This window comes from Kribbella sp. VKM Ac-2566 (assembly GCF_004366005.1).
Taxonomy (GTDB): domain Bacteria; phylum Actinomycetota; class Actinomycetes; order Propionibacteriales; family Kribbellaceae; genus Kribbella; species Kribbella pratensis.
On record NZ_SODT01000009.1, the window covers coordinates 1 to 220,999 of the forward strand.

At 68.5% G+C, this 220,999-nt stretch carries 237 protein-coding genes, 4 tRNA genes, 1 other RNA gene, 3 pseudogenes and 1 riboswitch (1 of these 246 cut by a window edge); of the genes and pseudogenes, 138 read left to right on the forward strand and 107 right to left on the reverse strand.

The annotated features are described in order from the left end of the window. The 5 genes from EV647_RS11435 to EV647_RS11455 all read right to left on the reverse strand — a co-directional run. Nucleotides 1-631 (reverse strand): DUF222 domain-containing protein (locus EV647_RS11435; protein WP_134001967.1); only part of this gene is annotated, 631 nt, incomplete at its 3' end. A gap of 77 nt (nt 632-708) precedes the next feature. Next, nucleotides 709-1,260 (reverse strand): DUF4240 domain-containing protein, encoded by a 552-nt coding sequence (locus tag EV647_RS11440; RefSeq protein WP_134001969.1) that lies wholly within the window; start codon nt 1,258-1,260, stop codon nt 709-711. Between the two features lie 56 nt (nt 1,261-1,316). Further along, entirely contained in the window at nt 1,317-2,789 is a 1,473-nt protein-coding gene (locus EV647_RS11445; RefSeq protein ID WP_202876139.1) for a hypothetical protein, read from the reverse strand. A gap of 119 nt (nt 2,790-2,908) precedes the next feature. Then, on the reverse strand, nt 2,909-3,853 hold the full coding sequence (locus tag EV647_RS11450) for an aldo/keto reductase (protein ID WP_202876140.1): 945 nt from the start codon (nt 3,851-3,853) through the stop codon (nt 2,909-2,911). A gap of 29 nt (nt 3,854-3,882) precedes the next feature. Beyond that, on the reverse strand, nt 3,883-4,686 hold the full coding sequence (locus EV647_RS11455; RefSeq protein WP_134001973.1) for an alpha/beta fold hydrolase: 804 nt from the start codon (nt 4,684-4,686) through the stop codon (nt 3,883-3,885). Nucleotides 4,687-4,764: 78 nt separating this feature from the next. On the opposite strand from EV647_RS11455, the gene EV647_RS11460 reads away from it, so the two are divergent. Next, nucleotides 4,765-5,424, forward strand: a complete 660-nt coding sequence (locus tag EV647_RS11460; protein WP_134001975.1) for a TetR/AcrR family transcriptional regulator — start codon at nt 4,765-4,767, stop codon at nt 5,422-5,424. Here EV647_RS11460 and EV647_RS11465 read toward each other — a convergent pair. Further along, entirely contained in the window at nt 5,404-6,480 is a 1,077-nt protein-coding gene (locus EV647_RS11465; RefSeq protein WP_238175407.1) for a LacI family DNA-binding transcriptional regulator, read from the reverse strand. The two genes, EV647_RS11460 and EV647_RS11465, sit on opposite strands and share 21 nt — an antisense overlap. A 226-nt stretch (nt 6,481-6,706) precedes the next feature. On the opposite strand from EV647_RS11465, the gene EV647_RS11470 reads away from it, so the two are divergent. The 6 genes from EV647_RS11470 to EV647_RS11495 all read left to right on the forward strand — a co-directional run bounded on the left by EV647_RS11470 (nt 6,707) and on the right by EV647_RS11495 (nt 12,486). Further along, on the forward strand, nt 6,707-7,039 hold the full coding sequence (locus EV647_RS11470; RefSeq protein WP_134001977.1) for an L-rhamnose mutarotase: 333 nt from the start codon (nt 6,707-6,709) through the stop codon (nt 7,037-7,039). Next, the gene (gene rhaI / locus EV647_RS11475; protein ID WP_134001980.1) at nt 7,036-8,199 is read left to right on the forward strand and encodes an L-rhamnose isomerase; all 1,164 of its coding nucleotides are present in this window, start codon (nt 7,036-7,038) and stop codon (nt 8,197-8,199) included. The genes EV647_RS11470 and rhaI overlap by 4 nt, the downstream gene beginning before the upstream one ends. Before the next feature lie 6 nt (nt 8,200-8,205). Continuing rightward, nucleotides 8,206-10,239: a bifunctional aldolase/short-chain dehydrogenase gene (locus tag EV647_RS11480; protein ID WP_134001982.1), complete on the forward strand. Its 2,034-nt coding sequence runs from the start codon at nt 8,206-8,208 to the stop codon at nt 10,237-10,239. Nucleotides 10,240-10,247: 8 nt separating this feature from the next. Then, nucleotides 10,248-11,672, forward strand: a complete 1,425-nt coding sequence (locus EV647_RS11485) for a rhamnulokinase family protein (protein ID WP_134001984.1) — start codon at nt 10,248-10,250, stop codon at nt 11,670-11,672. A 5-nt stretch (nt 11,673-11,677) separates the two neighbouring features. Continuing rightward, nucleotides 11,678-11,920 carry a LuxR C-terminal-related transcriptional regulator gene (locus EV647_RS11490; protein ID WP_133786749.1) on the forward strand — a complete coding sequence of 81 codons (243 nt, stop codon included), beginning with the start codon at nt 11,678-11,680 and terminating at the stop codon, nt 11,918-11,920. A 71-nt stretch (nt 11,921-11,991) separates the two neighbouring features. Next, nucleotides 11,992-12,486: a hypothetical protein gene (locus EV647_RS11495; RefSeq protein ID WP_134001986.1), complete on the forward strand. Its 495-nt coding sequence runs from the start codon at nt 11,992-11,994 to the stop codon at nt 12,484-12,486. 6 nt (nt 12,487-12,492) lie between these two features. Here EV647_RS11495 and ilvA read toward each other — a convergent pair whose 3' ends face one another. Continuing rightward, nucleotides 12,493-13,785 carry a threonine ammonia-lyase IlvA gene (ilvA, locus tag EV647_RS11500; protein ID WP_134001988.1) on the reverse strand — a complete coding sequence of 431 codons (1,293 nt, stop codon included), beginning with the start codon at nt 13,783-13,785 and terminating at the stop codon, nt 12,493-12,495. Between the two features lie 229 nt (nt 13,786-14,014). Between ilvA and EV647_RS11505 the strand changes: the two genes are divergently transcribed. Next, entirely contained in the window at nt 14,015-14,881 is an 867-nt protein-coding gene (locus EV647_RS11505; RefSeq protein ID WP_134001989.1) for an HIRAN domain-containing protein, read from the forward strand. A gap of 74 nt (nt 14,882-14,955) precedes the next feature. On the opposite strand, the gene EV647_RS11510 is transcribed toward EV647_RS11505, so the two are convergent. Then, nucleotides 14,956-15,780, reverse strand: coding sequence for an NAD(P)H-binding protein (locus EV647_RS11510; RefSeq protein ID WP_134001991.1), 825 nt, complete (start codon nt 15,778-15,780; stop codon nt 14,956-14,958). Nucleotides 15,781-15,856: 76 nt separating this feature from the next. Here EV647_RS11510 and EV647_RS11515 point away from each other — a divergent pair, with 76 nt between their 5' ends. Continuing rightward, nucleotides 15,857-16,276, forward strand: a complete 420-nt coding sequence (locus EV647_RS11515; RefSeq protein WP_134001993.1) for a MarR family winged helix-turn-helix transcriptional regulator — start codon at nt 15,857-15,859, stop codon at nt 16,274-16,276. Between the two features lie 14 nt (nt 16,277-16,290). Further along, nucleotides 16,291-16,521: a hypothetical protein gene (locus EV647_RS11520; RefSeq protein WP_134001995.1), complete on the forward strand. Its 231-nt coding sequence runs from the start codon at nt 16,291-16,293 to the stop codon at nt 16,519-16,521. 12 nt (nt 16,522-16,533) lie between these two features. Here the strand turns inward: EV647_RS11520 and EV647_RS11525 are convergent, their stop codons facing one another. Further along, nucleotides 16,534-16,914 carry a hypothetical protein gene (locus EV647_RS11525; protein ID WP_134001997.1) on the reverse strand — a complete coding sequence of 127 codons (381 nt, stop codon included), beginning with the start codon at nt 16,912-16,914 and terminating at the stop codon, nt 16,534-16,536. 140 nt (nt 16,915-17,054) lie between these two features. Here EV647_RS11525 and EV647_RS11530 point away from each other — a divergent pair, with 140 nt between their 5' ends. Genes EV647_RS11530 through EV647_RS11540 form a run of 3 tightly spaced genes read left to right on the forward strand, consistent with a single transcriptional unit; the run spans nt 17,055 to nt 20,071 of the window. Further along, nucleotides 17,055-18,992: a sensor histidine kinase gene (locus tag EV647_RS11530; protein ID WP_134001999.1), complete on the forward strand. Its 1,938-nt coding sequence runs from the start codon at nt 17,055-17,057 to the stop codon at nt 18,990-18,992. Continuing rightward, complete coding sequence (locus EV647_RS11535; RefSeq protein ID WP_134002001.1) at nt 18,989-19,633, forward strand: response regulator transcription factor; 645 nt, start codon at nt 18,989-18,991, stop codon at nt 19,631-19,633. The genes EV647_RS11530 and EV647_RS11535 overlap by 4 nt, the downstream gene beginning before the upstream one ends. Nucleotides 19,634-19,669: 36 nt before the next feature. Continuing rightward, on the forward strand, nt 19,670-20,071 hold the full coding sequence (locus EV647_RS11540; RefSeq protein ID WP_134002003.1) for a GNAT family N-acetyltransferase: 402 nt from the start codon (nt 19,670-19,672) through the stop codon (nt 20,069-20,071). Here EV647_RS11540 and EV647_RS11545 read toward each other — a convergent pair. From EV647_RS11545 to EV647_RS11555, 3 genes are read right to left on the reverse strand one after another with little or no spacing between them, the layout of a single operon-like run. After that, nucleotides 20,049-20,441: a VOC family protein gene (locus EV647_RS11545; protein WP_134002005.1), complete on the reverse strand. Its 393-nt coding sequence runs from the start codon at nt 20,439-20,441 to the stop codon at nt 20,049-20,051. The two genes, EV647_RS11540 and EV647_RS11545, sit on opposite strands and share 23 nt — an antisense overlap. Further along, nucleotides 20,434-20,937 carry an SRPBCC domain-containing protein gene (locus EV647_RS11550; RefSeq protein ID WP_166680298.1) on the reverse strand — a complete coding sequence of 168 codons (504 nt, stop codon included), beginning with the start codon at nt 20,935-20,937 and terminating at the stop codon, nt 20,434-20,436. The genes EV647_RS11545 and EV647_RS11550 overlap by 8 nt, the downstream gene beginning before the upstream one ends. A gap of 14 nt (nt 20,938-20,951) precedes the next feature. Then, complete coding sequence (locus EV647_RS11555) at nt 20,952-21,269, reverse strand: helix-turn-helix transcriptional regulator (protein ID WP_133786740.1); 318 nt, start codon at nt 21,267-21,269, stop codon at nt 20,952-20,954. A 277-nt stretch (nt 21,270-21,546) separates the two neighbouring features. Between EV647_RS11555 and EV647_RS11560 the strand changes: the two genes are divergently transcribed. After that, nucleotides 21,547-22,125: a hypothetical protein gene (locus EV647_RS11560; protein WP_134002007.1), complete on the forward strand. Its 579-nt coding sequence runs from the start codon at nt 21,547-21,549 to the stop codon at nt 22,123-22,125. A 7-nt stretch (nt 22,126-22,132) separates the two neighbouring features. Here EV647_RS11560 and EV647_RS11565 read toward each other — a convergent pair whose 3' ends face one another. The 4 genes from EV647_RS11565 to EV647_RS11580 all read right to left on the reverse strand — a co-directional run bounded on the left by EV647_RS11565 (nt 22,133) and on the right by EV647_RS11580 (nt 26,236). Continuing rightward, nucleotides 22,133-23,092, reverse strand: coding sequence for an alpha/beta fold hydrolase (locus EV647_RS11565; RefSeq protein WP_134002009.1), 960 nt, complete (start codon nt 23,090-23,092; stop codon nt 22,133-22,135). Nucleotides 23,093-23,096: 4 nt separating this feature from the next. Beyond that, nucleotides 23,097-23,555, reverse strand: a complete 459-nt coding sequence (locus EV647_RS11570) for a hypothetical protein (RefSeq protein ID WP_134002011.1) — start codon at nt 23,553-23,555, stop codon at nt 23,097-23,099. A 34-nt stretch (nt 23,556-23,589) separates the two neighbouring features. Next, entirely contained in the window at nt 23,590-24,375 is a 786-nt protein-coding gene (locus EV647_RS11575) for a hypothetical protein (RefSeq protein WP_134002013.1), read from the reverse strand. 265 nt (nt 24,376-24,640) lie between these two features. Continuing rightward, complete coding sequence (locus EV647_RS11580; protein WP_134002015.1) at nt 24,641-26,236, reverse strand: LCP family protein; 1,596 nt, start codon at nt 26,234-26,236, stop codon at nt 24,641-24,643. Between the two features lie 278 nt (nt 26,237-26,514). On the opposite strand from EV647_RS11580, the gene EV647_RS11585 reads away from it, so the two are divergent. After that, a tRNA-Ser gene (locus EV647_RS11585) sits at nt 26,515-26,604 on the forward strand. A gap of 160 nt (nt 26,605-26,764) precedes the next feature. Here EV647_RS11585 and EV647_RS11590 read toward each other — a convergent pair. Then, complete coding sequence (locus tag EV647_RS11590; protein WP_134002017.1) at nt 26,765-27,649, reverse strand: LLM class flavin-dependent oxidoreductase; 885 nt, start codon at nt 27,647-27,649, stop codon at nt 26,765-26,767. 151 nt (nt 27,650-27,800) lie between these two features. On the opposite strand from EV647_RS11590, the gene EV647_RS11595 reads away from it, so the two are divergent. Both EV647_RS11595 and EV647_RS11600 read left to right on the forward strand, forming a co-directional pair. Then, nucleotides 27,801-28,040 (forward strand): hypothetical protein, encoded by a 240-nt coding sequence (locus tag EV647_RS11595; RefSeq protein WP_134002019.1) that lies wholly within the window; start codon nt 27,801-27,803, stop codon nt 28,038-28,040. A 39-nt stretch (nt 28,041-28,079) separates the two neighbouring features. After that, on the forward strand, nt 28,080-28,736 hold the full coding sequence (locus EV647_RS11600) for a phosphoribosyltransferase (protein ID WP_134002021.1): 657 nt from the start codon (nt 28,080-28,082) through the stop codon (nt 28,734-28,736). Between the two features lie 60 nt (nt 28,737-28,796). Here the strand turns inward: EV647_RS11600 and EV647_RS11605 are convergent, their stop codons facing one another. From EV647_RS11605 to EV647_RS11620, 4 genes are all read right to left on the reverse strand, one after another. Continuing rightward, entirely contained in the window at nt 28,797-30,680 is a 1,884-nt protein-coding gene (locus tag EV647_RS11605; RefSeq protein WP_134002023.1) for a phosphoenolpyruvate carboxykinase (GTP), read from the reverse strand. 322 nt (nt 30,681-31,002) lie between these two features. Beyond that, complete coding sequence (locus tag EV647_RS11610) at nt 31,003-32,214, reverse strand: hypothetical protein (RefSeq protein WP_134002025.1); 1,212 nt, start codon at nt 32,212-32,214, stop codon at nt 31,003-31,005. After that, complete coding sequence (locus EV647_RS11615) at nt 32,214-32,807, reverse strand: hypothetical protein (RefSeq protein WP_238177158.1); 594 nt, start codon at nt 32,805-32,807, stop codon at nt 32,214-32,216. The genes EV647_RS11610 and EV647_RS11615 overlap by 1 nt, the downstream gene beginning before the upstream one ends. 145 nt (nt 32,808-32,952) lie before the next feature. After that, nucleotides 32,953-33,507, reverse strand: a complete 555-nt coding sequence (locus EV647_RS11620; RefSeq protein WP_134002029.1) for a hypothetical protein — start codon at nt 33,505-33,507, stop codon at nt 32,953-32,955. A gap of 180 nt (nt 33,508-33,687) precedes the next feature. On the opposite strand from EV647_RS11620, the gene EV647_RS11625 reads away from it, so the two are divergent. Together EV647_RS11625 and EV647_RS11630 are read left to right on the forward strand one after the other, a co-directional pair. Beyond that, nucleotides 33,688-33,763 (forward strand) — tRNA-Arg (locus EV647_RS11625). A gap of 176 nt (nt 33,764-33,939) precedes the next feature. Continuing rightward, nucleotides 33,940-34,179 (forward strand): hypothetical protein, encoded by a 240-nt coding sequence (locus EV647_RS11630; RefSeq protein WP_238177159.1) that lies wholly within the window; start codon nt 33,940-33,942, stop codon nt 34,177-34,179. On the opposite strand, the gene EV647_RS11635 is transcribed toward EV647_RS11630, so the two are convergent. Genes EV647_RS11635 through EV647_RS11645 form a run of 3 tightly spaced genes read right to left on the reverse strand, consistent with a single transcriptional unit; the run spans nt 34,176 to nt 36,290 of the window. After that, on the reverse strand, nt 34,176-34,691 hold the full coding sequence (locus EV647_RS11635; RefSeq protein WP_202876142.1) for a nucleotidyltransferase domain-containing protein: 516 nt from the start codon (nt 34,689-34,691) through the stop codon (nt 34,176-34,178). The two genes, EV647_RS11630 and EV647_RS11635, sit on opposite strands and share 4 nt — an antisense overlap. Nucleotides 34,692-34,695: 4 nt before the next feature. Further along, nucleotides 34,696-35,730: a hypothetical protein gene (locus EV647_RS11640; protein ID WP_134002033.1), complete on the reverse strand. Its 1,035-nt coding sequence runs from the start codon at nt 35,728-35,730 to the stop codon at nt 34,696-34,698. A 29-nt stretch (nt 35,731-35,759) separates the two neighbouring features. Continuing rightward, nucleotides 35,760-36,290 carry a GNAT family N-acetyltransferase gene (locus EV647_RS11645; RefSeq protein WP_134002035.1) on the reverse strand — a complete coding sequence of 177 codons (531 nt, stop codon included), beginning with the start codon at nt 36,288-36,290 and terminating at the stop codon, nt 35,760-35,762. Between the two features lie 109 nt (nt 36,291-36,399). Here EV647_RS11645 and EV647_RS11650 point away from each other — a divergent pair, with 109 nt between their 5' ends. Continuing rightward, complete coding sequence (locus tag EV647_RS11650; protein WP_134002037.1) at nt 36,400-37,065, forward strand: Type 1 glutamine amidotransferase-like domain-containing protein; 666 nt, start codon at nt 36,400-36,402, stop codon at nt 37,063-37,065. Nucleotides 37,066-37,069: 4 nt separating this feature from the next. On the opposite strand, the gene EV647_RS11655 is transcribed toward EV647_RS11650, so the two are convergent. The 3 genes from EV647_RS11655 to EV647_RS11665 all read right to left on the reverse strand — a co-directional run bounded on the left by EV647_RS11655 (nt 37,070) and on the right by EV647_RS11665 (nt 38,567). Beyond that, nucleotides 37,070-37,651 (reverse strand): dihydrofolate reductase family protein, encoded by a 582-nt coding sequence (locus EV647_RS11655; protein WP_134002039.1) that lies wholly within the window; start codon nt 37,649-37,651, stop codon nt 37,070-37,072. Nucleotides 37,652-37,779: 128 nt separating this feature from the next. Further along, on the reverse strand, nt 37,780-37,989 hold the full coding sequence (locus tag EV647_RS11660; protein WP_134002041.1) for a hypothetical protein: 210 nt from the start codon (nt 37,987-37,989) through the stop codon (nt 37,780-37,782). Further along, nucleotides 37,986-38,567: a helix-turn-helix domain-containing protein gene (locus EV647_RS11665; RefSeq protein WP_134002043.1), complete on the reverse strand. Its 582-nt coding sequence runs from the start codon at nt 38,565-38,567 to the stop codon at nt 37,986-37,988. Before EV647_RS11665 ends, EV647_RS11660 begins: the two co-directional genes overlap by 4 nt. 225 nt (nt 38,568-38,792) lie before the next feature. Between EV647_RS11665 and EV647_RS11670 the strand changes: the two genes are divergently transcribed. Next, nucleotides 38,793-39,134: a hypothetical protein gene (locus EV647_RS11670; protein ID WP_134002045.1), complete on the forward strand. Its 342-nt coding sequence runs from the start codon at nt 38,793-38,795 to the stop codon at nt 39,132-39,134. A 181-nt stretch (nt 39,135-39,315) separates the two neighbouring features. On the opposite strand, the gene EV647_RS11675 is transcribed toward EV647_RS11670, so the two are convergent. Next, nucleotides 39,316-39,750 (reverse strand): VOC family protein, encoded by a 435-nt coding sequence (locus tag EV647_RS11675; protein ID WP_134002047.1) that lies wholly within the window; start codon nt 39,748-39,750, stop codon nt 39,316-39,318. 72 nt (nt 39,751-39,822) lie between these two features. On the opposite strand from EV647_RS11675, the gene EV647_RS11680 reads away from it, so the two are divergent. Together EV647_RS11680 and EV647_RS11685 are read left to right on the forward strand one after the other, a co-directional pair. After that, nucleotides 39,823-40,572, forward strand: a complete 750-nt coding sequence (locus EV647_RS11680) for a phosphotransferase (RefSeq protein WP_202876143.1) — start codon at nt 39,823-39,825, stop codon at nt 40,570-40,572. A gap of 405 nt (nt 40,573-40,977) precedes the next feature. Beyond that, nucleotides 40,978-41,640 (forward strand): nucleotidyltransferase domain-containing protein, encoded by a 663-nt coding sequence (locus EV647_RS11685; RefSeq protein WP_134002051.1) that lies wholly within the window; start codon nt 40,978-40,980, stop codon nt 41,638-41,640. Here EV647_RS11685 and EV647_RS11690 read toward each other — a convergent pair. Beyond that, nucleotides 41,608-42,003, reverse strand: coding sequence for a cytidine deaminase (locus tag EV647_RS11690; protein ID WP_134002053.1), 396 nt, complete (start codon nt 42,001-42,003; stop codon nt 41,608-41,610). The two genes, EV647_RS11685 and EV647_RS11690, sit on opposite strands and share 33 nt — an antisense overlap. Before the next feature lie 63 nt (nt 42,004-42,066). Between EV647_RS11690 and EV647_RS11695 the strand changes: the two genes are divergently transcribed. Next, the gene (locus EV647_RS11695; RefSeq protein WP_166680299.1) at nt 42,067-42,921 is read left to right on the forward strand and encodes an alpha/beta fold hydrolase; all 855 of its coding nucleotides are present in this window, start codon (nt 42,067-42,069) and stop codon (nt 42,919-42,921) included. Here the strand turns inward: EV647_RS11695 and EV647_RS11700 are convergent. Then, nucleotides 42,909-43,484, reverse strand: a complete 576-nt coding sequence (locus EV647_RS11700) for a histidine phosphatase family protein (RefSeq protein ID WP_238177268.1) — start codon at nt 43,482-43,484, stop codon at nt 42,909-42,911. The genes EV647_RS11695 and EV647_RS11700 overlap by 13 nt on opposite strands. A gap of 13 nt (nt 43,485-43,497) precedes the next feature. Continuing rightward, nucleotides 43,498-43,842 carry a ClpX C4-type zinc finger protein gene (locus EV647_RS11705; protein WP_134002059.1) on the reverse strand — a complete coding sequence of 115 codons (345 nt, stop codon included), beginning with the start codon at nt 43,840-43,842 and terminating at the stop codon, nt 43,498-43,500. A 234-nt stretch (nt 43,843-44,076) separates the two neighbouring features. On the opposite strand from EV647_RS11705, the gene EV647_RS11710 reads away from it, so the two are divergent. After that, a complete protein-coding gene (locus EV647_RS11710) occupies nt 44,077-44,547 on the forward strand; it encodes a hypothetical protein (protein WP_134002061.1) in 471 nt (156 codons plus the stop codon). Here EV647_RS11710 and EV647_RS11715 read toward each other — a convergent pair whose 3' ends face one another. Continuing rightward, nucleotides 44,548-44,928, reverse strand: coding sequence for a VOC family protein (locus EV647_RS11715; protein WP_134002063.1), 381 nt, complete (start codon nt 44,926-44,928; stop codon nt 44,548-44,550). A gap of 66 nt (nt 44,929-44,994) precedes the next feature. Here EV647_RS11715 and EV647_RS11720 point away from each other — a divergent pair, with 66 nt between their 5' ends. Continuing rightward, nucleotides 44,995-45,369: a hypothetical protein gene (locus tag EV647_RS11720; RefSeq protein ID WP_131337233.1), complete on the forward strand. Its 375-nt coding sequence runs from the start codon at nt 44,995-44,997 to the stop codon at nt 45,367-45,369. On the opposite strand, the gene EV647_RS11725 is transcribed toward EV647_RS11720, so the two are convergent. Continuing rightward, entirely contained in the window at nt 45,350-46,303 is a 954-nt protein-coding gene (locus EV647_RS11725; RefSeq protein ID WP_134002065.1) for a phosphotransferase, read from the reverse strand. The genes EV647_RS11720 and EV647_RS11725 overlap by 20 nt on opposite strands. Before the next feature lie 20 nt (nt 46,304-46,323). Between EV647_RS11725 and EV647_RS11730 the strand changes: the two genes are divergently transcribed. Together EV647_RS11730 and EV647_RS11735 are read left to right on the forward strand one after the other, a co-directional pair. Next, entirely contained in the window at nt 46,324-47,166 is an 843-nt protein-coding gene (locus tag EV647_RS11730; RefSeq protein WP_134002067.1) for a DUF72 domain-containing protein, read from the forward strand. A gap of 19 nt (nt 47,167-47,185) precedes the next feature. Beyond that, nucleotides 47,186-47,644, forward strand: coding sequence for a hypothetical protein (locus tag EV647_RS11735; protein WP_134002069.1), 459 nt, complete (start codon nt 47,186-47,188; stop codon nt 47,642-47,644). An 11-nt stretch (nt 47,645-47,655) separates the two neighbouring features. On the opposite strand, the gene EV647_RS11740 is transcribed toward EV647_RS11735, so the two are convergent. Together EV647_RS11740 and EV647_RS11745 are read right to left on the reverse strand one after the other, a co-directional pair. Continuing rightward, complete coding sequence (locus EV647_RS11740; protein ID WP_134002071.1) at nt 47,656-48,156, reverse strand: methylated-DNA--[protein]-cysteine S-methyltransferase; 501 nt, start codon at nt 48,154-48,156, stop codon at nt 47,656-47,658. 37 nt (nt 48,157-48,193) lie between these two features. Continuing rightward, on the reverse strand, nt 48,194-49,033 hold the full coding sequence (locus tag EV647_RS11745) for a carbon-nitrogen hydrolase family protein (RefSeq protein WP_134002073.1): 840 nt from the start codon (nt 49,031-49,033) through the stop codon (nt 48,194-48,196). Nucleotides 49,034-49,433: 400 nt separating this feature from the next. Here EV647_RS11745 and fgd point away from each other — a divergent pair, with 400 nt between their 5' ends. The 3 genes from fgd to EV647_RS11760 are packed head-to-tail and all read left to right on the forward strand — an operon-like array spanning nt 49,434 to nt 51,633. Continuing rightward, a complete protein-coding gene (gene fgd, locus EV647_RS11750) occupies nt 49,434-50,438 on the forward strand; it encodes a glucose-6-phosphate dehydrogenase (coenzyme-F420) (protein WP_134002075.1) in 1,005 nt (334 codons plus the stop codon). Nucleotides 50,439-50,448: 10 nt separating this feature from the next. Next, nucleotides 50,449-51,024, forward strand: a complete 576-nt coding sequence (locus tag EV647_RS11755; RefSeq protein WP_134002077.1) for a GNAT family N-acetyltransferase — start codon at nt 50,449-50,451, stop codon at nt 51,022-51,024. Between the two features lie 27 nt (nt 51,025-51,051). Continuing rightward, on the forward strand, nt 51,052-51,633 hold the full coding sequence (locus EV647_RS11760) for a GNAT family N-acetyltransferase (RefSeq protein ID WP_134002079.1): 582 nt from the start codon (nt 51,052-51,054) through the stop codon (nt 51,631-51,633). Between the two features lie 278 nt (nt 51,634-51,911). Here EV647_RS11760 and EV647_RS11765 read toward each other — a convergent pair whose 3' ends face one another. Beyond that, on the reverse strand, nt 51,912-52,673 hold the full coding sequence (locus EV647_RS11765; protein WP_134002081.1) for an IclR family transcriptional regulator: 762 nt from the start codon (nt 52,671-52,673) through the stop codon (nt 51,912-51,914). Between the two features lie 113 nt (nt 52,674-52,786). On the opposite strand from EV647_RS11765, the gene EV647_RS11770 reads away from it, so the two are divergent. The 8 genes from EV647_RS11770 to EV647_RS11805 all read left to right on the forward strand — a co-directional run bounded on the left by EV647_RS11770 (nt 52,787) and on the right by EV647_RS11805 (nt 58,851). Continuing rightward, nucleotides 52,787-53,992 carry an aldolase/citrate lyase family protein gene (locus EV647_RS11770; protein WP_134002083.1) on the forward strand — a complete coding sequence of 402 codons (1,206 nt, stop codon included), beginning with the start codon at nt 52,787-52,789 and terminating at the stop codon, nt 53,990-53,992. 9 nt (nt 53,993-54,001) lie between these two features. After that, nucleotides 54,002-54,241 (forward strand): hypothetical protein, encoded by a 240-nt coding sequence (locus EV647_RS11775; RefSeq protein WP_134002085.1) that lies wholly within the window; start codon nt 54,002-54,004, stop codon nt 54,239-54,241. Beyond that, complete coding sequence (locus tag EV647_RS11780) at nt 54,234-54,608, forward strand: helix-turn-helix domain-containing protein (RefSeq protein WP_134002087.1); 375 nt, start codon at nt 54,234-54,236, stop codon at nt 54,606-54,608. Before EV647_RS11775 ends, EV647_RS11780 begins: the two co-directional genes overlap by 8 nt. Before the next feature lie 86 nt (nt 54,609-54,694). Continuing rightward, on the forward strand, nt 54,695-55,186 hold the full coding sequence (gene uraD, locus EV647_RS11785; protein ID WP_134002089.1) for a 2-oxo-4-hydroxy-4-carboxy-5-ureidoimidazoline decarboxylase: 492 nt from the start codon (nt 54,695-54,697) through the stop codon (nt 55,184-55,186). Beyond that, nucleotides 55,183-55,500, forward strand: a complete 318-nt coding sequence (gene uraH, locus EV647_RS11790; protein ID WP_134002091.1) for a hydroxyisourate hydrolase — start codon at nt 55,183-55,185, stop codon at nt 55,498-55,500. The genes uraD (EV647_RS11785) and uraH overlap by 4 nt, the downstream gene beginning before the upstream one ends. 6 nt (nt 55,501-55,506) lie before the next feature. Beyond that, complete coding sequence (pucL, locus tag EV647_RS11795; RefSeq protein WP_134002092.1) at nt 55,507-56,412, forward strand: factor-independent urate hydroxylase; 906 nt, start codon at nt 55,507-55,509, stop codon at nt 56,410-56,412. Continuing rightward, on the forward strand, nt 56,409-57,752 hold the full coding sequence (locus EV647_RS11800) for an 8-oxoguanine deaminase (protein WP_202876144.1): 1,344 nt from the start codon (nt 56,409-56,411) through the stop codon (nt 57,750-57,752). The genes pucL and EV647_RS11800 overlap by 4 nt, the downstream gene beginning before the upstream one ends. A 118-nt stretch (nt 57,753-57,870) precedes the next feature. Then, the gene (locus tag EV647_RS11805) at nt 57,871-58,851 is read left to right on the forward strand and encodes a type IV toxin-antitoxin system AbiEi family antitoxin domain-containing protein (RefSeq protein ID WP_134002094.1); all 981 of its coding nucleotides are present in this window, start codon (nt 57,871-57,873) and stop codon (nt 58,849-58,851) included. On the opposite strand, the gene guaD is transcribed toward EV647_RS11805, so the two are convergent. From guaD to EV647_RS11835, 6 genes are all read right to left on the reverse strand, one after another. Further along, a complete protein-coding gene (guaD, locus tag EV647_RS11810; RefSeq protein ID WP_134002096.1) occupies nt 58,852-60,129 on the reverse strand; it encodes a guanine deaminase in 1,278 nt (425 codons plus the stop codon). Beyond that, complete coding sequence (xdhC, locus tag EV647_RS11815; protein WP_134002098.1) at nt 60,126-60,992, reverse strand: xanthine dehydrogenase accessory protein XdhC; 867 nt, start codon at nt 60,990-60,992, stop codon at nt 60,126-60,128. The genes guaD and xdhC overlap by 4 nt, the downstream gene beginning before the upstream one ends. Next, on the reverse strand, nt 60,980-63,319 hold the full coding sequence (gene xdhB / locus EV647_RS11820; protein WP_134002100.1) for a xanthine dehydrogenase molybdopterin binding subunit: 2,340 nt from the start codon (nt 63,317-63,319) through the stop codon (nt 60,980-60,982). Before xdhB ends, xdhC begins: the two co-directional genes overlap by 13 nt. After that, nucleotides 63,316-64,752, reverse strand: a complete 1,437-nt coding sequence (locus tag EV647_RS11825) for a xanthine dehydrogenase small subunit (RefSeq protein WP_134002102.1) — start codon at nt 64,750-64,752, stop codon at nt 63,316-63,318. The genes xdhB and EV647_RS11825 overlap by 4 nt, the downstream gene beginning before the upstream one ends. Next, the gene (uraD, locus tag EV647_RS11830; RefSeq protein WP_134002104.1) at nt 64,749-66,674 is read right to left on the reverse strand and encodes a 2-oxo-4-hydroxy-4-carboxy-5-ureidoimidazoline decarboxylase; all 1,926 of its coding nucleotides are present in this window, start codon (nt 66,672-66,674) and stop codon (nt 64,749-64,751) included. Before uraD (EV647_RS11830) ends, EV647_RS11825 begins: the two co-directional genes overlap by 4 nt. Before the next feature lie 151 nt (nt 66,675-66,825). Beyond that, on the reverse strand, nt 66,826-68,370 hold the full coding sequence (locus EV647_RS11835; protein ID WP_134002106.1) for a helix-turn-helix domain-containing protein: 1,545 nt from the start codon (nt 68,368-68,370) through the stop codon (nt 66,826-66,828). Nucleotides 68,371-68,532: 162 nt separating this feature from the next. Between EV647_RS11835 and EV647_RS11840 the strand changes: the two genes are divergently transcribed. From EV647_RS11840 to EV647_RS11865, 6 genes are all read left to right on the forward strand, one after another. Next, entirely contained in the window at nt 68,533-69,357 is an 825-nt protein-coding gene (locus EV647_RS11840) for a hydroxypyruvate isomerase family protein (protein ID WP_238177160.1), read from the forward strand. Nucleotides 69,358-69,425: 68 nt separating this feature from the next. Then, nucleotides 69,426-70,310: a 2-hydroxy-3-oxopropionate reductase gene (locus EV647_RS11845; RefSeq protein ID WP_134002108.1), complete on the forward strand. Its 885-nt coding sequence runs from the start codon at nt 69,426-69,428 to the stop codon at nt 70,308-70,310. Then, nucleotides 70,310-72,079 carry a glyoxylate carboligase gene (gene gcl, locus EV647_RS11850; protein ID WP_134002110.1) on the forward strand — a complete coding sequence of 590 codons (1,770 nt, stop codon included), beginning with the start codon at nt 70,310-70,312 and terminating at the stop codon, nt 72,077-72,079. The genes EV647_RS11845 and gcl overlap by 1 nt, the downstream gene beginning before the upstream one ends. 2 nt (nt 72,080-72,081) lie before the next feature. Continuing rightward, the gene (locus tag EV647_RS11855) at nt 72,082-73,257 is read left to right on the forward strand and encodes a glycerate kinase (RefSeq protein ID WP_134002112.1); all 1,176 of its coding nucleotides are present in this window, start codon (nt 72,082-72,084) and stop codon (nt 73,255-73,257) included. Continuing rightward, nucleotides 73,254-74,594, forward strand: coding sequence for an allantoinase AllB (gene allB, locus EV647_RS11860; protein ID WP_134002114.1), 1,341 nt, complete (start codon nt 73,254-73,256; stop codon nt 74,592-74,594). Before EV647_RS11855 ends, allB begins: the two co-directional genes overlap by 4 nt. Beyond that, on the forward strand, nt 74,591-75,406 hold the full coding sequence (locus tag EV647_RS11865; protein WP_134002116.1) for a bifunctional allantoicase/(S)-ureidoglycine aminohydrolase: 816 nt from the start codon (nt 74,591-74,593) through the stop codon (nt 75,404-75,406). Before allB ends, EV647_RS11865 begins: the two co-directional genes overlap by 4 nt. On the opposite strand, the gene EV647_RS11870 is transcribed toward EV647_RS11865, so the two are convergent. Together EV647_RS11870 and EV647_RS11875 are read right to left on the reverse strand one after the other, a co-directional pair. After that, nucleotides 75,396-75,935: a GNAT family N-acetyltransferase gene (locus EV647_RS11870; protein ID WP_134002118.1), complete on the reverse strand. Its 540-nt coding sequence runs from the start codon at nt 75,933-75,935 to the stop codon at nt 75,396-75,398. The two genes, EV647_RS11865 and EV647_RS11870, sit on opposite strands and share 11 nt — an antisense overlap. 49 nt (nt 75,936-75,984) lie before the next feature. Beyond that, a complete protein-coding gene (locus EV647_RS11875) occupies nt 75,985-76,344 on the reverse strand; it encodes a hypothetical protein (RefSeq protein ID WP_134002120.1) in 360 nt (119 codons plus the stop codon). 18 nt (nt 76,345-76,362) lie between these two features. Here EV647_RS11875 and EV647_RS11880 point away from each other — a divergent pair, with 18 nt between their 5' ends. Next, complete coding sequence (locus EV647_RS11880) at nt 76,363-77,130, forward strand: SDR family NAD(P)-dependent oxidoreductase (RefSeq protein ID WP_134002122.1); 768 nt, start codon at nt 76,363-76,365, stop codon at nt 77,128-77,130. On the opposite strand, the gene EV647_RS11885 is transcribed toward EV647_RS11880, so the two are convergent. From EV647_RS11885 to EV647_RS11895, 3 genes are all read right to left on the reverse strand, one after another. Further along, nucleotides 77,120-78,022, reverse strand: a complete 903-nt coding sequence (locus EV647_RS11885) for an FkbM family methyltransferase (RefSeq protein ID WP_134002124.1) — start codon at nt 78,020-78,022, stop codon at nt 77,120-77,122. The genes EV647_RS11880 and EV647_RS11885 overlap by 11 nt on opposite strands. A gap of 116 nt (nt 78,023-78,138) precedes the next feature. Further along, a complete protein-coding gene (locus EV647_RS11890; RefSeq protein ID WP_134002126.1) occupies nt 78,139-78,933 on the reverse strand; it encodes an ABC transporter permease in 795 nt (264 codons plus the stop codon). After that, nucleotides 78,930-79,871: an ATP-binding cassette domain-containing protein gene (locus EV647_RS11895; protein ID WP_202876145.1), complete on the reverse strand. Its 942-nt coding sequence runs from the start codon at nt 79,869-79,871 to the stop codon at nt 78,930-78,932. Before EV647_RS11895 ends, EV647_RS11890 begins: the two co-directional genes overlap by 4 nt. Nucleotides 79,872-79,966: 95 nt before the next feature. On the opposite strand from EV647_RS11895, the gene EV647_RS11900 reads away from it, so the two are divergent. Then, nucleotides 79,967-80,740 carry a TetR/AcrR family transcriptional regulator gene (locus EV647_RS11900; protein WP_134002128.1) on the forward strand — a complete coding sequence of 258 codons (774 nt, stop codon included), beginning with the start codon at nt 79,967-79,969 and terminating at the stop codon, nt 80,738-80,740. Here EV647_RS11900 and EV647_RS11905 read toward each other — a convergent pair. The 3 genes from EV647_RS11905 to EV647_RS11915 all read right to left on the reverse strand — a co-directional run bounded on the left by EV647_RS11905 (nt 80,726) and on the right by EV647_RS11915 (nt 82,954). Beyond that, a complete protein-coding gene (locus EV647_RS11905) occupies nt 80,726-81,328 on the reverse strand; it encodes an FMN reductase (protein WP_134002130.1) in 603 nt (200 codons plus the stop codon). The two genes, EV647_RS11900 and EV647_RS11905, sit on opposite strands and share 15 nt — an antisense overlap. Continuing rightward, on the reverse strand, nt 81,325-82,437 hold the full coding sequence (locus EV647_RS11910) for an LLM class flavin-dependent oxidoreductase (protein ID WP_134002132.1): 1,113 nt from the start codon (nt 82,435-82,437) through the stop codon (nt 81,325-81,327). The genes EV647_RS11905 and EV647_RS11910 overlap by 4 nt, the downstream gene beginning before the upstream one ends. Nucleotides 82,438-82,618: 181 nt before the next feature. Then, nucleotides 82,619-82,954: a tetratricopeptide repeat protein gene (locus EV647_RS11915; RefSeq protein ID WP_238177161.1), complete on the reverse strand. Its 336-nt coding sequence runs from the start codon at nt 82,952-82,954 to the stop codon at nt 82,619-82,621. A gap of 121 nt (nt 82,955-83,075) precedes the next feature. Between EV647_RS11915 and EV647_RS11920 the strand changes: the two genes are divergently transcribed. Beyond that, nucleotides 83,076-83,381, forward strand: a complete 306-nt coding sequence (locus tag EV647_RS11920; RefSeq protein ID WP_134002136.1) for a hypothetical protein — start codon at nt 83,076-83,078, stop codon at nt 83,379-83,381. Then, a complete protein-coding gene (locus EV647_RS11925; protein ID WP_134002138.1) occupies nt 83,378-83,668 on the forward strand; it encodes a hypothetical protein in 291 nt (96 codons plus the stop codon). The genes EV647_RS11920 and EV647_RS11925 overlap by 4 nt, the downstream gene beginning before the upstream one ends. A gap of 71 nt (nt 83,669-83,739) precedes the next feature. Here EV647_RS11925 and EV647_RS11930 read toward each other — a convergent pair whose 3' ends face one another. Then, a complete protein-coding gene (locus EV647_RS11930; protein WP_134002140.1) occupies nt 83,740-84,615 on the reverse strand; it encodes an aldo/keto reductase in 876 nt (291 codons plus the stop codon). Nucleotides 84,616-84,766: 151 nt separating this feature from the next. Here EV647_RS11930 and EV647_RS11935 point away from each other — a divergent pair, with 151 nt between their 5' ends. Together EV647_RS11935 and EV647_RS11940 are read left to right on the forward strand one after the other, a co-directional pair. Continuing rightward, nucleotides 84,767-86,290, forward strand: coding sequence for an alkaline phosphatase (locus tag EV647_RS11935; protein WP_238177162.1), 1,524 nt, complete (start codon nt 84,767-84,769; stop codon nt 86,288-86,290). Further along, on the forward strand, nt 86,290-87,099 hold the full coding sequence (locus EV647_RS11940; RefSeq protein WP_134002143.1) for a polysaccharide lyase family protein: 810 nt from the start codon (nt 86,290-86,292) through the stop codon (nt 87,097-87,099). Before EV647_RS11935 ends, EV647_RS11940 begins: the two co-directional genes overlap by 1 nt. Before the next feature lie 2 nt (nt 87,100-87,101). Here the strand turns inward: EV647_RS11940 and EV647_RS11945 are convergent, their stop codons facing one another. After that, nucleotides 87,102-88,682, reverse strand: coding sequence for an alkaline phosphatase (locus EV647_RS11945; RefSeq protein ID WP_134002145.1), 1,581 nt, complete (start codon nt 88,680-88,682; stop codon nt 87,102-87,104). A 170-nt stretch (nt 88,683-88,852) separates the two neighbouring features. On the opposite strand from EV647_RS11945, the gene EV647_RS11950 reads away from it, so the two are divergent. The 3 genes from EV647_RS11950 to EV647_RS11960 are packed head-to-tail and all read left to right on the forward strand — an operon-like array spanning nt 88,853 to nt 90,400. Then, nucleotides 88,853-89,083, forward strand: a complete 231-nt coding sequence (locus tag EV647_RS11950) for an antitoxin VbhA family protein (protein ID WP_134002147.1) — start codon at nt 88,853-88,855, stop codon at nt 89,081-89,083. Next, on the forward strand, nt 89,080-89,898 hold the full coding sequence (locus EV647_RS11955; RefSeq protein ID WP_134002149.1) for a Fic family protein: 819 nt from the start codon (nt 89,080-89,082) through the stop codon (nt 89,896-89,898). Before EV647_RS11950 ends, EV647_RS11955 begins: the two co-directional genes overlap by 4 nt. 19 nt (nt 89,899-89,917) lie before the next feature. Further along, nucleotides 89,918-90,400, forward strand: a complete 483-nt coding sequence (locus EV647_RS11960) for a GNAT family N-acetyltransferase (protein WP_134002151.1) — start codon at nt 89,918-89,920, stop codon at nt 90,398-90,400. 425 nt (nt 90,401-90,825) lie between these two features. On the opposite strand, the gene EV647_RS11965 is transcribed toward EV647_RS11960, so the two are convergent. The 6 genes from EV647_RS11965 to EV647_RS11990 all read right to left on the reverse strand — a co-directional run bounded on the left by EV647_RS11965 (nt 90,826) and on the right by EV647_RS11990 (nt 97,002). After that, the gene (locus EV647_RS11965; protein WP_134002153.1) at nt 90,826-92,265 is read right to left on the reverse strand and encodes a diguanylate cyclase domain-containing protein; all 1,440 of its coding nucleotides are present in this window, start codon (nt 92,263-92,265) and stop codon (nt 90,826-90,828) included. Nucleotides 92,266-92,346: 81 nt separating this feature from the next. Then, a complete protein-coding gene (locus tag EV647_RS11970; RefSeq protein WP_134002156.1) occupies nt 92,347-93,102 on the reverse strand; it encodes a sugar phosphate isomerase/epimerase in 756 nt (251 codons plus the stop codon). Nucleotides 93,103-93,117: 15 nt separating this feature from the next. After that, nucleotides 93,118-93,933 carry a sugar phosphate isomerase/epimerase gene (locus EV647_RS11975; RefSeq protein WP_134002158.1) on the reverse strand — a complete coding sequence of 272 codons (816 nt, stop codon included), beginning with the start codon at nt 93,931-93,933 and terminating at the stop codon, nt 93,118-93,120. Further along, complete coding sequence (locus tag EV647_RS11980) at nt 93,930-95,096, reverse strand: dihydrodipicolinate synthase family protein (protein WP_134002160.1); 1,167 nt, start codon at nt 95,094-95,096, stop codon at nt 93,930-93,932. The genes EV647_RS11975 and EV647_RS11980 overlap by 4 nt, the downstream gene beginning before the upstream one ends. Next, nucleotides 95,096-96,256, reverse strand: a complete 1,161-nt coding sequence (locus tag EV647_RS11985) for a Gfo/Idh/MocA family protein (RefSeq protein WP_134002162.1) — start codon at nt 96,254-96,256, stop codon at nt 95,096-95,098. Before EV647_RS11985 ends, EV647_RS11980 begins: the two co-directional genes overlap by 1 nt. Beyond that, complete coding sequence (locus EV647_RS11990; protein WP_134002164.1) at nt 96,253-97,002, reverse strand: cupin domain-containing protein; 750 nt, start codon at nt 97,000-97,002, stop codon at nt 96,253-96,255. The genes EV647_RS11985 and EV647_RS11990 overlap by 4 nt, the downstream gene beginning before the upstream one ends. A 200-nt stretch (nt 97,003-97,202) precedes the next feature. Between EV647_RS11990 and EV647_RS11995 the strand changes: the two genes are divergently transcribed. Next, entirely contained in the window at nt 97,203-98,057 is an 855-nt protein-coding gene (locus tag EV647_RS11995; protein ID WP_134002166.1) for a hypothetical protein, read from the forward strand. On the opposite strand, the gene EV647_RS12000 is transcribed toward EV647_RS11995, so the two are convergent. After that, the gene (locus EV647_RS12000) at nt 98,044-99,462 is read right to left on the reverse strand and encodes an FGGY family carbohydrate kinase (protein ID WP_134002168.1); all 1,419 of its coding nucleotides are present in this window, start codon (nt 99,460-99,462) and stop codon (nt 98,044-98,046) included. The two genes, EV647_RS11995 and EV647_RS12000, sit on opposite strands and share 14 nt — an antisense overlap. A 116-nt stretch (nt 99,463-99,578) precedes the next feature. On the opposite strand from EV647_RS12000, the gene EV647_RS12005 reads away from it, so the two are divergent. From EV647_RS12005 to EV647_RS12035, 8 genes are read left to right on the forward strand one after another with little or no spacing between them, the layout of a single operon-like run. After that, the gene (locus tag EV647_RS12005) at nt 99,579-100,472 is read left to right on the forward strand and encodes a nucleoside hydrolase (RefSeq protein WP_134002170.1); all 894 of its coding nucleotides are present in this window, start codon (nt 99,579-99,581) and stop codon (nt 100,470-100,472) included. Beyond that, nucleotides 100,469-101,764 carry an ABC transporter substrate-binding protein gene (locus EV647_RS12010; protein WP_134002172.1) on the forward strand — a complete coding sequence of 432 codons (1,296 nt, stop codon included), beginning with the start codon at nt 100,469-100,471 and terminating at the stop codon, nt 101,762-101,764. The genes EV647_RS12005 and EV647_RS12010 overlap by 4 nt, the downstream gene beginning before the upstream one ends. Before the next feature lie 2 nt (nt 101,765-101,766). Beyond that, complete coding sequence (locus tag EV647_RS12015) at nt 101,767-102,666, forward strand: carbohydrate ABC transporter permease (protein ID WP_134002174.1); 900 nt, start codon at nt 101,767-101,769, stop codon at nt 102,664-102,666. Further along, nucleotides 102,663-103,550: a carbohydrate ABC transporter permease gene (locus tag EV647_RS12020; RefSeq protein ID WP_134002176.1), complete on the forward strand. Its 888-nt coding sequence runs from the start codon at nt 102,663-102,665 to the stop codon at nt 103,548-103,550. Before EV647_RS12015 ends, EV647_RS12020 begins: the two co-directional genes overlap by 4 nt. A gap of 10 nt (nt 103,551-103,560) precedes the next feature. Beyond that, entirely contained in the window at nt 103,561-104,049 is a 489-nt protein-coding gene (locus EV647_RS43670; RefSeq protein ID WP_202876146.1) for a sugar phosphate isomerase/epimerase, read from the forward strand. Next, complete coding sequence (locus EV647_RS43675; protein WP_202876147.1) at nt 104,046-104,555, forward strand: sugar phosphate isomerase/epimerase; 510 nt, start codon at nt 104,046-104,048, stop codon at nt 104,553-104,555. The genes EV647_RS43670 and EV647_RS43675 overlap by 4 nt, the downstream gene beginning before the upstream one ends. 8 nt (nt 104,556-104,563) lie before the next feature. Then, nucleotides 104,564-105,442, forward strand: a complete 879-nt coding sequence (locus EV647_RS12030) for a transketolase (RefSeq protein WP_134002178.1) — start codon at nt 104,564-104,566, stop codon at nt 105,440-105,442. Next, nucleotides 105,439-106,407 carry a transketolase family protein gene (locus EV647_RS12035; RefSeq protein WP_134002180.1) on the forward strand — a complete coding sequence of 323 codons (969 nt, stop codon included), beginning with the start codon at nt 105,439-105,441 and terminating at the stop codon, nt 106,405-106,407. Before EV647_RS12030 ends, EV647_RS12035 begins: the two co-directional genes overlap by 4 nt. Here EV647_RS12035 and ribB read toward each other — a convergent pair. Further along, nucleotides 106,391-107,005 (reverse strand): 3,4-dihydroxy-2-butanone-4-phosphate synthase, encoded by a 615-nt coding sequence (gene ribB, locus EV647_RS12040; RefSeq protein ID WP_134002182.1) that lies wholly within the window; start codon nt 107,003-107,005, stop codon nt 106,391-106,393. The genes EV647_RS12035 and ribB overlap by 17 nt on opposite strands. Nucleotides 107,006-107,089: 84 nt before the next feature. Further along, nucleotides 107,090-107,223: riboswitch (FMN riboswitch) on the reverse strand. Between the two features lie 47 nt (nt 107,224-107,270). On the opposite strand from ribB, the gene EV647_RS12045 reads away from it, so the two are divergent. From EV647_RS12045 to EV647_RS12055, 3 genes are read left to right on the forward strand one after another with little or no spacing between them, the layout of a single operon-like run. After that, a complete protein-coding gene (locus tag EV647_RS12045) occupies nt 107,271-108,734 on the forward strand; it encodes a DUF4038 domain-containing protein (protein ID WP_134002184.1) in 1,464 nt (487 codons plus the stop codon). A 33-nt stretch (nt 108,735-108,767) separates the two neighbouring features. Then, nucleotides 108,768-109,745, forward strand: coding sequence for a sugar-binding transcriptional regulator (locus EV647_RS12050; RefSeq protein ID WP_202871043.1), 978 nt, complete (start codon nt 108,768-108,770; stop codon nt 109,743-109,745). Beyond that, a complete protein-coding gene (locus tag EV647_RS12055) occupies nt 109,735-111,075 on the forward strand; it encodes a threonine/serine exporter ThrE family protein (RefSeq protein WP_134002186.1) in 1,341 nt (446 codons plus the stop codon). Before EV647_RS12050 ends, EV647_RS12055 begins: the two co-directional genes overlap by 11 nt. Here the strand turns inward: EV647_RS12055 and EV647_RS12060 are convergent. Further along, a complete protein-coding gene (locus EV647_RS12060; protein ID WP_134002188.1) occupies nt 111,072-112,193 on the reverse strand; it encodes a sialidase family protein in 1,122 nt (373 codons plus the stop codon). The two genes, EV647_RS12055 and EV647_RS12060, sit on opposite strands and share 4 nt — an antisense overlap. Next, entirely contained in the window at nt 112,190-113,716 is a 1,527-nt protein-coding gene (locus EV647_RS12065; RefSeq protein ID WP_134002190.1) for a DUF4185 domain-containing protein, read from the reverse strand. The genes EV647_RS12060 and EV647_RS12065 overlap by 4 nt, the downstream gene beginning before the upstream one ends. Before the next feature lie 193 nt (nt 113,717-113,909). On the opposite strand from EV647_RS12065, the gene EV647_RS12070 reads away from it, so the two are divergent. Genes EV647_RS12070 through EV647_RS12080 form a run of 3 tightly spaced genes read left to right on the forward strand, consistent with a single transcriptional unit; the run spans nt 113,910 to nt 116,038 of the window. Then, nucleotides 113,910-114,308, forward strand: a complete 399-nt coding sequence (locus EV647_RS12070) for a cyclic nucleotide-binding domain-containing protein (RefSeq protein WP_130386825.1) — start codon at nt 113,910-113,912, stop codon at nt 114,306-114,308. Beyond that, nucleotides 114,298-115,275 (forward strand): adenylate/guanylate cyclase domain-containing protein, encoded by a 978-nt coding sequence (locus EV647_RS12075; protein WP_134002192.1) that lies wholly within the window; start codon nt 114,298-114,300, stop codon nt 115,273-115,275. Before EV647_RS12070 ends, EV647_RS12075 begins: the two co-directional genes overlap by 11 nt. A gap of 4 nt (nt 115,276-115,279) precedes the next feature. Beyond that, nucleotides 115,280-116,038 carry a GNAT family N-acetyltransferase gene (locus EV647_RS12080; protein WP_238177163.1) on the forward strand — a complete coding sequence of 253 codons (759 nt, stop codon included), beginning with the start codon at nt 115,280-115,282 and terminating at the stop codon, nt 116,036-116,038. On the opposite strand, the gene EV647_RS12085 is transcribed toward EV647_RS12080, so the two are convergent. Together EV647_RS12085 and EV647_RS12090 are read right to left on the reverse strand one after the other, a co-directional pair. Beyond that, entirely contained in the window at nt 116,003-117,196 is a 1,194-nt protein-coding gene (locus EV647_RS12085) for a hypothetical protein (protein ID WP_134002194.1), read from the reverse strand. The two genes, EV647_RS12080 and EV647_RS12085, sit on opposite strands and share 36 nt — an antisense overlap. Continuing rightward, nucleotides 117,193-117,519, reverse strand: coding sequence for a PadR family transcriptional regulator (locus tag EV647_RS12090; RefSeq protein WP_130386830.1), 327 nt, complete (start codon nt 117,517-117,519; stop codon nt 117,193-117,195). The genes EV647_RS12085 and EV647_RS12090 overlap by 4 nt, the downstream gene beginning before the upstream one ends. Nucleotides 117,520-117,652: 133 nt before the next feature. Between EV647_RS12090 and EV647_RS12095 the strand changes: the two genes are divergently transcribed. Further along, the gene (locus tag EV647_RS12095) at nt 117,653-118,579 is read left to right on the forward strand and encodes a helix-turn-helix domain-containing protein (protein WP_134002196.1); all 927 of its coding nucleotides are present in this window, start codon (nt 117,653-117,655) and stop codon (nt 118,577-118,579) included. Nucleotides 118,580-118,675: 96 nt separating this feature from the next. Here EV647_RS12095 and EV647_RS12100 read toward each other — a convergent pair whose 3' ends face one another. Further along, nucleotides 118,676-119,536 (reverse strand): hypothetical protein, encoded by an 861-nt coding sequence (locus EV647_RS12100; protein ID WP_134002198.1) that lies wholly within the window; start codon nt 119,534-119,536, stop codon nt 118,676-118,678. Between the two features lie 150 nt (nt 119,537-119,686). Beyond that, complete coding sequence (locus tag EV647_RS12105; protein WP_134002200.1) at nt 119,687-121,618, reverse strand: Xaa-Pro dipeptidyl-peptidase; 1,932 nt, start codon at nt 121,616-121,618, stop codon at nt 119,687-119,689. 145 nt (nt 121,619-121,763) lie between these two features. On the opposite strand from EV647_RS12105, the gene EV647_RS12110 reads away from it, so the two are divergent. The 3 genes from EV647_RS12110 (at nt 121,764) to EV647_RS12120 (ending at nt 124,739) form a co-directional block, all read left to right on the forward strand. Continuing rightward, nucleotides 121,764-122,777, forward strand: a complete 1,014-nt coding sequence (locus EV647_RS12110) for a LacI family DNA-binding transcriptional regulator (protein WP_134002202.1) — start codon at nt 121,764-121,766, stop codon at nt 122,775-122,777. A 14-nt stretch (nt 122,778-122,791) separates the two neighbouring features. Further along, on the forward strand, nt 122,792-123,694 hold the full coding sequence (locus EV647_RS12115; RefSeq protein WP_134002204.1) for a 1,4-dihydroxy-2-naphthoyl-CoA synthase: 903 nt from the start codon (nt 122,792-122,794) through the stop codon (nt 123,692-123,694). A gap of 79 nt (nt 123,695-123,773) precedes the next feature. After that, the gene (locus EV647_RS12120; protein ID WP_134002206.1) at nt 123,774-124,739 is read left to right on the forward strand and encodes a teichoic acid biosynthesis protein C; all 966 of its coding nucleotides are present in this window, start codon (nt 123,774-123,776) and stop codon (nt 124,737-124,739) included. A 1-nt stretch (nt 124,740) separates the two neighbouring features. Here the strand turns inward: EV647_RS12120 and upp are convergent, their stop codons facing one another. After that, a complete protein-coding gene (gene upp / locus EV647_RS12125) occupies nt 124,741-125,382 on the reverse strand; it encodes a uracil phosphoribosyltransferase (RefSeq protein ID WP_134002207.1) in 642 nt (213 codons plus the stop codon). 102 nt (nt 125,383-125,484) lie between these two features. Between upp and EV647_RS41960 the strand changes: the two genes are divergently transcribed. From EV647_RS41960 to EV647_RS12145, 5 genes are all read left to right on the forward strand, one after another. Then, entirely contained in the window at nt 125,485-125,646 is a 162-nt protein-coding gene (locus EV647_RS41960; RefSeq protein WP_166679932.1) for a hypothetical protein, read from the forward strand. A gap of 75 nt (nt 125,647-125,721) precedes the next feature. Then, nucleotides 125,722-126,207 carry a tRNA adenosine deaminase-associated protein gene (locus EV647_RS12130; RefSeq protein ID WP_133786636.1) on the forward strand — a complete coding sequence of 162 codons (486 nt, stop codon included), beginning with the start codon at nt 125,722-125,724 and terminating at the stop codon, nt 126,205-126,207. A gap of 31 nt (nt 126,208-126,238) precedes the next feature. Then, nucleotides 126,239-126,667 (forward strand): nucleoside deaminase, encoded by a 429-nt coding sequence (locus EV647_RS12135; RefSeq protein WP_134004253.1) that lies wholly within the window; start codon nt 126,239-126,241, stop codon nt 126,665-126,667. A 13-nt stretch (nt 126,668-126,680) separates the two neighbouring features. Beyond that, nucleotides 126,681-126,771, forward strand: a tRNA-Ser gene (locus tag EV647_RS12140). Between the two features lie 208 nt (nt 126,772-126,979). After that, nucleotides 126,980-128,491 carry a potassium/proton antiporter gene (locus tag EV647_RS12145; protein WP_134002209.1) on the forward strand — a complete coding sequence of 504 codons (1,512 nt, stop codon included), beginning with the start codon at nt 126,980-126,982 and terminating at the stop codon, nt 128,489-128,491. Nucleotides 128,492-128,514: 23 nt separating this feature from the next. On the opposite strand, the gene EV647_RS12150 is transcribed toward EV647_RS12145, so the two are convergent. Then, nucleotides 128,515-129,078, reverse strand: a complete 564-nt coding sequence (locus EV647_RS12150) for a LytR C-terminal domain-containing protein (protein WP_134002211.1) — start codon at nt 129,076-129,078, stop codon at nt 128,515-128,517. Nucleotides 129,079-129,110: 32 nt separating this feature from the next. After that, entirely contained in the window at nt 129,111-129,404 is a 294-nt protein-coding gene (locus tag EV647_RS12155; protein WP_133786633.1) for a type II toxin-antitoxin system VapB family antitoxin, read from the reverse strand. A 158-nt stretch (nt 129,405-129,562) separates the two neighbouring features. Here EV647_RS12155 and EV647_RS12160 point away from each other — a divergent pair, with 158 nt between their 5' ends. The 6 genes from EV647_RS12160 to EV647_RS12185 all read left to right on the forward strand — a co-directional run bounded on the left by EV647_RS12160 (nt 129,563) and on the right by EV647_RS12185 (nt 134,853). Next, entirely contained in the window at nt 129,563-130,267 is a 705-nt protein-coding gene (locus tag EV647_RS12160) for a L,D-transpeptidase family protein (protein ID WP_134002213.1), read from the forward strand. Between the two features lie 58 nt (nt 130,268-130,325). Then, nucleotides 130,326-131,873 (forward strand): helicase HerA-like domain-containing protein, encoded by a 1,548-nt coding sequence (locus EV647_RS12165; protein WP_134002215.1) that lies wholly within the window; start codon nt 130,326-130,328, stop codon nt 131,871-131,873. 89 nt (nt 131,874-131,962) lie between these two features. Then, complete coding sequence (locus EV647_RS12170) at nt 131,963-133,303, forward strand: diguanylate cyclase (protein WP_134002217.1); 1,341 nt, start codon at nt 131,963-131,965, stop codon at nt 133,301-133,303. 21 nt (nt 133,304-133,324) lie between these two features. Further along, nucleotides 133,325-133,849 carry a SigE family RNA polymerase sigma factor gene (locus EV647_RS12175; RefSeq protein WP_134002219.1) on the forward strand — a complete coding sequence of 175 codons (525 nt, stop codon included), beginning with the start codon at nt 133,325-133,327 and terminating at the stop codon, nt 133,847-133,849. Then, nucleotides 133,846-134,250 (forward strand): hypothetical protein, encoded by a 405-nt coding sequence (locus EV647_RS12180; protein ID WP_134002221.1) that lies wholly within the window; start codon nt 133,846-133,848, stop codon nt 134,248-134,250. Before EV647_RS12175 ends, EV647_RS12180 begins: the two co-directional genes overlap by 4 nt. Nucleotides 134,251-134,601: 351 nt before the next feature. After that, on the forward strand, nt 134,602-134,853 hold the full coding sequence (locus EV647_RS12185; RefSeq protein WP_134002223.1) for a hypothetical protein: 252 nt from the start codon (nt 134,602-134,604) through the stop codon (nt 134,851-134,853). A gap of 144 nt (nt 134,854-134,997) precedes the next feature. On the opposite strand, the gene EV647_RS12190 is transcribed toward EV647_RS12185, so the two are convergent. Next, nucleotides 134,998-136,197, reverse strand: coding sequence for a hypothetical protein (locus EV647_RS12190; RefSeq protein ID WP_134002225.1), 1,200 nt, complete (start codon nt 136,195-136,197; stop codon nt 134,998-135,000). Nucleotides 136,198-136,352: 155 nt separating this feature from the next. Here EV647_RS12190 and EV647_RS12195 point away from each other — a divergent pair, with 155 nt between their 5' ends. Further along, nucleotides 136,353-136,868: a SigE family RNA polymerase sigma factor gene (locus EV647_RS12195; RefSeq protein WP_130386848.1), complete on the forward strand. Its 516-nt coding sequence runs from the start codon at nt 136,353-136,355 to the stop codon at nt 136,866-136,868. Continuing rightward, nucleotides 136,868-137,917 (forward strand): hypothetical protein, encoded by a 1,050-nt coding sequence (locus tag EV647_RS12200; RefSeq protein ID WP_134002227.1) that lies wholly within the window; start codon nt 136,868-136,870, stop codon nt 137,915-137,917. Before EV647_RS12195 ends, EV647_RS12200 begins: the two co-directional genes overlap by 1 nt. A gap of 34 nt (nt 137,918-137,951) precedes the next feature. On the opposite strand, the gene EV647_RS12205 is transcribed toward EV647_RS12200, so the two are convergent. Both EV647_RS12205 and EV647_RS12210 read right to left on the reverse strand, forming a co-directional pair. Continuing rightward, nucleotides 137,952-138,455: a DinB family protein gene (locus tag EV647_RS12205; protein WP_134002229.1), complete on the reverse strand. Its 504-nt coding sequence runs from the start codon at nt 138,453-138,455 to the stop codon at nt 137,952-137,954. Continuing rightward, nucleotides 138,452-139,246 (reverse strand): helix-turn-helix domain-containing protein, encoded by a 795-nt coding sequence (locus EV647_RS12210; RefSeq protein ID WP_134002230.1) that lies wholly within the window; start codon nt 139,244-139,246, stop codon nt 138,452-138,454. The genes EV647_RS12205 and EV647_RS12210 overlap by 4 nt, the downstream gene beginning before the upstream one ends. A gap of 125 nt (nt 139,247-139,371) precedes the next feature. On the opposite strand from EV647_RS12210, the gene EV647_RS12215 reads away from it, so the two are divergent. Both EV647_RS12215 and EV647_RS12220 read left to right on the forward strand, forming a co-directional pair. Beyond that, complete coding sequence (locus tag EV647_RS12215; protein ID WP_134002232.1) at nt 139,372-139,734, forward strand: nuclear transport factor 2 family protein; 363 nt, start codon at nt 139,372-139,374, stop codon at nt 139,732-139,734. A gap of 50 nt (nt 139,735-139,784) precedes the next feature. After that, nucleotides 139,785-140,522 (forward strand): phytanoyl-CoA dioxygenase family protein, encoded by a 738-nt coding sequence (locus tag EV647_RS12220; protein ID WP_134002234.1) that lies wholly within the window; start codon nt 139,785-139,787, stop codon nt 140,520-140,522. On the opposite strand, the gene EV647_RS12225 is transcribed toward EV647_RS12220, so the two are convergent. Beyond that, nucleotides 140,503-141,360 carry an aminoglycoside phosphotransferase family protein gene (locus EV647_RS12225; protein WP_134002236.1) on the reverse strand — a complete coding sequence of 286 codons (858 nt, stop codon included), beginning with the start codon at nt 141,358-141,360 and terminating at the stop codon, nt 140,503-140,505. The genes EV647_RS12220 and EV647_RS12225 overlap by 20 nt on opposite strands. 252 nt (nt 141,361-141,612) lie before the next feature. On the opposite strand from EV647_RS12225, the gene EV647_RS12230 reads away from it, so the two are divergent. Beyond that, entirely contained in the window at nt 141,613-142,413 is an 801-nt protein-coding gene (locus tag EV647_RS12230) for a methyltransferase domain-containing protein (RefSeq protein ID WP_134002238.1), read from the forward strand. A gap of 413 nt (nt 142,414-142,826) precedes the next feature. Then, nucleotides 142,827-143,579, forward strand: coding sequence for a hypothetical protein (locus EV647_RS12235; RefSeq protein WP_134002240.1), 753 nt, complete (start codon nt 142,827-142,829; stop codon nt 143,577-143,579). Nucleotides 143,580-143,752: 173 nt separating this feature from the next. Here EV647_RS12235 and EV647_RS12240 read toward each other — a convergent pair whose 3' ends face one another. From EV647_RS12240 to EV647_RS42950, 4 genes and pseudogenes are all read right to left on the reverse strand, one after another. Then, a complete protein-coding gene (locus tag EV647_RS12240; RefSeq protein WP_134002242.1) occupies nt 143,753-144,076 on the reverse strand; it encodes a hypothetical protein in 324 nt (107 codons plus the stop codon). Beyond that, nucleotides 144,073-144,255 (reverse strand): hypothetical protein, encoded by a 183-nt coding sequence (locus tag EV647_RS12245; RefSeq protein WP_131295223.1) that lies wholly within the window; start codon nt 144,253-144,255, stop codon nt 144,073-144,075. The genes EV647_RS12240 and EV647_RS12245 overlap by 4 nt, the downstream gene beginning before the upstream one ends. A gap of 274 nt (nt 144,256-144,529) precedes the next feature. Continuing rightward, a complete protein-coding gene (locus EV647_RS42945) occupies nt 144,530-144,844 on the reverse strand; it encodes a hypothetical protein (protein WP_238177164.1) in 315 nt (104 codons plus the stop codon). After that, a pseudogene (locus tag EV647_RS42950) lies at nt 144,772-145,718 on the reverse strand (MFS transporter). Before EV647_RS42950 ends, EV647_RS42945 begins: the two are co-directional and overlap by 73 nt. A 92-nt stretch (nt 145,719-145,810) precedes the next feature. On the opposite strand from EV647_RS42950, the gene EV647_RS12255 reads away from it, so the two are divergent. Then, on the forward strand, nt 145,811-146,140 hold the full coding sequence (locus tag EV647_RS12255) for a helix-turn-helix domain-containing protein (RefSeq protein ID WP_202876148.1): 330 nt from the start codon (nt 145,811-145,813) through the stop codon (nt 146,138-146,140). On the opposite strand, the gene EV647_RS12260 is transcribed toward EV647_RS12255, so the two are convergent. Next, complete coding sequence (locus EV647_RS12260) at nt 146,127-147,299, reverse strand: MFS transporter (RefSeq protein WP_166680301.1); 1,173 nt, start codon at nt 147,297-147,299, stop codon at nt 146,127-146,129. The genes EV647_RS12255 and EV647_RS12260 overlap by 14 nt on opposite strands. A gap of 62 nt (nt 147,300-147,361) precedes the next feature. On the opposite strand from EV647_RS12260, the gene EV647_RS12265 reads away from it, so the two are divergent. The 4 genes from EV647_RS12265 to EV647_RS12280 all read left to right on the forward strand — a co-directional run bounded on the left by EV647_RS12265 (nt 147,362) and on the right by EV647_RS12280 (nt 151,419). Next, complete coding sequence (locus EV647_RS12265; RefSeq protein WP_134002246.1) at nt 147,362-147,766, forward strand: helix-turn-helix domain-containing protein; 405 nt, start codon at nt 147,362-147,364, stop codon at nt 147,764-147,766. A 61-nt stretch (nt 147,767-147,827) separates the two neighbouring features. Then, entirely contained in the window at nt 147,828-148,604 is a 777-nt protein-coding gene (locus EV647_RS12270) for a GNAT family N-acetyltransferase (protein WP_134002248.1), read from the forward strand. Nucleotides 148,605-148,606: 2 nt separating this feature from the next. After that, entirely contained in the window at nt 148,607-149,155 is a 549-nt protein-coding gene (locus tag EV647_RS12275) for a hypothetical protein (protein ID WP_134002250.1), read from the forward strand. A 110-nt stretch (nt 149,156-149,265) separates the two neighbouring features. Continuing rightward, the gene (locus EV647_RS12280) at nt 149,266-151,419 is read left to right on the forward strand and encodes a hypothetical protein (protein ID WP_134002252.1); all 2,154 of its coding nucleotides are present in this window, start codon (nt 149,266-149,268) and stop codon (nt 151,417-151,419) included. 416 nt (nt 151,420-151,835) lie between these two features. On the opposite strand, the gene EV647_RS12285 is transcribed toward EV647_RS12280, so the two are convergent. Then, complete coding sequence (locus EV647_RS12285) at nt 151,836-152,435, reverse strand: TetR/AcrR family transcriptional regulator (RefSeq protein ID WP_202876149.1); 600 nt, start codon at nt 152,433-152,435, stop codon at nt 151,836-151,838. A 37-nt stretch (nt 152,436-152,472) separates the two neighbouring features. On the opposite strand from EV647_RS12285, the gene EV647_RS12290 reads away from it, so the two are divergent. Then, nucleotides 152,473-152,853: a nuclear transport factor 2 family protein gene (locus tag EV647_RS12290; protein WP_134002256.1), complete on the forward strand. Its 381-nt coding sequence runs from the start codon at nt 152,473-152,475 to the stop codon at nt 152,851-152,853. Next, complete coding sequence (locus EV647_RS12295; RefSeq protein ID WP_134002258.1) at nt 152,850-153,050, forward strand: heavy-metal-associated domain-containing protein; 201 nt, start codon at nt 152,850-152,852, stop codon at nt 153,048-153,050. Before EV647_RS12290 ends, EV647_RS12295 begins: the two co-directional genes overlap by 4 nt. Here the strand turns inward: EV647_RS12295 and EV647_RS12300 are convergent. The 4 genes from EV647_RS12300 to EV647_RS12315 all read right to left on the reverse strand — a co-directional run bounded on the left by EV647_RS12300 (nt 153,032) and on the right by EV647_RS12315 (nt 158,440). After that, complete coding sequence (locus EV647_RS12300; RefSeq protein WP_134002260.1) at nt 153,032-153,589, reverse strand: dihydrofolate reductase family protein; 558 nt, start codon at nt 153,587-153,589, stop codon at nt 153,032-153,034. The genes EV647_RS12295 and EV647_RS12300 overlap by 19 nt on opposite strands. 58 nt (nt 153,590-153,647) lie before the next feature. Next, complete coding sequence (locus EV647_RS12305) at nt 153,648-156,104, reverse strand: Tex family protein (RefSeq protein WP_134002262.1); 2,457 nt, start codon at nt 156,102-156,104, stop codon at nt 153,648-153,650. A gap of 171 nt (nt 156,105-156,275) precedes the next feature. Then, nucleotides 156,276-157,763 (reverse strand): DHA2 family efflux MFS transporter permease subunit, encoded by a 1,488-nt coding sequence (locus EV647_RS12310; protein ID WP_134002264.1) that lies wholly within the window; start codon nt 157,761-157,763, stop codon nt 156,276-156,278. A 59-nt stretch (nt 157,764-157,822) separates the two neighbouring features. After that, nucleotides 157,823-158,440, reverse strand: coding sequence for a DUF624 domain-containing protein (locus tag EV647_RS12315; protein ID WP_238177167.1), 618 nt, complete (start codon nt 158,438-158,440; stop codon nt 157,823-157,825). Nucleotides 158,441-158,516: 76 nt separating this feature from the next. On the opposite strand from EV647_RS12315, the gene EV647_RS12320 reads away from it, so the two are divergent. From EV647_RS12320 to EV647_RS12335, 4 genes are all read left to right on the forward strand, one after another. After that, a complete protein-coding gene (locus EV647_RS12320; protein ID WP_134002268.1) occupies nt 158,517-159,599 on the forward strand; it encodes a substrate-binding domain-containing protein in 1,083 nt (360 codons plus the stop codon). A 113-nt stretch (nt 159,600-159,712) separates the two neighbouring features. Next, complete coding sequence (locus EV647_RS12325) at nt 159,713-160,987, forward strand: extracellular solute-binding protein (RefSeq protein ID WP_134002270.1); 1,275 nt, start codon at nt 159,713-159,715, stop codon at nt 160,985-160,987. Further along, nucleotides 160,984-161,922: a carbohydrate ABC transporter permease gene (locus EV647_RS12330; RefSeq protein ID WP_134002272.1), complete on the forward strand. Its 939-nt coding sequence runs from the start codon at nt 160,984-160,986 to the stop codon at nt 161,920-161,922. The genes EV647_RS12325 and EV647_RS12330 overlap by 4 nt, the downstream gene beginning before the upstream one ends. Further along, entirely contained in the window at nt 161,915-162,817 is a 903-nt protein-coding gene (locus EV647_RS12335; protein ID WP_134002274.1) for a carbohydrate ABC transporter permease, read from the forward strand. Before EV647_RS12330 ends, EV647_RS12335 begins: the two co-directional genes overlap by 8 nt. A gap of 250 nt (nt 162,818-163,067) precedes the next feature. Here EV647_RS12335 and EV647_RS12340 read toward each other — a convergent pair whose 3' ends face one another. Beyond that, nucleotides 163,068-163,601 carry a TetR/AcrR family transcriptional regulator gene (locus EV647_RS12340; protein ID WP_238177168.1) on the reverse strand — a complete coding sequence of 178 codons (534 nt, stop codon included), beginning with the start codon at nt 163,599-163,601 and terminating at the stop codon, nt 163,068-163,070. Between the two features lie 209 nt (nt 163,602-163,810). On the opposite strand from EV647_RS12340, the gene EV647_RS12345 reads away from it, so the two are divergent. After that, a complete protein-coding gene (locus EV647_RS12345; RefSeq protein WP_255517909.1) occupies nt 163,811-164,599 on the forward strand; it encodes a nitroreductase/quinone reductase family protein in 789 nt (262 codons plus the stop codon). Here the strand turns inward: EV647_RS12345 and EV647_RS12350 are convergent. From EV647_RS12350 to EV647_RS12365, 4 genes are read right to left on the reverse strand one after another with little or no spacing between them, the layout of a single operon-like run. Then, nucleotides 164,576-165,331, reverse strand: a complete 756-nt coding sequence (locus EV647_RS12350) for a bifunctional 2-polyprenyl-6-hydroxyphenol methylase/3-demethylubiquinol 3-O-methyltransferase UbiG (RefSeq protein ID WP_134002281.1) — start codon at nt 165,329-165,331, stop codon at nt 164,576-164,578. The genes EV647_RS12345 and EV647_RS12350 overlap by 24 nt on opposite strands. Before the next feature lie 8 nt (nt 165,332-165,339). Beyond that, nucleotides 165,340-165,810: a nucleotidyltransferase domain-containing protein gene (locus EV647_RS12355; protein ID WP_134002283.1), complete on the reverse strand. Its 471-nt coding sequence runs from the start codon at nt 165,808-165,810 to the stop codon at nt 165,340-165,342. Between the two features lie 13 nt (nt 165,811-165,823). Continuing rightward, nucleotides 165,824-168,139: an ABC transporter permease gene (locus EV647_RS12360; protein WP_134002285.1), complete on the reverse strand. Its 2,316-nt coding sequence runs from the start codon at nt 168,137-168,139 to the stop codon at nt 165,824-165,826. After that, complete coding sequence (locus EV647_RS12365; protein ID WP_134002287.1) at nt 168,136-168,837, reverse strand: ABC transporter ATP-binding protein; 702 nt, start codon at nt 168,835-168,837, stop codon at nt 168,136-168,138. Before EV647_RS12365 ends, EV647_RS12360 begins: the two co-directional genes overlap by 4 nt. A gap of 141 nt (nt 168,838-168,978) precedes the next feature. Here EV647_RS12365 and EV647_RS12370 point away from each other — a divergent pair, with 141 nt between their 5' ends. The 3 genes from EV647_RS12370 (at nt 168,979) to EV647_RS12380 (ending at nt 171,370) form a co-directional block, all read left to right on the forward strand. Then, nucleotides 168,979-169,767: a sensor histidine kinase gene (locus EV647_RS12370; RefSeq protein ID WP_134002289.1), complete on the forward strand. Its 789-nt coding sequence runs from the start codon at nt 168,979-168,981 to the stop codon at nt 169,765-169,767. Continuing rightward, complete coding sequence (locus EV647_RS12375; RefSeq protein ID WP_134002291.1) at nt 169,764-170,423, forward strand: response regulator transcription factor; 660 nt, start codon at nt 169,764-169,766, stop codon at nt 170,421-170,423. The genes EV647_RS12370 and EV647_RS12375 overlap by 4 nt, the downstream gene beginning before the upstream one ends. A gap of 65 nt (nt 170,424-170,488) precedes the next feature. Next, nucleotides 170,489-171,370, forward strand: a complete 882-nt coding sequence (locus tag EV647_RS12380; protein WP_134002293.1) for a bifunctional 2-polyprenyl-6-hydroxyphenol methylase/3-demethylubiquinol 3-O-methyltransferase UbiG — start codon at nt 170,489-170,491, stop codon at nt 171,368-171,370. Nucleotides 171,371-171,442: 72 nt separating this feature from the next. Here the strand turns inward: EV647_RS12380 and EV647_RS12385 are convergent. Next, nucleotides 171,443-171,527, reverse strand: a tRNA-Ser gene (locus EV647_RS12385). Between the two features lie 70 nt (nt 171,528-171,597). Between EV647_RS12385 and EV647_RS12390 the strand changes: the two genes are divergently transcribed. After that, nucleotides 171,598-172,122, forward strand: coding sequence for a GNAT family N-acetyltransferase (locus tag EV647_RS12390; protein ID WP_134002295.1), 525 nt, complete (start codon nt 171,598-171,600; stop codon nt 172,120-172,122). Nucleotides 172,123-172,336: 214 nt separating this feature from the next. Here EV647_RS12390 and EV647_RS43680 read toward each other — a convergent pair. Together EV647_RS43680 and EV647_RS12400 are read right to left on the reverse strand one after the other, a co-directional pair. Beyond that, nucleotides 172,337-172,915, reverse strand: a pseudogene (locus tag EV647_RS43680) (LLM class flavin-dependent oxidoreductase); the annotation flags it as partial. A gap of 46 nt (nt 172,916-172,961) precedes the next feature. Then, entirely contained in the window at nt 172,962-173,297 is a 336-nt protein-coding gene (locus tag EV647_RS12400; protein WP_134002297.1) for a DUF3140 domain-containing protein, read from the reverse strand. A gap of 94 nt (nt 173,298-173,391) precedes the next feature. Between EV647_RS12400 and ffs the strand changes: the two genes are divergently transcribed. Further along, an RNA gene (gene ffs, locus EV647_RS12405) (signal recognition particle sRNA small type) lies at nt 173,392-173,488 on the forward strand. 34 nt (nt 173,489-173,522) lie between these two features. Next, nucleotides 173,523-174,341 (forward strand): ammonia-dependent NAD(+) synthetase, encoded by an 819-nt coding sequence (nadE, locus tag EV647_RS12410; RefSeq protein WP_134002299.1) that lies wholly within the window; start codon nt 173,523-173,525, stop codon nt 174,339-174,341. On the opposite strand, the gene EV647_RS12415 is transcribed toward nadE, so the two are convergent. Genes EV647_RS12415 through EV647_RS12425 form a run of 3 tightly spaced genes read right to left on the reverse strand, consistent with a single transcriptional unit; the run spans nt 174,334 to nt 176,091 of the window. Continuing rightward, nucleotides 174,334-175,182, reverse strand: a complete 849-nt coding sequence (locus tag EV647_RS12415) for an alpha/beta fold hydrolase (RefSeq protein WP_134002301.1) — start codon at nt 175,180-175,182, stop codon at nt 174,334-174,336. The genes nadE and EV647_RS12415 overlap by 8 nt on opposite strands. A gap of 25 nt (nt 175,183-175,207) precedes the next feature. Further along, nucleotides 175,208-175,612, reverse strand: coding sequence for a hypothetical protein (locus tag EV647_RS12420; protein WP_134002303.1), 405 nt, complete (start codon nt 175,610-175,612; stop codon nt 175,208-175,210). A 2-nt stretch (nt 175,613-175,614) separates the two neighbouring features. Continuing rightward, nucleotides 175,615-176,091: a MarR family winged helix-turn-helix transcriptional regulator gene (locus tag EV647_RS12425; RefSeq protein WP_134002305.1), complete on the reverse strand. Its 477-nt coding sequence runs from the start codon at nt 176,089-176,091 to the stop codon at nt 175,615-175,617. A 163-nt stretch (nt 176,092-176,254) separates the two neighbouring features. Here EV647_RS12425 and EV647_RS12430 point away from each other — a divergent pair, with 163 nt between their 5' ends. After that, nucleotides 176,255-177,880 (forward strand): long-chain fatty acid--CoA ligase, encoded by a 1,626-nt coding sequence (locus EV647_RS12430; RefSeq protein ID WP_166680302.1) that lies wholly within the window; start codon nt 176,255-176,257, stop codon nt 177,878-177,880. A 6-nt stretch (nt 177,881-177,886) separates the two neighbouring features. Here the strand turns inward: EV647_RS12430 and EV647_RS12435 are convergent, their stop codons facing one another. Beyond that, entirely contained in the window at nt 177,887-178,702 is an 816-nt protein-coding gene (locus tag EV647_RS12435; protein WP_134002307.1) for a nucleotidyltransferase domain-containing protein, read from the reverse strand. Between the two features lie 70 nt (nt 178,703-178,772). Here EV647_RS12435 and EV647_RS12440 point away from each other — a divergent pair. The 8 genes and pseudogenes from EV647_RS12440 to EV647_RS12475 all read left to right on the forward strand — a co-directional run. Next, nucleotides 178,773-181,082 (forward strand): annotated as a pseudogene (locus EV647_RS12440) (DNA polymerase III subunit gamma and tau); the annotation flags it as partial. Nucleotides 181,083-181,713: 631 nt separating this feature from the next. Beyond that, nucleotides 181,714-182,400: a Crp/Fnr family transcriptional regulator gene (locus tag EV647_RS12445; RefSeq protein ID WP_166680303.1), complete on the forward strand. Its 687-nt coding sequence runs from the start codon at nt 181,714-181,716 to the stop codon at nt 182,398-182,400. Nucleotides 182,401-182,512: 112 nt separating this feature from the next. Beyond that, on the forward strand, nt 182,513-183,406 hold the full coding sequence (locus EV647_RS12450; protein WP_134002313.1) for an N-acyl homoserine lactonase family protein: 894 nt from the start codon (nt 182,513-182,515) through the stop codon (nt 183,404-183,406). Continuing rightward, nucleotides 183,403-183,849: an SRPBCC family protein gene (locus tag EV647_RS12455; RefSeq protein ID WP_134002315.1), complete on the forward strand. Its 447-nt coding sequence runs from the start codon at nt 183,403-183,405 to the stop codon at nt 183,847-183,849. The genes EV647_RS12450 and EV647_RS12455 overlap by 4 nt, the downstream gene beginning before the upstream one ends. A 113-nt stretch (nt 183,850-183,962) precedes the next feature. Continuing rightward, nucleotides 183,963-184,589: a YbaB/EbfC family nucleoid-associated protein gene (locus tag EV647_RS42960; RefSeq protein WP_238175421.1), complete on the forward strand. Its 627-nt coding sequence runs from the start codon at nt 183,963-183,965 to the stop codon at nt 184,587-184,589. 1 nt (nt 184,590) lies between these two features. Further along, on the forward strand, nt 184,591-185,190 hold the full coding sequence (gene recR / locus EV647_RS12465) for a recombination mediator RecR (RefSeq protein WP_130386913.1): 600 nt from the start codon (nt 184,591-184,593) through the stop codon (nt 185,188-185,190). After that, complete coding sequence (locus EV647_RS12470; protein WP_133786583.1) at nt 185,183-185,827, forward strand: DUF5063 domain-containing protein; 645 nt, start codon at nt 185,183-185,185, stop codon at nt 185,825-185,827. The genes recR and EV647_RS12470 overlap by 8 nt, the downstream gene beginning before the upstream one ends. Before the next feature lie 4 nt (nt 185,828-185,831). Next, nucleotides 185,832-186,473 (forward strand): hypothetical protein, encoded by a 642-nt coding sequence (locus EV647_RS12475; RefSeq protein WP_134002317.1) that lies wholly within the window; start codon nt 185,832-185,834, stop codon nt 186,471-186,473. On the opposite strand, the gene dinB is transcribed toward EV647_RS12475, so the two are convergent. After that, nucleotides 186,470-187,672, reverse strand: coding sequence for a DNA polymerase IV (dinB, locus tag EV647_RS12480; protein WP_134002319.1), 1,203 nt, complete (start codon nt 187,670-187,672; stop codon nt 186,470-186,472). The genes EV647_RS12475 and dinB overlap by 4 nt on opposite strands. 81 nt (nt 187,673-187,753) lie before the next feature. Here dinB and EV647_RS12485 point away from each other — a divergent pair, with 81 nt between their 5' ends. After that, entirely contained in the window at nt 187,754-188,965 is a 1,212-nt protein-coding gene (locus EV647_RS12485; RefSeq protein ID WP_238177170.1) for an MFS transporter, read from the forward strand. Here EV647_RS12485 and EV647_RS12490 read toward each other — a convergent pair. Both EV647_RS12490 and EV647_RS12495 read right to left on the reverse strand, forming a co-directional pair. Further along, complete coding sequence (locus EV647_RS12490) at nt 188,848-189,435, reverse strand: dihydrofolate reductase family protein (RefSeq protein WP_134002323.1); 588 nt, start codon at nt 189,433-189,435, stop codon at nt 188,848-188,850. The two genes, EV647_RS12485 and EV647_RS12490, sit on opposite strands and share 118 nt — an antisense overlap. 31 nt (nt 189,436-189,466) lie before the next feature. After that, nucleotides 189,467-189,787: a helix-turn-helix transcriptional regulator gene (locus EV647_RS12495; RefSeq protein WP_134002325.1), complete on the reverse strand. Its 321-nt coding sequence runs from the start codon at nt 189,785-189,787 to the stop codon at nt 189,467-189,469. Nucleotides 189,788-189,948: 161 nt separating this feature from the next. Between EV647_RS12495 and EV647_RS12500 the strand changes: the two genes are divergently transcribed. Both EV647_RS12500 and EV647_RS12505 read left to right on the forward strand, forming a co-directional pair. Beyond that, the gene (locus EV647_RS12500; RefSeq protein WP_131292797.1) at nt 189,949-191,217 is read left to right on the forward strand and encodes an aspartate kinase; all 1,269 of its coding nucleotides are present in this window, start codon (nt 189,949-189,951) and stop codon (nt 191,215-191,217) included. Then, nucleotides 191,214-192,314 (forward strand): aspartate-semialdehyde dehydrogenase, encoded by a 1,101-nt coding sequence (locus tag EV647_RS12505; protein WP_202876150.1) that lies wholly within the window; start codon nt 191,214-191,216, stop codon nt 192,312-192,314. Before EV647_RS12500 ends, EV647_RS12505 begins: the two co-directional genes overlap by 4 nt. 113 nt (nt 192,315-192,427) lie before the next feature. Here EV647_RS12505 and EV647_RS12510 read toward each other — a convergent pair whose 3' ends face one another. Further along, nucleotides 192,428-193,417 carry a helix-turn-helix domain-containing protein gene (locus tag EV647_RS12510; protein ID WP_130386921.1) on the reverse strand — a complete coding sequence of 330 codons (990 nt, stop codon included), beginning with the start codon at nt 193,415-193,417 and terminating at the stop codon, nt 192,428-192,430. A gap of 1,196 nt (nt 193,418-194,613) precedes the next feature. Between EV647_RS12510 and EV647_RS12515 the strand changes: the two genes are divergently transcribed. Genes EV647_RS12515 through EV647_RS12580 form a run of 14 tightly spaced genes read left to right on the forward strand, consistent with a single transcriptional unit; the run spans nt 194,614 to nt 210,672 of the window. Continuing rightward, nucleotides 194,614-195,480 carry an ABC transporter permease gene (locus EV647_RS12515; RefSeq protein ID WP_133786576.1) on the forward strand — a complete coding sequence of 289 codons (867 nt, stop codon included), beginning with the start codon at nt 194,614-194,616 and terminating at the stop codon, nt 195,478-195,480. Nucleotides 195,481-195,496: 16 nt separating this feature from the next. Further along, nucleotides 195,497-196,285 (forward strand): ABC transporter ATP-binding protein, encoded by a 789-nt coding sequence (locus EV647_RS12520; protein ID WP_134002327.1) that lies wholly within the window; start codon nt 195,497-195,499, stop codon nt 196,283-196,285. A gap of 3 nt (nt 196,286-196,288) precedes the next feature. Next, nucleotides 196,289-197,383, forward strand: coding sequence for a glycosyltransferase (locus tag EV647_RS12525; RefSeq protein ID WP_134002329.1), 1,095 nt, complete (start codon nt 196,289-196,291; stop codon nt 197,381-197,383). Further along, nucleotides 197,380-198,702 (forward strand): glycosyltransferase, encoded by a 1,323-nt coding sequence (locus EV647_RS12530; protein WP_238177171.1) that lies wholly within the window; start codon nt 197,380-197,382, stop codon nt 198,700-198,702. The genes EV647_RS12525 and EV647_RS12530 overlap by 4 nt, the downstream gene beginning before the upstream one ends. Next, a complete protein-coding gene (locus EV647_RS12535; RefSeq protein ID WP_134002331.1) occupies nt 198,699-199,418 on the forward strand; it encodes a hypothetical protein in 720 nt (239 codons plus the stop codon). Before EV647_RS12530 ends, EV647_RS12535 begins: the two co-directional genes overlap by 4 nt. Then, on the forward strand, nt 199,418-200,611 hold the full coding sequence (locus tag EV647_RS12540) for a hypothetical protein (protein WP_134002333.1): 1,194 nt from the start codon (nt 199,418-199,420) through the stop codon (nt 200,609-200,611). The genes EV647_RS12535 and EV647_RS12540 overlap by 1 nt, the downstream gene beginning before the upstream one ends. Then, complete coding sequence (locus tag EV647_RS12545) at nt 200,608-201,219, forward strand: acyltransferase (protein WP_133786571.1); 612 nt, start codon at nt 200,608-200,610, stop codon at nt 201,217-201,219. The genes EV647_RS12540 and EV647_RS12545 overlap by 4 nt, the downstream gene beginning before the upstream one ends. Beyond that, nucleotides 201,216-202,307 (forward strand): DegT/DnrJ/EryC1/StrS aminotransferase family protein, encoded by a 1,092-nt coding sequence (locus EV647_RS12550; protein WP_202876205.1) that lies wholly within the window; start codon nt 201,216-201,218, stop codon nt 202,305-202,307. The genes EV647_RS12545 and EV647_RS12550 overlap by 4 nt, the downstream gene beginning before the upstream one ends. Before the next feature lies 1 nt (nt 202,308). Next, the gene (locus EV647_RS12555; protein ID WP_134002337.1) at nt 202,309-203,310 is read left to right on the forward strand and encodes a Gfo/Idh/MocA family protein; all 1,002 of its coding nucleotides are present in this window, start codon (nt 202,309-202,311) and stop codon (nt 203,308-203,310) included. 2 nt (nt 203,311-203,312) lie between these two features. Beyond that, entirely contained in the window at nt 203,313-204,365 is a 1,053-nt protein-coding gene (wecB, locus tag EV647_RS12560) for a non-hydrolyzing UDP-N-acetylglucosamine 2-epimerase (RefSeq protein WP_134002339.1), read from the forward strand. Nucleotides 204,366-204,369: 4 nt separating this feature from the next. Next, a complete protein-coding gene (locus tag EV647_RS12565; RefSeq protein ID WP_134002340.1) occupies nt 204,370-205,572 on the forward strand; it encodes an acyltransferase in 1,203 nt (400 codons plus the stop codon). A gap of 25 nt (nt 205,573-205,597) precedes the next feature. Then, nucleotides 205,598-206,899 carry a nucleotide sugar dehydrogenase gene (locus tag EV647_RS12570; protein ID WP_134002342.1) on the forward strand — a complete coding sequence of 434 codons (1,302 nt, stop codon included), beginning with the start codon at nt 205,598-205,600 and terminating at the stop codon, nt 206,897-206,899. Beyond that, on the forward strand, nt 206,896-209,520 hold the full coding sequence (locus tag EV647_RS12575) for a glycosyltransferase (protein ID WP_134002344.1): 2,625 nt from the start codon (nt 206,896-206,898) through the stop codon (nt 209,518-209,520). Before EV647_RS12570 ends, EV647_RS12575 begins: the two co-directional genes overlap by 4 nt. Then, entirely contained in the window at nt 209,521-210,672 is a 1,152-nt protein-coding gene (locus EV647_RS12580) for a glycosyltransferase (protein WP_134002346.1), read from the forward strand. It abuts the gene before it with no gap. Nucleotides 210,673-210,744: 72 nt separating this feature from the next. Here the strand turns inward: EV647_RS12580 and EV647_RS12585 are convergent, their stop codons facing one another. Then, entirely contained in the window at nt 210,745-211,575 is an 831-nt protein-coding gene (locus EV647_RS12585; RefSeq protein WP_166680304.1) for a helix-turn-helix transcriptional regulator, read from the reverse strand. A 102-nt stretch (nt 211,576-211,677) separates the two neighbouring features. Between EV647_RS12585 and EV647_RS12590 the strand changes: the two genes are divergently transcribed. After that, nucleotides 211,678-212,424: an SDR family oxidoreductase gene (locus EV647_RS12590; protein ID WP_134002350.1), complete on the forward strand. Its 747-nt coding sequence runs from the start codon at nt 211,678-211,680 to the stop codon at nt 212,422-212,424. A gap of 302 nt (nt 212,425-212,726) precedes the next feature. Here EV647_RS12590 and EV647_RS12600 read toward each other — a convergent pair whose 3' ends face one another. Both EV647_RS12600 and EV647_RS12605 read right to left on the reverse strand, forming a co-directional pair. Next, nucleotides 212,727-213,602, reverse strand: coding sequence for an NAD(+)/NADH kinase (locus EV647_RS12600; RefSeq protein WP_134002352.1), 876 nt, complete (start codon nt 213,600-213,602; stop codon nt 212,727-212,729). Further along, nucleotides 213,599-214,591 carry an SPFH domain-containing protein gene (locus tag EV647_RS12605; protein WP_134002354.1) on the reverse strand — a complete coding sequence of 331 codons (993 nt, stop codon included), beginning with the start codon at nt 214,589-214,591 and terminating at the stop codon, nt 213,599-213,601. Before EV647_RS12605 ends, EV647_RS12600 begins: the two co-directional genes overlap by 4 nt. Nucleotides 214,592-214,669: 78 nt before the next feature. Between EV647_RS12605 and EV647_RS12610 the strand changes: the two genes are divergently transcribed. Together EV647_RS12610 and EV647_RS12615 are read left to right on the forward strand one after the other, a co-directional pair. Further along, nucleotides 214,670-215,353, forward strand: a complete 684-nt coding sequence (locus tag EV647_RS12610) for an NUDIX domain-containing protein (protein ID WP_134002356.1) — start codon at nt 214,670-214,672, stop codon at nt 215,351-215,353. A 51-nt stretch (nt 215,354-215,404) separates the two neighbouring features. Further along, on the forward strand, nt 215,405-215,920 hold the full coding sequence (locus EV647_RS12615) for a hypothetical protein (protein ID WP_134002358.1): 516 nt from the start codon (nt 215,405-215,407) through the stop codon (nt 215,918-215,920). A 114-nt stretch (nt 215,921-216,034) separates the two neighbouring features. On the opposite strand, the gene EV647_RS12620 is transcribed toward EV647_RS12615, so the two are convergent. After that, complete coding sequence (locus EV647_RS12620) at nt 216,035-216,928, reverse strand: carbohydrate kinase family protein (RefSeq protein ID WP_134002360.1); 894 nt, start codon at nt 216,926-216,928, stop codon at nt 216,035-216,037. Nucleotides 216,929-217,016: 88 nt separating this feature from the next. On the opposite strand from EV647_RS12620, the gene EV647_RS12625 reads away from it, so the two are divergent. After that, on the forward strand, nt 217,017-218,282 hold the full coding sequence (locus tag EV647_RS12625; protein ID WP_134002362.1) for a lipase: 1,266 nt from the start codon (nt 217,017-217,019) through the stop codon (nt 218,280-218,282). Here EV647_RS12625 and EV647_RS12630 read toward each other — a convergent pair. The 4 genes from EV647_RS12630 to EV647_RS12645 all read right to left on the reverse strand — a co-directional run. Continuing rightward, nucleotides 218,272-218,901, reverse strand: a complete 630-nt coding sequence (locus EV647_RS12630) for a CoA transferase subunit B (protein ID WP_133786556.1) — start codon at nt 218,899-218,901, stop codon at nt 218,272-218,274. The two genes, EV647_RS12625 and EV647_RS12630, sit on opposite strands and share 11 nt — an antisense overlap. A 1-nt stretch (nt 218,902) precedes the next feature. Further along, nucleotides 218,903-219,691 (reverse strand): CoA transferase subunit A, encoded by a 789-nt coding sequence (locus EV647_RS12635; RefSeq protein WP_134002364.1) that lies wholly within the window; start codon nt 219,689-219,691, stop codon nt 218,903-218,905. Nucleotides 219,692-219,802: 111 nt separating this feature from the next. Further along, nucleotides 219,803-220,735, reverse strand: a complete 933-nt coding sequence (locus tag EV647_RS12640) for a tetratricopeptide repeat protein (RefSeq protein ID WP_166679939.1) — start codon at nt 220,733-220,735, stop codon at nt 219,803-219,805. A gap of 43 nt (nt 220,736-220,778) precedes the next feature. Then, on the reverse strand, nt 220,779-220,999 hold the 3' end of the coding sequence (locus tag EV647_RS12645; RefSeq protein ID WP_134002368.1) for a carbohydrate-binding family 9-like protein. Its footprint extends 478 nt past the window's final position; only the last 221 of its 699 coding nucleotides appear in the window; its start codon lies beyond the right edge, outside the window; it ends in the stop codon at nt 220,779-220,781.

The following is a 220,999-nucleotide window of genomic DNA, read 5'->3' on the forward strand; positions in this document are numbered from 1 at the left end:
TGGCGAAGCTCAGGGCGCCGCAGCGCAGCGCGGTGTGGGTGGCCGGCAGGGTGCCGGTCAGGTGGAGTGCGGTGTCGATGTGTCGGGCTGCGGTGGCGGTGGACAGCCGCAGTGCGGCGCCGACTTCGGCCGCCCAGGATCGTTCGGGGTCGATCGGCCGGCCGGTGGAGTCGATCTGGGTGGGGCGGGGGATCTCGGTGGCTTGGGCCTTGCGTTGGCGGTGGAACGAGGCCATCGCCGAGGTCTTGATGGCCGCGGCCCAGGCTTCCATGCGGGCTGCGGCCTTCATGGCCTCGATCAGCGCGATCGGTGACTCGCACTGTGGCCGCAGCTCCTCCAGCGCCGCGGCGAGCTCGGCGCCGGGCGGCAGGAAGACCCAGGCGGGTGCTTTCAGGCGAAGCATCTCGCGTTCGGCCTCGTCCTGCTCGACCCCGGCCCACAGTTCCCATTCCAGCCCGTCCACCCGCGACATCGGCGGCAGGTCGTCGTACCAGTCCTCCTCGCCCAGATAACGCGGAGGACATGGATCCGCGAGGTCGGGCAAGTCATCCGGCGGCACCAGCGCCCACGCAGCCTCGGCTCCGGCGAGTGCCTGCTCGCCGGGAAGCTGCGCCATCGCCACCGCCGTCATGGACCTATATTAGAACATGTGTTCGACTCAAGCAAACGCGTGGATCCGCCATGTGTCCCGATGGTGAGAAGCCGACGTCAGGCGTCGAGGTACAGGGCCGCGAGCCGCGGCAGGCGCGTCTGCAGATCGTCCTCGTCGTCGAAGTCGATCTCCTTGCCGGCGGGGAGGTCCGGGGTGTCCGGGGCGTCGCGGTCGACGGCCTTCCAGTACGCCGCCTCGTCGCCGGTCAGGTTCTTGTAGGCGTGACTGCCGACGTGCAGCATCCCTTCGCCGTCGAAGCCCTCGAACCCCTCCGGCCGGTCCTCGTCGACCACATCGGCGAGCGAGTCCGGATCGGTCAGCGCCGCTTCCCACACCTCCCGCCCCTGTGCGAGCAGCCAGCCCCGGAACGAGTCGAACCCGTCCTCCGAAGCACCGGAGTTGATCAGGTACGCCGCCGCCCACAGATCCCAGCGGTACGACTCGACCTGCAACCGCGCGAGCTCGGTCCCGAACCCGACGATCTCCTCGGCCTCCGCCGTACCCAGCACCTTGGTCAGCGCGTCCGCAACTCCGTCCGCATCAGCCACGGTGTCATCCACCGAGGCCCGCGCATCCTCGACCAGACCCCAGAACGCATCCCTGTCCACCCCCAAACCATCTCACCGACCCCGGGTCCAACGGGAGCGCTGATCGAGGATGATCTTCAGATAGATGGCTCAGGCGTTCCGGGCCGGCCGCCTGCCAGGCTCGGAGACGGCTGCCCAGCACCTTCCGTGTCCAACCGATCGTCGGGGACGTCCGGGTGTAGCGCGTGACCGTCCTCGGGCTGCCGAGGGATCTCGTCGGCCTCGGCTCCGTCCTGTGACGACAACGCGGTGGACGTCAGCGACGGTTGTTCGTCCGAAGTCTCCGGTACTTCGCGTAGTCGTGGCGGCGCTGCCGTCCAGGCCCGCAGGTCCTGCACGATGTCGCCGTAGAAGGTGTTGATCGCGTTCTCCACCGAGTCGATGAAGGAGCCGCGGCCCCGCCCACGCTTGCTTCCGATCGGTGAGCCGAGTGCGATCCGGAACGAGCGCAGGTCCTTCTTCGGATCCTCGATGAGCAATGCCGGCTGATCACGGACAGCACGCAGCAACTCCGCCGTACCAGCCCCACGACCATGCATCACGAACGCTTCGACCCTCGTCGAGTCCGGTGCGTGCCTGAGCTGGCGCAGAAGCCAGTTGACCCGCGTTGTAGCCCGGCCGTCCCGCGGTGCGGCGATGTCGACGTGACAGGTGACAACCCCAGCGCGGAGATCTGTGGTGACGACCAGCGGCCCCACAGCGTTCTGGATGTTGATCGCTCCTTGGAGCGTCCCCTGCGTACTCATCGACTGCACCAGCGACTGCGAGCGCAGAGCGGGATCGGCCAGCTGCTTTCGGGACAACGCGGGTGTGACATCCTCACCGAGCTTCCGGCCAAGTTGAAGGCTTACGTAGGTGAGGAGCGCATCGAACCGGGCAGCAACCTCGGGTGCGCACTTGTCGCCCGCGCGGAGCGTGCCGGAGGCAACGGCTTCCCGGGTCGTCACCCACGAGGGACCCATGTCGTCGAACTGGAGCGCTCCTGACCGCGGATGCTCGAGGTAACGGATCAGCTCACCGAGGATCCAGGCTTGGTCAGGATCGGCGACGCCCCGATGTTCCTTCTGCAGCACGGCCTCCGCGAGGACCATCGACCAGGACCAGTGGTGCAGGGCGACCCGCTTGAGCTTCCGCTTGTCGACCGTGGTCGGATGCAGCCCAGCGACGGCGGGAATCTCGTTCGAGATCGTGATGACGGCATCGAATCCCTGCTCACGGGCGATGTCGAGGTAGGCCTCAAGTTGTTCCGCGTCGAGTGCGTTGACGCCGGTCTTCACCTCGACGAGCGCCGTCCATTCCTTCTGGCCGCGCCGCGATCGCAGAAGTCCGTCTGGATAAAGGCGCCGCTCGCCAAGGTAGAACGGCACCTCTATGAACGTCTCCAGTTGTCCTGCGGGTGCTCCCAACGGCTGCGTAAGAACCCGGCCGAACTCGCGCACCGACGACATCACGGCGAGCAGAGCGGACGTCGCCCGGCGCTCCTGTTCGTCAGCGCCGTTGATTCCCGACGTCGGTATCAGACGTGCCTGATGCCAGCTTTCCTCTGTCATGTGCCATCCCCAACCAACTCGTCACGGCCGACCCCCCACAGGCCTGCGTGATCATGCCGTTGAGCACGGCACGCTACGCCTGTCGTCACGCAACGTGAAGGGTTGGCGGGATCTGGTGTCTACCAGGCCTCGTCGAGTTGGTTGCGCTGGGTGGGGGTTAGGGAGAGGTTTGCGCCGGTTAGGGCGGTGGTGAGGTAGGTGGGGGTGCTGATGCCGACTATGGGGGTGATGGCGGGGGCGCCGCCGGTGAGCCAGGCGAGGACTACTGCCGAGGGGGTGGTGTTGAGGGTGGTGGCCAGGTCGGTGAGGGCCTCCAGGCGGCGGGTGGTGCCGGGGTGGTGGAAGGCTGGGTCGATCGGGCGGTCGGCGCGGTTCTCGTAGGCACCGGACATCAGCGGGCTGTAGGCGAACAGCTGCTGCTCCGGGTTGTTCTGTGCGTAGTCGAGGACCTCGTCGGTGATCCAGCCGAAGCGGTGGTCGTGGGTGTGGTCGCGGACGAACGGCCGGGGCTGCAGGTACGAGTACCGCAGCTGCAGCGCACTCGGAGCCATCACGCCCAGCTCACCCGCCAGACCGCGCATCCGCTCCACCCGCCAGAGTGCGTAGTTCGACAGCCCGAGACGGCCGATGGTGCCGGCCGCAGCGTGCTTGCCGAACGCGGCGACGGTCTCCTCGAGTGGAGTGGACCTGTCGTCGCGGTGTGCCCAGTAGAGGTCGATGTGGTCGACACCGAGGCGGCGCAGCGAGGTCTCGAGCGCAGTGTCGATCGCCTTGGAGCCCAGGCCTTCCGAGTGTTCGGGCCAGCTGCCGGGCCAGAGCGGTTCGCACCCGACCTTGGTCGCCAGCTTGACCCGGTCCCGTACGCCGGGCCGCTGGGCGAACCACCTCCCGAGCAGCTCCTCACTCTGGCCACCGTGTCCGCTCGGGTCCTGCCAGAACGCGTAGCAGTTCGCAGTGTCGATCCACTCCCCGCCCGCGTCCACATAAGCATCCAGCAACCGGAACGAGGTCTCTTCGTCGATCCGCGTCCCGTACTCCATAGCGCCCAGCGCAAGATTCACCATGCGCAAGAGCCAACAAGCTGGAGCGCGCCCTAGGTCAAGTCCGCGAATTCCCGCAGTACCGGAGCCAGCGTCGCCGCCTCGGTCCCGTGGTTCTCTCCGGGGATCGCCTTCAATGTCGCGGTAGGCAGGTGCTCGGCCACGGCCCTGGCTCCGGCGGACAGCGCGGGCCAGGTCTGGTCGCCGTACAGAACCAGGACCGGAACCTTCACGTCCGCCCAGCGGTCGGCAGGCAGCGGGTTGCCCGACATCGTGGTCCCCATGATGCGGCCGTCGTACGAGATCGTGTGCGCGATCTCCTCGACCGGCGCCCAGTACGGCGACTGCTTCATGCCCGGGATCGCCTCTGCGGGCATCATTGCGGCCGCGGTCATGAACAGCTCGGCGGCCTGGTCGCGGCGCCCCTCCGCGACGAACGTCTCGAGCTGCTCGACGTAGTCGGATGGCAGCGGCGGCCGTACGTCGTCGACGACGACAGGCGGCTCGAACAACACCAGCCCGGCGATCGGCAGCCCCGCAGCCGCGGCGTCCAGCGCCAGCAAACTGCCCGACGACCAGCCGAAGAGGACGGCCGGCTGACCAGCGTCCTCGATCAAGGCGGCGATGTCCTCGATCTCGCGCTGGATCGCGTACGGCGCGGTGTCGCCACTCTCGCCCCGCCCACGCCGGTCGTACGCGTACGTCCGGAAGCTGTCGGTCAGCAGCTTCCCGACCTCGTCGTTCACCGGGTTCACCGCCCGGTGTGCGGTCGCCCCGTCGATCAGGATCAGCGGCCTGCCCTGGCCGTACGCCTCGAAGGCGATCGCGGTGCCGTCGGCCGAAGTCACGGTGCTCATGCTTCTTCCCCTCTCCTATGAAGAACTAGACCGTACAGTACTCATCAGAGAACTGGACTGTCTAGTATGATTTTCCGCATGGAGCGAGTGGAGCAGGCAGAGATCGAGGGACGGACGCCCCGCAAACGCCGCGCGATCCTGGCCGCGGCGACCGAGGTCTTCCTCAGCCACGGGTACCTCGGCGCGAGCATGGACGAGGTCGCAGCCAAGGCCGGCGTCTCCAAACAAACCGTCTACAAGCAGTTCGAGAACAAGGAGCGCCTGTTCGCCGAGATCGTCCTCGGCACCAGCGACCAACTGCTGGACGGCCTCCAGCAGGCGTACGTCGACACGCTCGAAGGGGCCGCCGACGCGCGCGAAGCCCTGCGTGCGTTGGCGCATCGCCTGCTCCAGAGCCTCACCGCCGACAGCGTCCTGCAGCTCCGCCGGCTCGTGATCGCCGAGGCGGACCGGTTCCCCGAGGTGTGCGGCGCCTGGTTCAACAGCGGCTTCGAGAAGTCCCTCGACGCGCTCGGGCAGGCGCTGACCCGGTTGAGCGACCGCGGTCTGTTGAAGCGACTCGACGACCCGACGCTGGCGGCGTACCAGTTCGCCGGTCTGGTGATGTACAAGCCGATGAACCGCGCCATGTTCGCGGGCACCCGGCAGCGCCCGAAGCCCGGTGAGCTCGAGAAGCTCGCCGACCAAGCCGCCGAGGTCTTCCTCGCGGCCTACGGACTAGAGCGTTCCGCGCGTTGACGTGCGAACCACCAGCTCCGGCGTGAACGTCACGCGCTGGTGCTCGTGGTCCGGGTTCGACGACTCGTCCAGCAGCAACTCCGCGGCCGTGCGGCCGAGCAGCTGCCGCGGCTGACGCACCGAGGTCAGCGGTACGGCGGCCGCCTCCGCGAACTCGATGTCGTCGTACCCGACGATCGCGAGATCCTCCGGAACGCGCAGCCCGAGGCTCACGCACTGTTGCAGCAATCCCAACGCCAGCAGGTCGTTCGCGCAGAACGCGGCCGTCGGCCGGCGATCCGCCGGGAGCCCCGCAAGTCGTTGCCCAGCGCCCCTACCTTCGGCGACCGTCAGTGCGCCGGTGGTCAACTCGATCAGGTCCGCCATCGGCCTCCCGGCGGTCCGCAGCGCACGGCGAGCACCGTCGCGGCGGTCGATGACCTGCCCGATCGTGTTCGGCCCGCCGACGTACGCGATCCGCTCGTGGCCGAGCTCCAGCAGATGCGAGATCGCGAGCTCGCCGCCGAGGACGTCGTTCACCGCGACTGAGCAGTGCGAGGCGTCGTCGAGCGCGCGGTCGACCACGACCACCGGCGTACCGCGCGACGGCAGCTTCCGCAGGCGGGACGAGTTCTGGTCGATCGGCGTGATCAGGATGCCCTGGACGCGTTGCTGCTCGAGCAGATCGAGGTACGCCGCCTCGCGGTCGACGTCCTCACTACTGGTACAGAGGAACACCGAGAGGCCGGCCGCCTGCGCCGCCTCCTCGACGCCCTTCGCGACATCGGTGAAGAACGGGTTGCCGGCGTCGAGCATCACGTACGCGAGGATCCGGCTGGAGCCGGCCCGCAGTTGCCGCGCCGACTCGTTCCGGACGAAGCCGAGCGAGGCCATCGCGGCCTCGACCTTCGCCCGGGTCAGGGGGCTGACGACCTCGGGACGGTTCAGGACGTTGGACACGGTCCCCAGCGAGACCCCGGCGGCCGCGGCGACCGCCTTCACCCCGGCGGCGTGCGGCTTCGGCGCACGGCGTCGCCGGGTGCGCTCGGGCACGGCTTCCGCGTCATCCACCGACACGAGAACCTCCCTCCGCGCTGCAAACACTTGAAACGTCTTAGCGGCCGAAGAATACCCGCTTCCGGCCCGATTCCCGCGCTACCGGTCCGGGATCGGCCGCGAAAGGTGGGCAGACTCTTGACGCCCGGGCGTACACCCGCTTAGCGTCATGGGACGCTCTTGAAACCTTTCATCCCAGGAGTCGTCAGCACGCCACAGTCCCGCCCGCTCGAGTACAGGTGACGCCGTGAATCGTTACTGCTTCTGTCTGCAGGTCCGGCCCGACCGGCTCGACGAGTACGTCGAACGGCACCGCGACGTCTGGCCGGACATGCAGGCCGCGTTGCGGGACTCGGGCTGGCACAACTACTCGCTCTTCCTCCGCGACGACGGTCTGCTGATCGGGTACGTCGAGTCCGAGGACCTGGAGGCGGCGCAGAAGGCGATGGCGGCGACCGAGGTCAACACCCGCTGGCAAGCCCAGATGACCGAATTCTTCACCGGTACAGACGGCAGGCCGCCGGACGAGTCGTTCCTCCTCCTGCCCGAGATCTTCCATCTGAAAGAGGACCAACCATGACGACCGAAGCCGTGAAGGCCGCCCTCAGCCGCCAGGAGATCGAGCTGCCCTCGTGGGCGTTCGGGAACTCCGGCACCCGGTTCAAGGTGTTCAGCCAGCCCGGGGTGCCGCGGTCGCCCGAGGAGAAGATCGCCGACGCGGCCGTCGTCCACAAGTACACCGGGGTGGCGCCGAGCGTGGCGCTGCACATCCCCTGGGACAAGGTCGACGACTATGCGGCGCTGGCGGCGTACGCGAAGGAGCAGGGTGTCCGGCTCGGGGCGATCAACAGCAACGTGTTCCAGGACGACGACTACAAGCTGGGCAGCGTCACCAACCCGGATCCCGCGGTACGCCGGAAGGCCACCGATCACCTGCTCGAATGCGTCGACATCATGGACGCGACCGGGTCCCGGGACCTCAAGCTGTGGTTCTCCGACGGCACGAACTACCCCGGCCAGGACGACATCCAGGACCGGCAGGACCGGCTCGCGACCGCGTTGAAGGAGGTGTACGACCGGCTCGGTGACGACCAGCGGATGCTGCTCGAGTACAAGCTGTTCGAGCCGGCCTTCTACACCACGGACGTGCCGGACTGGGGTACGTCGTACGCGCACTGTCTCGAACTGGGGCCGAAGGCAACGGTCTGTATCGACACCGGGCACCACGCGCCGGGGACGAACATCGAGTTCATCGTGGCCTTCCTGCTCCGCACCAAGAAGCTCGGCGCTTTCGACTTCAACAGCCGGTTCTACGCCGACGACGACCTGATGGTCGGCGCCGCGGACCCGTTCCAGCTGTTCCGGATCATGAACGAGATCGTCCGCGGCGACGCGCTCGACCCGGACCGCGGGATCGCGTTCATGCTCGACCAGTGCCACAACATCGAGGAGAAGATCCCCGCGATCATCCGCTCGGTGATGAACGTCCAGGAGGCCACCGCCAAGGCGCTGCTGGTCGACCGCGACGCTCTCCGCAAGGCACAGCGGGAAGGCGACGTCCTCGGTGCGAACGCCGCCCTGATGGACGCGTACAACACCGATGTCCGGCCGCTGCTCGCGGACCTCCGCGAGTCGCAGGGCCTGGACCGTGACCCGGTTGCGGCGTACAAGCGCAGCGGCTACTTCGAGCAGATCAGCAAAGACCGAGCCGACGGCCAGCAGGCCGGATGGGGAGCCTGAGTACCGATGACCGACACTGCAGCCGAGCTCGTTGCGCGTAGCAACCGACTGGGTGCCGATCCGCGCAACACGAACTATGCCGGCGGGAACACGTCGGCGAAGGGCACCGAGACCGACCCGGTCACCCAGCAGCCCGTCGACCTGCTGTGGGTGAAGGGATCCGGTGGTGACCTGGGCACGCTGACGACGAAGGGTCTCGCCGTACTGCGTCTGGACCGCCTGAACTCGCTCGTCGACGTGTACCCGGGCGTGGACCGTGAGGACGAGATGGTCGCCGCGTTCGACTACTGCCTGCACGGGAAGGGCGGTGCGGCGCCGTCGATCGACACCGCGATGCACGGGCTGGTCGATGCCCCTCATGTCGACCACCTGCACCCGGACTCCGGAATCGCGCTGGCGACCGCGGCGGACGGCGAGAAGCTGACCGCGGAGTGCTTCGGCGACCGCGTGGTGTGGGTCCCGTGGCGACGGCCCGGCTTCCAGCTCGGGCTGGACATCGCCGCCGTCAAGCGGGAGAACCCGCAGGCGATCGGCTGCATCCTGGGCGGCCACGGCATCACGGCCTGGGGAAACACGTCCGAGGAGTGCGAGGCGAACTCCCTGGAGATCATCCGTACGGCGGAACGCTTCCTGGCGGACCGCGGTGTCGCCGAACCGTTCGGCGCGATCGTCCCCGGCTACGAACCCCTGCCGACCGACGAACGTCGCGCCCGGGCCGCCGCACTTGCACCCGTCATCCGTGGGCTCGCGTCGACGGACAAGCCGCAGGTCGGCCACTTCAACGACTCCGACGTCGTGCTCGAGTTCACTGCACGAGAGAAGCTGGCCGAGCTGGCCGCGCTGGGCACCTCCTGCCCGGACCACTTCCTCCGCACCAAGGTCCGGCCGCTGGTGCTGGACCTCCCGCCGTCGGCCTCGGTGGAGGACACGGTCGCACGGCTGAAGGAGCTGCACGCCGCGTATCGCGAGGACTACGCGGCGTACTACAACCGGCACGCCGAGCCGGACAGCCCGGCGATGCGCGGTGCCGACCCGGCGATCGTGCTCGTGCCTGGTGTCGGGATGTTCAGTTTCGGGAAGGACAAGCAGACCGCGCGGGTGGCCGGCGAGTTCTACGTGAACGCGATCAACGTGATGCGAGGCGCCGAGGCGGTGTCGACGTACGCGCCGATCGACGAGCGGGAGAAGTTCCGGATCGAGTACTGGGCGCTGGAGGAGGCGAAGCTGCAGCGCATGCCGCGGCCGAAGCCGCTCGCGACCCGGGTCGCGTTCGTGACCGGTGGTGGGTCGGGCATCGGCAAGGCGATCGCGCAACGTCTGGCCGCCGAGGGCGCGTGCGTTGTCGTCGCGGACCTCGACGAGGCTGCGGCCGAGGCGGTGGCAAAGGAGATCGGATCCACGGACGTCGCCGTCGCCGTCGGCGCGGACGTGTCATCGGCGGACGCGGTCGAGGCGGCGTTCCGCGAGGCTGTGCTGGCCTTCGGCGGTGTCGACCTGATCGTCAACAACGCCGGGCTGTCGATCTCGAAGTCGTTGCTGGAGACAACGGACCGCGACTGGGACCTGCAGCACGACGTGATGGCGAAGGGCTCGTTCCTGGTCTCGCGGGCGGCCGCGAAGGTGCTCATCGACCAGGGGATGGGCGGCGACATCGTCTACATCTCCAGCAAGAACTCGGTGTTTGCCGGCCCGAACAACGTCGCGTACGGATCCGCCAAGGCGGATCAGGCCCACCAGGTTCGCCTGCTCGCGGCCGAGCTCGGCGAGTACGGGGTCCGGGTCAACGGTGTGAACCCCGACGGCGTCGTGCGCGGATCCGGGATCTTCGCCGGCGGCTGGGGAGCCAAGCGGGCCGCGGTGTACGGCGTACCGGAAGAGGAACTCGGTGCGTACTACGCGCAGCGGACCCTGCTGAAGCGTGAGGTGCTGCCCGAGAACGTCGCGGCCGCGGTGTTCGCGCTGACCGGTGGGGATCTCACCCACACGACCGGCCTGCACATCCCAGTCGACGCCGGCGTAGCCGCCGCCTTCCTCCGCTAGGTATCGGTATGAAGCGCGTCGCGGCGGTCGATCTCGGGGCCTCGAGCGGGCGGGTGATGCTCGGCGAGGTGGGCGCTGACGTCCTCGAGCTGCGTGAACTGAACCGCTTCTGGAACGGCCCGGTGCGCGTGAGCGGCCGGCTGCACTGGGACGTCCTGCACCTCTACCGCTCGATCCTGGAGGGATTGCAGGCCGCAGGACCGCTCGACGGCATCGGCATCGACTCCTGGGCTGTCGACTACGGACTACTCGACGAGAGCGGCCGCCTGCTGGGCAACCCTGTGCACTACCGCGACTCCCGCACCGACGGCGTGATGGAACGCGTCCTATCAACGATTCCAGCAGCCGAGCTGTACGCCGTCACAGGCCTGCAGCAGCTCCCGTTCAACACCATCTACCAACTCGCAGCCGAGAAGCTGCCGGCCGACGCGGCCACGCTGCTGATGATCCCTGACCTGCTGGCGTACTGGCTGACAGGGGAGATCGGTGTGGAGCGGACCAACGCCTCCACGACCCAGCTGTACGACGTGGTGGCCCGGGACTGGAGCGATGACGTGGTATCTCGGGTGGGGGTTCCACGCCAGGTGCTTCCTGCGCTGCGGGAGCCAGGCGATGTAGTCGGGACAGTGCTACCGGACGAGACCGGCTTGGCGCCGGGGATTCCAGTGATTGCTGTCGGATCGCATGACACGGCGTCGGCTGTCGTTGCTGTGCCCGCAGGGGGTGAGCGGTTCGCATACATCTCCTCGGGCACCTGGTCGCTGGTCGGCCTCGAGCTCGATGCGCCGGTCCTGACGGACGACGCTCGGGAAGCGAACTTCACCAACGAGGGCGGCGTCGACGGGCGAACCCGGTTCCTGCGGAACGTGATGGGGCTGTGGATCCTGCAGGAATGCCAACGGGTCTGGGGCGACGACGACCTGCCCGGGCTGCTGCGGGACGCGGCCGCCGCGCCGCCGTACGCCGTACTGATCGATCCGGACGCTCCCGAGTTCCTCGCCCCGGGCAACATGCCGGCGCGCATCGAGGAACACTGCCGGGCAACCGGTCAGGACGCGCCTCGATCTCGTGGTGCCGTGGTTCGCTGCATCCTGGAGAGCCTCGCCCTCGCGTACCGCCGTACGTTGCGTGCCGCGCAGACGATCGCCGACCGAGAGGTCGACGTACTGCACGTGATCGGCGGTGGTTCGCAGAACGAGCTGCTCTGCCAGCTCACCGCCGACGCGTGCGGTGTACCGGTCCTCGCCGGACCCGTCGAGGCCTCCGCGTTGGGCAATGTCCTCGTCCAGGCTCGCGCCCTCGGCGAGCCCTTCCCGGACCTGAGCGCGATGCGCGCCCTGGTCCGATCCACACACTCCCTGCGGCGCTACGGGCCGCAGGGTAAACCGGCCGACTGGGACGCCGCCGAGTCCCGGGTGTTCGGAACAAGGTGATCAGCATGACCGCCCTCCCCCAGGAACTTCGACCGCTCGCGCGACGGGTGCCGCCGCGCGAGATCAGCCACGACGACCTGCAACTCCTCCGCCTGCTCGCCACCGGCCTGCCGGTCGACGGCGTCGCCCGGCGCCTCGACCTGTCCGAACGCACCGTCCGCCGGCGCACCCGGCTGATCTGCGACCGCCTCGGCTTCAGCACTGCCATCGAAGCCATCGTCTGGGCCGCCCGCCGCGGTCTGGTCTGAGAGAGGGGGCCGAGTTAGGCGGCGACAGCTCCGGGTACCGGGGTTTCTGAGCATCGAGCCGAGGAGGACCGATGAACGGAATGACCATCGTCTGGATCGTCGTCGCGATCGCCGTCCTGGTCATCGTGATCGCCCTGATCGCGAGCGCGATGTCGCGCAGGTCGCAACAGCGCGCCCAGCAGGAGGCGTACGAACACGACCAGCAGGCGCGAGCGAGCGCGGCAGAGGCCGAGAAGCAGCGTGCGGTCGCCGACGAGGTGGACGCGCGTGCCCGCAAGGCGCAGGCGGCCGCCGACGAGAAGACGGCCGAGGCTCGCCGGTTGTCGGCCGGCGCCACCGAACGGCGCGACGCCGCCGAGAACGCCCGCGCGCAATCGGACGAGCATCGCACCCAGGCCCAGAACCTCTGGCCGGACCACGACGGCGCCCAGAACGACGGCGCCCTGAATGATGGCGCCCAGAACGACGGCGCCCAGAACCGCGAGGGGCAACCGGTCGATCCGGACTGGGACGACGGCCGGCATCCGCACGACCCGCGGCACCCGAAGCACTCGCGGCGGGATTGAGAAACGTCAGATCAGATACCTGAATTCCGGTGAGTTCGGGTTGACGCGTTCGATGTCGAGCGGGGCGGCCTCCATGCGCGACAGCAGCAGCGGGAGGTCGTCCCGGGTACTGATCTCGATGCCGACCAGGGCGACGCCGGTCTCGCGGTTGTTGCGCTTGACGTACTCGAACAGCGTGATGTCGTCGTCGGGGCCGAGCGTCTCGTCGAGGAAGGCGCGCAGGGCACCGGGCTCCTGCGGGAACGTCACCAGGAAGTAGTGCTTCAGGCCTTCGTGCACCAACGAGCGCTCGAGGATCTCGCCGTACCGGCTGACGTCGTTGTTCCCGCCGGACAGCAGGCAGACCACGGTCTCGCCCGGGCGTACGTCGAGACCGTTGCCAAGAGCACTTGTCGACAAAGCGCCCGCGGGCTCCGCGATCAGGCCGTCGGTCTGGTAGAGCGCGAGCATCTCCGAGCACACGAGGCCTTCGGGAACCGCCATCAGCTCGACGCCGGCCTGCTGCACGAGCGGGAGGGTCACGTCACCGACCCGTCGTACGGCGGCACCGTCGACGAAGCTGTCCAACTGCGGCAACGTCACGGGCTTACCTGCCGCGACCGCCGCAGCCATGCTCGCCGCGCCACCCGGCTCCACCCCGACGATGCGTACGCCGGGATGCCGCTCGGCGATCCAGGTTGCAACCCCTGCAACGAGACCGCCCCCACCGACCGGAACCACGAGTACGTCGGGAGCGTGGCCGAGCTGCTCCACCAACTCGATCGCCACGGTCCCTTGCCCCGCAACGGTTCTCGGGTCGTCGAACGCCGGCACCATCGTCGCCCCGGTGGCGGAACCTTCCGCGATCGCGGCGGCAGCGGCATCGTCGTACGTGTCGCCGGTGACGATCACCTGGATCTGCTTGCCGCCGAGCGCCGCGATCCGGTCCCGCTTCTGGCGCGGTGTCGTCCGCGGAACGTACACCTTGCCGTGGACACCGAGAATGTGGCACGAATACGCCAGCCCTTGGCCATGGTTGCCGGCGCTCGCACAGATCACGCCGGCTGCCTTGGCCGCATCGTCGAGCTGTGCGATCAGGTTGTACGCGCCGCGAAGCTTGTAGGAACGGCCGATCTGCAGGTCCTCCCGCTTCAGCCAGACCTGCGCGCCGGTGCGCTCCGACAGGCGGAGGTTGCGCTCCAAGGGTGTACGGACTGCGACGCCGTCCAAGCGCTTGCTGGCGGCCTCGATCGCCGCCGCGTCAACGGTGCTGACCTCGCCGCCGGTGGTCGATCGAGCGACTGAACCACTGCCCTGCATGACGTTCCTTCCCGTGCATTTGCACGATCTTCGCCGATTCGCTCGCTGCACAAGACAATTCGCGTCCACAGTCCGGACCGACGGATACCTTTGCGTATCAGACTCTTGCACCATGCGTGAAACGGCTCTTCACTGGGCAGTCTAGTTTTCATACGCTCACTCGGTGTAACGGCCAGGTCCTTGGGAGAGATGAGCCGTGTATAGCCGGTCAGTGAGGACTGGAGGGCACATGGAACTGATTCCGTTCAGTCTGTGGGGCGACGCTTTGTGGTGCGGTCAGGAAGTCGTGCGGGAGGCCCCGCACGAGCAGGCGATCAGAAGCCTGTTCCCGGACCCCATCCCGGCGCGCGGCGCAGATCTGGACACCGAAGCGGACCTCGTCCCGGAACCGCACAACCGTTTCGACCCGCGGTCGATCGCCGTCCGGGTGCAAGGCAAGGTTGTCGGCTATCTGCCGAGGGACGACGCGCACCGGTACCACCCGGTGCTGTCAGAGTTGGTGGCACAAGGCCTGCAACCGCGGGTCCCTTGCCACCTGTGGGTCAGTGAGTGGGAGCCGGCGGACTGGGACGGCAAGGGCGCCCAGGGCACCGAGTTCCACGCGAGTGTCGCGGTCGCCCTGGGGCAGCCGCACATGCTGGTGCCGGTGAACCTGCCCCCGCCAGGCAGTTTTCACCTGCTGCCGCCCGGCAGCGGCATCGTCGTGCCGGGCAGCGAGGTGCATCCCGACGTACTGGCGCCGTTCTTCCGCGCGGAGGGCGAGTGCTGGGCGTACGCCACCATGCACGCGATCGAGGAGGAGGACAGCTTTCAGGACCGGCACCGGATCGTGGTCGAGATCCGGCTCGACGACGAACCCGTCGGCCGGCTCAGCCCGCGGCTGAGCGCCGAGTTCCTGCCGGCGATCCATTACCTCGCCGACATGCGTGCCGAGACCGCCGCCAGGGTCGCCGTCCGCGGTGACCGTTGCGCATCGGAGGTGATCCTCTACGCGGCGCGGAGTCACGACCTCCCGGCCACCTGGCCGGACGGGCTGGCCCGCTCCCCAGTCGCGTCCCCGCAATGGCACTACTGGGCGACCAAAGAGGCCAACTAGGCGGCTGCGCAGTACTGACCATGCCTCACCAGGCCGGTACTGCGGAGCTACTTTCAAGGCGCCGGGCAGTTCTCCTAGGAGAGCTGCCCGGCGTTCTCCTTGCACCACACGGAAAACGTGTTCGGTAAGCGCCCGGTCAGGTGCCGTACGACGTCTGTTCGCAAGCCGATCGTGTCGGCGCGCATGAGGGTCAGGCCCTCGATCAGGGCAGCCGCCAACTCGGCCGGAGCCCCTTCTGGATAACGGAATCGAACCGCCTCCTCAGGGGTCGCGATCGGGCGTACGTCGAGTGCGCGGCCGATCGCCGTACCGAGGATCGCGACCTGCTCGGCGACCGTGAACGCCTCGGGTCCGGTCAGCGTGTACGCCTGCTTCTCGTGGCCGTCCTCGACGAGCACCGTCGCCGCGACCGCCGCGATGTCCGCCGGGTCGATCGGCGCCATCCGTCCCGGTCCGATGGGATCGAGCACGTATCCGCCGGCGCGGATCGTCGGCAGCCAGTCGAACGCGTTCGTCATGAAGCCGGTCGGCCGCAGGAACGTTGCCGCGATCCCCGAATCCGCGATCAGCCGCTCGCGCTCGTGATGCCACCGCCCCATCGCCGGGACCGGGTCGCCGAGTACGGCGTACGACGACAGGTACACGATCTGCCGGACGCCGGCCCGACGGGCGGCCGCGACGACGTTGGCCGTGTGCTCGAGTCCGGTGCCGGGCACGAGCAGGAACACCTTGTCGACACCGCTCAGGTCGAGCGGTCCGTCGAGATCCCCGACGACCTGCTCCGCGGGCAGTTCCGGCCGCGGGCTGCGGACGAGTGCGCGGAACCCGGCGCCGCGCCGGTTGAGTTCCTGGACGAGCGCGCGACCGACGTGTCCGGTGGCGCCGGTGATGAGCAGCATGGCAAACTCCTTTACCGGTTAACGAGTCGCCGGGAACGTTAACCGGTAAACGATCTGATCGTCAAGGAGTCTGCCGATGCCCGAGTTCCTGGAGCTGCACAGCAAGATGTCCAAGTTGCTGCGGGCCGCCGCGGACGCCGCCGTACAGCGGCACGGGTTGCGGCTCGGGCAGGATCACCTGCTCGCGGCGCTGTGGGCGGAGGACGGCCGTACGCCGGGCGAGATCGCCGCCTCGGTGAACGTCACCACGCCCGCCGTCACCAAACTCGCCACCCGGCTGGCCGAGTCCGGTCTGCTCGAACGCCGGCCCGATCCGCGCGACAACCGCCTCGTGCGGCTGTGGCTGACACCGGCCGGGCGTGCGCTCCAGGCCCCCATCGAGGCCGAGCGCCAGCGGCTCGAGGACCGCATCACCGCGACGCTCACGAAGACCGAGCGGGCCCAGCTGATGAAGGCGCTCGCGAAGATCAATCAGGTGTTGGTGGACGGGCCGTGACGTACCTTGGCCGTATGGCGAACGTACCCGTCTGCCCGGTTTGTGGAGAACGCGGAGTGCCGATCCTTTACGGCCTGCCTACCCCGCTCGCTCGCGAAGCGGCCGCGGCCGGCAAGGTGCGGCTGTTCGGCTGCGTCATCCCGGCCGAACCGGACAACTGGACGTGCGCCCAGGACCACACCTGGAAGGCCGACGACGATCAGGTGCTGACGGCCGCCATCGACGCCGCGCTCGGCCGGAACTGATCGACTGCGTGATCAAGCAGCGTTCGGGCGGCGTGTGGCGCACACGAGGGCGATCAGGGCGAGCACGCCGAACGGGATGGCTTGGAGCTCTTGGAACGCGATGAGCTTGAAGAGCGTGAAGTAGATCATCCAGGTGGCGTAGAGGATGACGCCGGGGCGGCCGAGGCGGTGGCCGCGGAGGAACGCGGCGACCGCGACCAGGCCGGTGAGCGTCAGGAACTCGTACGCGACCACGAAGCTCACCCCGATGCCGTCCCATCCCTCCAATCCGGTGAAGTAGATCGCTCCATAGCCACCCACTACGGCGATCAGTGTGAGGAGGACGGACGCCGTGACGGCGGTGGCGGACGGGCGTCGGCGGGTGATGGATCGAGTGCTGGTCATGGTGGTCATTGCGGTCTCCTGTCGTTCGGTTTGACGTGCCGCCAACGATCGCGACCGGGCCGTCCCGATCGACACGGCCGCGGGTCACGACCTCAGCTGGGACGTCCTGTCCCGTGACGGCGGGACACAAGTGCGGCGATGATGCCCTCATGGGGGTTGCCATCGGGGTACTCGCGGTGCTCGCCGGCCTGGCAGGCACCGGCGTCCATGCCGTGAATGCGGCAGCGGGACGGACGGCCGGGCCGTCGTTCTGGTTGATGGAGGCGGCGGCCGCGATCGCCTACGGACTCGTCTGCCTGCTCCTCCGGTCGGCGGGCGCCCGCCGGATCCAGGCGGTCCTCGGAGCCATCGCCCTGACCCAGGGTCTGGCGCTGCTGGGGTCAGAAGTCGGAGCGCTCACCAGTGACGACTGGGCAACCTGGATCGGGGCCTGGCTCTGGGCACCCGGGTACGTCGCGATCGCCGTACTGCTGCCGGTGCTGCTGCCGGACGGTCGCCCGCGATCACGTGCTGCTCTCGCGCTGAACGCGGCCGCCGTCGCCGTCATCACGATCATGTGGGCGCTCACGCCGTACAACTCCCAGGACTTCCCCGAGGCTCTGCGCGGCGCGCGGCATCCACTGGCCGTGGCCGCGGTCGGCGAACCCGTCGCGGGAGCGATCGCCGGCGTACTCCTGCTCGCAGCCGTCGTCGTCGGCCTCGCCGCGCTCGTCGTCAGGTGGCGGCAGGCCGCGGATCTCGAGCGTCAGCAGTTGAAGTGGGTACTGGTCGGCTACGCGTGCACGCTCGTCCTCTTCGGCGTGGCCAGACTGCTCCCCGCCGGCATCACGGGTGCCGCCGCCGCTCTCGCCATGCTGCCGCTTCCGATCGCGATCGGTATCGCTGTAATGCGCCACGGCCTCTGGAACGTGGACGTCGTCATCTCACGGGCGATCGTGTACGGCGTTCTGTCGACGGTGGTGGTCGGCCTGTACGCCGGCACGGTCTGGCTGGCCGGGGATCGCCTGGGAGCCACGATGGGTACGCCGATCCTCGCGACCACTGTGGTCGCGCTGGCCGCCCTGCCACTGCGATCCTGGTTGCAGCGGCACGTCAATCGGCTGGTGCACGGGGACGTCGACGAGCCGTACGCCGTACTCGCGCGACTCGGAGCGCGACTGGCAGCAGCCACCACACCGGATGACCTGTCCGAACGCGTCCTGCCGTCGGTGCTCGAACAGGTGGCGCGATCGCTGGGCGTGCAGCGGGCGACGATCGTCCTGCGGGACGGATCCGTCACGTCGTACGGCGAGGGGTCGGGGTCCGGGACGACCGTCGATCTCGAGTACGGGGGCGAGCGGTTCGGTCAGCTCACCGTCGCTCGGTCGACCGCGTTCGACGGACATGAGATCCGTGCTCTCGGCGAGCTCGCCGCGCAGGCTGCGGTTGCGGCACATACCGTCCTCTTGGCCCGCGAGGCCCAGCGATCGCGCGAAGCGGTCGTCGTCGCACGGGAGGAGGAGCGCCGGAGGCTGCGTCGCGATCTGCACGACGGGGTCGGGCCGTCGCTGGCCGCGCTGGCCTTGCACGTCGAGACCGCGCGCGACATCGCCTCGGACGATCCCGAGGCAGCCCGGCGGTTGCTGGACCGCCTGGTACCGCGGCTCAACGCCGCGGTCGCGGATGTCCGGGCACTGGTCCACGAACTCCGGCCGCCGATGCTGGACGAGCTCGGGCTGACGGCCGCGGTGCGTGAGCTGGGCGATCGATTGTCCACAGGTGCGACGAAGGTGTGTGTGTCGGCGGACGAGATCGCCGGATTGCCTGCTGCTGTTGAAGTTGCGGCGTACCACATCGCCGGCGAAGCGATCGGGAACGCGGTCCGGCATGCCGGGGCGGGCGCTGTCGCGGTCCGGGTGTGCGACGGGGACGGATACGTGCGGATCGAGGTCGTCGACGACGGCCATGGGCTGCCTGATCAGCTGCGGCCAGGTGTTGGTACGTCGTCGATGCGCGAGCGGGCCGAAGAACTCGGCGGCCACCTGGTGATCGACTCGGGCCCGTCCGGTACGACCGTCACCGCCATGTTGCCGAGGGGGACGTCATGACAGTACGGGTCCTGGTGGTCGACGACCATCCGCTCTATCGCGAAGGTCTCGTCACCGCGATCTCGACGATGCCCGGCAAGGAGGTGGTCGGCGAGGCAGCGGATGGCGAGCAGGCTGTGCGCCTTGCCGGTGAACTCGTCCCTGACGTTGTCGTGATGGACCTGCACATGCCGGTCCTGAACGGCGTCGAGGCGACCCGACGGGTGACGGAGCGGCACCCGGAGATCGCCGTACTGGTGCTGACGATGCTGGAGAACGACGAGTCGGTGTTCGCCGCCGTCCGGGCCGGTGCACGGGGGTATCTGCTGAAGGGCGCCGACCGTGCAGAGATCGGCCGGGCGCTTGACGGGGTGTCACATGGTGAGGCGGTCTTCTCGTCCGCGATCGCCGGCCGGGTCCTGTCGTACTTCGCTGCCGGCCGATCCGGCCCTCGTGTCGCGCCGTTCCCCGAGCTGACCGATCGCGAGCGCGAGGTTCTCGATCTGGTGGCGCGCGGCCTGACCAATGCAGCAATCGCCCGTCAGCTCGTGGTGAGCGACAAAACCGTCCGCAACCACGTCTCCAACGTCTTCACAAAACTCCACGTCGCCGGCCGAGCCGAAGCAGTAGCCCGCGCCCGCGACGCCGGCCTCGGCACCTAGCTATCCTTTCCCGCTACTCGATCACCTGGGGAATGAATGCCCGTCGTCACCCCGGACGCCGAACTGCTTGCGCGCGCCGTCCGTACCTTCATGAATGCCGACGCCGACGCCGGCTACCTCGAAGCCCCCGGCACTCTGGCTTTCGTGGCCACCGCAGCCGACAAGATCATCGGTTGGTGCTGGGGCTACCGGCTTGCGCGACCCGACGGCGCTTCCATGCTCTACCTCCACCAGTTGGAGGTCGTCGAATCCCACCGCGGGCAAGGAATCGGCCGAGCCCTGACGAGCGCGTTCATGGGCGCGGGCCGGTCTGCCGGTGCCACCAAGATGTTCCTCACCACGGGAGCTGAGAACGCTCCGGCGCGCAAGCTGTACGACTCACTGGGTGGAGGGCTGGCGACGCAAGGACCGACGGTCAACTACTGGTTCCTGTTGTAGCTGTTTCGGTGTCCCAGGTTGAGAGGCAGAACGGGTGGCCGGCGGGGTCGGCGTACACGAGGCAATGGTCGGCGTTCGGTTGGAAGTCGAGCAGTTTGCCGCCGGCCGCGAGGACCCGTGCTCCGGTTGCCTCGAGGTCGTCGACGAGGAACTCGAGGTGCATCTGCATCGGTACGTCGTTGCCGGGCCACTGTGGCGCCCGGAAGTCGTCCACCTGCTGGAAGGAGATGACCCCATTGGGCCCCGAGACGGAGGCCCAGTGCGACGTACCACGGACGACTCCACCAGTGATCTCGGCGTAGAACTGCGCCAGGACGAGTGCATCGGGCGCGTTCACCGTGATCCCTTCCAGCTTGATGCGGTCAGACATCGGTACCCCGATACGCCGGGGTAAGTTCGGTCCACCGCGCGTGCCAGGCCGGGGCAGGCACCTCCGCCGACCAGCCGCCGTCGTGGGCCGGACCGTCGTTCGCCAACGAGCGGCCGAGGTCCTCGAGGTGGACCTGCCAGCCGGCTCCGTGGAAGTGGAGTGAGCCGATGGGGAGGCCGCGCTCCTCGACCACCAGCTTGGTCTGCGAGCCCATCGGGGTGAGCCAGGCCTCGAGCTCACCCTCGTCGTCGGTGCCCGGCTCCGTGGTGAGCAGCAGATGATGCGGTGCCTCGCAGATGTCGATACGAGCCGGACCGTTCCACGTGCTGGTGAAGACGGCGTGGATCGTTCCGCCTTCGTGCAGTGCGCCGGACACCTCGGCGATCCAGCGGGCGAGTCGCTCCGGCGTGGTGCATGCCGCCCAGAGGTCGTCGATATCCGTGTCGTAGACGTCCTCGACGCGGACAGCGCCGCGGGTACGGTCCAGAGCCCGCATCGTTCCGGTGATCCTCACTGAGATGCCTTCTTTCCTCGTGCGATCTCGGTGTGCAGCGCATCGAGCCGGTTCCGCCACAGCGCGCGGTACCCCTCCAGCCACTCGTCCACCTCGACGAGCGCCTCCGGCCGCAAGGTGTAGATCCGCCGCTGCGCCTCCTGCCGTACGTCGACCAGCCCGGCCTCCCGCAGCACCCGAAGGTGCCGGGACACACCCGGCCGCGCAATCGGCAGCGCATCGGCCAACTCACCGGCCGTCGCGGGATGATCCCGCAAGATCTCCAGCACCGTCCGCCGGCTCTGATCAGCCAACGCCTGCAACACCACGTCCATGACCCCGAATGTACCCAACCGGCTACGTAACCACAAGGGTACATATGTCGGTAAGTCACCAGTGGCGGGGGCTGGCCCGGTCCGATCTGCAGCTGGACAGGAAGTGTCGGGTGGCCGGGTAGTGCACCTGAGCGTGAACGTGTCCGTGCGTACAGCGTCTCGCCGGTGCACTACCAGTCGAGCTGCACATCACGCGACCGCGAGGACCACGGTGTTGGTTGGAGTGGAACTAGCATCGAGTTGTGAGGATCCGGGAGTTCGCGATCGTGGGGGCCGGATGAGTGACGCCGGCGATCCGAACATCGCGCCGTACCCCGGTCGCTACGAGGTGGCGCGGGGGAAGGGTATCCCTCCGAACGAGGACCCGGTGCCACTCGACGTCACGGGTACGTACGACCTGCAGCAGCAGATCAACGAGATCGGACGGCTCGTGGCGACAAGCCCGGTGCCGGACGGCGGTCTGTCGTGGGACCACGAATCGCGGGTCGTGGTGGTCCGCCTGGTCGGAGCGGTGAACGGAACCTCAGCCGACGTGGAGCGGCTGAAGTACGCCGTTCTGGAGGCCGCCGACGGATTCGTCGTCAAGTTCGTGTCTGTGCGTTACTCGCGGGCGGAGCTGGAGGCACTGGCGGACCGCCTCTTCTCGACCATGGATCGGTGGGGGCCGAGCCGCGAAGGAATCGGCGGTGGTTGGGATTGCCTCAAGAACCGCGTCGTGATCGTGATTCGCCGCGACACCGACGAGACAGCTCAAGCCTGGATCGACGCGATCGAGGCACTCCACGACCCCCGCATCCTCTACGAGACCTACATTCCGGTTCCCCGCAACCGACGACCACCCCGGCGCCGGCACTGAGCGGTGCTCAGAGTTTGGTGCCGATCAGTTGGTAGATGTCGTCGTGGGCGCCGGGGAGGTCGTCGTGGCCGAAGTCGGGGTACGTGCGGACTTCCTTGGGGGACTGGATCTTGTTGTAGGCGGCGAACTGCGTCGACGGCGGGCAGATCTGGTCCTCGAGGCCGGTGAAGAGGGTGACCTCGGCCTGGATCCGGGGCGCCAGGTGCTGGATGTCGATGTAGCCGAGCGTCGTGAACACCTCCTCCTGGCGGAGGTGCCGCGGGTCGCGCTTGCGGAACCACGTGACGATCTCGTCGTACGGCGAGGTTTCCAGGTTCAGGTCCCACGTCCGCTGGTAGTCGGAGAGGAACGGGTACACGCTCGCGACGTACTTGATCGTCGGCGTCAGCGCGGCCGCCACCAGCGACAGTCCGCCGCCCTGGCTCCAGCCGGTCGTCGCGATCCGGGCCGCGTCGACCTCCGGCAGCCCGCCGATGAGGTCCGCCAAGCGCCGCGTGTCCAGGAAGACGTGCTTGTAGAGCAGCCCGTCCGGACCGTCGTCGAGCCCGTGCACCAGGTGGTGCTGCAGCGAGAAGCTGTTCGATGCCTGCGACGACGTACGGAATCCGACCTGTTCGCGGACATCCAGTGCCGCGACCGTGAATCCACGAGCGGCGTACGGCAGCAGCTCGACCCACTTCGGCTGCTCACCGCCGTACCCGTGGAACAGCAGCACGGCCGGTCCGGTCGGCTCGGCGGGACGCAGTACCTTCGCGTGGACCCGGTAGCCGCCGGTCCCGGTGAAGTACAGGTGCTGTGCGGTCGCCGTCGTCAGCGGGAAGTCGACGGCGTCGACGAACTCGGCATCAGCCGCGACCTCGTCGAGTGACAGCAGGGCCTTGTCCCAGAACGTGTCGAAGTCCGCGGGCCGCGGGTTCGTGCCCTGGTACGTGAGTAGTTCGTCGTACGACAGCTCGAAGGAAAGCACCGCATCATTCTGCGCTGTTGGTGTCCTCGGGGGCAGTCCCGTCCCAGATCGTGTACCCGTGGGCCGCGTTCAGCTTGTCCCGGAGCGCGGTCTCCAGGCTCTCGGCCTTACCGGGCGCCAGCCACGAGATCGGCAGCAGGATCGGATGATCGGGGTTCTTGGTGCGCAGCACGATCGCCTCGCCGTGGGTGGTCTCGACCCGGCCGACCTCGGTGATGTCGGTCCAGGGCGTGCGGAGACCGCGGACCTCGAGGTCGCTGTCGCGGAGCCGTGCGACCTTCGGCGGCCGGGCCAGGATCCACAGGCCGGCCAGCGCGATCATCCCGCCGAGCGTGACGAACACCGAGACGGCAACATCCGGCAGCCCCAGTGCCCAGAGCACCGCGGCCACCCCGAGAATGATCAGCCCGGCGGCCAGGATTCCGAGGAAGCGCCCCGGCCGCATCCGGTACGTCGTACGCATCGCCACAGGATCTCATCCGCCCGGGGCGACCGGATCAGAAGGCTTCCGTCTCGGACTCCGAGGTGTTGCCGGCCACGGACTTCAGCGTCAGCGACCACGAGTACGACCCGTCCAGGAACCGCTCGAGCTTCGAGTACGAGCAGTCCTCGGTGAACCGGTTGTTCTTTGCGTCCCAGTTCCTCCCGGTCTTGTAGTAGACCCAGTAGTCGCCGCGGATCCCGTTCAGCGTTGCCGACTTGTTCGCCCGGACGTAGATCGAGGCCTGCGGCTTGCGCGGGCTGTTGGCCGTGACCACGACCACGATGTCCGAGCCGGCGTTGGTGATCCGTAGCGAACCCGAGCCACGCGGTCCGGACCGTTGGAACACGTCGCCGTTCTCACCCCGGCCGGCGATCACGGCCGGCTGGGCCAGCTTCGCCGGCACCGACAGCGCACCGAACTTCACACCCTTGCCGATCGACTTCTGCACGCCCTGCGCGAGCTCGGCGTAGGCGAACCGGACGCCGCTCTTCGCCTCGTACAGCCGGACGTCCAGCGCCTTCGGGAAGCCGCAGCTGGTCTTCGTCCCTCCGGCCCTGGTCAGCTCAGTGGCCACGTTCCCGGCGTACGCGTCGAAGGCGTCGAGGACCTGGGGATGTGCGGACACCAGACCGCGCGGCGGCGTGATCTTCACGAGCTCGCTGCGTTCGAGTACGACGGCGCTCGCGAGCTGTGCGCGGGACGCGTCGAACGCCGCGATCGTCTGCGCGTTCATCACGCGGGCGACGTACGGCTTGAGGACCTTCTCGACATTGGTCAGCGCCCGCTGGTACATCGGCACCGACAGCGCTACGGCAGTCGGTGTCGGCTTCGGGGCCGGCTTGGGTGCCGCCGACGAGGGCGGTGGCGCGCTGGTGCTGGTCGTCCTACCCCCTGCCGAGGGCGCGCCCGCACTGTCAGCACTGTCCGCCTTGCCGCTGCAGCCTGCGCAGAGCAAGGCCGCAACTCCGACCACAACCGCCAACGAACGCCTCACAGTCACCCCCAGGTGTGACCAATTTTCACTTTGGTCCAATACTTCCCTGAGAGAGGTTCACCGATGCGGATCAGTTGGTGCCGGTCTCGCTCGGGTTGTAGGCGCAGGCGTCGTTCAGGTTCTCCGCGGCGCCCGGGGTGGTGGTCGTCTTCGACGGCGTCGGCCGCTTCGTCGAGCCGGAGGTCGGCGCCTTGGTAGGGTTCCGGGTCGGCTTCACCGTCGGCGTCGAGGCGACCGGGGCGGTCTTGGGGGCGATCGCCTTCTGGATGATCTCCCGCATCGCCGCGTAGTCCGGGTTCTTGCCGCTCGGGAAGTTCTTGTTCTTGTCCAGGTCGATGTTCGCGACCTTCGCGTTCTTCACCTTCAGCGCGAGCTGGATGAACGCCCCCAGGATCTCCTGCGGGATGTCGGTGCGCAGCAGCTGCTTCCCGGCCTTCGCGATCTGCTGGTACGACGTCACGAGCGCCTGCGGGTTCGCGCTGTTCACGAGCGCGTGGATCGTGCAGCGCTGCCGCTCCTGCCGGGACGGGTCGCTGAGCCCGTAGCGGCCGCGCGCGAACCACAGTGCGTGGTACCCGTCGAGCTTCTGGTTCGGGCCCTTCTCGATGTACCCGCTCGGCTTCTTCTCGCTGTTCGACCCGGGGCCGGCGCCGTAGTCGCCGCCGATCGGCACCCGGTAGTTCACGTTCACGGTGATGCCGCCGAGCGCGTCGATGATCTGCCGGAACCCGGCCAGGTTGACCTGCATGTAGTAGTCGATGTCCAGGCCGAGCGCGGCGCTCGCGGCCAGCTTGACCACGTCCGCGCCCTCGTTGTCGGTCTGGCCGAGGATCCCCGGGTGCGCCTTCGGGACGTTCTCGTACATCGCGTCCAGGTAGTACTCCGGCTGCTCGACATTGCCCAGGCTCGGGTCCCAGAAGCCGTCCGGGTACACCTTGTGCAGCGGCGAGTCCTCCGGGAACGGCATCCGCATCCAGTTCCGGCTGAGCGAGATCAGCGCGGTGTCACCGGTCTTGGTGTCGATGCTCGCCACGATCACCGTGTCGGTCCGGACACCGGTCCGGCCGACGCCGTCGTCGGCGCCGAGCAGCAGCAGGTTCAGCCGCGGGGTCTTCGCCCACGGGTCGCTCGCGTTGCCGACCTTCGGCCGGGTCGCGCTCTTCGAGTTCCCCTCCGACTGGAACACGCTGCCGATCAGGTCGCGCTGCGCCATCACGGTCTGCGCCGCGACGGTCGTCGGTACGGCGATCGCGAAGCAGAGCAACCCGACGAACATCGAGCCGGCCAGCCGGCCGGTATACGTCATGCTGACCGGGCGGAGCAGCTTGTGCGACGCGACCACGGTCCAGATCCAGCCGATCCCGAGCAGGACGACGGCACCGGTCGCGACCAGCAGCTGACGCGGGGAGACGAGCAGGGCGAGCACGGAGTCGCGGTGCGTGAGACCGACGTACGCGCCGATCAGCAGCAGGCCGATGCTGATCGTCAGGATGAACGAGCCGAGCTTCTTCCGGCCGCCCATCAGCAGCCCCGAGCCGGGGACCAGGGCGCTGAGCAGCGTCAGGCCGATCGCCTTCGACGCCGTCCGGGCACGGTGCGTTCGGGCCCGGGACCGGCTGGCACGAGGAGCTGCCCTCCGACCGGTTGCGCGAGTACTCCGCGACATGGCTCCGTTCCCTGATCGACGACGTCACGACCCTTCCGTCGGCCGCGCATGGCAGCCCACGGTACTTCAGACGCCCACGACACCAACTTGGTTGACGCGTTGGTTGACGTGATGCTGGCGACCCCCGTCGATGCTCGTCAGGGTACAGGGGCTCGGGGCTACTACCGCAACGTGCCGTGTCGGCGACCCAGCGTGCCCGGCGGCCCGCTTTGCTCCCGGACCGGTCGAGCGGATACTCTTGGCCGTCGTCGCGTCCGCTCCTCGAGTGGGCCGTCGGAGGAGGCGTCGCCTAGTCCGGTCGATGGCGCCCGCCTGCTAAGCGGGTTGAGGGTTACCCCCTCTCGCGGGTTCAAATCCCGCCGCCTCCGCTCTGGGAGCTCTTTGCCTGCAAAATGCGCAGGCAAAGAGCTCCGGCCATGTCACTGGGGGTGCAACCCCCAGACCCCGCCCGGCGGGGCTTCGCCCCCCGGACCCCCCAGCGGCTGCCCCGCCGGCTGGATGCTCCGTGCTGCTTACTGTCCCGCGTGCTTAGCTGGGCAGCTGTTGTTTTGCTTGGGCTATGCGTTCTATGGAGGTTGGGGTCATGGGTTCTGGGGAGATGATGAGGTGGTTGACGCCCAGTCTTTGGTAGGCGGTTGATACCTCGGGGAGATCTTGTACCGGGATCGCGTTGGGGTTGGGGTCGGCCGCTTGCTGGTCTGGGTCGCGGACGATGATGCCCGCCGTGTGGGCGACTGCTTCTTGGGGGCGGTTCGCGGTGACCAAGGCTTGGCGGAGGGCTTCCAGGCGTTCTTCCACCTGCAGGTTGGGAGCGCCGTACCAGGCTGTGTTCCAGGCGTCGGCCCATTGGGCGACCAGTTGCATCATGCGGGGGCGGTGGCCGGCGACCAGGATGGGGATCTGGTGGGGTGGGGCCGGGTCCAGGTTGGCTTCGCGGACCTTGTAGTAGGTGCCTTCGTAGCTGACCGTTTCGCCGCGGATCAGTCGGGCCACGATCTCCAGCCACTCGGTGAAGCGACCCACTCGATGGTCGGTGGGTAGGCCGAACGCTTCGTACTCCGGGTCGTGCCACCCCGCGCCGACTCCCAGGGTCAGGCGACCGCCGGAGACCTCGTCCAGGGTCGCGGCCATCTTCGCGGTCAGGCCGGGGTCGCGGAACGATGCGCAAAGCACCATGTTGCCGAGCTCGACCCGGGACGTGACCGCGGCGATCGCGCTCAGCAGGGTCCAGCTGTCGTGCATGCCGAACACCTGCCCCTCCGGATCCCGGTAGAGGAAGTGGTCCGCGAGCCAGACCGAGTCCAGTCCGCTCTGGTCAGCCGCCTCCGCGGCCGCCCGCACGTCCTTCCAGCCAGCCATCCCGCCATCGGGCCCATCGCCGGCTCCGAGCGGAAGCATCACACCGATCTTCATGCGCTCAACGTACCCAGACCGCGGCCCGTCGATTGGGTCGAGGCCGTGACGGTTCGGTGCCGTGTCCGAAACATTTCGTGGGTACCAGCAGGTGCCCGGGGTGCGACGTCACGGTGAGGAGCGGGCATCGGATCTCGAGAGGTGATGACAGATGACCGCTCTCGCACCGCCGACGACCGCGTGTGATCCCCGGCCGCTGCTCGGCGTCGGCCTGCCCGCGCACGTGCTCGTCCAGTTCGACGACCGTTGGTCAGCGGCCTGGTTGATCGGCCGGTTGCACTGCGCCGACGGCTGGGTCGCGCTCGTTCAGTTCGTGGACCGCACGGGGTGCGAGCAGACTGTCCGCCTCCCGGCTGAACGGGTCTGCTTGACCACGACACCACACAACTGAATCCTCCCAACGCGCCGCCGTCCGTGGATGATGGGCGGTATGAGGAGGCCGTACCCGGATCGGGCGGCCGCGGGCCGCGTGCTGGCCGACGAGCTCGGATCGGTCGGCGGTTCCGTGCTGGTCCTCGGGCTGGCGCGGGGCGGCGTACCCGTCGCGGCGCCGGTGGCGGACGTCCTGGACACGGAGCTCGACGTACTGATCGTGCGCAAGCTCGGCTTGCCCGGTCAGCCGGAGCTGGCAATGGGCGCGATCGCCGGCGTCGGCGAGGAGTTGCACGTGGTCCGCAACGAGCCGATCGCGGCGGAGGTCACCCCGGAGACCCTTGAGGCCGTACGCCGCCAGGAGGTCCAGGAGTTGCGCCGCCGCGAGCAGGCGTACCGGGGCGACCGGCCGCCGATCGACGTACGGGATCGCGTGGTGATCCTGGTCGACGACGGCCTCGCGACCGGCGCGACGATGCGGGCCGCGGTAGAAGCAGTACGGCGCCATCGGCCGGCGCGCGTCGTCGTCGCCGTACCCGTGGGCGGCGTCGAGAGCTGCCGGCGGCTGTCGCGGGTCGCGGATCAGGTGGTGTGCGCGTGGATCCCGCAGTACTTCACCGCGGTCGGCCAGGCGTACCGGGACTTCTCACCGGTGAGTGACGACGAGGTACGGCGGGTGCTCGCAGAAAGCACCGCGCGGCGCCCCGGCGGATGAACCAGGGCGCCGCGCGGTGTTGGTCCGGCCGCCGGCTTCCGACTCGGCGGCCGGCGTTTGTCAGGCCAGCCGGGCCTTCAGGTGGTCGAGTTCGACCTTGAGCTCCGTCGGGACGGTGTCGCCGAGCTTCGCGAACCACTCCTCGATCAACGGGATCTCGGCCTTCCACTGCTCGACGTCGACGTCGAGCGCGATCTCCAGGTCGTGCGCGGTCAGGTCCAGGCCGCTGACGTCGAGCGCGTCCGCCGTCGGCACCCGTCCGATCGGGGTCTCGACCGCGTCCGCCTGGCCCTCGATCCGCTCGATGACCCACTTCAGCACGCGGCTGTTCTCGCCGAAGCCCGGCCAGACGAACTTGCCGGCCTCGTCCTTGCGGAACCAGTTCACGTAGAAGATCTTCGGCAGCTGCGCCGCGTCGTGCTGCTTGCCGACGGTCAGCCAGTGGTCGAAGTACTGCCCCGCGTCGTACCCGAGGAACGGCAGCATCGCCATCGGGTCCCGCCGTACGACGCCCACCTGGCCGACCGCCGCGGCGGTGGTCTCCGAGGACAGCGTCGCACCCATGAACACCCCGTGCGCCCAGTCGCGGGACTCGGTCACCAGCGGGACCGTCGTGGCGCGGCGGCCGCCGAAGATGATCGCGGAGATCGGTACGCCGTTCGGGTCGTCGTACTCGTCGGCGATGATCGGGCACTGCTTGATCGGCGTGCAGAACCGGCTGTTCGGGTGGCTGGACAGCTCGCCCGAGCCCGGCGTCCACTCGCGGCCCTTCCAGTCGGTCAGGTGGTCCGGCGGGGTCGGCGAGTAGCCCTCCCACCAGACGTCACCGTCGTCGGTGAGCGCGACGTTGGTGAAGACCGAGTTGCCCTTCTCGATGGTGCGCATCGCGTTCGGGTTGGTCTTCCAGCCGGTGCCGGGGGCCACGCCGAACAGGCCGAACTCCGGGTTCACGGCGTACAGCCGGCCGTCCTTGCCGAACCGCATCCAGGCGATGTCGTCGCCGAGCGTCTCGACCTCCCAGCCCTCGAGGGTCGGGTCGAGCATCGCCAGGTTGGTCTTGCCGCAGGCGCTCGGGAACGCGGCGGCGATGTAGTGCACCTTCTTCTCCGGCGAGATCAGCTTCAGGATCAGCATGTGCTCGGCGAGCCAGCCCTCGTCCCGAGCCATCGCCGACGCGATCCGCAGCGAGTAGCACTTCTTGCCGAGCAGCGAGTTACCGCCGTACCCGGAGCCGTAGGACCAGATCGCCCGCTCCTCGGGGAACTGCACGATGTACTTCTCGTCGTTGCACGGCCACGGCACGTCCTGCTGGCCGGGCGCGAGCGGCGCGCCGACCGAGTGCAGGCAGGGGACGTACGGCGCTGCGTCGCCCATCTTCTCGAGTACGTCGGCGCCGGTGCGGCACATGATCCGCATCGAGGCGACGACGTACGCCGAGTCCGTGATCTCGACGCCGAACATCGGCTTCTCGGCCGTCAACGGACCCATGCAGAACGGGACGACGTACATCGTCCGGCCGCGCATCGAACCGCAGTACAGCTCCGTCAGCGTCGCCTTCATCTCGACCGGGTCGACCCAGTTGTTGGTCGGGCCGGCGTCGGCTTCGTCGGTGGAGCAGATGAAGGTGCGCTGCTCGACCCGGGCGACGTCCGACGGGTCGGTGCGGACCCAGAACGAGTTCGGCTTCTTCTCGTCGTTCAGCCGGACCATGGTGCCGGCCGCGATCAGTTCGTCGGTCAGCTCGGCGTACTCCGCGTCCGACCCGTCGACCCAGTGGATCCGGTCGGGCTGCGTGAGCGCGGCGACCTCGGCCACCCAGGCCAGCAGGCCGGCGTGGCGGGTCGGTGCGTCGGTCAGGTCGTACGGTGCCTCGGCTTCGAGGGGCTCCTTGGCGACTGCGGGGGCGGCGGCTTCGGTATGGGTCGGGCTGGCGGTGGTCGTCATCGGCGGCTCATTCCCTCTCGGCTGTCGGGCCCGGCGACCGCGCGACCCCTCGACGCTGAGGGGGTACGGCTCCGGCCGCCGGGGTCTCCGGCGGTTCGATTCAGCTGGCTGGCGGTGTGATCTGTCGCAGACCAGTGCGTCCAGTGGACGTATACCAGTGTGCAAGTGGTACTACCGTACGGGATCGACCCAAGTGGTGAGAACCCCTAGAACGTGAACCCGGTCACAAACTTTTCGCGACAATCGCTTTCCGGTTCAGCTTGTGAAAACGAGAACGGCCCGCGCTGTTCGCGCGGGCCGTTCCAGGAGATTTTCCGGTGCTTCAGCTGGTCTGCCGCCAGATGTCGTTCACGAGCCGCTGGATGTCCGCGGCCTCCGCAGGCTGGCCGTAGACCATCGCGCCGACCAGCCACCACTGCCCGCCGCTCAGGAACGCGCGCGTCATGGTGATCGTGTACGGCGTCTTCGTCGACACCGTCAGCCAGGTCCGGGCGTCCTTCGCGGTCGCGGGCGCGGTGGTCTTGTAGATCTTCGTCCACTGCTGGTCGAACGTCGGCCGGTCGGACAGGCACTTGGCCAGGCTCGCGCACGGATGCAGGGCGAACTGCGCCTGCATCGCGTTCTTCAGCCCACGCGGATCCTGGTCGCTCCTGGTGACGATCCGGCGCAGGATCAGCTGCGAGGACTCACCGAGAAAACCCACCTGCGGCGGCCGCGGCCAGCCGACCGCGAACGGCAGCTCGGCGTTCGTGACGACCTGCACGTCGGCACCGGCCGCGTACGTCGCGCCGAAGACGCCCGGCGATCCGTCGGACCGCCTGTACGGCGCGGTCGTCACGCGGTTGATCGGCGGGATCAGGACGCTCGAGGCGATCGGCTCCGGGCTGACGGCCGGCGGCGGGGCGGCCTCGGTTGGTTCCTCCTTGACGCTGCCGCCGATCGCGGTGCCGATCGAGTAGGCGATGCTGAACACGATCAGCACGACGACCGCGACGACCGCGTAGATCCAGGGGCCGATCTTGCGGCGGTACTGCCGCGCGACGTCGATCTTCGACTGCGGCTGCGCTTCTGCTACCTGCTCCTCTTCAGGGCGGTCGACGTACGACGGGATGCTGCCTTGCGACGCGGTGTCGCCGGGCGGGAGGATCGGCGGCGTCGCGCCGTACCCGACGAGCTGGTTGCGGACCGCCTGCAGCGACTCGTCGTCGTTCCCGAGTACGCCGTCGAGTGGGTCGACCAGGCGCTCGGCGCCGGTCTCGCCGTAGGTCAGTTGCGTGATCGCGTACGGGCGGCTCGAGGTGAAGTTGGCGGCCCAGAGCGGGGTTTCCTGGCGGCCGGGTTCGAGTGCGGCGTCGCGGCTCGCCTTGGTGAGGCGGTCGACCACGGTCGGGTTCCGGGCGCCTTCCTCACTGAGGACGAGCGCGATCACGTCCGTCCCGGTGAACGTGCGGCCGTGCCACAACTCCGCCAGCGGGTGCAGCAGGATCCGCTGATCGAACTGGTAGCCCGGGATCTCCGGCGTGCTGTTGGTCATCACTGTTTGCTTTCCCAGATCGCCCGGTCCGCCAGCGCCAGCGCCGCCTTCTGCGCCGTGTCCGCGTCCACGGGGTTGGCCTTGTAGTCCACCTGTACGACGATGTCCGCGCGCTGCACCAGCGTGTGCACGGTCCAGGACTCACCGGCCAGTCCGGTCGCGGTCCGGCTGACCTTGGTCGGGTACGGGCGGTCCCCGTCGTACTTGTTCATCGTCGACCGGCTGAACGTCCGGTTCGCGACCTGGGTCGGCGTGAACGGCGCGTTCCCCGCGCCGGCATCCAGCCCGCCGTACGCCGTGATCGTGACGTTCACGCTCGCCGACGTGTACGCGCGCACCTTCTGGCGCGAGCTCGCCGCCGTGCAGCTGATCGTCGTCGTCCCGCCCTGCGTCATCGTCACCGGACCGGACGATGCCTTGGGCAACAGGTTCGCCACGTCCCCGATCCGCGCGCACAGATCCGCCGGCAGCGCCCGCGCCGGCAGGACGTCCTTCGGCGTCACCGGCTCCCCGACCGCGAACCCGACCCCACCGCCCACCAGCGCGGCCACACCACACCCGATCGCCGTACCCCGCACCAGTCGACTACCCATGCCCGCGACCTTAACCACGCGAAGGTCCTCCCGCGCACTCAACACGGGACACGCGCCGGTGACTGGGAACAGGCAATAGCCAGTTCGCAGTGACCAACGGGTATTCCCAGTCCGGCCCGCTCGGACTTGCCTGCGTGGTCAGCGTTCAGCCGAGGAGGGTTTTCACCGAGCCGCCGGACTCGGTGAGCTTCGTGCCGAGCCCGTTCAGCGCCTCGCCGACCGTCGCGAGAATGCCCGACAGGTCCTGCAAGTTGCCGGCCAGGGCCTCGACCTCGGTCGCGACGCCGCCGATCTGCCCGCTTCCGTCGTTCAGCTTCTTCGCCGCGGCGTCGCCGATCCCGGGGATCTTGTCGAGCTCACCCGCGAGCCCGGCCAGCATCCCGGCCGCGTCGTGCAGCTTGTCCTTGGCCGCGTTCATCGTCCCGGCGCTCCCGGCCAGCGCCTTCCGCGCACCACCCTCGCCGTCGTCCCCGACCAGCGCCCCGGCCGCCTTCGCCGCCTGCTCGCCGGCCTCCGCCAGCCCCGACCCGATCGCCTTCAGCAGCTCCGGCAGCTTCCCGATGAGTCCGAGTGCGTCGTCCGGCAGCCCGCGCACCAGATTCAGCACCTTCTCGAAGTCGTCCGAGTTCTCCAACACGAACCCGACCGCCTTCTTCACATCCCCCAGATCCCGCCCACCGAGCAAGTCCTCAATACCCATGCGCGGATCGTAGAGCCCTCACCGCGCCTCCCCGGACGCGCCGCACCGCGCCGCCGTCGTACCCGGTCGTACCCCCGCCGTAGCCCCGTCGTACCCCCGAATTCGCCCCCCGGAGCCCTCCCTCCGGAGCCGATTGGCCTCCACCCGCCCCCTCCATGTATCGTTACTCGACGTTGTCCAGCGCTCGTAGCTCAACGGATAGAGCATCTGACTACGGATCAGAAGGTTGGGGGTTCGAATCCCTCCGAGCGCGCCAACAAACCCCAGGTCACGAGCTGAATGACCTGGGGTTTCGCTTTGTCCCGGGGGCTGTTTTGCTAACGCCTCAGATGACACGGCACCATGTCCGACGTGCCGGTTGCTCGCCCGAGGATCGTTTGTCTTTGCGGCTCGCTGCGCTTCAGCAGGGAGTTTGCGAGCGAGCGCACGCGCTTGACGCTCGATCTGGCGATCGTCCTGGCTCCGGAGGCCACCGAGGCGCCTGTGCTGGACCCCGTGCTCGTGCGGGCCTTGGGCGAGCTGCACCTCCGCAGGATCGACCTCGCAGATGAGGTACGAATCGTGAACCCCGGCGGCTACATCGGGGACGCCACCCGCCGCGAGATCGCCTACGCCAACGCCTTGGGCAAGCCCGTCACGTACTTCCACGAACTGGCGACGGGGGACACCTAGTTCTCGGGCGGTTGGAGCCCGAAGCGCTCGCAGAGCACAGCTACGTCGTGTCGGTCGACCTCACGCAACTCGTAGCCGGTGTGGTTCTGCAAGGCGAACTCAGGCTGCTCGCATCGAACTGAGATGCCGGCGATCTCACCCGTACCCGAGAGATCCTCCCGGGTGAACATGAACGGCGCGTTGACACTGCCGTAGTGAAGTCGGCCGTCGCCCAGGGTCTCGTAGAGGTGAAGATCTACGCGACGACTGCGGCCGTCATGCAAGACGAAGTTCCACGGACGGTCACCGGGCCAGGGGTAGAGCCGATCGACTCCTTGATCGGCGAAGGCTGCGACGAGACCTTCGAAGTCAACCGCGTCGACCCAGATGTCGAGATCTGAATGTTCCCGAGTCTGTTTCCCCACCAGTGCATCGACAGCCCAACCTCCGCCGACGCATGCTGCGACTCCGTGCCGCTGCAGGGCCACAATCAACGTGCCCGCCGCTTCCGGCGGCATCGCGTATTCCGTCACGTCCTCAGTCTCTCAGCGCGGCGACCGTGGTCAGGTAGTGCTTGGGGATCTCGGCGCGGGCTTGGAGCTCGAGGGGGTCGGCGTACGGGATGAGGCGTAGCCAGGAGACGAGCCTGTGTACGCCGATGAGCGGCTCGGTCGCGATGAGGTCGTGGCGGAGGACGTGTGGGTCGGCGTCTAGGTGATCACGCCATACGGCCAGGTAGGCGTCGTACAGCGCTTGTCTGTGTGCGGGTGACAACGGCGCGCCGGTCCACTCCACGACCGAGTCGAGGAAGCCGTGCAGCGAGACGAACGGGTGGCCCCAGAGCGCGTTTCCGAAGTCGAAGAACCGCGGCCGGAGTACGCCGGTTGAGCGGTCGCCGAAGATGTTCGCCGGGTACACGTCGTTGATCTCCAGGTCGAGGGGCACGACGTCGCTGAGGGACGCGGTGTGCCGGTCGAGTACGTCGGCGGCCCGCGCAGCTCGTGCTAGCAGATCGGGCTCGAGTCGCAGCGGATGCCCGGGCTGCAAGGCCGCCCACTCCTGGGCTATGGCACGCACTCGGTCGCCGGCCGTGGTGGGCGTCAGTTCGATGATGCCCGGATGCTCGGTCGCGTCAAGACGGCCGAGGAGCGTGCACTGAAGACGGGCCAAGGCTTGTACGACGGTGCGTCGCGTCGCCTGATCCGCAACTTCCGGATGCGTCAGCGTCGATCCTTGGTCAGCTGTGAGCAGCCGGCTGCGTTCGCGATCCACGGCGATCGGCACGATCACGTCATCCGGCGCGTGCTGTGCCAACGCCGCGACGAGACCTGCCTCGAACCGATGTCCCGGATTGTTCTCCTTGAACCACACCGGGCCTTCGACGGTCGGATACCAGCGGACGACAGACCAGAAGCGGGCCCGGTAGGTGACAGGTACGCCGCTGATCCGGCGACCGTATTCCGCGAGTCGAGCGCTCACCCAGGCGTCCGCGGTCTGCGTCCAGTCCGGCGACATCCAACGCTGAACCCACTGGCCCTGGGCATCCGGGCCAAGTGGTCTCGCAGGCAGCATCCGGCGACGCTAACGCTCGGTTCCGACAGTTACGGCGTGACCGGAGACCGCATGCCTAGCCATTGCTCGGCGCCCCAGGCCTCGAACCGCTCCACCTCGATGAACCCCAGCTTCGCCGCGAGGCGCATCGAGCCGACGTTGGCGGTCTGGGTGGCGAGCACCACCGGCTCGCCGGGCAGGACGCCGTCGAACCAGTCGAGGGCGGCCGCGCACGCCTCACCGGCGTACCCGAATCCCCACGCCTGAGGCAGGAACAGGTAGCCGAGATCGGCCTTCCCAACGGCGGCCGGGCGATGCTTGGTTGCTCTCCTGAGCAGGATCTGGCCGATCATCGTCCCATCGAGCTCAACGACGAAACTTCCGGGCCACCGCCCGGGAACCTCAGGCGTCTGGCGCTCGACCTCGTCACGCGGGCGGGGACCGCCGAGGTACGTGTTCACCTCCGGCGAGGTGAGCAGCTCGACGAACGCCGTACGGTCGCGCGCCTCGGACTCACGGAGTACGAGGCGCTCGGTCTTGATCGGCTCCGGCGGCCACGCCACGAGTCCCAGAGGTTCCATTCGCGCACGCTAACAGAGGGATTTCTGACAGGGTGTCGGATCTGGAACCTAGCGTTCGTAGTACAGGTGAACGGCGGCCGGTCGAGGGCGCCAAGACAAGGAGTCAGGTATGCATCTTCTCCTCACGTCCGGAGGCATCACGAACCCGAGCATCCACGACGCGCTCGTCGAGCTGCTGGGCAAGCCGATCGCCGAGTCCCGTGCGCTGTGCGTCCCGACGGCGATGTGGGGCCATCCGATGCTCGGACCCACCTCGGTACGGGGCTCCGTCACCGGCGAACCTCCCTGGCACATGCCCAGACTGGGGTGGGAGTCCGTCGGCGTCCTCGAGCTCACCGCGTTGCCCACCATCGGCGAGGAGCGGTGGGTGCCGTGGGTACGCGAGGCCGACGTCCTGCTGGTGGACGGCGGCGACGCGACGTACCTGTGCCACTGGATGCGGGAGTCAGGCCTGTACGACCTCATGCCGTCGCTGTTCGACACGGTCTGGGTGGGCGTGAGCGCCGGCAGCATGGTGATGACACCGCGGATCGGTGACGACTTCGTCTCGTGGCCGTCTGCCCCGGACGACCGCACGCTGGGGGTCGTCGACTTCTCGATCTTCCCGCACCTGGACCACGAGAGCATGCCGGAGAACACCCTGGCCAACGCGGAGAGGTGGGCCGCCGGCATCGAGGGTCCGTCGTACGCCATCGACGAGCAGACCGCGATCAAGGTGACCAACGGCACCACCGAAGTCATCTCCGAAGGCCACTGGAAGGCCTTCCCCGCCTAGGCTTTCAGACATGCAGGGTGGGCCGGTAGATGAGTTCTTGGGTACGTCCGTCGAACGTGCGACTCTCGATCAGATCGAGGTCGAAGTCCGCGGCGCCCTGGAAGATCGGCTCCACCCCGGTCTGACCGGCGATCACCGGGAAGACCGTCACCTGGACCCGGTCGACCAGGCCGGCGGCCATCAGCGCCCGGTTCAGCGAGAGGCTGCCGTGCGAGCGCAGAGGTACGTCGGACTCCTCCTTGAGCCGGGCGATCACCTCGACAGCATCGCCACTCACAACGCTGGCGGCCGGCCAGTCGAACGGTCCTTCGAGCGTCGACGACACCACCGTGGTCGGCATACTCCGCAGCCGCCCGTTCACCGGATCAAGCGCCTCAGCCGGCACCTTGCTCGACCCGATCATCTCCATGAACAGACGAAACGTGTCGGCCCCGAAAACCATCCGCTGCGCCTCGCCGTACAAGGCAAGCCGCCGATCCAGAAACTCCGGGCCTTGCTTACCCCAGTACGGCCCCCAGTCGGCGTTGTCGTACGACGCGAAACCGTCGAGGCTGGAGAAGATGTCGAAGGTATAGGTGGCAGTCATAACGCGCTCCTTGAATGCTCCGGACGACCCCGTGGACGACCGCTCACCCACAGGTCGAACAACCCTCCCCTGAATCGACAGCTCTCCCAGATTTCCAACGGAAGCCTGCCAATGCGCCCGCGTACCGACTAACTCCGCTCGCGGGAGGGCGGGCGATCCAGGCGACGTACCGCTGAAGTGTCCGCACGATCAGCCGCCGCCGCGGGTGTGGCGTCGGCCCGACTGTTTGCCAGCAGACGCTCGGCCCTGAATGCGCCACGCGCTTTCAGCCGCTTGTCGAGTTCGGAGAGGAGGTCGACGATTTCACTTGCTCTGAATTCGTTGCGGGCGTCGATCATGCGGTCACCAGATCGCGGGCGGGGATGAAGATGTTGGCTTGTGCCAAGTAGTCCGGGGTTTGCTCGATGATCTCGTCGTGGTCCAGGAACGGATGTGCGGGAATCCAGCGATCGGGGAGACGGTCGACCTTGGTCCAGTCGGGCGGGTCCTCTCCGGCTTCCTCGAATTCGTGCGCTGTCAGGACGGCGAGGAGTGCATCGAAGCCTGCATGACCGGTCGTGCCTGGCGCCGCCTCCCAGGCAGCTTCGGAACCATCGTGACGGCGTAGCAGCAAGCGCAGGTGGTCGCGGCCCTGGAGGAGCATCCGCCACGCCCACTCCTCGTCGCTCGCGTCGCGGATAGCCGCCGCGGTAGTCGGGGCCGTCATGATCCGATACTCACGCGCCGCGTGCAGGGCACGCGCGATCCGCCCAGCCCGCAGGAAGAACTGCGCCGTCGGCTTGGTCCTTCCGGAACGGTAAGTGGAGAACCGCGAAGCGGACGTGCCGAGGGCAGTGGCGAACGCAGCCTGAGACAGCCCGCTCTCGCCAAGAGCGCGGTTCAGTTGCTCGCTGACCGCCTGACTGTCCTTGTCCATGCCGGCACCACCTAAGTCTGTTATCTAATCAGATAACAGCCTCGTTGCCTGGCTGCGCCAACGTCAAGGAGTTCCAGTCGCCATCGGAGCGGCCCGGGTGTGACTTACGGTTCGGGGATGGTGCGGAGGAATGACCTGGGCTTTGTTCGGTACGTCGTTGGGCGGCTGGAGGGTGCTGGGGTCAGGGCCTGGGTGTTTGGGGGATGGGCGGCGGAGTTGCTTGGGTTGAGTGCACCGCGGGCGCATGGGGACGTCGACCTGTTGTATCCGGCTGACGGCTTCGCGGTTGTGGACGAGTTTCTGGCACGTGGCGACGTACAGGAGATCGAGGCCAAGCGGTTTCCGCACAAGCGGGCGTTCGAGATCGACGGGATCATGGTCGAGCTGTTCTTGGTGCAGACCGACGAGACTGGTTCGTTCACCGACTTCTGGGGTGTTGCGCGGCACGACTGGCCCGCGGACGTGTTCGCCGTCGAAGTCGACGGCCTCCGGGTCGCCAGCGCTATGGCCGTGACTGGCTATCGGGCGGGTTGGGAAGACCTGCAGTCGAAACTGCAGGGCAGGTGACCGGTCAGCGGTCCGGGGAAGGGAACGACGTACGGCGCGATCACGCCGCAGCCTGCCTCGCCGCAGGAGCAGCGGTACACGGCCACGCGGTGACCGTCGTCATCGGGGACGAGCGGCGAACCCGCCCTGAGAATCTCGGGGGTCCTCGAATCGCAGGGTGAGCAAAGAGAAAGGCATCGACTCAGTCGAGGCAGAACTCGTTGCCTTCGACGTCTTGCATGTTGAGGCAGGACTCGTTTTCTTCGTCGGCGAGGAGTAGTTGGCCGCGGGTTGCGCCGAGGGGGAGTAGGCGGGCGCATTCGGCCTCGAGTGCTGCCAGGCGCTCTTCGCCCACGAGGCCGGTGCCGACGCGTACGTCGAGGTGCACGCGGTTCTTGACGACCTTGCCTTCGGGAACGCGCTGGAAGAACAGTCGCGGGCCGGCACCTGTGGGATCGACGCACGCGAACGCGGATCCCTGTCGCTCGGGCGGCTGCGCGCGGTCGTACTCGTCCCAGCTCTCGAACCCGGGCGGTGGCGGCGGTACGACGTACCCCAGCACCTCACACCAGAAACGAGCGACGCGCTCAGGATTCGCGCAGTCGAAAGTGACCTGAACCTGCCTGACCGTTGCCATGCGACCACCGTAAAGGGTGCGGCGGCCAAATGTCTGTCGAGATAATGCGACCGACCGGGCATCATGTCGGGCGTGGAAACCGAAGAGGTGCTGACCGGAGGGAATGTCTCCGACCGGGTGGTGCGGGTGGGCGCGACGGTGCGGAAGCCGGCGCTCGTTCAGACGGCTGGGGTCGAGGCGGTGCTCACCCATCTCGCCGACTTCGACGGAGCGCCGCGCACGCTGGGGCGGGACGAGGAGGGGCGGCATGTCCTCGAGTTCATCCCTGGCGCGATGGCCGACACGCTGCCGCCGTTCTCGCTGGACGAGTTGGCCCGCCTCGGTCGGCTGATTCGTGAACTCCACGACGCGATGGAGAGCTTCCGACCGCCGGCCGGCACCGTGTGGGACGCGGTGGTCCCGGACCCAGCCGGCGGCGACCTGATCTGCCACAACGATCTCGCTCCGTGGAATCTGGTGCGTGACGGTGAACGCTGGGTGTTCATCGACTGGGACAACGCGGGGCCGTCGTCGCGGCTGTGGGATCTCGGGTACGCCGCGCACGGGTTCGTACCGTTCATGGCGCGAGGCAACGTCGACGTCGACGGACCGCGGTTGCGTGCGTTGGCGGACGGGTACGGGCTCGACGCGGAGCAGCGTCGTGCCTTCCCGGCGCAGATCGCGGCGCATACGCGAGGCATGTACGACCTGCTGGTCCACGGCCACCGCACAGGCGAGCAGCCCTGGGCCCGCCTCTACGCGGAGGGCCACGCCGACCACTGGGGGCCGGCCGCCGAGTACATCGAGGCCCACCACGACGCCTGGGTCACAGCACTGCTCTAGTTCTCCGGGGTGGGCGGATCTGCAGCACTCACCAATGCCATCCAAACCGGACCGTATGACCCGGCCCACCGCGTGAGCCCGTGTCGCGATCCCGGGTTGATGAGTGGCCCACGTCCGCCACCACCCGGTATCCGACGTAACGCTGCCCCGGCGGCGCCCGATCTAGCAGGTAGGGGGTGGGGAATGACTGTGCTGCGGATGTTGCTCGCTGTGTTCTTCGTTCTCGCCGGACTCGGAGGCATTGTCTCGGCAGTCCGCCGAGGCAACCTGTTCGATCTCGTCGGAGCCGTGTTGCTCTTCTCGATCGCAGCCGCGTTGTGGCCCCGGAGAGACCGCAGCCGCCTCTAGAGCCACCCCTCGAAATGCGTTTGCTGCGCTGGGTGCGCGGCGGGGATCGTTGCGGACATGACTCCCGAGCCGGTGGTGCGGTCGGCGGCCGAAGCCGAGGAGGCCCAGTACTGGGCTCGTCTCTACGGGCGTTGGGAGCCGTTCGATCTGGCTCAAACGGCTGCGTTCATGGACGGGTTCGAGCGGCCGTGGTGGGTGGTCGGCGGGTGGGCCGTGGATGCGTTCACCGGCGTACGTCGTGAGCACGATGACGTCGACGTGTCGATCTTCGCGTCCGACGTACCTGCGCTGCGTGCGCACGTAGGCGATCGGTGGCATCTGTGGAACCTGGCCGGCGGCGACATGCGGCCGTTGACGCCGCAGCATCCGGAGGTGTTCAACCCGGCGAGTCAGCTGTGGGTACGCGAACACGGCGATGCTCCGTGGGTACTCGATCTACCGCTGACTCCGGATCGCGACGGGCTGTGGACGAACAAGTTCGTGCCGGATCACGTCGGCGCGATCGACGAGGTGACGTGGGTGGCAGATGACCACATCCGCTACCTGAATCCCGAGATCGTCCTGCTGTTCAAGGCGCGGAAACGGCGTACGAAGGATGAACATGACTTCGCTCGCACGTGGCCGATGCTTGCGGAGGGCAAGCAGGCTTGGCTTCGCGGCATGATCCCCGGGCACCCATGGTTACGTTCAGTCGAGGGGGAACGACGCGGTTTCGGGTAGGAGGGTACGGAGGGGCGTCGTACGGCGTCTGCCGAGGATCACCTCGGTGTCGAGGTTCGACGGGTCGATCTGGCGGATGAACTCCCGGCAGCGGCCGCACGGGGGCAGGACGTGCAGCGGGCCGTCGTCGCGCCAGACGGCAACGATCTTCGCGATCTTGTACTCGCGCGCGGTCACCATCGCGGCGATGGCAGCGTGCTCGGCGCAGAATCCCGTACCGGACGCGGTGTCGATGCACACGCCGACGTACACGTTGCCGGCCTCGGTGACCAGCGCCGACGCCACATCGCCGAAGAGCCGATCGTCGACGTGGTACGGATGCAGTACGGCCGCGGCCGCATCGATGAGCTCGTCGTTGATCATCCCCGAGAACCTAGCAACGCTAGCGTCAGCGAATCCACCGGATTTGCGTGTGAGACTGCGGTGGTGGCTGAGTCGTACGTGGTGCTCAACGGGGTGCGGCACTGGATGCGCGTGGTCGGTGATCCACAGGCGGGTACGCCGATTGTCGTGGTGCATGGTGGACCCGGCGGGTTCATCTACGACTTCGAGCGGTTGACGGGGCCGTTGCTCGAGCAGCTCGGCCCGGTTGTGTACTACGAGCAGCGTGGCTCCGGTCGCAGCGATCAGGACGGGCGGTACGGCGTACCGCTGCTGGTCGACGATCTGGAACAGCTGCGCCGGCATCTCGAGCTACCGCGGATCACGCTGCTCGGTATCTCATTCGGCGGGGATCTCGCGGCCGAGTACACGGTCGCGCACCCGGACCGCGTCGACCGGCTGATTCTCCAAGGCACCGCGCTGGCCGGTCCGCTGACCCCTTCGCCGTGGGGATCCGGGTTCGAGGCGGTTGCCACCAGCGACGAGATGCGGGCCGCGATCCGTACGGCGGTTGCGGAATCGGGGCCGCGCGGGGTCTGGGAGGTCGTGGATCGACCGACCATCGACCGGTTCCTGTTCCAGCAACCCGCCGCCGCCCGGCGGGTCCGCGAACTGTGGGGCGAGAGCGGGCTGATCAACACCGGCGAGATGGCGGCCGCGCTGGCGAAGGAACCTCCGCGATCGGTACCGCTTGCCGACGAGCTCGCCGCGCTCGACGTACCGGTCCTGGTGCTGATCGGTTTCTGGGATCGCAACGCAGGCGTCGACGCGTGCCGCGACCTGGCCACCCGCCTCCCGCGCGCGCAACTCCGCGTCTTCGACGAGAGCGCCCACTTCCCGAACGTCGAGGAGCCCGAGCGGTACGTCGCCGAGATCGCCGCCTTCCTTCACACCGACTGACGTGGCAGGAACGGCTCAGCGGGATCTAGTTGTACGGCGTCCTGCAGGTTGATCTCATGTACGCCGCAGAACTCCACGCGGCGTGCGTCCGTGAGCGCCTCGATCACCATGCTGTGGCACACGGCAACGAACGGTTCGCCGTCGACAGCGGCCTGTCGATGGAGCGCTCCGAGCGCGCGTCGACGTACCGAGGACTGCGGTTCCCACGTACGCGTCTCGCCCGGCGGCCACTCGCCGCCATGGCGGTGGAAGTCGTCGGTCGCCGCGATCGCCTCCGCCGAACGCCAGGAGAGCGTCGCATCCGGGAGCCACTCGCGAAGATCGAACTCGACCGCCGTCAACGGAAGGCGGGTCTCCGCCGCGATCAGGCTCGCGGTCTGCATCGCCCGCGTCATCGGCGAAGCAACAATCCGCCGCGCCCCGCAGTCCCGAAGCCGCCGCCCGGCCGCCTTCGCCTGCTCGATCCCTCTCGCGGACAACGGTGACAGATCGCGCGCCGGTCCCCACCAGCCCTCCGCGTTCAACTGACTGCCGTCGACCTCCCCGTGCCGAACGAGCAACACCCGAGTCAATCGCCTACTCCTCGCCCGAGAACCGTTCCCAGGCGGACTGTCGGCTGATGCCGAGGGCCTCGCCGATCCGGGCCCAGGTGACCGAGCGGGAGCGCAGGCGCAGTACGCGATCCTGCACGGCGGCCTCGACCTGCCCGCGCGACTTGTCGAGCCGAGCCATGTCGGCCAGCAACTCCTCGTCACTCTTCCCGTCCAGCGGCGGAAACGACGCAATCGGCTGCTCGTTGATCACCTGCACCGACAGATCGACACACTCGTTGCAGATGAACACGCCCGGCCCCGCGATCAACTGCGCGATCTCGTCCTTGGTCTTCCCACAAAACGAACACCGCAACACGTTGTCCGGCATCCCAAACCCTCCAGGTTTGTCAGGTGCACCCTGACACGCTTGTCAGGCTAAACCTGACAAGCCGACGGGTCAACGGCGAGGCAGAATCTGCAGGGTGGAGTTGTTCCTGCGGTATCAGAGCCCGGTGCCGGATCGGCGTGGGCGGCGGATCGGGGTTTTCGGGTTGTGGCTGCGGCCCAAGCTGTCATGAGGTTGGTGTATCTGACGGGGTCCTCCGGGGTTGGGAAGACGGCCGTGGGTGAGGAGCTGCGGCGGCGGGGGTTTGCTGTGTACGACGTTGACGCGGACGGCCTGGCGCGGTGGTTCGAGAACGGGACGGGGGTGGAGGTGCGGATGCCGCCGTACCGCGACGACGCCTGGTTCGCCTCGAACACATACCGGTTGCCGGTCGAGACCGTGCGGCGCGTCGCGGACGAGGTCGGCGACGGGGTCGCGTTCATCTGCGGGACGGTGGGAAACGACAACGAGATCTGGGACTTGTTCGACACGGTCATCAGCCTCAGCCTCGGCGCCGAGACGTTGCGCGGCCGGCTCGTGGGTCGACGTGGCGCCTTCGGATCGAGCGGCCCGGAGCTGGAACGCGTACTCGCGTGGCACGCCCAGGTAGACGCCGACAACAGCCGGTACGGCGCCCTGCTGGTCAACGCGAACGCCCCAATCCCCGAAGTCGCAGACCGCGTACTCGACGCGCTCGGCATTCGCTGACTACTCCGGGACCCAGCAGAGGCAGAACGGGTGGCCTGCTGGGTCGGCGTAGACCTGTACGCCGCGGGCGGCCGAGGCATCGTCGGCGGGTTTCAGGAGGCGGGCGCCGAGGGCGAGCGCTCGATCGTGTGCGGCGGCATGGGCCTCGACGCCTTCGAAGTAGAAGTCGAGGTGGATCTGCTGCGGCGTGCCGTCCGGCCAGTCCGGTGGCACGTGGTCGGGGGCGTGCTGAACCCCGACCGCCCAGCCGCCGTCGACCCAGATCGCGTGCCGGCGGTTGCTCCACCTGTCGACGGTGCCGTCGAGGAACGTGGCCCAGAAGCTGCTCTCGGCCTCGATGTCGGCGGCGTCGAAGACGATCATCCGGTGCTTGATGTCCATCCGGGCAGTCTGGTGCACCCGCCGGGTGGGGTGAAGTGGGCTGGTGGATCACTTACCGTGATCCTCATGGCGTTTGGTGCGAAGGGGAGCAAGGGGGAGTCGTTCCTTGCGGTGGTGGTTGGTGGTGGGGCGGCGTTCGGGCTGGTAGTGCTCACGTCGCGGGCGTGGAAGGCGTGTCACGTCGACGTCACCGGGAGCGTGCCGAACGGGCTGACGTTGCTGTTCCTCGGCGTACCGATCGCGCTGATCGTCAACCTGGTGCTGTTCACCCTCGTCTTCCGGTACGCCGGGAAGGCGTTCCTGTTCTCGCTGATCGCCGCCGCCATCGCGATCGCGATCGCCGACCTCGCCCTGTTCTCCTGGCAAGGCACCCCGGCCGCCTCACCCGGCACCTGCCCCGGCAACGTCCCGCCGTGGTGGCCTACGTGGATCCCGACCTGAGCAACCGCAGTAGGGCGGCGGCGCGTTCTGGGTCGCCGATGTGGGCTGCTGTGGGGAACAGGCGGGCCCAGGAGCCGGCGCGGGTCAGCTGACTGAGGCGCCGGGCGAGCTCGGCCGCGCGGCGGAGGTCGGGCAACGTGTGACCCGTCCATCCTTCGAGGTACGCGTCCTCCAACCGCGCCATCACCTCAGGACCGTGCTCCTCGGCGGCACGATCCAGCGCGACGAGCAGGCTGCAGAACGGATGCCCGACGTTCGCGTCACCCCAATCGAAGAACGTGTACCGCCCAGCCCCCGCCACCAGGATCTGACCGTCATGCAGATCGGCATGGTCCAGCGAATCCGGTACGCCGATCGCCGCCAGCTCCTCGCACCACTCGACCAACCGCGGCCGGATCAACCGCAACCGTTCACGATCCGCCGCATCCAATGTCTCGTTCCCGGCGACGGCCTCGTCGAAGACCCTCGGCAGTCCCGAAACCCGAGCATCAGGTACGCCGAGACGCAGCAGCTCCTCGGCCCGCGGTACGAGCGCCCGCTGCAGGTCGGCGTACTGCGTCAACGCCTCCGCCCACTCACGCGGCCCGGCCCCCTGACCGCGCAGCACCGGCCCGCCGGACGGCAGCAGCGACCACCCGCGCTGGGCGTCGACGGCGTACGGCGTGAGGACGTGCTCGGGCGCCCACCGCGACAGTGCCTCGCCCAGCCCGGCCTCGAACGCGCTGCCGGGCGAGGCCGCCTTGAACCACACCGGGTCCGCCGCCTCGATCCGGACGATCACCGACCACGGCCGGACCCTCGCTTGACGCGGGCCGGTCTCGCGGATGCCGAGCTCGGCGAGTCGCGCCTCCAGCCAGCCGAGCGCCGCCGCACGCCACGACGGATCCTCCCAAGGCGTCAACGCGTCCGGGTACGCGCCGCGGTTGATGTCCATGCCGGGACCATAATCGAGAGATGACACGCTGGCCGGACTCCCAGTACCGAGTAGGGATCTCGGGCTGGCGCTACCCGCCGTGGCGGAAGGTCTACTACCCCGACGGGCTGCCACAACGCGCCGAACTCGAGTACGCGTCGTCCCGGCTCAACTCGATCGAGCTGAACGGCTCGTTCTACTCCCTCCAGCGCCCGACGTCGTACCAGCGCTGGTACGACGAGACGCCCGAGGGTTTTGTCTTCTCGGTCAAGGGCCCGCGGTTCGTCACACACCTCAAGCGACTCGCCGACGTGGACGCGCCGTTGGCGAACTTCTTCGCGTCCGGAGTTCTTGCGCTAGGCAACAAACTCGGGCCGGTGCTGTGGCAGCTGCCGCCCAACTTCCAGTACGACGCCGACCGCTGTGCGAGCTTCTTCGCCCAGCTACCCCGGACCACAGCCGAAGCGGCCGAGGTCGCCAAACGCCACGACGAGCGGATGAAGGGCCGCGCACTGCTCGAGCCGAGAGCCGAGGGACCGCTGCGGCACGCGATCGAAGTACGTCATGACAGCTTCAAGAGCAAGGAATTCATCGAGCTCTGCCGCGAGCACGACATCGCGCTGGTGTGTGCGGACACCGCCGGCAAGTGGCCGATGTTCGGCGACGTCACCGCGGACTTCGCGTACGTCCGGCTGCACGGCGCCGAGGAGCTGTACGTCAGCGGGTACGACGACAAGGCGCTCGGCCGCTGGGCGCGCAAGATCCGCTCCTGGAAGTGCGCCACCTACGTGTACTTCGACAACGACGCCAAGGTGCACGCGCCGTACGACGCCGAGCGGCTGGCCGATCGCCTCGGAATCAGTTCGGCCGCCGACGAAGGGTGACGGCCTTACTGTCGGCCACATGACACAGAATCCAGCAGAACTCGTCGAGCAAGCCGTCGAACGGTGCCTCAAGCTGATCGTCACCTGGCCGGCCTGGGACGGCGAGCCGCGGACGTCCGACCACGACCGCGTCTTCACCCCGCACAAGGCGGTTCGCCGGATCGCCGACCACCTGATCGATCACCTGGCCGAGGTCGAGGCGCTACTGGCCGGCGTACCGACGCAGCCTGACGAGTGGCACGCGAGCGCACTCACCTCCGCCGCGGACCTCGCGCCGTTCACCGAGGAGGACGTCCGCGAGGCCGAGCAGCGACTGCAACGCCTCGGACGGACCTTTGTGCTGCGGTACGCGGCCCTCGACCCGGCCGAGTGGGACAAGGACCGCACCCCCAACTGGACCCTCCGCCAGATCGCCGAACATCTGACTGAACTCGACTGGTACGCGGCCCAGGTCGGCGACCTGTCACAAAAGGACTAGTTACAAAGCAACTAGAACAGTCGAGCGCCGACCGGCTCCTCCAGGTCGAGGAGGAACTGCTTCCGCTTCAACCCGCCGGCGTACCCGGTGAGCGACCCGTTCTTCCCGATCACCCGATGGCACGGGACGACGATCGACAACGGGTTCTGGCCGACCGCCTTCCCCACCGCCTGCGCTGCGTGGGCCGGCTCGCCGAGGCGCGCCGCGAGCTCGCCGTACGTCGTGGTCTCGCCGTACGGGATCTCCTCGAGCACCGACCAGACCCGGCGCTGGAACTCGTCACCGATGAGCCGCGTCGGCAACTCGAAGGTCACCCGCGAGCCGGCGAAGTACTCCTCCAACTGCTCGACGACGACCGCGATGAGCGGGTCGGACGCCTCGACCCGCTCACCCAGCGTCTCCGCCGTCGGCTTCACCCAGTGGTGCGGAAAGTAGACGCCGACCAGCACGTCCTCCGACACCACCACCGTGAGCTCCCCGATCCGGGTACTGACCACCGCGTGCCTGTTCATGCCTATGGAACGCGCCAGCCCCCGAACCTGTGAGGACTTACGACCCGATGCGCTCCCGTGTACGACGACGGAAGTCACGTCCGACCTGCGTCGTCTCGTCGTGGTGCACATCGGCCACCGCAAGTGCCGGCGATCCATCCAGTGGCGCCTGCGCTACCCACTCGCCCCGGGGATCGACAACGCCCGCCGCCAGCCCCGCCTCGGGGTTCGCCGGTACGGCGAGGCTGATCCAGGACGTGTTGTTCACCGCGCACCCACGCGCCTGCACCGCGATGTGGTCATGTCCCGAGACGCGGTGGGTCGCGTAGGACACCAGGACGCCGTCGGCGCCGAGCTCGTCGTACTCCACGAACAGCTCCGGGAACAGCACATCCAGTCCGAGCGCGAGCCCGAACCGGAACCCGTCGACGTCGAACGTCACCGGCTGCTTCCCGGCCGTGTACATCCACGTCACCTTGGTCGTGGACAGTGTGCGCTCGTCGTACCGGGCGACAACCTTTCCCTCGTCGGACACGACGTACATGCTGTTGTGCGGGCGCCCCTCCGGCAGTTGGTGCACCGAGGGGATCACCACCCAGATCCCGAGCTCCCGCGCGAGTGCGTTGATCTGGTCGAGCTCGGACTGCAGCACCGACCACTGTGCCTTGGTCCAATCGGAGGCGCCGACCTCGTCCGGGCCGAGCGACGACATGATGTGCTTGCTCGGGAAGCAGATCGCGCCCTCGGTGAAGTGCACCAGGCGGGCACCGGCCGCAGCCGCCTGCCTCATGAAGTCGCGGAGTTCGGCGCCGCCTGCACGCAGTTCGTCGGCATTCGTCGGGTCGTGGCGCATCGTCGACTGGACGACGGCGAACCGCAGTGTGGTTTCTTCCGGCATGTCTGGTTCTCCTTGGGGAGTCGGACGGAAGTGCCGGAGGGCAGCCGTGTAGGACTCGCCGGTTTTCGCGGCGCGGGCTCGTACCCGTTGCTTGAAGTTCCTGTGCGCTGTCATCTGGCCTTCCACGCACTCGCACGCGATCCCCCAGCGATCCCGTCGAGGCGGCAGACCAGGACGAGCGGCCCGAGACAGGAAGTCCCTTTGCCTTCTCGGTGTGACCGCGCTGGGGGCGGTCGACGAAGGTGAGGCGCGGGCCGCGCCGGGCCAACATCCTCTCCGAGCCACGCGGCCGGAGTCAATCAGGCTCTCCGAGTCAGCGCCGGCGACCTCGGGCGGCATAAAGTCGGACCTGGGCGCGGTTGTCTTCCGGAGTACGCGCAGACGACGTTTGGAGCAGAGGGTGAGCATTCGGGTCGGGTACAAGGCTTCGGCGGAGCAGTTCGGGCCGCGGGATCTGGTGGAGTACTCCGTTCGGGCCGAGGAGCTCGGGCTCGACAGTGTGACCGTGTCGGACCACTTCCTGCCGTGGCGGCACGAGGGCGGCCATGCGCCGTTCGCGCTCGCCTGGCTGGCGGCGGTCGGTGAGCGGACCAACCGGGTGCTGCTCGGTACGTCGGTCTTGACGCCGACGTTCCGGTACAACCCGGCGGTGATCGCGCAGGCGTTCGCGACGCTCGGTGAGCTGTACCCGGACCGCGTCATGCTCGGCGTCGGCTCCGGCGAGGCGCTGAACGAGATCGCGGTGTCGGGAATGGAGTGGCCGGAGTTCAAGGAGCGGTTCGCCCGGCTCCGGGAGGCAGTCCAGCTGATCCGCGACCTGTGGACGAAGGACGGCGTCAGCGCCGAAGGGCCGTACTACAAGACCGTGGACGCGTTCATCTACGACCGTCCGGAAACCCCGCTGAAGGTGTACGTCGCCGCGGGCGGCCCGCTCGTCGCGCGGTACGCCGGCCGCGCCGGTGACGGGTTCATCGCGACGTCCGGCAAGGGGATGGAGCTCTACACGGAGCAGTTGATGCCCGCCGTACGCGAAGGGGCCGAGAAGGCCGGGAAGAAGTTCGAGGACGTCGACCGGATGCTCGAGGTCAAGCTCTCGTACGACCGCGACCCGGAGTTGGCGCTGGAGAACACCCGGTTCTGGGCGCCGCTGTCGCTGACCGCGGAGCAGAAGCACAGCGTGACGAGTGCGACCGAGATGGAGCGGCTCGCGGACGAACTGCCGATCGAGCAGGTCGCGAAGCGGTGGATCGTGGCGTCCGACCCGGAAGAGGTCGTGAAGCAGCTCCAGCCGTACCTGGACGCCGGCTTCAACCACTTCGTCGTACACGGTCCGGGGAACGACCAGGAGCGCTTCCTCACCCAGTTCACCGAGGATGTCCTTCCGCTGCTGCGCAAACTGGGCTGACAATCACCCCGTGGCCGAATACGAGATCGTTCAGGAAGGCGACCCGCGGTGCGCCGAGCTGGAGGCAGCCGGTTATCGCGTGGTCGCCGAGTCCTGGGCGGTCCGGCTGTTCGAACCGGACCGTGAGCTGCTGGAGTCCGCCGTACGCCGGGTGACCGCCGGCGGACTCACACTCCGCGAACTCGGGCCCGAGTCGGCCGCGGATCTGTACGCGCTGGAGAAGACGAACGAGGCGGACTATCCCAACACGCCCGCGACGCATCGCGTGGTCGGAGAGCTCGCCGACGTCGCCGGACTGTGGCCGGAGAATCGGGTCTTCGGCGCCTTCGACGGCAACCGGCTGGTCGGCGCGACGGTGATTCGCGAGAAGGACGGCTTCGGTGACACCGCCTTCACCTCGGTGCTCGCCACCCATCGCCGCCGCGGCGTCGCCCAGGCCGTCAAGGCCGCGTCGATCCTCGCCTTCCTCGACATCGGCATCACCCGCTTCAGCACCGGCGGAGCCGCCGCCAACCAAGCCAGCCTCCAGGCCAACCAGTCCCTCGGCTACCAACTGACCGAACAATGGCGGACCTACGCCCCCTGACCGCTGGCCGCGCACTAGCATCGCGGGATGCCTCTGCTTGTGGATGCGGTTCTGGCTCAGGGCGTGTTGCGAGATACGGCACAGCCGCGACTGGCGGTGGACGACGGGCTGGTGCTGCGACCGTGGCAGGGGCGGGACGCCGCCTCGGTGCGGACTGCGTTCGGCTGTCCCGACATTCAGCGCTGGCATGTCCGGCGGCTCGACACTCTCGAGGAGGCAGACGAGTGGATCGGGCAGTGGGTCGACTGCTGGGACGCTGAGACTGCGGCGAGCTGGGCGGTTGTCGATGGAGACGACGAACCGCTGGGTCAGGTCGGGCTGCGCGATATCTCTTTGGCCCAAGGGTCGGCCGCGCTGTCGTACTGGGTTACCCCTGCCGCCCGCGGACAAGCGGTCGCCGCGAGGTCGGTCGAGGCGCTGTCCGCTTGGGCGTTCGGGGCGATCGGGTTCAACCGGCTGAACATCCACCACTCCACGACCAACACCGCGTCGTGCCGAGTCGCCGCGCGTACCGGATACCGGCACGAGGGAACGCTGCGGCAGGCGATCATGCACGCCGACGGCTGGCACGACTGGCACATCCACGGCCGTCTCCACACCGACACCTGAGCACTCGGGCACGTACGACGCCGCCGCGGCAAGACGTCGTACGGTCGGGGGGTTGGGGAGCGCTGCGCACCTGAACCGACCAGCAGGAGTCCCCAGCCTCCGGAGTCCGACCCGCGCCGCACGAGCGGTGGTGTGTGATCAGGCGTCGACGATGTGCACTCTCAACAGGTAGAGCACCCCGAGACACCGTACGCACCCAGCGCCATCGCGCTCAGGTGCACTAGTACGCTGCCCGACACCACCTGTCCACGTGCGCACCACTACCGATGGACTGCGAGTTAGTGCAGGTCGTCGGAGAGGGACTTGGCGGCCTGGGTCAGGAGGGGGATGGCTTGTTCTACGAGGGACTCGGTCATGCGGCCGGCGGGGCCGGAGATGGAGATGGCCAGAGGGGTGGGGGCGTCGGGGACGGCTACCGCAACGCAGCGGACGCCGACTTCCTGTTCGCCTTCGTCGATCGCGTATCCGACGTCCGACGCCTGGTGGAGCTGGGCGGTGAAGACGTCGGGCGTGACGATCGTGTTGTCGGTGTGCTTGGGCATGCCGGTGCGGTGCAGGAGTTCGCGGACCTCGGCGTCGGGGAACTGGGCGAGGATCGCTTTGCCGACGGCAGTGCAGTGTGGGAGGACGCGTCGGCCGACCTCCGTGAACATGCGCATCGAGTGCCGCGACGGGACCTGCGCGAGGTACACGATCTGGTCGCCGTCGAGCATCGCCATATTGGCGGACTCGCCGAGCTCGTCGACGAGCCGGGCCAGATGCGGCCGGGCGAACACACTCAGCATGTGCGACGAACTCTCCCCGAGCCGGATCAGCTTCGGTCCGAGCACGTACTGCCGCGACGGCTCTTGACGCAGGTAGCCGAGGTCGACCAGGGTGCGAACCAGTCGGTGGATCGTCGGCAGCGGCAGGCCGGAGGCGGCGGCCAGCTGGGACAGGCCCATCATCCCGCCCGCGTCGGCCATCGTCTCGAGCAGCCCGAAGGCGCGCTCGATGGACTGCACGCTGCCGGTGCGTCCCTTGCCGTTCGTCTCCACCATGACAAACCACCTTTCCGGATCACGGAAGTTTAGCGCCAGATCTCGGAAGCTCGAATGGTTGTGTCTTCCGCAAAGTAGATATTAGTCTCCACAATACGGAAAAGGAGGCTGCAGTGAGCCTGGATGATCTGGTGACCGAGCTTGACCGGCGGCTGGCGGCCGCGGACGCGGCGCTGACCGCGGACTATCGCGGCGATCGCGGGGTCCGGCAGCCGGTCCATACGGTGTACGTTCCGGCCGATCGGTACGACGTACGCACGGTGGAGGACTGGGGTGCGCAGGCGCGCGCGGCCCTCGACGAGTACGGCGGATCCGCCGAGGAGCTCGCGAAGGTGCTGGATCTGCCGGACGACCTCGCGGGCGACGTGTACGACCGCGTGCGAGCCAAACTCGAGCGCGAGCCGATCGAGGACCTCCGTATCGACGTCGAGGACGGCTACGGCAACCGGCCGGACGACGAGGAGGACGCCGCGGCGATCGCGGCCGCCCAGGTGCTTGCGACCAACAAGCAGACGCCGTACCGAGGTCTGCGGATCAAGTCGCTGGAAGCGCCGACCAGGCGTCGCAGTGTGCGGACTCTCGGCCTCTTCCTCAAGCACCTGGGCGCGATCGACGACGGCTTCGTCATCACGCTCCCGAAGGTGACGTCGGTCGAGCAGGTCGAGGCGATGGTGCTCGTGCTGGAGACGCTCGAGCGCCAGTACGGCGTACCGCAGCTGAGGTTCGAGATCCAGGTCGAGACCCCGCAGGCGATCCTCGGCGCGGACGGCACCGCGCTGATCGCCCGGATGGTCAAGGCCGGCGGCGAGCGTGTCACCGGTCTGCACTACGGCACCTACGACTACTCCGCCTCGCTCGGTGTCGCGGCGGCGTACCAGAGCATGGAGCATCCGGTCGCCGACCACGCCAAGGACGTCATGCAGCTGGCCGCGGCCGGCACCGGCGTGTTCGTATCCGATGGATCGACCAACGTTCTCCCGGTCGGCGACGCGGTCCACGATGCCTGGCGCCTGCATTTCCGACTGGTACGTCGTTCGCTCGCACGCGGCATCTACCAGGGCTGGGACATGCACCCCGCCCAGCTCCCGACCCGCTTCGCGGCGACGTACCTGTTCTACCGGGAAGGCTTCGACCAGGCCGCCCGACGCCTGCGCGCGTACCTCGGTGAGGGCGAGTCCGGGTACCTCGACGAGCCCGCAACGGCCGCCGCTCTCGCCGGTTTCGTGCTGCGTGGCATCGAGTGCGGCGCGATCGAGACATCGGAGTTCGACGACAACGAGCTCGCCAGGCTGGCGCGTCGACCAGTCCCGGAGAGTTAGCCTCGCGGCATGCGACTGGTTGCGGAGTTCACCACGGAACCCTTCGATGTGGAGGGGGCGCCGCCCGCGCACGCCACGGAGGCGTTGCTGGCGGCGCAGGCGGCCGGGCTCGACTGCGAGTTCGGCCCGCTCGGTACGCAGGTCAGCGGCGAGCAGCATCTCCTGCTGCCGGCGCTCCCGAAGGTGCTCGAGGCGGCGTTCGCCGGCGGCGCGAGCCAGGTGACGTTGCAGGTACGGCGCGATGCCTGAACAGCACCCGCTGGTGCAGGCGATCGCCCCGCTCGTCGAGCGGCTGGACGCACAACTCGTCGACGCGGCGGAGGCCCGCGCGGACGACGTGACGCTCGAGTGGGACGGCAAGCCTGTGGTCGCCGTACGCCTATCCCCTGCAAAAGCGCCTGAAAAGCCAGAGGGTGGCGTGCAGAGTCTGCTGGCCGGTGTCGCCGAGGAGTTGGGTGGTCCGTTGCGCGACCTGTCGCGGCACGACAAGCAGCAAGCCGTCCTGCTGCTGGAGGCGCGCGGAGCCTTCGAGTACCGCAAGTCGGCCGAGATCGTCGCCGAGGCGCTCGGCGTCACGCGCTTCACCGTCTACAACTACCTGAACCGCGCCCGCTGATTTCAACAAACTGTTGACGGCGGGCGCGGCAGCTGCCACTCTCGTCATACGGAAAGTCGATTTCGGGATTCGAGAAGGTGTGATCCGTGGACCTGGAGGAGTTCAACTCCGCTCCGACCGACCGGCTGCGGCCGGCCCTGGCGGCCTGCTGCGACGTGCCCCGCTGGGTCGACGCGATCCTGGCCAAGCGGCCGTACGGCGATCTCGCGGCGCTGACCGCGGTCGCCGACCAGTCGCTGCGGGAGCTCGACGACAACGAGGTCGATCGCGCACTGCAGGCGCATCCGCGGATCGGTGACCGGCCGCAGGGCGCGAGCACCGAGGCCGCCTGGTCGCGGAACGAGCAGTCCGGTGTCGGTGCCGACGCCGGCGTCCGGCAGGAGCTTGCCGACGGCAACCGTCAGTACGAGGAGCGGTTCGGCCGGGTGTTCCTGATCTGCGCCACCGGGTTGTCGGCAGCGCAGATGCTGGACAGTCTGCGGACCCGTCTCACGCACGACGACGCGACCGAGGCAACCGTCGTACACGAAGAGCTGCGCAAGATCGCGCTGCTCCGGCTCAGCAAGGTGGTGGCATGAGTTCTCTGTCCACGCACATTCTCGACACCGCGCTGGGGCGACCGGCGCGGAACGTCCAGGTCCGGCTCTACCGGGGTGACGTGCTCGAAGCCACCGGTACGACGGACGACGACGGGCGGATCGGGGAGCTCGCGCCGGCGTTGGAGCACGGAACGTACCGGCTCTGGTTCGACGTCGCGGCGTACGCGGAATCCACCGGTCAGGACATCTTCTTTCCCGAGGTCTCCGTGACCTTCACGGTCGCCGACGAGCGGCACTACCACGTCCCGTTGCTGCTCAGCCCGTTCGCGTTTTCCACCTACCGAGGGAGCTGACCTCAGATGGCCATCCACCTGGGAGCCAACCAGTACGGCAAAGCCGAGAACCGCGTCGTCCGCATCTACCGCGACACGCCCCACCACCAGATCCGCGACCTGAACGTGTCGACCGCGTTGCGCGGCAACTTCGAGGACGCGCACACGACCGGCGACCAGTCCGACGTACTGCCGACCGACACACAGAAGAACACCGCGTTCGCCTTCGCCAAGGAGAAGGGCGTCGGGGCGATCGAGGACTACGCGCTGACGCTCGGCGCGCATTTCCTGGACGCGTCGCCGGCCGCGCAGGGCGCCCGGGTCGAGGTCGAGGAGTACGCCTGGGAGCGGATCCAGGTCGACGGCCAGGGGCACGACCACTCGTTCGTCCGGACCGGCGGCGGTGTGCGGAACACGGTCGTCAACGTGGAGGGCCGCGGCGCGGAGCGGAAGACTTACGTCGTGTCGGGGATCAGCGACCTCGTCGTACTGAAGTCGACCGGGTCGGAGTTCCACGGGTTCCTGAAGGACGAGTACACGACGCTGCCGGAGACGAACGACCGGATCCTGGCGACGTCGCTGGTCGCGCGGTGGCGCTACGACCACACCGAGGTCGACTGGGACAAGTCGTACGACGAGATCAAGGGACTGCTGCTCTCGCGATTCGCCACGATCCACAGTCTTGCGTTGCAGCAGACGTTGTACGGCATGGGCGAGGCGGTGCTCGAGCAGCACCCGGAAGTCGCCGAGATCAAGTTCTCGGCGCCGAACAAGCACCACTTCCTGGTCGACCTGTCGCCGTTCGGTGTCGAGAACCCCGGTGAGGTCTTCATCGCCGCCGATCGCCCGTACGGCCTGATCGAGGCGACCGTGACGCGCGACGACGCGAGCGACGCCGGCAGCGCGTGGCATGCCACGCCGGGATTCTGTTGAGCAGGATCGTGATCGAGGGTGCCTACGTGGCGACCCTCGATCCGGCCCGGCGTGAGTTCGTCGGGCATGTGGTTGTCGAGGGCAACCGTATCGCCGCGGTCGGTCCGGGATCGGCACCGACGTACGACGATGGCCGCGTGGTTGACGGTGGCGGCTGCCTGGTCACGCCGGGGTTCGTGAACACGCACCAGCACCTGTACCAATGGGTCACGCGCGGGCTCGCCGCGGACGCGACCCTCTTCGAGTGGCTGACGACGCTGTACCCGGTGTGGGCGCGGATCTCCGAGGAGACGGTGTACGTCGCGGCGCGAGCGGCGCTCGCCCAACTCGCGCGCACCGGATGCACGACTGTTGCCGATCACCACTATGTCTTCCCGCGTGACGGTGGCGACCTGCTCGCTGCGGAGATCGCCGCGGCGGGTGAGATCGGGCTGCGGTTCCATCCGGCCCGTGGGTCGATGGACCGCGGTCAGAAGGACGGCGGATTGCCGCCGGACTCCGTCGTCGAGAACCGCGACGAGATCCTCGCCGCGACCGAGGCCGCGATCGACCGCTGGCACGATCCGGCCCCCGATTCGATGCTGCAGATCGTGGTCGCGCCGTGCTCGCCGTTCAGCGTGAGCGGCGAACTGATGCGCGAGTCCGCGGAGCTCGCGCGACGGCGCGGAGTGCGGATGCACACTCATCTCGCCGAGACCACGGACGAGACGGACTGGTGCCGGGAGACGTTCAACTGCACACCTCTCGAGTACGCCGACCGCCTCGGATGGACCGGTCCGGACGTGTGGTTCGCACACGGGATCCACTTCGACGACGCGGAGATCAAGCACCTGGGCAGCACCGGCACCGGCGTCGCCCACTGCCCCAGCTCGAACGCCCGCCTCGGCGCCGGCATCGCCCGTACGGCGGACCTCCGGGCTGCCGGTTCTCCGGTCGGCCTGGGCGTGGACGGTGCCGCGAGCAACGAATCCGGGAGCCTGGTCGAGGAACTCCGCCACGCCCTGCTCTTCGCCCGCGCCCGCGGCGGCCCGCAAGCCCTGACCGTCCGCGCCGCCCTGGAGATGGCGACCCTGGACGGCGCCCGCATCCTGGGCCGCTCCAACGACATCGGCTCGATCGAACCCGGCAAACAAGCCGACCTGGCCGTGTGGAACCTCACCACCCTCCCGCACGCCGGCATCCCCGACCCGATCGCGGCCCTCACCCTCTCCACACCCCCACCCCTGACCCTCCTCCTGGCCAACGGCCGCCCCGTCGTACAACACGACGTACTCCAAACCGCCGACGAGACAACCCTCGCCACCGAGGTAGCCCGCACCCAAGCCGCCCTCGTCGGCTGACTCGTAACCCCCGCCGGGGACTGGGAACTAGCAATAGCCTGTTCCCAGTCCCCGGGGGTTATCCACAGTTGCACGATCGCCGGTCCGCGGGTCGTGTCAGACGTGCACCTTCTTGGGCATGAACAGGAGATTGGAAGTGATCGCCGCCGGGCGGGGCGGGTGGTTCACGCGCCCGGACGCGCTCGCCGCCGGCTACAGCGACAGCGAGCTCCGGCAACGCGTGCGCAGCGGGCAGTGGCTCCGGTTGAGCTTCAACTCGTACGTCGACCCGCGTGCCTGGCCCTCCGACGAACCTCCGTGGGAGCACGCGACGAGGCTTCACCTACTGAACGTGCGGATGGCGAGTGAGCGCCTCCGCGGCGTTGTCGTGAGTCATCAGTCCGCTGCCATGCTCCACGGGTTGCCCGTGTGGGGGACCGATCTGTCGAGGGCACACTTCACGCGCGTGGCGTCCGGTGGGGTTCGCACCGGGCGAGGGGTTCGGGTGCATCGCGGTACGACGTCCACCGACGAGATCGTCGAGTTGGGCGGCCTGAAGGTCACGAGCGTCGAGCGGGGGATCGTGGAGACCGCCTGTACGACGTCGTACGAGGTCGGCGTCGTACTGGCCGACGCGGCCCTCCGCGAGCCGCTGACGACGCGTGACCAGTTGGTTGATGCGGTACGGCGGCATCGGCACTGGCGTGGGGTGCCGGCTGCGCAGGCGGCCGCGCTGTTTGCGGACGGGCGGAGTGAGTCGGTCGGCGAGTCGCGGCTCCGCGTCCTGATGACAAACCACGGTCTACCCGAACCAGAGTTGCAGGTGGAGATCTGGGACGCGGACGGCCGGCTGATCGGGCGGGTCGACTTCCTGCTCGCGGGCGTGCTGGTGGTCGAGTTCGACGGCGCGATGAAGTACGGCGACAATGCAGACGCCGTACTGGCGGAGAAGTACCGCGAGGACCGCCTCCGTGAGCGCGGGTACGGCGTGGTCCGCGTCAACTGGGCCGACCTGGACCACCCACACAAAACCGCCGCGCGCCTCAGGCAGGCGTTGTCGGCATATGCCGCGGGGACTGGGAATAGGCAATTGCTGGTTCCCAGTCCCCGTGGGGGGTGATCAGTGGAGGAGGTCGCCGTTGATCCAGACGGCTTGGACGTCGGCGGGGGTGCCTAGGGTGAAGATTCGGGCTAGGGCTTCTTCGGTGTCTTCTGCGTGGGTGATCGCTACTGCGAGGGGAGAGCCTTCGGCGGGGCGGAGGAGTTGGGCGTCGAAGTGGTGGCCTACGGAGAGGTGGCCGACCTGGGGCAGGTCCAGGGCCTCGGCGCCGGCGGTGGTAGCGAGGTAGAGCAGGTGGGCTGCGGAGAGCGGGCGGCCCTGGTCGCCTTGGAGTTGCTGGCAGAAGTACGCCTGGAGCCCTTCCTTCAGGAGCGAGAAGCCGGTGCCCGCGCCGACATCCGATCCAAGCGCCACACGTACGCCGTACTGCAGGTGCCGCGTCAGCGGGAACAGCCCGCTCCCGAGCGCCGCGTTGCTCGTCGGGCAGTGCGCAACGGTGGCGCCGCTAACAGCCAGCATCTTGAGCTCGACGTCCGTGGGGTGCACGTTGTGGGCGAGCACGGTACGCCGGTCCACCAGGCCATGCCTGTCGTACGTCGTCACGTAGTCGCAGCCCCCGAACAGGTCGGCGACGCTTGCGATCTCGGCCTCGTTCTCGTTCACGTGCGACGTGAACAGCGCGCCGGGGATCGCTTCCATCAGGTCATGGCAGGTCGCGAGCAGCTCGTCCGTGCAGGAGAGCGAGAAGCGCGGTGTCACGGCGTACCGGTTGCGTCCGACGCCGTGCCAGCGGTTCGCGAGGGCGAGCGACTCGGCGTACGCGCGGACCGGGGTGGTGAGCAGCTCCGGTCGGAGCAGCCGATCGCTCAGCACCAGACCGCTCGTCACCCGCAGCCCGACCTTGGACGCGGCGTCGAACAGCGTGTCGACCGCGTCCGCGTAGTGCGCGCCGAAGACGAGCGCCGACGTCGTACCAGCGGCCGCCAGCCCGCGGACGAACTCGTTGGCGACGCCTGACGCGTAGTCGACGTCGGCCATCCGCGCCTCCTCGGGGAGCGCGTACCGGTCGAGCCATTCGAGCAGCGGCAGTCCGAGGCCGCCGACGGCGCGGATCTGCGGGAAGTGCACGTGGGTGTCGACGAATCCGGGCAGTACGACGCCGTCGCGCAGATCCACGACCTGCTCGGCGGGATGCGCCTGGCGGATCTCCACGAACGGGCCGCGGGCAACGATCATCCCGTCCTCGACCAGCAGCCCCGCGTCGCTGTCGACCCGCAGGCCGCCGCCGTCGAACGGGTTCTCCGGCGTGTCGATGAACGTGCCACGATAAAGAGTCATGCCTTTGCCTCACGCTGAGCCGGCGTGGGGCGACGCTCGGCAGAATGGGCCGACGCGGGATGCCGCTCGGCGACGAACTGCTGCAGGAGCCAGGCCGCGACGCTCACCGCGATCACGGCCGGCTCCTTGCCGGGGAGATCGGACAGACCGATCGGCGTGGTGATGCGAGCGATCGCCTCGGCGGAGTTGCCGTCCTCAGCGAGCTTGCGCTGGAACCGCGTCCACTTCGCACTGGAGCCGATCAACCCGACGGTCGCCAGCTCCTCGTTGCGAATCGCGGCGTCACAGAGTGCCGCATCCTCCGCGTGATCGTGCGTCATGATCAGAACATGCGTACCGGGCGGCAGCTCGCCGACGACCAGCTCCGGCAGCACCGGCACGTTGTGCACATGGACGTGCGCGACCGCGTCATCCAGCACTGCTAGCCGATCATCCGTCAGCTGGTCGGCCCGCGAGTCGATCAGATGCAGCTCGAGATCGTGCCGCGCGAGTACCCGTGCCAGCTCCAGCCCCACATGCCCGACCCCGAAGATCGCCACCGAAGGCACGACAGGCAACGGTTCCAGCAACAGCTTCACCTCACCACCACAACACTGAACGCCATGCTGGTACGGCGCTTTGTCGGACAACGCCGCCGTCAACACCTCAGGCGTGGTCACGTCCTCGGCGATCATCGCCCGCGAACGCTCGACGGCCAGTGCCTCCAGGTTCCCGCCGCCGACGGTTCCCGAGACGTTGTCAGCGGCAACAACCATCTTCGCCCCGGCTTCCCGAGGCGCATGCCCACGAACGGACATCACGGTGACGAGAACCCCAGGACGGCGGGCCGATCGCAACCGCTGAACCGCCTTTACCCACTCCACGAGACACCTCCCCGAGCTCTATCGATCGCCCAGTAGACGGCCTCGGGGGTGGCGGGTGACGGGAGGTTGACGCTGGTGCCTGGGGGGCCGAAGGCGGCGGCTGCGTGTCGCAGTGCTTCCCGGACGGAGAACGCCAGCATGAGTGGCGGTTCGCCGACGGCCTTGGAGCCGTAGACGGCACCGTCCTCGTGGGCCTTCTCCAGCAGCGTGACGTTGAAGACTTCAGGCATCTCGGAGAAGCTCGGCAACTTGTACGTGCTCGCCGCCTGAGTGGACAAACGACCGCGACGGTCGCCCGAACTCTCGTCCCAACGAAGATCCTCGAGCGTCAACCACCCAGCGCCCTGCACGAAGCCGCCCTCGATCTGGCCGATGTCGATCAACGGGCTGAGGCTGTCCCCGACGTCGTGAACGATGTCCACGCGGCGCAGGGTGTACGAGCCGGTGAACCCGTCGACCTCGACCTCGGACGCCGCAACGCCGTACGCGAAGTACTTGAAAGGCTCGCCCCGCATTGCGTTGGCGTCCCAGTGCAGGCCCTCGGTCCGGTAGAACCCGGCCGCCCAGAGCTGCACCCGCTGGTGATAGGCGAGATTCACCAGTTCGTTCCAGTCCACGCCGTCCCCGGACAGCCCACGTACGACGCCGTCCACGAAGCGCACGTCCGACGGGCTGATCCCGAGCCGCCCACCGGCGACCTGAGCCAGCCGTTCCCGGATCTGCTCGCACGCGTTCTTGATCGCCGCGCCGTTGAGATCAGCACCCGAGGACGCCGCGGTCGCCGACGTGTTCGGCACCTTGTCGGTCCGCGTCGGCGCCAGCCGTACCCGCTCCAACGGCAAGCCCAGCGTGGTCGCCGCCACCTGCAGCATCTTCGTGTGCAGGCCCTGCCCCATCTCGGTGCCGCCGTGGTTGATCAGCACCGAGCCGTCTTTGTAGACGTGCACGAGTGCCCCGGCCTGGTTGAACGCGGTCAGGTTGAACGAGATCCCGAACTTCACCGGTGTCATCGCCAGCCCGCGCTTCACATGCTCATGCGCGGCGTTGAACGCAGCGATCTCAGCCTGCCGCAAGGCAACGTCCCCAGCAGCAAGCACCTGACTCCAGCACGACTCCAGCCGATCCGCGTGCCGCACCGGTTGTCCGTACGGCGTGGAGTCGCCCACCTGGTAGAAGTTCCGCCGACGCAGCTCCAACGCGTCGTACCCGAGCAGCGGGGCGCACCGTCCGAGGATGTCCTCGATCACGAGCATCCCCTGCGGCCCGCCGAACCCGCGGAACGCGGTCTGCGACGTCTTGTTCGTCTGCGCGATCCGCCCGTCCACGCGCACATGCGGAATCTCGTACGCGTTGTCGATGTGGCACATCGCCCGCGCCAGCACCGGCTCCGACAGGTCGAGGCTCCACCCGCCGTCGGCCGTCAACGTCGCGTCCAAAGCAACAAGTTTGCCATCGGCCCCGAACCCGACGGTCCACGAGCTGTGGAACCCGTGCCGCTTCCCCGACATCGTCATGTCCTGTGTGCGGTTCAACCGCAACCGCACCGGCCGCCCGGTCAGCGTCGCACCCAGCGCGGCGATCGCGGCGAACCCGTGCGGCTGCATCTCCTTGCCGCCGAACCCACCGCCCATCCGCAGGCACTGCACCGTCACCGAGTGACTGGCCAGCCCCAGCACATGCGCAACGATCTCCTGCGTCTCCGACGGGTGCTGCGTGCTCGACTGCACGAAGATCTGCCCGTACTCGTCCACCAGCGCCAACGCCGCATGCGTCTCGAGATAGAAGTGCTCCTGCCCAGCGAACTCGAACTCGCCACGGAACACGTGTTCCGCGTTCGCCAGGGCAGCCTCGACATCGCCACGCTCCAGGTGCCGCCCGATGCCCTGGAAGCTCCCCGCCTCGATCGCCTCGCGCACGCTCACCAACGACGGCAGCGGCTCGTACTCGACCTCGACCGCCAACGACCCGAGCCGCGCGGCCTCCAGCGTCTCCCCGAGCACCCAGCACACCGCATGCCCGTTGAACATCACCTCACCTGGGAACAACGGCTCGTCGTGCTTCACGCCGGCGTCGTTCACCCCCGGTACGTCGTCCGCCGTCAACACGCGCACCACACCGGGCACGTCGTACGCCGGCTTCACCCGAAGCGCGGTCACGCGCGCATGGGCGTGCGGCGACTGCACCGGCCAAGCGTGCAGTACGTCGCGGGTGCGCATCACCAGGTCGTCTGTGTACAAGGCGGCCCCGGTCACGTGCAGCGCGGCGCTCTCATGCGGCATCGGTACGCCGACAACAGCTGCAGCAGGCCGTTCAGACAAGGAGCTCATGCGCCGACCTCCTGAAAATAGAAGCGCAGTAACGACTGGCCGAGCATCGCCGAGCGGTACGACGAACTGGCGCGGTGATCGTCCATCGGCGTACCCTCCGCGGCCATCACGCCCGCCGCGATCCGCACGGTCTCCTCGGTCCACGGGCGACCGACCAACGCGGCCTCGGTCTCGTACGCGCGCAACGGGGTCGCCGCGACGCCGCCGAGCCCGATGCGGGCCTCGCGGACGACACCGTCCGTCACGTCGACGGCGTACCCGATCGCGACGCTCGAGATGTCGTCGAAGCGCCGCTTGGCGATCTTGTGGAACGCGGCCATCGGTGCCAACGGCAACGGGATCACGATCGTCCGGATCAGTTCGTCGGGCTCTTTGAGAGTCTCTCGGTAACCGGTGAAGTACTCCGCCAGCGGGACGACGCGCTCGCCCCGGCGGGACGCGAGGACGAGCGAGGCGTCGAGCGCGAGCAGCGCCGGCGGCGTGTCGCCGATCGGTGAGCCGGTGCCGAGGTTCCCGCCGATCGTCGCGCCGTTGCGGATCAGCCGCGAGGCGAACTGGGGCATCAGCTGAACGAGCAACGGGACCCGCCCCGCGAGCCGCCGCTCGATCTCGGTCAGCGTCAAAGCCGCACCCAACCGGACCTCGTCACCGCCGAAGCTGAACTCGCGCAGCTCCTCCAGGCGGTCGATCGCGATCGTCAGCGACGGGCGAGAGCCGAAGATGTTCACCTGCACACCGAGGTCGGTCGACCCGGCCACGAGCTGCGCGTCCGGTCGCTCCGCGATCAACTCCAGCACTCCGTCAAGCGAAGCGGGCCGAACGAACTCACCCTCGGTGGACACGATCCCCGTCGCGACAGGAGCGGGCGGGGCCGCGTCCCGGCGGGCGGCGAACGTGTCGTTCTCGGCGGGGGCATCGAGCGCGTACGCCGCGTCGCGGATCGGCCGGTAGCCCGTGCAGCGGCACAGATTCCCGCTCAACGAGTGCAGGTCGAACCCGTTCGGCCCGTGTTCGTGATCGCCCTCGCCACAAGCACGTCCCGGCCGGTAGTACTCCGCCGCCATACTGCAGATGAAGCCTGGCGTGCAGTACCCGCACTGCGAGCCACCGCGCACCGCCATCTCCTGCTGGACCGGGTGCAGCTCAGCCGGAGAACCCAGGCCCTCCGACGTGACCACCTCCTGACCGTCCAGCGACGCGACCGGCAGCAGGCACGCGTTGACCGCGGTCCACTCGGTCTGCGAGTCGGTGCCCGGCCGGGCGACCATCACCGAGCAGGCACCACACTCGCCTTCCGCACACCCCTCCTTGGCGCCGGTCAGGCCGCGGTCCCGCAGCCAGTCCAGCACGGTGGTGTGCACGGAGATGTCGCCGAGAGGGGTGACCTCACCGTTGACGGTCAAGGCAGGGGCGCGGAGGGCTTGTGTAGTCATCGATTCGTGCTCCATCGGGTGCGTGCACTGTGGATCGGGTTGGCCTCGGAGACGAAGTCGTCGAACCGGTACCCAGCGATCTTCGCGATCTCGAGCAGCGCGGCGGCGTGCTCCTGGTTCTCGCAGTTCCCGAGCCGCTCGCGACCTTGCTCGACGATCCGCTCGTACGACTCGGCGTCGCGCACCGAGATCACCAGCGGGAAGCCGAAACGCTCCTCGTACGCCGAGGTGATCGCGGTCAGCTCGTCCCGCTCCGGGTCGCCGAGGAACGTGAGGCCCTTGTCCGACTGGTCGCGCAGCGAGGCCTCGCCGCTGAGACCGTCGGCGACGAACTGCGATCCGAGCCGCGGGTACGCCTGGATCAGTTCGAGCTGCTCCTCGCGGGAACCGGAGAACAACGCCTCCTGGAACGAGCGCCGGAGTGCGTGAGTGTCGGCGTACGGCCGCATCTCCCAGGCCCGCTCGACGGCCCAGCGGGGACCCTGAAACAGGGAGCCGAAGGTCTCGACGAACTCCTCGCGGGTCATCTCGTTCACCTGGTCCAGCCGCACCGTGTCGCCGGGCTGACCTGCAACCGCCGGGCCGAAGCTCTTGCCGACGTGGTGGAACAGGATGTTCAGGACGATCGCGGTCAAGCTGCCGAGCGTGATGCCGCTGCCGAAGATGATCTCGGCCCAGTCCGGCACGGCCTGCGCGACCTGCGGCTGCGCGGTCACGTACATCGCCAGACCGACGCTGGTCGCCACGATGACGACGTTGCGGTGGTCGTGGAAGTCGACCTTCGCGAGCGTCTGGAACCCCACCACGGCCACGGTCGCGAACATCGCCAGCGCCGCGCCGCCGAGCACCGGGTGCGGTACGCCGGCCACGATCGCGCCGGCCTTCGGCACCAGCCCGATCAGGATCATGATCGCGCCCGCGGTCGCCACCACCCACCGGCTGCGGATCCGGGTCAGCCGGACCAGACCGACGTTCTCGGCGAAGCAGGTGTACGGGAACGAGTTGAAGACGCCGCCGATCGTGGTCGCCAGGCCGTCGGCCCGCAGCGCCCGGGCGATGTCCTCGCGGCCGATCCGCTTCTCGACGATCTCACCGGTCGCGAACACGTCACCGGTGGTCTCCACCGCGGTGATCAGCATGACCACGACCATCGAGATGATCGCCGCGATCGAGAACTTCGGCCAGCCGAAGTAGAACGGTGTCGTCACACCCGCCCAGGCCGCGTCGCCGACCGCGCCGAAGTGCGCGTCGCCGAACGCCCAGGCCACCAGGGTCCCGACGACCAGGCCGATCAGTACGGCGATGGTGGCCATGAAGCCCTTGAACACCCGCTGGATCAGGACGATCAGCGCGAGCGTGCCGAGTGCGTACGCCATGTTCTTGCCGCTGGTCGGCGCCGCGGTCGGGCCGGCGCCGCCGACCGCGTCCCCGGCCGCGACCGGCAGCAGCGCCAGACCGATGATCGTGATCACCGAGCCGGTCACCACCGGCGGGAAGAACCGGATCAGCTTGCTGAAGTACGGCGCGATGAAGAACGTGGCCAGCCCGGCGACGAGTACGGCGCCGTAGATCACCAGCAGACCGTCGGTCCCGCCGCCGGCCGCGAGGCCGATCGCGATCATCGGCGACACCGCGGTGAACGTCACGCCCTGCAGCAGCGGCAGCCGTACGCCGACCTTCCAGAAGCCGACCGACTGGATGATCGAGGCGATGCCGCAGGTGAAGAGGTCGGCGTTGATCAGGTGGATGAGCTGCTCGGTGGTGAGTCCGATCGCACTGGCGAGCAGGATCGGTACGATCACCGCCCCGGCGTAGAACGCCAGTACGTGCTGAGCGCCGTACACCGCCAGCTTCCCAGGTGGCAGCACCTGGTCGACGGGATGGCGGTTGGTATGACGGCTCGGTCGCAGGACTGCCTTCATCGGGACACGCTCCTCGGCTGCGTGGGGCGGTGCTGGCTGTGGGGGAGTTTTGACCTGCACCCGAGCATCGACTCACCGAGCGGTGGATTGCACCCCGTGAACCTCCGAAGATGAACGGCCGGAGAACGCTTCGTTTTGTGTGATCACACAACTACAGCGATTTGCAGGCGAGAAACACGTCCACCCGGTCCTCGAGGGTCGACAGATCGCGTCCGGTCAGTTGCTCAACGCGTTCGATCCGGTAGCGAACGGTGTTCACGTGCAGATGCAGGTACTCCGCCGTACGGGTCCAGGAGCACGAGCAGGCGAGGAACGCCTGCAGCGTCATGAGCAGGTCGGCATGGGTACGGCGGTCGTGGTCGAGGACCGCGCCGAGGACGCGGTTGCTGTACGTACGCCGTACGTCGTCGGGCAGCGTGCCGAGGAGGAGGACGTGGGAGGCGACCTCGTCCGAGGTCACCACCGAGACCGGCGCCCGCGCCGCCCGGGCAGCCCGCTGCGCGAACCGGGCCTCCTCGAGCGCACCGGCGAGCGCGTCGATCGACGTCTCACCGCTGATCCCGACCGTGAGACGGGCCCGGTTGAGACCTGGAGCGAGGCGTCCGAAGGCCCGTCGAAGCTGCTCGGGAAGCTCGGGCGTGAAGGGCAGGAACGCGACGAGCAGATCGTCCCGGCCGGAGGCGACCACGGCAGGCCCGACCGTGAGAGCGACGTCTTCGAGCAGGCTCAGTGCGACCTCGCCGGGCCCGTCCTCCCGCAGCTCGGTGACCGCGACGACCATCGGCCGCTCGGAGTGCGCGCCCGCCTGCCGGAGCCGCGCGGCGACCTCGGCCTGTGGCGCGCCGGACTCGACCAGCGCCAGGGCGTCGGCGACCAACGGGCGCAGTGCGCGGCGGCCCTCGTCGCGGCGGGCGCGGTCCAGCGCCGCGATCGCGCTCAGTTCGTGCACCGCCTCGACATGATCGCGGGACCAGGTCGTGTGGTCGCCGTCGATGACCAGCACCCACGCGGTCAGCCGGTTGCCGAAGCCCGATCCGACCGGGAACAGGCTGTACGGCGAACCTCCGGCCTCCTTCGGCGCCACCGCCACGGCCGGCATCCGGTCGGCGGTCAGGAAGCGCCGCGTCACCGCGTCGACCGTCTCGGCGTCGAGCTCGCTGGGACCCGGTACGACGTGGCGCCCGGTCGGCGTCAGCACGCGGCAGTCGTGCCCGATCTCGGCGGAGATCCGCGCCGCGAGTTCGTCGAGACTGCGCCCGGCCGCGATCGACGACAGCAGTTGCCGCTGCCGCACCAGGCTCGCCGACAACCGCGCGCCCGTCTCGGCCGATCCCGCCGCCGCGACGTACTCCGTCACATCCGCGAACGCGACCTCGATCGGCACCTCGACCAACGTCACATCATGCCGCCGGCACGCTTCCAGGAGATCCGCCGGCACGTCGCCGAGCTGCGCCTTCCCCGCGAGGATCGTGGTCGCGCCGCGGCCGGCCATCGAGGCCACGAACACCTCGCTGTCGGCCGCCTGCCGCCGCCAGACCAGCCCGGTCAGCACCACTTCGCCGCCGCTCAGGTACCGGCCCGGCTCCAGCAGGTCGGTCGTCACGAGCCGCCCGATCGGCCGGTCCAGCGTCCCGCCGGCCGAGTGCATCAACCGCAACCCGAGCTCCGGTGCGTCCAGCAGTTCAGCCAGCAACACGACGTACCTCCGGCCGGGATCCCCTTTAGAGGAACGTACAACGCGCGCGTACGCGTAGGAAGCATCCAATCTACGGCGACTGCTTCTCCAGCGCCTTGACGCTCATCCAAAGCGAGTTTATGGTCATTTCACAGAGCAGAAGTTAAGTTCCACAATGCGGAAATGAGAGTCGGGATGAGTCACCAGCTGAAGTACACGGTGAACTGTTCTTTGCTCTTCACCGAGTTGCCTCTGCTCGAGCGGCCGGCGGCTGCTCGGCGGGCGGGGTTCAGCGCGGTGGAGTTCTGGTGGCCGTTCGTCGAGGCCGTCCCACCGGAGCGGCAGGTCGACGCGTTCGTCAACGCGGTCACCGACGCCGGCGTCCAGCTCACCGGCCTGAACTTCTTCGCCGGTGACATGCCGGGCGGCGACCGCGGGCTGGTGTCCTGGCCGAAGCGGTCGAGCGAGTTCCGCGACAACATCGACGTCACCGTCGGCATCGGCGAGCGGCTCGGCACCCAGGGCTTCAACGCCCTGTACGGGAACCGCGTGGACGGCAGCAGCGAGCAGGAGCAGGACGACGTCGCCGTCGAGAACCTCGCTCTCGCCGCCAAGGCCGCCGCGCGGATCGGCGCCAGCGTCCTCGTCGAGCCGGTCAGCGGTGCGGAGCGCTACCCGTTGAAGGTCGCGGCCGATGCGCTGAGCATGATCGATCGCGTCCAGGCGGCGTACGACGTACCGAACATCAGGCTGCTCGCGGATCTCTACCACCTCGCGGTCAACGGCGACGACGTCGACCGGGTGATCGCCGAGCACACCGACCGGGTCGCTCATGTGCAGATCGCCGACAACCCGGGCCGCAACGAGCCCGGCACCGGCACGCTCCCGCTCGACCACCAGCTCACTGCCCTCGAGGCGAACGGTTACGCCGGCTGGGTCGGGCTCGAGTACAAGCCGTCCACCACCTCAGAAGCAAGCTTCGGCTGGCTGCCGTACGAGCGCCGCTGAACCGGTCCCTCGCCTCCCCTTCCTTCGTTCCTTCCTTCCTCGCCCACGCACTTCCAGGAGAACCAACTATGACGAACATCGCCTTCATCGGCCTCGGCATCATGGGCAACCCGATGGCCGTCCACCTCGCCAACGCCGGCCACACCGTCGCCGGCCTCGACCGTACGCCGGAGCGCGCCGAGGCACTGATCGCCGCCGGCGGGCGGGCCGCGACCTCGATCGGTGACGCGGTCAAGGGCGCCGACGTGATCTGCGTGATGGTGCCGGACTCGCCCGACGTCCAGGACGTCCTCGAAGGCGAGAACGGCGTCTTCCAGAACGCCGAGACCGGCGCGCTGATCATCGACTTCTCCAGCATCCGCCCGGACGTCACGCAGCAGCTCGCCGAGCAGGCCCGCGCCATCGGGTTCCGGCTGCTCGACGCGCCGGTCTCCGGTGGCGAGGCCGGGGCCAAGAACGCGGCGCTGTCGATCATGGTCGGCGGCTCGGCGGACGACTTCGCCGAGGCCAAGCCGCTCTTCGACGTGGTCGGCAAGACCGTCGTCCACGTCGGCCCGAGCGGCTCCGGCCAGACGGTCAAGGCCGCGAACCAGCTGATCGTCGCCGCGAACATCCAGGCCGTCTCCGAGGCGGTCGTCTTCCTGGAGGCGTACGGCGTCGACACCAAAGCAGCCCTCGAAGTACTGGGCGGTGGCCTGGCCGGTTCCACCGTGCTGAACCAGAAGAAGGAGAACATGCTGTCGCGCTCCTTCGAGCCCGGGTTCCGGATCGACCTGCACCACAAGGACATGGGCATTGTCACGGCGGCCGCCCGCGAGGCGGGCGTCGTCGTACCGCTGGGTGCCCTGGTGGCGCAGCTGGTCGCGTCGGCCCGTGCGAACGGCGATGGCGGCCTCGACCACTCGGCGCTGCTGCGTGGCGTGGAGCGGCTGTCCGGAAAGGATGTCGTCTGATGGCCCGCATGCGCGCGGTCGATGCCGCCGTACTGATCCTGGAGAAGGAAGGGTCGACGCAGGCGTTCGGGCTGCCCGGCGCCGCGATCAACCCGTTCTACAGCGCGATCCGCGCCCACGGCGGGATCAAGCACGTGCTCGCCCGTCACGTCGAGGCCGCATCGCACATGGCCGAGGGATACACCCGGGCCAAGGCCGGCAACATCGGCGTCTGCATCGGTACGTCGGGACCCGCGGGCACCGACATGATCACCGGGCTGTACTCCGCCTCTGCCGACTCCATCCCGATCCTGTGCATCACCGGCCAGGCGCCGGTCGCGAAGCTGCACAAGGAGGACTTCCAGGCTGTCGACATCTCCTCGATCGCCAAGCCGGTCGCGAAATGGGCGGTCACGGTGATGGAGGCCGCGCAGGTCCCGGGCACCTTCCAGAAGGCTTTCCAGGTGATGCGCGAAGGACGTCCGGGTCCGGTGCTGATCGACCTGCCGATCGACGTACAGCTGACTGAGATCGACTTCGACATCGACACGTACGAGCCGCTTCCGGTCTCGCGTCCCGCGGCCACCCGGGCGCAGGCGGAGAAGGTGCTGTCGATGCTGGCGGACGCCGAGCATCCGCTGATCGTGGCGGGCGGCGGGATCATCAACGCCGACGCGGCAGAACTGCTGGTCTCATTTGCAGAGATCACCGGGATTCCCGTCGTACCGACCCTGATGGGCTGGGGCGCGATCGCGGACGATCACCCTCTGAGCGCGGGCATGGTCGGTCTGCAGACCTCGCACCGGTACGGGAACGCGACGATGCTGGCCTCCGACCTGGTCCTGGGGATCGGCAACCGGTGGGCGAACCGGCACACCGGCGGGCTGGATGTCTATCGGGGCGAGCGGAAGTTCATCCACGTGGACATCGAGCCGACGCAGATCGGGCGGGTGTTCGCACCGGACTACGGGGTCGTGTCGGATGCCCGGGCCGCTCTGGAGATTCTCGTCGAGGTGGCCCGGGAGCGGGCCGGTTCCTTGCCGGACCGTACGGCGTGGGCGGCGGAGTGCCGCGAGCGTAAGACCACGCTCCAGCGGAAGACGCACTTCGACGCGGTGCCGATCAAGCCGCAGCGGGTGTACGAGGAGATGAACCGGGCGTTCGGGCCGGACGTCCGCTACGTCAGCACGATCGGGCTGTCGCAGATCCAGGCGGCGCAGATGCTGCACGTGTACCGTCCGCGGCACTGGATCAACGCCGGCCAGGCCGGACCGCTCGGCTGGACCGTCCCGGCGACGCTGGGGGTCGCGGTCGCGGATCCGGACAGCACAGTGGTGGCGCTGTCGGGCGACTACGACTTCCAGTTCCTGATCGAGGAGCTGGCGGTCGGGGCCCAGTTCAACATCCCGTACATCCACGTGGTGGTGAACAACTCGTACCTCGGCCTGATCCGCCAGGCGCAGCGGAACTTCGACATGGACTACTGCGTGCAGCTGTCCTTCGAGAACATCAACAGCCCCGAGGTCAACGGGTACGGCGTCGACCACGTGAAGGTCGTGGAAGGCCTTGGCTGCAAGGCGTTGCGGGTCTCCGAGCCGGATGGGATCCTGCCGGCGCTGGAGCAGGCGAAGAAGCTGATGGTCGAGCACCAGGTCCCGATCGTCGTCGAAGTCATCCTCGAGTGGGTCACGAACGTGTCGATGGGCGTCGAGATCGACAACGTCATCGAGTTCGAGGACCTGGCGATCTCGCCGGAGGATGCGCCCACCGCCCTCGCGTTGCTGGACTGACAGTGCGCGTGGTTGTTGCCTCCGACAAGTTCAAGGGGACCTTGACGAGCGCCGAGGTCGCGAACGCGGTCGGCGCCGGGGTACGACGGGTCCGCCCCGACGCGACCGTGGTCTCCGTACCGGTGGCCGATGGCGGCGACGGCACCCTCAGCGCCGCCGTCGCCGCCGGCTACACCCACGTCCCGATCGTTGCCTCCGGCCCCACCGGCGAGCCGGTCTCGAGCGGGTACGCCCGGTTGGGCCACACCGCGGTAGTCGAGTTGGCGGACGTCTCGGGGTTGGTCCGCCTCCCCGACGGCATCCCAGCTCCCCTGACGGCCACGTCGTACGGCACCGGTGAACTGATCGCGGCAGCCCTCGACGCCGGCTGCACCCGCATCATCCTCGGAATCGGCGGCAGCGCCTCCACAGACGGCGGCCAGGGCCTCGTCCACGCGCTCACTGGCACCGCTCGCCCCGCCACCGGCTCTGCGGCCTCCGCCGCGACTCCGGGCCCGCCGAGCTCGGGTGGAGCTGTCGACGCGCTTGATTTGGCGGGGCTTCGGCGTCGGCTGCGGGGCGTTGCGGTGGTTGTTGCGTGTGATGTGGACAACCCGCTGACCGGGCCTCGGGGTGCGGCTGCTGTTTACGGGCCGCAGAAGGGGGCGAGTCCGCAGCAGGTCGCGGAGCTGGATGCCCGGCTCACCCGGTGGGCTGATCTTGTCGCCGAGCAAACGGGCAGCGATCTGCGAGACGTTCCTGGCGCGGGGGCCGCCGGTGGGGTCGGGGTTGCGGCGCTAGCACTGCTAGGCGCCGAACTCAGGCCCGGGATCGACCTGGTGCTGGAGATGGTCCGCTTCCGCGAACAACTCGCCGGCGCCGACCTCGTCATCACCGGCGAAGGCGCTCTCGACGAGCAGACCCTCAACGGGAAAGCCGTAGCGGGCGTCGCAGGAGCAGCCCGAGCCTCGACCGCCGGCGCTTTCACCCCGGCCCCCGTGGTCGCGGTGTGCGGCGTCAACCGCCTCGAGCCACAGCAACTGCAGGAGCTCGGAGTGTCGGCGGCGTACGCGCTCACCGACCTGGAACCCGACGTACGGCGGTGTATCGCCGAGCCGCGCCCGTTGCTCGAGCGGATCGCGGAACGGATCGCGGTGGAGCACCTTACGATGACACGAAGGGAGAGAGGCATCGCATGAGTGCTCTGGATCTCGTGATTCGGGCCCGGCGGGTTGTGCGGGCGGACGGGGAGGAGCCGGCTGCGGTCGGCGTGCGGGACGGGCGGATCGTCGCGATCTCGCCGTACGACGCCGAGCTCGACGCCGCGACCGACCTGCGGCTCAGGGACGACGAAGCACTACTGCCCGGCCTCGTCGATTCCCACGTGCACGTCAACGATCCCGGCCGTACCGACTGGGAAGGCTTCACCTCCGCGACCAAGGCTGCGGCAGCAGGCGGCGTCACCACGATCGTTGACATGCCGCTCAACAGCATCCCGCCTACCTGCGACGTGCCGGCGCTCACGCTGAAACGCAAGACCGCCGAGACCCAGTCGTACGTCGACGTCGGCTTCTGGGGCGGCGCGGTCCCAGGCAACGTCCCCGACCTCCGCCCGCTGCACGACGCCGGCGTATTCGGTTACAAGTGCTTCCTGCTGCACTCCGGCGTCGACGAGTTCCCCCCACTCGACGCCGACCAGCTCGAGGCCGCGATGCGCGAGCTCAGCACCTTCGACGGTCTGCTGATCGTGCACGCCGAGGACGCCCACCGCATCGACGAGGCGACGGCCCCGAACGGCGCGAGTTACGAAGCGTTCCTCAACTCCCGCCCGCGCGTGGCCGAGAACGAGGCGGTCGCCCACGTCATCGATCTCGCCCGCGAGACCGGCTGCCGCGTACACATCCTGCACGTGTCGAGCGCCGACATCCTCCCGCTGCTCACGCAGGCCCGCAACGACGGCGTACGGATCAGCGCGGAGACCTGCCCGCACTACCTGAGCTTCGCCGCCGAGGACATTCCCGACGGCGCCACGCAGTACAAGTGCTGCCCGCCGATCCGCGAGGCCGCGAACCGCGAGCTGCTCTGGGAGGGCCTGCGCGACGGGACGATCGACCAGGTCGTGTCCGACCACTCCCCGTCCACGATCGACCTGAAGCACCTCGACACCGGCGACTTCGGCACCGCCTGGGGCGGGATCGCCTCGCTCCAGCTCGGCCTGCCCGCCGTCTGGACCGAGGCCCGCCGCCGCGGCTTCACCCTGTCGGACGTCGTCCGCTGGATGGCTGCCGCTCCGGCAGCGCAGACCGGGCTCGCCACGAAGGGCGGGATCGAGGTCGGGTACGACGCCGACTTCTGCGTCCTCGCCCCCGACGAGACCTTCACCGTCGACGCGCGACAGCTCCAGCACAAGAACGCCATCACGCCGTACGACGGACGCACGCTGACCGGCGTCGTCCGGAGCACCTGGCTCCGCGGCGACCCCGTCGACATCGCGGCCGACCCACGTGGCCGCCTGCTGACCCGAGGAGAACGATGAGCTACTACGCGCCGAAGGGCGGACTGCCCGCGCAGACCGACCTCACCACCGACCGCGCGGTCTTCACCGAGGCGTACGCCGTCCTCCCGCGCGGCACCATGCGCGACATCGTCACCAGCCGGCTGCCGTTCTGGGACGACACCCGGTTGTGGGTGATCGCGCGGCCGCTGTCCGGGTTCGCAGAGACGTTCTCGCAGTACATCGTCGAGGTCGGTCCGGGTGGCGGTAGCGACAAGCCGGAGACGGACCCGGCCGCCGAGGCGGTGCTGTTCGTTGTCTCCGGCAACCTTGTGCTGACGGTCGCGGGGGAGAAGCACACGCTGGTCGAGGGCGGCTACGCGTACCTGCCGCCGGGCGGCGACTGGACGGTGCGGAACACCAGCGATGCGGCCGTGACGTTCCACCTGGTGCGGAAGGCGTACGAGTGGATCGAGGGGATCGACGTACCGCCCGCGCTCGTCACCAACGAGGCGGACGTCGAGGGCCGGGAGATGCCCGGCACCGGGGGCCGCTGGAAGACGCAGCGGTTCGTGGACCCGGACGACGTACGGCATGACATGCACGTGAACATCGTGTCGTTCGAGCCGGGCGGGGTGATCCCGTTCCCGGAGACGCACGTGATGGAGCACGGCCTGTACGTACTCGAAGGCAAGGCCGTTTACCTGCTGAACAAGGACTGGGTCGAGGTCCAGGAAGGCGACTTCATGTGGCTCCGAGCCTTCTGCCCCCAAGCCTGCTACGCCGGCGGCCCCGGCCCCTTCCGCTACTTGTTGTACAAGGACGTCAACCGCCACCCGAAACTCACGCTCTGACGCTCACCGGGCGCTGGGGTTGGGGGAGAGGGTCGGTGATCAGGCGGGCGTGGCGTTCTACGTCGTAGCGGGTGCCGTCGTAGGTGAGGCGTTGGCGTTCGACGCCTTCGGAGAGGAAGCCGGCGCCGGCGGCGACCGCGCAGGACGCCGCGTTGTTGAGGCGGTGGCCGAGTTCGAGGCGGTACAGGCCGGCGTCGTGGTGGGCCCAGCCCGCGAGGGCCCGGAGGGAGTCCCGCGCGACGCCCTGGCCGCGGACGTCGGCGAGCGTCCAGTACCAGGTCCAGCCGACCCGGTGCCGGTCGATGTTCGTCACCCCCACGCACCCGATCGGATGATCGTCCGCGTCCGCCACGGCGTACACGTGCCCGTTGTCCAGGTCCGCGACCCGCCCGATCCAGTCGACGGCGGACGCCCGGTCCACGATCCCGCCCTGGTTGACCATCTCCGGATCGTCGTGCGCGACCACCAGCCGCAGCGCATCCCCAGTCCGCCACCGCCGGAGCCCCAGCTCCCCGAGCGCGTATCCCATCCCCCGAAAATACCCCGCCCGGCCACGCGCAGGCCGCCGTACGGCGCGTTCAGTTCAACGCCAGCGCCACGATTCCGAGGATCGCGGCCAGCGCGCCCAGAATCTCGACCAGGCGGTCGCCCACCGGGATCTTCCCGTCGTACTCCCAGTAGGTCGTGTTCTGGTCGAAGGTGAACGTCACTCCACGCGCCGTCGCCAGGCACCCGCCCGCCGCGACCGCCCCTCCGAGGAACAGGCCCAACGGCACCGCAACAGTCGTCGGCGTCGCTGTCGTCGCGAGGACAAGCGCGACCAGACAGCCGAGCCCGGTGACGATGAGGCATCGCGCACGGACGCGACTCACCAGGCGCAGCACCACCGCACCGGCCGGCCAGGCGACATACGCGGCGAGCAGAACGGAACGCGGCACTAGGAGAGGATAGGGCGTATGGGATATCTGGATTTCAGGGATCAGGTTGTGGTGGTGACCGGGGCCAGTAGTGGGATCGGGGCTGCGGCGGCGGTCGGGTTCGCGGAGACCGGGGCGACTGTCGCGCTGCATTGCCACCGCAACGAGGAGGGTGCGAAGCACACCGTGGGCGCCGTGCAGACGGCCGGCGGTACGGCGTCCCTGCACCAGGCGGATCTCGCCGACTCGAAGGCCGCGGACGCGTTCGTCGACGAGGTGCTCGCGCAGCACGGGCGGATCGACGTACTGGTGAACAACGCCGGCGACCTGGTCCACCGGTCCGCGATCGCCGACGTACCGGACGAGGAGTTCCACCGGATCCTGGACGTCAACCTGACCTCGGTGTTCGCGCTCTCCCGGCGGATCGTCCCGGTGTTCCGGGCACAGGGCGGCGGCTCGATCGTCAACGTCACGTCGATCGCCGGACGCACCGGCGGGGCCGGCGGATCGGTGGTCTACGCGACGTCGAAGGGCGCGGTCAGCACGTTCACCCGCGGTCTCGCCAAGGAGCTGGCGCCGGAAGGTATCCGGGTGAACGCGATCGCCCCCGGCGTGATCAAGACCCCGTTCCATGACCGCCATACCGCCGACGCCCAGATGCAGGCCATGCTCACCACGATCCCGATGGGCCGCACCGGCACCCCGCACGAGTGCGTAGGCACCATCCTGTTCCTGGCTTCCGACAGCATGTCGTCCTACGTCACCGGCCAGATCATCGAGGTCAACGGCGGCCAGCTCACTCCCTGAGCTCCGGCCTGAAGACCGCGTTCCGATCCAGCACCTCGCCGGTCGGCCGGTAACCGCATTCGTCCAGTACGGCGTGCAGCCGCGCGCTCGACTCGCTGCGCTTGTCCTCCACGAGCAAGGCGCGTGGCTGCAACCGCTTCAACGTCCTGGTCGCACCGGTGAGCGCAGCGATCTCGGCTCCTTCGATGTCGAGCTTGACGACATCCAGCCGGTCGAGGGCATGCTCGCGCGCCCAGTCGTCCAGCCGTACGACCGGCACCTCCTGCACCACCTCACCGTCGCCGTACAGCGAACGCACCCCGGCGTCGGCCTCGTCGTACCGGCTGTCCGCCTTGAGCGACGCCAACTCCCGCCGCTCGCCCAGGGCCATCGGCACAACCTCCAGCCGTACGTCGTTGCGCGCGACTCCCGCCTCCAGTTTCGCCACGCTGTCCGCGGCCGGCTCGAACGCGATCACCCGCCCGCCGCCGAGCTCCTTCAACCGCTGCGCCGCCGCCAACGCATGGATGCCGATGTTCGCTCCCACGTCGAGTACGACGTCCCCGCGCCGCAGCTCGGTCCGCAAGAACCGCCGTACCGCCGGCTCGTATCGTCCCGCGTAATACAGGACCGCCTGCAGGTTGTCCCGCAGGTCCAACTCCAGCTGCACCCCCTGCCGCCGCACCTGCACGGTCGCGGCCCAGCGCGGCGAAATCTTCACCAGCCCCGGATTCGCCCCCGCCAACCGCGGCGACACCCGCAACGCAACCCGATGCACCCCCGCATCGGTCACCCCCTCCACCATCCCCACCATCCGAGCAGTACGACGGGCGACGCCGGGGCCGGCCAACCGCTCAACCGCGTAGGCCAGTCCCCAGGCGCGCCGCCGTACCACTCCATCCCGGACGTCCACTCTCAGCCGTTACCCCAAGAACGCCTCGCATACTCGCGGCGGCTGTCCCGCCGCCGGCTCCCGTCGAGGCCGTGAGGCTGCCTACGCGAGGTGGCAGTCTTCGCCGGCCTTGGTGATTACCGTGACAAGGTGCGGAAGCGGTGTGCTGACAGCGGCAGGAAGATCGCTGTCAGCACCAGTGGCGCGATGAGCGCGGCGAGTCCTGCGTGGGTGCCGATCCAGGTGGCGGTGGCTGATGGGTCGGGGTTGCCGAACAGGGCGCGGGACGCCGTGGCGGTGGCGGACAAGGGGTTCCACTGGGCGACCGTGCCCAGCCAGTCCGGCATCGTCGACGTCGCGACGAACGCGCTGGACAGGAATCCCACCGGCCACACCAGCACCTGCACCATCGTCACGCTCTGTGCGTTCTTCACCGTGAGACCGATGAAGATCCCGACCCACAGCAACGCGAACCGCAGCAGCAACAGCAGCCCGAACGCGGCCAGCGCCGACGGCAACCCTTCGTGCCACCGCCAGCCGAGCGCCAGCCCGGTCGCGGCCAGTACGACGAGCGTCACCAGCGAGTCGAGCATGTCCGCGATACACCGCCCGAGCACGACCGCCGCCGAACTCATCGGCAGCGACCGGAACCGGTCTGTCACCCCCTTCGAGACATCGCTCGTGACCGCGGTCATCGTGCCCTCCAGCCCGAAGAGCATCGACAGCGCGAAGATCCCGGGCACGAGCAGCTCGTAGTACGACGAACCCTCCGGGAATTCCATCGCCCCACCGAGCAGCCCGCCGAACATCAGCAGCATGAGCACCGGGAAGAACCACGTGAACAGCACCAGCCCCGGCTGCATCCGCCAGTGCATCAACGTCCGCCGCGCGATCGTCCAGCTGTCGGCGAGCGCCCATCCAAGGCCCGTCATGCCGCAGCTCCGGTCAGGTGCAGGAAGACCTCGTCCAGCGTCGGCCGCCGCAACGTGAGGTCCTCCGGTTCGATCTTTGCCTCGTGCAACGAGTTCGCCATCTGCACCAGAGCTCTCGTCCGATCCTTCACGGGGATGCTGATGCGTACGTCGGTCACCCGGACCTCCCCGTCCGCCAACGGCCCGGCCAGCTCCACGACACGTGGCACATCGGCCGGATCCGCAACGACCAGATCCAGCCAGTCCGACCCCAACTGCGTCTTCAACTCGTCCGGTGTCCCTTCCGCGACGACCTTCCCCTCCTTGAGCATCGAGATCCGGTTCGCCAGCTGATCCGCCTCCTCCAAGTACTGCGTTGTCAGCAACACCGTCGTACCGCCGTCGACCAGCTGCCGTACGGCGGACCACACCTCGATCCGCCCGGCCGGGTCGAGCCCCGTCGTCGGCTCGTCCACGAACAGCACCCGCGGCGCCACGATCAGACTCGCGGCCAGATCGAGCCGCCGCCGCATCCCGCCCGAGTACTTGCTCACCGCCTGCCCCGCCGCCTCCGTCAGGCCGAACCGCTCCAGCAATTCGTCCGCCCTGCTCTTCGCATTCCTCAGATGATTGAGCCGCCCGAACATCACCAGGTTCTGCCGCCCGGTGAGTACCTCGTCCACCGCGGCGTACTGCCCGACCAGTCCGATCCGCCGCCGCACCTCCGCCCCTTGCCGTCGTACGTCGAACCCCGCGATCGTCGCCGTACCGGAATCCATCTCGAGCAGCGTGGACAGGATCCGCACCGCTGTCGTCTTACCGGCGCCGTTCGGGCCGAGCAGGCCCGTCACCGTGCCGGCCGTGACCTCCAGGTCGAAGCCGTTCAGGCCCGCACCCTCCGTGCCGCCCCGGTAGTTCTTCCGTACGCCGACGGCCTCGATCACTCGCTCCGTTGTCACTTCCCACCTCTCGGGTCGTTGAGCCGTAGAGTGTACCGTACATTGTACGGCTCAGGTACGATGCATCCAACGACGAGCGGTGGAGGAAGGTTCCCGTGGCGGGAAGGAAGGCGGCGGCACCCGATCCGGCGCGCAGTCTGGCGCTGCTCTGGGGGAGTCACACCAAGCCTGGCCGCTCCGGCCTGACGGTGCGCGCGATCGTCGACGCGGCGATCGCGCTCGCGGACGTCTCCGGGCTCGAGGCGCTCTCGATGCGGATGGTCGCCGAGCGGCTGAAGGTCGGCACGATGTCGCTCTACACGCATGTCCCCGGCAAGGGTGAGCTCACCGACCTGATGTTCGACCAGGTGTACGGCGACCTGTATGCGGACCTCGACGAGCCTTTGAATCAGCCCGGCGGGTGGCGCGGCGCGCTCGAGTTCATCGCCCGCCGCAACTGGGAGGTGCTGACCGCGCACCCGTGGATCCACGAGGTCCCGACGATGCGTACGGCGCTCGGCCCGAACATCACCCGCAAGTACGAGACCGAGCTACGTCCCCTGGACGGCCTGGGCCTGACCGACGTCGAGATGGACTCAGCCCTGACCCTCGTCCTCACACACGTGCAGGGCACCGCCCGCGCCGGCGCCGAACAACTCCGCACCCAACGCGACTCCGGCCTGTCGGACGAGGAGTGGTGGCGTCAAATCTCCCCGACCCTCACCACGGTCATGTCCGGCACGCATTTCCCCACCGCCGGCCGAGTAGGCACCTCAGTAGGCGAACACTTCCAGTCCGCCATGGACCCCGCCCACGCACTGACCTTCGGCCTAACCACAATCCTCGACGGCCTCACCCCGCTGATCACCTCGCGATCAGCTGTTCAGTAGGTCCTCGAACGGGGTGGGGTTGTTGAAGGGGTCGGTCGCGGTGGGGGTCTCGTGGTGGAGGGCGGCGACGAGTTCGCCGGCTGCTTGGGTGATGCGGGGGCGGAGGCCGGCGGCGTTCGGGCCCCAGTCGGTGGAGGCGGCGTACACGCCTGTTGGGACCGGGAGTGCCTTGAGGTAGGCGAACAGCGGTCGTAGGGCGAACTCCAGAACCAGGGAGTGGCGTTCGGTGCCGCCGGTTGCCGCGAGGAGGACGGGCTTGCCGGCGAGGGCCTGGTCGTCGAGTACGTCGAAGAACATCTTGAACAGGCCGGAGTACGACGCGCTGAACGTCGGACTGACCACGATCAGCGCATCGGCGCCCGTCACGGTCTCGAGCACCTCGCGCAACGGGGCCGACGGGAAGCCGGTGAGCAGGTTGTTGGTGAGGTCGTGGGCGTGATCGCGGACCTCGATCAGCTCGATCCGCGATCCGATCCCGCGACCGGACAACTCGTCCCGCACAGCCTCCGCCAACTGGTCGGCCAGCAGCCGGGACGACGACGGCGTCGTCAGCCCAGCCGTCACAACCGCGATGACCTTCTCGTTCATCGACTCGGCTCCTCGATCGTCTCCAGGTCGTGGGCGCGCTGCGCCGCGGCCTTCAGGGAAGCATGGGTCGGCGCGTCCGGTACATGCGCCGGCTTCAGCGCCGCGAACTCCTTCCGCAGCACCGGAACGACCTCTTCGCCGAGGATGTCCAGCTGCTCCAGCACCGTCTTCAGCGGCAGCCCGGCGTGGTCCATCAGGAACAACTGCCGCTGGTAGTCACCGAAGTGCTCCCGGAACGACAGCGTCCGCTCGATCACTTCCTGCGGGCTCCCGACCGTCAGCGGCGTCTCCCGGCTGAAGTCCTCCAGCGACGGGCCATGCCCGTACACCGGTGCGTTGTCGAAGTACGGCCGGAACTCGCGTACCGCGTCCTGCGAGTTCTTCCGCATGAAGATCTGTCCACCGAGTCCGACGATCGCCTGGTCCGCGGCGCCGTGCCCGTAATGCTCGAAGCGCTGCCGGTACAGGTCGATCATCCGCTTGGTGTGCGTGATCGGCCAGAAGATGTTGTTGTGGAAGAACCCGTCGCCGTAGTACGCCGCCTGCTCGGCGATCTCGGGTGACCGGATCGAGCCGTGCCAGACGAACGGCGGTACGTCGTCGAGCGGCCGGGGCGTCGACGTGAAGCCCTGCAGCGGCGTACGGAACTTGCCTTCCCAGTCGACGACGTCCTCGCGCCACAGTCGGCGGAGGAGTGCGTAGTTCTCGACCGCGAGCTGGATGCCGTTGCGGATGTCCTGCCCGAACCACGGGTACACCGGGCCGGTGTTGCCGCGCCCCATCATCAGGTCCACCCGGCCGTCGGCCAGGTGCTGCAGCATCGCGTAGTCCTCGGCGATCTTCACCGGGTCGTTGGTCGTGATCAGGGTCGTCGATGTGGACAGGATGATCTTCGACGTCTGCGCGGCGATGAACCCGAGCTGGGTCGTCGGCGACGACGGCACGAAGGGCGGGTTATGGTGCTCGCCCTGCGCGAACACGTCCAGTCCGACCTCTTCGGCCTTCAGCGCGATCCGGACCATCGCCTTGATCCGCTCGCCCTCGCTGACCGTGGTCCCCGTCGTCGGGTCTTCGGTCACGTCCCCAACGGTGAACACCCCGAACTGCATCCGTCCTCCTCGGCTCGAGTAGTTCACTATTAAACTACTGATACTCGACAGAACACCAATCGTCGGCGAGTCATTCCGGACCTGCAGCACTCACCAAACAGCAACGCCGACCCCGCGTCACGCTCGCGCGCACCAGGATCGGCGTTGTTTCTCGAGGTTGGTGAGTGGCGCAGGTCCGCCCTCACACAGTGTGATGTTGCAGTAGGTCGTCGTCACCGGTCAGGGCGGCGGCGATGCGGCGGTGTTTGCCGGCCTCCTCGCGGCGGGAGAGCCGTTCGAGGGTGCGGGCCAGCATCAGGTGCGCGTAGTACTCCGTCGGCTCACGTTCGATGACCTCGAGAAGATGCTCCTCGGCGGGCTTCAGCAGAGCCGCGTGGTAGTACGCCCGCGCCAGCAGCAGTCGCGTCCCGACGTCGTCGGGAGTCTCGTCGACCACTGGCTTGAGCGCCCGGATCACACCTCGGTAGTCCCGCTCCTCGAAGTACTGCTGTGCCAGTCCGTAGCTCAGTGCTCGCATGTCTTCCATGCCCCAGCCCAACGCTTGGAGAGGCCGGGATATGCCGGGCGGGCGTTTCACAGAGTCACGGGTGGGCACTGAGTGTAGTGGTCAAACGATCGCTTCACCAAGGAGGAAGCACATGACCAGGAGATGGAGTGGTGCCGCCGTACGACGAACCGCGATCAGGGCCGCCGTCGCGGTCGCGGCCCTCACGGCCCTCACGGCAAGCGCGGTCGTGCCGGCTTCGGCCGCTGGGCCTGCCGGGTCGTCGGTGGCGACCCAACAGCCCGACCCGACCGAGTGGATGGGGCCGTTCTACACGTCGTGGCACTGCAACGTGGTCCTCGCCCTGCGCGGCGACGACGGCCCGTGCCAGTTCAACCCGAGTCCGCCCACGACCACGTGGGGCTGGTGGTACCGCTTGGACAAGGAGGAAGGTCGATGAACTGGAGACGGAGTGACGCTGTACGACGAACCCTCGCCGGGACCGCCGTGGCGCTCGCCGCGGTCACGGCAAGTGCAGGCACAGCGAATGCGGTCCCGTCCGCCGTACCTTCTGGGTCGTCGGTGGCGATCCAGCAGAGCGGTGACGAGGGCTGGGTGGGACCGTTCTTCACGCGATGGTCGTGTGAGGTCGTTCTTGCCTCGACCATTCCGCCCGACGGCAACGTCTGTCATTTCAACCCGAGCCCGCCACTCACCACCCTGGGCTGGTACTACCAGATCCCCTGAGCCCGAACCGGGCCGCCGGTCAGGTCGCGTCGAGCGTTGCGACCTGACCGACGGTACCCGAGGCCCGGGTTTCAGGCGGCGTCGAGTGCGGCGACCTGCTCGGCCGTGAGTTGCAGATCGACCGCGGCGTAGGAGTCGCGGATCGTCTCGGGGCGGCTGGAACCCGGGATCGGGATCACGTACGGCGACTTGGCGAGCATCCACGCCAGCGTCAGGCGTTGCGGCGAGACGCCGAACTCCGCCGCCAGCGTGTGGAACGCGGGGTGCTTCGCGCCCAGGTCGCCGGCCCGGCTGATGCCGCCCAGCGGCGACCAGGGCAGGAAGGCGATGCCGAGGGAGTCGCACAGCTCGAGCTCCGGCTCGCTGGACCGGAACGCCGGCGAGAACTGGTTCTGCACCGACACCAGCCGCCCACCCAGGATCTCCTGGGCCTGCTTGATCTGCGCGGGGTTCGCGTTCGAGATGCCGGCCATCCGGATCTTGCCGGCGTCGAGCAGGTCGCGGATCGCGCCGATCGAGTCCTCGTACGGCGTCTTCGGGTCGGGCCGGTGGAACTGGTACAGCCCGATCGCCTCGACACCGAGCCGCTTCAGCGACGCCTCGGCCGCCTCCGCGAGATACTTCGGGGACCCGTTCTGCGTCCAGCTCCCGTCGCCGGGCCGGAGGTGGCCGCCCTTCGTCGCCACCAGGACGTCCGAGGTGTCACCGCCGTACGACGCCAGTGCCTTGGCGATCAGGCTCTCGTTGTGACCGTCGTCGGTCGCGGTCAGGTGGTACGCGTCGGCGGTGTCGATCAGCGTGATCCCGGCGTCCAGCGCGGCGTGGATGGTCGCGATCGAGCGGGCTTCGTCGGGCCGGCCCTCGATCGACATCGGCATCCCGCCGAGCCCGATCGCGGACACCTCGACGTCACCGATCCTGCGGGTCTTGTTCGTGTCAGCTGCCATAGGTCCAACCTCCCGCGCGCGGACTGCGAAATCCAACAGGAATCTCCGCAGGGATTCAGCACCACGAGTGGTCAATGTAGTCAAGGGCTTACAAATAGAAGTGTTGTTACGTAAGAATATGGCGGAACTCGCCCGAGGAACGGAGCCGCCAGTGCCGTCCCGTCGTACCTTTCTCCAGCTCACCGGCCTGAGCGCGGTCTCGGTCACGCTCGGCATCTCCGCGCCGACCGCGGCCGACGCCACCCCGGCCCGCCCGATCCCGGACGGCGCGTTCGCCCTCGGCGTCGCGTCCGGCGATCCACGCCCCGACGGCTTCGTGCTGTGGACCCGGCTCGCCCCTGACCCGCTCGCCGTCGACGGCCACGGCGGCATGCCGAACGGTGAGGTGCCGGTGCAGTGGGAGGTGGCCGAGGACAGTCGCTTCCGGATCGTCGTACGGCGAGGGCTCGCGATCGCCTCGCCCGACCTGGCGCACGCCGTCCACCCGGAGGTACGTGGTCTCCGGCCGGGACGCGAGTACTTCTATCGCTTCCGCGTCGGCACGCAGGTCAGCCCGGTCGGTCGCACCAAGACGCTGCCGGCGTACGGCGACCAGTTCACGTTCGCGACCGCGTCCTGCCAGGCCTGGTACCACGGCTACTTCGCCGCGCATCGCGACATCGCCCGGCGCGCCCCGGATGCGGTGTTCTTCCTCGGCGACTACATCTACGAGTACGGGATCGTTGCCGGTGACAACCTTTGGCGCGCGGGCGTCACGGTCGCACCGGAGCACGGCGTCGAGATCGAGACGCTGGAGCAGTACCGCTTGCGCTACAGCCTGTTCAAGACCGACCCCGATCTCCAGGCGGCGCACGCGGTCGCGCCCTGGTTCCTGGTCTGGGACGACCACGAGGTGCAGAACAACTACGGCGCCGCCAACTCGCTGTACGGCGTACCGCCCGAGCTCTTCGTCCATCGCCGTGCCGTCGCGTACCGCGCGTACTACGAGAACGCGCCGCTCGCCCTCGGCAGCCTGCCGCAGGGTCCGGACGGCCGCATCTACCGCCGGTACGACATCGGCTCACTCGCGAGGGTCCATCTCCTCGACACCCGCCAGTACCGCGACCCGTTGCCTGTCGACGAGGCCGATCGCGTCTCCGAGAAGCGCACGATCATGGGTGCCGAGCAGGAAACCTGGCTGTACGACGGACTTCGCGGCTCGCGCGCGCCGTGGAACATCGTCGCGGGCGGCGTCGTACTCAGCGCTGTCACCGACGATCGCACCGAGCAATGGGACGGCTATCCGGCGAACCGCCGCCGCGTCCTCGATGCGATGGGTGGAGCCGGGACGTCGGTGATGCTCACCGGCGACATCCACCGCCACGTCGCGTCGGAGCTCAAACTCGACTTCGCCGACCCCGCCTCGCGGACCGTCGGAGTCGAGCTCGTCTGCTCGTCGGTCGGCTCGAACGGCGACGGCACCGACACCGACACGTACGCGAAGGACTGGCTGCAGCACCCGTACATGAAGCTCTACAACGCCCGTCGCGGCTACGTGCACAGCACGATGACGCGCTCCGAGCTGACCACCGAGTTCGTGAACTTCCCGTACATCCAGGCCGACGCGAACGCTCAGCCGAACGTCGTCGCCCGCTTCCGCACGCCCGTTGCCGATCCCCGCCTGGAGGCACTGTGATGCGTCGACCACCAGCAATCACCGGCCTACGTGGCGCCGGCGGCATCAGAATCGTGACGCTCGACTGGAAGCCCGTCTCGTGGGCGACCGTCGTCGACCACTACGCGGTGTACGCCGACGGGACCCTGATCGGCAAGACCGTCTACCCGCACTTCGTGCACCGCGGTCTCGGTTTCACCGGCGTCACGCGGTCGTACTCGGTCGTGACGGTCGATGCTGCAGGCAACCGGTCCGCACAGTCGCCGGCGACGGCGGTCGCGAACCTGACGTCCGTCACGATCTCCGGTACGCCGATCGCGACGGTCGGCACGTTCGACGGCAAGGGTTCCGAGTTGGCCCTCTCGCCGAAGGGCTACGCCCAGTACCCGACCCGCTTCCCGTCGGACGTCGACTACACGTTCGGTACGTCGACCCCGGCCGCGGACTGGTCCTACCTCCTACCCGGTCCGGCGGACAAGTGGGCCGGCACGAAGAACCACCGCGCCACGTTCCGCTTCGACCTTCCCGCCGTACCCGAACAGGATCTCGACCTCGCGCTCTGGTTGATCGACAGTCACGCCAGCCTCGCGGCCTCGGCGCTCCTGACGATCAACGGCACCGAGGCCAGCCGCCTCACCTTCGCGAACGGCGCCACCAAGGGCTCGACCATTGCCGACAGCACCTACCCGGGATCGCCGCTCAAACCGTCGTACCTCGAGCTTCCGTTGCCGAAGGCCCTCTTCCGCCCCGGGCAGAACACCCTCGAACTCTTCAAAGACCAAGGTTCTTGGATCGCCTACGACGCCCTGGGGGTCTTCGCCCGACGTTAAGGTCAGGCTGAGTGGACGTGCGGGCGGCGGTCCTCGACGACGTACGTCGCGCGCGTGCTGATCGGAGCGCCCGGCGTGTCGACGTACGGCACGACCCGGAAGTCGTTGCGCCACTCGTGCTGGTCGATCGTGACGCGCGAGTAGCCGCGCTGTGAGTTGAAGAACTTCAGGTGCGGGTTCGCGGCCAGGAACTGCTGACCCTGGTCCGTCGTGTCGGCGCCGTTGCCGCCGCTGGTGATCGACGTACCGACGAACTCGGTGCCGACCGTTGCCGAGTCCGGGTTCGCGAAGTCGCGTTTCAGTTCGAGCGCGTAGTTCTGGTGCCGGTCGCCGGTGATCACCACCAGGTTGCGGACGCCGCTGTCCTGCGCGGCCGCGAGCACCTTGTTGCGCTCGGCAACATAACCGTCCCACGGGTCCAGCCAGACGTGGGTCTCCGGGCCCGGCGTCCAGTCGGTCTGGCCCATCGGGGTCTGGTTGCCGATCACCTGCCAGCGCGCCTTCGAGCGGCGGAAACCGTCCAGCAGCCAGGCGCGCTGCTTGCCGCCGAGCATCGTGTTGTCCGGGTCGAACCGGTCGTCGCACGTGGACGAGTCGCCGTCACCGCACGGCTGGTCGCTGCGGTACTGGCGGGTGTCGAGGATCGTGAAGTCCGCGAGCCGGCCGTACGGGAGCCGGCGGTGGTAGCGGATGTCCGGCCCGGACGGCATCTGCTCGTGCCGCACCGGCAGGTTCTCGTACATCGCCTGGAACGCCTGGGCGCGGCGGGCGCGGAAGACGGCCGGGTCCTGGTCCGGCTCGGTGTCGAGCTGGGAGAGGTCGCCGGCCCAGTTGTTCTCCACCTCGTGGTCGTCGAACGTGTGGATCCACGGGTGCGCGGCGTGCGCGGCCTGCAGCGGGGCCTCGGTCTTGTACAGCGAGTACTGCAGCCGGTATCGCGCGAGGTCGAACGTCTCGGTGTGGAACCGCGGGTCGGTGGTCACGCCGCGCTTGTTGGTCTTCACGCCGGACTCGTACAGGTAGTCGCCGAGGTGCACGACCAGGTCGAGGTCTTCGTCGGCCATGTGGTCGTACGCCGTGAAGTACCCGTCCTGCCAGGCGTTGCAGGACGCGAACGCGAACCGCAGCTCGCGCGGGTTCGCCAGCGGGTGCGGGGCGGTTCGGGTCCGGCCGGTCGGCGAGACCTCGTGACCCGTGCGGAAGCGGTAGTAGTACACGTGGTCCGGCAGCAGGCCGCGGACCTCGGGGTGGACGCTGTGCCCGAGTTCAGGGGTTGCGACGACGCTGGAGCGCCGTACGACGTGGCGGAAGTTCTCGTCGTACGCGACCTCGTACTCGACCCGGACCGGGCGTGCGGGCATGCCGCCCTTCCCGTCGACGGCGTACGGATCGGTGGCCAGACGGGTCCACAGCACAACCCCGTCGTACTGCGGATCGCCCGAGGCGACCCCGAGCGTGAACGGGTTGCCGGTGCCGGACGGGGACGCGTACGTGGTCGAGGCGTCCCAGGCCCCGGTGCCGAGCAGTACGGCGGCAGCGCCCGTACCCCCGTACCCGAGGAAGCGACGGCGGGAGACAGGCATTGTTTCCTCCAGGAATGGGCGGTCGAAGCGCTGTCAGTGTTCAGGCGGTGGGTGGCGGTGGCTTGACGCGGAGGTTAACGACTCAGTTCGGTAAATTAACGAGAGTGAACGGTAGGAACCGGAGCTTCGCTAGGCTGACCGGAATTGCCGACTACACGGGGAGCTGACCGATGCCGTACGAACCGTGCCGCTACGCGCGCCGGTGGCCGGACCTGTTCGACCAACTCGACGACGAGCAGAAGCAGCGGGTCAGCGACGCGCTGGCGAACAACCGCCTGGAGGGCTGGGAACCCGGCCGGGACGACGTCGCTGATCTGATCGACCGCGAACTGGGCCGGATCGACACCGCGGAGTACATCCGCCGGACGCTGTCGAAGGTGACCGACGGCGGACCGGCGTGACCGAGGAGGTCTCGCCGGAGGAAGCCGCGGAGGCCGCCGCCAGGAAGCAGCGCTGGGACGCGTACTTCTGGGAGCCGGGCAGCTGTCTGAAGAACAAGCTCGACATCAAGAACCCGATCGAGCTGCACTTCGCCGAGTACAGGCTGCGGGCCGTCCGGCAGGGCGAGATCGACCGCGGTGAGGTCGACATCCCGCGCACGTACGACAAGGCGCACCTGCAGGCGATCCACAAACACATGTTCCAGGACGTGTACGACTGGGCCGGGAAGTTCCGGGACGTGAACATCTCCAAGCAGGGCAACCCGTTCGTGCCGGCCGATCGCCTGGACAAGTGGACCGACAAGGTCAGTGCGAAGGTCAAGGACAAGGACTGGTCGACGATGTCGCGCGAGGAGTTCGTGCAGAGCATCGCCGAGGTGTACAGCTACCAGAACCTCACGCACCCGTTCCGCGAAGGAAACGGCGCGACCGCCAAGCAGTTCATCAGCCACGTGTCCGAGATGTCGCCGTACCGCCTCGACTTCGACCGGGTCGAGCGGGACGAGTGGAACGCGGCGTCGAGTGCGTCGTACCCGGAAGACCTGCAGAAGAGCACGGACCCGGACCCGCGGAAGATGTACGCCGTCTTCGACAAGCTGACCGTCGAACGCGGCTCCGTCCTGCGCGCCGACCCGGAACTGGCAGCCGCCCTGCAGTTGCAGAACTCGACGTACGCCGGGATCGACGAGTCGGAGCAGATCGACGTCGACGACACGCGTCCAGGCGCCCATGCCGTCGAGCTGGAAGCCGAGGCGGGGGCCGAGCGCCAGACCTGACCGGTGCAGGATAGGCCGTATGCAGACCGACGAACGCATCCGCCGTGCCCGGCCGGAGGACATCCCGGCGATCGTGGAACTGGTGTACGCGCTCGCGGAGTACGAACGTGCTCCCGAGGAGTGCCACCTGACCGCGGACCAACTCCGGACCGCCCTCTTCGGCGACACCCCCGCCGCGTTCTGCCACGTCGCCGAACACGAGGGCCAGGTAGCCGGCTGCGCGATCTGGTTCCTGAGCTTCTCCACCTGGCGCGGCGTCCACGGCATCTACCTCGAAGACCTCTTCGTCCGCCCCGAAACCCGCGGCACCGGCCTTGGCAAAGCCCTCCTCACCGCCCTCGCCCAGGAATGCGTCCGCAACAACTACGAACGCCTCGAATGGTCCGTCCTCAACTGGAACACCCCCGCCATCGACTTCTACAAGTCCCTGGGCGCCAAACCCCAAGACGAATGGACCATCTACCGCCTGACCGACGAACCCCTCAAAACCCTCGGCTCATAACCTGAGCAGGAGACGCTAACCCCACGCGCCGAGCGACCGTCCCGGCGCGAAGGTGAAGGGTGGGGGTTGGGGAGTCCTGCCTACCCAGATCGGGCAGTAACTCTCCCCACCCCGGAGACAGATCCAACCAACCACAGGCCTTGGCACACCACTCGGGACAGGCGGTGGTGGGGCGGGACCTGCTATTGCCTGTCCCCAGTCACCAGCACCTGTCCCCACCCCCGCCGCCGCGCGTCGCGAACGGTCGCGCGCCAGTCACTCGACGGTGTGCAAGCTCGACAGGTAGAGCACCAGGGAGACGCCGTACGCAGGAGCACATTCACGCTCAGGTGCACTACCCGGCCACCCGACATCTCCTGTTCAAAATGCACGCGCCCTTCACTGCATCGCCTCAACCACCCGCACCGCGAGCCGAACCCCCACTCCTAAAGGCGGCGGTTCTTGGCGGTGTACATGGCCTGGTCGGCTTCGTGGAGGAGGGCGTCGAGGTCTGTGGTGGTGGGGGTGATGGGGACGGTGCCGACGCTCGTGGTGACCTTGACGGCGATGTTGGGGAGGGGGCGGCTGACGGCGGTTTCGAGGCGGGTGATGAGGGTGGCGAGGTCGTCGGCGGTGATGTCTTCGGCCAGTACGGCGAACTCGTCGCCTCCCAACCGCGCAACGGTGTCGCCGTGGCGGACCGCCGTACTCAGCCGGGTCGCGATCTCGCGGAGTGCGCGGTCGCCGGCCTCATGCCCGTAGCCGTCGTTGACGAGCTTGAAATGGTTGAGGTCGCAGAACAGCAGGGCTCCAGGGCGGCCCGTGGCCCGGGTCTGCTCGAGGACCTTCGTGAACCGGTGCTGCAGGAGGCGGCGGTTCGGTAGGCCGGTCAGCGGGTCGTGCGCGGCGTGGTGCCGGAGTTCGCGTTCGGCGTCCTTGCGGGCGGTCACGTCGTCGATCTGGACGAGCAGGATCCGCGGCCGCCCGGCGCCTTGCGTGACGAGTGCCGCCGTACCGGCGAGCCAGATCGCGTTCCCGCTCGGCTGCGTGAACACCCGCTCGAAGCGGTACGTACCGTTGCTAGCGGCAACCTCTTCCAGCTCGCTCCGGGTCTGATCCGGCTCCTCGTCGCGCAGGAAGCTCACCAGCCGCGTCCCGAGCAACTGGTCCGGCGTGTAGCCGGTGATCCGGCAGAACGCGTCGTTCACCCGCAGGATCCGGCCCAGCTCCGGCCCGTCGAACGCGACCGTCGCCATCCCGTTCCCGGCGCCCTCGAAGACGAGCCGGAACGTCGCCTCGCTCGCCTCCAGCCGGGTCTTCTCGGCCAGCAGCCGATCGGTCAACCGCGCCTTGTCGATCGCCAGCCCGGCCTGGGTCGCGAAGATCTCCAGAAGCTCCCGGTGGATCGGACCCGGCCGGCGCTGGTCCTCGGGCAGGTCGACCGACAGCATCCCGACCAAGTCGCCGTCCGACGAGTACAGCGGCGCGAACAGCGCGTCCAGCGGATGCCACGCGTCCGGCGCGTCGGACACCGGTACGTCGGGCACCCAGCCGGTCACCTCGCCCTCCGGCAGCCGCTCGTGCGGGACGAACCGGAGCTTGCCCCACGCGTCCGCGATCGCGAACTCGGCGTCGAACAGGTCCGACGCGCTCACCTTCCCGAGCAGCGCCGCCCGGGCCTCCGGCGACCCGGCGACGGCGATCACCTCGAACTTCCCGTCCGGGTGCCGGATATTCAGGACCGCGATGCCGAAGCCGAGCCCGTTCACGACGCCGTCGACGACCGCCTGCAGCGTTTCGGCAAGGCTTCGCCCGGCCCCCATCCGCGCGCTCACCTCGTACAGGCGACGGACGGCAGACAGCCGGACCGATGGCTCGTTCTGCACTCGTTGAGAATAGGCCGATTTCACCGGGGGTGAGCACTCGTATCCACAGCTGACCCGGTTAAGCGTTTGTTGTCACAGGACTCAGTACCGGAGTTCGGTCAGTCCGCGGTAGCTGCGCTCGGCCGAGTGCCAGGCGTCCGTGGGCTTGTCGTGCTCGACCAGGTACTGCTCCACGCCTCCCGACTCCGCGTGCGCGAACATCGCGCCGAAGTCGAGTTTTCCGGCTCCGACGTCCTCCCAGGACCCGTCCTCGGCCATGTCCTTGACGTGCAGCGCCGGGAACCGGCCCGGGTGCTCCTGGAACAGCTTCGCCGGGTCGTGCCCGCCGTCGACCGCCCAGTACAGGTCCAGCTCGAACCCGAGCAGCTCCGGGTCCACGTCCAGCAGGATGTCGTACAGCACCTGCCCGTCGACCTCGTCGAAGTCCCGGCCGTGGTTGTGGAACAGCAGCTTCAGCCCGGCGTCCCGCGCCGCCTTCCCGGCCTCGGTGAACGCGGCCGCGGCGGTCTTGAAGCCCTCGACCGAGTGCAGCTCGGAAGGAATCGACGGTACGACGACCCACTGCGCCCCGAGCGTCTGTACGTCGGCCAGCGCGCCGGCCCAGTCGTCGCTCATCCGCGCGTACCCGACATGCTCCAGCACGATCGACAGCTCGGCGTCGTCCGCGAACCCACGGATCTCCGCCGCGGTGTGGTCGAACCGCCCACTCACCCCCACCGTGCGGTACCCGATCCCGGCGAGCCGCTTCAGCGTCCCCGGATAGTCCTCGGCCAGCACATCTCGCATCGTGTAGAGGTGCATCCCGATTCCGTCGGCAGGAATGGTCCGGTCAGTCATACAGGCAGCTCCTTGTCAGAGGACGTGTTCCTGATACCTCGCCAGCGCCAGGTCGAAGACCTCCTGTCCCGGCGCGTCCCACAGTTGCTGGTTGAAGATCTCGACCTCGATCGGTCCGTCGTACCCGGCCGCGTCGCAGGCCTCGCGGAGCCGGCGCAGCTCGATCGAACCGTCGCCCATCATGCCGCGCCCGAGCAGCGTGTCCGCGGGCAGCGGGACCACCCAGTCGCTGACCTGGTACGACACGATCCGCTCGCCGGCCCGCTCGATCTGCCGGTACACGTCCGCGTCCCACCACAGGTGGTAGGCGTCCACGATCACACCGACCTGCGACGCCGGGAACTGCTCCGCCAGGTCGAGCGCGCCGCCCAGCGACGACACCACGCACCGGTCCGAGCAGAACATCGGGTGCAGCGCCTCGACCGCCAGCGTGACACCGCGTTCTTCGGCGTACGGCGCCAGCTCGGCGATCCCGTCGCGCACCATGCCGCGGGCGCCGTCGAGGTCACGTGATCCGGGCGGCAGTCCACCGCTGACGAGGATGAGCACCGACGTACCGACCGTCGCGGCCTCGTCGATCGCGCGCCGGTTGTCCTCGATCTTCGCCTTCCGCTCGACCGCGTCGGTCGACGTGAAGAAGCCGCTACGGCACAACGACGAGACCTTCAGGCCGGCGTCCGCGACCAGACGAGCCGCCTTGTCGACGCCGTACTCCTGGATCGGCTCGCGCCACAGCCCGATCCACTCCAGACCGGCCTTCGCGCTCGCTGCGACGACGTCCTCGAGCGGCCAGTACTTCGTGGTCGCCTGGTTGAGGCTGTACCTGTTCACGCGTCGATCCCACTCACGCGCAACAGCTGCCGGAACCGATCGACGGCCAGCTCGGGATTCGTCAGTACGCCGGCCTGGTCCGCGAGCCGGAACGTGTCCGCGAGATGCGGCAGCGACCGTCCCGTCTGCAGGCCACCGACCATCGTGAACCCGGGCTGGAACCCGTTGAGCCAAGCCAGGAAGGCGATGCCGGTCTTGTAGTAGTACGTCGGCGCGGAGAAGATCTGGCGCGCCAACGGGACCGTCGGCGCGAACACCTTCTCGTACGTCTCCAGGTCACCCTCGTCCAGAGCCTTGAGTGCAGCTGCTGCCGCCGGTGCGATCGCGGCGAAGATCCCGAGCAGCGCGTCGCTGTGCCGTTCGCCGTCGCCGCGGATCAGTTCGGGGTAGTTGAAGTCGTCCCCGGTGTAGAGCCGGACGCCCTCGGGGAGGCGGTTGCGCAGGGCAACTTCCTTCGAGGCGTCGAGGAGCGAGATCTTGATGCCGTCGACCTTTGACACGTTGTCGTTGATCAGCTCGACCACGGTGTCCGCTGCCGCGTCCACCGAGGCGCTTCCCCAGTAGCCTTCGAGCGCGGGATCGAACATCGAGCCCAGCCAGTGCAGGATGACCGGTCGGGTCGACTGCGTGAGTAGACGGTCGTACACCTTGCGGTAGTCGTCGGGGGATTCGGCTGCAGCACACAACGCACGACTGGCCATCATGATCGGCTGCGCCTCGGCCGCCTCCGCGACGGCGAGCTGCTCCTCGTAGGCGGAGATCACGTCTTCGAGCGAATGCTTGCCGGGGGCAAGCTGATCGGTTCCCGCGCCGACCGCGATCCGGCCGTCGGGTGCCTCGGCCGCCGAGCGGCGGATCAGTTCCTGCGTGGCCTTCCAGTCGAGGCCCATCCCACGTTGCGCGGTGTCCATCGCCTCCGCGACCGACAGCCCGAGCGACCACAGGTGCCGCCGGAACTCCAGCGTGTGCTCCCAGTCGATCACGGCAGGCGCACCCGGCGAGTTGTCACCCAACGGATCCGCAACCACATGCGCCGCCGCGAACGCCAACCGCGAGCTCGCCGGGGAATAGGTGCCTTGAGCAACCGGCTGACCGATGAGGCGATACTTCTCCAGTCCGCCGGAGGCGGTGGGATCAGCCGGGAGGCGGAGCTCCAGGGCCATCAGTTGGTCCCGAGGTCGAGGGCGGGCACCTCGAGCTTGCGACCTTCGTGCCAGGACTTGAGGCCGAGCTCGGCCAGCTGGACGCCCTTGGCGGCCTCGGCGAAGTCCCAGGTGAACGGGGTGCCGTCGACCACGTGCCGCAGGAACATCTCCCACTGGACCTTGAACCCGTTGTCCATCGGCTCGTTGTCCGGCACCGTCGCCCACTGGTCGCGGAACTTCTCGGTGACCGGGAGGTCCGGGTTCCACACCGGCTTCGGCGTCGCGGACCGGTGCTGGGCGCGGCAGTTCCGCAGGCCGGCGACCGCGGACCCCTCGGTCCCGTCGACGTGGAACTCGACCAGCTCGTCGCGGAACACCCGCGTGGCCCAGGACGAGTTCAGCTGCGCGACGATCCCGCCCTCGAGCTCGAACACGCCGTACGCCGCATCGTCCGCGGTGGCGCTGTACTTGTCGCCGTTCTCGTCGACCCGGGTCGGGATGTGCGTCGCGCCCTGGCAGTACACCGACTTGACCTCGCCGAACAGCTGGTCGAGCACGTACCGCCAGTGGCAGAACATGTCCAGGATGATGCCGCCGCCCTCTTCGGACTTGTAGTTCCAGGACGGCCGCTGCGCCTCCTGCCAGTCGCCCTCGAAGACCCAGTAGCCGAACTCGCCGCGGACCGAGAGGATCCGGCCGAAGAACCCGCCGTCGATCAGCCGCTTCAGCTTCCGCAGGCCGGGCAGCGACAGCTTGTCCATCACCACGCCGTTCTTCAGGCCGGAGTCGAGAACCAGCTTGGCCAGGTCGACGGCCGCGTCCAGGCTCTCGGCGATCGGCTTCTCGCAATAGATCGCCTTGCCGGCCTCGACCGCGGCCCGGACGCCCTTCTCGCGCAGCTGGGTGAGCTGCGAGTCGAAGTAGATCTCCACGTCCGGCGCGGCCAGCGCCTCGGCCAGGTCGGTGGTGTACCGCTCCAGGCCGTACTGTTCGGCGATCCGGCGCAGCTTCAGCTCGTTGCGCCCGACCAGGATCGGTTCGGGGATGATCATCGTGCCGTCCGCGGCGGGGATTCCGCCCTGCTGCCGGATCGCCACGATGGAGCGCTCGAGGTGCTGGCGCAGGCCCATCCGGCCGGTGACGCCGTTCATCACGATGCCGATGCGTCGCTCGTTCACAGTCTTACCTCTCGCGCTTGAGTGTCATAAACATCGAGGCGGCCGCACATGCCGTGCCGGCCGAGCTCGGTGGGGGCGGGGAGTCGATGGAGCTCGGCGGACTGCAGGTGCGGCGCGGTGCCGGCCTCCAGTGCGTCCAGCGCGGCACCGGTCTCGTCCGCGAGTCGGCGGGCGCCGTCTTCCCAGCGCTTCCGCCAGTCCGCGAGTTGCGGCTGCACGATCTGGATCGCCGCCGCGAAGAAGTCGTCCAGCGCCGCGGGTCCTTCCGCCTCGTACCGTTCCCGCAGTACGGCGTACCCCTGCAGCGCGAGGTCGCGCCGGGCCATCGCGGACGCCGTACGGTCCTCGCCCTCACCGGTGAGGGTGGTGGCTCGCAGGTATGTCTCGCGGTCGGTGAGGTGCTCGGGCGGCAACGTCAGGACGGCGTCGCCGGCCTCGGGGAGTCCGGAGTTGGACATCAGCGTGAGGATCTGCAGACCGCCGCCGTTGACCAGCCGGTGGATCGTGCCCGGGTCGAACCAGACCACGGTTCCTGCCTGCAGCGGGGTCTGGGTGTAACCCTTCGTGTTCAGGGTCTGTACGGCGCCGGTGCCGGCAACCACGTAATACCCCTCGGAGCAGGCCAGGTGCACATGCGGCGTACCGCCGACCAGGCCGTCGGGAGCCTCGATGTCGTACACCGTCAGCTTCGAGATGCCGATACCGCCCGGCAGCGCCACGGCCGGTCCGGGCTCGAACTCACACATGTGCGCCTCCCTTCGAGCCTTGGAAAGGGCTTTCCGCAGCTTGTGACCGTAACCATAGGTGGGCGAAAACCTCCCGTCAACCTGTAACGGAAAGCGATCTCCACCACCCGGGTGGAACGGCTGTGAGGTTGGCTACGTCGTAGCCCGTCAACAAGACAAACGCCCTCCGGCCACGGTGCCGGACTCTTGCGGAGGTGGTCATGGCCGAAAGGATCAGTAGACGGCAGGCTCTGTTGCTCGGGGGTGGTGCGCTGGCCGGCGCGGCTACGCTCGGTTCGGTGGCCGCCGCCCAGTCGGCATCAGCGGCTCGACCGGAGGATGCGGCGTCGAGAGCTGCGGCCGGAACCGGGTGGTTCCGGCTGCCGGTGGTGACGGCCAATATCGGGCGTAAGCACCTCGGTGCCCGGGAGGCGGCGATTCGGGCAGTCCGCGGTGGCGATCCGGGGTACCGGCCGTTCGTCGGCTGGCAGGAGATCGGTGAGGGTGACTCGGGTGAGGTGCCGATGATCACGCGGCACTTCGGGAGCAAGTACCACAACGCGTTCCTGCGCGACCCCAAGTCCTTCCGGGTGCCGATCTCGGTGCCGGCGCCGTGGAAGATCGTGAACTCGCAGCGGACCTTCGTCCACGGCGGCATCGCCAACGTGACCCCGCCGCGCTTCATCAACGAGGTGGTCGTCGAGCACACCGCCCACCCAGGGCTGAAGTTCGCCCTGATCAACTCGCACTACATCGCCGGCGCCTACAACGGCAACAACAACCCGAACCTGCGCGACGAGTGGCAGCTGCACAAGAAGCTCCACCGCGAGCGCGTGATGGCCCACCACGACAACGGTCACCTGGTGATCTGGACCGCGGACACCAACAACCCCGGCTACGACCGGGCGACCGGTCAGGACGCCGAGCACAAGGTGTATGCCCACGGCATCGACCGCATCAACTGGCTGCCCGGCGACGGCTCGGTCCGGCTCGATCTGGTCGGGACGAAGACGATCCCGATGAGCGTCGACGGCCACGACGCCCGGCTGGCTGTGTTCCGGATCAAGCTGGCCTGACGCGCACCGAGGCGACCGCCTGGGCCCACTCGGCTCGGCGCCGACCACGATCGCCGGCGTCGGGTTCGGGCTCGAACGTCCGGAAGGACCGCTTTCCGGCCCAGCCGGTCGTCTCCCCGAGTGTGGTCCAGGCCAGCTCGGCCACACCGAGGGCAGATATCTCGGATACGTCGGCAGCCTCGACCGGATGGCCGAGCAGATCCGCCTGCGTCTGCATGAGCAGCTCGGACACGGTCGCGCCGCCGTCCGCGCGGAGACTGCTGAGCGTGCCGGGGATGGTGTCCGTGATGTCGCAGATCTGGTGAGCGACCGCGTCTACCGCCGCGCGCGCGATGTGCGCCCGCGTGGTCGAACTGCTCATCCCGGTCAGTGCCGCCCGCGCTTCGCGATCCCAGTGCGGCGCCCCGAGCCCCGCGAAGGCCGGCACCAGTACGACGCCCTCGGCCGACGGGACAGTCGCCGCGAGCGCCGTCAGCGCGCCGACATTCGGCAGGCCGAGGAGGTCGGCCGTCCAGGCGAGCGCGGCCCCGGACGACACGATGTTCCCTTCCAGCGCGTACATCGGCCGATCGGTCAGCCAGGCGAGCGTGCACCCGCTCGGCACGAAACCGTCCACCGGCGTCATCACCGACGAGCCGGTTCCGTACGTCGCCTTCGCCATCCCTGCCTGCGTGCAGCCCTGCCCGTACATCGCCGCGTGTGAGTCCGCCAGCACGGCCACGATCGGGATGCCGTCGGCCAGTCCCGGTACGTCTTTCGTGACTCCGAAGCCGGCGTTCGACGGCCGTACGTCGGGGAGCGCTGCCCGGGGCACGTTGAACGCTTCGAGTAGTTCGGTCGACCAGTCGAGCTCGAGTGTGTCGTAGAGCAAGGTCCGGGAGGCGTTGCCGGCCTCGGTCAGGTGCTCCTGGCAACCAGTCAGTCGATGGATCAACCAGGCGTCGACGGTGCCGACGTACGCGTCGGACCGGTCGAGGAGCCAGCGCATCTTGGGCGCGGAGAACATCGCGTCCACGCGCAGTCCGGTGCGTCGGCGGACCAGGTCGTCGACGGACGAGGGGAGTTGGGCGCACCACTCGGCGGTTCGTACGTCCTGCCAGCCGAGAACGGGGCCAACCGGTTCGCCCGACCGGTCCCAGCCCACGACGGATTCGCGCTGGGTGGAGAGCGCCACGGCGACGACCTCGACCGAGGCGGAGGAAGACGAGGCGGTGGTCAGGCAGGTGGTGATCGTTGTCAGGACGCTCTGCCACAGGTCGGTCGCGTCTTGTTCGACCCAGCCTGGGCGCGGGGTGGACAGGCCGACCGGGGCGGAGGCGGTGGCGAGGACGTGGCCGGCGGCGGTGACCAGGGCGGCTTTGGAGTTGGTCGTGCCCTGGTCGACCGCCAGTACCGCCTGGACCATCGCCCCTCCAAGTTTCAACTGAGCTCTTGACGTGACTCTAGCCGCGTGGTGACACTCATGGCGACAGGCTATGCACTACTGAATATCTATTCGTCGCCAAAGCCGGAGGAGAGCGCGTGAGGCCGACCAGACGCCGGGTGATCATCAACACCGATGCCAAGAACGAGGCGGACGACCAGTTCGCGATCGTGCACGGGCTGCTGTCGCCGACCTTCGACGTCCGCGGCCTGATCCCCGCGCACTTCGGCACCCGCCGATCGGACCGCAGTATGGAGGAGTCCCGCGAGGAGATCGACCTGCTGCTGGACCTGATGGACCTGACCGGCCAGGTCACGGTCGCGAACGGCGCCGCCACCGGCATCCCGGACGAGCAGACTCCGCTCGACTCGCCCGGCGCGCAGTTGATCATCGAGGAGTCCAAGCTGGCCTCCGAGGGTGACCCGCTGTTCGTGTCGTTCCTCGGCCCGCTCACCGACATGGCGTCGGCGATCCTGCTCGACCCGGAGCTCGTGCACCGGAACGTGATCGTGGTCTGGATCGGCGGTCGCGGTTACAACGGCTACGCGGCCGACCACCGGATGGAGTTCAACCTGTCCAACGACATCCACGCCGCCAACGTGGTGTTCGGCTCCGGGATCACGGTCTGGCAGGTCCCGAGCGACGTCTACACCAAGGTCTCGGTCAGCTACGCCGAGCTCGAGGAGAAGATCGGCGACGCCGGTCCGCTGGGCAAGTACCTCATCGAGCAGCTGATCGAGTGGAACGCGACGTACCACGGCGAGCCGATCGAGTCCCGCTCCCTCGGCGACTCGCCTGCCATCTCCCTGATGCTCTACCCGCACAGCGGCAACTTCCGGACCCGTCCGGCGCCGCGCTTCGGTGTCGACGGCTGGTACCTGCCCGGCACCGACAACCCCATCCAGGTCTGCGAGCAGGTCGATGTCCGCTTCCTGCTGGAGGACATGTTCGCCAAGATCCGCCGTTTTGCCCGCCAAAGGAGCACCTCATGAGCACGTTCAGCCGCCGTGGCTTCCTCGGTCTCACGTCCGCCGCCGCACTCGGCGCCGGTCTGTCCGCCTGCACGGGCGGTGGTACGTCGACCAGCAGTGGCGGCGCCACCGGCGCGGCCTCGAACGACCTGCGCGTCTTCACCTACGAAGGCGACGAGACCATCGGCCTGTTCAAGGCGCAGCTGAAGAAGTTCGACCAGCAGGCCGGTACGACGACCACCGTCGAGAGCCTGCCCGGATCGGGTGCCGCGGTCTACCCGGACAAGCTCCGGACCCAGCTGCTCGGCGGCAAGGGACCGGACATCTGGCGGATCTGGGGCGGTCAGATCGGTAGTCCGTTCGCGAAGGCGAAGCAGGTGCTCGACCTGGCGCCGTACTACCAGAAGTACGGGTGGGACAGCTCGATCAACAAGCAGGCGATCGAGGGGATGACCTTCGAAGGCATGAAGGCCGGGCTGCCGTTGCTGTCGCTCGGTCTCGGGGCCTGGTACAACAAGTCGCTGTTCGCCAAGGCCGGCGTCAGCGCGCCACCGAAGAGCTATGCCGAGCTGGAGGAGGTCAACGACAAGCTGGTCGCCGTCGGCGTCACGCCGTGTGGCCTGGGCGGAAAGTACGGCTGGGACATCATGCGGCTGTTCGAGTACCTGCTCGAGCACACCGCCGGGCCGGAGCTGCACGACAAGCTGCTGACCGGTGACGAGAGCTGGGACCGGCCGGAGGTGGTCGAGGCGTTCACGCTCTTCAAGAAGTGGCAGGACAAGAAGTGGCTGCCGCAGGGTGCGCTGGGCCTGGACCCGTCCGACGTCGAACCGTGGTACGTGCAGGGCAAGACGGCGTACACCATCGTCGGCCCCTGGACGGAGGCCGCCGCCATCCTGTCCGCGAAGAAGAGCCCGTCGGGCTTCGGCAACTTCGAGCTGCCGACCGACAAGACACCCGCCCGGCACTCCGGGTTCGTCGAGGGCTACATGATCAACGCCAAGGCGAGCAACCCGGACAAGGCGGCCGAACTGCTGGACTTCCTGGCCAAGCCGGAGACCCAGAAGGCCTTGCAGATCACCGCCTCGACCGTCAAGGGTGCCGAGCCGGACCCGAAGTCGCTGCCGCTGTCGGCCGAGTGGGCGCAGAAGTACGGCAGCAATCCGTTCTACACGATCCAGGACCAAGCGTTCCCGAAGAAGCAGGCGGATCAGTACTTCAGCGTGCAGAGTGACCTGCTGCAGGGCTCGGTCAAGCCGGACGCGGCGGCGAAGAAGATGCAGGAGATCGTCTCGGCCTGGGCGAAGAGCTGAGCATGGCAACGACTGTCGCGCTCTCCAAACCCAAACGTGGTGGCCGCTGGTCCCCCTGGTTGTTCGCGCTGCCTGCGCTCATCGTGTACGTCGGGTTCCTGGTGTACCCGGCGGTGTCGTCGCTGTGGTTCAGCCTGACCAACTGGGACGGACTGAGCGCGACGTACAAGTTCGTCGGCCTGGACAACTACTTCAAGCTGCCCAGTGACCCGGTCGTCGTGACCGCGGTGAAGAACAACCTGATCTGGACCGTGGTCACGATCGCCGTACCGACCGTCATCGGTCTGCTGCTGGCGATCGCGCTGAACGGGAAAGTGCACGGCAAGCCGATCCTGCGGCTGATCTTCTACACCCCGGCCGTCCTGCCGCTCGTGTCCATCGCGAGTATCTGGGGCTGGCTGTACAACCCGCAGTACAGCGCGATCAACTCGTTCCTCAGGTTGCTCGGGCTCGACGGACTCGCCCAGCCCTGGCTCGGGCAGGACTCGACTGCGCTGTGGGCCGTGATGGTGCCGGCGATCTGGTTGCGGACCGGCTTCCCGATGTTGCTCTATCTGGCCGCGTTGCAGGGCATTCCGAACGAGCTCTACGAGGCGGCGACCGTCGACGGAGCGACGAAATGGCAGCAGTTCTGGCATGTCACGATGCCGAGCCTGCGGCCGGCGCACTACATCGTGCTGGCGCTGTCCCTGATCGACTCGTTCAAGGTCTTCGACATGATCTACGCGATGACGTACGGCGGCCCGGGTACGTCGACGCAGGTGATGGGAACGTGGATGTACTTCAACGTCTTCCAGTACTACCAGGCCGGCTACGGCACCGCGATCGCCGTCGTGATCACCCTTGTGGCCATCGCGGTCGGCATCCCGTACGTACGCTCCCAGACACGGGAGGCCTCATGACGCTGACTGCTCCGGTTCGGGTCGACGTGCCGATCGAGTCCGCTGAGCCCGCGAAGGCTCCGAGGACGAAGCGTGGTCTGGTCATAACGCTGGTCCTCATCGTGATCGCACTGTTCTGGATTTCGCCGCTGGCGCTGCTGGTGATCACCGCCGTACGCCCGCTGTCCGACTTCATCGGGAACGGGCCGCTGTCCTGGCCCGCGGACTTCACCTGGAAGAACTTCTCGGACGCGTGGGGGATCGGCAACTTCGCCACGACGTACAAGAACAGCGCGATCCTGGCGCTGATCAAGGTGCCGCTCGGGGTGCTGGTGTCGGCGATGCTCGGCTTCGCGCTGGCCAAGCTGCGGATGAAGTTCCGCCGGACGGTGATGTTCACGGTGTTCCTCGGGCTGACCATCCCGATCTACATCACGATCGTCCCGGTCTTCATCATGATGCGCTCGGCCGGTGCGACCGACAGCATCTTCGGGCTGATCGGGCCGTACCTGGCGTTCGGCATCCCGTTCGAGGTGCTGGTGCTGCAGTCGTTCTTCCGGCAACTCCCTGACGAGATCATCGAGGCCGCCCGGGTGGACGGCGCCGGTGACTGGCGGGTGTTCTTCACGATGATCCTGCCGCTCTCGGTCCCGGCCCTGGTGACCGTGGCGATCCTGGACGCGGTCGCGACCTGGAACGAGTTCCTGTTCGCGCTGATCCTGCTGAACTCGGACGCGCACAAGACCATCCCGGTCGGGCTACTGAACTTCCAGGGCCAGTTCGCCAACAACAACACCGGTCTCGCGGCAGGCATTCTGATCGCTGTGGTGCCGATCCTCATTGCTTACACCTTGCTTCAGCGTTGGATCGTCGGCGGACTCACCGCCGGTTCTCTCAAGGGTTAGGACACACGATATGACTGACATGCCGGTCTTCGGCGCAGGGATCTGGCACTTCGCGACGTACAAGGACCGCTATGCCACCGACGGGTACGGCGAGCCCGTCGGACTGCTCGAGCAGATCGACCGCGCCGGTGCGGTCGGCGACCTGTCCGTCGTCGACCTGAACTGGCCGTTCGCCGGGTACGACGGGACGCTCGACGAGGTGAAGGCCGCGCTGCAGCGGAACAACCTGAAGGCGATCGCGATCACGCCGGAGATCTACACCCGCGACTTCGTCAAGGGCTCGCTGACCAACCCGGACCCCGGCGTCCGCAAGCAGGCGCTGGAGCTGTTGCACCAGGCAACCGAACTCGCCAAGGACCTGGGCTGCTCGTACGTGAAGCTGTGGCCGGGGCAGGACGGCTGGGACTACCCGTTCCAGGTCAACTACCACGACATCTGGAACCTGGCGCTGGACGGCCTGAAGGAACTGGTGTCCGCGATCCGGACATCAACTTCGTGATCGAGTACAAACCGCGCGAGCCGCGGGTGAAGATCATCTTCCCGAACGTCGCCCGCACGCTGCTCGGCATCGAGAAGATCGGCCTGCCGAACCTGGGCATCCTGCTCGACTTCGGCCACTCGCTGTACGGCCAGGAGACACCGGCCGACGCGGCGCAGCTGGCGATCGACTACGGCCGGCTGTTCGCGATCGACGTCAACGACAACCTGCGCGGCTGGGACGACGACATGGTGGTCGGCTCGGTGCACCTGGTCGAGACGTTCGAGTTCTTCCACACGCTACGGAAGAACAACTGGGAGGGCGTCTGGCAGCTCGACCAGTTCCCGTTCCGCGAGGACAGCGTCCAGGCCGCGAAGCAGGCGATCACGTTCCTCAAGGCGATCCACCACGCGCTCGACGTACTGGACGACGAAGCCCTCGCTGCCGCGCAGGCCTCGCACGACGCGCTCGCCGCGCAGAGGCTGGTCCAGAAGGTGCTGCTGAGTTCGATGGCTGGATTGGAGTGAGGGCCGGCATGACGCTGACCGTCGAACACACCACGATGCCGGTGCTCGGCCGGCTGCCGGTCCACAGCAGTCGCGCCGAGCAGATCGCGCACATCGCCGAGGCCGCCAAACAGATCCGGATCCAGGACCTGAAGCTGGTCCACCACGCCGGCGCCGGGCACATCGGCGGTGACTTCTCCGCGATCGACATCCTGGCCACGCTGTACGGCGCTGTGCTCGACATCTCGCCCGCGACGGTGAACGACCCTGAGCGGGACCGCTTCATCCTGAGCAAGGGGCATGTCGCGGGTGCGCTCTACACGACGCTGGCCGCGTTCGGGTTCCTGCCGGTCGAGGACCTCGCGACGTTCCTCAAGCCGCTGTCCGCGCTGAACGGGCACCCGAACCGGAACAAGGTCGCCGGCGTCGAGGCCAACACCGGCCCACTCGGGCACGGCCTGCCGGTCGCGGTCGGTCATGCCCTGTCGGCGAAGCTCGACGTCTCGTTGCGCCGTACCTATGTGCTGGTCGGTGACGGGGAGCTGCAGGAGGGCTCCAACTGGGAGGCGATGATGGCTGCCTCCCAGTACCAGCTGGACCGGCTCACCGTGATCGTCGACCGGAACCGGCTGCAGCAGGGCGCGACCACCAAGGAGACCAACGACCTCGACCCGCTGCCGGAGAAAGCGGCCGCGTTCGGGTTCGCGGTGGTCGAAGTGAACGGTCACGACCACGGCGAGCTGCTCGACGTGCTGTCCGCCGTACCGTTCCGGCCGGGCAAGCCGACGTTCGTGATTGCCCATACGCACAAGGGTCACCCGATCTCGTTCATGAGCAACAACGTCGCCTGGCACCACCGCGTACCCGATGCCGCTGAGTACCAGCAGGCCCTGAAGGAGCTGCAATGACCGTCCTCGAGACCCGTTCGATCGCGGACCAGCCGCGGTACGACTGCCGGGACGCGTACGTCGAGACGCTCGCCGAGCTGGCCGAGGCCGATCACCGGATCGTTGGCGTGGTCAACGACTCGGTCGGGTCGAGCAAGCTGAACAGCTTCCGCAAGGCGTTCCCGGACCGGCTGATCAACGTCGGCATCGCCGAGCAGGACATGGTCGGCGTCGCGTCCGGGCTGGCCAACGGCGGCCGGATCCCGTTCGTCTCGGCGGCGTCCTGTTTTCTCACCGCCCGCGCGCTCGAGCAGATCAAGGCCGACGTCGCGTACTCGAACACCAACGTGAAGCTCTGCGGCATGAGCCCCGGCGTCGCGTACGGCGAACTCGGCCCGACGCACCACTCGATCGAGGACATCGCCTGGCTGCGCGCGATCGCAAACATGACGATCATTGTTCCGGCCGACCCGATCGAGACGGCGGCGGCGTTGCGCTGGGCAGCGGCCTCGGACGGGCCGGTGTTCATCCGGGTCAGCCGGATGAGCGTGCCGAAGGTCTACGCCGAGGACTACGAGTTCGAGCTGGGCAAGGCGATCACGGTTCGCGACGGGAGCGATGTGACGCTGATCAGCAACGGGACCGTGCTGTGGCGGGCGCTGGCCGCCGCAGAACGGCTCGCGGAGGAAGGGATCTCGGCCCGGGTGCTGTCGATGCCGACGGTCAAGCCGCTGGACACCGACGCCGTGGTCGCGGCCGCGCGGGAGACGGCCGGCATCGTGACCGCGGAGGAAGCGGTGTCCGGCGGCGGCCTCGGCGGTGCCGTCGCCGAGACCGTCGTACAGCATCATCCGGCGCGGGTGTCGATCCTCGGGTTCCCCGAGTTCGCGCCCACGGGGTCGGCCGGCTACCTGCTGGACCGCTACGGCCTCTCCGCCGAGGGCATCGCGGACGCCGCCCGCAAGCTGGTCACGACAGGTAAGTGACCAGGTCGGCGATCGAGATCATCGCGAAGCCATGGGCGTCGGCGAACGCGCGCAGGTCCGCGCCTGCCATCAGCGTGCCGTCGTCGTTCATGAGTTCGCCGATCACGCCGACCGGCGGCAGCCCGGCGAGCCGGACGAGTTCGACGGTGGCCTCGGTGTGACCGGGCCGCTGCCGGACTCCGCCGGCGACCGCTCGCAACGGCAGGATGTGGCCGGGCCGGATCAGGTCCGCGGGCTGCGCCGAGAGATCGGCCAGCACACGGACGGTCCGCGCGCGGTCGGCGGCCGAGATGCCGGTCCCGACACCGGTCGCCGCATCCACCGACACGGTGTACGCCGTACGCAGGCTGTCCTGGTTGTTCGGCACCATCAGCGGCAGCTCGAGCCGGTCCAGGATCTCCGGCGCCGCGGGCGCGCAGACGTACCCGCTGGTGTGACGGACGAGCAGGGCCATCAGCTCGGGCGTCGCGAGGCTCGCGGCGAAGGTCAGGTCGCCTTCGTTCTCGCGGTCCTCGTCGTCGACGACCACGACCGGCCGTCCGGCGGCGAGCTCGGCGACCGCGTGTTCGATGGTGTCCAGGCTGGTCACGGTGTTCACGATCGTTGTCCTCTCGGGCAGTGCACTCAGAGCACTCCGGGGCAACGACAAGCTCCACGACCCGGGTCAGGGGACGTGCAGCTGCCACGTGCGTCTTCCCATCCGGACTTTCACCGTCGGTCCCGGAGTTCCACCGGGTCAACCGCTCCTTCTCACGAAGTCACGGGTCGCGGACTGTCACCGCCGGCTCGGAATTTCACCGACCCCAGAGCACGTGTGTTCTTCTCACCATCAGCTTAACGGCAACGAGCATCCCTGGAGTGTCATGTCCATCTCATCCGTCTGGCAGGAGATCGAGCTGCCGGCCACCTCCGAGTGGGTCGAGTTCGAGCACGAGAGCGGCCGACTGCTCCGGCGCCCGGCGTTCTGGGACGGCGGTGACACGCACCGGGTCCGTTTCGCGCCGCCGCTTGCCGGTTCGTGGACGTGGTCGGGCGGCGAACTGCACGTCGTCGAGGCTCCAACTGACGAGGCGAATCCGTTCTACCGGCACGGGTTCTGGCGGATGTCGCCCGGCGGCCGGAGCCTGGTGCACGCGGATGGCACGCCTGCTCTGCTGGTCGCCGACACCGCGTGGGCGCTGCCCTGGCGGGCGACCCCCGACCAGGTCCGCGAGTACGCCGCCGACCGGCAGGCGAAGGGGTTCAACGCGGTGCTGCTGATGACCGTCCAACCGGACATGCGCGCCGTCGGGCCGCGCGACCGGACTCAGGACGAGGGGTTCGCGGTCGGCTTCGAGGATCTCGCCGACGGTCACCTGAACCAGATGAACGTCGAGTACTTCCAGTACCTCGACGTACTGCTCGACACCTTGGTCGAGCACGGCCTGGTCCCTGTCCTGCAGCCGGTGTTCCAAGGCTTCGGGTGGAAGGGCCTAGACGTCGCGGGCACCGTCGTACCGCCATCCGAGTACGCCGCCTACTGCCGCTATCTCGTCGCGCGGTACGGCGCTCGGCCGGCCGTCTACCTGGTTGGCGGGGACGGCTCTGGTCACGAACCGCAGACTGCCGCCGGAGGTGCTGAGGTGCACGCCGCCGACTGCTACGGGCAGCCGACCGGTATCCATTACCGGCCGCACATCCGCGCGAATGCTCACCAGGACGCGGACTGGCTGGACTTCCAGTGGTGTCAGACCGGCCACACCGGCGAGCACGTACCGGAGCGGGTCGCGGACATGTGGCGGAATGAACCGGTGAAGGCGGTCGCGAACGGCGAACCGACGTACGAGCACACCGGCCGGACAGGTATGGCTGAGGGCTGGTGGCAGGGGCACGAGGCGTGGAGCAACCTGTGCGCGGGCGGCACGATGGGCGTCGTCTACGGTGCGGGCAGCCTGTGGCAGTGGCGACTGCACGCGGAGGAGCCGGGCCACTCCGAGTTCTTCCTCGCACCCGGCGCGGGCTGGCGCGAGGCGATCGACTTCGAAGGATCGACGTACGTCGGAATGCTCGGAAAGATCCTGGACGGGTTGCCGACCACCGACATGGCGCCGGACTGGACCCGGACGATCTCGGGACGCGCGCTGAGTACGGCGGAGGGCGGCCTGATCGTGTACCGCGAGGACGGTGGGCCGGTGATGGTGTTCGACGACACCGTCCCGCTGAGTTACACGATCGTCGATCCCCGTGACGGCTCGGTCGTCGCGACCGGCAAACGCGACACTCCGACGTCTCCCATCCCGGACCAGGGTGGAGCGCCCCGGGTCTACCTGTGCCTGCCTGACCTATAGTCCGTAGACCTGAAACGTTGCGAGGGGGTCGAGGTGAACGCGAACCGCGCGGTGCGCCAGCCCGGGCTGGACGAGCTGCGGCTGCTCGCGAAGGTGGCGCGGATGTACCACGAGAAGGGCATCCGGCAGCCGCAGATCGCCGCCGAGCTGAACCTGTCCCAGGCACGCGTTTCCCGGATGCTGAAACAGGCCGTCGAGGTCGGCATCGTGCACACCGTGGTGACCATGCCGAGCGGCGTGCACAGCGACCTCGAGGACGAGCTGCAGGGCCGGTACGGGTTGCGCGACGCGGTCGTCGTCGACACCCTCGGCGTGGGGGACGACGTACTGCCCGCGCTCGGCTCGGGCGCGGCGGCGTACCTGGACATGACCCTGACCGGTGGGCACGTGGTCGGGATATCGTCCTGGAGCGAGACGCTGATCAGCGCGGTCGACCGGATGCCGCGCAAGAGCGTGCCGGTGGTGGACAAGGTCGTGCAGATCGTCGGCGGGCTGGGCGACGCCGCGGTGCAGATGCAGGCCACCCGGCTGACCGCGCGGTTCGCCGAGCTGACCGGCGGGATGCCGGTCTACCTGCCCGCTCCCGGGCTGGTCGGGACCCCCGCCGTACGCCGGGCCATGATGAACGATGTGTCCGTTCGGGACGTTCTGGGCACCTGGGGACAGCTCACCGACGCCCTGGTCGGGATCGGCAGCCTCGAGCCCTCGCCGCTGCTGCAGCGCAGTGGGAACGCGGTCGCGGAGGCCGACCAGGACGAGTTGCGCAGGCTCGGCGCCGTCGGAGACGTGTGTTTCCGGTTCTTCGACGAAGAGGGAAAGCTCGTGCGCTCGACGTTCGACCAGCGGGTCATCGGGGTGACCGCGAAGGAGTTACTGGCGGTGCCGCGCCGGATCGGGGTGGCCGGCGGTGACCGCAAGTACTCCGCCATCCGCGCCGCCCTGCTCGGAGGCTGGGTCAACATCCTGATCACCGACCTCGCGATGGCCCATCGCCTGCTCGATGGAGCCTGACGAGCAGCGGGAGGTCTACGCCACCATCGACCTTGCCCTGCGGGTCGGTGAGGTGCTGCTGTCCAGCGGTGCCGGTACGGCGGACGCCACCGCGACGATCCTCGGTGTCACCGCGGCCGGCGGACTGCGCGGCTGCGAGGTCGACATCACGTTCACCTCGATGGCGGTCTCGTACCAGGCCGCGCCGGACGTCGCGCCCGAGACGCACATCCGGCTGGTCCGCTACCGGTCCCAGGACTTCTCCCGGCTGACCGACGTCGACCGGCTGGTACGACGGTTCGCCCGCGGCGACGTGACCCGCGAGGAGGCGTCGCGCGAACTCGCCCGGATGACGTCGGCCGGTCCGCCGTACCCGCGCTGGAGTGCGGTGCTCGCCTGGGGCGTGATGGCCGGCGGCGCGACGCTGCTGCTCGGCGGCGGCTGGCTGATCACGTTGCTGGCGGTGCTGACCGCGATCGTGATCGACCTGAACAACCGGTGGTTCAACCGGCAGCGACTCCCCGCGTTCTACCAGCAGGTCGCCGGTGCGTTCGTGGCGACCGCGGTCGCGCTGGTCCTGTACGCCGTACACGCGCCGGTGAAACCGTCCCTGGTCGTTGCCGCCGGCATCATCATGCTGCTGGCCGGGATCGCCCTCACCGGTGCGGTGCAGGACGCGATCACCGGGTACTACGTGACCGCCGCGGCCCGGAGTCTGGAGGCGATGCTGCTCACCGGCGGGATCATCGCCGGTGTCTCGCTGGGTCTCGCGCTGGGGCTGAAGTTCGGTCTGCACGTCGGGATCGAACCCCAGACGATCCAGCTGGCGAACCTGCCGATCATGGTGATTTCCGGCTCGGTGATGGCGGTCGCGTTCGGGTACGCGTCGTACGCACCCCTCCGCGCGTTGCTGCCGATCGCCGTGATGGGTGCACTGGCCTCGCTGATCTTCACCTTGATGACCAGGGCATCTTTCGGGCCGGCCTGGTCCACCGCCGCGGCTGCCTTCGTCGTCGGTCTGGGCGGCTACTCCAGCGGCCGGCGGACCGGCGTACCGCCGCTGGTCGTGGTCGTCGCCGGCTCGATCCCGCTGCTGCCGGGGCTGACGATCTACAAGGGCCTCTACGAGCTGATGGCCGTCGGCCAGCTCATCGGCATCGTCAGCCTCACGACCGCGGTCGCGATCGGCGTCGCACTCGCCTCGGGCCTGATCCTCGGCGAGTACGTCGCGCAACCCATCCGCCGCGAGGCGCGCCGTCTCGAGGACCGCCTGGCCGGTCCCCGCCTCGTCGGCCCCCGCCGCCCGGTACGCCGCCGTACCTCGTCCCGCCGCCGGCGCCGCGCGGCCTAGCTGGCCGGCCCGGTGGCGAAGTACGTCTTGCAGGTCGGGCCGTCGTAGTCGGAGGCGAGTTCGAGGACTGTGCTGCCGTCGGGGGAGACGACCATCGGAGAGCTGTAGTTCGGGCAATAGTTGTTGTACGGATTGTCGACGGCGACCGGTGCGGCCAGCTCGGACCAGTAACCGCTCGTCCCGGTGGTGTTGGCGAGGATGGTGCGGCCGTTGCCTTCGGCCACGGAACCGTCGGCGTTCTGGAGGATCTGGCCGATCAGCAGCAGCTTGCCGTTCGGTGCCAGCGCGATCGTCGGAGCATGGGTGAAGTACCTGCCGTCGGCGGTCTGCGCCCGGACACCGGGTCTGGCGGGCGATCCCCAGTTCCAGCCGTCACGGGACTGGCGGGTGTAGACGGCGCAGTCGTACTGGCCGCCCACGCCACAGACCTCGTACGACATCACGTACGTCCCGCTGGGCAGCTGCCGTACGACGGACATGCCGGGTCGATGTGCGGGCGTCGGGCTCGACACGGTGGGCCGCGGATCCCTCCAGGTGATGCCGTCGGTACTCCGGACCTCCATGAGCTTCTGGCTGTGCGCCGGATCGGTCTCGTCGGAGTAGTGGCAGACGAGCTGGCCGTCGGCCGCGACGGAGAACTCGGGTTCCCACAGGCCGCGGTCGTTCGGCGCGGTCGCGCACCTGGACAGGTACGACCAGGTACGGCCGACGTCGTTGCTCTTCCAGATCCGCAGCGACATCGGCCGCGCGTCCGCGCCCACGGAGGCGGCCCAGAGCAACGTGCCGGGCGGCAGCGCGCCGATGCGCCGTGGAAGCTCGAAGAGCGTCGCGCAGCACAGGCCCTTGCCGTTGGACGCCTGCGGGTCCGCGACCGTGCCCACCTGGGCGAAGCTCGCGCCGTCGGTGGTGCTCTCGTAGATGGCGCCGAGCCCGGTGTTGCCGTTGAACGTCACCACGCTTGCGAGGATCCGGCCGTTCGCCGTGCCGTTGTGTTCGAGCCGGATCGCGCGCGGATAGAGACCGACGCTGTCCCGCAACAACTGTCCGGTCGCGGCCTGCGCCGGTGCCGGCACCAGGACACCGGCGATGATCATCAGTGCCAGGAACAGCCGTTTCATCGGATTTCCTCCAGCTCGACGTCGTCCAGTTGCAGCCAGACGTCCTGCCCGTGGCCGAAGAAGCCGCCGTACAGTTGGACCAACGACTCTCCGCCGGCGTCGAACTCGACGGAGACCTTCGTGTACTGCGGATGCGCGCCACCGGACTGCTGCGCGATCGTGCGTCCGCGGAGCGTGCGGACGCCGAGCATCGTTTCGCTGTTGTTCTCCGCCGTCCGGATCCAGGCGGAGAGCCGGTAGCGGTGATTGGGGCGTACGGCAACGGTCTGCTGGATCTGGTGGGTGCCGATCGAGTCGCGGACGAACGCGTTGTTGGTGCCGGTGTGGCCGAGGTTCGTGCGGTCGATGCCGCCGGTACCGCTCAGTTGCCAGGGTGCGGACGGCGTACCACTGGTCTGGCTCTCGAAGCCGGGATCCGTGACCAGGTTGGTGATCCGGCCGTCGTCGGTGAGCTTGGTGCGCATCAGGAAAACGTTGTACGGATCCCACTGGGACATCGTGAAGTACAGGTCCGGGCCTGATGACCAGGGGTGCATGAACGATCCGTACAAGCCCGGGTATTCGGAGCCTTTGACAACGACCTGTTCGCCGCTCCACGGGCCGGTGAGGTCCTTCGCCGAGCGCAGCACGATCGCGGCGCGGTGCTCGTCGAGATACATCATCAGCCATTTGCCGGTGTACGCGTTCCACTGCACCGACACCTCGCCGATCGGGCCGACCGCGATCGGTACGGCGGCCGACTCCTGCGGCGACCAGGTCCGGCCGTCCCAGTACCGCCAAGCCTTCTTCTGGAGGACCTGTTGCTCGGGAACCCTCGCGAGATGGGCGTTGCCGAACCGGCCGTTCGGCGTACCGATCATGTAGACATAACCCTTGTCCTTGACCAGGGCCGTCATCTGGAAGTTGTCGTCCCAGGTCTTGGTGTTCAGCCAGCGGGCGCCGGGGTCCTTGGTCCAGTTCTCGCCGTTGTCGTCGGAGTACGCGAAGCCGGAGTAGTTCGTGAACCAACTGCCGGCCGGACCCCAGTAGTTGACCGACATGTACTGCACGTACTGGCGCTTCCCGACCGAGATCCCCGCGGTCGGGATCACCGTGTGCTCGTCGCGGTCGATCTTCTTGCAGGGCAGGAACTCCTTGGCGTGACCGGGCCGGTCCTCGGCCGCCGAGTCGAGCGTCATCCCGTCGGCCAGGTTGCGGTCCTTGCTGCGGAAGAGCAGGTTGCACCGCCAGTCGATCGTCGCCTGGTCACCGGCACCGCCGCCCGGCCCGGTCCAGCCGCTGCCGTAGCTGTCGCCGAACGCGGTCAGGATCTCGCCGGATCCGTTGTCCCACAGGATGCCGAGATCGGTCGCCTTCAGGGCGAAGCGCGCCTCGGTGTCATTGATCGACTCCGGACCGGTGAGCTTGGCGATCCGCTCGACCGGCGACGGTACCGCCGTTGCTTGGGCGGGTGCGGACTGGTCGGCAGGCACCACGGCCGCTCCGATCAGGGCAGGCAGGACGAGCAACCATCGTTTCCGCATCAGGGGCTCCTCGGGCGGTTGCAGAGAGGTGGCATCCAGAAATCGATTGCCCGACCGTAACCGCGGGCCGTGGGGACGGTCAATGGGTCGCGACCTCTGCGCAGGTCGCGGACTGCCTGTCCTCCTGATCTCCGCGCGTGCGTTAGAGTTACTGACTGGAAACATCGGCCGATCGCCGACGAGGAGGATCGACGTGGCACTGGGTAGGACGTCCCCACGGGACCTGCCGCTGTTCGCGGATCTGTCCGGACGCGACATCCGGGACATCTTCCGGGCCGGCGAGGAGGTCTCGGTACCGGCCGGCTGGTCGCTGATCCTGGAGCAGACGCCTCCGGACGCGGCGTACCTGATCCTCAGCGGTACGGCGGCGGTCCGCGAGAAGGGCCAGGAGATCGCCGAGCTCGGCCCGGGCGACATCGCCGGCGAGGTCGCGGTCCGGAAGAACACGTTGCGAACGGCAACCGTCACGGCGAAGTCGCGGCTGCAGCTGCTGCACTTCACCCGGGAGAAGTTCGACGACCTCACCCGCCGGCTGCCGGCGTTCCGGGACGCCATCGACGCCACCATCGCCGAGCGCCGCGGTGGCCACTGACCCTGGGGCGCCGGATCTGGCCGGGTTGACGCGGGAGTTCGAGCAGACCCTGCTGGGCGGGGAACGGAAGTTCACCCGGATCCAGGTGTCCGAGCGGGCCGGGATCTCGATCCAGCGCGCCGAGCGGATGTGGCACGCGCTCGGGTTCGCGACCGTGCCGGACGACGAGGTGGCGTTCACCGACGACGACGTCGAGGCGTTGCGGCTGGTCGCGGCGCTCGAGGACGACGGGTTCATCGAGCCCGAGATGGAGTCGTCACTGGCCCGGAAACTCGGCCAGACGCAGTCGCGGCTGGCGTCGTGGCAGTCGGCGATGTTCCTGGAGTTCCTCGGCGGGTCCAAGCTGTCCGCGGACGAGTCGATCGAGGTTGCCGGCCTGTTGCTGCCGGCCATGGAGCGGCTGCAGACGTACGTCTGGCGCCGGCACCTCGCCGCGGCGGCCGGGCGGGCGGTGGCGGGGTCCGACGAGCTGGCACGTGGGGTGCGGGCGGTCGGATTCGCGGACATCGTCAGCTACACGCGCCTGACGCGGCGGTTGACCGAGGCCGAGCTCGGGGAGCTGATCGAGCGCTTCGAGGGTATGGCCGCGGACGTGGTCGCGCTGAACGGCGGCCGGGTGATCAAGTCGATCGGCGACGAGGTGCTGTTCGTGGCCGACACCGCCGCAGAGGGGGCTGCGGTCGCACTCGCCTTGCAGGACGCGGTGAACGCCGACGACGACCTTCCCGAGCTGCGGATCGGGCTCGCGTACGGCACGATCCTGATTCGATTGGGCGACGTGTACGGCGAGGTTGTCAACCTGGCCGCCCGTCTCACCACGGAATGCAAACCCGGCAGGGTTCTCGCCGACCGCGAACTCGCCACAGCCCTCGACGGCCATTCGTCGTACGCCGTCCACCGTCTCCGCCGCGTCGCCGTCCGCGGCTACCGCCACCTCGTCCCGTACGCGATCCAACGGGCAGAATGACCGCGTGCACGAGCTTCTGACGACCGCGGCGCTGGCAACGGCGGCTGCGGATGATCCGATGATCGTCTGGGCCGCGCACGGCTTCGGCCCTGGCATTCGCGCCTGGTACGAGGGGGATGCCGTGGCGGTTGCGTCGCCGGACGTGTCGAAGCATGATCGGCTCGCGGTGATCGGCCCGGTCGACGACGCGGTGCGGTTGACCGCCGACGTGCTCGCCGAGGTGGGTCCGTCGTACCGGCCGTTCGGCGACGAGGCGCTGATCCGTGAGCTGGCAGAGCGGGTGCCGGGGCTGGGGTTCTCGGCGGCCTTCGGGTGGATGGACTCGGACACGCTCCCGGACCTCACCACGACCGCTGCGTGGCTGGACGATGAATCCGGCCTTGAAGAGTTGCTCGCCGCGGCGTCGCCTTCGTCGTACGCGTGGCCCGGGCATCCCGGCGTACGGCGGTGGGCTGCGGTGACGGGCGAGCATGGTGAGTTGTTGAGTATCGCCGCGGATGCGTGGAGCGCCCCTGAGGTCGGGTTCCTCGCCGGGGTCGCAACGCATCCTGTTGCCCGTGGCAAAGGACTGTCGCGGCAGGTGTGCGGATTCGTCACCGCCGAACTGGTGAAGCGCCACGGACGAGTCGGACTGATGGTCAACGGCGACAACACGCCCGCGATCAAGGTCTACGAACGCCTCGGCTACACGTATCGCAGGGTCGCGGCGGCGTCAGTCCGTTCCTGGTCACCTGGTGGGCTTCACGGTGAGCGTCGCGCCTGAGGTCGGGGTTGCCGAAGGGGCGACTGGGGTCGGGGCGGTCCGGGTGGCTGGTGCGGGTGGTGGGACGAAGGGGGCCTTCGTGGTCTCCTTGCAGTCTTCCGGGCTGGAATAGCCGTTCTCATCGGGGACGACCACGGCCTGCGGGAAGAGGTTGCTGGTGGTGTCCCGGGACTCCTGCCCGTAGTTGGTCGCGCAGTCCTGCAGTTCCATGCTGATCGGGTTGCCGTCCTGGTCGTACAGCCGGACCGTGACCTGCTTGCCCTGGGCATCGAACGGGTAGATGTTCGAGACTGCGGTGCCGTTCACCACCACGCCCTTGGTCGGTGGTTCGTAGTTCGGCCCGCTGCCGCGGTAGTGGTTGTAGTTGTCCAGGAACCCGAACGACGCGCCGACGTACGCCGCGGCAAGGAACGCCGGGACGGCAACCGCTGCGACGACGTTGAGCGGTACGACGTACCACAGCCAGCGCCGGTCCTGCTGGGTCCGGCGACCGATCCAGATCGAGACCGCCGCACCGGCGATGGCTCCGACCACGGTCACCGAGATGGCGCCGAACAGCGCGAAGAACCCGGCCGCACCGATCATGCCGCGCGCGACCCACCAGACCGGTTGGCCGATCGTCACCAGTTCGTGCCGGACGTTCGGAGGGACCTGGTCGATCCAGCCGCGGACTGCGGTCGCCCACTGCGCGCCCCGCGGGGTGTCCAGGACGATCCGCGGGTCGTTGCCGTGCAACGCCCGTACGCCGAGGAACGCCGCGACGAACAGCACGCCGAGCCCGAGCAGCCCGAAGAACGCCGTCTCGTCGCTCGACCACGCGAAGATGCTGACGGCAACGAAGAACGGCCCGACAGTGCCGGCGATCAGGCCCCAGCGCAGCGCGTTCCAGCCGGACGTGAGGTAGTCCTGGCTGACCGGCTCGGTGCGTGCCGGATAGCCCGCCGCGGTCCGCAGTTCGTCGGCGTACTGCCGCGGCGTGCCGAGTCGTACCTGCAGGTCGCTCAAGGTCGGCTCGGCGTCGAACTCGCCTGCTACCTCGGTGAGGTGGTCGGTGACGTCCTGGAGCACGTCCTCCAGTTCACCCGGCGGCAGGTCGCTGAGCTCGGCTCGCACCTGCGTCAGGTAGATCGCGACCGCTCCGGTCAGGGTGCTGTTCACGCGGCCTCCTCCTCCAGCAGCACCGACATCGTGTCGGCGAAGTGATTCCAGGTCTTGGTCGATCGGGCCAGCAGGTCATGGCCGGTCTTGTTCAGCCCGTAGTACTTGCGGTGCGGGCCTTCCTCGCTCGGTTGCACGTACGACGTCAGCGCGCCGGCCTGGAAGAGCCGGCGGAGCGTCCCGTACACGGAGGCGTCCGCGACGTCCTCGAGCCCCGCGGCGCGCAGCCGGCGAAGTACGTCGTACCCGTAACCGTCGGCGTCCCGCAGTACAGCCAGCACTGCGAGATCCAGTACGCCCTTGAGCAGCTGGCTCGTATCCATCGCGACCTCCTCCGGCACCGGCGGTGCTCCGCTGCGGAGACTACTACACATTGTGGAGTACTCCGTTAACCACTCAGAGGTTCCGCAATTTCGATCAAGTCGGAGGCCGGGTGGTGGGGGCACAGTGGTGGGCATGGCGGATGTGTTCGAGGAATTCGTGGCGGTGGTCGCCGACGGTCTGCGCGGTCTCGACGGTCCGGTGAACGGTGCCGGGCTGGCGGGACGGGTGCATCTGTCCCGGTTCCACTTCGACCGCGTGATCGGTGCGGTGGCCGGCGAATCGCCGTTCGCGTTCCGGCGCCGGGTGTTGCTGGAGCGGGCGGCGTACCGGTTGCTGGTCGAGCCGGTCGCCGTACTGGACGTCGCGGTCGAGGCCGGGTACGGGTCGCACGAGGCGTTCACGCGGGCGTTCGTCAGGGCCTACGGGATGTCGCCACGGGAGTGGCGGCGGGAGTCGTCGCGGATGTTCTTCCTTGCGGCGCCGAGTGGAGTGCATTTCCAGCCGCCGGCCGGCCTTCGGCTGCCGGCTCGTAGAAAGGTGAGAGGCATGGACGTACTTGTCAGGATGGTCGAGCACCACGTGTGGTTGACCGGCGAGATGATCGAACGCGGCGCCCGCCTGGACGCCGCCACACTGGACCGGCCGATCGAGCTCTCCGTCGAGGGGATCGACGACGACATCTCGATCCGCTACCTACTGGACCGCCTGGTCTGGCAGGAGGAGATGTGGCTGGCGTCCGTCGAGGACCGCCCGTTCCAGGTCCCCGAATGTGGCCGCCAGGTCGTCACCCCGATCCCCGAACTCCGCACCCGCCACGCGGACGCCGGCGCGCGCTTCGTGGCCCTGGTCAACCAACTCAACGAAGACGGCCGCTTCGACGAGAGCTTCGTCGACACGACCAGCGAACCACCCCGCGTCTTCACCTACGGCGGCATGGTCGCCCACGTCCTGACCTTCGCCGCCCACCGCAGATCCCTCCTGGTAGGCGCCTTCCACACCGCCGGCGTCACCGACCTAGCCTTCGGCGACCCAATGCACTTCGTAGCCGAAGGCAACTAATCCGTCGAGTCGTGGGATTTGGCTCTCATCGCTAGCCGATTTCCACGACTCGGTGATGCGGAACGGTGCCAATCGCCACGACTCGGCGGGAGCGGGTCAGGCGGCCAGGTGTCGGTGGCGGATGCGGAGGTCCTCGGAGATGCGGGCGACGACGGTGTGTGGGATCTGGAGGAGGTCGTACGCCGTGAACACCCGGACGAGCCAGCCTTCGCGCTCGAGGTTCTCGCGGCGGCGGATGTCCTGCCGCCACTGACGGGCATCCGTGAGGTGGTGCCGCCCGTCGTACTCGATCGCGAGACTGACCTCCGGGTAGCTCAGGTCCGGTTCGGCCAGCCAGCCGCCCGCGGCGTCGGAGATCACGTAGCCGATCCGCGGTTCGGGAAGGCCGCCGTCAACCAGGAGCAGGCGGAGCAGGGATTCCATCGGGGAGTCCACGCCGGCTCGGACGCGCGCCGCCGCTTGGCGGGCGAGCCGGACGCTCCGCACTCCGATCGCGGCGGCGACAGTCTCGACCAGGTGAAGCGGCTCGACGTCGGTGCGTCGTACCAGGGAGTCGCCCGCGGCGACGAGCTTGGTGAGATCGCAGTACGGCGCCAGGTCGAGGAATGTCCGCTCAGGTGGAGTAAGTGGCAGTCCGTCGCGTAGCGTGCGGTCGAGGTGCTGCACCTCGTGCACGCGCAGACCGCTGATTCGCGGAAGGGACAGCCGTGGATCGCGCTGGACCGTCACATGTACGACGTCGTCGGCGCGGTCGTCGGCGGTCCACAGACTCAACGCGGTCTGGTGACTCACCACCGCCTCGGGCGTCAACAGCAATGCGGCCTCGGCCTGCAACCGGGGCGTGACGGCGACGGTCCCGTCGACGTACACGGAACCCAGCACCCGCCGGTACTGCGTGCCGCGCAGCACACCCCGCGAGATCCCTAACGCCTTGGCATCCGCCGCCGTGAACAACACCCCATCATTGTCCCGATTTCCCCACTCCACGATGTCCGTTGTCCACAGGCCCCACCGAGTCGTGGCGATTGGCTCCGGACCCATTCATCGAGTCGTGGATCGCAGCTGGTTTTCACAGCCGATTTTCACGACTCGGCGGGTGGGGGAGTTCTAGTTCTTGGGGTCGTGGAGGTTGGGGCGTTGGGTGGGGGTTTTGATTTGGACGTTGATGGTGGGGATCTGGGTGGGTGCCGTTAGGTGGCCGGAGGCTACGGGGACGTTGAGTTTGCTGGCGGCCAGGTCGATGTCGATGGTGGCGCCGGTGGTGTTGGGGGTCGTCCACTCGGTGTCGGACAGGGTGATGGCGAGTCCGACGATGCGGCCCTTGGGGATGATCTGGTCCTGGGCGCGGAGGGGGACGGTGACGGTGGTCCACTGGCCGGGCTTCAGCGGGGTCGGCTGCGAGAGCGACTTGCTGTGGGCGGCGTCGATCCAGCCGCGGCTGACGATGCCGTGATCGCTCTGGGTGCTGACCTTGTCGACAGTGAAGTAGCAGCTGTCGTCGTAGTCGGTGCTCGAGCCCTCACAGGTGCTTTCGTCGGTACGGCGGATGCCGGCGTACCGCGCGGCTTCGCCGTACTCGACGAGTCGCGCGGTCACCGGTGTCGTCGACGAGTCGGACTTCAGCCGTAGCGTGACCGACGGCGTGCCGCTGATCCGCAGCGGTGCGGTGAGCGGCGCGGACAGGAACATCTGCCGTCCCGCGATCACCTCCGACGGGTCCGCGACGATGTCGTCCTCGGTCAGCTCGGGATCGTCCGTGACCATCACCGAACCCTTGCCCGCAGCACCTAGTTTGCCGGCCGCGAGCGGCACCGACACCGGGCGGTTCACGGCCGGCCAGGTCTTGTAGTTGCGCCACACGTCGGGAGCCGTCTCGACCGAGACCATCGGCTCGTTCATGACGCCGTTCTGCAGGCCCTGCAGCCAGTAGTCGAACCACTTGTGCAGTTCGTCCACCCACTCGTCGCGCCGGAACTCGAACGGATCCACGTGGTCCTCGAGACCCAGCCACAGCTTCCGCGGTACGTCGTTCCGCGAGAGCGCCGACCACCACTGTGAGAAGTGGTTGGTCTGCACGTTGTAGTCGCTGAGCCCGTGCGTCATGAAGACCGACGCCTTCACCTTCGACACGTTCTTCGTGTAGTCGCGCTCGGCCCAGAACGACGTGTAGTTGCCGGTGTCGTCATCGTCGTTGTCGCCGAGCTTGCCGCGGACCTCGTCGCAGGCTGCGCTGTCGTGACCGACGTACCCGCCCAGCCAGGGCATGTAATCGTCCGAGTACGGTACGCCGCCGGACCGGGTGTAGTCGTACCACGAGGAGATCGCCGAGATCGGCACGATCGTCTTCAGGCCCCTCACCCCGGTCGCCGCGACACCGTTCGCGAGTGTCCCGTCGTACGACTTGCCGATCATCCCGACCGCGCCGGTCGTCCAGGACGCCTTCACCGGTTGGCCGTTGGCGGTGTGCGCTGTATTGCGGCCGTTCAGCCAGTCGATCACGTCGACGACCGACTGGATCTCGTCCCTGCCGCCGACGTCGCCGCAGCCCGTGGAGCGGCCGGTGCCGACGACGTCCACGCCGACCATCGCGTAGCCGCGCGGGACGAAGTAGTTGTCGTAGAACAACGGCATCTTCCGGATCACGCCGTCGCCGTCGTACGTCTTCTTCTCGCTCTCGTTGCCGCGTCCGCAGCAGGAGTAGTACGGCGAGGCGTCCATGATGACCGGGATCTTCGTGCCGTTGAGGACGGGCTCGCTCGGCCGGACGATGTCGACCGCGATCACGTCGTCCTTGCCGTCGCTGTCGGTGTCCATCGTGGTGTCGACGTAGACCGACTCGCGGATCGCGTTCGCGTAGTCGTAGACCGGCTGGGTGCTCTTGGTGCGCGCGTCGACGTGCTGCGGCACACTGGGAGCAGCCGGGGCCGGCGTACCGGGTCCGTCCGGGAGCGGAGCAGCCATGGCCGGACCGGCAAGGGTCGTCAGGCTGAGCACAGCGGACGCGACCAGGATCGTCACCCGGGCATGGACGGTCCTCATGGCTGGGAAGGCTAGTCACTCGCGCGCCGCAACGCCAGGTTCTGACCGGATTGGTAGCGACCTGCCCGATACTCAGCGTGAGAACGGGTGAGTTCGGTAGGGTGACCGCCACCGCCCCCGGGGGGACGCACGAAAGGGTAGGCCAGTGAATCTGCGAGCACCGGTGACATTGCTGGACGTGGCGCAGCGTGCGGGTGTGTCGGTCGCGACCGCCTCCCGCGTGCTGAACGGCGGGGACCGGATTCCCCGTCCAGAGCTGCAGGAGCGGGTCAAGGCCGCCGCCGACGAGCTCGGCTACACGCCGAACGCGCAGGCGCAGGCGTTGGCCAAGTCGTCGACGAACGTGGTCGGCATCCTGGTCCACGACATCGAGGACCCGTACTTCGCCGCGATCGCGAACGGCGTGATGCGGGCCGCGGACGAGCGCAATCTGCTGGTGATGATGGCCAGCACGTTCCGTGACTCGGACCGCGAGATCGCCTACCTGTCGTCGTTGCGCGCGCAACGAGCCCGGGCCGCGGTGATGATCGGCAGCCGGCGGACCGACAGCGAGAGCCTGGCGCGGACGGCGACCGAGGTGGAGACCTTCCTCAACTCCGGCGCGGGTCTTGCCCTGGTCAGTCAGTCCGGGATGCCGGCGCACACCGTTGAACCGGACAACCGTTCCGGGTCGGCGGATCTGGCGCGCGAGCTGGTCGGGCTCGGCTGGCGGAAGTTCGCCGTACTCGGAGGGCCGGAAAGCCTTGCGACGGCACGCGATCGGCGGGACGGCTTCGTCGCCGGGCTGGCCGAGGCGGGGTTGGAGCCGGTGGCGGTCGAGTCCGGTGACTTCACTCGCGACGGTGGGTACGCCGCCGCGGAGCAGCTCCTCGACCGCAAGGCCGATGTGGACTGCGTATTCGCGGTGAACGACGTGATGGCGGTCGGTGCGATGTCGGCGTTGCGGGCGCGCGGTGTCGACGTACCTGGCCGGCTCGGTGTGGCCGGGTTCGACGACATCGCGACGCTGCGCGACGTGTGGCCGGGTCTGACGACCGTACGGCTGCCACTGGAGCAGATGGGCCGCCGCGCGCTGGAGCTCGCCATCGAGGGCGGCGACGCGACGACCGAGACGTTCAAGGCGGAAGTAGTACTGCGGGAGAGCACCGCACGCGGCTGAAATATGCTCGCCGGGTGACCGTCTCCGAGATATTCGACCCGTCGGCCTGGAAGCAGGTGGACGGCTTCGAGCTGACCGATATCACGTACCACCGCGCGGTCGACGCCGGTGTGGTGCGGATCGCCTTCGACCGGCCCGAGGTGCGCAACGCGTTCCGGCCGCAGACCGTCGACGAGCTGTACCGCGTTCTGGACCACGCCCGGATGTCCACCGACGTCGGCTGTGTGCTGCTCACCGGCAACGGCCCGTCACCGAAGGACGGCGGCTGGGCGTTCTGCTCGGGCGGCGACCAGCGGATCCGCGGCAAGGACGGTTACAAGTACGCCGAGGGTACGACGGCCGACTCGATCGACCCGGCGCGCGCGGGCCGGCTGCACATCCTCGAGGTACAACGGTTGATCCGCTTCATGTCGAAGGTCGTGATCTGTGTCGTTCCCGGCTGGGCCGCGGGCGGCGGGCACAGTCTGCACGTGGTCGCGGACCTCACGCTGGCGTCCGCGGAGCACGCGCGGTTCAAGCAGACGGATGCGGACGTGGCGTCGTTCGACGGCGGGTTCGGGTCGGCGTACCTGGCGCGGCAGGTCGGGCAGAAGTTCGCCCGCGAGATCTTTTTCCTCGGCGACGAGTACTCGGCCGAGGACGCGTACCGAATGGGCATGGTCAACAGGGTCGTTCCACACGCCGAGCTCGAAGCGGTGGCGCTGGAGTGGGGCAAGAAGATCTGCGCGAAGTCCCCGACCGCCCAGCGGATGCTGAAGTACGCGTTCAACCTGATCGACGACGGGCTCGTCGGGCAGCAGCTGTTCGCCGGTGAGGCGACCCGTCTCGCGTACGGCACCGACGAGGCCGCCGAGGGCCGCGACGCGTTCCTGGAGAAGCGATCGCCGGACTGGTCGCCGTACCCCTACGCTTTCTAACACGATCTGGTGGTTAGTTAGCAGAAAAATGTGCGCGAACTGATGACAGTTCGCGGTAAACGGCTTACGGTCGGGCGCTATGAACAATCTCTCCCGCCGTGGGTTGCTCGCTGGTGCCGGTGCTGTGGTCGTCGCCGGAGCCGTAGGTGCGCCCGCCTCCGCCAATCCGTTCACCCTGACTCCGACGCGCCGCTTCGTGCTGGACGGGCCAGGTGGCGAGATGTTCCGCAGCAAGCCGTTGGCGGACGTGACGGTCATGCAGTCGATCGCCTTCGACAGTGCGAACCAGCGGCTCTTCACCGGGCAGTTGCGGGCCGGATCGCCTTCCAGCAGTGGTGATCTCACGCTGACGCAGCTCACGCTCGCCGGTGACGTCGTCGGGCACATGTACCTGAGCGGGTTCGGCCACGCGGTCTCGATCGGTGCGGAGACCGTCGGGCGTACGACGTACCTCTGGACCGAGACCGACGTGGACACGGCGAACGCGCGTGGCCGGCAGATCGCCCGTTTCCGTTGGCAGGACGGCGCGACGCTGACGAAGGACTCGCCGGGGCTGCGCAGCTGGAAGCCGGTCGCGGACGGTGCCGTGTTCACGCCATCGGTGGATCAGCAGCACGGGCGGATCGGGATCCGGCACACGCTGGCGGACGGGTTCCACATCAACGTGTACTCGCTGGCCGCGGCACGCGCCGGTGACTTCTCACGGGTGCTCGCGTCGTTCAAACAGCCCACGATGACGGCGGGCATCGACTTCCAGGGTTGGGCCCTGTACGGCTCCTACGTCTACCTGTGGGAGGGCGAGGCGTACGCCGGTACCTTCGATCCCGCCCTGGCGACGTCGAAGCTCTGGGCGTACGACATCAACAAGGGCGAGGTCGTCGAGTCCGTGAAGATCCTGGACGGCGCCGACCTGGTCTACCGCGAAGCCGAGGGCGTGGGCGTGTACGTCGACCCGCTCGGCTGCCCGCGCCTTTGCTTCGGCTTCGCCTCCGGCGTCACGGGCGACCGCCGCGCCAACCTCTTCTACCGCGACACTCTCGTGTGACCTACTGGGCGACGCCGTACAGACGGTCGCCGGCGTCGCCGAGGCCCGGAACGATGTAGCCCTTTTCGTTCAGGTGGGAGTCCATACCGGCGATGACGAGGTTGCACGGTACGTCGAGGTGGGTCAGTTCGTTCTCCACGCGCTTGACGCCTTCCGGGGCGGCCAGCAGGCAGATGGCGGTGATGTGGTCGGCGCCGCGGTCCACCAGGAACTGGATCGCTGCCGCGAGCGTGCCGCCGGTGGCGAGCATCGGGTCCAGGACGTAGCACTGGCGTCCGGACAGGTCCTCGGGAAGGCGTTCGGCGTACGTCGACGCGGTCAGGGTCTCCTCGTTCCGGACCATGCCGAGAAAACCGACCTCCGCGGTCGGGAGCAGCCGGGTCATGCCCTCGAGCATGCCGAGACCGGCGCGCAGGATCGGGACGACGAGCGGCTTCGGCGCGGCGAGCTTCACGCCCTGCGCCTCCGCGACCGGGGTCTGCACCGTGACCGGACCGGTCCGCACGTCCCGGGTCGCCTCGTAGGCGAGCAGCGTGACGAGCTCCTCGGTCAGCCGCCGGAACGTGGGTGAGTCCGTGTGCTCGTCGCGCAGCGCGGTGAGCTTGTGGGCGACGAGCGGGTGGTCCACGACGAGGATCTGCATAAGGCCGAACGGTACCGTCGGCGATTCGCGGCGGGAAAGCGCGCCCGCTGTCAGACTGGAAGTGCATTGGATTGGCCCTGTCGCCCACCAGGGAGTAGTTCGATGACCGAGAAGACGCCCGAGCAGCTCGACCGGCTGCGCCGCCGCGCCGCCTTTCTGCGCGAGCTCGACGAAATGCGTGCCCTCCGCGACCGGATCGCGCCCCGGCGGGCCCGCGTCCGGCAGTTGCGCGAGGCGATGCGCAGAGCGACGTACCATCACTGAGGCGTAGGCCGGTGTTGGCGGATCCGATATCGGCTTGAGATCGCCGGGACGCCGCAGACCTGCGACGATGATGCGGTGTCTGATGCCACGGTTACCGACCTGGACTTCGCGGTCGCTGCGTACACCGAGGACGGGAACTGGACCGTCACGCCGCTGGTACTGCGCGGTGAGCCCGATCTGTCCACGCTGGTGTCAGCACTCCGCCGGTATCCCGGTGAGGCCGGGGTGCTCGGCCTGGTGTCGGTCGACGAGGACTTCTTCGTCCTGGTCCGGGTGCTCGGCGGCCGCGCCCGGCTGCTGATCTCCGACGTGACCGCCGCGACCGAGTGGCCGCTGGCCCGGCAGGTCGTGGACGAGCTCGACATCCCGCTGGCCGATGACGACGACGAGCAGGTGCCGGCCGGCGACCTGACGATCGTCGCCGACCTCGGGATGACCGCGATGGACCTCGGCGCGCTGTGCGACGACGTCGACCTCTATCCGTACGAGATGCTCGAGGAGATCGCCGAGACCCTTGGCTTCGGCAACCAGTTCCACGACGCCATCGAAGCCGTTGGCTAGCCCGATCCTGCGGCAGGCGTGGTCGCGGTTGATGACGCTGGCCCTCGAGGAGGCCGAGCGGGCGTTGCCCGACGTACCGATCGGGGCCCTCGTGGTGGACGAGGGCGGGGAGATCATCGGGCGCGGCCACAACGAGCGTGAGGCGACCGGCGATCCGACCGCGCACGCCGAGGTGCTCGCGATCCGCGACGCGGCCCGCCACGTCGGCGAGTGGCGGCTGACCGGCTGCACGTTGGTGGTCACCCTGGAGCCGTGCACGATGTGCGCCGGGGCGATCGTGCTGTCCCGGCTGGATCGGCTGATCTTCGCGGCGTACGACGAGAAAGCCGGTGCGGTGGGGTCGCTCTGGGACGTCGTACGGGACCGCCGGCTCAACCACCGGCCCGAGGTGATCGGCGGCGTGATGGCCGACGAGGCCGGTGCCCGGCTGCGCGATTTCTTCATCGGCCACAGACCTTGATATTGTCCTCGGCGGTGGCGTGTCCGAGCGGCCGAAGGAGCGCGCCTCGAAAGCGCGTGACGGGCAACCCCCGTCCGAGGGTTCAAATCCCTCCGCCACCGCCATTCGGTCAGATGGTTCCGCACGAAGTGTGGGACCATCTGACCGAATATCAAGTGCTGTGGGATTTGGGAGGAGCCTGCGACGGTTCCCTCCGCCACCGCCAACCGCCCTCCGGGGCGGCCAGATAGGCCGGAGACCCTGATGCTGTGTGATGCGTCAGGGTTTTCGTCTCTCTGGACCTGACTCGGGACGCTCGACGAGAGGGCCCCTATGGATGTTGCGGAGCTCGACGGGATTCTGCTCGCGGGCGCGGCGATTCTGCTCGTCGCCGTGGTCGCGGTGCGGTTCTCCGCGCGGCTCGGGCTCCCGTCGCTGCTGATCTACCTCGGGATGGGGCTGCTCCTGGGGGAGTCGGGTCCGGGGCACATCCATTTCGAGGACGCGCAGCTGGCGCATGCGCTCGGGTTCGCGGCGCTGGTGGTGATCCTGACCGAGGGCGGTCTGACCACCAGGTGGAACGAAGTACGGCCGGTCATGCCGCTCGGGCTCGTGCTGGCGACGGTCGGGGTCGCGGTCAGCGTCGGTGTCGTCGCCTGTGTGGCGCATTTCGTGCTGGGCCTGAACTGGCAGTTGTCGGTGCTGCTCGGGGCCGTGACGTCGCCGACGGACGCGGCGGCCGTGTTCTCGGTGCTCAGACGGGTGCCGATCCGTCCGAGGCTGCGTGGGGCGCTGGAGGCGGAGTCCGGTCTGAACGACGCCCCGACGGTCCTGCTGGTCACGCTCGTCAGCACCGGCGAGGTCGGCGAGAAGGGCCTGCTGTGGTTCAGCGGCCTGGTCGTCTACGAACTGGTCGTCGGCGCGCTGTTCGGACTGCTGATCGGGTGGGTGAGCGTAGGGCTGATCCGCCGCATGGCGCTCGGATCCGCCGGTTTGTACCCGCTGGCGGTGCTCTCGGTGGCGTTCATCTCGTACGCCGGTGGCTCGGTGCTGCTCCACGTGTCGGGGTTCGCGGCCGTTTACGTGACGTCGCTGGTGCTGGGACGGGCGGAGTTGCCGAACCGGATGGCGACCCGGTCGTTCGTCGACGGGATCGCCTGGCTCGCGCAGATCGGGTTGTTCGTGATGCTCGGGCTGCTGGCGTCGCCGGGGCGGTTCCGGTGGGACGACGTACTGGTCGCCCTGGTGATCGGCGTCGCGGTGACGGTCGTCGGGCGGTTCGCGTCGGTGGCGATCTCGGCGGCGCCGTTCCGGTTGCCGTGGCGAGAGCGGACCTTCATCTCGTGGGCGGGCCTGCGGGGCGCGGTGCCGATCGTGCTCGCCACTATCCCGCTCGCCGAGCAGGTGCCGCAGGCGCAGCGGATCTTCGACGTGGTGTTCGTGCTGGTGCTGCTGTTCACGCTGCTGCAGGGGCCGTCGCTGCCGTGGCTGGCGAAGCGGCTGGGCGTCCTCGACGAGAATGCGGCGCACGAGGTGGACATCGACGTGGCGCCGCTGGAGTCGCTCGGCGCGGACATGCTTCAGGTGTACGTCCCGAGCGAGTCCCGGCTGGCGGGGGTCGAGATCACTGAGCTGCGGCTACCACCCGGTGTCTCGGTCGCGCTGGTGATCCGCGGCGAGCGCGCCTTTGTCCCGGACCGCCGTACCGTGCTCCGGGCCGCCGACAACCTGCTCGTGGTCGCGCCCAGCCCGGTCCGCGAACAGACCGTTCGCCGCCTCCGCGCCGTCTCCCGAGCCGGCCGCCTGGCCGGCTGGTTCGGCGAACGCGGCCGCGAGAACAGCTAGAACAGCTAGAACAGCTAGAACAGTTAGTTCGGGTTCTGCCCCGACGGGATCGGCTGCGGGCTGTGGATGACCGGGAGGCAGACGGTGGCGCCGGGGGCGACGGTGACCGACGGGATGCCCTTGAGCTTCACGGAGCCGAAACCGGCGCCGATGACCAGGTCGACGGTGTGATCGGTGCGACCGTCGGCGACCATGACCGCCTTCTGGTTCAGCTGACCCGCGACCAGGAGCATCTCGGGCGCGTCCGCGGCGGCACCGCGCAGCGCCACCACGTCGACCTTGTCCCCCTTGGGCTCGTTCGCGACCTTGTCGATGTTGAACCCACGCTGCTTGAGCGCCTCGGCCACCCGGCCGGCCGATCCCGCGCGGGCCCCGCCGTTGTAGACGTTCAGCACGACCTGCTTCGGGACCAGACGGTTGTTGGTCAGTTTCTGCTCGGTGCAGGTCGGCTCGGCGCTACTGTTCACGAGCGAGTTCCAGCCCCACCAGCCCCCACCGACGAGGATCCCCAGCAGGATCACCATCGTGATCGGCGTACGCCACCGGATCCGCGAGTGCGGTCTCGGTTGCGGATGGATCGCTGTCATTTGCTCCTCCCCCCGTGAGCGGCAGCCATTGGTCAGTCCACTACCAGTACCCGTGCATGCAGGACCTGACGCTGCTGCAGCGCCGCACGGAGTGCTCGGTGCAGGCCGTCCTCGAGGTACAGATCGCCCTTCCACTCCACCACGTGCGCGAACAGATCGCCGTAGAAAGTCGAGTCCTCGTCGAGCAGCGCGTTCAGGTCCAAAGTGCCCTTCGTCGTGACGAGTTCGTCCAGCCGCACCTGCCTGGGCGGCAGTGAAGACCAGTCCTTCGGCCGCAGCCCATGGTCCGGGTACGGCTTGTCGTCCCCGACACGCTTGAAGATCACCCACCGAAGTCTAGCGGTGTGAAAGGTCCTGCGAGGAGGTCACGAATGTCACCGGAATAGTCCGCTGAGCGACTCAACCTTTCGATGCCGTTGGACGTCCCACAGGAACAGGGCACAGTGGGCGCGGTTCCGCGCCCACGACCATGGGGGTGAACGGTATGCGAATTCTTCCCGAACTCGGCCTCGCGACCGCGGCGATCACGTTGATCGGGCTCGGTACGACGGTGCCGGCCGAGGCGATCACGGTGTCTCAGGTGAAGGCGGTCCAGACCCGCCTGAACGGTCTCGGCTGCACCTCGGGCCCGGTCGACGGCAAGGCCGGTGCGATGACCCAGGCGGCGACCGTCCGGTTCCAGTCAGCCAACGTCCTGAGTCAGACCGGTTCGCTGAACAGTACGACGTACGCGCGGCTGATGGCCTCGACCGCGAAGCGCTGCGACGTCCGCCCCGTGCCCGGCCGCTCGGGGACCGGGCGCCGGATCGTGATCAGCCAGACGCAGAACTGGGTGTGGCTGATCGATGCCCGGGGCAAGGTGGTCCGGCAGGGCGGGATCATCGACAACCCGACGTACCTGAAGGCCGGCACGTACACGAGCGGCTCGAAGTGCGGGCGGGCGGCGCGGGTACTGCGGAACACCGACGGCGGACGGCTCTACCTGAACCATTTCGTCCGGTTCGCACCGTGCGGGGTCGGGTTCCACCAGATTCCGACGTACCAGTCGAACGGGCAGCAGATCCACGCCGACTGGCTGCTCGGGACGAACTACCGGGCCTCCCACGGCTGCATCCGGGTCTCGGCCTCGATGTCGGTCGCCATCTGGTCCTTCGCGGCGGGCGCGACGCGTGTGGTCGTGATGCGCTGACTGCGGAGGGCTAGCATTCGAGCGGGCAATTCCGTCAACCGGGGAAAGGCGCGCTCAGATGGCCGAGAAAGCCGACGTCGTGGAGACCGTGAAGCAGGGGTACGCGTTCGAGGGGGCGGCGCTCGAGCTGGGTGCGCTGCTGGTCGACGACGAGCCGGCACCGGAGGCGGCGGTCCGGATCCCGCTGGGAATGATGAACCGGCACGGCCTGGTCGCGGGTGCTACCGGTACCGGTAAGACGAAGACTCTGCAGTTGATGGCCGAGCAGCTGTCCGCGGCCGGTGTCGCGGTGTTCGCCGCCGATATCAAGGGCGACCTGTCCGGCGTCTCGCAGCCGGGTGAGGGCAACGACAAGCTGCTGGCCCGGACCAAGTCGATCGGCCAGGACTGGACCGCGACCGGCTTCCCGACCGAGTTCTACGCGCTCGGCGGGCAGGGTGCGGGGATCCCGATCCGCGCGACGATCACGTCGTTCGGCCCGGTGCTGCTGTCCAAGGTGCTGGGGCTCAACGACGTCCAGGAGTCGTCGCTCGGGCTGATCTTCCACTACGCGGACAAGGCCGGGCTGACGCTGCTCGACCTCAAGGACCTGCGGGCCGTCATCACGCACCTCACGTCCGACGAGGGCAAGGACGACCTGAAGGAGCTGGGCGGGCTGTCCGCGGCGACGGCCGGCGTGATCCTGCGGTCGCTGATCGGGTTCGCGGACCAGGGCGCCGAGGCGTTCTTCGGCGAGCCGGAGTTCGACACCGCGGACCTGCTGCAGCAGCGCGACGGCAAGGGCGTCATCTCGCTGCTCGAGCTGCCGAACCTGCAGGACCGGCCGGCGCTGTTCTCGACGTTCCTGATGTGGCTGCTCGCCGACCTGTTCCACGACCTGCCCGAGGTCGGCGACGTCGACAAGCCCAAGCTGGTGTTCTTCTTCGACGAGGCGCACCTGCTGTTCAACGACGCCTCGAAGGCGTTCCTGGACTCGATCGCGCAGACCGTCCGGCTGATCCGGTCGAAGGGCGTCGGCGTGTTCTTCGTGACCCAGACGCCGAAGGACGTTCCGGACGACGTCCTGGCGCAGCTCGGTTCGCGCGTGCAGCACCAGCTGCGGGCGCACACGCCGAACGACGCGAAGGCGCTGAAGGCGACGGTGTCGACGTTCCCGAGCTCGTCGTACGACCTGGGTGAGGTGCTGACCCAGCTCGGGATCGGTGAGGCGATCGTGACCGTGATGAACGAGAAGGGCGCGCCGACCCCGGTCGCGTGGACCCGGCTGCGGGCGCCGCAGTCGCTGATGGCGCCGGCGTCCGCGGAGCAGCTGACCGCGACGGTGCAGGCGTCGGCGAACAACGCGAAGTACTCGCAGACGCTCGACCGCGAGTCGGCGTACGAGGTGCTCGCGGCGAAGGTGCAGGCCGGTGCCGCGCAGGCCGAGGCCGAGAAGCAGCAGCAGGAGCAGGCCAAGCAGCAGCAGGAGCCGCGGCCGCGGGCGCAGAAGCAGGAGAAGTCGATGGTCGAGCAGGTCGTCGGGTCGTCCGCCTTCAAGCAGTTCGCCCGTTCGGCCGGCCGGGAGATCGTCCGCGGCCTGTTCGGCGCAGCCCGCCGCCGGCGCTGAAAGCATCGGCGATCGTTCTCAAGTCGTCATCCATAGCCGCGCCGACACCGATTGGGACCTGACGCCCGCACGTCGTACCGTGTGAGGTGATGGTTGCACAGAGTAGGCGAGCGATACGTTCCTGGGCGCTCTGGACCCTGACGGTCCCGGCGTTCGCCGTTGTCGTGCTCGTCGATCTGGCCGCGATCGGGTACGGCGTGCACGCGTTCACCGACCGCCCGACCTGGCACGGGCTGGACGTCGTGTTCGCGCTGACCGTGTCCGCGCTGATCTCCGTCGAGGGCGCTCGCCGGGTGGAGCGCCGGCGGCGGCGCGGCGGCGCACTGCACAAGGACATCGCCCCGGCGTGGATGATCGCCGCGGCGCTCATCCTGCATCCGGCGCTGGCGATCCTGGTCGCGGTGCTGCTACGGATCTGGTGGCGGATCCGGGCCGGCAAGTGCATCCCGTACCGCTGGGCCTTCTCGACCGCCGTCCACGTCCTCGCGGTCGGCGCCGCGCACGCGGTCTTCGTCTCCGCGCGCGGCCTGACCGCCGACAGCGGCCTCGGCCTGGTCGTCTCGATGGTCGGCGGCGCGATCGCGTACGTCGTGACCGACACCCTGCTGTGCGGACTCGCGATCTCGCTGATCATTCCGGGCAGCAACCGCCGCGAGACAGTCGGCGGGCTGGACGATCTGTGCACCGACGCGACGGCCGCCACCTTCGGCTGCCTGCTCGCGGCGGCCTGCCTGATCAGCCCGTGGTTCGCGTTCGTCGCGATCCCGATCACGCTGACCGCGCAGCGCGCGCTGCTCCTCGGCCAGTTGGAGACCGAGGCCCAGACCGACCCGAAGACCAGCCTGACCCGGGTCGACTGGTGGCGCCGCCGGACCGAGCAGATGCTGCGCACCTCGCGGAACCAGCACGAGTCGATGGCAGTGCTGCTGATCGACATCGACCACTTCAAGCAGGTCAACGACCGGCACGGGCACCTGGTCGGCGACGAGGCGCTGCGCGCGGTCGCGACGATCCTGCGCAGCGCGATCCGGGCGAAGGACGTGATCGGCCGGTTCGGCGGCGAGGAGTTCGTGATCGCGCTCCCGGACACCGGCCTCGACGAGGCGACGGTGACCGCCGACCGGCTCCGCAACGCGGTCGCCAACAGCCCGCTGGCCGCGATGTGCGCCGGCGTACTCGACGACCCGGACCTGGATCCGGACACCTTTCGCCTGACCGTCAGCATCGGGGTCGCGGTGTACCCGACCGACGGGGCGACCGTGGACGACCTGCTGCTCCGCGCCGACCGCGCGATGTACGCCGCGAAGGCCGCCGGCCGGAACCGGGTCCGCCTGGCCGCCGACACCGTCCCGCTGCCCCGGCTGACCGCGTCGAGGCAATTCTCGGAACAGACAGAACCTTTGGCGCCCGCTCCGCGTCCTGTGAGGTGAGGACGGCAGGACGGAGCGCACATGGCGGTAACGGGGAGTCGTGACGACGACTTCACGGCGTTCGTGCTGGCCAGATCCGCGCGGTTGGTGCACTTCGCGCGGGTGCTCTGTGGTGACGCCGGCCTCGCGGAGGATCTGGTGCAGACCGCGCTCGAGAAGGCGTACCTGCGCTGGGACCGGATCGAGATGGCCGACCCGTTCGCATACGTCCGGCAGGCGGTGGTCAACCAGCACCTGTCCTGGGTACGGCGCCGGCCGTGGCGTGAGCGTCCCAGTGGCGACGCGGCGGAGCTCGACCTGCTCCTCGAAGCGGCCGTCGATCCGAGTGGCGGGGTCCATCGGCGAGTGGCGGTCGGGGCCGCGCTCGCCACGCTGAGCCGGCGCGAGCGAGCAGTCGTCGTACTGCGGTACGTCGAGGACCTCACCGAACGCGAGACCGCGGCGGTTCTCGGAGTGGCGATCGGGACGGTGAAGAGCGCGAATGCGCGAGCCCTGGACAAGCTACGGGCCGCGCCGGAGCTGAGCGGCGTGGGGGAGCGAACATGAACGACGAGCGCGGGACGCCGGCCGAGGAGCGGCTTCGGGTCGTGCTGGCACCGGACGATTCCATCGCGCCTCTCGATCCGGCGCGGGTGATTGCTGGTGCCCGTCGGCGGCGGACCCGGGGGCGGGTCGCTGCGGCCGGGGCTTCGGTTGCGGTCGTCGCTGTGGTGGCGGTCGCGGGAATCGCGGGCAGTGGTCAGCTGCGGGGCGACGTACCGCAGCCGGCGAATCCTGGTCCGTCGCCGACTGTCCGGACTCCGACCCCGACACCGACGCGCGCGACCCCGACCACACCTGAGCCGACGCCGACGATGCCGCCCGGCGTGCGGCCGACCGGGCCGCCCACGGCGCGACCTACGAGTACTCCGTCGGGTTTGCCCACCTCGACGCGCTCTGTCCGCTGAACAGAACCTTTTCGCGACCCGGCTGCGTCCTTCAGCCCGACCGAACATCAAAAAGGTGCGGAGGGCAACAATGAACGAGGTAGGCCGGAAGCGGCGGATGACCCGGATCCTGCTGGGCGGGCTCGCGGCCGCGGCGGTGGTGGGCGTCGTAGTCGCCGGTACGGCGATGGCGCGCAGCGGCAACTCAACTGCCGACACATCCGTCCAAGGCGGACCAACCGCCGCAACCCCGTCGCAGGCAACCCCAACCGCAGCCACCCCGAGCGAGGCCGCCACCCCGACCCGCTCACCATCGTCACGGCCGGTCCCCCCGACCCTCCCGCCAACCCTCCCGTCAACGCCGTCTCCCACGTGCAGCCCAACCGCAGCGCCAACGCGCCCTCCGACCGCGACGCCGAGCCTCCCGCCGACCACGACGCCGACTCGTCGGCCGGTTCCTACGCCGACTCGTTCGCCGAGGGATTCTTCTTCCTGCGCGACGCCGACGGTCTCGCCGACGCGGCCGCCTGCGCCGCGGGCGACTCCGACGCGGTCTCCGCGTGCGGTGCGGCCGACGCCGACGGTGCCGGCTACCCCGTCTGTCGCGCCGACCCGGTGGTCTGAGCCGCGGGCGACTCCGACGCAGCCGCCGACGGTGCCGTCGCGCGGTAAGTAGGGGCGGACCTCAGCCACTCACCAAGCCGACAGCCGCACGCCCACCGAGCAGTCGGTGAGCGTGCGGCCGTGGTGTTGGTGAGTGGCTGACGTTCAGCAGGCGCCGAAGCTGCCCGCCGAAACCCACGCCTTCGCGACGTACATGCCGGCGTTGACCCGCAGCCACACATTGCTCGTGCCCTGCGACCCGGTGACGCTCTCCCCAGTGGTCTGGCACTCGACGGTGACCTGAGCCGACTTGCCGGCCATCCCAACGACCGCGCCGGTCGAGTTCGGCGCGTTCCGCACGTTCAGATACCCGGACGAGATGGATACCGTCCCGCGCCCGCCGTCGCCGGTCCACAGGTACGTGACGTCGACCCACGAGTTGTCGGCCAGCTTGAGCGCGTCCCAGAACACGCCATCCGCGAGGTCGATCCCCGCCGGGTTCGCGACGGTCCGGCCGAACTGGTCCTTCCCGCCGTTGTACCCGCTCTGGTACGCCGCCTGCGCCTCTGGCTTGCCCTGTGGCAGGTCCTTCCACATCTCGCGGGTCGCGCTCGGGTTCCAGTAGTCGTCCTTGGTGTTCCACGGTCCGACGTCCCACACCGGCTCGAACGCGCAGCGCGAAGCGGTGCAGACCTTCACCGAGTACGTTCCGGATCCGGCGCCGGACAGGCCGCGTCGTGACGGCAGGGCGACGAAGTGGTCCCGGCTCACGATCACGTGGCCGTTGGCCGTCGTACCGCCGACCAGACCTTCACGCGTGGCGAAGACGTGCGACTTGAGCGGTGCCGCTTGGATCGTCATCCGCGGTACGGCGGCCTGGTCAGCGGGCTGCACCGTAACGTCGCCGACCCATGGGCTCGCGCCGGTCGACGGGGCGCTGACGATGATGCGGACCTGGACCTGGTCGCTCGCGCCGGGCAGCGCGGTCGGTGTACCGGCCTTGGCAGCCGTCCACTCCGACCACCTGTTGTTGACCCACGACCGTACGTCGACCTCCGCCGACGAACCGTCCGGCGTACCAGAGGCGTAGCCGACGACCACGGCCGACGTGGGATCCGCGAACCGGACCGGTATGAGTTCGGCCAGGCCGGAGCGTTGCTTGATCTCGGTGGATCCGATCGCGGCCGGCGCGTCGCCGAGGACGATGCGGCTGCCGTCGACCTTGACGTTGCTGGATCCCGCGACGGGTCGGGCCGCGACCGAGACGGGGTCAGGGGTGGCGGCGGCGCTGGGCAAGGTTGCCGTAAAGATCGCGGCGGTCATCGCCAGACAGGCCGTGAGCGCGGTTGTACGGGTGATACGCATGGGCGGAACCTCCGGGGCGGTGAAGGCTTGAGCACCCAATGTGACTCACAAACACCTCTTCTGCATAGCCCGTGAATAAATTTCTCGTGACTAGGCAGAACCCGATCGGTCACCCAGCGGGTTTGGACCGGTGTGACAGAGGCTGAGGAGAATCGATGACCCGGACCGCGGACGCCGACTTCGAGCGATTCGTCGTGGCGCAGTCGACCCCCTTGCTCCGCTTCGCGGAGATGCTGTGCGGCGATCGGCACACCGCCGAGGACCTGGTGCAGCAGGCGTTGATGCGGTCCTACCCGAAGTGGCACCGGCTGGAGGGCGACCCGTTGCGGTACGTCCGGCGGGTGCTGGTCAACCGATTCCTCTCCCAGGCCCGCCGGCGCTGGAACAACGAAGTACCCAGCGACCCGGTGCAGAACGACTGGGACCAGCGAGCGGTGGCGGACTTCGCCGGGGCGGTCCAGACCAGGGAGGCCGTGCTCTCGGCTCTCAGTGGTCTGACCGTCCGGGAGAGAGCCGTGGTCGCGCTGCGCTACTCGCAGGATCTCTCCGAGGCCGAGACCGCCGAGCTGCTCGGCATGGCGGCCGGGACCGTGAAGAGCACGGCCTCCCGGGCGCTGGCCAAGTTGCGTCTGGCACCCGACCTGATCGATACCGGAGTTGGAGGAAACTGATGAGTGACGAGCAGCGGGTACACGACGCGCTCACGTACGAGATGGAGCCGTGGCAGCCGGACGCCGGCGACCTGATGCGGCGCGGCAAGCGGCTGAGCTGGCTGCGCCGGGGACTGGCCGCGGCGGGTGTCACCGCACTGGCCGGAACCGTTGCGACGGTGTCCGCCGCGGTTGGCGGACCGGCCCTGCCGGTGAAGAACCTGCTGGCCGGTGGCGGAAAGCCTCCGGTGCCGGCGGTGATTCCGGCCGGTACGCCGTCGGCGCCGTCGGTGGACCCGACGTGCCTGCCGCAGAAGCCGGAGAAGCCGCAGCTGCCCAAGGTGACGGTCTCGGTGAACAAGACCATCGACCCGAACAACCCGCCGACGCCGACGGTCCCGGGCAAGCCCAGTCTGCCGACTGCCAAGCCGACGCTGCCCGGCAAGCCGAGTCTTCCGACCACTCCGCCGTCGCTGCCGGGTAAGCCGCAGGTTCCGACGACCAAGCCGACACTGCCGACGCCGAGCTTCCCGACGACCAAGCCGAGCTGGCCGACCACGAAGCCGACCGGGAAGCCGACGCTGCCGACGGCCAAGCCGTCGCTCCCGGGAACGCCGACCGTGCCGACCGCCAAGCCGACCCTGCCGACGACGAAGCCGACACTGCCCGGGAAGCCCACTCTGCCGACCGCCAAGCCGTCGCTCCCGACGACGAAGCCCAGCCTGCCCTCGGCCAAGCCGGTCCCGACGCCGACGGTGCCGGACTGCGTGGACGGCGTACCGACCGCGAAGCCGACCGCGCCGAAGCCGTCACTGCCGACCTTGCCGACGGTGCCGGGGAAGCCGACCGCCAAGCCGACTGCGCCGTCCCTGCCGACGGTCACGGTCTCCGGTGGCGTGGAGGTGACCGTCGACCCGGGCAAGTCGCAGACCGCCGAGCCGACGCTCCCGAGCAAGCCGTCGATTCCGACGACCAAGCCGACGTTCCCGACCCCGTCCGAGAAGCCCAGCATCCCGACGCCGAGCTTCCCGACGACCTTCCCCACCGGCCACCCCTCCTCAAGCCGGTAGGGCACCCCGCCACCGGCGAGTAGGTCACGCAGCCCTACTCGCCGGTGGCACCATCCACCAGCTCGCGGGCCACGTCCAGGTGGCCCGCGTGCCGTGCGTATTCCTGTAAGACGTGGAACAGGATCCAGTTCAGGGTCGGCCGGTCGTCGGTCCCGAAGCGCCCGCCGGCCGCCGCGACCGTTGCCGGATCCTCGCCGGCGACCACGCTGCGGGTGAACTCGCCGCCCGCGTGCAGCTGGGCCAGCAAGCTTTCCAACGTGTCGTCGGGTTCGAGTGTCCAAGGGTTGTCCGGATCGTCCGCGGAGTCGCCCCAGGGGTGATCGACGGACTCGCCGGTGAAGCCCCAGCGCAGCCAGCGCCGCTCCATGAAGACCAGGTGCTTCAGTAGCTCCAGTGGCGCCCATCCCGACGGCAGCCGACTGTTGCGCAGCTCGGCGTCGCTGAGCCCGACGAGCTTCGTCTCGATGATTTCGCGGTAGCGATCGAGGTACTGCAGATGCAGTTCGATCGTGTCGGCGAGGTCGCGCGGGGGCTTCATGACAGTGACCGCAGATACTCGGCGGTTGCGCCGTCGGCCGGGTAGAAGGACTCGATCATGAGCTCCGACACCGTGACGTCGAGCGGTGTGCCGAACGTGGCGATGGTGGTCAGGAGCGACAGTTCGCGGCCGTCGTGGGTGAGGTTGAACGGTACGACGACCTCGGCCGGCCCGGGTGGTGCCGGTTTGTCGTCGACGGCGTACCCGCGAAGTTCGTCGTACAGGTCCTGGAGTTCGGGGTCCGCGGTGCCGGCGACCTGGCGTTGCAGGCTCGCGAGCGCGGCGGCGCGGACCTCGGCGATGTTGGCGATCCGCCGGGCCAGGCCGTCCGGGTGCAGGGTCAGACGGAGTGCGTTGATCGGTGCCTGTAGCAACTTCTCGTCGACGTCCGTGGTGAAGATCGCGATCCCGGCGTTCGCCTCGACGATGTTCCACCAGCGGTCGACGACCAGCGCCGGGTACGGCTCGTGGGCCTTCAGCAGACGACGCAGCGTCGTACGGATCGCGAGCATCGACGGCGAGTGCAGTGACGCCTCGCTGTAGACCGGCGCGAACCCGCCCGCCAGCAGCAACTGGTTGCGGTCCCGCAGCGGTACGTCGAGATGCTCGGCCAGCCGCATCACCATCTCGCGACTCGGTTTCGATCGCCCGGTCTCCACGAAACTCACGTGCCGGGTGGACACCTCGACCCGGTTCGCAAGCTCGAGCTGGCTGAGCCGCCGGCGCTCCCGCCAGTCGCGCAGAAGCTCACCGACAGGGCGCTGGAACGTCTCCTCGATCGTCGCTGCCATGCTCCGACCGTAGCGGGTGGCCCTCGACCTGACATAGACATCGCCATTACCTCTGACGTCATCGACGGTACGCCGGACCTGGCGGCAAGGTTCTGGTCATCGCAACCGATCGAGGAGCAAACACCATGAACGCAACGACTCTCGCCGACCAGTACTTCGCGATGTGGAACGCCGCCGACGCCGACCACCGGGCCGAGCTCATCGCCGGGACCTGGACCGACGACGCAACCTTCCAGGACCCGAGCTTCGAGACCGCCGGGCATGACGAGCTGAACAAGCTGGTCGGCGCCGCGCAGCAGATGTTCCCGGGCTTGTCGTTCGTCCGCATCGGCGACATCGACGAGCACCACAACTACCTCCGCTGGACCTGGCACCTGAAGGCCGAAGGGCAGGAGGCAGTCGCCGGCGGCACCGACATCGTCGTGCTCGACGCCGACGGGAAGATCCGGCAACTCATCGGGTTCCACGACTTCGCGCCGGAGCACTGAGGCACATTAATTCGGTGGAGGGTGCTCGCCGCACGTGCGCAGGATGGAACATGCTCACCACCGAAGAGCTGGACGTTTTCGAGCGCGACGGGATCGTGAAGATCCCGTCCGCGTTCTCCTCCGACGAGGCCGCGGGGATGCGGGACGTGCTGTGGAACGAGCTGTCCGCGCGGCATGCCATGGATCGCGACGACCGTTCGACCTGGACGCCGTTGCGACCGACCGGTCTGAAAACCACCAAGTTCGATCGGCGCGCGCACGCGATCCTCGGTCCGCGGGTGCGGTCGGCGCTCGACGGGCTGCTCGGCGAATGGGTCGAGCCGAAGCACCAGGGCCAGGTGCTGGTCACGATGCCGGAGGGCGTGCCGTGGGCGGTGCCGCATCGGCAGTGGCACACGGACGCCGGTTTCGAGAGCGAGACCGGCGCTGTGAAGATCTGGGCGTTGTACGGCGATGTCGGGCCGGGGGGCGGCGGGACTCCGCAGGTCGCCGGCTCGCACAAGGTGATCGAGCGGTTCTTGACCACGACGGACGAGCGCGAGTTCAAGACGGTTCGCGATCAGGTGCTGCGGTCGGATCCGTGGTTCCGCAACCTGACGTCGGAGCAGCGCACGGTGGACCCGATGGAGCCTGCCGATCTCGACGGACTGCCGGTTCGCGTCGTCGAGCTCACCGGTCAGGCCGGTGACGTGTACCTGACGCATCCGTGGATCCTGCACTCGATCGCGCCGAACGCGGCCGACACTCCACGGATGATGCGCAGCCGGTTCATCTGGAAAGCTCAGTGACCAGTCGCGCGCACCGCACCGGGTCCTCGGTGAGGCCGACGGAGAGTCCCCAGAGCCAGTAGTCGACGGTTCGCCAGATCACCCAGTCGCGCGCCCGGTCCCGATCGAGACCCGCTTCCCGGACCGCGATGTCGAAGTACCGGACGATGTCGTCCATCTTGTCGAGGTCCCACCACAGCACCCGGCCGAGGTCGTACTCGATGTCCCCGCGGAACAGCACCGGGTCGACGGTCAGCCACTCCTCCCGTTGCCCGGCGAGCACCTGACCGGAGTGGAAGTCACCGTTGACCGCGAGCGCCGAGGTGGTCTCGGACGGCGCGACGTCGAGCGCCTCGCGCAGGATCGCGATGTCGAACGGCCGGCCGAGTCGCTCCCATTCCGGCTCCAGTTGCGCCGATCGCGTCGTGACGATGTCCGCGGTCGATCGCGCGTCGTCCGGCGCGGGTACGGCGAGTCTGCGCATCAGCTGCCCGAGTACGGCGACCGCCTCGTCGACGGGCCGGGTCGTCAACGGTGTGGACAACCGCTCCAGCAACATCGCGCCGGACTCGACGTCGGCGTCGTACAGCTGGGCCATGCCCCGGCCTGCCCACCAACGGAGCGCCCAGGTCTGCTCGGCTACCTCCGCTCCGGGTGGCGACATCCGCAGTACGAACTCCTCGCCGCCCCGCGTGACCGGTACGACGACCGCGTTCGACCCGTGTGCAACCGCTCCCACGACCGTCAGATCCCACCGCCCGCACTGCCGCTCGACCGCCATCGGCAGATCCCGCAACCAGTCCGCGCCCTCGGTCCACCACCGCGGCATCCGCAGAAACTCCTCAGGCAACTCGATCACCCGGTCACCGTAGCGGGTGCCTGAGAGCCCCGCGCCTACTGCGCGGCACCCGGCGGGCACCTCGCCGCACTGGAGGAAAGGCCACGATGAAACCACATCGAGGCCTTCCCTCCAGCACGCCGAGGCACTCCGCCGGGCACCTGCTCGCTACGGCGCAGGGCTCCCAGGCACCCGCGCCGGGGCAACCCGGGGCATTCAGCTGATTTGGAAATGCCCTCCCCGGCGGCGGGATCGAGGATCATGATGTTGGGCATGGGCGGAGAGGTTGACCAGGACGGGTTGCAGTTCGACGCGGAAGTTTCCCGGCAGATCGAAGCGGTCTACACCACGTCGGACATGGTCGAGCAGCGTCGGGCGGTGCGGGCGGCACTGGCGTTGCGGCCCGGCGACCGGGTGCTGGACGTCGGCTTCGGGCCGGGGCTACTGGCCGCGGAGATGGCCGGCGAGGTGGGACCGAGCGGGCGGATCTGCGGGATCGACATCAGCGAGAGCATGCTGGCGATCGCCCGGACCCGCGCCGACGTCCCCGGCGGACCGGGCCTCGAACTCGAACTCGGCTCGGTCGCGCGGATCCCGCACCCCGCGGAGAGCTTCGACGTGGTGGTGTCCACCCAGGTCTTCGAGTACGTCGACGACGTCGCGGCCGCACTGGAAGAGGTACGGCGGGTGCTCCGGCCGGCGGGTCGCGTCGTACTGCTGGACACAGACTGGGGTTCGGTGGTCTGGCGATCGAGTGACGACGAGCGGATGGCCCGTGTACTGACCGCGTTCGAGGACCACCTGGCGGATCCGCATCTGCCCCGGACGCTGGCCGACGTACTGGCGAAGACCGGTTTCACGCCGACCCATCAGCAGGTGGTGCCGATCCTCAACACGGCGTACGACCAGCACACGTACAGCGGCGGGTTGATCGACATCGTGTCGGACTTCGTCCCCGGTCATGCCGGCGTGACCGAGGAGGAGGCGCTTGCCTGGGCGGACGATCTGCGCGGTCTCGGCGCGAGCTACTTCTTCAGCCTGAACAGGTACTTGTTCGTCGCGTCGGCGCTCTGAACTTTCCGGACCTCGGCGGGCGCATCCTGGGAGAGACACACCCGCCGGGCCGGTCGTTCTCCCGCCCCTCAGTGGGAGAACTCGCGGCTCGGTGAACACCACCCATGCCCGAATGGCACTGACCGAACCGCGGGACCACCTACAGGTACCCCACTTCGCGGCTCCGCACACACCCCGGCACGCGATCCGGTCGGAAAACTTCACGTTCCTCAAACCTTCGCCGGTAGTACCTGACCTGACAGCGGCCTAGGCTGGTTCGCGATTTTCGCGGTGCGCGGGCACCAAGGGGGAAGGAACAGCAATGCCGGAAGGGTTCGACGACGAGTTGACCGAAGAGCAGCTGGACGAGTTGGAGGCGCTCGGCGCGGCCGAGGACGCGGAGCGGATCCTCGGGGCCGGGGCCGGTGGAAAAGATGCCTGAGGCAAGGATTTCCTGGCGCGGCTTCACGATGAACAAACGCACCGTGGCGATGGCCGAGGCCGCGGAGCAGCTGTACCACTCGAAGTTCGCGATCCTGCAGGGGTCGTACAACGCCGGCGGCGTGGACGCCTCGGCCGGTACCCACGACGGCGGTGGCGCGGTCGACATCGACGTACGGACGAAGAGCGCCGCGCAGCGGGTCGCGGTGGTGAAGGCGCTCCGGCAGGTTGGGTTCGCTGCCTGGTTGCGGACACCCGCGCAGGGCAACTGGCCGTACCACGTGCACGCGATCGCGGTCGGCGACAAGGACCTGTCCCGCGGCGCCGCGCATCAGGTGGCGGAGTATCACCGGAAGCGGAACGGGCTGGCCGACCGCGGCCCGGACGACGGGCCGCCCGGGTACTACGGGATGACCTGGGAGCTCTACCTGAAGGCGCACCCGCCGAAGGAGCCGGTGCCGGACTCGACGATCTCGCTGGCCGCGATGGAGTACGCGCGAACGCACGACGCGATGACCGGCGTGTGGGGCGCGGACCGGGCCCGGGTGATCGCCTGGGCGGCGCACCCGCGGGTCGGCGCGATCACGAAGGCCGAGACGGTGCCGGCGGCCGGCGTACCGTGGCACCTGCATTTCCAGCGGGTGATCCGGAAGGTGCAGCTGCACTTCAAGCTCGAGGTGACCGGGATCTTCAACACCGCGGTCGCCGGGGTGATGAAGCGGTACGGGTACAAGATCGTCGCTTGAGCATGCCCGACCAGGTACGTCGCTTGAGCATCGACAAGGCCCCACCGGTAGCAGCCGGTGGGGCCTTGGTGGTCCACTACCGCCCGGGCATCCCCGGTGCAGCTGTGGAGGTGGAGAGCGGAACCGACGCCGATGCAGGGGTCAAGACGTCAGCTCCGCTTGCCTGTGTGGAGTTATCTCGAGTCGGCCGCCCAGACGTGCGCCTGGTGGAACTCGAGGTGTTGCCGCATCGCCGCCGGAGTGCCGCCGGTGCTGCCGAACCCGAGGTGGTTCATGGTCGGTACGACGACAGCGTGGACCTCGGACCGCTTCACCTCGTCGAGCAGCGCGTGGAACGCCGCGGACTCGGCCGCATCGCGCTCGGTGTAGACGGTTCCGAGGGTGAACCCCTCGGCGCTGGCGAAGGCGACGAGTGAATCGGTCGCCGCGGCCAGCTCCTCCGCGCAACTCAGCGCGTCGGCCCGTACGTACCCGAGCAGCGTCGGCCGGGTGGTCATCGGTCTGCGTCCACCAGCACCGGCTCGCTCGTCACCCGGAGGGACGCGAACCGGCGGCGCATGGCTTCCTCGTACTGCACTGCCTGCTCCGCCATGGCGGTGTGATCCGCGATCGGGTGAGCGCCGAACCAGACCCGCACGCGACGGTGCGTTGTTGGGGTCTCCAGCGTCTCGGTCATCGCAGTTCCTTCGGCGTCTAGGTCCTACGCCGGACGGCTTTGTCCGGCGTTGAGATAAAGAACACCTCACTGGTGGGCACCTTCGGAACACTTTGGTAGGGACCTTTACAGAGGCCTAACGCAGAGTAGGGAAACCCTACGAACGCGCAGGTCAACGCCCTCTCAGTCGGACCGTCAGGCGACCCGGAAACTCTGTCAAGAATGGTTGCAGCTATTTGCAGATAACGATTCGGCGTCGCGAATTGTTCGACGGGCAAGAAATGTGGATGTCCTGCTAACTGTTTGCACCGGCGCGCTCACGCACCGGAATGCAGGCCGTCACAACACCGAGCACAGCGGCCGCCAGGGGTACTGCGAGCCCGGTGCGGAATCCGCCGGCGGTCAGTTCGTCGCCCGCCGCCAGAACCGCCGCCACCGCGGCCAGTCCGAGTGCGGATCCGAACTGGAACGGCGTCGTCAGTACGCCGCTCGCCAGCCCCTGCTCCTCCTCGGCGACCCGCTCGGTCGCGGCGATCGTCAACGGCCCATAGGCGAGCGCGAAGGCGAGCCCGAGCAACAGGAACCGTTGCCGAATCGGGTCACCAGCCACGGCGTGAGGGTCGGGGCGAGAACGGCGTCGATGCCGATCACCATCAGGGCCAATCCGGTCTCCAACTCGGACCAGCCACGCAATTCCTGCAGGTAGAGCACCGCGATGAACTGGAATCCCACGAACGATCCGACCAGTAGGATTGCGCCGAGATTCGCCCGGATCAGGGCCGCGTTCCGCAAGAGTCCGAGCCTGATCAACGGCGCGTCGACCCGCCGCTCGACCGTCACGAAGGCTCCGAGAAATACGAGCCCGGCGGCAGCGGTGGCCACTGTCTGTGCGGCCGGTACGTCGGGCGCCCGCACTACGGTTGCCACCAGCAACAACATCGATCCGGTCAGCGTCAGCGCCCCGGCCAGGTCGAAGCCGCCGCGGTGCACGGTTCGCGCGGTGTCCCGGGGGATCAGCGCGACGGCACCGGCCAGGATGACGGCCGAGACGATCACCGGCGCGAAGAAGACCCATCGCCAGTCGATCGCGGTGAGCAGTCCGCCCGTGACCATACCCAGCGAGAAGCCTCCGGCGGCGGTCCCGGCGTACACAAGCAAAGCCTGGTTGCGTTGGGGTCCGTCCGGGTAGGTCGTGGTGATGATCGCAAGCCGGCCGGGGTCATGAACGCGGCCGCGATCCCGGTGACGAAGCGGGCCAGGATCAGTACCCAGCCCTCGGTGGCGAACCCGCCGAGGCCGCTGAACAGCAGGAACACCACCAGCCAGCCGACGAACATCCGGCGTCGGCCGAGCAGGTCGGCGGCGCGACCGCCGAGCAGCACGAACCCGCCGTAGCTGAGGGCGTAGGCGCTGACGATCCATTGCAGTTCGCCGGTGGTCAGGCCGAGCTCGGCGCGGATGGACGGCAGCGCGACGCCCATCATCGAGACGTCGATGCCTTCCAGGAAGATCGCGCCGCAAAGGACAAACAGAACGGCCCAGGCGCGGCCGGTCAGCCGCTCCAGGGTGACGGTTGATGACACGTGAGACTCCCCGGATCGGCGACAAGTGGTCTCTGCTGGTGATTGCGCTGCTGGACAACCGGTGCATGCGGTTCACCGAGCTGAAGAAGACGATCGACGGCATCAGTCAGCGGATGCTCACGGTGACGCTGCGCCAGCTGGAACGTGACGGCCTGGTCAGCCGGACCGTCCACCCGGTCGTGCCGCCGCGCGTCGACTACGAGCTCACCCCGCTCGGCGTCACGTTGCACGCGACGATCCAGTCACTCGTCACCTGGACCGAGACCCATCAGTCGGAGATCGCCACTGCACGGGCCAGGTACGACGCGCTCAGCTCCTCGTGAAGCTCGCTGGATGCCTTGGTACGACGAGCAGTGTGAGCCCTGCGGCGCAGACGGCGAGTCCCGCGATGACGTTGAGCGTGACGGGCAGACCGAGTGCAATCGTGGTCGCGGGTGCTGCTAGCGCACCAATGAGCAGTGCGAGCGAGTCGGCGGCGAAGAAGATCGCGCTGACGCTCGCGAGCACTTCCCGTGGGGCGGCGCGCTGGATGGTGGTCTGGGCAGTAATGAGGAGGATGCTGCCGGGGAGGCCGATGAGGGCCGCGCCGACGATCGCCACCGGGATGTTCGGGGCGTTGAAGAGGCCGAAGAACGCTGCGGCTGTGGCGAGTTGGGTCAGGGTGAGGAGTTCGCGGGTTCCGAGGAGGCGGGCGGCTTTCGTGCTCAGGGCGGCGCCGATGAGATACCCGGCGCCGAGGCCGGAGATCAGGTAGCCGACGACGTACCCGGGCGCTTGCAAGCGGTTGACGGTGAACGGTACGAGGAGCGCGGTCAGGCCGGCGTTCGCGGTGAGGAAGACCGTCTGGCCGACGAGGATGCCGCGCAGGGCGCGGTGCCGGATCGTGGCGCGGAATCCTTCGAGCGGTCGTGGTGGTGCGCCCGTGGTCGCGTGCCGGCGGGTGCGGACCGTCGCGATGGTTGCTGCTGACAACAAGTAGCTGGCGATGTCGACGGCGAGCACGAACCTGATCCCGGGGCCGGCCAGCAACAGCGCGCCGAGCGGTGGTGCGGCCAGGCGGATCGCGCTGCTGGTGAAGGCGGTGATCGCGTTCGCGGTGGCCAGTTCCTTGCCGGTGCCGACGACCGCCGGGAGCAGTGCGCGGGCGGCCGGACGGAAGACCGTCGTCGCGGTGTTCTCGAGCAGGATCGCGAGGTAGATCGGCCAGACGTGGTCGCGGTCGGCGAACAGAATCAGTCCGACCGCGGCCGCGCTGACGAGATCGGCGATCCACATCGCCCGGGCCAGGTTCCACCGGTCCAGCAGTACGCCGGCCCACGGGCCGATGAGGAGCGCCGGAAGGGCCTCCAGTGCCAAGGTCAGCCCGGTCGCCACCGCCGACCCGGTCAGCGCGAACACGTGGAACGGAATCGCGACCACCAGGAGCCAGGACCCGATCCCTGAGATCGCGCCGCTGAACCATAGCCGCCGGAAGTCCCTCACGCCGCCGGAATCTATCTTGTCGAGATAGACAACGGCAAGAGTGTTCTGTGAAGATAGGTCGTATGGAGCTTGGTGACGTCCTGCGCGATCGGCGGAAGGCGGCCGGGCGGACGATCGCGTCGGTCGCCGTCGACGCCGGCCTGTCCGTGCCGTACATCGCGAACCTGGAGAACGGGCGCGGAAATCCCACGATCGCCGCGCTGGACCGGCTCGCGACTGCGCTCGGGGCGCGGCTCGACGTACGCATCGGCGACGAGGCTCCCTCACCGTCGCCGTCGGTCGGCGCCGAACTGGTGGCGGGCTCCGAGCGGGTCGACAGGGTTCTCGCCGCGGTGGCCGGTGGAAGGTCGCGAGCCGCCACCCGGCGCGAGTTGATCGCGACTCTCGACGCGCTCGCCGTACTGCTGGGCCGTCCGCCAGGCCCCGCTGACCTGAGCCGGCTTCTCGACCTGCTCCAGCTCGCCTGACCCGGCCGCGCTCTCGCTGTCTCGGTCGCGCTGGTTCATCGAGGGTCGTAGGGTCCTGGGTATGGAGATCGGTGCGCGGATCGCCGCGGCTCAACTGACCGGAGCCGCACGATCGAAACGTCAGGTGGTCGCCGGGCCCCTCGCCGGTCTGCTGCACGACAAGGACGACTGGTACCTGTCCGGCCTGCTCGCGGCCGAACCTGGTCAGCCGTTCTCGCCGGACGACCTCCCGTGGGCGCTCGACACGATCCGCCAAGCTTTCGCGGCCGAAGGGCGCTGGCTGAGCGCGGAACTGGTCGAGGAGGCGAACCCCGGTCTGGCCGAGGCGCTCGCGGCGAACGGGATGACGCTCGTGTCCCGCCTGCCGCTGCTCGTCGTCTCACCGGCCGAGTTGGTCGTGCCAGAACTCCCGGACGGCGTGACGGTGCGCGTCGTGGCGTCGGACGAGGAGCAAGAGGTGGCGAACGCGGTGTCGGCGGAGGCGTACGAGATGGATACCGCCGGCTCCGCGTTCAAGCCGGATCCTTTGGATGGCGGAGCAGTTCTCGTGTACGCCGACGACGTACCGGTCGCGACTGCGGCGTGGACCGCGGTCGCCGACGAGGTGTCCGAGGTTGCGGGGGTCGGGACGGTTCACAGTCATCGACGGCGCGGGTTCGGTGGCATCGCGACGGCGTACGCGACGTTGAAGGCGTTCGAGCTGGGCGGGGTGACGCTCGCTTGGCTGACCCCGGGGGACGACGGTGCGGACCGGGTGTACCGGCGGCTGGGATACGGGCCTAGGGCAACGGCTGTGCACCTTGGCGATCCTGGTGGTCATCTGGCCGACTTGCGCTGATCATGACGGTGCGGGCGGAGATTGTCGCCGAGGACGGCTCGGGCTGGCTCCGGCTTTGCGAGGGCCTGTCCGATGAGCAGGTGGATCGGCTTGTCGAGCTCTGGGTGGGGGAGGCTGCGTCGCCGCGGGCGTCTGTTGAGCGTCTGCTGGCCGGCGACAGGAGTGTGTTCGGTGGGGTCCGATTGACCGATGCTGGAGCGCGGGTCGATCCGGGTTGCTGCGTGCTGCTGGAGGACTGGCGCAGTTGGGTCGGGGTCGAGAGCGGCGGTTGGCCGGACGTCGGGCACGACGGCCCATGGCCGGAACGCGACGCTCTCGGGCTGACGATCTGGCCTCGCGGTGCGGAGGACTGGCGTTCGGAGCCGGTGCGCGAAGGACTGCCGGTGCGGGTCCTGTACGGCGAGGTGCCTGAACTGCGCCGCTCGCTCCAGGCCGACCTCCTCGGCTTCCTGGAGAGCCTGCGACGCTGGGCCAACACCCACTGCCCCGACCGCGCCGCTGCCGTGGTCGCGCACGCCGACCACGTCTTCGCAATTACCGCCCCGGCCTAGCTGACTCCCTGCATACACGTTTCCTGGCACGCCGATCATGTGATGTTTCCCCTGGTGGATAAGGGAAAACAGCCTGGCACCTTGTCTCCATGAAGCATAGAATCGAACACATGTTCGAGGAAGATCTGGAGTCGCTCCCGACCCGCGACCTGCTGGAAGGCGCCGCCGAATGCCGCGCCATCGCCAGCCGGGCCGACGCGCGGCTGCTGGAATGCGCCCAGATCTACGCCGACCGCTTCCACCCCTCCGTCTGCGAACCCCGCCCGACCCGCCGCGCCGGCGCCGGCCGCGAACGCGCCGCGGTGCTCGGCGGTGACGGCTGCCCGGAGATCGCCGAGTTCGCGATCGCTGAGTTCGCCGTCGTCATCGGGGTCTCGCCCGGCGTCGGCCGCGACCTGCTCGCCGACGCCCTCGCCCTACGCCACCGCTTCCCCCGCACCTGGACGCGCATCCAGGCCGGCGACGCCACCCCCTGGAAAGCCCGCCAAATCGTCCGGGCCTGCACAAAACTCGACCACGCCGCCGCGGAATACGTCGACCGCAAGGTCGCCGCGATCATCGACACCATCTCCCCGTACCGGCTGGAAAAGATCGCCCGCGCCGCCCGCCACCACGCCGACCCCACCCGCGCCACAGACGAGGCCACCGACGCCGCCGACGACCGCGGCGTGCACATCGGCCGCGGCGACGCCCACGGCAACAAAACCATCTACATCAAAGCCGCCGCCGCAGCCGTCAACCGCTGCAACGCCACCATCACCGACATCGCCGAAGCCCTCCAGAAACTCGGCGACACCCGCCCAGTCCAACACCGCCGCGCAGAAGCCATCGACATCCTCGCCGACCCCCGCTTCACCCAAGAACTCCTCACCCAAGCCCACAACCAGCCCCAACCAACCCCGCCCGACCCGGCAACCACCCAGCCAGACCCCAACCACCAACCGCACACCAACCACGAACCGCACACCCCCACAACCCCCGACAACCCAGCGATGCCGAACGACGCGGCGGCGCAGGACAACTCGGTGGTGCAGCATCCAGTGGTGCGGAACGACGCGGTGGCGCAGCACGATGCGGCGGTGCCGAACGGTGCGGTGGGGCATGGCAACCAGGCGGTGCAGGACGGCCCAGCGGTTCAGGACAGCCCAACGGTGCAGGACAACGCGGTGGTGCTCGAGCCAGCAGACCCGCTCGCGCCACCGGACTCGCTTGAGCGTCCGGGATCGCTCGAATCACTGGACTTGCCGGAGTCGCCGAGGTCGACCGATCTGCTGGAGCCGGGGGGTCCGCCGGACGATCCGTGGCTGGAAGCCACCGCACCCTATGACCCCGACCCACCAACCGACCCGTTCGACCGACGGACACCAGCCGAAGTTGCCCCCGTTCGCGACGAACCCGGCGAGGGTCCGGCGATGGATGCTGCCGCACTGCGGTCGCTCCGCGCCCGGCTCGCGCAGATCAAGAACGACGCCTACGCCAACCCGAGCTACCTCATTCACCCGAGCTACCCCCACCACCCCAACGCCCAGAGCGGTCAGCCCCAACCAGGCGGTCCGCATGGCCTCGGCAGTTCAGGTACCCCGGGCAGCTCAGGCGAGCTCGCGCGCCCAGAGACTCCAGCGCGACCGGTCGGCGAGACCAAGGGACAGTTGCGCCCGGGGATGGCGCGGACAGGACGGGCACGGACAGGTCAGGCACGTCCGGGGCAGACCGAGGTGGTCGTGCATCTCACCGATCGCACTCTCGCCACCGGAAACGGCGTACTGCGTGCCGAAACCATCGGACCGCTGCTCGCGACTCAATTGGCCGAGGTCATCGGCTACGGCCCCTACACCGTCAAGCCCGTGATCGACCTGAACGATGCGGTCAGCGTCGACGCGTACGAGATTCCCACCCCCATCCGCGAACGCGTCAAACTCATCCACCCCGTCGAACTCTTCCCGTACGGCACGCGCGAAACCACCAACACCATCGACCTCGACCACATCGAGCCGTACGACCCCCATGGACCCACGGGGCAGACAAGCACCAAGAATCTCGCGCCTCTCGGCCGCTTCGGGCACCGGGTGAAGACCCACGCCCGCGGCTGGACCGTCCACCGCATCGACTACAAGACACTCGAATGGACCACACCCCACGGCTTCACCTTCCACGTCGACCCCACCGGCACCCACCGAGTCGACCCACCGAGTCGACCCGCCCGAGATGACCCCGCCGAGGTGAGCCGCCGAGGTGAGCCGCCCGAGTCGCCGCGTCCCAGCTGAGTCGCCCGCGCAGACCCGGACAACCCACCGGGCAGAACGCCGCACGGAACGGTGCTGCCCCCGACGCCACCGTCGAAGCGCCCTTCGAGTCGCTGGTAGAGCGCCCCGCTCCCCGGATGAGGCGCCGGGTCGACCCGGATGAGGCGCCACGCTGATTCGGATGCGTGGCCTGCGTGGGGCGACGTGACGCCGGGCACGCGTTATGCGGGGGCGGGGCAGCGGTGCGGCGCGCGGCGGGCTCCGCGGCGGGGCACGGCGACTGCCGCCGGCCACCTCGCCTCGAAGCCGGCGGTGCCGTCACCGGTGCCGGGTGCGGCGAGGGCGTGGGGCAGCGTGATGCCGCACGGGGCGGCGGCGCGGGGGCGTGAGGTGGGGCTGAGCGTGCGGTGGCGCGGGGGCGTGGTGTGGGGGCGGGGTTACTGCGGCTTCTCGGTTGGTTGTAGGAGGCGGGTGATGGTTGTGTGGAGGGTTTTGTTGGCGGTTCGGGTGGTGAGGCGGCCGGTGGCTACGGATTCGCCGGCGGCGTGGCCGAGGGTGATGAGGGTGGTGACCAGCCAGTGGGCGGGGAGGTCGCGGGTGATCTCGCCGGCGCGTTGACCTCGGCGGATCAGGCGCTCGAAGCGGTCCGCCACCGGGTCGTGGCGCTCGTCGTGGGTGCGGCCCGGCGGCGTGTTGTGGGGTAGGTGTAGCAGGAGCGGGTGGCGTTCGAACGTTCGCCAGGCCAGGTCGACGAGGCGTAGGACGTTGCCGAGAGCCGGGCCTCCGTCGAGGTCGAGTGCGTCGATCGCTTCGAGCGTCTCGGCGGTGAGTTCGTCGAGGGCGGCGTTCAGCAGTACGTCGCGGGACGAGAAGTGCGCGTACACGGTCTGCCTGGTGACGTGGGCCGCCTCGGCGATCCGTTCCAGGCTCGCGTCGGGCTGCTCGTCGAGCAGGGCGATCGCCGCGGCCAGGATCGCCGTACGGCTTCGGTCCGCGTCCGCTCGGCGCCGGCGTCGTACCGGCTTGTTCTCTGACACCTTGTCAAGGTTAGTGGAACGGCTTATCTTTGACAGCATGTCAGATTTAAACGCACGGGAGTTCGTGGCGGACTTCTTCGAGTCGTTCACCCGGGAGGTCGTCGCAGGGGGCGACGCGGCGACGGTCGTGGACCGGTACTACACGCCTGACATCGAGCAGGTCGCCGACGGCATCACGCTCGACCGGCAGCGGCTGATCGACCACCTCCGACCGGTGCGGAAGAACGTGGTCTCCTGCTCGTACGACGTGCACGAGGCGATCCGCACGAGTGATCGGGTGGCCGCGCGATTCACGATCCACGCGGAGCTGCGGCGCGGGCGGAAGATCTCGACCGAGGTGTATCTGTTCGGCGAGCTGGCCCCGGACGGCCGAATGCGCCGTACGACGCAGGCGACGCGCGATGTGAGCGCGTCATGACAACGTTTCGGGTGCTGGGGATGACGTGCAGCCACTGCGTCGGGTTCGTCACCGAGGAGCTCGAGACGCTGCCCGGTGTCGAGTCGGTCCAAGTGGATCTGCCGACCGGAGTGGTTGCCCTGGTCGCCGATCGGCCCGTCGACCCAGCCGCGATCCGTACCGCTGTGGAGGCGGCCGGCTACGAGGTCGAGGTGTGACGGGCCGCGCGACGGTAGGTGAGTAGGGCGACGCCGCTAGGGAAGGACCGAGAGTCGGTCAACGTCAGCGGCAGCGGTGAGTTGTCCGGGAAGAGGCGGCGGCCGGTGGCGATGACGCTGGGGTAGATGAACAAGCGGTACTCGTCGACGAGCTCCGCCGCGATCAGTTGGTGGGTGACGTCGATGCTGCCCGTGCAGATGATGTCTCCGCCGGTGGTGTCCTTCAGGCGGCGTACGTCGTCCAGCCCGCGAAGAACCGTGGTCGGTTCCCATCCCGGATCGTCCAGTGTCGAGCTCACGACGTACTTCTGGACTCGGTTCAGGTACGCCGAGATGCCCGACGAATCGTCCGTCTGGGCAGGCCAATACCCGCGCATCTGCTCGAACGTCACGCGGCCGGTCAGGAACGCGTCCGCTCGCGTCATCTGTTCGCGCAACGCGTCGAGTACTTCCGGTCCGCCGTCGGCCGGTCCGAACCAGTCACCCGCTTCGATCACACCGTCGAGGGTGACGTTCTGGGTGACGATCAGGTCGCGCATCAGGATCCTCCTTGCTCGATTCACCCGGTACGTCGGAGCCGATCGTCACCCTTCGACGTCAGCGGACAGTAAAACCGGCCTTGCGGAACGCGTCGGCGAGCGAGGTCTCGTCCATCGGCGTCTCGGACTGGTTGCCACGACCACCGGACCCCCGGTTGCCGCCGCGACCACCCTGACCGCCCTGGCCGCCGGACCCGCCGGGCCCACGGCCCTGCCCACCCGGTCCGCGGCCGCCGGGGCCACGCCCCTGACCGCCCTGGCCGCCACCCTGACCACCGCCTTGAGCGCGGCCCTGGCCGGATTGACGGCCGCCCTGGCCCCCGGCCTGACGCCCGCCCGAGCCCAGCTCGTCGTCCAGGCGCAGCGTGAGAGAGATCCGCTGGCGCGGGATGTCGACCTCGAGCACCTTCACCATCACGATGTCGCCCGGCTTGACCACCTCGCGCGGGTCCTTCACAAAGTTCTTCGACAGCGCCGACACGTGCGCCAGCCCGTCCTGGTGCACACCGATGTCGATGAACGCGCCGAACGCGGCCACGTTCGTGACCTGGCCCTCGAGCTTCATCCCCGGCTTCAGGTCCGCGATCTTGTCCACACCCTCGGCGAACACCGCGGTCTTGAACGCCGGCCGCGGGTCCCGGCCCGGCTTCTCCAGCTCGGCCAGGATGTCGGTCACTGTCGGCAGACCGAACAGGTCGTCGACGAAGTCCGCCGCCTTCAGCCGCTTCAGCTCCGCCGACCCGATCAGCGACTTCAGGTCGGAGCCGGTCGCGTCGAGGATCCGCCGTACGACGGGATAGGCCTCCGGGTGCACGCTGGACGCGTCGAGCGGGTCGTCGCCGTCGGGGATCCGGAGGAACCCGGCCGCCTGCTCGAACGCCTTCGGCCCGAGCCGCGGGACCTCCTTCAGCGCGGTACGCGACGTGAACGGGCCGTTGACGTCGCGGTGCTGGACGATGTTGTCCGCCAGCCCGGGCGTGATGCCGGAGACCCGCGTGAGCAGCGGCGCCGACGCCGTGTTCAGGTCGACGCCGACCGCGTTCACACAGTCCTCGACGACCGCGTCGAGCGAGCGGGACAGGGAGTTCTCCGGGAGGTCGTGCTGGTACTGACCGACGCCGATCGACTTCGGGTCGATCTTCACCAGTTCGGCCAGCGGGTCCTGCAGCCGGCGCGCGATCGAGACCGCGCCGCGCAGCGAGACATCCATCCCCGGCAGCTCCTGGGACGCGAACGCCGACGCGGAGTAGACGGACGCGCCGGCCTCGGACACGACGGCCTTGGTGAGCTTGAGCTCCGGGTGCTTGGCGATCAGCTCGGCCGCCAGCTTGTCGGTCTCGCGCGACGCCGTACCGTTGCCGATGGCAATCAGCTCGACGTTGTGCGCGGCCGCCAGCGCGGCCAGGGTGGCGATCGACTTGTCCCACTGGTTCTGCGGGACGTGCGGATAGATGACACCGGTGTTGACGACCTTGCCGGTCGCGTCGACGACGGCGACCTTCACGCCGGTCCGGAAACCCGGGTCGAGACCCATCGTGGCGCGGGTGCCGGCCGGGGCGGCCAGCAGCAGATCGCGCAGGTTGGCCGCGAACACCCGGATCGCCTCGTCCTCGGCGATCTGCCGCAACCGCATCCGCAGGTCGATGCCGAGGTGCACCAGGATCTTCGTCCGCCACGCCCAGCGAACCGTCTCCACCAGCCACTTGTCGGCCGGGCGGCCCTGGTTCTCGATGCCGACCTTGCGGGCGATGGTCGTCTCGTACTCCGTCGGCCCGTCCGCTTCCACACCCGCGGGCAGGGGCTCGACGGTGATCGTCAGCACGTCCTCCTTCTCGCCGCGGAACAGCGCGAGGATCCGGTGCGACGGCATCTTCGTGAACGGCTCGTCGAACTCGAAGTAGTCCGAGAACTTCGCGCCGTCGGTCTCCTTGCCCTCGCGGACGGTGGAGGCCAGCCGGCCCTGCTGCCAGAGCCGCTCGCGCAGCTCACCGATCAGGTCGGCGTCCTCGGCGAACCGCTCGACGAGGATCGCCCGGGCGCCGTCGAGCGCGGCCTGCGGGTCGGGTACGTCGGCGTTCACGAACACGGCGGCGGCGGCGATCGGCTCGACGTCCGGGTCGGCCATCAGCCCGTCGGCGAGCGGCTCGAGGCCGTTCTCGCGGGCGATCATGGCCTTGGTACGGCGCTTGGGCTTGAACGGCAGGTAGATGTCCTCGAGCCGCGACTTCGTGTCGGCCTCCAGGATCGACGCCTTCAGCGCGTCGTCGAGCTTCCCCTGGCTCTCGATCGAGTCGAGCACGGTCTGCCGGCGCTCCTCGAGCTCCCGCAGGTACCGCAGGCGCTCCTCGAGGGTGCGCAGCTGGGCATCGTCCAGCATCCCGGTGACCTCTTTGCGGTACCGCGCGATGAACGGGACCGTCGACCCCTCGTCCAGCAGCGCCACCGCTGCCCGCACCTGGTTCTCACCGACCTCCAGCTCGCCGGCAATCCGCTGCTCGATCGACTGCACCACCACGTTCGATTCCCCTCTACCGACGACAACCACCGAGCATTCTGCCCCGGTCAGGCCCCATATCCTTCCCCATCCCACCCCCCACCCCGAAACCGCACCTCATCCACCTGTGGACAACCGCAGTACGACGAGCTCCCCGCGGCCGGTGCGGTCGCGGGGAGCTCGGTCGGTGGGTCAGGCGGCTTCGCAGAGGAGTTCTTCGGAGCTGGTCTGCTCCTCGGCGGGCTGCTTGGCGGGGCGCATCACGGTGACCGCGATGGCTACTGCGGCGGCGACGATTACTGCGGCGATGGCGAAGGAGAGGTGGTAGCCGTCGGTTAGGGCGTCCAGGGCGGGCTTGGTGTCGGCTACCGCGGCGGTGCGGGTGGCGGACAGGGTGGCCAGGACGGCCAGGCCGAGGGCGGCGCCGACCTCGCCCATGGTGCCGATGAGGCCGGACGCCAGACCGGCGTCCTCGGGCTTCACGTCCGACATCGACAGGCCCATCAGAGCCGGGAAGCAGATGCCGCCACCCAGACCCAGCAGCAGCAGCACCGGCAGGACGTGGACGACGTAGTTGCCACCGACCGGTGCCTGCGTGAACAGGGCCAGTCCGACCACGATCAGCGACAGCCCGAAGATCAGCGGGCGGCGTGGGCCGAACCGCATCACCAGCTTCTCGGAGTACCTGACCGACAGCAGCCCCATCACCACGGTGGTCGGCAGGAACGCCAGTCCGATCTCCAGAGCGTCGTACCCGAGCACGCGCTGCAAGTACAGCGAGCCGAGGAAGAAGATGCCGAACATCCCGGAGGCGGACAGTGCCTGGACCAGGTTCGCGCCGGTCAGGGTGCGGGAGCGGAAGATCCGCAGCGGCACCAGCGGGTTGGCGGCGGTCGCCTCGCGGACGATGAATCCGGCCAGCAGCACCAGCGTCACCGCAGTCAGCACCAGCGTCCGCGGAGCGGTCCAGCCGAGCTCAGCAGCCGGCTTGACGATGGTGAACACGCCGACCATCAGCGCCGCGGTGATCAGCACCGCACCCGGTACGTCGGTGCCCTTGCCGATCCCCAGGCCCTTGTCCTTCTCGATCAGCTTCACGGCCAGTACGACGGTCAGCACGCCGATCGGCAGGTTCACGAAGAAGATCCAGTGCCAGCTGATCGCCTGCGTCAGTACGCCGCCTGCCAGCAGGCCGATCGACCCACCGGCGGACGCGACGAACGCGTACATGCCGATCGCCTTGGCCTGCTCCCGCGGCTCGGGGAACAGCGTCACGATCATGCCGAGGATCACTGCGGAGGTCAGTGCGCCGCCAACCCCCTGGATGAAGCGGGCGATGACCAGCATCTCCTGCGACTCAGCCAGACCGCAGAGCACAGAGGCGGCGGTGAAAACAACCAGACCGGCGGTGAAGACGTTCCGCCGACCGAGGAGGTCGCCGAGCCGGCCTGCCAGGAGCAGGAGGCCGCCGAACGCGATCAGGTACGCGTTCACCACCCACGCCAGGGAGGAGCTTGTGAAGCCCAGGTCGTCCTGGATGGCCGGCAGGGCTACGTTCACCACGGTCACGTCGAGCACGATCATCAACATGCCCGCGCAGAGGGTGTAGAGCGCCAGCCAGCGCGAGCGGCCGCCCTCCGCAGCCGGCGCAGTCGCCAGGGTGTCGGTCGTCGCGTACATTCCGGTTCTCCTTGAGTTCGTCGTAGTGGCCTTACACCTCTACGTCGAACCAGGAGGGGTCAGATTGACACGTCTTCAGAAGTTTTTTCTCGAGGCGGTCGAGACAGCGCGTACGCCGTGAGTGCCGGGACCAGTCCGGACCCCACAAGGAGCAGTGTCGGCACCTGTGACGACAGCGCGAACCAGGTGAGCAGTACGACGACCCCGCCGGCCACGGGGAGCGGCCGGCGCAGCAGGAACAGGTTGGCGGACCGGAACAGCGACTTGAACGTGGAGGTCTCCGGCGCCGCGGGCAGGATCGCCAGCCCGCTCAGGTACAGCCCCAGGATCATTCCGGTGAGCGGGACCAGGACGGCGAGCGCGAAGATCCGCACCGGACCCTGCGCGTTCGCCCAGAAGGAGAGGCCGAACGCCAGCAGCACTGCAGCGACCCACAGGCCGAACGCGGGCAGCCAGAACTGCTTCATCGCCCAGCGGAACTCCCGGAAGAACCGCCGCATCAGCTTCGGCTTCTCCTGGCTGATCGCGTCCGGCACCACCCGCTGCATCGCGAACGCGGCCGGGAACAGCGTCAGGATGCCCAGACTGATCACCACGAAGACCAGTTGCAGCATCAGCAGGTCGCCGACGACCGTGAGCCGCGACAGCACGCTGGTCGTCCGGTTGGCCTTCTCCACCGATCGTCTCCTCGTTCCGTACGGGCGGGTCCTGATCGTATGATCACGAACAATCACGTAGAGATCAGGGGACTGCATGCTTGCACAGGAGCGCCACGAGCTGATCCTGCGTAGCCTGCGCCGGCACGGGCGGCTGCGGGTGGCCGACCTGGTCGCCGAGCTGGGCGTCTCCGCGATCACAGTACGCCGGGACCTGGCCGAACTGGACTCAGCCGGGCTGCTCCGTCGGGTGCACGGCGGCGCGATCGGCACCGGAACCGCCGAGCAGGGGACGCACGGGAGCCGCCTGACGATCGGCATCGTCGTACCGAGCGCGACGTCGTACTACTCCGACGTGATCCGCGGCGCCGAGGCGATGGCCGACCGGTACGGCGCGCGCCTGGTCCTCGGCGTCTCCGGGTACGACGTGGCGACCGAGCGCGAGCGGCTCGACAAGGTGCTCGGGATCGGGGTCGCCGGCCTGCTGATCAGCACCGCGCTCGGCGACGGCGACGCGGACCGGCTCGACTCGCGGCTGGACGACATCGACGTACCGGTCGTGCTGATGGAGCGCGCGTTCGGGTTTCCCCAGGTGGCTCGCGAGTACGACCACGTCCGCACCGATCACGCGTACGGCGCGATGCTGGCGCTGCGGCACTTCGTGGCGCTCGGGCATCGCCGGATCGCGATCAACCTGCAGGCCACGGTCACGGCGTACTGGCTGCGCCGGGGGATCGAGTCGGCCGCGAAGGCGCTCGGCGTGGAGGTGTTCCTCTCGCCGGTCGACCTGCCGATGCGCGGCGACGACCCCGGCGCGGTCGCCCAGCTGGACGCGTTCCTCGCCGAGTGCGAGTCGTTCGGCAGTCGCGCCGTACTGGTCCACTCCGACGAGCACGGCGCCCGCCTGGTCGAGCGCGCGATGGAGCGCGGCCTCCGCGTCCCCGAGGACCTGGCCGTCGTCGCCTACAACGACGTCACCGCCGCGCTGGCCGTCGTCCCGCTCACCGCGGTCTGCCCGCCGCGCCATGCCCTCGGCGAAACCGCCTGCGACCTGTTGCTCCGCAAACTCCAGTCGCCGGCGATGCCCGTGCAGCACCTCAGCCTGCTTCCCACGCTCAACATCCGGACCTCCTGCGGGACCGCGACGACGGAACAGAATCTCGCCGTGTTCCGGTTCTGATCGAATGTGATCATTCGAGCGCCAAGGTATTGACGAGGAAAGCCCTTTCCCATACTTTCGCTGCACTTGGGGTCGCGGGCCCCGGCTGAACAAGTCAGCGAAGGAGTTCCCCTGTGAGACGTGGAGTGGGACTGACCCTGCTGGCCGCAGCGCTCAGCGTTCTGGTCAGCAGTTGTGGCAACGGGGTGATCGACGAGAGCACCGACGGGGTGCCGCCGGCCGAGGCGACCGGGACCCTGCGGGTGCTGGTCCCGTCGTTCCCGCCCAGCACCAAGGGCCGGGAGGCGTTCCAGAAGGTCGTCGACGACTTCCACAAGACCTATCCGAAGATGAAGGTCGAGCCGGACTTCGCGACGTACAAGAATCTCAACGAGAAGATGTCCACCTCGATCGCGGCCGGAATCCCTTATGACGTGATGGTCACCGGTGTCGGCTGGGTGCAGCCGTTCGCCTCGAAGAACATCTTCGAGGACCTCGGCAAGTACGGCGTGACGCCTGACGTCATCAAGGAGAAGAGCACCCCCGCGCTGATCCCGGCGGTGACGTACGACAAGAAGCTGTACGCGTACCCGCTGGTCGCGGACGCCCGCGCCGTCGCGCTCCGCAAGAGCGCCTTCCGCGAGGCCGGTCTCGACCCGGACAAGCCGCCGACGTCGCTGGCCGAGATCAAGGTCGCCGCCGAGAAGCTCACCAAGCGGGACAAGAGCGGCAACATCACCCGCAGCGGCTTCGACCTCGCCTCCGCGACCGGCTTCCGGCAGTCCTTCACCACCTTCCTGGCCTCGACCGGTACGCCGCTGTACGTCGGCGGCGAGCCGAACTTCGACAACAAGGCCGGCCTGGACACCCTGCTGTGGATCAAGTCGATGATCAACAACGTCCAGCCGTACGGCCAGACGAACGCCGCTCAGCAGCCTCTCGTGCTCACTGGTGAGGCCGCGATGGGCATCGTCAACGGCGGCGTGGACTGCTCGGCCGACGGCATCGGGCAGAAGAACTGCGACGACCTGAAGTTCTTCCGCTTCAACAGCGGCAAGGAGATCGAGTACGTCGGCGGCGACCTGGCGTCGATCGGGTCGCGCAGCCGGCACAAGGACGCGGCCTGGTCGTTCATCCAGTCCATGACCAAGCCGACGAGCCTGGATCTGATCGCCAAGCTGAACAAGAAGGTCCCGGCGTACAAGGACGCGAGCAACTCGCCGCAGGCGAAGTCGAACCCGTTGAGCCAGTTCGTCGCCGACGGCCTGGTCTACGCGGTCAACGAGAACGAAGTGCCGTCCAACTGGCTCGAGATGCGCGGCAACTTCGACATCCAGCTCACCCAGGCGGTCCTCGGTCAGAAGGATCCCGCCAAGGTGCTGCACAACCTGGCAGGACAGTCCCGATGAGTACAACTCTTGAACGTCCCGCGCTCGCCGCGCCCCGCAAGGTGACGTCGTCCAAGGACAGCCGGACCCTGATCCGCAGCCAGGCGCGGGCCGGCTGGGCGCTGCTCGCGCCCGCGTTGCTGCACTCGGCGGTCTTCATCGTGATCCCGGTGATCGCGGTGCTGGTCCTCAGCCTGACCGACTACAGCTTCGGCGACACCTGGTCCTGGGTCGGGTTCGGCAACTACGCCGACCTGTTCCGCGACGTCGACTTCCTGGCGTCGCTGTGGCACACCGTGCTGTACGCGATCGTGGTGATCCCGATCTCGATGGCGATCTCGCTCGCGGTCGCGATCGGGTTGAACCAGAAGATCCGCGGCCTGGGGTTCTTCCGGACCGCGTTCTACATCCCGACCGTGACCGCGACCGTCGCGGTGGCGACCATCTGGCTGTGGATCTACAACCCGGGCTCCGGCCTGGCGAACGGGTTCCTCAGCCTGTTCGGGTTCGCGCCGAACCGCTGGCTGGCCGATCCGGCGACCGCGCTGCCGTCGCTGATGGTGGTCGGCATCTGGCAAGGTCTCGGGACCAAGATCATCATCTACCTGGCCGCGCTCCAGGGCGTCTCCCGGGATCTGATCGAGTCGGCCGAACTGGACGGCGCGGGCCGCTGGCAGCGGTTCGCCAACGTCACCTGGCCGGCCATCGGCCCGGTCCAGTTCTTCGTCCTGATCACGTCGATCGTCGGCACCTTCCAGGTGTTCGACCTGGTGTACGTGATGACGCAGGGCGGTCCCGGCTCGGAGACCCGCGTGCTGGTGATGGACATCTATCAGAACGCGTTCCAGGACCTGAAACTCGGCTACGCGTCCGCCGAGACCGTGATCATGATGATCGTGATCGCGCTCTTCATCGGCGTCGGACGCCTGCTCCAGAAGGCGGATGTCAATGACTAGCGTTTCGTTGCCGGCGGCGGCCGCGGCCAAGCCGTCCGTACTCCGGCCCGGCCGGATCCTGCTGTACGTCGTCCTCACGGTCGGCGCGATCCTGATGATCACGCCGTTCGTGTGGATGCTGCTGACCGCGTTCAAGAGCAACCTGGAGATCGCGAAGTTCGGGTGGCTGCCGTCGGAGCTGCGCTGGCGGAACTTCGTCGAGGCGATGCAGACCGCGCCGTTCCTCACGTACTTCCGCAACAGCCTGTTCATCGCGGTCGGCGAGACCGCGTTCACGCTGGCGGTCTGTACGACGGCCGGCTACGCGCTGGCGAAGCTGCCGATCCGCGGCGGCAAGACGCTGCTGAACTACTTCATCGTGCTGCTGCTGGTGCCGTTCCAGATCATCCTGGTGCCGCTGTTCCTGATCGTGAAGTCGATCCCGCTGTTCGGCGGCAACAACATCCTCGGGCACGGCGGGATCGGCTGGCTGAACTCGTGGTGGGGCCTGATCATCCCGCTCGGCGCGGCGCCCTTGTTCACGTTCCTGGCGCGGCAGTTCTACGTCTCGCTGCCGGACCAGCTGGCGCAGGCGGCGCGGGTCGACGGGCTCGGCGAGTTCGGGATCTTCTGGCGGATCATGACCCCGCTGATCAAGCCGGCGTTGATCACGATCGCGGTCTTCCAGATCGAGGCGGCCTGGAACGGGTTCCTCTGGCCGCTGATGATCACCACGTCGGACGACCTGCGGCCGCTGCAGCTCGGGCTGGCGATCTTCTCTCAGAACCCTGCGGAGATCCAGTGGCCGTACCTGATGGCCGGTACGGCGCTCGCGACGCTGCCGATGATCGTGCTGTTCGTGTTCGCCCAGAAGCGGTTCGTCGAAGGAATGGCGAACGTGGGGATCAAGGGCTAGCGGATCCGGGGCAGATCCTCGAACAGGTGCTCACCCCGCCCCGGGTGAGCACCTGCGAGGCCCCCTCCACATGCGGTGGTCCCGAAGAAACACCGGAACTTCCCACTAGGTCCCCCCTGCTGGGTCGTTCACCCGTTTATCGGCGGAGTGTGCCGCCCGTTACAGCATTCGTGAGGATTTTTCGCCGGTTCCCGAAATGATTTCCCGAAGACGGCAGGAAGTACGACGTATCGCGACGACCTGTACACAATCAGTGCATATGGCTGTGGACGACGTACCGGACGATCGGCTCGAGGTCCGTCGTACCGAGGAGTTCCAGGGCGTTGGTGGCGCGGAGCGTGGCGAGGCCGTGGATGTTTGTCCACAGGGCGGTGGCGCGGAGGCCTGCGTCGTCGGGGTGGATCCGGGCGACCAGGTCGACGAAGTTCTGGAACAGCGGGAGCGAGGTCGCGCGGAGGTTGCCGCCGGCGCCGGCCAGTATGTCGTGGCGGAAGATCAGGTCGAACATGCCGGGGCGTTCGGCGGCGAACTGCAGATAGCTCTTGGCAGCCGCCACCAATTGTTCTTCAGGTGCTCCGTCGGTCGTCTCGAGCCGGGCGGCGAGATCCTTCAGTCCGGTGGCGGCGATCGCGGCCAGGAGCGCGCCGTGGGTGGGGAAGTAGCGTCGCGGTGCGCCGTGCGAGACGCCTGTACGGCGGGCGATCGCGCGCAGCGTGAGGTCGGCGAGGCCGTCCTCCTCGAGGAGTTCGACCCCGGCCTGGACGAGCCGGTCGGGCAGTGCCACGTAGACATTGTCTCCTGTTTGGGCTGACCCTGCGGTCCGGGTACGATCTCCGGCGTGACTGCCGGGTCGGCCTTGAGCCATTCACGAGTTGGGTCCCGGCTGCGCGCTGAGCGCCGCGCGGGCCCCGCCGCCCGCTTCTCTCTGTCTGCAAATCCCTTTTTCACGACACCAGAGAGAAGCGAATCCTGAACGATTTCACCGCACAACTCATTGCGGAGTTCAAGGCGAACGACGGGCGCGTCGGCGGGCCTTTCGAGAACTCCAGGTTGTTGCTCCTGACAACCACTGGCGCGCGGACCGGGCAGCCGCGCACCGCGATCCTCGGGTACTACCCGGACGGTGACCGCGTCCTCGTCGTCGGCTCGGCCGGCGGCAGTCCGAAGCACCCGAACTGGTACCACAACCTGCTCGCGAATCCGGAGGTCGGCGTCGACCTCGGGCTCTTCGACTATCGGGCAACGGCAGTCGTACTGCGTGGCGCCGAGCGGGACGAGGTCTTCGCCCGACTCGTCGAGGCCGATCCGGGGTGGGGCGAGTACCAGAAGCAGACGACCCGGACCGTTCCGGTCGTGGCGCTGGTCCAGCAACCGGGACCGCCTGCTGCCCGCGGGTCTCTTGCTGAGATGTTGAAGACCATCCACTCCGCGTTCCGGCGGGAACTGGCCTTGATTCGGCATGAGATCGCGACCTCCGGGACGCTGGGCGCGCAACTCCGCATCAACTGCCTGACCGTCTGCCAGGGCCTGCACTACCACCACACCGGCGAGTCGACCGGGTTGTTCCCGGTCCTGGTCGAGCAGCACCCGGAGCTGACCGACGTCATCGCCGTACTGCAGAAGGAACACGACCAGATCGCAGTACTGCTCGCTGAGCTCGAGCAGCTGGTCGATGCAGACGTCCTGGACCAGGTGGACGAGCTGATCGCTCAGCTCAACGCCCACCTGGACCGCGAAGAGGCGGCACTCCTGCCTTATCTAGAGGGGCCTCTGCGCCAGTAGTGCGTAGGAGTTGGGGAGCTGGCCGGACCACGCTGCGGCGTTCGTGTCGTCCTGCGGGCGCCAGAACGGTTCGGCGTACTCCTCGAGGACCTGGAGCCGTAGGCCGGCTGTGGTGACCGCGGTGACGATCTGGCCGAGGGTCCACTGCCACTCCTGGGCGCCATTGCCCGGGAACGTGTCGTTGATGTGCGACTCGGCGAAGTAGCTCCGGTCCGGCCGGATCCGCGGCTCGTCCTCGTCCCAGGTCCACAGCGGTACGGCCGGGTGGCTCTCGTACACGAAGAGATTTCCACCCGGCCGCACCACGCGCGCGGCATCGCGTGCCCACGCGTCGATGTCGCGCATCCAGATCAGTGCGCCCTTGCCCGTGTACACGAGGTCGACGGACGCGTCCCGCACCGGTACGCCGGGAACCTCGGCGACGACGTACCGACAGGCCGTCCCCACCTCCCGCGCCCGCCGCTGCGCCGCGCCGGCCGCCACGGAGCTGTAGTCCACGCCGATGACGCTCTTCGCCCCTGCCTTCACCAGCGCGACGTCATCAAGCCCATGCCCACTCTGGAAGTGCACCACCACGGGCCCCTCCGCCAGCACCGGCCCCAACAACTCCCGCTCTCGAGCGAAGAGCCCGCCTTCCCCACGAGCCTCCTCCAGCAACTCGTCGTACTCGTGAACGTGCTTCTGAGAAGCCCGCTCCCACACCAGCCGATTGCCCGCGACCACCTCGTCCATGCCCTAAGTCAGCCTGACCCGAGCTGTTCCAGCAACTGCATATCGTGCAGATCCACGGGCCTGAGCTGGTAGCCCTGGTGCGCCCGGAGCTGCGCACTGGTCGGCATACACCGCACCAGCCGCCCACCGATCCGGCCCTCGACGGCGGGGGGTATGAGATAGGTGTTCCCGTCGAAGTCGAGCTGCTCGGTCCCACCGCCGGCGACCGGCGTACTCGGATGGAGGTCCACCCGATGCCCTTCGGCCGCATGCGCCAGCTGCACGGTGACCTGCACGAACCGTGCATCCGTCACGGCGTACCCCAGCCCTTCCAGCACCTCCACGACCTGGTCCAGCTGCGGCCTGACCACACCGAGGTCCAGGTCTCCGTGCGGCCGCGTCTGGCGCCCGACCAACGCATCCACGCCCCATCCGCCGTCCACCCAGACATCCAATGGCTCCAGTGCGTCGAGGAGTTGCAGTACTCGTTCCGGCGTCACTGCACGCCTTCCTTTATTCGTTGTGGAGGACCTCGGCGATCGTGGTGCGGGCTGCTGTGCGGGCGGGGAAGTAGGCGCCCGCGGCGGAGATCACGATGCCGGCGAGGACCAGCAGGGCAAGCAGGCCCGCAGGGTATACCTCGAGCATGAAGTCCGGCAGTTCAATTTGGGCGCCGTTGGCCATAGCGGGGACGACCAGGCGGTGGGCGACGATGCCTACCGGGATGCCTAGCAGGCCGCCGACGGCTCCTAGGGCGATCATCGAGGTGACGACCATCAGGGTGACCTGTGCGGGCGTCATGCCGATCGACTTGAGCATGCCCAGGTCGCGGCGGCGTTCGCGGGTGTTGAGTACGACGGTGTTGAAGACACCGAGCGCGGCAACGGTCCCGAGCATCAGCGTGAGGAGTACGACGGTCGCGAGTACGACGGCCACGAACGTGCCGGCGTCCTGACCCTCGGTCTCCTGCAGCCCGGAGTCCTTCGCCTGCACGGCTTTGACTACCGCGTCCAGGTCCGTCCCGGGCTTCACGTTGACCTCGTAGATGTTCGCCCGCAGGTCAGGTGCAATCAGCGCCAGTGTCGCCCAGTTGGACAGCACCTCGTCGCCGGAGTTGTACATCGCCTTCCCGACGATCTGCGCCCGTACGCTCTTGCCCTTCGACTGCAGCGTGATCGTGTCGCCGACGGCCAGACCGCGTTGCTTCAGGAACCGTTCCGACACCACCACCTGTCCCGGACCGTCGAACCAGCGCCCGGCGAGTATCCGATAGCCGACCTGCTCGAAGTCGCCGCGGTAGAACGACACGCGGAGGTCCGACTGTGTACCAGCCAGCCGCATCTCCAGGTCAGCCATCGCCGCCACCGACGTGACGCCAGGCGCAGAACGCAGTACGGCCTCGTCCTCGGCATCGGTCAGCTTCGCACCAGGTGGTGCACCCGGTCCTTCTGGCCCGGAGCCGTTCGGACCAGCGAAGATCGCCAGGTCAACAGCACCCGCTCGACTCGCAGCTGTCTGGTACGTCGTCAGCGACTTCCCCAGGCCCACGGCCAACGTCACGCTGGTGACGCCGAGCACCACAGCCGCGAGCGTCAACGCCGTACGTCCAGGACGAGCGAAGGGCAGCCCCAGGCCCAGACTGACCGACCGGGGCAGCCGGGTCCCGCTCAGCACCCGCTGCACCCGTAGACCTCGCCCAGCTCGCGGTGCGCTCCCCGCGCTGATCGCCTGCGCCGCTGACAGGCTCCGCGCCTTTAGAGCCGGTAGGAACGCGGAGAGCGCAACGAGCGCAGGTACGCCGAGTAGCGTGACTACGTCGACCCAGATCGGGACGCTCGTCCCACCGGCGCCGTAGTTCTCGAAAGCCCGTGTCAGTAGGGATGTGGCGAGTACGTTGCCTAGGACAACACCGCCGGCGCATCCGACGACAGCAGGGATCGAAACCATCCCCAGGTACACGGTCAGTACCTGTGTCGGTGTGAACCCCAGTGACTTCAGCACACCGATGTGCTTGAACCCTGCGACCACAGCACCACTGACGACGTTGGCCACGATCAGTACGGCGACAGCGAGCCCCAGCCACCCGAACACCATCAGGAACGGTATGAAGGTGTTCGGCTGACCCGCTGTGAGAGCCCGCAGCGCCAGGTACGACTGGGTGCCGATGAGCGCATCGCTCGGCAAACCAGCCGTCACAGCCTTCTGTCCGGCCGTGAGCTCTGCGTTGGTGGCGGCGTGGGTGAAGCGGTAGAGCATCTGTGTCGACGTCGGATGCAGTGCGTTCAACTGCTCCGGCGTGACCCACGCGTCGGCCGACTGACTCACGCTGTACGCGAATCCGACGATGGTGAGCGTCTGTCCCCCGGCGGACAGTGTCCCGTTCAGCTGCGGCGTACCGCGACCACTGGACTCTGTCGGGTTCCGGTTGAGTACGATCTCGCCGGGTTTGGTCGCCCAGCGGCCCTTCCACACGTTGAGCCGGTCGACAGCGCCACCGGGATCCGCACGCCCCACAGCTACCAGTGACCCCATCATCTGAGGTTGAGCGAGGTCGAGCGTCACCTGCGGGAACGGTCCGCCGACTGCCGCCGCACTGCGCGCCGCCTCTGTCAGCTGCGCATCAGTCACCTTGCTGCGGTCGTAGGACGCAGTCAGCTGCGAACCGCTCTGCTTCGCGTACGCACGGTCGAACGGACCGCTCGACGCAGCCAGCAGGCCCAGTGCGACGACGATCATCGTGGTGGAGAGCAGTACGACGACGCCGATCACCACGGTCTGCACACGGCGACGCCGTACGGCCGCTCGCGCTACAGGCCACACGGCGCTCACGCCGTACGCTCCAGGCTGCGTTCGCCGGCAATCTGCCCGTCGACGAAGTCGATGACCCGGCTGGCGCAGCGTGTCGCGAGTTGCTGGTCGTGTGTCACCAGCAGAAGCGTCTGGCCGATCTGGTTGAGGTCCAGGAGCAGGTCCATCACCTGCTCGCCGGCACGAGTGTCGAGTGCACCTGTCGGTTCGTCGGCGAGGAGGATGGCTGGGCGGTTCATGAGCGCACGCGCGACCGCGACTCGTTGCCGCTCGCCACCACTCAGCTGGGACGGGTAGGTGTTGCGGCGACCGGCTATGCCCAGCTCCTCGAACAGCTCGAGTGCGCGCTTTCGTGCGTGCGCGGCCGACGTACCGGTGAGCTGCGCGGCCAGTGCGACGTTGTCGAGCGCTGACAGGTCGTCCAGCAGGTTGAAGAACTGGAAGATCATCCCGATCCGTCGGCGCCGGAACAGCGCGAGCCCTTTCTCGTCCAGCGTCCCCAGGTCGTCGCCGTGCACCACGACGGACCCTGAAGTCGGCCGGTCCAGCCCGGCGACCATGCTGAGCAGGGTCGACTTGCCACTGCCGGACGGTCCCATCACCGCGACCGCCTCACCGGCGTGGATCTCCAGCGTCACTCCGTCGAGTGCGGCGGATTCGCCGTACTCCTTGCGTACGGCGGTGAGCTGTACGACTGCCTGTCCGTTGTCGTCCGTCATGCTGCTCACGCTAGGGCCGGCAGGCGACCGCTGACGTCACCCTGCCGAGGTAATGTCCGCGCGCTGTCATCCTGGAGATGTACGGCGTGCGTCTGGCGGATGATGCGCTTGGGGGGACGGCTTGGGACAGTGGACCTCGTGATGTGGTTCCTTGTGGCGTTGCCGGCCGTGGCCGCTGGTCTGCTCGCGTTCGCGTACGTGCGGGCGCGGCGTGCCCACACGCGGGCGCTGGAGGAGCGCGGGTGGTTGCTGGAGCGCGAACGGGAGACAGCGGCGCGGAACGCGGTGGACGCGGAGCGGGCGCGGATAGCGCACGACCTGCACGACATCGTGAGCCACAACGTCAGCGTCATGGTCATCCAGACCGGTGCGGCCCGGCAGGTGCTGGCAACCTCACTGAACGAGGCGGAGGCAGCCCTGCTTGCGGTAGAAGCTGCAGGCCGCGACACCATGGCTGAACTGCGGCACCTGCTCGGGCTACTCGCACCTAAGGCCGACGGCTTCGAGGACGACGCCCTCGCTCCCCAGCCGAGTCTGACTCGTCTGAGCGAGCTGATCGACCGGATCGCGTTCGCCGGTCTCCCTGTCGAGGTGCGGATCTCTGGGGATCCGTACCCGCTTCCCACCGGCTTGGACGTCACGGCGTACCGCATCATCCAGGAAGCGCTGACCAACGCTCTCAAGCACGGCGACGGCGTCAGGGCCGAGGTAACCGTCCGCTACGCGCCACATGCGCTGCGGGTCGAGGTCCTCAACTCCGGCCCGAGCGTCCTGACTGGCAGCGGTCGTCCAGTGGGAGTTGACGGTGAAGGCCGGGGGCTCCTCGGCCTCAAGCAACGGGTCGCCGTGTACGGCGGCCAACTCGACGCCCGCCGGCGCCTCGGTGGGGGCTTCCGCGTCCGCGCCAAGCTCCCGCTGGAGCGCCCGTGACCACGCGCGTGGTGATCGCGGACGACCAGGCCCTGGTACGCACCGGCTTCCGAATGATCCTCACCGCCCGCGGCATCGAGGTCGTCGGCGAAGCCGCGGACGGTGCCGAAGCAGTCGACGCCGTACGCCGTCTGCACCCGGACGTCGTCCTGATGGACATCCGCATGCCCACGATGGACGGTCTGGAAGCCACTCGCCGCATCCTGGCCACCCCGACCGACTGCCGCGTCCTGATCCTCACCACGTTCGACCTCGACAGCTACGTGTACGCCGCCCTGGCCGCCGGCGCCAGCGGCTTCCTCCTGAAGGACGTGACGCCCGAACACCTGGCCGCAGCCGTCCACCTGGTCACCACCGGCGACGCCCTCTTGTCACCCTCCATCACCCGCCGCCTGGTCGAACGCTTCGCCACCCCGGCAGCCGCCCAACCCGCCATCCACCGCGACCTGTCCAACCTCACGCCCCGCGAACTGGAAGTCCTCACCCTGATGGGCCAAGGCCTGTCCAACACCGAGATCGCGACCACCCTCACCCTCAGCGAAGCCACCGTGAAGACCCACGTCGCCCGAATCTTCGCCAAACTAGCCCTCCGAGACCGCTCCCAAGCCGTGGTCCTCGCCTACGAAACCGGCCTGGTCACCCCCGGAGAGCGCTAACCCTTGCTGATTGACTTCCGGGTCAACTAGATTCGCCACCTTCTCAATCGCGGGGACGGATCGCCATGCGTGACGAAACGGTATGCATTCTGTGTGCGGCGCGGGGACCTTTCCGCCGTCGCTTCACCAAGGACGACTACGGCATCGCCGAATGCCTGACGTGCGGCCTCGTTCAGCTCCAGCCCACGCCGACACCGGAAACCCTCCGCGCCCTGTACGAGACAGACTCGTACTTCGGCGGTGAGGGCTCGGGCTACTCGGAGTACGAGAGCCAAGAGCCGGAGTACCTCGCAACCTTCCGGGAGGACGTCCGCCGGATCGCCGAGTTCGCCCCGTCCGGCAAGGTGCTGGAGGTGGGCTGCGGCTACGGCTACTTCCTTCAGTGCGCGCTGCAGGCCGGGTATGACGCCTACGGCATCGATCTCTCACCGACCGCGGTCAAGTGGGCGTCGGAGCGGCTGCCGAACCGGGTCTTCTGCGGTTTGCTGGAGGAGGTGCCGGAGATCCAGGGACAGCAGTACGACGTGATTTTCGGATCGCACCTCATCGAACACCTCACCGAACCAGGCGCGTTCCTCGAGCGCGCCGGCAAGCTGCTCCGGCCGGGCGGTCTGCTCGTCCTGGTCACGCCCAACATCGCAAGCCTGCTGTCGCGGGCGTCCGGCCGACGATGGGTGTCCTACAAGATCCCCGAACACGTCAGCTACTACGACCCCCGCACAATCACAGCTCTCCTGGACCGCGCCGGCTTCTCCGTCCGCGCCGTCGACAGCGCCTACCAGTACTACGCCCTCCCGTTCGTGGCCAGCCGCGTCCGTGAACTCCTGGACCCCGTCTCCCGCCTCATCCCACCCATCGAGCGCCTCCGCCCCCTAACCACCCGCCGAATCCGAGTAACCAGCGGCTCGATGCGAGTAGTCGCAACCCGAAACGACACACCCCTCTGACCTCGTACAACAGCAGAAAGGCCCCACCGCGAACAGTGGGACCTTTCAACAACTGCCCTCTTGGGGGAGCGGCGGAGGATACGAGATTCGAACTCGTGAGGGGTTGCCCCCAACACGCTTTCCAAGCGTGCGCCCTAGGCCTCTAGGCGAATCCTCCAAGCGGAGAGAATACCGAGGCGCAGCGGGAATCCGAAATCGGGGCGTACTCGGACCTTAGGGTCGGTGGTATGGGTGACTTGCTGTTGCGGGCGATCGGCGTGGGGGACGTGGGTGGGCTGCAGGAGTTGATCGAGTCGGATCCGGGGTATACGGAGCGGGTCACCGGGTATCCGCCTGGGGAGTCGGATGCGCAGAGTCTGTTGATGATGCGGCCGGAGGGGCTGGCTGAGGACGCCAAGGTTGTGTTGGGGGCCTTCGCGGGGCAGCAGCTCGTTGCGGTCGTTGATCTGCTCAGGGGCTTCCCGAACGAGCGCACGGCGTTCATTGGTCTCCTTGAGGTGCACTCGGCCCACCAGGGTCGCGGCAGCGGCAGGGCGACGTACGAGCTTGTCCAGCGGTACGTGGAGACCACGTGGCCCGAGATCCGGACCATGCGACTGGCTGTGGTGGACACGAACGCACAGGTCGCTACCGGTTTCTGGCGGCGGCTGGGGTTTGAGGCGACTGGTGAGGTACGTCCGTACCGCTACGACAAGCTCGAGTCGAGCGCCCGCCTGTACGAGAAGCAGCTAGCCGAGCAGGGCTGGAGCTAGGGCGCGCCACTGGTCGATTGGCTGGGGGCCTGTTACTCCGGTGATCACGTTGACGGCGACGTGGTTCGCGCCGGCGTCGAGGTGCTCGGTCAGCTTGGACTTGATGTCCGCCGGACTGCCCCAGGCGGCGAGTGAATCGACCCATGTGGTCGGGCAGCTCGGTCAGGTCGCTCTCACTGAAGCCCTGCCGCTTCAGTGAGGCGGCGTACCCAGGGATGCGCGGGAAGAAGCTGATGGTGTCTCGTGCGATCGCCCGAGCCCGGTCGGCGTCTGTCTCCAGTACGACGAGGTGGCTGACGGCCAGGAGCTTGTCCGGACCCAGGACCTTCCGCGCCTCAGCGGAGTACGCCGCGCTGGTCAGGAACGGGTACGCGCCGGCGGACCGGTCCGCGGCAAGCTTCAGCATCCGCGGACCGAGCGCAGCGAGCACCCGACGCTCCACGGGCACGTCCAGCTCGTCCAGGTACGCGTTGAGCGTGGCGATCGGTTTGGCGCCGTGCGCCCCACCCAGACCGACGGTGAACCGTCCCGGCGCAGATGCCTCCAGCTCGGCGTACGTCGTACTAACGTCGGCCGCGCTGTACTTCACCACCGCCAGGATCCCGCTGACGAACTTGATCGCCGTCGTCGCGCCCACCAGATCGGTGATGGTCTGCAGGCCCGGCAGCGGACCGCCGGACAGCCAGATCGCCGGATACCCGAGTTCTTCGGCCGCCCGCGCCGCCGCGATGGACTCCGCGCTGCTGTCGAGCCCGGTCGTGATACCGAAGGGGCCGAATTGATGATCCGTCACTGAACCAGAGTGATCCTGATCGGGTCCGGCCGCCAGGGGTGTTCGCTCAGAGCGTTCGCAGGGGATCGTGGCCGACCGACATCAGCCGGTGCCGCCAGTGCGCGTCCCCGGCCGTGGGCTCCGGTTCGTCACCACGCTGCTGACGAACCCGCCGTACGACGCGCTCCATCGCCGCCATGTCGTCGCCGGTGAGATCGGCCCGCCGCTTGCCGAGGATGTGCACCACGTGCTCCCCGAGCTCGTGGCCCGTCTCGTCCGGTGTCGGCTCGGTCGCCTCGCCCGCGGCATCCGTCCGCAGCCAGTCCTCGAGCTCCCTCGACGTCATGTTCACCAGTTGGTGGAATTCGTTCCACAGGTCATCGCTGACCCGGTTCTCGGCCATCACTACCTCCTCCGTAGGCGGGTACCCACAGCAGCGAGCCGAAATCAGGGCCCGGCCGATTCCCGGATGGCGAGGGGGATCCCGTACACTTCTTGCTGGTTCCCCGCGTGGCGGTATCTCGCCCAATCCCCCCAGGGCCGGAAGGCAGCAAGGGTAAGTGAGCTCTTCCGGGTGCGCGGGGAATCCTCATGTCTAGGCTTGGTCCTCCCGAGACAGAGGAGCGCGATGAACCCCGAGAGTCGTTACCTGCAGGAACTGATCATCGCGGAGCTCGGTGTGCCCGCGACGTTCGAGGTGGACAACGAGGTCGAGCAGCGGGTCGAGTTCCTCGCGGAGCGACTGCGGCGGACCGGCGCGACGGCGTACGTGCTCGGGATCAGCGGCGGCGTCGACTCCGCCACGGCGGGCCGCCTCTGCCAGCTCGCGGTGGAGCGGGTCCGGTCGGAGGGTGGTCAGGCGACGTTCGTCGCGATGCGGCTGCCGTACGGCGTGCAGGCCGACGAGGCGGACGCCCAGCGCTCACTCGAGTTCATCAAGCCCGACGAGACCCTCGTCGTCGACGTGAAGCCGGCCACCGACGCCATGGTCGAGGCGGTGCGGCACTCCGGCCTCGGCGACCGTGAGGACTTCCACGTCGGCAACATCAAGGCCCGTCAGCGCATGGTCGCGCAGTACCTCGTGGCAGGTGCCCGCGGAGGTCTGGTGGTCGGCACCGACCACGCGGCGGAGGCGGTGATGGGCTTCTTCACCAAGTACGGCGACGGCGCCTGCGACCTGACGCCGCTGTCCGGGCTCACGAAGCGGCGCGTCCGCGCCGTCGGCGAGCGCCTCGGCGCGTCACCGGACATCACTGGCAAGGTGCCGACCGCGGACCTGGAGACGAACAACCCGGGCGTCCCGGACGAGACCGTGCTGGGCGTGACCTACGACGAGATCGACGACTTCCTCGAGGGCCGCGACGTGGACGAGAAGGCCGCGAGCACGATCATCGCGACGCACCGCCGTACGGCCCACAAACGAGCCGTCCCCCTCGCCTTCAGCTGAGGAACTCCGTCACCAGCCGGGCGAAGAGGTCCGCTTGCTCGGCGTGCAGGAAGTGCCCGGCGCCGGTCGCGTAGTAGTAAGTGCCTTCCGGTACGTCGGAACGGAACAGCTCGATCTCCCGCGGGCTCGTGGCCGGGTCGTGCTCGCCCTTGATCAGGAGGGCCGGCTGCGTCAGCTGACCGAGGTACTGCAAGAGGGGCTCCACGAAGCCGGCTGACTTGGTGATCTCACTGGAGAAATGGCCGGAGCGCTCGTGGTACTCGTCGGGGAGCTCAATGCCGGCGGGTAGCTGCAGGTCCTGGGAGTCCGGGCCGAGGTACATCCCCATGCGCTTGTCGCCGAGCTGGGCGAGCAGTGCGATCCGCTCGTCCCACATTTGCTTGGTTGCCGGACCGGTGTGTGGCGGGAGCTGGACTCCCGGGAGAAGTGGCAGTGCGGCGCGGACGAGGTTCTCGGTGGCGAGCGCCATGTCCCAGGCGGGGTTCTCGAAAACGACGCGGGTGACCGAGTCCGGGTGCGCGACGGCGTACCGGAGTGCGAGGCGGCCGCCGTACGAATGACCGAGCAGGGACCATCGCTCGATTCCGAGGTGCTCGCGTAGCGCCTCGAAGTCGGCGATCAGGTCCTGTTCGTCCACCGGACCGGTGAGTGCGTCGGACCGCTGTACGCCGCGCTGGTCGACACCGATCAGATGGAAGTCCCTGGCGAGCCGGTCGCCCTGGAACGCCATGAAGTCGTACGAGCCCGCACCGGGGCCGCCGTGGACGAAGAGCAGTGGCGGCGCATCTGTGCGGCCGCGCTGGTCGACGTACAGCCTGGTGTCACGGACCTCCGTCAGCATGACCGGAGCGTAGTGCGCGCCTGGTTCAGGCGGTGTGGGCGAGTTGTAGCTGGCGGACGCGGTTGGCGAGGCGGGCCAGGCGGATGGTGGCGATGTTCCGGTACGCCGGGCGGAGGACCGTCGCGAGCGGGCCTGACTGCTCGAACGTGTGGGTGACGCGGCTGTCCGCCCCGATGGTCCACACGCCGACCTCGCGGAACCCGGGAACCTGCCAGACGATCTCGACGCGGTCCGCCTCGACCACTGTGTACTGCAGCTCGCCGGAGAAGCCTGGACGCACGCGGAGCTCGTAGCGGGTCCCCGGGTTCGTCTCGCGGGGGCCGTCGATGGCGATGAACGCCTCGTTCCACTCCGGCAGGCCCAGGGCGTCCAGCAGCACCTGCCGGATCGCCGCCTGGCCGGCGTGGATGGTCTCGGTGGCCTGTTCCATGACTAGTTCTCCTGGTGGGCGAGTGCGGGACCCCGACGGCGGGCCAGGGCAGCCCCGGTCGGGAAGGCGTCGGCGAGCGTGCGCAGGGTCGAGATCGTCTCGTCGAGCGCCTGGCCGGCGAGACGGTCGTCCATGGTGCGGTGCAGCCGGTTCTCCGCGGTGATGATGCGGCGGTGCAGCGCGCGGCCCTGCGGAGTCAGGCTGAGCGCGAGATAACGCCGGTCGACCTTGTCGATGCCGCGTTTGACCAGGCCCTGCGCGACGAGCCGGTCGACGAGACGGCTCGGACTGTTGCCGGTCTCGCAGACGAGCAGCCCGCCGAGAGCGTTCAGCGTCAGTGGGCCGTGGTCGCGCAGCACGCGCAGAACCTCTGCCTGGGAAGGCGTTATGCCGAGCGGGCGCAGCTCCGCCGCGAGCAGGCGGTTGCCCTCACGCTGGATCGCCAGCACGAGATAACGAAGCTCCTCGACAACCTTCATGGCAGATATATTACACGACACGTGTGTCATGTCATTTGTTGGTCGTGAGTGTCTCAGCAACTGTTGCCTGAGGCGACAGTTCGGGAGGAGTTCCGGAGGAGTGCCGGAGAAAGTCCGGTTGAGGTCATGGTCAAGGTGACATCGCGACTGGCACAGTGTCTGCATGAAGGGTCTGATGCAGAGTTACCAGCTGTCCCTGGACACGATCTTCCGGCGGGCGGAGCAGTTCTACCCGGACAAGACCGTCTACACAGGCGGTCCGGCACCGACGAACGTGACGTACGGCGAGTGGGCGGACCGGACCAGACGCCTGGGCGGGGTGCTGGACACGCTCGGGATCAGCCCTGACGGCCGCGTCGCCACCTTCGCGTGGAACTCGGGACGTCACCTCGAGCTGTACTTCGCCGCGCCCTGCACCGGCCGGGTGCTGCACACGCTGAACATCAGACTCTTCCCCGATCAGGTCGTGTACATCGCGAACCATGCCGAGGACGAGGTCGTGTTCGTCGACCGCTCGCTGCTCGGGTTGTTCCTGCCGTTGCTGGAGCGGCTGCCGAAGGTTCGCCATGTCGTCGTCATGGACGACCTGCCGGCGGGGGCGCCGTCGGCGGAGATCCCGGACGACCCGCGGTTCCACGACTACGAGGAGCTGGTCGCCGCGGCCCAACCGGTGGAGTTCCACGTCGAGGACGAGAACCAGGCCGCCGCGATGTGTTACACGAGCGGTACGACGGGAAACCCGAAGGGCGTCGTCTACTCACACCGGTCCACCTGGCTGCACTCGATCGGTGTCCTCACCAACGCCGGCATCGGACTAGCCGAGACCGACACCGTGATGCCGGTCGTGCCGATGTTCCACGCGAACGCCTGGGGCCTGGCGCACGCGGCGCCGATGGCCGGTGCGTCGCTGGTGTTCCCGGGGCCGGACATGAGCCCGCAGGGGATTCTCAAACTGCTCCAGGAGCAGGAGGTCACGCTGTCGGCCGGCGTACCAACGATCTGGCAGGGTTTGCTGCCGCTGCTCGACGGGGTGGAGTTGCCGAAGTTGCGTCGGATCCCGTGCGGTGGGTCCGCGGTACCGGAGGCGCTGTCGGAGGCGTTCCGTGCGAAGTTGGGCCGGCCGATCCTGCAGGCGTGGGGGATGACGGAGACCAGCCCGGTGGCGACCGCGGCGCATGTTCCCGAGCGGAACAAGGACCTCCCGGAGGAGGAGCAGGCGCATCTGCGGGCGCGGGCCGGTCTGCCGTTGCCGGGTGTCGAGGTGCGGATCGTCGAGCCCGGTTCGATCACGCCGTTGCCGTGGGACGACGAGGCGACCGGCGAGCTGCAGGTGCGTGGACCGTGGATCGCTGCGGAGTACTACCGGCCGGACGACGGGGTGCAGCTGAACACGGAGGACGGGTGGATGAAGACCGGGGACGTCGCCGCCATCGATCAGTACGGGTCGGTGCGGATCGTCGACCGGACGAAGGACCTGGTGAAGTCCGGCGGCGAGTGGATCAGCTCGGTCGAGTTGGAGAACCTGCTGATGGCCCATCCCGCGGTGAAGGAGGCCGCGGTCATCGGCGTACCGCATCCGAAGTGGGACGAGCGGCCGCTGGCGTGTGTCGTTCTTCAGGAGGGTGCGAGCGCGACGGGCGAGGAGATCCTCGAGTACCTGCAGCCGTTGGTCGCGAAATGGTGGCTTCCCGATGCGGTCGAGTTCATCGACGAGGTCCCGAAGACGTCAGTCGGCAAGTTCTCGAAGAAGGATCTCCGCAGCCGCTTCGCGAACTACCACTTGAAGTAGGGGTGATCAGGCGAAGCTGACACGGAAGTGGTTCTGGAGGTGCGCGAGGGTTACGTCCACGAACTCTTGAGGCCACTCGCCGCCGGTTCGTTCGGCGAGGGCGGTGCCGCGGGTGATGAACTGGCGGCAGATGTACTGGTTCGCCGCGATGATGTCGGCGAGCTCGGTGCCGGCGGCCGGGATGGCCTCCAGAGCGGCGCGTTGCTCGTCGGACAGGAACGCGTTCAGGCGCTTGGCTCCGCCGTTTCGGCGTACGCCGCGTTCGGCGAGCATGAGCGCGATGAGCTGGTCGCGGACGACGCCGATGCCCTGGTTGCCGACGATCCGCTCGTCGCGCCCGAGGACCGTGACCAGATTTCCGAGGAAGTAGAAGAAGAGGTTCACGGTGGCGGCCGGCCAGTACGGTTCCCCGGGCCGGCCACCCTTCGGTGCGAGATCGCCCTCCGGGAACAGGGTCCCGTCCCGGTCGAACAGCACCCGTACGCCGTCGTACTGGAACCGGTCGAACGAGGCGAGCGGATGCACGATCAGATCGACGTGCAACCAGTCCGCCGTGATCCCGACCCCGCCGATCATCCCCGGCAGCCGGTCCGCCAGCACGGTCGGCCCGGCGAGCTCCCGCAGTACGTCGTCCCAACGCTCCGTGAACCACTCGGTGCTGTCGTCGGTCACCACCAGATGTACGTCGACATCGCTGAACCGATCGGATGCGCCTGTCGCGTAACTGCCGATCAGGTATACCGCCAGGACCCGCTCGTCGCCGCGCGGTACCTCTCCCGCGCGCGCGATCACCGCCTGCTGCCGCTCGTCCCCAGTCGTCACCGGACCACCCTAGGACGCTCACCAGGGCGGGGGCGGGGAATTGTCCGCGGGCGGCGCTAGGGTTGCGGGCGTGGAAGCGCCCCTTGCCTTGTACCGCCGGTACCGCCCGGACACGTTCGCGCAAGTGATCGGGCAGGACCACGTCACCGCGCCGCTGCGGAACGCGCTGAGCAACAACCGGGTGAATCACGCCTATCTGTTCTCCGGGCCGCGCGGGTGTGGAAAGACCACCAGCGCGCGGATCCTCGCCCGGGCGATCAACTGTGAGAAGGGACCGATCGCCGAGCCGTGCGGGGTGTGCAAGTCGTGCACCGACCTGGCGCGCGGCGGGCCCGGCAGCATCGACGTGATCGAGATCGACGCGGCGTCGCACGGTGGTGTCGACGACGCCCGTGACCTGCGCGAGCGGGCGTTCTTCGCGCCGGTCGAGAGCCGCTACAAGATCTACATCATCGACGAGGCGCACATGGTGACCACGCAGGGCTTCAACGCCCTGCTGAAGCTGGTCGAGGAGCCGCCGCCGCACCTCAAGTTCATCTTCGCCACCACCGAGCCCGACAAGGTGATCGGGACGATCCGGTCGCGGACGCACCACTACCCGTTCCGCCTCGTGCCGCCGAAGGTGCTGGCGGACTACATGGCGACCCTGTGCGAGTCCGAGGGAGTGTCGATCGAGCCGGCCGCGCTGCCGCTGGTCGTGCGGGCCGGCGCCGGGTCGGTGCGTGACTCGCTGAGCGTGCTCGACCAGTTGATCGGTGGCGCGGGGCCGGCCGGGGTGACGTACGAGCTGGCGGTCGCGCTGCTCGGGTTCACGCCGGACTCGCTGCTCGACGCGTGTGTGGACGGGTTCGCGGCGCATGACAGCGCGGCGGTGTTCGAGACGATCGAGAAGGTCATCGAGACCGGTCAGGACCCGAAGCGGTTCGCCGAGGACCTGCTGCGGCGGCTGCGGGACCTCGTCATCCTGTCCGCCGTACCGACGGCTGTGACCTCCGGGCTGATCGAGGCCGCCGAGGACCAGGCGGAGCGACTGCAGACGCAGGCCGCTGGGATCGGGCCGGCGGAGCTGACGCGGGCGGCGGACATCGTCGCGGAGGGCTTGCTGGACATGCGTGGCGCGACCGCGCCCCGTCTGCAGCTCGAGCTGATCTGCGCGAAGGTGCTCCTTCCAGGGGCCGACGACTCCACGAACGGCATCCAAGCCCGCCTCGACCGCATGGAACGCCGCCTCACGATCGGAGTCCCCGGAGGCTCGGCGGATGCTGCAGCGGTCAGCGCAGGTAGGCCGGACTCCCCCCAAGCACCTGCTGGTACGCCGGGCGCTGCCGCCACGAGCAGAGCGGCCGCCCGAGCCGCCGCAACCACAGGCAATCGCCCAGCACACACCGAGCCACCCAGTGCACCGCCCGCTCAGGCTGGCCCAGACGTCGCAGTTGCTCCGGGCAGCACGGCCGGCGCGAGCGATGGGGCTGGCAGCGGTGGTCAGTCGGCGGGCAGCGGACCGGAGGGTGCGTCTGGTGGTGACGCATCTGTGGCTGCTGTGTCCGGTGCTGGGGTTGGTGGCGACGAGGCCAGGCGGTCTGGTGGCGGTGCCGGGCCTGCGACACAGGGCTCCAATGGCGGTGCCGGGCCTGCGGCGCAGGGCTCTGGTGGTGGGGCGCGTACGGGTGCCTGGGGTGACGAGGCTGCTGCACAGGTCAGTTCACCTGCACAGCCCAGCGCTCCGGCACAGTCCAGTACTTCGGCACAGTCCAGTGCGCCTGCGCAGGCTGGTGGGGTCGGGGCCGTTGGGTTGGGGGATATTCGGCGGTTGTGGCCTGAGGTTTTGGAGGCGGTGAAGGCGCAGCGGCGGTTCGCTTGGATCATGCTGAGTCAGAACGCTCAGGTGATCGCGATCGACGATCAGACGCTCACTCTCGGGCTGGTGAATGCTGGCGCTAGGGAGAGCTTCGCGCGTTCGGGAAGTGACGAGATTCTTCGCCAGGCGATGATCGACACCATTGGCGTCGATCGCCGGGTCGAGGCTGTCGTCGACCCGTCGACCGACCCGGGAGCGGGGGGCGGCCCGGCCGCCCGGCCCGGCCCGCAGTCAGGCGGACCTGCTAACTCAGGTGGTTCCGGCCCACAGTCCGGTGGCGCCGGCGGCCCTGGGGCTGCAGGTCCCGGCAGCCCGACCGCTGATGCAGGCGGCGCAGGCATCAGCGGTCCAGGTGCAGGCGGTCCAGGTGCAGGCGGATCGGGTGCAGGCGGTCCAGGTGGCGGACCGGGTGCAGGTGGGCCGGGTGCAGGTGGGCCGGGTGCGGGTGGGCCCAGTGTGAGCGGTTCGGAGACGGGCGGTCCGGGGGGTGCGGGGGCAGGTGGTCCCGGCGTGAGCAGTCCCGGGGCTGGCGGTTCAGGTGCTGGCGGTTTGGGCGCAGCTGGATCAGGTGCGGGTGTAGTAGGCCGAGCAGGTGCGGGCGGCGTTGAATCTGGAGCGGCGGCGGGTGTTGCGGCTCGGGGGACTGTGGATGAGGGGCGGACCGGGCAGTGGGGGGATGGGCCTGGGGCGGTTGCTTTGCAGGAGCCGCCTGATTCTGAGTTCGACGTACCGCCGGAAGATCCTTGGATGGACGGGCCGGCCGCACGGCCTGCGAGGCAGCAGCCAGCGCAGCAGTCTGCGGCGGAGCGGCGGGAGCAGGCCGGGAGTAAGCGTCGGGCGGCTGAGGCCGCGGTTGCCGCTGAGCAGGCGCGGCAGGCGGCTTCTGCGGCCGCGGCTGCTCCTGAGGTGCCGCTGACTCCCGAAGAGGAAGCCGACTCGATCGGCGAGGACGACGTCGTCCTGGAAGAGGACTCCCGTTCACACACGGACCTCCTCCGAGAAACCCTCGGAGCCCAGATCATCACCGAAGAACCCAACTGATCGTCACCCGACCACCCGACCACCCGCCCGGCCGCCCGGCCCCCGGGCATGAGACCGGACAAAAGGCGACCGCCCGGACCCCTGGTGTGGGCTTGTGACGGATGCTGGGCTCGTGGTCGATGAGGACGTCGTAGCAGCGCTGGCGGGCAGCTTTCTCGGGAGGCTGCCACCGGACGTCGTGGGGCAGTTGCTCGCGGCAGGACACCGAACGGATTACCCGGCGGGCAGCACGATCTACCGGGAGGGATCTGCTCCCAAGGCGCTCCTGGTCGTGAACGGGCTCTTGCGCGTTTACATGACCTCGCCAGAGGGACGGCAGGTGACGGTGCGGTACGCGCGGAACTGCGACGTACTCGGAATCGCCGTACTGGTAGGAGGGCCGGCGGATGTCGGTGCACAGACGCTCGCGGACTGCACGCTGTTCCGGATCGATGGCGCGACCTTGACCGCCGTCGGGCGCAACGACAGCCGCGTTGCGTGGGCCTTGGCCGAGGAGCTCGGCCGCAGGCTGTACGAGAACCTGCAACAGACCGCGATCAACGCGTTCGGCACCGTCCGGCAACGGGTCGCCGGTCACCTGCTGGATCTCGCCTCGGCGCAGCAGCGTCCGCGCGGCGACCTCGTCGCACGGGTAACCCAGCAGGACCTCGCCGATGCCGTCGGCTCGGCACGTGAGGTGGTGGCGCGAGTACTCCGGGACTTCCGGCTGGCCGGCCTGGTCGCGACCGCACCGGACCGGATCCAGATCCTCGACGCTGACGGCCTGTACGACCAGTCGTGGAACCCGGCCGCCGGGTGATCGCGGTCACCGGAGCCCACTACAAAAGTCACAGACACGTGGAGACCGCGGGCCGAAGACTGATGCTCTCGGACCCGAATCGGTCGGGCCGATCGCCAGTCGAGGAGGCCAGATGTCCAGCGAAGCGAACACGTCGCAAGCGCTCCGCGGAAATGCAGACCCGATCAAGGCGGTGTCGGTCATCAGCACCGGCAGTGTCGAGATCCACCCCGAGCACGCACTCGGTACGAAGAAGCCGCTGTACTGGTGGTTGCTCACCTCGCGCCGGTGGTTGCCGCCTCGGCCGATCAACGTCTACGTCATCGAACACGCGAAGGGTCTGCTGCTGTTCGACACCGGCCAGGATCGGGCCTCGGTGACCGACGACTCGTACTTCCCCGGCGGGTTCCCGGGCATCGTCTACGAGCGGCTGGCCAAGTTCCACATCGGCGCGGACGAGACGCTCGACACTCAGTTGGCCACCCTCGGGTACGCCGCTTCGGATGTCAGCACTGCGGTGATCTCACACCTGCACCAGGACCATATCGGGGGGATCCCTCGACTCGGCGGTGCCGAACTGCTGATCACTCCGGCGGAATGGGCCCAGCTGACCGGCTTCTCTCCTGAGTCACGCGGATTCCTCCGCGCGCACATCGACGTACCGGGCGCCAAGTGGAAGCACGTCAGCTTCGAACCGGTCACCGACACGGCGTTGGCGCCGTTCACCGAGTCGCTCGACCTGATGGATGACGGCTCGCTGGTCCTGCTCCCGACGCCGGGGCACACGCCGGGCTCGGTCTCACTTCTCGTACGGCGGCGCGCACAGCCGCCGCTGTTGCTCGTCGGAGATCTCACGTACGAGGCCTCGCTGCTCGAACGACGGCAACTACCTGGTGTCGGGAACCGTGATCAGCTCGCGAGGACCACCGAGAACGTCCTGGCCCTCGCCGGACGACTGCCCGGCTTGGTCATCCTTCCGGCGCATGACCCGACGGCGGCGGACCGGCTGCTCGGGGCCTCGCGATGAGCGCGGCGCGGCAGCTGCGATTCACCAACACGATCACGATCGACCGGCCACCGGCCGAGGTGTTCGAGTACTTGGCTCATCTCGAGAACGTGCCGCGGTGGAACTATGCGATCGGTGAGACCCGGAAGATCACCAATGGACCGGTCGGCGTCGGGGCGCGTTACCTGCAGACCCGGACGATCCCGGTCCACGCCGAGGAAACCCTGGAAATCACCGAGTTCGAGCCTGACCGGGGACTCAGCCTCAGCGGAACGCTGAGCTCGATGCCTGCGCGCATCAGTTACACGCTCCGTCCGGACGGGAATGCGACCACCCTGACCAACACCATCGAGCTGCAGCCGCCGCGCCACCTGGCGCTGGTGGCGCCGATCGCGGTCCGTCGGATCAAGTCCGCGGTCGCGGCCAACCTCGCAGTACTCCAGGAGATCCTCGAACGCGCCTGAGCGGACCGTGGACGAAGCTGTCCACAGGGGTGTGGAAAAACTGGGGAGACTGGTCGGTTTCTGGGGGTGGGTGGGCTTGTCCGCCGGACCGGCTAGTGTTGAGGCTCCGGTTGTTGAGCGGTTCGGACGAGGAGATCGCAGTGTTCGACGGTGGCGGTGCTGGGGGCTTCGATATGTCCAACCTGCTCGCGCAGGCACAGGCGATGCAGAACCAGTTGATGGAAGCGCAGGCCGACCTGGAGGGTCAGGAGATCGAAGGATCCGCCGGCGGCGGTCTGGTGACCGCCCTGGTGTCCGGCACTGGCGAGCTTCTCAGCCTGGACATCAAGAAAGAGGCCGTCGACCCGGACGACACCGAGACGCTGGCCGACCTGATCGTCGCCGCGGTGCGGGACGCCTCGGAGAACGCGAAGCAGGCCGCGGCCGCCGCGATGGGACCGCTGGCCGGTGGGCTGGGCGGCGCGTTCGGCGGTGAGGGCGGCTTCCCCGGCTTCGGCGGCGCGCCCGGCGGCGGTTCGTCCGCCCCGGCCGGCTTCGGCCTGCCCGGTGCACGGCCCGCGGTCGAGTCGGGCGACGACGCCGACGGGAACGACGCCCCCCAGACCAACCGGCCGAGCGGCCCCGCCAACCCGGGCTCGGCCAACGAAGGTCAGGCACGCCCAGGCGCGGACGACCGCGGTGGAGTCGGGTTCGTGAACCCGGGCAGCTCGGCCGGCGAGCCCGGTCAGAACCCGGGCTGACGTGTACGAGGGGGCCGTTCAGGATCTCATCGACGAGCTGGGGAGGTTGCCTGGTGTGGGTCCGAAGTCCGCGCAGCGGATCGCGTTCCATCTGCTGGCGGCCGACGAGACCGACGTACGGCGGCTCGCCCATGTGCTCGTGCAGGTGAAGGAGAGGGTCAAGTTCTGCGAGATCTGCGGCAACGTCTCCGAGGAGACGCAGTGCCGGATCTGCCGGGACCCGCGCCGCGACCTGAGCCTGATCTGCGTGGTCGAGGAGGCCAAGGACGTGGTCGCCATCGAGCGCACCCGCGAGTTCCGAGGCCGGTACCACGTGCTCGGCGGGGCGATCTCGCCGATCGAGGGCATCGGGCCGGACGAGTTGCGGATCAAGGAGCTCATGCAGCGGCTGGCGAGCGGTGAGGTGACCGAGATCATCCTGGCCACCGATCCCAACCTCGAAGGTGAGGCGACCGCAACGTACTTGAGCCGTCTGCTGCGGCCCATGGGGTTGCGCGTCACCCGATTGGCTAGTGGACTTCCAGTAGGCGGTGACCTCGAGTACGCCGACGAGGTGACCCTCGGACGGGCGTTTGAAGGGCGACGATCGATCGATGACTGAACCAACAGATATTGCAGAGCGGGCACTGAGCACGGACTCCGAGGATCTCGAGGAGTTCGCGGAGCAGATCGCGGACCAGGTCCGGAGCTTCCTGATCTCGGTCCGCGACATCGCCGCGCAGCCGGACGAGGACGGGGTCGACGAGGGCCTCGCCTCGCTGCCGTACCTGCTGCTCGAGGTGAGCCAGTTGCTGCTCGCCGGCGGCCGGCTCGGCGCGTTCGAGGACTTCGTGCCGGAGGAGCGCTTCGAGAGCGACGCCGGCCCGGACCCGGACCTGGATGCGATGCGGGACCGGCTCGCAGCGCTGTTCGAGGGCCTGGACGAGTATGCGGAGGTCTTCGATCCGTACGCCGCTCCGCCGGAGATCACCGTCAACCGGCTCTCCGACGACCTGACCGCGATCGCGACCGACCTGGTGCACGGCCTCGCGCACTACGAGGACGGCCGGGTCGTCGAGGCGCTGTGGTGGTGGCAGTTCTCGTACGTGTCCACGTGGGGTGCCGCTGCGAGCGCCGTACTGCGGGCCATCCAGTCGCTGATCGCGCACGACCGGCTGGAGCCGGCGCACGACGCGGAGACCGAGGCGACCGACCGTGAGCTCGTCGAGGTCGCCGAAGAGGTCGTGCAGCGCCGCTGACGCGATGTCTGTTCTCGAACTCGTACGGCGGTTGCCCGAGCCGGCCGTCGTACGGCGGGTGAGTCGGGCGCTCGCCGTACTCGATCTGGTGCTGAACGACGATGCATCGACCAGGTACTACGAATTCGACGCGCGCTGGTCCGGGACCGAGGAAGCTGCCCTGATGCGGGACGGGTCGGGGAACGAGTACTCGATCGTGTTCTCGCCGGATGGGACGTTCGCGTACGGGTTCGATCACGAGTCGCCGATGTCGCCGTACGTCAACGAGATGAAGCCCTGGCCCGGGCTGCTGGACGGCGTACCTGAGGTGTTCCACGAGCAGCGGGACGACAAGGCGTTCTGGGACGAAGCGCCGCGGGCGACGGTGTGCTTCTGGCGTACGACGGACGACACCGCCTGGCGCTGCGGTCCGGTGGAAGGCAACGACGGGGCGGACTGGCTGTTCGAACTGGTGGCCGACGGTCGTCCGGAGGCGTACCTGACCTTCGCCGAGGACTACTACGAGCAATCGCTGGACCTCGAGGCCGTCCGGCACGTCTATGCGCTGATGCCGCTGACGGAGTACGTCGTCACGTCGCTCAACCGCCAGCGCCGCTTGGCCGATCTCAAAGACGCCATCGCCGAGATCGGCTACCCGCGTAGTTAGTCCGGCAGCATCGGCATCTCCAGGCCCTGGGACTTGCCGAGGAGGATGCCTCGGGTGATCGCATTGGTGCCGAACTTGTCCTTGACCTGGTCGAGCGCGGAGTCGAGCTCGTTGTTGGCGGCCTTGTCGAAGGGGAGCGCCAGCTGGAGCGCGGCCTCGTTCTCCAGGTTGCCGACGGAGATGCCGATCATGGTGAGGCCCTGGGCGGTGATCAGCGGATGGGCCGCGCGGAGCAGCGCGCGGGCGGTGACCAGGATCGCGCGCGTCTGATCTGTTGCCTGCGGCAACGTGTGGGACCGGGTGGCCCGGGTGAAGTCGTCGAAGCGCAGCCGCAGCGTCACCGTCCGCCCCGAGCGACCCGCGGAGCGCATCCGCCGACTGACGCGATCGACGAGACCTGCGAGTACGGCGTCCAGCGTGGCCGGCGACTTCGGTGAACGGCCCAGTGCCCGTTGCGATCCGATCGACCGGCGCCGTCGCCCCACCTCGATCGGACGCGGGTCCCGGTTGTGCGCGAGGGCGTGCAGATGCCGCCCGGAGGCTCGGCCGAGCATCGCGACCAGCGCCGCCTCGGGCAGCATCGCGACATCGCCCACCTTGGTCAGCCCGCGACTTCGCAGCTTCTCCGCCGTCACCTCGCCGACGCCCCACAACCGCGAAACATCCAACGGGTGCAGGAACTCCAGCTCGCGGTCCGGCGCGACCTCGAGCAGTCCGTCCGGCTTCGCGACGCCGCTCGCCACCTTCGCCAGGAACTTCGTCCGCGCAATCCCGACCGTGATCGGCAGCCCGACCCGCGACAGCACCTCCGCACGGAGACGTCGCGCGATCTCCAGCGGCGTACCGCGGATCTTCCGCAGGCCGCCCACATCCAGGAACGCCTCGTCGATCGAGAGCCCCTCGACCAGTGGAGTGGTGTCCTCGAAGACCTTGAACACCGCCTTGCTGGCCTCGGAGTATGCCGACATCCGCGGCTCGACCACGATCGCGCCCGGGCACCTGCGCAACGACTGCCCGCCGTTCATCGCCGTCCGCACCCCGAACGCCTTGGCCTCGTAGCTGCACGCGAGCACGACACCGGCGCCCACGATCACCGGCCGGCCGCGCAGGCGTGGGTCATCGCGCTGCTCGACCGATGCGTAGAACGCGTCGAGGTCGGCATGCAGGATGGTCGCTGCCTGCGGTTCGGGCACGAACATATGTTCGCATAGACCGCCGACAAGTGAGATAGGGAGAATTCCCGACGCGGCGGACATCGATGTCAGGAAAGAATGAGCCTTATGGACCTGACGGCGTACCGCGATCTGTGGAAGACCCAAGGCGTGATGGCGCTGCTCGCCTCGGCCTTGATCGCGCGGTTGCCGGTGCTGGCGACGATGGTCCCGCTGGCGTTCCTGGCCAAGGACGCGGCCGGCAACTTCGGCTGGGCCGGTGTGGTCGCAGGCGCCTATTCGGTCGGTACGGCGGTTGCGAGCGTCGTCTGGTCCCGGATGGCGGACCGTAAGGGTGCCCGCAAGGTCGTGATCGGCACCGGGCTGGCCTGGGGCGTCTGGATGGCAGTGCTCGCCCTGCTGCCGTACAGCTGGTACCGGCTGTTCCCGATCGCGGCTGCGCTGGCCGGTGTGTTCGTCGCGCCCGTCACGTCCGCACTGCGCGCCAACTGGCCGCGGATCGTGCACGGCTCCCGCCTCCGTGCGGTCTACTCACTGGACGCCACGGCACAGGAGCTGCTGTTCGTCTTCGGTCCGATGCTCGGCGCGGTCATGGTCAGTTTCGCGAGTCCGCGAGCCGGTCTGCTGGCCTGTGCGGTCACGGCGGCGGCAGCGATCTGGTGGTTCGGTCTGAACCAGCAGCCCGGCGTACCGCACAACGAGGGCGCCGGTCCGCGTCCCACTGCCCGGCAGCTGGTGTTCCATCCGCACCGTACGCCGATCCTGTTCGCCTGGGCGTGCCTCGTGATGGGGTTCGCGTCGATGTCACTCGGCATGGTCGCCGTCGCGGACGAGCACGGGAACCGGCTGATCGCGGGCATCCTCGAGACGGTCGCAGCGGTCGGCAGCGTGACCGGCGGTGTGATCAACGGCGCCCTGCCCGGCGGACGTACGTCGGCCGTGTGGCGGCGGATGCTGCTGTTCGCCGGACTGGTCGCCGCCTGCATCTTCGTGACGTCGTCCGTGGTCGCGCTGGCGATCGGGATGTTCGCCGCGGGCTGCATGATCGCTCCGACGGTCGCGGCGCTCTACGAACGCGTCGGCGCGCTCACCCCGGCGTCCGCTCACACCGAAATCTTCGGGTGGACGCAGAGCGGTGGAATGGTTGGATCGGCCATCGGCTCCGCCGTCGCCGGCGCGGTGGTCGAGGCGTTCGGCGTTCGCTACGCGTGGGTCCTGACGGCGGGCCTCACCGTACTCGCGACCCTGTCCCTGCTCCGCGTTCCGCCCCACCGGCCGGTCGACACCAGTGCCGTCGACGGCGCCGCGGTCGCGGCGTAGCGCACGCGGTAGTCCGCCTCCAGTACGCCGCCGTCGCGGGCGCACATCGAGATCAGTTGCAGGTGCCGCCGGTCCAGAAGCATGCCGCGACCCGCCGCGACCGGGTGGATGAGCAGGGAGATCTCGTCGAGCAGGCGCCACCGCAGCAGCGCCCGGACCAGCGTCAGGCTGCCGATCACGCGCAGGTCGTCACCGGGCACGGCCTTGAGGGCGGACAGCACCCGGCGGGTATCGCCCTGCAGTATCTCGGTGCCCGGGCGCGCGACCACGGGACGGGATCCGACCACGAGGTTCCGGGTGTGCTCGAGTCCTTCGAGCGAACCGGCGTACCGCTCGAACGTGCGCCGGCCCCACAGCACGGTCCCGCTCTCGGGCAGCAGTTGCTCGATCGCCGGCCGCGCCAGCCATTGCTCCGGCCGCTCGACGATGCCGTCCTCGGACATGCACAACCTGGCCACGATGTTCCGCATACCAACTGAGATGCAGGTAATGCCCCGAAGGTTATGTCCGGCGGCCGCGGTGCAGTTCGGTCTCCAGGGCGTCGAGCCGGTTCGTCCAGAACTTGCGGTACCGGTCCAGCCAGCTGTCGATCTCCCGCAGCGGCTCGGGATCGACGGCGTACAGCCGCCGGGTGCCGTCGACGGTCACGGTTGCGAACCCGTTGTCGCGCAGCACCCGCAGGTGCTGGGACACGGCCGGCTGGCTGATGCCGAACTCCGCGCCGATCGTGCCGGCGATACTGCCGGCCGGCAGCTCGCCGTCGGCGAGCAGCTCCAGGATCCGGCGCCGGACCGGGTCGCCGAGAATGTCGAACGCGTGCACCGGTACAGTATTTCAGCGATGACTTATATGGACAAGTGCGGCTGACCGGTTGCTGGTCAGCCGGTAGGCAACGGTCAGGTCACGGCTAGAATGACCGATGAGACTACGCCTGGTGCAACGCCGCACGGCGTACCGCAACCAGTGGTTTGAGGAGAAACACTGTGGGACGCGTCGTACACAAGTACGGCGGTTCTTCGGTCGCCGACGCCGATTGCATCAAGCGCGTGGCCCAACGGATCGTCGCGACAAAGAAGGCCGGGAACGACGTCGTGGTGGTCATCTCCGCCATGGGCGACACCACCGACGAACTGATGGACCTGGCCCAGCAGGTCTCTCCGCTGCCCCCGCCGCGCGAGCTGGACATGCTGCTCACCTCCGGTGAGCGGATCTCCGCCGCGCTGCTGGCGATGGCGATCGCCAACCTGGGGTACGAGGCCCGGAGTTTCACCGGTTCGCAGGCCGGCGTGATCACGACCGCCGCGCACGGCAACGCGCGCATCATCGACATCACACCGGGCCGGATCGAGGACGCGCTGGGCGAGGGCCACATCGCGATCGTGGCCGGTTTCCAGGGCGTCGCCCAGGACACCAAGGACATCACCACGATGGGCCGCGGCGCCTCCGACACCACCGCGGTCGCGCTCGCCGCCGCGCTGGAGGCCGACTACTGCGAGATCTACACCGACGTGGACGGCATCTTCACCGCGGACCCGCGGATCGTGCCGGCCGCCCAGCAGATCCCGAAGATCTCCTACGAGGAGATGCTCGAGATGGCTGCCTGCGGCGCCAAGGTGCTGCACCTGCGCTGCGTCGAGTACGCGCGGCGTTACAACGTCCCCGTCCACGTGCGTTCCTCCTTCTCGCAGAAGGAAGGCACCTGGGTCGTCGATGCGAAGGAACTGGATCAGATGGAACAGGCGATCATCTCCGGCGTCGTGCAGGACCGCGGCGAAGCCAAGATCACCGTGGTCGGCGTGCCCGACAAGCCGGGTGAGGCGGCCCGGATCTTCGAGACGGTCGCCGGTGCCGACACCAACATCGACATGATCGTGCAGAACGTGTCGGCGGTCGCCACGAACCGCACCGACATCTCGTTCACGCTGCCCCGCGCCGACGGCGCCCGGGCGATGTCCGCGCTGGCGCGGATGAAGGACGAGGTCGGCTACGAGCAGTTGCTGTACGACGACCAGATCGGAAAGGTCTCCGTCGTCGGAGTCGGAATGCGCTCGCACCCGGGCGTTTCCGCGAAGTTCTTCTCCGCGCTCGCCGACGCCGGCGTGAACATCGAGATGATCTCCACCTCGGAGATCCGGATCTCGGTGGTCGTGGACGAGAACCTGGTGGACGCCGCCGTGACCGCGGCGCACACCGCATTCGACCTGGACGACGAGCACACCCAGGCTGTCGTGTACGGAGGAACGGGACGGTGACCCCTGTGAGCGCTGTGGAGAACACGATCGAGGACCGGGCGGGTCTGCCCTCCCTGGCGGTGGTCGGTGCGACCGGCGCCGTCGGGTCGGTGATGCTGACCTTGCTCTCGACCAGGCAGAACGTCTGGGGAGAGATCCGGCTGATCGCCTCCGAGCGCTCCGCGGGCAAGCGGCTCAAGGTCCGCGGCGAGGAGGTCGAGGTGGTCGCGATCAGCGACGCCGCCTTCGACGGCATCGACGTGGCGATGTTCGACGTACCGGACGAGGTGTCGGCGCACTGGGCGCCGATCGCGGCCGCCAAGGGCGCCGTCGTGGTGGACAACTCCGGTGCGTTCCGGATGGACCCGGACGTGCCGCTGGTGGTCCCGGAGGTGAACGCCGAGGCGGCCCGGAACCGGCCGAAGGGCATCATCTCCAACCCGAACTGCACGACGCTGTCGATGATCGTCGCGATGGGCGCGCTGCACCACCGCTACGAGCTCGAGCAGCTGGTGGTGGCGTCGTACCAGGCCGCGTCGGGTGCCGGGCAGGCCGGGATCGACACGCTGTACGACCAGTTGACCAAGGTGGCCGGGAACCGCGAGCTGGGCAGCACGCCTGGTGATGTACGGCGGTTGGTCGGCAACGATCTCGGGCCGTTCCCGGCTCCGTTGGCGCTGAACGTCGTACCGTGGGCCGGCTCGCTCAAGGACGACGGTTGGTCGTCGGAGGAGCTGAAGGTCCGCAACGAGTCCCGCAAGATCCTCGGGCTGCCGGACCTCAAGGTGTCCGCGACCTGTGTGCGGGTCCCGGTCGTCACCACGCACTCGCTGTCGGTGCACGCGCGGTTCGTCCAGGAGGTCGACGCCGACGGCGCTCGTGAGGTACTGCGGGATGCTCCCGGCGTGCTGCTCTTCGACAACCCGGCCGAGGGGGAGTTCCCGACGCCGGCTGACGTGGTCGGCACCGACCCGACGTGGGTGGGGCGGATCCGGAAGTCGCTCGACGATCCGAACGCGCTGGAGCTGTTCGTCTGCGGCGACAACCTCCGCAAGGGCGCTGCGCTGAACACCGCCCAGATCGCCGAGGTCGTCGCCAAGGAGTTCACCCCCGCCTAGGCCTGAACACAAGCCCGATGCCCTACACGGGGGTGGGGTGAGAGGGCCAAGGCCTGAACACGAGCCAAATGCCCTACGCGGGGTGCGAGGGCCGTGGCGGGGGGCTGCGTGCGCTACAGCCAGTTTTCTCGGGCGGCGTGGAGGGCTAGTTGGAAGCGGGTGCTGGCGCCTGTGCGGTTCATCAGGCGTTCCAGGTAGCGGAAGAAGGTCCGGCGGCTGATGCCGAGCGTGCGGGCAATGGTGTCGTCCGCGGCGCCGGTCGCCAGCAGGGCCAGCAGGCGGCGCTCGATCGGCTCCAGGCGGTCGTCCTCGGCGCCCACCGACGCGTGCAGCGGCAGCGCGTTGCGCCAGCACAGCTCGAACATCCCGATCAGCGCGGACAGCAGACTGCTCGGCCGGATGATCAGCAGCGACCGGTTCACGTCGGTGTCGCGCGCGGACATCGACACGAACGCGATCGCGCCGTCGATGATCGTCAGCTTCGCCGGTACGTCGGGTAACACCCGCGCCTGCTCACCGGCCTCCACACAGGGGAGGATGTTCTCGGTCAGGTACCCGGGCACCTCGACCGACTCCGGCGAGTACACGACCCGGTAGGACACGCCGCGGCGGAGCTGGTCGATCTCCTCCTGGTTCGGTCCGCCGATGTAGTACGGCGGGGAGTCGATGGCCAGGATCTCGCGCTGTACGCCGCTCTTGATCTGGTGGATCCGCTCGACGATCGCGCTCCCGGTGACGACCTCGATCAGGTGCGTGGTCGACTCGTTGTGCACGGTCCGGCGGAACTCGTCGTACGCGTTCAGGACCTCGATCCGGGCCTGCTTCAGCTCGGACTCGCGGCGCAGCGTCATCGCCTCCAGGCCCGCGTCCGGCGGCACCGGCAGGTAGCGCGAGTGGTCCGACCCGGATCGCCGCGCCAAGCCGGCCTGCACCAGGCCCCCAAGGGTGGCGTCGATCGAGCGCTCCCGGTCGGGGACCGCCTCGCCCAGTTCGGTGATCGACGACGGACCGGTCCGCAGCAGGTGCTGGTAGACCTTGATCTCGTCGTCGTTGAGCCCGAGCACCTTCAAATGGCCGACACGCTCCGTGTCCGTTGTGCTCACAACGCTCCCCTCCCTTCCGACTGCTGTCACCGTCCGCTACCGCCCCTCCAGCCTAGGCGGGGCAATCCAGAGCCGTCGGCACTGAACGTGTCGACCCAAATGCACGCAGCGAGATTTGTTGTCCTGTCAGCATTATTGTGCCGTGTCACCATCTGGCCACCATTTCCGCGCAGTCGTGAGCGAGAATTGAGGTCCAGCAGCCCGGCGACGGACCACCTGAGCGCCGCCGGGCTGCTGTTCCAATTCTGGCCTGAGTTGGCTGTCTCGTCAGCGGAGCCTGTTTCGGTTGGGTCTCGATCCCGGCGCATCGGTGCCCTCGCACTTCCGTGCCATCACTGGCTGTGCCGGAGGGTGTACAAAATGTGGCATCTCCAATCGTGAGGCCGATGAGGAGGAGTGCCCGATGCGACCGGTTCCGCCCTGTGCCGCCGACCGTACCGGTGCCGCCGTCCCCAGCGTCCGCGGGTCCTCGCAGGGATCCCGGCGGGCGTTTGTCCTCCTGCGGTCTCCGGTCCGTCCCCACACCTGCTGCGCGCACCTGCCGGCGAACGCAGCACCTCTGGGGACGGACGCGAGGCGCGATGACCGCCGCCCTGGTCATCGTGCTGCCCGATCCGGCGCGGCTGTCCGCCACCGCCCAGTGCGGACGTGCTCCCGGATCGACGGTGGAACCCCAGGGGGTGCTGAAGGGTGCTCCGTGGATGGTGAGGCTGTCCATGGGGAGCGCGGATGTGATGTTGCGTGTCACGTCCGCCGCCCGGCACGCCCCGGCCAGGACGCACTTCCTGGGGTCCCGCCCACACCACCCGTGCCCGCTGACCTCTCTGGTCACGCGGCCGGTGTGACACGTCACGTCAACTTCGCACGGCGCAGTAGCGTCGTACATCGTGAATTGACCGCGATTTGACTTGGCTGGAAGGCGTTTTGGTCGTCCCAGGCTGTCAAATGTATATTCCGGATAACGATCGGCGAAGGACGACGCAGGTGTTGTGGATGCAGCGGGGTACGACGTTTGGTAGCCGTCCGTACGTCGTTGCTCACTAAGGAGGACCGCTGTGTCGTCGGCGTCCGTGCCGATCCGCTACTCTGCTTCCCGGTCTGCGTGGCACGTCGCCGTACCCCGGGCGGCTACCGCCGAAACCCAGGTGATCGGCCATCGTGGATCCAACTTTCCGGCAGAGAGAGGCATCGCCTGAATGAACGCGACTAGCGTCGACGAGGAGTTCAACCCGTCGGTGCACGTGTACGAACCACACAAGGTCGGTCTGCCGGCACTGCGCCCGTACTTCAAGGCGCTGTGGCAGCGGCGGGAGTTCGCAGCGGAGATGTCCCGGACCAACATCCGGGCCGCGAACACGAACACCTTCTTCGGCCAGGTGTGGCTGGTGCTGAACCCACTGCTGCTGGCAGCGGTCTACTACCTACTGGTCGACATCATCGCCGGTGGGAGTTCCAAGATCGACGCCGGCGAGCGGTTCGCGCACATGTGCGGCGGCCTCTTCGCCTTTTACTACTTCTCCGGTGCGATGACAGCGGGCGCGGCCAGCGTCGTCGGCGGCGGCAAGCTGCTGATGAACCAGTCGTTCCCGCGGATGTTGCTGCCGCTGTCGGCGGTGCGGACCGCGTTCTTCCGCTTCCTGCCGACCTTGGTCGTCTATCTGGTCATCCACCTGGCGATGCGGCAGCCCCTGCACTGGGCGATGCTGCTGGCCCCGGCGTTCCTGATCATGCTGACGGTGTTCGCCGCCGGCATGGGCATGATCTTCGCCGCCCTGCAGGTGTACTTCCGCGACACGACCAGCTTCCTGCCGTACTTCGTGCGGATCTGGCTGTACCTGTCGCCGGTGCTGTGGTTCGCCGAGCAGGCTCCGGCCAAGTTCAAGGGCTTCATCCAGTACAACCCGCTCTACCCGCTGATCGGCGGCTGGGCGGACCTGCTGGTGCGTGGCGACATCCCGAAGTGGCAGATGTGGGCCGGCGGTGGGTTCTGGGCGGTGGTCGCCTTCGTGATCGGCTCGCTGTTCTTCATGTCGAGGGAGCGTGAGTTCGTTGTCCGTCTCTGACACTGAGAAGAAGCCGATGCAGAAGAGCCCTTCGGACATTCCGGCCGTCAAGGTGCAGGACGTGTCCATCACCTACCGGACCACGTTCGAGCGGGTGCCGACCTTCAAGAGCGCCCTGGTGCGTTTCGGTCGCGGCGAGCGGGCGGTCCGCGAGGTCAAGGCCGTCCAGAACGTCTCGTTCGACGTCAACCACGGGACCACGATCGGCATCATCGGCGCGAACGGCGCCGGCAAGTCGACGCTGATGCGCGCGGTCGCCGGCATCCTGCCGCCGACCACGGGCCGGATCGAGGTGCACGGCCGGGTCTCCACCCTGCTGTCACTGGGCGTCGGCTTCAACGCAGCCCTGTCCGGCAAGGAGAACGTGGTCCTCGGTGGACTCGCGGCGGGTCTGAGCCGCAAGGAGATCGAGGCCCGGTACGAGGAGATCGCGGAGTTCGCCGAGCTCGGTGACTTCATGGAGATGCCGATGCGGACGTACTCCTCCGGTATGTTCAGCCGGCTGGCGTTCTCCGTCGCGGTGCACATGGACCCGGACATCCTGCTGATCGACGAGGCATTGTCCGCCGGTGACGCGTCGTTCAAGACCAAGGCCGCGGCCAAGATGTCGGAGCTGGTCACCAACAGCCGGACGATGTTCCTGGTCAGCCACGCGATGAGCAGCGTCCGCGAGCTGTGCAACGACTGCATCTGGTTGCACAAGGGCAAGCTGATGATGCGTGGCGAGCCGAACGAGGTCATCCAGGCCTACACGAAGTTCCTGCAGGTCGGCGAAGCAGAAGCTGTCTCACTCGAGGACCTCTGACCAATGTCACGCAGCACCGCGCCGGACGTGGGGATCATCACGACCGGCCACGACGTCGCCGATGCGCGCCTGCACAAGATCACCGCTGCCCTGCAGCACCGTGATCTGTCGGTCGAGCTGTGGGGCCTCGGCGACGCCGACGGTGGGCCGGCGGGTGCGGTGGTGCACGCCGGTCCGCGCGGCAACCTGGTGCAGCGGCTGGCTCGCACCGCCGTGCTGCCGTGGCGGACCAACGCCAAGGTGGTCATGACGGTCGACCCGGACATGATCCCGGTCACGCGGCTCGTCACCACGCTGCGGCGACGCAAGTTCGTGGTCGATGTGCACGAGGACTACGAGCGGCTGCTCGCCGATCGCGCGTGGGCGCAGGGTCCGGCGGGTCTGCCGGCCCGGCTGATCGTGCGCGCCGGGTCGAAGCTGGCCGCGGGCGCCGACCTCACCGTGGTCGCCGACTCGCACCTCGCACCGCACCAGGCGAAGCACCGCATCGTGGTGCAGAACCTTCCCAACCGCGGCTTCCTGGCCCCGTCTCCGCCGACCGGCGCACCGCGTGCCGTGTACGTCGGGGACCTGCGCAGGAGCCGTGGCCTGTTCGACATGGTCGAGACCGTCGCCGCGGCGCCGGACTGGTCTCTCGACCTGATCGGCCCGGTCGCACCGTCGGACCGGGACGAGCTGGAGGCCCGGGTCGCCCGGCCCGACCTGAGCGGTCGGGTCCGGCTGCACGGGCGCCAGCCACCGGCGGACGCGTGGCAGCTCACCAAGGGAGCTTGGGCGAGCCTGGCCATGCTGCAGCCGACCCCGGCGTTCGTGGAAGCGATGCCGTCCAAGATCTACGAGTACCTCGCCAGCGGTCTTCCCGTGCTCTCCACCCGCCTGCCCCGGCAGACGAAGGTGATCGAGGAGTCCGGTGGCGGAGTCCTGGTGGACTCGGTGGCGGAGGCGTCCGAGATCCTGCGGCGCTGGTCCGCGGACCCCGGTGAGCTGGAGAAGCTGCGCGACCACGCGCTGCAGTGGGCGGCGGACCATCTGCCCGCGAACACGCCGTACGACGATCTGGCCGACGCGATTCTCAATCTTTTAAGAGGAACTGCATGACCGACCGCCCACACCTGTTGTACGTCGCCTGGGGCTTCCCGCCCTGCCGTGGCGGCGGTGTCTACCGGGCCCTGGCCACGGCCAACCGGTTCGCCGCGCTCGGCTGGAAGGTGACCGTGCTGACGGCCGACCGCGACACGTTCTTCCGGTTCACCGGCGCGGACCTGACCCTCGAGGAGCGGGTCGACCCGTCCGTCGAGGTCGTCCGGGTTCCGTTCGAGTGGCCGATTCTCGAAGCCGACCTGCGCCGCTGGTCCAAGCGCCGGGCGTCGAACCCGAAGCTCTGGGCCAAGTGGCGCACGAAGCAGGACCAGATCCCGTTCCCGGAGAGCGGCTACGGGCCGTGGCGTTCGGTGATCGAGAAGGCCGCCGAGCGCATCCACCAGGCGAACAAGGTCGACCTGACGGTCGCGACCGCCAACCCGCACGTCGCGTTCACCGCGGCGTACCACCTGCACAAGAAGTTCCAGGTGCCGTACGTCATGGACTACCGCGACGCGTGGCTGCTGGACGTGTTCACCGGTGACCGGCTGCACGAGCCGAACAGCCGCGCCGCCAAGTGGGAGAAGAAGCTCGTCGAGTCCGCTCGCGAGGTCTGGTTCGTGAACGACCCGATCAAGGACTGGCACGAGAAGCTCTACCCGGCCCAGGCGAGCAAGATGCACACCGTCGCCAACGGCTTCGACCCCGACCTGGTGCCGGACACGCAGGACCGGGGCGCGGTCACCGACCGGCCGCTGGTCTTCGGGTACGTCGGGACGGTGTCGCCGAAGGTGCCGCTCGCGGACTTCGTCAAGGGCTGGCAGCTCGCCAAGGAGCAGTCCGAGGAGCTCGCCGGCGCGAAGGCGAAGATCTACGGCTACCTCGGGTACTACGCGCAGCCGCGGGCGGACATGCTCGCGACGATCAACGCCGCCACCGAGGACGGGGTCAGCTACGAGGGCCCGGTCGGCAAGGCGGAGATCGCCAAGGCGTACGACGAGTTCGACGCGCAGCTGCTGATGCTGGGCAAGGGCCGGTACGTGACGAGCGGCAAGGTGTTCGAGTACCTCGCCACCGGGTTGCCGATCGTGTCGGTGCACGACCCGGAGAACGCGGCGTCCGACGTACTGCGCGGGCATCCGTTGTGGTTCCCGGTCGCGGACGTGACGCCCGAGGCGATCGCGGCGGCGCTGATCGAGGCGGCGCACGCGGCCCGCACTGCGGACGAGGGGATCCGGGCGAAGGCGCGCGAGTTCGGTGCGTCGTACCGGCGGGACCTGCAGCTGGATCCGCGGATCGAGTCGCTGGCCGCGAGCGTCAAGGGGGTCGCGGCATGAGCAACGTCGTACTGCTGTCGACGCGCAAGCTGCCGCCGACGTACTTCGACCAGGTCCGTGAGGATCTCGGCGACCAGAACATCACCATCGACGTCGTCGGTTGGGTGGCGCCGTCCGCCTGGGTGGCCGACAAGGTCAACAGCTTCACGCTGATCGGCCCGGGCCGCATGCCGGCCGCGCCGGTCGTGGAGCCCGAGCCGGACCCGGCCACGGAGCCGACGGACGAGGCACCGGACGCGGTCATCGCGCCGGAGGCCGTCGCCGATCCGGAGACCGTCGTCGAGGACGAGGCGAAGGTTGCCCCGGCGGCGGCACAGGTTGCGGCCGCTGCCTCCACTCCGCCTCCTCCGCCTGCCGCTGCGAAGCCGCGTCCGACGGGGGCCAAGCGGGTCGTGAAGGCGGTCGAGTGGCGCGCCCGGAAGGCGAAGAAGGTGGCCGGCCGGATGTTGCCCAAGGCAATCAAGACCTCGGCGCCGGTGAAGTTCCTGCGCGGCCAGCGGGCGACCAGCGATCTCGGCAAGACGTACTGGGAGCGGGTGCTCAGCCGTCGCGACGTACTGGAGACCATCGACCAGGCCGACGTCGTGATCGCGCTCGACGCCGGCGCCATCTGGGCCGGCTGGAACCTCGGTCAGCGGAAGGCCAGCACGCCGGTCGTGCTCGGTCTGCCGGCGGCCCGCCGGGAACTCGACATGATGAAGGCCCCTTCTACGTAATGGGTGACACAGCGACGATGACGATCCGCGAGCACCTGCCTGCGCCGTTGGCCCGGACCGCAGGAGCGGTCCGGCGGCGCCTGCGGGGCTTGCGGTACTCGTACGCGCAGCTGCCGGCGTTCCCGCCGGCAGCGACGACGCCGGTGCGGATGCTGGTCGGACCGACCAACTCCGCCGGTCAGGGGCATGCCTGGGCACAGGCCGCCAAGACCCTGCCCGACGTCGACGCCGTCGCGTTCTCCTTGCACCGCAAGGGCCAGTTCCAGTTCGCCGACGACTACGGCGTACCGCTGGCGTGGTTCGGCCAGCCGCGCTGGCAGCGCGCCCAGCAGCAGTACGTCGTCGAGAACTACACGCATGTGATGGTCGAGTCGCTGCGCCCGATCTTCGGCGCCCGCGGCTTCTCGGACGCCTCCGCCGACATCGAGACGATGCTCGCGAAGGGCATCAACGTGAGTCTGCTCTTCCACGGCTCCGACATCCGCCTGCCCAGCCGGCACGCGAAGCGCGAGCGCTGGTCGCCGTTCACCCCTGGTGACGAGCTGACCGACCGCCTCGAGCCGCAGGCCCGCCGGCACGCCGAGCTGGTCGAGTCGCTGCAGCTCCCGGTTTTCGTGTCCACGGTCGACCTGCTGGACGACGTACCGAACGCCCAGTGGCTGCCGGTCGCGATCGACCCGGTGCCGTGGCAGCAGGCCGCGCGGCCGCTGTTCTCCGGCGAGAAGCCTGTCGTCGCGCACGTCCCGTCGAACGCGAAACTCAAGGGCACCGAGGAGATCGACGCGGTGCTGACCGGGCTGCACGAGCGCGGCGTGGTCGAGTACCGGCGGATCACCGGCGTACCGCACGAGCAGATGGCAAGCGTCATCGGCGATGCCGACATCGTTGTCGACCAACTCCGGATCGGTCTGTACGGCGTGGCAGCCGCCGAAGCGCTCGCTGCCGGGCGGATCGTGGTTTCGTACGTCGGTGACGCGGTGCGCCACCAGGTGCGTAGTCTGGCCGGGCGAGAGGTGCCGATCGTGGAGGCGGATCCCGACACCCTGGGTGATGTCGTCGCGGGCCTGATCGCGGATCGTGACGCCGCCGCCGAGCGGGCGGCCGCCGGCCCCGGTTTCGTGGCGGAGCTGCACGACGGACGCCGCTCGGCCGAAGTACTGAGAAGCTGGCTCATTTCGAAGGAGACCCTGTGACGTCCCGCATCGCGCCATCCGCCGACGTCGACGACAGCGCCCAGATCGGCGACGGGTCGTCGGTCTGGCACCTGGCCCAGATCCGCGAGAACGCGGTCCTCGGCAAGAACTGCATCGTCGGCCGCGGTGCCTACGTCGGGACCGGGGTCCGGATGGGCGACAACTGCAAGATCCAGAACTACGCGCTGGTGTACGAGCCCGCCTCCCTCGAGGACGGCGTGTTCATCGGCCCGGCGGTGGTGCTCACCAACGACTACTTCCCGCGCGCGGTGAACCCGGACGGTACGCCGAAGAGCGGGCACGACTGGGAACCGGTCGGGGTGACGATGAAGGAAGGCTGCTCGCTCGGTGCGCGCAGCGTGTGCGTGGCCCCGGTCACCATCGGCCGCTGGGCGACCGTCGCCGCGGGTGCGGTGGTGACCAAGGACGTGCCAGACTTCGCGCTGGTCGCCGGGGTCCCGGCGCGCCGGCTCAAGTGGGTCGGCAAGGCCGGGGTTCCGCTGCTCTCCGTCGGGGACGGCGAGTGGAAGTGCCCGAACACGGGCGAGATGTACATCGAAACCGACGGACGGCTGCGGCCGGCCGGTGAAGCAATGGAGGAGAACTGATGGTGCAGCCGATTCCGGCCGCGAAGCCGATCATCGGGAAGGAGGAGCGCGAGGCTGTCGACCGTGTCATGCAGTCCGGCATGCTCGCCCAGGGTCCTGAGGTGGCGGCGTTCGAGCAGGAGTTCGGCGCAGCGCTGGTCTCCGGCCGGGCGTGCGTCGCGACGAACTCGGGCACGTCGGGTCTCCACCTCGGCCTGCTGGCCGCGGGCGTCGGACCGGGTGACGAGGTCATCGTCCCGTCCTTCACCTTCGCCGCGACCGCGAACAGCGTCGCGCTGACCGGTGCCACCCCGGTGTTCGTCGACATCGAGCCGACGTACTTCTGCCTGGACCCGGCCGCGGTCGAGGCCGCGATCACCGAGAAGACCAAGGCCGTCATGCCGGTGCACCTGTTCGGTCACCCGGCCAACATCACCGCGCTGCAGGCGATCGCCGACAAGCACGGCATCCAGATCTACGAGGACGCCGCGCAGGCCCACGGCGCCACCTGGAACGGCGCCCCGGTCGGTACGTTCGGTGAGTTCGCGATGTTCAGCCTCTACCCGACCAAGAACATGACGTCCGGTGAGGGCGGCATGAACTCGGTCGCGAACGCCGACCTCGAGCGCCGGATGCGGCTGTTCCGCAACCAGGGCATGCTCAAGCAGTACGAGAACGAGGTCGTCGGCCTGAACAACCGGATGACCGACCTGCACGCCGCCATCGGCCGCGTGCAGCTGACCAAGGTCGGCGGCTGGACCAAGCAGCGGCAGGAGAACGCGGCCTTCCTGGACGCGAACCTGCAGGGTGTCGCCGTTCCGGCGGTCGCCGCCGAGGCGACCCACGTGTACCACCAGTACACGATCCGCGTGACGGAGGACCGTGACGGCTTCGCGAACGCGCTGCGGACCGAGTACGGCGTCGGCTGCGGCGTGTACTACCCGATCCCGAACCACCGGCTCCCGTCGTTCCAGCGTGAGCTGGACCTGCCGGAGACCGAGAAGGCCGCGGCCGAGGTGCTCTCGCTGCCGGTCCACCCCTCGCTGTCCGAGGAAGACCTGAACCGGATCGTGGCCGCGGTGAACACCGTGGCGAAGGCGGGTGCGTGAGATGGCGAACCTGCGTGCGGGCCTGATCGGCCTGGGCATGATGGGCCGGCACCACGCCCGGGTCCTGGCGTCCCTCGAGGGCGTCGACCTGGTCGCGGTCGCCGACCCGGGTGGTGACAAGTTCGGTGTCGCCGGCGGTCGTCCGGTGCACGAGAACATCGAGCAGTTGATCGGCGAGAAGCTCGACTACTGCATGGTCGCGGTGCCGACGCAGTACCACGCCGAGATCGCGAAGGCGCTGGCCGAGGCCGGCGTGCACGCGATGATCGAGAAGCCGCTGGCCGGCTCCTCGGCCGAGGCGACCGAGATCGCGAAGGCGTTCGAGGCGGCCGGTCTGGTCGGCGCGGTCGGCCACATCGAGCGGTACAACCCGGCGCTGCAGGCGCTGCGGGTGCGGCTGGAGGCCGGCGAGCTGGGCGACATCTACCAGATCACCACCCGCCGTCAGGGCCCGTTCCCGTCCCGGATCGCCGACGTCGGCGTGGTGCTCGACCTGGCCACCCACGACATCGACCTGACGGCCTGGGTGACCCAGTCGCCGTTCGTCTCGGTGTCCGCGCAGAGCGCGCACAAGTCGGGCCGGCAGTTCGAGGACCTGATCGCGGTGACCGGCAAGCTGGCCGACGGCACCGTCACCAGCCACCTGGTCAACTGGCTGTCCCCGATGAAGGAGCGGCTCACCGTCGTCACGGGCGAGAAGGGCGCGTTCATCGCCGACACCCTGCTGGCCGACCTGACCTTCCACTCCAACGGCACGGTCGCCACCGCGTGGGACGACGTCGCGCACTTCCGCGGTGTCAGCGAGGGCGACATGATCCGCTACGCGATCAGCAAGCCGGAGCCGCTGCGCACCGAGCACGAGGCGTTCCGTGACGCGGTGCTCGGCAAGGAGGCGGACATCGTCACGCTGCAGCAGGGCCTGCAGACCGTGAAGGTCGCGGAAGCCGTTCTGCAGTCGGCTGCCGAGGACCGAACTGTCAAGGTCGCCGGGGAGTCCCAGTAGCCATGAAGGTTCTGAGCGTTGTCGGGGCGCGCCCGCAGTTCGTGAAGCTGGCGCCGGTCGCGGAGGCTTTTGCCGCGACCGATCACCAGCACGTGATCGTGCACACCGGGCAGCACTACGACAAGAACATGTCCGACGTGTTCTTCGCCGACCTGCGGATCCCGGCCCCGGACGTCCACCTGGGCGTCGGGTCCGGCAGCCACGGTGTCCAGACCGGCGCGATGCTGGCCGCGATGGACGCCGTACTGGACGAGCACAAGCCGGACTGGGTGCTGGTGTACGGCGACACGAACTCGACGCTCGCCGGCACGCTGTCCGCGGTGAAGATGCACCTGCCGGTGGCGCACCTCGAGGCCGGGCTGCGTTCGTTCAACCGGCTGATGCCGGAGGAGCACAACCGGGTACTCACCGACCACGCGGCGGACCTGCTGCTGGCCCCGACCCAGGTGGCGATGGACCACCTGGCGAACGAGGGCCTGAAGGACAGGTCGCGGCTGGTCGGCGACGTGATGACCGACGTGTGCTTCCGGGTCCGCGACGCGGTCAAGGACAACGACCTCGACCTGCCGTTCAAGCGCGGTGAGTACGTCGTCTCGACCATCCACCGGGCCGAGAACACCGACGACCCGGAACGGCTGGCCGCGATCGTCGACGGTCTCGGCGCGGCCGGTACGCCGGTCCTGCTGCTGGCCCACCCGCGGCTCGTCGCGAAGTGCGCGGAGCACGGCATCAAGCTGGAGCGTCCGGACGGTTCGCTGCACGTCCGGGAGCCGCTGGCGTACCCGGAGATGGTCGCGGCCGTCCTCGGTTCGGCCGGCGTCGTGACCGACTCCGGCGGTCTCCAGAAGGAGGCCTTCCTGCTCGGCCGGGTGTGCACCACGCTGCGCACCGAGACCGAGTGGGTCGAGACGCTGGAGGACGGATGGAACGTGTTGACATCCGACGTGAGTAAGCTTCCCGAGTTGGCTGCCCGGCCGACGCCCACGGGGGACCGCCCGATGCCGTACGGCGACGGCCACGCTGCAGAGCGTGTCGTTTCCACTCTCGCGGAGTAACTACATGACGAAGGCCGCCGAAGAGAACCAGACGACGCCGACCCAGGAAGCCCCGGGGTCGGCCGCTGTCGCGACCCAACCTCCCGGCGCGCCAATCAGTACGACCCCTGCCGACGCGGTCCCACCGCGTCCCGGCGGGAGGTTGCCACGAGTCGAGTCGCTCACCGGTTTGCGCTGGTGGGCGGCCTTCTTCGTGTTCTGCCACCACATGACGAACCTGGCGCCGCTGCCGGTCTACGACTTCCTGAAGTACGGCACCTCCGGCGTCACGTTCTTCTTCGTGCTGTCCGGTTTCGTGCTGACCTGGTCGGCGCAGCCGGGGACGAAGATCCGGACGTTCTACCGGCGCCGGTTCGCGCGGATCTTCCCGCTGTACTTCCTCACGCTGATCGCGGCGATCTTCGTCTTCTACCGGTTCGAGCCGCCGGCCGGGATGTCGTGGATCAAGCCGGTCTCGTACGGCGTGCTGCTGGCGTCGGCGTTCCTGGTGCAGGGCTGGTCGAACAACGCGACCATCCTGTACGGCGGTAACCCGGCGGGCTGGACGCTGTCGGTCGAGGCGTTCTTCTACGCGTACTTCCCGTTCGTCTGGCGGGCTACGCAGCGGCTGAAGACGGCCGGCGGCCTGATCCTGTGCGTCTCGGTGCTCGTGCTCGGCGGGGCGTACCGCCTGGCGCTGTTCCACTACAAGGCCGACGTACCGGTGCTACCGCAGCCGGTGCTGCACTCGGTGGCGTTCCTGTTCGGTGTCGGCCTGGCGATCTCGCTGCGGTCCGGCTGGAAGCCGCGGATCCCGGTGTGGTTCGCGTTCCTGGTCACCGGCGGCGGGCTGTACCTGCTCTGGTACTCCGGCTCGCACCCGACCGAGGTCCCCGGCGCGGTGACGATGGGCCTGTGCCAGAAGGAGGTCCTCACCTTCCTGTACGGCTTCCTGATCCTCGCGGTCGCCGCCCGCGACACCCGCGGCGGCCGGTCCGTGCTGCGCAGCAAGCCGATGGTGGCGCTGGGCCAGTGGTCGTACGCCTTCTACCTGGTGCACGCCACGATCCTGTACGCGATCAAGGAGTACCACGGTGTCGCCGGCCCGATCGGCTGGTCCAACCTGACCTGGTACGCCGGTGTCCTGGTCATCTCGATCTTCGCCTCGTGGCTGCTCTACAAGTTCGTCGAGCACCCGCTGGAACGGAAGCTCCGAGGCCCCCGATGAAGAATCACTACCTAGTGGAGTTCCTGTGCGTGTCAGTGTTGTTGCCTTAGGCAAGATCGGACTGCCGTTGGCCGTCCAGTTCGCGGCCAAGGGCCATCAGGTCGTCGGCGTCGACATCAACGAGAAGTTCGTCGAGCTGGTGAACGCCGGCCAGGAGCCGTTCCCGGGTGAGGCCCACCTGCAGGAGCTGCTCAGCGAGACCGTGGCCGACGGCCGCCTGCGGGCGACCACGGACTACGCGGATGCGATCTCGAACAGCGACGCGGTCGTCGTGGTCGTGCCGCTGTTCGTGGACGAGCAGACCGGTCAGCCCGAGTTCGGCTGGATGGAGAACGCGACCCGTTCCCTGGCCGAGCACCTGACGCCCGGCACGCTGGTCAGCTACGAGACCACGCTCCCGGTCGGCACCACCCGGAACCGGTGGAAGCCGATGCTCGAGGAGATCTCCGGCCTGACCGAGGGCACCGACTTCCACCTGGTGTTCTCGCCGGAGCGGGTGCTCACCGGCCGGGTCTTCGCGGACCTGCGCAAGTACCCGAAGCTGGTCGGCGGCCTGTCCGAAGAGGGCGCGAAGCGCGCCACCGCGTTCTACGAGGCCGTCCTGGACTTCGACGAGCGCCCGGACCTGGACCGCCCGAACGGCGTCTGGGACTTGGGCTCCGCGGAGGCGGCCGAGCTGGCGAAGCTGGCCGAGACCACCTACCGCGACGTGAACATCGGCCTGGCGAACCAGTTCGCCCGGTTCGCCGGCCAGAACGGCATCGACGTCCACGCCGTCATCGAGGCGTCGAACTCGCAGCCGTACAGCCACATCCACCGGCCGGGTATCGCGGTCGGCGGCCACTGCATCCCGGTCTACCCGCGGCTGTACCTGTACACGGACCCGGACGCCACCGTCGTCCGGGCCGCCCGCGAGGCGAACGCCGGTATGCCCGACTACACGATCGGTCTGCTCGAGGGCGCCTTCGGTGACCTCAAGGGCGCCAAGGTCGTCGTGCTCGGCGCGTCGTACCGCGGTGGCGTCAAGGAGACCGCGTTCTCCGGGGTGTTCCCGGCCGTGGAGGCGTTGAAGGCGCGCGGCGCCGAGGTGTCCGTGCACGACCCGCTGTACACCGCCGAGGAGCTCCAGGGTCTCGGCTTCACGCCGTACACGCTGGGCGCGCCGGTGGACGCGGCGGTGCTGCAGGCGGACCACGCGGAGTACGCGCAGCTGAGCCCGGCCGACCTGCCGGGTGTGAAGGTGCTCGTCGACGGTCGCGACCGCACCGACCCGGCCAAGTGGGCGGGCGTGCGTCGGATTGTGATCGGAAGGTCGGTCAGCCAGTGACACATGCCGACCTGCGGGTCGTGATGATGGTCGCCAACGACGTCACCAACGACAGCCGGGTCCGCAAGGAGGCCGCAGCACTGGCCGAGACCGGAGCAGAGGTGACTGTGCTCGGGGTCTCGGCCAGCGGTCTGCCGTCGAGGGAGATGCTCGACGGAGCGCTGATCGTCCGGGTGGCAGTGCCTTTCACACTGCGTGAGGAACGGAAACGAAGCCGCACGGCGCGCCGCAACTGGCGGCCGCCGTTGGTGGGGTACCGGTACCGAGCAACCTATGTGGCGCGCAGTCAGCGGATCGCGGCCGAGCTCAAGGAGCTCAAGGCGGACTCCGGGCACGCGATCGCGCGCGCCAAGGCGGGCCAGGGGAATCCGGTCAAGTTCAAGGCAGGCGTCGCCACCCGGCTGCTCCGGCGGGCGCGCTGGCAGGCCGCCGAGCGCGCCGCCTGGGTCCGCAAGGGCGTCGGCAACAAGGCGGACGGACCGTTCAAGTTCGGCTGGCGGGCGTACGACGGGGTCCTGCACCGGCTGCCCTGGCCGGCGCCGTGGCGCAAGCTGCACCCAGAGGCACTGGACCTCGAGATCGCGTTCGGCGACCTGATCGACCGCCTCGAGCCGGACGTGGTGCACGCCCACGACATGCACGTGATCGGGGTCGCGACCCGCGCCGCCGGTCGCGCCAAGCTGCGCGGCCGCACGCTGAAGGTCGTGTACGACGCGCACGAGTATGTCGCCGGGCTCTCGCAGTACGGCGCCCGTACCCGGCGTTCGATCGCGGCCTGGGCCAACCACGAGCGTGAGTACATCGGCGACGCGGACCGGGTGATCACCGTCAGCCCGGCTATCGCGACCCGGTTGCAGCGCGAGCACAACCTGCGGCACGAGCCGACCGTGGTGATGAACACGCCGAACCCTGCTGACGTGTCGGTCGAGGTGTCCGACATTCGCAGCCGGATCGGCCTGGCATCCGACGTACCGCTGCTCGTCTACAGCGGTGGGGTGACGCGAGCGCGTGGGATCCACACCGCCGTACAGGCGCTGGTGGATCTGCCGGACGCGCACCTGGCCGTCGTGTGTGTGCCTGGCGTGGCGACGGACGCTGTCCGTGAGCTGCAGGCGCAGGCCGTGCAGTTGGAGGTGCAGGACCGCCTGCACTGCCTGGACCCGGTGAAGCCGGACGAGGTGGTCGCGTTCCTGCGGACCGCCGACATCGGGCTGATCCCGATCCTGCGCTACCCGAGCCACGAGATGGCGCTGCCGAACAAGCTGTTCGAGTACGCCTTCGCGGGGCTGCCGGTGGTGGTCAGCGACATGCCGAGCATGAAGGAGTTCGTCGATCGCACCAAGATCGGCGAGGTGTTCACCGCGGCCGACGCGCATGACCTGGCGTCGAAGGTCCGCACGGTCCTCGGTGACCTGGACAGCTACCGCGAGCGGGTTGCGGATCCGGCGTACCAGCAAGAGGTGTCCTGGGCCGGGCAGGCGACCAAGCTCCGTGAGCTGTACAGCGAGCTGACCGGGCAGCAGCTCGACGTCACGCGGCCGGGCGGCAAGGCGCGCAAGACCGGGCGGCACCTGCTGCTGGGGCCGGTCAACAGCGCCGGTCAGGCGTGGTTGTGGGCGACTGCGCTCGAGCGTGAGGTGCCGGACGTCAAGGCGGAGTCGCTCACGACGGGCAGCGGCGCGTTCGACTTCCGCGTGCACCGCACTGGCACGTACCGCCAGTACCGGTCCGATCTGCGCTGGCAGCTGGAGCTGACGGCGTACGCGTTGCGTGAGGTCACCCACGTGCTGTTCGAGGCGGGCCGGCCGATGTTCGGCCAGCAGCGCGGGCAGATGTGGACGACCGACGTACCGATGCTCGACCAGGCCGGGATCAAGCACGGTCTGGTGTTCCACGGGTCGGAGATCCGCGACCCCGCGCAGCACCGCGAGCGGTACCGGTACTCGCCGTTCCGCAACCCGGACGACGAGCTGACGGTGCGCCTGCAGGCCGCGAACAACCTGATGCGCCACCACCTCGAGGGCTACAAGGGACCGGTCTTCGTCACCACGCCGGACCTGCTGGAGTTCGTCGACAACGGCATCTGGTTGCCGCTCGCGGTCGACGTCGACAGCTTCGTGTCGACGCAGCCGGTGCTCGAGCGGGAGGTCCCGGTGGTGCTGCACGCGCCGTCGGCCTCCGCCTTGAAGGGTTCGGCGTACGTCGACCCCGTGCTGACGGACCTGGATGCCCGCGGCCTGATCAAGTACAACCGGGTCCAGGGCGTGCCGCACGCGGAGCTCGCCGAGATGGTGAAGAGCGCCGACATCGTGGTCGACCAGCTGCTGCTCGGTTCGTACGGCGTGTTCGCCTGCGAGGCGATGGCGGCCGGCCGGGTCACCGTCGGGCACATCGCGGACCCGGTCCGGGACCTGCTGCCGACCGACCTGCCGATCGCCGAGGCGAACCCGGACGACCTGGCGGAGGTGATCGAGCGGCTGGTCGCCGAGCGCGACACGGCCCGCAAGATCGCCGACGCGGGACCGTCGTTCGTGCGTGACCTGCACGACGGGCGGAAGTCGGTCGCGGAACTGCTGCCGTTCCTCAACAACGAACTGGTGTCCGAGGACGAGAGCGAGTAAGTGCGGATTCTGATGATCGCGCAGTCCCCGATCGCCGGGGACTCGCGGATCCTGCGGGAGGCGACGGCGCTCGCCGCGGCCGGTCACACGCTGCACGTGATCGGCCGGGACGTCCCTGAAGGCTTCGAGGTGGGGCCTGGGATCACGGTGGAGTCGGTCTCCCGCTCTTCCGGTCTGCGGGCCGGGAACGGCGGGCTGACGGTCGGGCACGGGCATTCCGGGCCCAAGGTGCTGGCGAAGCGGTTCGGGCGGTGGCTGTTGCTGCCCGAGCACCGGAACCGCACCGAGAAGCAGTGGCGGATCGCCGCGGCCCCGCGAGTGGCCGAGGCAGGTCCGGTCGATGTTGTGCATGCGCACGACTTCAACACGTTGGAACTCGCTGCCGAATACGCCGCCTTGTGGTCGGCCTCGCTTGTGTATGACAGCCACGAGCTGTGGTTCGATCGGGCCCTCCCGGGGCGGCCGACGCCGTTGTGGCGGGCGCGTGGGCGGCGGTACGAGGTGGCGCTGGCGTCGAAGGCCCGGGTCGTCTTCACGGTGTCGGACGGGATCGCGGCGCGGCTGCGGTCACGTGGGTTGACCGATGTGCGCGTCGTACGGAACACGTTCCCGCGTGCGGACGACGTACCGCCGGCACCTTCGCAGCCTGAGGGCCTGCTGTACGCCGGGCGCGTCGGAGCTGGGCGTGATCTGCCAACTGTGGTTGCCGCGGCTCGTGAGCTGGCGCCGTTCCGGACGGTGCTGATGGGATCGGTGGATCCCAACTATCGCTTGGATCTGGGGCCGGTGGAGACCGTCGCGGAACGGTCCATCGACGAGGTCGACGACACACTGCGCTCGTACGGCATCTCGCTCGTCACCCTGACCAACACCTGCGAGAACCACCGCCTCGCGCTGCCGAACAAGCTCTTCCACGCGGTCCGGGCCGGTGTCCCGGTCGTCGCGGCCGACCTGCCCGAGCTGCGGGCAGTCGTCACGCAGTACAAGCTCGGCGGCCTTTACGAGCCCGGCAACGCGCACTCGTTGGCGACGGCGGTCCGCACGGTGATCGACAACTACACGACGTACACCGACGGAGTCCGCTCGGCCGCGGCAGAACTCAACTGGGAACACGACGCCGCCACCCTCGTCGCCGCCTATTCGGAGTTGTGAGAGCGGGGTCCAGGCTGTCGCCAGGACCCCGCCTCAGTTCTACCTCGAAGCCTCGACCATCTGCTTCTCCTTCTACGACTCCCTCAACGGCGAATAGTCGCGGTCCAGTACGGTCGCGAGGCGCGCCTTCGTGGTGTCGTCGGACGGCGTGTACGTGATGACGAACTGCCCGTCGTCGCCGGGTAGCTGGAGTGATTCCAGCGAGAAGGTGAGTTGCCCGGCGACCGGGTGGTTCAGGACCTTCGGGCAGTGGGAGCGGCTCTGGACATCCTGGGAGGTCCAGAAGCGTTCGAACTCGGGGCTGGCGGTGCGGAGTTCGTCGACCAGGGCCGCCAGTTCGGTGTCGTCGGCGTACTCGGCCGAAGCCTTCCTGAGCAGCGCGACCGCGTCTTCTGCCACCGTCTCCCAGTCGGCGTAGTACTCGCGGGCTCCGGGGTCCAGGAAGTACAGACGCGCCAGATTCCGATGGGCCAAGCCCTCGAAGTCCGCGACGACCTCGAGGGCGGCGGAGTTCCACGTGAGGACGTTGCTCAGGCGGTCCACGACGATCGCCGGGAGGTCGTGCATCGCGTCGATCATTGCCTTCAGCTGCGGGCGTACGGCCGTCTTCGGTGGTACTGCGGGTGGCGCCGAGCAGGCCAGCCGCCGCAGATGATCACGCTCGGCCTGATCCAGCCGGAGCGCGTCCGCGACGGCGGTCAGCACTGTGGTCGACGGGTTGCCGGCGCGGCCCTGCTCCAGGCGGATGTAGTAGTCGACGCTGACGTTCGCGAGCAGCGCGACCTCCTCCCGGCGCAGACCGGAGACGCGCCGGTCCCGACCGGAGCGCAGACCGACATCCTCGGGCCGCAACCGAGCCCGACGGGTCTGCAGGAACTCTCCCAGTTGCGGTCGCGCACTCACCGCACCAGTATCCCCACACGGCCCAGCCCACTGGGTGGTACTACCAGACCTACGGTGGAAGCGGATCTTCTGAGCGGGCGCCCTCCGGCGGAGCGTGGAGCCATGAGCACTTCACGCATCGCACTCGTCACCGGCGCCGCCAGCGGAATCGGCGCCGCCATCGCCACTCGTCTCGCGGCCGACGGCGCGTCCGTCGCGTTGCTTGCCCGACGCCGCGACCGCCTCGAGAAAGTCGCCGCCCAGATCGCCGAGGCCGGCAGTATGGCGCTCGTCGTCCCGGCCGATGTCACCTCGGAGCAGTCCGTGGCCGAGGCCGCCGCTCTCGTACAGGACCGCTACGGCGATGTCGACCTGCTGGTGAACAACGCGGGGGTCATGCACGTGGTCCCGTTCGCGGACGGCCCGGTAGACGCGTGGCGCAGTACCGTCGACGTCAACCTGACCGGCGTCATCAACGTCACGCACGCGTTCCTCCCGGCGCTGCGCCGATCGGCGGCGACCCGGACGACCGACCTGATCAACGTGTCGTCCCTGGCCGGTGAGCGCGTCAATCCCGGCATGGCGGCGTACGGCGCCTCGAAGGCAGCCGTCAGCCACCTCACGCGAACGCTGCGTGCCGAACTGGCCGGCGAGGGGATCCGCGTCACCGACCTGGAGCCCGGGATGATCGACGGCACCGAACTCGCGGACAGCTTCCCCGCCGAGCTGCAGTCGATGGTGGACGACCTCCGCAGCACGCTCCCCGCGGTCCCGGTCAGCGAGGTAGCCGACCTCATCGCGTACGTCGTCGGCCGCCCCCGAAACGTAAACCTCCCGCACCTGATCATCCAACCGTCCAAGGAGATCTAGTGAGCCGGGGTTGGGGAGGGTTTCTTCCCAGATCGGGTACACAACCCTCCCCAAGTCACCTCGAACGGGTTATCACGCGCAACCGTTGTTGGCTGAGGCCGTACGGCGTGGATGGGAGCTGATCCAGGTAGTTCCGGATGTGACGCAGATCAAGCCGGGTGATCCGGTACCGGTCGCGACGCTGAGCGACGTACCGCAAGCTGATCTGCTGGTAGTGAACGGTGCTTCGGACTGGCCGGCTGATGTGGCTGCGGCGTCGGCGGATTCGCGCGGCGGCTGTACTCCATGTGGCACGCCACGGTTCAGAGCACCAGGTGCAACTTGACCGGGGCTACGCCGATCTCGATTCGTTGACCCCAGCTGATGCTCAGGGTGTCGGACTCCATTCCGTCGCCGAACACGACCAGGTCAGACTCGGCTGTGATCGTCAGCGAATCCGGCGCCTTGAGCAGCCCTTCGGTGTTGTCGGTGCCGGTCGCCGGTGACGGCCAGGCCTCGCGGACGAACCAGCACAGCAACGGATCGGTCGGCGTTGGCAGCGCCAACGGACTGCGCCGTTCCTGCCACGCCGATCGGCACCAGCCGGTCGAGCCGGTCCCGGTGCCGATCAGGATCCCGGACGACGACTGCCGCTCCGGCGATCCGTCGGGAGAGCTCAGCCGATAGCGCGCGGACTGGTGCGTCCGGTGGCCGACGTACACCTCGTTCAACGCGACCAGTTGCTGCCCGTCGTCGGTGCGCGCAGCAACCATCGTCCGCTCGGCGACCCGGCGTTCGGCCAGGAGATCGGCGATCGCGGCGGGCTCGTGTGGCACGAGTACGCCGGGGTTGCGGGACGGCTCGGGGTTGATGCCGATCACCGGCTGGCCGTCCAGGTACTTCGCCACGTTCGCGACCAGACCGTCCTGGCCGACCGCGATCACCACATCCTCCGGGCCGAACCCGAACCGGTCCAGGTCGTTGCGCTCGGCAACCGCGCGGCGCCAGTCCAGCGGGATCGCCGCCGAGACCGTGGCGAGCGCGTCCTGCTGGGCCTGGTGCCGGGCGTCGAGTTCCGCCAGATCCCGCCCGCGGCCGGCCAGGAAGAACCCGGCCTGCTGCCGCGTCCCGTGCCGAGCGATCAGCTCGGTGAGTTCGGTCGCCCGATGCACGATCACCGCCCGTGGAGGAAGCGTCATCGTTGCTCGGCCAGCCTCGTGAGGAGCGGCGTGATCAGGTCCGGTGTCACGTTGAGCGTGCCGATCTCCGGTAGTGCGCCCTGCTTGATCGCGAGCGCGAGGATGGTCGCCTGGTCGAGTTCGGCGTACGCCTCCAGCAAGGCCTTCTCGGCAGCAGCCTCCGCCGCGCCGATCACCCGCTTGGCGTCCGCCTCCGCCTCGGCCAGCGCGCGCTGGCGACTTGCCGCGGCCTGCGTCTCGATCTGACCGGCCGCCGCGGCCTCGGTCGCACGCATGCGCTCGTTCTGGCCGCGCTGGTTGACCAGTTGCTCTTCGCGCCGGGCGAGCTCGATCTGGTTCTGCAGCTCGTTCTCGGCGATCGACCGCTCCCGCTCGACAGCCATTGCCCGGCGTTCGTACGTCGCCTTGTCCGCGGCCTGCTGCACCATCTCGCGCGTCGGTGTCTGCAGCGCCTTCTCCACATCCCGCTCCGCACGTACTGCGACCACGCGCACGTCCTCGACGCCGATGCCCAGCCCGGTCAGCCGCTGGTCCTCCCGCAGGCCGGTGCCGACCGCCTGGCGGAGCGCGGTCATGCCCTCGGACAGCGCCTCGGTGAGCGTCATCCGCGCCAGCAGGTCGAGCGCGGTCTGTTGTGCCAGCTCGGTCAGCAGCCCGCCGAGCTGCTCGAGCGGGGTCGACCGCCAGAGCCCGGTGTCCGGGTCGATGCCGAAGTCCAGCCGGCTCGCTGCGAGCGCCGGGTCAGTGACCCGGTAGGTGACGGTGGCCTGCACCACGACGTCCTGGAAGTCCTGCGTGCGGCCGTGGAACAGCAGCGGCTGCTCGCGGTCGTCGACCGGGATCTCGCTCAGCGACGAGTTCAGGGCCCGGAACCAGAAGGCTTGGCCGGCGCCGTCGTGCGCGACCTTGCCGTTGCGCAGGTGCCGCACGTGGGTGGTCGGGTTGGCCCGCAGGTGGCTGATGAAGCGGAACCGGGTGATGTCTGCCATCTCTTCGTTCTCCTTGTCGTCATTATGACGATAAGGGGTGGAGTGACTTCTCGTCAAGGTGACGATTAGAGTGTGGCCATGGACTTCGAGCCACTCGGCCTGGCCACCGACCTGGTCATCCTGACCGTCCGCGACGGCCGCCTCCAGGTGTTGCTGATCCGCCGCGGCATCCCGCCGTACCAGGGCCGGTGGGCGCTGCCCGGAGGGTTCGTGCGGCCGGACGAGGACCTGGAGACGACTGCACGCCGCGAGTTGGCGGAGGAGACCGGGCTGTCCGCGGAGCGGATCCACCTCGAACAGGTCGCGACGTACGGCGCTCCTGATCGCGACCCGCGCGGCCGGGTGGTCAGCGTCGCGTACCTGGCCTTGGTGCCGGATCTGCCCGCTCCCGTCGCGGGCTCCGACGCCGCGTCGGCGAGCTGGGTCGACGCCACCGACGTGCTGGACGACTCCGGCCGGCTGGCGTTCGACCACCACCGCATCCTGACCGACGGCGTGGAACGCGCCCGCGCCAAACTCGAGTACTCACCCCTGGCCACCGCGTTCTGCCCCCCGGAGTTCACGATCTCCGAACTGCGGGGCGTCTACGAAGCAGTCTGGGGCCTCCCCCTGGACCCCCGAAACTTCCACCGCAAGGTCACCAAAACCCCCGACTTCGTAGAACCCGCCGGCGGTACGACGACCCGCGACGGCGGCCGCCCCGCCCAACTCTTCCACCGCGGCACAGCCACAACCCTCCACCCACCCATGACCCGCGGTTGACCTGTTGACGGTGACTTTGTGCTGTAGAGACACGCACTTAGAGTTCTCTGCATGCCCGCGCACGTGTTCGTCGACGAGAGCAAGACCAAGGGTCTGCTCATGGCGGCGACGATGTGCCCCGCGGTGGATGTGAACGCATACCGCCGCACGATGGCCAGTCTTCTGATGCCTCGCGAGCGGCGGATCCACTTCACCAAAGAGTCCCCGCCGCGGCGGCGGAAGATCCTCGGAGTCATCGCGGAGTTCGGGCTCGATGCACGGCTGTACCAGGCCGACAAGAACGATGTCGCCGCTCGCCGAGCCTGCCTGGCGGCGATGGTCCGTGACATCGCGGGATCGGCCGAGCGGCTGGTGATCGAGCGTGACGAATCCACTGCGACGTTGGACAAGCAGGTGTTGTTCCGCGCTGCGCGGCGCTACGACTGCGCTGAGAGTCTGCAGTACGAGCTGCTTGCGGCCCACGCGGATCCGTTGTTGTGGATACCCGACGCGGTGGCTTGGTCGTGGGTCAAAGGTGGTGAGTGGCGCGATCTCGTCGCGCCGTACTCGACCGTGATCCGGGTCTAGACGCGCGAAACCCGGCTCGCCAACCGTCCGGATGACTGCCGGGTTCACTTCCCGAGGGCTACTGCCCTGAGCTACGCACCACTATACAGGCCGTCACGTCTCGGCACGAAGGCTTCACGCGAGCTCGCGGGTGCGGAGGGCTAGGTCTTCGGCGGTTATGAGGTTGGTGTGGGTGCCGGGGGAGGTGCAGGCCCAGCCGGCGGCTACGGTGCCGGCGGTGGCGGCGGCTTGCCAGGAGGCTCCGTCGAGGTAGCGGGCCAGGAAGGCGGCTACGTAGGCGTCGCCGGCGCCGTTGGTGTCGACCACGGGGCGGTCGGGGAAGGTGATGGCGGGGAAGTGGTGGACCGGTTCGCCGCGGACGTGGAGGTAGCTGCCGTCTGCGCCGGCCATGGCGACCACGACGTCGGCGCGGCCGTTGGCGAGGATCCAGTCGACGCCGTCGGGTGGCAGGGCGGCGGCGGAGACGAACACGATGTCGGACGCGGTGGCGAAGTCCTTGTGGTGGTCGTTGCGGCCGTCCCAGTCGTGCAGGTCGGTGGAGATCGAGCGGTCGGCGGCGATCGCGTCCCCGAGAGCGTCGCGGGCGAAGTCCATGATCGAGACGTGGACGTGCTGGGCGTGCCGGATCACCGGGCGCCACAGGTTCGGGTCGACGCGGAGACCGCGCGGGTGGCGGCCGTCGTACATCGAGAGCCGGCGACCGTCCGGGGCGACCAGGTTGACCGATCGGCGGGTGCCGCTCGGGTGCAGGACGACGCGCAACGGGATGCCGAGTTCGTCGTACGCACGGCGGATCCGCGCACCCTCGGGATCGTCGCCGATCACGTCCACCAGCCCGGTGTTCAGCCCGAGCAGGTGACAGCCGAGCGCGACGCCGTGACCGGTGTGTGCCAGGTACGACTCGATCGGTTCGACCGGAACCGTGTCCACATCCGCCAACGGCAGGCCGGGCACCCGCACGATCGTGTCGATGCCTACTCCGCCGATCACCAGCACATCCAACTCCACCCGTCCCGTCATACCCGACTTTCGCCAGGGATCACAGGTGTCTTTCGCAAGCTGAACGGATAGTTGGTCTCCGGGCACAGTCGGAGCCATGCTGAACCGACGAATTCTGCTCACCTCCGCCGCCCTCGCCCCGCTCGCCACCTTCGCCGCCTCGCAACCAGCGGGGGCGAGCGCTCCCGGAGTAGCTGTCCCCACGCGGGGCGCCGCGTTCGCGACCGTCGGCGGCCGTGCGGTGCCCGTTCCGATTCGGCTTCCGCGGCCGACCGGTCCCCATCCGGTCGGCACCACCGAGCTTCATCTGGTCGATGCCGGCCGTGACGACCCGTTCGTTCCAGGTCGCCCACGCGAGCTGATGATCAGCATCTGGTATCCGGCGACCCGGCTGACCGCGCCGGCGCCGTACCTCCCGCCGTTGACCGCCGAGGTGTTCGGCGAAGGCGCCGCGATTGCGCTGCAGCAACCCGTCGGGACGATCGACTGGGTCGGCGCCAAGAGTCACGCCGGACTGCTCGCCCCGGTCTGCCCCGGGAAGCGGCCGGTCGTGCTGTTCTCGCCGGGGTTCGGCGTTCCGCGCGGACTCGCGTCGATCAGCGTCACGGAGCTCGCCAGCCGCGGGTACGTCGTGGTGACCGTGGACCACACGTACGAGGTCTCAGCCGTCGAGTTCCCCGGCAACCGGATCGAAGTACAGACCCTGCCGCCCGTGCCGTACGCGATGCTCGCCCGCACGACCCGCTTCGCCGACCTGCGCTTCGTCCTCGACAGCCTCACCCGCCTCGCCCGCGGCGAGAACCCGGACGCCGACCGACGCCGCCTCCCCAAGGGTCTCGGCGACCTCCTCGACCTCGACCGGATCGGGGCGTACGGCCACTCCGCCGGCGGCCTCAGCTCGATCGACCTGCTGGTCGCCGACCCGCGGATCCGCGCCGCCATCGACCTCGACGGCGAGCTCGGCTACGGGTACGACGACCCGGCCGACGCACCGACCGTCGCGAAGGGCACGAACCGCCCGTTCCTCCTGATGGGCTCGGGCGCGGTCGGCCCGGGCCCGCACGACCACCGTACGGACCCGTCCTGGGGCCTGTTCTGGGACCATTCGTCCGGCTGGAAGCGCGACCTGAACGTCCCGAACGGCCGCCACTACAGCTTCGTCGACTACCAGGCGCTGATCCCGTGGTTCCAGCGGTTCTTCACTGTCCCGGAGGAGCTCATCGCGAACACCATCGGTACGGCGAACGCCGACCAGGTACTGCGCGCCATGCGCACCTACATCCCGGCGTTCTTCGACCAGCATCTCCGGCACCGCCCGTACGACTGGACCCGTGCGCTGCCGGAGACGAGGTTCATTGCTTGATCGGGGCGCCGGTCTTCTCCTGGAGTTCGTCGAAGGTGACGCCCTCGGCGAGCTCCACCAGCTGCAGACCGTCGTCCGTCACGTCCAGGACGGCGAGATCCGTGATGATCCGGTTGACCACGCCGCGGCCCGTGTACGGCAGGTCGCACTCCTCGAGGATCTTGTGCGAGCCGTCCTTGGCGACGTGCTCCATCAGCACGATCACCTTCTTCGCGCCGTGCACCAGGTCCATCGCGCCGCCCATCCCCTTGACCATCTTGCCGGGGATCATCCAGTTCGACAGGTCGCCCTTGGCCGACACCTGCATGGCGCCGAGGATGGCCGCGTCGATCGCCCCGCCGCGGATCATCCCGAAGGACAACGACGAGTCGAAGAACGATGCCCCGGGCATCGTCGTGACGGTCTCCTTGCCGGCGTTGATGAGGTCCGGGTCCTCGTCACCCTCGACCGGATACGGCCCGACGCCGAGGATGCCGTTCTCGGACTGCAGTACGACGGTGACGCCGTCCGGGATGTAGTTCGGGACCAGAGTCGGCAGGCCGATGCCCAGGTTCACGTACGAGCCGTCCTCGAGCTCGGCGGCGGCCCGGGCGGCCATCTGCTCACGGGTGAGTGGCATCTCAGGCCTCCAGCTTCTCGCGCTGAGCCTCGTAGGACTCCCGCGGTTGCACGGTGCGCTTCTCGATCCGCTTCTCGATGTCCTTGCCGACCGCAACGACGCGCTGGACGTAGACACCGGGTAGGTGGATCGAGTCGGGGTCCAGCTCACCAGGCTGGACCAGTTCCTCGACCTGCGCGATGGTCACCCGGCCGGCCATCGCGGCCAGCGGGTTGAAGTTCCGCGCGCTGCGGTCGAAGACCAGGTTCCCGTGGGTGTCGCCCTTGAGTGCGTGCACCAGCCCGAAGTCGGTGGTGATCGATTCCTCCAGCACGTACGTCGTACCGTTGATCTCCCGCGTCTCCTTGGGCTCCGACGCCTTCGCGACCGAACCGTCCGCGTTGTACTTCTGCGGCAGCCCACCCTCGGCGACCTGCGTCCCGACGCCGGCCAGGGTGAAGAACGCGGCGATCCCGCAGCCGCCGGCCCGGAGCTTCTCGGCCAGCGTGCCCTGCGGGGTCAGCTCGACCTCCAGTTCCCCGGACAGGAACTGCCGGGCGAACTCCTTGTTCTCCCCGACGTACGACGACGTCATCTTGGCGATCCGCTTGTCGGCGAGCAGGATGCCGAGTCCCCAGTCGTCGACGCCGCAGTTGTTCGACACGACGCTGAGCCCGGAGACCCCCTTGTCGTGCAGAGCGCTGATGAGCTGCATCGGATTGCCGCACAACCCGAAGCCGCCGACGGCCAGGCTTGCGCCGTCCCCGATGTCCGCCACCGCTTCCTGCGGCGACCCGTACGTCTTGTCCATCAGCTGCTCCGTTGCAGTGGCCGGTGTGTCTTCTGCCGATTCGCTCCGACTCTAACCAGCCGACCCGTGTCCCGCGATGTGAGTGGTACCACTCAGGTATGTGGTCAGGTGCTACGCGGAGGCTTCGGACGCATTCAGTGCCGCCAGTTCGTGCAGTGCCTCGTAGTGCGCGTCGTCCAGCTCAGGGATGGTGAGTACGGCGGACAGGTGCGCGCGGGCGGCCTGGAGATTGCCGAAGCCGCGCGCCGTACGCGCCAAACCGACCCGTGCCGCCGCAACGGTCTCCGGTTGATCAGCGTGCTCTCCGATCGACAGGGCCCGGCTGTAGTCTGCGTGCGCGTCCTCCAGCTTCCCCTGCCGTCGGTAGAGCTCGGCACGCTCGCACAGCAGCAGTGCGGTCTCGTCTGCGAGGCACAGCTGCTCGGCGAGCTCCAGCGCCTCGGTGGTGACGTCCAGCGGCTCGTCTACGACCTGCCGGAGCGCGCTGAGGGCAAGGAACATGCCCCACCGGTCCTCCAGCATCCGGAAGCGGCCCAGCGCCGTACGTAGGCTCTGTGCCGCGTCACCCGGTGCGGCTGTCGTCAGACCGGGGTAGCCACGGCACAGCTCCACAGCTGCCCGTGTCCACGCGTCACCGGCCTCGTTGCGCTCCAGCACGTCCTCGACCACAGCAGCCGGTTCGAACGGCCCGAACACGAGTGACCACAGCAGCACCGTCACGGAGTACCGGAACGGGCCGGTGGTCGTCAGCACGATCTGCTGGGCCAGCTCCACCTGCTCCTGCTCAGCCGAGGCCGCGCCATGGATGACGGCCAGCAGATACTCCTCGTCGAGCCCGACCGGGACGGTCCGGCCGAGCATGCTGAGCACCCGCTCGGCCGCGGCCGCAGCCTCGTCCTGGAGCCCGTTCGACCACCAGTACGCCGAATAGCGCGCAACCAGCCGTAAGGCGGTCCGCAGGTCGCTCTCACACGCGCGCTCGATCGCGCTGACGACCTGGTCCGCCTCCAGACTGTGTGGTTCGCCGGAGCCCCCCAAGTTCACGTGCTTCATTGTCGCTCGCCCGTGTTAACGCCGTGTCACGGGGTCAGAAACGGAGAACGCCCCAGGTGGCGGGCCGGTGCATGTCCGCGATGCCCTGCGGTGACCAGACCCAGAACTCGCAGTCGTCGCCCTTCACGTACGCGCCGTCGACGACCTCGTGCGGCCACTCGCAGCGCATCAGGTTCATCCGCCACTCGTCACCCGGGTTCGGCGGCGTCGCCCGCCCCTCGTTGTACGGTGCCAGCTCGGCCCACGGTACGGCGA

Excerpts from the sequence above, each read along its gene's own strand:
- EV647_RS11445 (WP_202876139.1), bottom strand. The coding sequence starts at position 2,789 with ATGACAGAGGAAAGCTGGCATCAGGCACGTCTGATACCGACGTCGGGA.
- EV647_RS11450 (WP_202876140.1), bottom strand. The coding sequence starts at position 3,853 with ATGGTGAATCTTGCGCTGGGCGCTATGGAGTACGGGACGCGGATCGAC.
- EV647_RS11455 (WP_134001973.1), bottom strand. The coding sequence starts at position 4,686 with ATGAGCACCGTGACTTCGGCCGACGGCACCGCGATCGCCTTCGAGGCG.
- EV647_RS11460 (WP_134001975.1), top strand. The coding sequence starts at position 4,765 with ATGGAGCGAGTGGAGCAGGCAGAGATCGAGGGACGGACGCCCCGCAAA.
- rhaI (WP_134001980.1), top strand. The coding sequence starts at position 7,036 with ATGACGACCGAAGCCGTGAAGGCCGCCCTCAGCCGCCAGGAGATCGAG.
- EV647_RS11480 (WP_134001982.1), top strand. The coding sequence starts at position 8,206 with ATGACCGACACTGCAGCCGAGCTCGTTGCGCGTAGCAACCGACTGGGT.
- EV647_RS11485 (WP_134001984.1), top strand. The coding sequence starts at position 10,248 with ATGAAGCGCGTCGCGGCGGTCGATCTCGGGGCCTCGAGCGGGCGGGTG.
- EV647_RS11490 (WP_133786749.1), top strand. The coding sequence starts at position 11,678 with ATGACCGCCCTCCCCCAGGAACTTCGACCGCTCGCGCGACGGGTGCCG.
- EV647_RS11495 (WP_134001986.1), top strand. The coding sequence starts at position 11,992 with ATGAACGGAATGACCATCGTCTGGATCGTCGTCGCGATCGCCGTCCTG.
- ilvA (WP_134001988.1), bottom strand. The coding sequence starts at position 13,785 with ATGCAGGGCAGTGGTTCAGTCGCTCGATCGACCACCGGCGGCGAGGTC.
- EV647_RS11505 (WP_134001989.1), top strand. The coding sequence starts at position 14,015 with ATGGAACTGATTCCGTTCAGTCTGTGGGGCGACGCTTTGTGGTGCGGT.
- EV647_RS11510 (WP_134001991.1), bottom strand. The coding sequence starts at position 15,780 with ATGCTGCTCATCACCGGCGCCACCGGACACGTCGGTCGCGCGCTCGTC.
- EV647_RS11515 (WP_134001993.1), top strand. The coding sequence starts at position 15,857 with ATGCCCGAGTTCCTGGAGCTGCACAGCAAGATGTCCAAGTTGCTGCGG.
- EV647_RS11520 (WP_134001995.1), top strand. The coding sequence starts at position 16,291 with ATGGCGAACGTACCCGTCTGCCCGGTTTGTGGAGAACGCGGAGTGCCG.
- EV647_RS11525 (WP_134001997.1), bottom strand. The coding sequence starts at position 16,914 with ATGACCACCATGACCAGCACTCGATCCATCACCCGCCGACGCCCGTCC.
- EV647_RS11530 (WP_134001999.1), top strand. The coding sequence starts at position 17,055 with ATGGGGGTTGCCATCGGGGTACTCGCGGTGCTCGCCGGCCTGGCAGGC.
- EV647_RS11535 (WP_134002001.1), top strand. The coding sequence starts at position 18,989 with ATGACAGTACGGGTCCTGGTGGTCGACGACCATCCGCTCTATCGCGAA.
- EV647_RS11540 (WP_134002003.1), top strand. The coding sequence starts at position 19,670 with ATGCCCGTCGTCACCCCGGACGCCGAACTGCTTGCGCGCGCCGTCCGT.
- EV647_RS11545 (WP_134002005.1), bottom strand. The coding sequence starts at position 20,441 with ATGTCTGACCGCATCAAGCTGGAAGGGATCACGGTGAACGCGCCCGAT.
- EV647_RS11550 (WP_166680298.1), bottom strand. The coding sequence starts at position 20,937 with ATGCGGGCTCTGGACCGTACCCGCGGCGCTGTCCGCGTCGAGGACGTC.
- EV647_RS11555 (WP_133786740.1), bottom strand. The coding sequence starts at position 21,269 with ATGGACGTGGTGTTGCAGGCGTTGGCTGATCAGAGCCGGCGGACGGTG.
- EV647_RS11560 (WP_134002007.1), top strand. The coding sequence starts at position 21,547 with ATGAGTGACGCCGGCGATCCGAACATCGCGCCGTACCCCGGTCGCTAC.
- EV647_RS11570 (WP_134002011.1), bottom strand. The coding sequence starts at position 23,555 with ATGCGTACGACGTACCGGATGCGGCCGGGGCGCTTCCTCGGAATCCTG.
- EV647_RS11580 (WP_134002015.1), bottom strand. The coding sequence starts at position 26,236 with ATGTCGCGGAGTACTCGCGCAACCGGTCGGAGGGCAGCTCCTCGTGCC.
- EV647_RS11590 (WP_134002017.1), bottom strand. The coding sequence starts at position 27,649 with ATGAAGATCGGTGTGATGCTTCCGCTCGGAGCCGGCGATGGGCCCGAT.
- EV647_RS11595 (WP_134002019.1), top strand. The coding sequence starts at position 27,801 with ATGACCGCTCTCGCACCGCCGACGACCGCGTGTGATCCCCGGCCGCTG.
- EV647_RS11600 (WP_134002021.1), top strand. The coding sequence starts at position 28,080 with ATGAGGAGGCCGTACCCGGATCGGGCGGCCGCGGGCCGCGTGCTGGCC.
- EV647_RS11605 (WP_134002023.1), bottom strand. The coding sequence starts at position 30,680 with ATGACGACCACCGCCAGCCCGACCCATACCGAAGCCGCCGCCCCCGCA.
- EV647_RS11610 (WP_134002025.1), bottom strand. The coding sequence starts at position 32,214 with ATGACCAACAGCACGCCGGAGATCCCGGGCTACCAGTTCGATCAGCGG.
- EV647_RS11615 (WP_238177158.1), bottom strand. The coding sequence starts at position 32,807 with ATGGGTAGTCGACTGGTGCGGGGTACGGCGATCGGGTGTGGTGTGGCC.
- EV647_RS11620 (WP_134002029.1), bottom strand. The coding sequence starts at position 33,507 with ATGGGTATTGAGGACTTGCTCGGTGGGCGGGATCTGGGGGATGTGAAG.
- EV647_RS11640 (WP_134002033.1), bottom strand. The coding sequence starts at position 35,730 with ATGCTGCCTGCGAGACCACTTGGCCCGGATGCCCAGGGCCAGTGGGTT.
- EV647_RS11645 (WP_134002035.1), bottom strand. The coding sequence starts at position 36,290 with ATGGAACCTCTGGGACTCGTGGCGTGGCCGCCGGAGCCGATCAAGACC.
- EV647_RS11650 (WP_134002037.1), top strand. The coding sequence starts at position 36,400 with ATGCATCTTCTCCTCACGTCCGGAGGCATCACGAACCCGAGCATCCAC.
- EV647_RS11655 (WP_134002039.1), bottom strand. The coding sequence starts at position 37,651 with ATGACTGCCACCTATACCTTCGACATCTTCTCCAGCCTCGACGGTTTC.
- EV647_RS11660 (WP_134002041.1), bottom strand. The coding sequence starts at position 37,989 with ATGATCGACGCCCGCAACGAATTCAGAGCAAGTGAAATCGTCGACCTC.
- EV647_RS11665 (WP_134002043.1), bottom strand. The coding sequence starts at position 38,567 with ATGGACAAGGACAGTCAGGCGGTCAGCGAGCAACTGAACCGCGCTCTT.
- EV647_RS11675 (WP_134002047.1), bottom strand. The coding sequence starts at position 39,750 with ATGGCAACGGTCAGGCAGGTTCAGGTCACTTTCGACTGCGCGAATCCT.
- EV647_RS11685 (WP_134002051.1), top strand. The coding sequence starts at position 40,978 with ATGACTCCCGAGCCGGTGGTGCGGTCGGCGGCCGAAGCCGAGGAGGCC.
- EV647_RS11690 (WP_134002053.1), bottom strand. The coding sequence starts at position 42,003 with ATGATCAACGACGAGCTCATCGATGCGGCCGCGGCCGTACTGCATCCG.
- EV647_RS11705 (WP_134002059.1), bottom strand. The coding sequence starts at position 43,842 with ATGCCGGACAACGTGTTGCGGTGTTCGTTTTGTGGGAAGACCAAGGAC.
- EV647_RS11715 (WP_134002063.1), bottom strand. The coding sequence starts at position 44,928 with ATGGACATCAAGCACCGGATGATCGTCTTCGACGCCGCCGACATCGAG.
- EV647_RS11720 (WP_131337233.1), top strand. The coding sequence starts at position 44,995 with ATGGCGTTTGGTGCGAAGGGGAGCAAGGGGGAGTCGTTCCTTGCGGTG.
- EV647_RS11725 (WP_134002065.1), bottom strand. The coding sequence starts at position 46,303 with ATGGACATCAACCGCGGCGCGTACCCGGACGCGTTGACGCCTTGGGAG.
- EV647_RS11730 (WP_134002067.1), top strand. The coding sequence starts at position 46,324 with ATGACACGCTGGCCGGACTCCCAGTACCGAGTAGGGATCTCGGGCTGG.
- EV647_RS11735 (WP_134002069.1), top strand. The coding sequence starts at position 47,186 with ATGACACAGAATCCAGCAGAACTCGTCGAGCAAGCCGTCGAACGGTGC.
- EV647_RS11740 (WP_134002071.1), bottom strand. The coding sequence starts at position 48,156 with ATGAACAGGCACGCGGTGGTCAGTACCCGGATCGGGGAGCTCACGGTG.
- EV647_RS11745 (WP_134002073.1), bottom strand. The coding sequence starts at position 49,033 with ATGCCGGAAGAAACCACACTGCGGTTCGCCGTCGTCCAGTCGACGATG.
- EV647_RS11760 (WP_134002079.1), top strand. The coding sequence starts at position 51,052 with ATGCCTCTGCTTGTGGATGCGGTTCTGGCTCAGGGCGTGTTGCGAGAT.
- EV647_RS11765 (WP_134002081.1), bottom strand. The coding sequence starts at position 52,673 with ATGGTGGAGACGAACGGCAAGGGACGCACCGGCAGCGTGCAGTCCATC.
- EV647_RS11775 (WP_134002085.1), top strand. The coding sequence starts at position 54,002 with ATGCGACTGGTTGCGGAGTTCACCACGGAACCCTTCGATGTGGAGGGG.
- EV647_RS11780 (WP_134002087.1), top strand. The coding sequence starts at position 54,234 with ATGCCTGAACAGCACCCGCTGGTGCAGGCGATCGCCCCGCTCGTCGAG.
- uraH (WP_134002091.1), top strand. The coding sequence starts at position 55,183 with ATGAGTTCTCTGTCCACGCACATTCTCGACACCGCGCTGGGGCGACCG.
- pucL (WP_134002092.1), top strand. The coding sequence starts at position 55,507 with ATGGCCATCCACCTGGGAGCCAACCAGTACGGCAAAGCCGAGAACCGC.
- EV647_RS11805 (WP_134002094.1), top strand. The coding sequence starts at position 57,871 with ATGAACAGGAGATTGGAAGTGATCGCCGCCGGGCGGGGCGGGTGGTTC.
- guaD (WP_134002096.1), bottom strand. The coding sequence starts at position 60,129 with ATGACTCTTTATCGTGGCACGTTCATCGACACGCCGGAGAACCCGTTC.
- xdhB (WP_134002100.1), bottom strand. The coding sequence starts at position 63,319 with ATGAGCTCCTTGTCTGAACGGCCTGCTGCAGCTGTTGTCGGCGTACCG.
- EV647_RS11825 (WP_134002102.1), bottom strand. The coding sequence starts at position 64,752 with ATGACTACACAAGCCCTCCGCGCCCCTGCCTTGACCGTCAACGGTGAG.
- uraD (WP_134002104.1), bottom strand. The coding sequence starts at position 66,674 with ATGAAGGCAGTCCTGCGACCGAGCCGTCATACCAACCGCCATCCCGTC.
- EV647_RS11840 (WP_238177160.1), top strand. The coding sequence starts at position 68,533 with ATGAGAGTCGGGATGAGTCACCAGCTGAAGTACACGGTGAACTGTTCT.
- EV647_RS11845 (WP_134002108.1), top strand. The coding sequence starts at position 69,426 with ATGACGAACATCGCCTTCATCGGCCTCGGCATCATGGGCAACCCGATG.
- gcl (WP_134002110.1), top strand. The coding sequence starts at position 70,310 with ATGGCCCGCATGCGCGCGGTCGATGCCGCCGTACTGATCCTGGAGAAG.
- allB (WP_134002114.1), top strand. The coding sequence starts at position 73,254 with ATGAGTGCTCTGGATCTCGTGATTCGGGCCCGGCGGGTTGTGCGGGCG.
- EV647_RS11865 (WP_134002116.1), top strand. The coding sequence starts at position 74,591 with ATGAGCTACTACGCGCCGAAGGGCGGACTGCCCGCGCAGACCGACCTC.
- EV647_RS11870 (WP_134002118.1), bottom strand. The coding sequence starts at position 75,935 with ATGGGATACGCGCTCGGGGAGCTGGGGCTCCGGCGGTGGCGGACTGGG.
- EV647_RS11880 (WP_134002122.1), top strand. The coding sequence starts at position 76,363 with ATGGGATATCTGGATTTCAGGGATCAGGTTGTGGTGGTGACCGGGGCC.
- EV647_RS11890 (WP_134002126.1), bottom strand. The coding sequence starts at position 78,933 with ATGACGGGCCTTGGATGGGCGCTCGCCGACAGCTGGACGATCGCGCGG.
- EV647_RS11905 (WP_134002130.1), bottom strand. The coding sequence starts at position 81,328 with ATGAACGAGAAGGTCATCGCGGTTGTGACGGCTGGGCTGACGACGCCG.
- EV647_RS11910 (WP_134002132.1), bottom strand. The coding sequence starts at position 82,437 with ATGCAGTTCGGGGTGTTCACCGTTGGGGACGTGACCGAAGACCCGACG.
- EV647_RS11915 (WP_238177161.1), bottom strand. The coding sequence starts at position 82,954 with ATGCGAGCACTGAGCTACGGACTGGCACAGCAGTACTTCGAGGAGCGG.
- EV647_RS11920 (WP_134002136.1), top strand. The coding sequence starts at position 83,076 with ATGACCAGGAGATGGAGTGGTGCCGCCGTACGACGAACCGCGATCAGG.
- EV647_RS11925 (WP_134002138.1), top strand. The coding sequence starts at position 83,378 with ATGAACTGGAGACGGAGTGACGCTGTACGACGAACCCTCGCCGGGACC.
- EV647_RS11930 (WP_134002140.1), bottom strand. The coding sequence starts at position 84,615 with ATGGCAGCTGACACGAACAAGACCCGCAGGATCGGTGACGTCGAGGTG.
- EV647_RS11940 (WP_134002143.1), top strand. The coding sequence starts at position 86,290 with ATGCGTCGACCACCAGCAATCACCGGCCTACGTGGCGCCGGCGGCATC.
- EV647_RS11945 (WP_134002145.1), bottom strand. The coding sequence starts at position 88,682 with ATGCCTGTCTCCCGCCGTCGCTTCCTCGGGTACGGGGGTACGGGCGCT.
- EV647_RS11950 (WP_134002147.1), top strand. The coding sequence starts at position 88,853 with ATGCCGTACGAACCGTGCCGCTACGCGCGCCGGTGGCCGGACCTGTTC.
- EV647_RS11960 (WP_134002151.1), top strand. The coding sequence starts at position 89,918 with ATGCAGACCGACGAACGCATCCGCCGTGCCCGGCCGGAGGACATCCCG.
- EV647_RS11970 (WP_134002156.1), bottom strand. The coding sequence starts at position 93,102 with ATGACTGACCGGACCATTCCTGCCGACGGAATCGGGATGCACCTCTAC.
- EV647_RS11980 (WP_134002160.1), bottom strand. The coding sequence starts at position 95,096 with ATGGCCCTGGAGCTCCGCCTCCCGGCTGATCCCACCGCCTCCGGCGGA.
- EV647_RS11990 (WP_134002164.1), bottom strand. The coding sequence starts at position 97,002 with ATGTGTGAGTTCGAGCCCGGACCGGCCGTGGCGCTGCCGGGCGGTATC.
- EV647_RS11995 (WP_134002166.1), top strand. The coding sequence starts at position 97,203 with ATGGCCGAAAGGATCAGTAGACGGCAGGCTCTGTTGCTCGGGGGTGGT.
- EV647_RS12000 (WP_134002168.1), bottom strand. The coding sequence starts at position 99,462 with ATGGTCCAGGCGGTACTGGCGGTCGACCAGGGCACGACCAACTCCAAA.
- EV647_RS12010 (WP_134002172.1), top strand. The coding sequence starts at position 100,469 with ATGAGCACGTTCAGCCGCCGTGGCTTCCTCGGTCTCACGTCCGCCGCC.
- EV647_RS12015 (WP_134002174.1), top strand. The coding sequence starts at position 101,767 with ATGGCAACGACTGTCGCGCTCTCCAAACCCAAACGTGGTGGCCGCTGG.
- EV647_RS12020 (WP_134002176.1), top strand. The coding sequence starts at position 102,663 with ATGACGCTGACTGCTCCGGTTCGGGTCGACGTGCCGATCGAGTCCGCT.
- EV647_RS43670 (WP_202876146.1), top strand. The coding sequence starts at position 103,561 with ATGACTGACATGCCGGTCTTCGGCGCAGGGATCTGGCACTTCGCGACG.
- EV647_RS12030 (WP_134002178.1), top strand. The coding sequence starts at position 104,564 with ATGACGCTGACCGTCGAACACACCACGATGCCGGTGCTCGGCCGGCTG.
- EV647_RS12035 (WP_134002180.1), top strand. The coding sequence starts at position 105,439 with ATGACCGTCCTCGAGACCCGTTCGATCGCGGACCAGCCGCGGTACGAC.
- EV647_RS12045 (WP_134002184.1), top strand. The coding sequence starts at position 107,271 with ATGTCCATCTCATCCGTCTGGCAGGAGATCGAGCTGCCGGCCACCTCC.
- EV647_RS12055 (WP_134002186.1), top strand. The coding sequence starts at position 109,735 with ATGGAGCCTGACGAGCAGCGGGAGGTCTACGCCACCATCGACCTTGCC.
- EV647_RS12060 (WP_134002188.1), bottom strand. The coding sequence starts at position 112,193 with ATGAAACGGCTGTTCCTGGCACTGATGATCATCGCCGGTGTCCTGGTG.
- EV647_RS12065 (WP_134002190.1), bottom strand. The coding sequence starts at position 113,716 with ATGCGGAAACGATGGTTGCTCGTCCTGCCTGCCCTGATCGGAGCGGCC.
- EV647_RS12090 (WP_130386830.1), bottom strand. The coding sequence starts at position 117,519 with ATGGATACGAGCCAGCTGCTCAAGGGCGTACTGGATCTCGCAGTGCTG.
- EV647_RS12095 (WP_134002196.1), top strand. The coding sequence starts at position 117,653 with ATGGCGGATGTGTTCGAGGAATTCGTGGCGGTGGTCGCCGACGGTCTG.
- EV647_RS12105 (WP_134002200.1), bottom strand. The coding sequence starts at position 121,618 with ATGAGGACCGTCCATGCCCGGGTGACGATCCTGGTCGCGTCCGCTGTG.
- EV647_RS12120 (WP_134002206.1), top strand. The coding sequence starts at position 123,774 with ATGAACAATCTCTCCCGCCGTGGGTTGCTCGCTGGTGCCGGTGCTGTG.
- upp (WP_134002207.1), bottom strand. The coding sequence starts at position 125,382 with ATGCAGATCCTCGTCGTGGACCACCCGCTCGTCGCCCACAAGCTCACC.
- EV647_RS41960 (WP_166679932.1), top strand. The coding sequence starts at position 125,485 with ATGACCGAGAAGACGCCCGAGCAGCTCGACCGGCTGCGCCGCCGCGCC.
- EV647_RS12135 (WP_134004253.1), top strand. The coding sequence starts at position 126,239 with ATGACGCTGGCCCTCGAGGAGGCCGAGCGGGCGTTGCCCGACGTACCG.
- EV647_RS12145 (WP_134002209.1), top strand. The coding sequence starts at position 126,980 with ATGGATGTTGCGGAGCTCGACGGGATTCTGCTCGCGGGCGCGGCGATT.
- EV647_RS12150 (WP_134002211.1), bottom strand. The coding sequence starts at position 129,078 with ATGACAGCGATCCATCCGCAACCGAGACCGCACTCGCGGATCCGGTGG.
- EV647_RS12160 (WP_134002213.1), top strand. The coding sequence starts at position 129,563 with ATGCGAATTCTTCCCGAACTCGGCCTCGCGACCGCGGCGATCACGTTG.
- EV647_RS12165 (WP_134002215.1), top strand. The coding sequence starts at position 130,326 with ATGGCCGAGAAAGCCGACGTCGTGGAGACCGTGAAGCAGGGGTACGCG.
- EV647_RS12170 (WP_134002217.1), top strand. The coding sequence starts at position 131,963 with ATGGTTGCACAGAGTAGGCGAGCGATACGTTCCTGGGCGCTCTGGACC.
- EV647_RS12175 (WP_134002219.1), top strand. The coding sequence starts at position 133,325 with ATGGCGGTAACGGGGAGTCGTGACGACGACTTCACGGCGTTCGTGCTG.
- EV647_RS12180 (WP_134002221.1), top strand. The coding sequence starts at position 133,846 with ATGAACGACGAGCGCGGGACGCCGGCCGAGGAGCGGCTTCGGGTCGTG.
- EV647_RS12190 (WP_134002225.1), bottom strand. The coding sequence starts at position 136,197 with ATGCGTATCACCCGTACAACCGCGCTCACGGCCTGTCTGGCGATGACC.
- EV647_RS12195 (WP_130386848.1), top strand. The coding sequence starts at position 136,353 with ATGACCCGGACCGCGGACGCCGACTTCGAGCGATTCGTCGTGGCGCAG.
- EV647_RS12200 (WP_134002227.1), top strand. The coding sequence starts at position 136,868 with ATGAGTGACGAGCAGCGGGTACACGACGCGCTCACGTACGAGATGGAG.
- EV647_RS12205 (WP_134002229.1), bottom strand. The coding sequence starts at position 138,455 with ATGAAGCCCCCGCGCGACCTCGCCGACACGATCGAACTGCATCTGCAG.
- EV647_RS12210 (WP_134002230.1), bottom strand. The coding sequence starts at position 139,246 with ATGGCAGCGACGATCGAGGAGACGTTCCAGCGCCCTGTCGGTGAGCTT.
- EV647_RS12215 (WP_134002232.1), top strand. The coding sequence starts at position 139,372 with ATGAACGCAACGACTCTCGCCGACCAGTACTTCGCGATGTGGAACGCC.
- EV647_RS12220 (WP_134002234.1), top strand. The coding sequence starts at position 139,785 with ATGCTCACCACCGAAGAGCTGGACGTTTTCGAGCGCGACGGGATCGTG.
- EV647_RS12230 (WP_134002238.1), top strand. The coding sequence starts at position 141,613 with ATGGGCGGAGAGGTTGACCAGGACGGGTTGCAGTTCGACGCGGAAGTT.
- EV647_RS12235 (WP_134002240.1), top strand. The coding sequence starts at position 142,827 with ATGCCTGAGGCAAGGATTTCCTGGCGCGGCTTCACGATGAACAAACGC.
- EV647_RS12240 (WP_134002242.1), bottom strand. The coding sequence starts at position 144,076 with ATGACCACCCGGCCGACGCTGCTCGGGTACGTACGGGCCGACGCGCTG.
- EV647_RS12245 (WP_131295223.1), bottom strand. The coding sequence starts at position 144,255 with ATGACCGAGACGCTGGAGACCCCAACAACGCACCGTCGCGTGCGGGTC.
- EV647_RS12255 (WP_202876148.1), top strand. The coding sequence starts at position 145,811 with ATGACACGTGAGACTCCCCGGATCGGCGACAAGTGGTCTCTGCTGGTG.
- EV647_RS12265 (WP_134002246.1), top strand. The coding sequence starts at position 147,362 with ATGGAGCTTGGTGACGTCCTGCGCGATCGGCGGAAGGCGGCCGGGCGG.
- EV647_RS12270 (WP_134002248.1), top strand. The coding sequence starts at position 147,828 with ATGGAGATCGGTGCGCGGATCGCCGCGGCTCAACTGACCGGAGCCGCA.
- EV647_RS12275 (WP_134002250.1), top strand. The coding sequence starts at position 148,607 with ATGACGGTGCGGGCGGAGATTGTCGCCGAGGACGGCTCGGGCTGGCTC.
- EV647_RS12280 (WP_134002252.1), top strand. The coding sequence starts at position 149,266 with ATGTTCGAGGAAGATCTGGAGTCGCTCCCGACCCGCGACCTGCTGGAA.
- EV647_RS12290 (WP_134002256.1), top strand. The coding sequence starts at position 152,473 with ATGTCAGATTTAAACGCACGGGAGTTCGTGGCGGACTTCTTCGAGTCG.
- EV647_RS12295 (WP_134002258.1), top strand. The coding sequence starts at position 152,850 with ATGACAACGTTTCGGGTGCTGGGGATGACGTGCAGCCACTGCGTCGGG.
- EV647_RS12300 (WP_134002260.1), bottom strand. The coding sequence starts at position 153,589 with ATGCGCGACCTGATCGTCACCCAGAACGTCACCCTCGACGGTGTGATC.
- EV647_RS12310 (WP_134002264.1), bottom strand. The coding sequence starts at position 157,763 with ATGTACGCGACGACCGACACCCTGGCGACTGCGCCGGCTGCGGAGGGC.
- EV647_RS12320 (WP_134002268.1), top strand. The coding sequence starts at position 158,517 with ATGCTTGCACAGGAGCGCCACGAGCTGATCCTGCGTAGCCTGCGCCGG.
- EV647_RS12330 (WP_134002272.1), top strand. The coding sequence starts at position 160,984 with ATGAGTACAACTCTTGAACGTCCCGCGCTCGCCGCGCCCCGCAAGGTG.
- EV647_RS12335 (WP_134002274.1), top strand. The coding sequence starts at position 161,915 with ATGACTAGCGTTTCGTTGCCGGCGGCGGCCGCGGCCAAGCCGTCCGTA.
- EV647_RS12350 (WP_134002281.1), bottom strand. The coding sequence starts at position 165,331 with ATGGACGAGGTGGTCGCGGGCAATCGGCTGGTGTGGGAGCGGGCTTCT.
- EV647_RS12365 (WP_134002287.1), bottom strand. The coding sequence starts at position 168,837 with ATGACGGACGACAACGGACAGGCAGTCGTACAGCTCACCGCCGTACGC.
- EV647_RS12370 (WP_134002289.1), top strand. The coding sequence starts at position 168,979 with ATGTGGTTCCTTGTGGCGTTGCCGGCCGTGGCCGCTGGTCTGCTCGCG.
- EV647_RS12380 (WP_134002293.1), top strand. The coding sequence starts at position 170,489 with ATGCGTGACGAAACGGTATGCATTCTGTGTGCGGCGCGGGGACCTTTC.
- EV647_RS12390 (WP_134002295.1), top strand. The coding sequence starts at position 171,598 with ATGGGTGACTTGCTGTTGCGGGCGATCGGCGTGGGGGACGTGGGTGGG.
- EV647_RS12400 (WP_134002297.1), bottom strand. The coding sequence starts at position 173,297 with ATGGCCGAGAACCGGGTCAGCGATGACCTGTGGAACGAATTCCACCAA.
- nadE (WP_134002299.1), top strand. The coding sequence starts at position 173,523 with ATGAACCCCGAGAGTCGTTACCTGCAGGAACTGATCATCGCGGAGCTC.
- EV647_RS12415 (WP_134002301.1), bottom strand. The coding sequence starts at position 175,182 with ATGCTGACGGAGGTCCGTGACACCAGGCTGTACGTCGACCAGCGCGGC.
- EV647_RS12420 (WP_134002303.1), bottom strand. The coding sequence starts at position 175,612 with ATGGAACAGGCCACCGAGACCATCCACGCCGGCCAGGCGGCGATCCGG.
- EV647_RS12425 (WP_134002305.1), bottom strand. The coding sequence starts at position 176,091 with ATGAAGGTTGTCGAGGAGCTTCGTTATCTCGTGCTGGCGATCCAGCGT.
- EV647_RS12430 (WP_166680302.1), top strand. The coding sequence starts at position 176,255 with ATGAAGGGTCTGATGCAGAGTTACCAGCTGTCCCTGGACACGATCTTC.
- EV647_RS12450 (WP_134002313.1), top strand. The coding sequence starts at position 182,513 with ATGTCCAGCGAAGCGAACACGTCGCAAGCGCTCCGCGGAAATGCAGAC.
- EV647_RS12455 (WP_134002315.1), top strand. The coding sequence starts at position 183,403 with ATGAGCGCGGCGCGGCAGCTGCGATTCACCAACACGATCACGATCGAC.
- EV647_RS12470 (WP_133786583.1), top strand. The coding sequence starts at position 185,183 with ATGACTGAACCAACAGATATTGCAGAGCGGGCACTGAGCACGGACTCC.
- EV647_RS12475 (WP_134002317.1), top strand. The coding sequence starts at position 185,832 with ATGTCTGTTCTCGAACTCGTACGGCGGTTGCCCGAGCCGGCCGTCGTA.
- dinB (WP_134002319.1), bottom strand. The coding sequence starts at position 187,672 with ATGTTCGTGCCCGAACCGCAGGCAGCGACCATCCTGCATGCCGACCTC.
- EV647_RS12485 (WP_238177170.1), top strand. The coding sequence starts at position 187,754 with ATGGACCTGACGGCGTACCGCGATCTGTGGAAGACCCAAGGCGTGATG.
- EV647_RS12490 (WP_134002323.1), bottom strand. The coding sequence starts at position 189,435 with ATGCGGAACATCGTGGCCAGGTTGTGCATGTCCGAGGACGGCATCGTC.
- EV647_RS12515 (WP_133786576.1), top strand. The coding sequence starts at position 194,614 with ATGAACGCGACTAGCGTCGACGAGGAGTTCAACCCGTCGGTGCACGTG.
- EV647_RS12520 (WP_134002327.1), top strand. The coding sequence starts at position 195,497 with ATGCAGAAGAGCCCTTCGGACATTCCGGCCGTCAAGGTGCAGGACGTG.
- EV647_RS12525 (WP_134002329.1), top strand. The coding sequence starts at position 196,289 with ATGTCACGCAGCACCGCGCCGGACGTGGGGATCATCACGACCGGCCAC.
- EV647_RS12530 (WP_238177171.1), top strand. The coding sequence starts at position 197,380 with ATGACCGACCGCCCACACCTGTTGTACGTCGCCTGGGGCTTCCCGCCC.
- EV647_RS12535 (WP_134002331.1), top strand. The coding sequence starts at position 198,699 with ATGAGCAACGTCGTACTGCTGTCGACGCGCAAGCTGCCGCCGACGTAC.
- EV647_RS12540 (WP_134002333.1), top strand. The coding sequence starts at position 199,418 with ATGGGTGACACAGCGACGATGACGATCCGCGAGCACCTGCCTGCGCCG.
- EV647_RS12555 (WP_134002337.1), top strand. The coding sequence starts at position 202,309 with ATGGCGAACCTGCGTGCGGGCCTGATCGGCCTGGGCATGATGGGCCGG.
- wecB (WP_134002339.1), top strand. The coding sequence starts at position 203,313 with ATGAAGGTTCTGAGCGTTGTCGGGGCGCGCCCGCAGTTCGTGAAGCTG.
- EV647_RS12565 (WP_134002340.1), top strand. The coding sequence starts at position 204,370 with ATGACGAAGGCCGCCGAAGAGAACCAGACGACGCCGACCCAGGAAGCC.
- EV647_RS12590 (WP_134002350.1), top strand. The coding sequence starts at position 211,678 with ATGAGCACTTCACGCATCGCACTCGTCACCGGCGCCGCCAGCGGAATC.
- EV647_RS12600 (WP_134002352.1), bottom strand. The coding sequence starts at position 213,602 with ATGACGCTTCCTCCACGGGCGGTGATCGTGCATCGGGCGACCGAACTC.
- EV647_RS12605 (WP_134002354.1), bottom strand. The coding sequence starts at position 214,591 with ATGGCAGACATCACCCGGTTCCGCTTCATCAGCCACCTGCGGGCCAAC.
- EV647_RS12610 (WP_134002356.1), top strand. The coding sequence starts at position 214,670 with ATGGACTTCGAGCCACTCGGCCTGGCCACCGACCTGGTCATCCTGACC.
- EV647_RS12615 (WP_134002358.1), top strand. The coding sequence starts at position 215,405 with ATGCCCGCGCACGTGTTCGTCGACGAGAGCAAGACCAAGGGTCTGCTC.
- EV647_RS12625 (WP_134002362.1), top strand. The coding sequence starts at position 217,017 with ATGCTGAACCGACGAATTCTGCTCACCTCCGCCGCCCTCGCCCCGCTC.
- EV647_RS12630 (WP_133786556.1), bottom strand. The coding sequence starts at position 218,901 with ATGCCACTCACCCGTGAGCAGATGGCCGCCCGGGCCGCCGCCGAGCTC.
- EV647_RS12635 (WP_134002364.1), bottom strand. The coding sequence starts at position 219,691 with ATGGACAAGACGTACGGGTCGCCGCAGGAAGCGGTGGCGGACATCGGG.